General features: G+C 55.4%; 160 protein-coding genes, 2 tRNA genes and 2 pseudogenes (2 of these 164 only partly in view). 85 read left to right on the forward strand and 79 right to left on the reverse strand.

Translation table 11 applies throughout. The features are described 5' to 3' along the window. A protein-coding gene (locus AC5S26_RS11150; protein WP_494184968.1) for an NADH-quinone oxidoreductase subunit N crosses the window boundary here: on the forward strand, nucleotides 1-476 show its end. 1,024 nt of this gene lie to the left of the window's left edge; only the last 476 of its 1,500 coding nucleotides appear in the window; the start codon falls outside the window, past its left edge; the stop codon is at nucleotides 474-476. A 91-nt stretch (nucleotides 477-567) separates the two neighbouring features. On the opposite strand, the gene AC5S26_RS11155 is transcribed toward AC5S26_RS11150, so the two are convergent. After that, nucleotides 568-1,665 carry a DUF1214 domain-containing protein gene (locus tag AC5S26_RS11155; RefSeq protein WP_494184969.1) on the reverse strand — a complete coding sequence of 366 codons (1,098 nt, stop codon included), beginning with the start codon at nucleotides 1,663-1,665 and terminating at the stop codon, nucleotides 568-570. Between the two features lie 65 nt (nucleotides 1,666-1,730). Here AC5S26_RS11155 and AC5S26_RS11160 point away from each other — a divergent pair, with 65 nt between their 5' ends. The 4 genes from AC5S26_RS11160 (at nucleotide 1,731) to AC5S26_RS11175 (ending at nucleotide 5,058) form a co-directional block, all read left to right on the forward strand. Then, a complete protein-coding gene (locus tag AC5S26_RS11160; protein ID WP_494184970.1) occupies nucleotides 1,731-2,729 on the forward strand; it encodes a hypothetical protein in 999 nt (332 codons plus the stop codon). A 25-nt stretch (nucleotides 2,730-2,754) separates the two neighbouring features. Beyond that, nucleotides 2,755-3,105 (forward strand): YciI family protein, encoded by a 351-nt coding sequence (locus AC5S26_RS11165; protein WP_494184971.1) that lies wholly within the window; start codon nucleotides 2,755-2,757, stop codon nucleotides 3,103-3,105. Between the two features lie 30 nt (nucleotides 3,106-3,135). Further along, on the forward strand, nucleotides 3,136-3,702 hold the full coding sequence (locus AC5S26_RS11170) for a dihydrofolate reductase family protein (RefSeq protein WP_494184972.1): 567 nt from the start codon (nucleotides 3,136-3,138) through the stop codon (nucleotides 3,700-3,702). 111 nt (nucleotides 3,703-3,813) lie between these two features. Beyond that, on the forward strand, nucleotides 3,814-5,058 hold the full coding sequence (locus AC5S26_RS11175; protein WP_494184973.1) for an RNA polymerase sigma factor: 1,245 nt from the start codon (nucleotides 3,814-3,816) through the stop codon (nucleotides 5,056-5,058). 417 nt (nucleotides 5,059-5,475) lie between these two features. On the opposite strand, the gene AC5S26_RS11180 is transcribed toward AC5S26_RS11175, so the two are convergent. The 4 genes from AC5S26_RS11180 to AC5S26_RS11195 all read right to left on the reverse strand — a co-directional run bounded on the left by AC5S26_RS11180 (nucleotide 5,476) and on the right by AC5S26_RS11195 (nucleotide 7,337). Next, the gene (locus AC5S26_RS11180; RefSeq protein ID WP_035350182.1) at nucleotides 5,476-5,787 is read right to left on the reverse strand and encodes an ATP synthase F0 subunit C; all 312 of its coding nucleotides are present in this window, start codon (nucleotides 5,785-5,787) and stop codon (nucleotides 5,476-5,478) included. A 123-nt stretch (nucleotides 5,788-5,910) separates the two neighbouring features. Then, nucleotides 5,911-6,642 carry a F0F1 ATP synthase subunit A gene (gene atpB, locus AC5S26_RS11185; protein WP_494184974.1) on the reverse strand — a complete coding sequence of 244 codons (732 nt, stop codon included), beginning with the start codon at nucleotides 6,640-6,642 and terminating at the stop codon, nucleotides 5,911-5,913. Between the two features lie 54 nt (nucleotides 6,643-6,696). Next, on the reverse strand, nucleotides 6,697-7,062 hold the full coding sequence (locus AC5S26_RS11190) for an ATP synthase subunit I (RefSeq protein ID WP_494184975.1): 366 nt from the start codon (nucleotides 7,060-7,062) through the stop codon (nucleotides 6,697-6,699). 41 nt (nucleotides 7,063-7,103) lie between these two features. Continuing rightward, a complete protein-coding gene (locus AC5S26_RS11195; protein ID WP_494184976.1) occupies nucleotides 7,104-7,337 on the reverse strand; it encodes an AtpZ/AtpI family protein in 234 nt (77 codons plus the stop codon). A gap of 84 nt (nucleotides 7,338-7,421) precedes the next feature. Here AC5S26_RS11195 and AC5S26_RS11200 point away from each other — a divergent pair, with 84 nt between their 5' ends. From AC5S26_RS11200 to AC5S26_RS11210, 3 genes are all read left to right on the forward strand, one after another. After that, complete coding sequence (locus AC5S26_RS11200; protein WP_494184977.1) at nucleotides 7,422-9,293, forward strand: lysine--tRNA ligase; 1,872 nt, start codon at nucleotides 7,422-7,424, stop codon at nucleotides 9,291-9,293. 14 nt (nucleotides 9,294-9,307) lie between these two features. Further along, nucleotides 9,308-10,222, forward strand: a complete 915-nt coding sequence (locus tag AC5S26_RS11205; protein WP_494184978.1) for a DUF817 domain-containing protein — start codon at nucleotides 9,308-9,310, stop codon at nucleotides 10,220-10,222. Between the two features lie 139 nt (nucleotides 10,223-10,361). Then, complete coding sequence (locus AC5S26_RS11210) at nucleotides 10,362-11,597, forward strand: hypothetical protein (RefSeq protein ID WP_494184979.1); 1,236 nt, start codon at nucleotides 10,362-10,364, stop codon at nucleotides 11,595-11,597. Nucleotides 11,598-11,657: 60 nt separating this feature from the next. Here the strand turns inward: AC5S26_RS11210 and AC5S26_RS11215 are convergent, their stop codons facing one another. Next, nucleotides 11,658-12,035: an RrF2 family transcriptional regulator gene (locus AC5S26_RS11215; RefSeq protein ID WP_494184980.1), complete on the reverse strand. Its 378-nt coding sequence runs from the start codon at nucleotides 12,033-12,035 to the stop codon at nucleotides 11,658-11,660. A gap of 69 nt (nucleotides 12,036-12,104) precedes the next feature. On the opposite strand from AC5S26_RS11215, the gene AC5S26_RS11220 reads away from it, so the two are divergent. Then, the gene (locus tag AC5S26_RS11220; protein ID WP_494184981.1) at nucleotides 12,105-12,899 is read left to right on the forward strand and encodes a TIGR00282 family metallophosphoesterase; all 795 of its coding nucleotides are present in this window, start codon (nucleotides 12,105-12,107) and stop codon (nucleotides 12,897-12,899) included. A 29-nt stretch (nucleotides 12,900-12,928) separates the two neighbouring features. On the opposite strand, the gene AC5S26_RS11225 is transcribed toward AC5S26_RS11220, so the two are convergent. After that, nucleotides 12,929-13,444, reverse strand: a complete 516-nt coding sequence (locus AC5S26_RS11225) for a GNAT family N-acetyltransferase (protein WP_494184982.1) — start codon at nucleotides 13,442-13,444, stop codon at nucleotides 12,929-12,931. Between the two features lie 231 nt (nucleotides 13,445-13,675). Here AC5S26_RS11225 and AC5S26_RS11230 point away from each other — a divergent pair, with 231 nt between their 5' ends. Together AC5S26_RS11230 and AC5S26_RS11235 are read left to right on the forward strand one after the other, a co-directional pair. Then, complete coding sequence (locus AC5S26_RS11230; RefSeq protein ID WP_494184983.1) at nucleotides 13,676-17,119, forward strand: outer membrane beta-barrel protein; 3,444 nt, start codon at nucleotides 13,676-13,678, stop codon at nucleotides 17,117-17,119. Between the two features lie 211 nt (nucleotides 17,120-17,330). After that, nucleotides 17,331-21,236, forward strand: a complete 3,906-nt coding sequence (locus tag AC5S26_RS11235) for a LamG-like jellyroll fold domain-containing protein (RefSeq protein ID WP_494184984.1) — start codon at nucleotides 17,331-17,333, stop codon at nucleotides 21,234-21,236. A 197-nt stretch (nucleotides 21,237-21,433) separates the two neighbouring features. On the opposite strand, the gene AC5S26_RS11240 is transcribed toward AC5S26_RS11235, so the two are convergent. Beyond that, on the reverse strand, nucleotides 21,434-22,750 hold the full coding sequence (locus AC5S26_RS11240; RefSeq protein WP_494184985.1) for a hypothetical protein: 1,317 nt from the start codon (nucleotides 22,748-22,750) through the stop codon (nucleotides 21,434-21,436). 542 nt (nucleotides 22,751-23,292) lie between these two features. Here AC5S26_RS11240 and smc point away from each other — a divergent pair. From smc to AC5S26_RS11280, 8 genes are all read left to right on the forward strand, one after another. Beyond that, nucleotides 23,293-27,174 (forward strand): chromosome segregation protein SMC, encoded by a 3,882-nt coding sequence (smc, locus tag AC5S26_RS11245; protein WP_494184986.1) that lies wholly within the window; start codon nucleotides 23,293-23,295, stop codon nucleotides 27,172-27,174. 69 nt (nucleotides 27,175-27,243) lie between these two features. Continuing rightward, nucleotides 27,244-27,873: a hypothetical protein gene (locus tag AC5S26_RS11250; RefSeq protein WP_494184987.1), complete on the forward strand. Its 630-nt coding sequence runs from the start codon at nucleotides 27,244-27,246 to the stop codon at nucleotides 27,871-27,873. A 41-nt stretch (nucleotides 27,874-27,914) separates the two neighbouring features. Then, a complete protein-coding gene (locus AC5S26_RS11255) occupies nucleotides 27,915-28,811 on the forward strand; it encodes a phosphoribosylaminoimidazolesuccinocarboxamide synthase (RefSeq protein ID WP_494184988.1) in 897 nt (298 codons plus the stop codon). Continuing rightward, a complete protein-coding gene (locus tag AC5S26_RS11260) occupies nucleotides 28,808-29,344 on the forward strand; it encodes a CvpA family protein (protein WP_494184989.1) in 537 nt (178 codons plus the stop codon). Before AC5S26_RS11255 ends, AC5S26_RS11260 begins: the two co-directional genes overlap by 4 nt. Nucleotides 29,345-29,394: 50 nt before the next feature. After that, nucleotides 29,395-29,697, forward strand: a complete 303-nt coding sequence (locus AC5S26_RS11265; protein ID WP_494184990.1) for a helix-turn-helix domain-containing protein — start codon at nucleotides 29,395-29,397, stop codon at nucleotides 29,695-29,697. A 27-nt stretch (nucleotides 29,698-29,724) separates the two neighbouring features. Continuing rightward, the gene (locus tag AC5S26_RS11270) at nucleotides 29,725-31,674 is read left to right on the forward strand and encodes a type II secretion system protein GspD (protein ID WP_494184991.1); all 1,950 of its coding nucleotides are present in this window, start codon (nucleotides 29,725-29,727) and stop codon (nucleotides 31,672-31,674) included. 83 nt (nucleotides 31,675-31,757) lie between these two features. Beyond that, a tRNA-Gly gene (locus AC5S26_RS11275) sits at nucleotides 31,758-31,832 on the forward strand. 69 nt (nucleotides 31,833-31,901) lie between these two features. Next, a tRNA-Cys gene (locus tag AC5S26_RS11280) sits at nucleotides 31,902-31,976 on the forward strand. 222 nt (nucleotides 31,977-32,198) lie between these two features. Here AC5S26_RS11280 and AC5S26_RS11285 read toward each other — a convergent pair. The 5 genes and pseudogenes from AC5S26_RS11285 to AC5S26_RS11305 all read right to left on the reverse strand — a co-directional run bounded on the left by AC5S26_RS11285 (nucleotide 32,199) and on the right by AC5S26_RS11305 (nucleotide 35,423). Next, nucleotides 32,199-32,387: a hypothetical protein gene (locus tag AC5S26_RS11285; RefSeq protein ID WP_494184992.1), complete on the reverse strand. Its 189-nt coding sequence runs from the start codon at nucleotides 32,385-32,387 to the stop codon at nucleotides 32,199-32,201. Nucleotides 32,388-32,732: 345 nt separating this feature from the next. Next, on the reverse strand, nucleotides 32,733-34,220 hold the full coding sequence (locus AC5S26_RS11290) for a hypothetical protein (protein WP_494184993.1): 1,488 nt from the start codon (nucleotides 34,218-34,220) through the stop codon (nucleotides 32,733-32,735). Between the two features lie 185 nt (nucleotides 34,221-34,405). Next, nucleotides 34,406-34,696 carry a mercuric transporter MerT family protein gene (locus AC5S26_RS11295; RefSeq protein WP_494184994.1) on the reverse strand — a complete coding sequence of 97 codons (291 nt, stop codon included), beginning with the start codon at nucleotides 34,694-34,696 and terminating at the stop codon, nucleotides 34,406-34,408. Between the two features lie 69 nt (nucleotides 34,697-34,765). Continuing rightward, nucleotides 34,766-35,014 (reverse strand): DF family (seleno)protein, encoded by a 249-nt coding sequence (locus AC5S26_RS11300; RefSeq protein ID WP_494184995.1) that lies wholly within the window; start codon nucleotides 35,012-35,014, stop codon nucleotides 34,766-34,768. After that, nucleotides 35,011-35,423 (reverse strand): annotated as a pseudogene (locus AC5S26_RS11305) (MerR family DNA-binding protein). The gene AC5S26_RS11300 and the pseudogene AC5S26_RS11305 overlap by 4 nt, the downstream one beginning before the upstream one ends. Nucleotides 35,424-36,069: 646 nt before the next feature. Between AC5S26_RS11305 and peaA the strand changes: the two are divergent. The 6 genes from peaA (at nucleotide 36,070) to qhpE (ending at nucleotide 43,292) form a co-directional block, all read left to right on the forward strand. Then, nucleotides 36,070-37,821, forward strand: coding sequence for a quinohemoprotein amine dehydrogenase subunit alpha (gene peaA, locus AC5S26_RS11310; RefSeq protein WP_494184996.1), 1,752 nt, complete (start codon nucleotides 36,070-36,072; stop codon nucleotides 37,819-37,821). Next, a complete protein-coding gene (gene peaB / locus AC5S26_RS11315; RefSeq protein ID WP_494184997.1) occupies nucleotides 37,818-39,245 on the forward strand; it encodes a quinohemoprotein amine dehydrogenase maturation protein in 1,428 nt (475 codons plus the stop codon). Before peaA ends, peaB begins: the two co-directional genes overlap by 4 nt. Further along, nucleotides 39,242-39,583: a quinohemoprotein amine dehydrogenase subunit gamma gene (gene qhpC / locus AC5S26_RS11320; protein ID WP_494184998.1), complete on the forward strand. Its 342-nt coding sequence runs from the start codon at nucleotides 39,242-39,244 to the stop codon at nucleotides 39,581-39,583. The genes peaB and qhpC overlap by 4 nt, the downstream gene beginning before the upstream one ends. 30 nt (nucleotides 39,584-39,613) lie before the next feature. Next, nucleotides 39,614-40,732: a YncE family protein gene (locus tag AC5S26_RS11325; RefSeq protein ID WP_494184999.1), complete on the forward strand. Its 1,119-nt coding sequence runs from the start codon at nucleotides 39,614-39,616 to the stop codon at nucleotides 40,730-40,732. Between the two features lie 74 nt (nucleotides 40,733-40,806). Continuing rightward, entirely contained in the window at nucleotides 40,807-42,585 is a 1,779-nt protein-coding gene (locus AC5S26_RS11330; protein WP_494185000.1) for an ABC transporter ATP-binding protein, read from the forward strand. Then, nucleotides 42,582-43,292 (forward strand): subtilisin-like serine protease QhpE, encoded by a 711-nt coding sequence (gene qhpE, locus AC5S26_RS11335; protein WP_494185001.1) that lies wholly within the window; start codon nucleotides 42,582-42,584, stop codon nucleotides 43,290-43,292. Before AC5S26_RS11330 ends, qhpE begins: the two co-directional genes overlap by 4 nt. On the opposite strand, the gene AC5S26_RS11340 is transcribed toward qhpE, so the two are convergent. The 11 genes from AC5S26_RS11340 to AC5S26_RS11390 all read right to left on the reverse strand — a co-directional run bounded on the left by AC5S26_RS11340 (nucleotide 43,289) and on the right by AC5S26_RS11390 (nucleotide 54,882). Beyond that, nucleotides 43,289-44,311, reverse strand: coding sequence for a hypothetical protein (locus AC5S26_RS11340; RefSeq protein ID WP_494185002.1), 1,023 nt, complete (start codon nucleotides 44,309-44,311; stop codon nucleotides 43,289-43,291). The genes qhpE and AC5S26_RS11340 overlap by 4 nt on opposite strands. Before the next feature lie 118 nt (nucleotides 44,312-44,429). Then, nucleotides 44,430-47,837, reverse strand: a complete 3,408-nt coding sequence (locus AC5S26_RS11345) for a TonB-dependent receptor (protein ID WP_494185003.1) — start codon at nucleotides 47,835-47,837, stop codon at nucleotides 44,430-44,432. An 891-nt stretch (nucleotides 47,838-48,728) separates the two neighbouring features. Then, nucleotides 48,729-49,052, reverse strand: coding sequence for a hypothetical protein (locus AC5S26_RS11350; RefSeq protein ID WP_494185004.1), 324 nt, complete (start codon nucleotides 49,050-49,052; stop codon nucleotides 48,729-48,731). A 286-nt stretch (nucleotides 49,053-49,338) separates the two neighbouring features. Next, nucleotides 49,339-49,917, reverse strand: a complete 579-nt coding sequence (locus AC5S26_RS11355) for a sensor histidine kinase (RefSeq protein WP_494185005.1) — start codon at nucleotides 49,915-49,917, stop codon at nucleotides 49,339-49,341. A 234-nt stretch (nucleotides 49,918-50,151) separates the two neighbouring features. Then, nucleotides 50,152-50,553 (reverse strand): hypothetical protein, encoded by a 402-nt coding sequence (locus AC5S26_RS11360; RefSeq protein WP_494185006.1) that lies wholly within the window; start codon nucleotides 50,551-50,553, stop codon nucleotides 50,152-50,154. Between the two features lie 13 nt (nucleotides 50,554-50,566). Beyond that, nucleotides 50,567-51,343 carry a cellulase family glycosylhydrolase gene (locus AC5S26_RS11365; protein WP_494185007.1) on the reverse strand — a complete coding sequence of 259 codons (777 nt, stop codon included), beginning with the start codon at nucleotides 51,341-51,343 and terminating at the stop codon, nucleotides 50,567-50,569. Nucleotides 51,344-51,525: 182 nt separating this feature from the next. Then, nucleotides 51,526-52,011 (reverse strand): DinB family protein, encoded by a 486-nt coding sequence (locus tag AC5S26_RS11370; RefSeq protein ID WP_494185008.1) that lies wholly within the window; start codon nucleotides 52,009-52,011, stop codon nucleotides 51,526-51,528. A 207-nt stretch (nucleotides 52,012-52,218) separates the two neighbouring features. Next, on the reverse strand, nucleotides 52,219-52,506 hold the full coding sequence (locus AC5S26_RS11375; protein WP_494185009.1) for a hypothetical protein: 288 nt from the start codon (nucleotides 52,504-52,506) through the stop codon (nucleotides 52,219-52,221). Between the two features lie 55 nt (nucleotides 52,507-52,561). Then, nucleotides 52,562-53,299 (reverse strand): NAD-dependent epimerase/dehydratase family protein, encoded by a 738-nt coding sequence (locus tag AC5S26_RS11380; protein WP_494185010.1) that lies wholly within the window; start codon nucleotides 53,297-53,299, stop codon nucleotides 52,562-52,564. A gap of 73 nt (nucleotides 53,300-53,372) precedes the next feature. Continuing rightward, nucleotides 53,373-53,846 carry a MarR family winged helix-turn-helix transcriptional regulator gene (locus AC5S26_RS11385; RefSeq protein ID WP_494185011.1) on the reverse strand — a complete coding sequence of 158 codons (474 nt, stop codon included), beginning with the start codon at nucleotides 53,844-53,846 and terminating at the stop codon, nucleotides 53,373-53,375. 205 nt (nucleotides 53,847-54,051) lie between these two features. Beyond that, nucleotides 54,052-54,882: an oxidoreductase gene (locus AC5S26_RS11390; RefSeq protein ID WP_494185012.1), complete on the reverse strand. Its 831-nt coding sequence runs from the start codon at nucleotides 54,880-54,882 to the stop codon at nucleotides 54,052-54,054. A 96-nt stretch (nucleotides 54,883-54,978) separates the two neighbouring features. Here AC5S26_RS11390 and AC5S26_RS11395 point away from each other — a divergent pair, with 96 nt between their 5' ends. The 7 genes from AC5S26_RS11395 (at nucleotide 54,979) to AC5S26_RS11425 (ending at nucleotide 61,220) form a co-directional block, all read left to right on the forward strand. Beyond that, entirely contained in the window at nucleotides 54,979-55,584 is a 606-nt protein-coding gene (locus AC5S26_RS11395; RefSeq protein ID WP_494185013.1) for a TetR/AcrR family transcriptional regulator, read from the forward strand. Between the two features lie 1,328 nt (nucleotides 55,585-56,912). Further along, the gene (locus AC5S26_RS11400) at nucleotides 56,913-57,359 is read left to right on the forward strand and encodes a single-stranded DNA-binding protein (RefSeq protein WP_494185014.1); all 447 of its coding nucleotides are present in this window, start codon (nucleotides 56,913-56,915) and stop codon (nucleotides 57,357-57,359) included. Between the two features lie 644 nt (nucleotides 57,360-58,003). Further along, nucleotides 58,004-58,444, forward strand: coding sequence for a glutathione peroxidase (locus AC5S26_RS11405; RefSeq protein WP_494185015.1), 441 nt, complete (start codon nucleotides 58,004-58,006; stop codon nucleotides 58,442-58,444). A 62-nt stretch (nucleotides 58,445-58,506) separates the two neighbouring features. Next, nucleotides 58,507-58,728 (forward strand): VOC family protein, encoded by a 222-nt coding sequence (locus tag AC5S26_RS11410; RefSeq protein ID WP_494185016.1) that lies wholly within the window; start codon nucleotides 58,507-58,509, stop codon nucleotides 58,726-58,728. 336 nt (nucleotides 58,729-59,064) lie between these two features. After that, complete coding sequence (locus tag AC5S26_RS11415) at nucleotides 59,065-59,829, forward strand: FkbM family methyltransferase (protein ID WP_494185017.1); 765 nt, start codon at nucleotides 59,065-59,067, stop codon at nucleotides 59,827-59,829. A gap of 234 nt (nucleotides 59,830-60,063) precedes the next feature. Beyond that, complete coding sequence (locus AC5S26_RS11420; RefSeq protein ID WP_494185018.1) at nucleotides 60,064-60,465, forward strand: hypothetical protein; 402 nt, start codon at nucleotides 60,064-60,066, stop codon at nucleotides 60,463-60,465. A gap of 398 nt (nucleotides 60,466-60,863) precedes the next feature. After that, nucleotides 60,864-61,220 (forward strand): hypothetical protein, encoded by a 357-nt coding sequence (locus tag AC5S26_RS11425; RefSeq protein ID WP_494185019.1) that lies wholly within the window; start codon nucleotides 60,864-60,866, stop codon nucleotides 61,218-61,220. Between the two features lie 141 nt (nucleotides 61,221-61,361). Here the strand turns inward: AC5S26_RS11425 and AC5S26_RS11430 are convergent, their stop codons facing one another. Then, nucleotides 61,362-61,946 carry a TetR/AcrR family transcriptional regulator gene (locus tag AC5S26_RS11430; protein WP_494185020.1) on the reverse strand — a complete coding sequence of 195 codons (585 nt, stop codon included), beginning with the start codon at nucleotides 61,944-61,946 and terminating at the stop codon, nucleotides 61,362-61,364. Between the two features lie 109 nt (nucleotides 61,947-62,055). On the opposite strand from AC5S26_RS11430, the gene AC5S26_RS11435 reads away from it, so the two are divergent. From AC5S26_RS11435 to AC5S26_RS11455, 5 genes are all read left to right on the forward strand, one after another. Beyond that, nucleotides 62,056-62,976: a helix-turn-helix domain-containing protein gene (locus AC5S26_RS11435; protein ID WP_494185021.1), complete on the forward strand. Its 921-nt coding sequence runs from the start codon at nucleotides 62,056-62,058 to the stop codon at nucleotides 62,974-62,976. Between the two features lie 224 nt (nucleotides 62,977-63,200). Further along, on the forward strand, nucleotides 63,201-63,992 hold the full coding sequence (locus AC5S26_RS11440) for an alpha/beta hydrolase (RefSeq protein WP_494185022.1): 792 nt from the start codon (nucleotides 63,201-63,203) through the stop codon (nucleotides 63,990-63,992). Between the two features lie 84 nt (nucleotides 63,993-64,076). Continuing rightward, nucleotides 64,077-64,910: an alpha/beta hydrolase gene (locus AC5S26_RS11445; RefSeq protein ID WP_494185023.1), complete on the forward strand. Its 834-nt coding sequence runs from the start codon at nucleotides 64,077-64,079 to the stop codon at nucleotides 64,908-64,910. An 820-nt stretch (nucleotides 64,911-65,730) separates the two neighbouring features. Beyond that, nucleotides 65,731-66,207: an ABC transporter permease gene (locus AC5S26_RS11450; RefSeq protein ID WP_494185410.1), complete on the forward strand. Its 477-nt coding sequence runs from the start codon at nucleotides 65,731-65,733 to the stop codon at nucleotides 66,205-66,207. Nucleotides 66,208-66,536: 329 nt separating this feature from the next. Further along, complete coding sequence (locus AC5S26_RS11455; RefSeq protein WP_494185024.1) at nucleotides 66,537-67,247, forward strand: hypothetical protein; 711 nt, start codon at nucleotides 66,537-66,539, stop codon at nucleotides 67,245-67,247. Nucleotides 67,248-68,522: 1,275 nt separating this feature from the next. Here AC5S26_RS11455 and AC5S26_RS11460 read toward each other — a convergent pair. Continuing rightward, nucleotides 68,523-68,768: a hypothetical protein gene (locus AC5S26_RS11460; protein WP_494185025.1), complete on the reverse strand. Its 246-nt coding sequence runs from the start codon at nucleotides 68,766-68,768 to the stop codon at nucleotides 68,523-68,525. A 1,061-nt stretch (nucleotides 68,769-69,829) separates the two neighbouring features. Between AC5S26_RS11460 and AC5S26_RS11465 the strand changes: the two genes are divergently transcribed. From AC5S26_RS11465 to AC5S26_RS11475, 3 genes are all read left to right on the forward strand, one after another. Next, nucleotides 69,830-70,849, forward strand: a complete 1,020-nt coding sequence (locus AC5S26_RS11465; protein WP_494185026.1) for an alpha/beta fold hydrolase — start codon at nucleotides 69,830-69,832, stop codon at nucleotides 70,847-70,849. Nucleotides 70,850-70,936: 87 nt separating this feature from the next. Continuing rightward, entirely contained in the window at nucleotides 70,937-72,364 is a 1,428-nt protein-coding gene (locus AC5S26_RS11470) for a dihydrolipoyl dehydrogenase family protein (protein WP_494185027.1), read from the forward strand. Nucleotides 72,365-72,445: 81 nt separating this feature from the next. Then, entirely contained in the window at nucleotides 72,446-72,538 is a 93-nt protein-coding gene (locus AC5S26_RS11475) for a twin-arginine translocation signal domain-containing protein (RefSeq protein WP_494185411.1), read from the forward strand. A gap of 123 nt (nucleotides 72,539-72,661) precedes the next feature. On the opposite strand, the gene AC5S26_RS11480 is transcribed toward AC5S26_RS11475, so the two are convergent. Further along, the gene (locus AC5S26_RS11480) at nucleotides 72,662-73,621 is read right to left on the reverse strand and encodes an MBL fold metallo-hydrolase (RefSeq protein ID WP_494185028.1); all 960 of its coding nucleotides are present in this window, start codon (nucleotides 73,619-73,621) and stop codon (nucleotides 72,662-72,664) included. A gap of 295 nt (nucleotides 73,622-73,916) precedes the next feature. Between AC5S26_RS11480 and AC5S26_RS11485 the strand changes: the two genes are divergently transcribed. Beyond that, nucleotides 73,917-74,873 (forward strand): universal stress protein, encoded by a 957-nt coding sequence (locus AC5S26_RS11485; RefSeq protein WP_494185029.1) that lies wholly within the window; start codon nucleotides 73,917-73,919, stop codon nucleotides 74,871-74,873. Between the two features lie 251 nt (nucleotides 74,874-75,124). On the opposite strand, the pseudogene AC5S26_RS11490 reads toward AC5S26_RS11485, so the two are convergent. From AC5S26_RS11490 to AC5S26_RS11500, 3 genes and pseudogenes are all read right to left on the reverse strand, one after another. Next, nucleotides 75,125-75,274, reverse strand: a pseudogene (locus tag AC5S26_RS11490) (IS6 family transposase); the annotation flags it as partial. Nucleotides 75,275-75,337: 63 nt separating this feature from the next. Beyond that, entirely contained in the window at nucleotides 75,338-76,612 is a 1,275-nt protein-coding gene (locus AC5S26_RS11495) for a glycosyltransferase (protein WP_494185030.1), read from the reverse strand. Nucleotides 76,613-76,769: 157 nt separating this feature from the next. Continuing rightward, entirely contained in the window at nucleotides 76,770-77,903 is a 1,134-nt protein-coding gene (locus AC5S26_RS11500; RefSeq protein WP_494185031.1) for an ABC transporter permease, read from the reverse strand. A gap of 402 nt (nucleotides 77,904-78,305) precedes the next feature. Here AC5S26_RS11500 and AC5S26_RS11505 point away from each other — a divergent pair, with 402 nt between their 5' ends. Then, nucleotides 78,306-79,412: an SDR family oxidoreductase gene (locus tag AC5S26_RS11505; protein ID WP_494185032.1), complete on the forward strand. Its 1,107-nt coding sequence runs from the start codon at nucleotides 78,306-78,308 to the stop codon at nucleotides 79,410-79,412. Further along, nucleotides 79,409-81,010, forward strand: a complete 1,602-nt coding sequence (locus tag AC5S26_RS11510) for a class I adenylate-forming enzyme family protein (protein WP_494185033.1) — start codon at nucleotides 79,409-79,411, stop codon at nucleotides 81,008-81,010. The genes AC5S26_RS11505 and AC5S26_RS11510 overlap by 4 nt, the downstream gene beginning before the upstream one ends. Before the next feature lie 55 nt (nucleotides 81,011-81,065). On the opposite strand, the gene AC5S26_RS11515 is transcribed toward AC5S26_RS11510, so the two are convergent. The 4 genes from AC5S26_RS11515 to AC5S26_RS11530 form a co-directional block, all read right to left on the reverse strand. Then, on the reverse strand, nucleotides 81,066-82,094 hold the full coding sequence (locus AC5S26_RS11515; RefSeq protein ID WP_494185034.1) for an alpha/beta hydrolase: 1,029 nt from the start codon (nucleotides 82,092-82,094) through the stop codon (nucleotides 81,066-81,068). Beyond that, nucleotides 82,091-82,885: an outer membrane lipoprotein-sorting protein gene (locus tag AC5S26_RS11520; protein WP_494185035.1), complete on the reverse strand. Its 795-nt coding sequence runs from the start codon at nucleotides 82,883-82,885 to the stop codon at nucleotides 82,091-82,093. The genes AC5S26_RS11515 and AC5S26_RS11520 overlap by 4 nt, the downstream gene beginning before the upstream one ends. Then, on the reverse strand, nucleotides 82,882-83,547 hold the full coding sequence (locus AC5S26_RS11525) for an ABC transporter ATP-binding protein (protein WP_494185036.1): 666 nt from the start codon (nucleotides 83,545-83,547) through the stop codon (nucleotides 82,882-82,884). The genes AC5S26_RS11520 and AC5S26_RS11525 overlap by 4 nt, the downstream gene beginning before the upstream one ends. 612 nt (nucleotides 83,548-84,159) lie before the next feature. Next, nucleotides 84,160-84,537 (reverse strand): DDE-type integrase/transposase/recombinase, encoded by a 378-nt coding sequence (locus AC5S26_RS11530; RefSeq protein ID WP_494185037.1) that lies wholly within the window; start codon nucleotides 84,535-84,537, stop codon nucleotides 84,160-84,162. Nucleotides 84,538-84,817: 280 nt separating this feature from the next. On the opposite strand from AC5S26_RS11530, the gene AC5S26_RS11535 reads away from it, so the two are divergent. After that, nucleotides 84,818-87,094 (forward strand): MMPL family transporter, encoded by a 2,277-nt coding sequence (locus tag AC5S26_RS11535; protein ID WP_494185038.1) that lies wholly within the window; start codon nucleotides 84,818-84,820, stop codon nucleotides 87,092-87,094. 65 nt (nucleotides 87,095-87,159) lie between these two features. Here the strand turns inward: AC5S26_RS11535 and AC5S26_RS11540 are convergent, their stop codons facing one another. The 7 genes from AC5S26_RS11540 to AC5S26_RS11570 all read right to left on the reverse strand — a co-directional run bounded on the left by AC5S26_RS11540 (nucleotide 87,160) and on the right by AC5S26_RS11570 (nucleotide 99,424). Next, a complete protein-coding gene (locus AC5S26_RS11540; RefSeq protein ID WP_494185039.1) occupies nucleotides 87,160-88,035 on the reverse strand; it encodes an outer membrane lipoprotein-sorting protein in 876 nt (291 codons plus the stop codon). Between the two features lie 225 nt (nucleotides 88,036-88,260). Then, nucleotides 88,261-89,040, reverse strand: coding sequence for a class I SAM-dependent methyltransferase (locus tag AC5S26_RS11545; RefSeq protein WP_494185040.1), 780 nt, complete (start codon nucleotides 89,038-89,040; stop codon nucleotides 88,261-88,263). A 1,485-nt stretch (nucleotides 89,041-90,525) separates the two neighbouring features. Beyond that, complete coding sequence (locus tag AC5S26_RS11550) at nucleotides 90,526-93,876, reverse strand: TonB-dependent receptor (RefSeq protein WP_494185041.1); 3,351 nt, start codon at nucleotides 93,874-93,876, stop codon at nucleotides 90,526-90,528. Nucleotides 93,877-94,107: 231 nt separating this feature from the next. Next, nucleotides 94,108-95,427, reverse strand: a complete 1,320-nt coding sequence (locus AC5S26_RS11555) for a Gfo/Idh/MocA family protein (protein WP_494185412.1) — start codon at nucleotides 95,425-95,427, stop codon at nucleotides 94,108-94,110. Between the two features lie 902 nt (nucleotides 95,428-96,329). Continuing rightward, nucleotides 96,330-96,671: a hypothetical protein gene (locus tag AC5S26_RS11560; protein WP_494185042.1), complete on the reverse strand. Its 342-nt coding sequence runs from the start codon at nucleotides 96,669-96,671 to the stop codon at nucleotides 96,330-96,332. 380 nt (nucleotides 96,672-97,051) lie between these two features. Then, nucleotides 97,052-98,575, reverse strand: coding sequence for a GTPase HflX (gene hflX, locus AC5S26_RS11565; protein WP_494185043.1), 1,524 nt, complete (start codon nucleotides 98,573-98,575; stop codon nucleotides 97,052-97,054). A gap of 360 nt (nucleotides 98,576-98,935) precedes the next feature. Beyond that, nucleotides 98,936-99,424, reverse strand: a complete 489-nt coding sequence (locus tag AC5S26_RS11570) for a MarR family winged helix-turn-helix transcriptional regulator (protein WP_494185044.1) — start codon at nucleotides 99,422-99,424, stop codon at nucleotides 98,936-98,938. 113 nt (nucleotides 99,425-99,537) lie between these two features. Here AC5S26_RS11570 and AC5S26_RS11575 point away from each other — a divergent pair, with 113 nt between their 5' ends. The 3 genes from AC5S26_RS11575 to AC5S26_RS11585 all read left to right on the forward strand — a co-directional run bounded on the left by AC5S26_RS11575 (nucleotide 99,538) and on the right by AC5S26_RS11585 (nucleotide 101,786). After that, nucleotides 99,538-100,500: a ring-cleaving dioxygenase gene (locus AC5S26_RS11575; protein WP_494185045.1), complete on the forward strand. Its 963-nt coding sequence runs from the start codon at nucleotides 99,538-99,540 to the stop codon at nucleotides 100,498-100,500. Next, entirely contained in the window at nucleotides 100,497-101,138 is a 642-nt protein-coding gene (locus tag AC5S26_RS11580; protein WP_494185046.1) for an alpha/beta hydrolase, read from the forward strand. The genes AC5S26_RS11575 and AC5S26_RS11580 overlap by 4 nt, the downstream gene beginning before the upstream one ends. A gap of 90 nt (nucleotides 101,139-101,228) precedes the next feature. Continuing rightward, entirely contained in the window at nucleotides 101,229-101,786 is a 558-nt protein-coding gene (locus AC5S26_RS11585) for a YceI family protein (protein ID WP_494185047.1), read from the forward strand. Nucleotides 101,787-102,435: 649 nt separating this feature from the next. Here the strand turns inward: AC5S26_RS11585 and AC5S26_RS11590 are convergent. The 4 genes from AC5S26_RS11590 to AC5S26_RS11605 all read right to left on the reverse strand — a co-directional run bounded on the left by AC5S26_RS11590 (nucleotide 102,436) and on the right by AC5S26_RS11605 (nucleotide 107,599). After that, nucleotides 102,436-103,830, reverse strand: coding sequence for a cytochrome P450 (locus AC5S26_RS11590; RefSeq protein WP_494185048.1), 1,395 nt, complete (start codon nucleotides 103,828-103,830; stop codon nucleotides 102,436-102,438). A 361-nt stretch (nucleotides 103,831-104,191) separates the two neighbouring features. Further along, nucleotides 104,192-104,494 (reverse strand): GntR family transcriptional regulator, encoded by a 303-nt coding sequence (locus tag AC5S26_RS11595; RefSeq protein WP_494185049.1) that lies wholly within the window; start codon nucleotides 104,492-104,494, stop codon nucleotides 104,192-104,194. 37 nt (nucleotides 104,495-104,531) lie between these two features. Further along, nucleotides 104,532-107,249, reverse strand: a complete 2,718-nt coding sequence (locus AC5S26_RS11600) for an ABC transporter permease (RefSeq protein WP_494185050.1) — start codon at nucleotides 107,247-107,249, stop codon at nucleotides 104,532-104,534. A 2-nt stretch (nucleotides 107,250-107,251) separates the two neighbouring features. After that, nucleotides 107,252-107,599: a PadR family transcriptional regulator gene (locus AC5S26_RS11605; protein WP_494185051.1), complete on the reverse strand. Its 348-nt coding sequence runs from the start codon at nucleotides 107,597-107,599 to the stop codon at nucleotides 107,252-107,254. A 339-nt stretch (nucleotides 107,600-107,938) separates the two neighbouring features. On the opposite strand from AC5S26_RS11605, the gene AC5S26_RS11610 reads away from it, so the two are divergent. Then, a complete protein-coding gene (locus tag AC5S26_RS11610) occupies nucleotides 107,939-108,415 on the forward strand; it encodes a GlcG/HbpS family heme-binding protein (RefSeq protein ID WP_494185052.1) in 477 nt (158 codons plus the stop codon). A 509-nt stretch (nucleotides 108,416-108,924) separates the two neighbouring features. Here the strand turns inward: AC5S26_RS11610 and AC5S26_RS11615 are convergent. The 6 genes from AC5S26_RS11615 to AC5S26_RS11640 form a co-directional block, all read right to left on the reverse strand. Further along, the gene (locus AC5S26_RS11615; RefSeq protein ID WP_494185053.1) at nucleotides 108,925-112,176 is read right to left on the reverse strand and encodes a TonB-dependent receptor; all 3,252 of its coding nucleotides are present in this window, start codon (nucleotides 112,174-112,176) and stop codon (nucleotides 108,925-108,927) included. A 229-nt stretch (nucleotides 112,177-112,405) separates the two neighbouring features. Then, nucleotides 112,406-112,648, reverse strand: coding sequence for a glycogen/starch/alpha-glucan phosphorylase (locus AC5S26_RS11620; RefSeq protein WP_494185054.1), 243 nt, complete (start codon nucleotides 112,646-112,648; stop codon nucleotides 112,406-112,408). A gap of 203 nt (nucleotides 112,649-112,851) precedes the next feature. Then, nucleotides 112,852-113,685, reverse strand: coding sequence for a DUF4159 domain-containing protein (locus AC5S26_RS11625; protein ID WP_494185055.1), 834 nt, complete (start codon nucleotides 113,683-113,685; stop codon nucleotides 112,852-112,854). A gap of 357 nt (nucleotides 113,686-114,042) precedes the next feature. Next, complete coding sequence (locus AC5S26_RS11630; protein ID WP_494185056.1) at nucleotides 114,043-114,987, reverse strand: amidohydrolase family protein; 945 nt, start codon at nucleotides 114,985-114,987, stop codon at nucleotides 114,043-114,045. Nucleotides 114,988-115,551: 564 nt separating this feature from the next. Continuing rightward, nucleotides 115,552-117,786 (reverse strand): catalase/peroxidase HPI, encoded by a 2,235-nt coding sequence (gene katG, locus AC5S26_RS11635; RefSeq protein WP_494185057.1) that lies wholly within the window; start codon nucleotides 117,784-117,786, stop codon nucleotides 115,552-115,554. 177 nt (nucleotides 117,787-117,963) lie between these two features. Further along, nucleotides 117,964-118,410, reverse strand: coding sequence for a Fur family transcriptional regulator (locus AC5S26_RS11640; RefSeq protein WP_494185058.1), 447 nt, complete (start codon nucleotides 118,408-118,410; stop codon nucleotides 117,964-117,966). Between the two features lie 875 nt (nucleotides 118,411-119,285). Between AC5S26_RS11640 and AC5S26_RS11645 the strand changes: the two genes are divergently transcribed. Continuing rightward, complete coding sequence (locus tag AC5S26_RS11645) at nucleotides 119,286-122,483, forward strand: TonB-dependent receptor (RefSeq protein ID WP_494185059.1); 3,198 nt, start codon at nucleotides 119,286-119,288, stop codon at nucleotides 122,481-122,483. Nucleotides 122,484-122,776: 293 nt separating this feature from the next. On the opposite strand, the gene AC5S26_RS11650 is transcribed toward AC5S26_RS11645, so the two are convergent. Continuing rightward, nucleotides 122,777-124,606, reverse strand: coding sequence for a pyrroloquinoline quinone-dependent dehydrogenase (locus tag AC5S26_RS11650; protein WP_494185060.1), 1,830 nt, complete (start codon nucleotides 124,604-124,606; stop codon nucleotides 122,777-122,779). Nucleotides 124,607-125,230: 624 nt separating this feature from the next. Between AC5S26_RS11650 and AC5S26_RS11655 the strand changes: the two genes are divergently transcribed. After that, a complete protein-coding gene (locus AC5S26_RS11655; RefSeq protein WP_494185061.1) occupies nucleotides 125,231-125,635 on the forward strand; it encodes a dihydrofolate reductase family protein in 405 nt (134 codons plus the stop codon). 162 nt (nucleotides 125,636-125,797) lie between these two features. Here the strand turns inward: AC5S26_RS11655 and AC5S26_RS11660 are convergent, their stop codons facing one another. From AC5S26_RS11660 to AC5S26_RS11670, 3 genes are all read right to left on the reverse strand, one after another. Then, nucleotides 125,798-126,679, reverse strand: coding sequence for an aldo/keto reductase (locus AC5S26_RS11660; protein WP_494185062.1), 882 nt, complete (start codon nucleotides 126,677-126,679; stop codon nucleotides 125,798-125,800). A gap of 594 nt (nucleotides 126,680-127,273) precedes the next feature. After that, nucleotides 127,274-130,477, reverse strand: coding sequence for a TonB-dependent receptor (locus tag AC5S26_RS11665; protein WP_494185063.1), 3,204 nt, complete (start codon nucleotides 130,475-130,477; stop codon nucleotides 127,274-127,276). Between the two features lie 2 nt (nucleotides 130,478-130,479). Next, nucleotides 130,480-133,470, reverse strand: a complete 2,991-nt coding sequence (locus AC5S26_RS11670) for an RNA polymerase sigma factor (RefSeq protein ID WP_494185064.1) — start codon at nucleotides 133,468-133,470, stop codon at nucleotides 130,480-130,482. 248 nt (nucleotides 133,471-133,718) lie between these two features. Between AC5S26_RS11670 and AC5S26_RS11675 the strand changes: the two genes are divergently transcribed. The 4 genes from AC5S26_RS11675 (at nucleotide 133,719) to AC5S26_RS11690 (ending at nucleotide 139,639) form a co-directional block, all read left to right on the forward strand. Next, complete coding sequence (locus tag AC5S26_RS11675) at nucleotides 133,719-134,486, forward strand: outer membrane protein (protein WP_494185065.1); 768 nt, start codon at nucleotides 133,719-133,721, stop codon at nucleotides 134,484-134,486. Between the two features lie 1,520 nt (nucleotides 134,487-136,006). Next, nucleotides 136,007-137,473 (forward strand): PAS domain S-box protein, encoded by a 1,467-nt coding sequence (locus tag AC5S26_RS11680; RefSeq protein WP_494185066.1) that lies wholly within the window; start codon nucleotides 136,007-136,009, stop codon nucleotides 137,471-137,473. 62 nt (nucleotides 137,474-137,535) lie between these two features. Then, nucleotides 137,536-137,997 (forward strand): response regulator, encoded by a 462-nt coding sequence (locus AC5S26_RS11685; RefSeq protein ID WP_494185067.1) that lies wholly within the window; start codon nucleotides 137,536-137,538, stop codon nucleotides 137,995-137,997. Nucleotides 137,998-138,157: 160 nt separating this feature from the next. Further along, nucleotides 138,158-139,639, forward strand: coding sequence for a hypothetical protein (locus tag AC5S26_RS11690; RefSeq protein ID WP_494185068.1), 1,482 nt, complete (start codon nucleotides 138,158-138,160; stop codon nucleotides 139,637-139,639). A 167-nt stretch (nucleotides 139,640-139,806) separates the two neighbouring features. Here AC5S26_RS11690 and AC5S26_RS11695 read toward each other — a convergent pair whose 3' ends face one another. Continuing rightward, the gene (locus AC5S26_RS11695; RefSeq protein WP_494185069.1) at nucleotides 139,807-141,030 is read right to left on the reverse strand and encodes an FG-GAP repeat domain-containing protein; all 1,224 of its coding nucleotides are present in this window, start codon (nucleotides 141,028-141,030) and stop codon (nucleotides 139,807-139,809) included. A 254-nt stretch (nucleotides 141,031-141,284) separates the two neighbouring features. On the opposite strand from AC5S26_RS11695, the gene AC5S26_RS11700 reads away from it, so the two are divergent. The 12 genes from AC5S26_RS11700 to AC5S26_RS11755 all read left to right on the forward strand — a co-directional run bounded on the left by AC5S26_RS11700 (nucleotide 141,285) and on the right by AC5S26_RS11755 (nucleotide 165,533). Continuing rightward, nucleotides 141,285-142,703 carry a hypothetical protein gene (locus AC5S26_RS11700; RefSeq protein ID WP_494185070.1) on the forward strand — a complete coding sequence of 473 codons (1,419 nt, stop codon included), beginning with the start codon at nucleotides 141,285-141,287 and terminating at the stop codon, nucleotides 142,701-142,703. Between the two features lie 13 nt (nucleotides 142,704-142,716). Further along, nucleotides 142,717-143,796 carry a glycosyltransferase family 4 protein gene (locus AC5S26_RS11705; RefSeq protein WP_494185071.1) on the forward strand — a complete coding sequence of 360 codons (1,080 nt, stop codon included), beginning with the start codon at nucleotides 142,717-142,719 and terminating at the stop codon, nucleotides 143,794-143,796. A 4-nt stretch (nucleotides 143,797-143,800) separates the two neighbouring features. Then, a complete protein-coding gene (locus AC5S26_RS11710; protein WP_494185072.1) occupies nucleotides 143,801-146,017 on the forward strand; it encodes an amylo-alpha-1,6-glucosidase in 2,217 nt (738 codons plus the stop codon). A gap of 102 nt (nucleotides 146,018-146,119) precedes the next feature. Beyond that, nucleotides 146,120-148,744, forward strand: coding sequence for an AMP-binding protein (locus AC5S26_RS11715; RefSeq protein ID WP_494185073.1), 2,625 nt, complete (start codon nucleotides 146,120-146,122; stop codon nucleotides 148,742-148,744). A gap of 96 nt (nucleotides 148,745-148,840) precedes the next feature. Next, on the forward strand, nucleotides 148,841-149,869 hold the full coding sequence (locus tag AC5S26_RS11720) for an alpha/beta fold hydrolase (protein WP_494185074.1): 1,029 nt from the start codon (nucleotides 148,841-148,843) through the stop codon (nucleotides 149,867-149,869). A 233-nt stretch (nucleotides 149,870-150,102) separates the two neighbouring features. After that, nucleotides 150,103-150,450, forward strand: a complete 348-nt coding sequence (locus AC5S26_RS11725; protein ID WP_494185075.1) for a PadR family transcriptional regulator — start codon at nucleotides 150,103-150,105, stop codon at nucleotides 150,448-150,450. Beyond that, entirely contained in the window at nucleotides 150,447-153,125 is a 2,679-nt protein-coding gene (locus AC5S26_RS11730; protein WP_494185076.1) for an ABC transporter permease, read from the forward strand. The genes AC5S26_RS11725 and AC5S26_RS11730 overlap by 4 nt, the downstream gene beginning before the upstream one ends. A 353-nt stretch (nucleotides 153,126-153,478) precedes the next feature. After that, a complete protein-coding gene (locus AC5S26_RS11735) occupies nucleotides 153,479-156,937 on the forward strand; it encodes a TonB-dependent receptor (protein ID WP_494185077.1) in 3,459 nt (1,152 codons plus the stop codon). Nucleotides 156,938-157,240: 303 nt separating this feature from the next. Continuing rightward, entirely contained in the window at nucleotides 157,241-158,656 is a 1,416-nt protein-coding gene (locus tag AC5S26_RS11740) for a hypothetical protein (protein WP_494185078.1), read from the forward strand. Nucleotides 158,657-158,747: 91 nt separating this feature from the next. Next, nucleotides 158,748-159,776 carry a LacI family DNA-binding transcriptional regulator gene (locus AC5S26_RS11745; RefSeq protein WP_494185079.1) on the forward strand — a complete coding sequence of 343 codons (1,029 nt, stop codon included), beginning with the start codon at nucleotides 158,748-158,750 and terminating at the stop codon, nucleotides 159,774-159,776. A gap of 434 nt (nucleotides 159,777-160,210) precedes the next feature. Continuing rightward, nucleotides 160,211-163,720, forward strand: a complete 3,510-nt coding sequence (locus tag AC5S26_RS11750; RefSeq protein WP_494185080.1) for a TonB-dependent receptor — start codon at nucleotides 160,211-160,213, stop codon at nucleotides 163,718-163,720. An 85-nt stretch (nucleotides 163,721-163,805) separates the two neighbouring features. Further along, nucleotides 163,806-165,533: a glycoside hydrolase family 2 protein gene (locus tag AC5S26_RS11755; protein ID WP_494185081.1), complete on the forward strand. Its 1,728-nt coding sequence runs from the start codon at nucleotides 163,806-163,808 to the stop codon at nucleotides 165,531-165,533. Nucleotides 165,534-165,541: 8 nt separating this feature from the next. Here AC5S26_RS11755 and AC5S26_RS11760 read toward each other — a convergent pair whose 3' ends face one another. Next, nucleotides 165,542-166,786, reverse strand: a complete 1,245-nt coding sequence (locus AC5S26_RS11760; RefSeq protein WP_494185082.1) for an MFS transporter — start codon at nucleotides 166,784-166,786, stop codon at nucleotides 165,542-165,544. A 9-nt stretch (nucleotides 166,787-166,795) separates the two neighbouring features. Then, complete coding sequence (locus tag AC5S26_RS11765) at nucleotides 166,796-169,087, reverse strand: FAD-dependent oxidoreductase (RefSeq protein WP_494185083.1); 2,292 nt, start codon at nucleotides 169,085-169,087, stop codon at nucleotides 166,796-166,798. Between the two features lie 194 nt (nucleotides 169,088-169,281). On the opposite strand from AC5S26_RS11765, the gene AC5S26_RS11770 reads away from it, so the two are divergent. Together AC5S26_RS11770 and AC5S26_RS11775 are read left to right on the forward strand one after the other, a co-directional pair. Next, on the forward strand, nucleotides 169,282-171,495 hold the full coding sequence (locus tag AC5S26_RS11770; protein WP_494185084.1) for a TIM-barrel domain-containing protein: 2,214 nt from the start codon (nucleotides 169,282-169,284) through the stop codon (nucleotides 171,493-171,495). Nucleotides 171,496-171,558: 63 nt separating this feature from the next. Continuing rightward, nucleotides 171,559-172,548, forward strand: a complete 990-nt coding sequence (locus tag AC5S26_RS11775; RefSeq protein WP_494185085.1) for a hypothetical protein — start codon at nucleotides 171,559-171,561, stop codon at nucleotides 172,546-172,548. A 20-nt stretch (nucleotides 172,549-172,568) separates the two neighbouring features. On the opposite strand, the gene AC5S26_RS11780 is transcribed toward AC5S26_RS11775, so the two are convergent. Together AC5S26_RS11780 and AC5S26_RS11785 are read right to left on the reverse strand one after the other, a co-directional pair. Then, on the reverse strand, nucleotides 172,569-175,664 hold the full coding sequence (locus AC5S26_RS11780) for an efflux RND transporter permease subunit (protein WP_494185086.1): 3,096 nt from the start codon (nucleotides 175,662-175,664) through the stop codon (nucleotides 172,569-172,571). 55 nt (nucleotides 175,665-175,719) lie between these two features. Continuing rightward, nucleotides 175,720-176,949 carry an efflux RND transporter periplasmic adaptor subunit gene (locus AC5S26_RS11785; protein WP_494185087.1) on the reverse strand — a complete coding sequence of 410 codons (1,230 nt, stop codon included), beginning with the start codon at nucleotides 176,947-176,949 and terminating at the stop codon, nucleotides 175,720-175,722. 349 nt (nucleotides 176,950-177,298) lie between these two features. On the opposite strand from AC5S26_RS11785, the gene AC5S26_RS11790 reads away from it, so the two are divergent. Together AC5S26_RS11790 and AC5S26_RS11795 are read left to right on the forward strand one after the other, a co-directional pair. Next, the gene (locus AC5S26_RS11790) at nucleotides 177,299-178,441 is read left to right on the forward strand and encodes a sensor histidine kinase (protein WP_494185088.1); all 1,143 of its coding nucleotides are present in this window, start codon (nucleotides 177,299-177,301) and stop codon (nucleotides 178,439-178,441) included. Then, nucleotides 178,432-179,208 (forward strand): LytR/AlgR family response regulator transcription factor, encoded by a 777-nt coding sequence (locus AC5S26_RS11795; RefSeq protein ID WP_494185089.1) that lies wholly within the window; start codon nucleotides 178,432-178,434, stop codon nucleotides 179,206-179,208. The genes AC5S26_RS11790 and AC5S26_RS11795 overlap by 10 nt, the downstream gene beginning before the upstream one ends. Nucleotides 179,209-179,384: 176 nt before the next feature. Here the strand turns inward: AC5S26_RS11795 and AC5S26_RS11800 are convergent, their stop codons facing one another. From AC5S26_RS11800 to AC5S26_RS11810, 3 genes are all read right to left on the reverse strand, one after another. Continuing rightward, nucleotides 179,385-181,136, reverse strand: a complete 1,752-nt coding sequence (locus tag AC5S26_RS11800) for an MOSC domain-containing protein (protein WP_494185090.1) — start codon at nucleotides 181,134-181,136, stop codon at nucleotides 179,385-179,387. 24 nt (nucleotides 181,137-181,160) lie between these two features. After that, entirely contained in the window at nucleotides 181,161-182,030 is an 870-nt protein-coding gene (locus tag AC5S26_RS11805) for a DUF427 domain-containing protein (RefSeq protein WP_494185091.1), read from the reverse strand. 205 nt (nucleotides 182,031-182,235) lie between these two features. Then, nucleotides 182,236-183,327, reverse strand: a complete 1,092-nt coding sequence (locus AC5S26_RS11810) for a LacI family DNA-binding transcriptional regulator (RefSeq protein ID WP_494185092.1) — start codon at nucleotides 183,325-183,327, stop codon at nucleotides 182,236-182,238. A gap of 377 nt (nucleotides 183,328-183,704) precedes the next feature. On the opposite strand from AC5S26_RS11810, the gene AC5S26_RS11815 reads away from it, so the two are divergent. Further along, the gene (locus AC5S26_RS11815; protein WP_494185413.1) at nucleotides 183,705-187,001 is read left to right on the forward strand and encodes a TonB-dependent receptor; all 3,297 of its coding nucleotides are present in this window, start codon (nucleotides 183,705-183,707) and stop codon (nucleotides 186,999-187,001) included. 22 nt (nucleotides 187,002-187,023) lie between these two features. Continuing rightward, nucleotides 187,024-187,599, forward strand: coding sequence for an SGNH/GDSL hydrolase family protein (locus AC5S26_RS11820; protein WP_494185093.1), 576 nt, complete (start codon nucleotides 187,024-187,026; stop codon nucleotides 187,597-187,599). 172 nt (nucleotides 187,600-187,771) lie between these two features. On the opposite strand, the gene AC5S26_RS11825 is transcribed toward AC5S26_RS11820, so the two are convergent. Next, the gene (locus AC5S26_RS11825; RefSeq protein WP_494185094.1) at nucleotides 187,772-191,377 is read right to left on the reverse strand and encodes a carboxypeptidase-like regulatory domain-containing protein; all 3,606 of its coding nucleotides are present in this window, start codon (nucleotides 191,375-191,377) and stop codon (nucleotides 187,772-187,774) included. 132 nt (nucleotides 191,378-191,509) lie between these two features. Beyond that, nucleotides 191,510-193,912, reverse strand: a complete 2,403-nt coding sequence (locus AC5S26_RS11830) for a glycoside hydrolase family 31 protein (protein ID WP_494185095.1) — start codon at nucleotides 193,910-193,912, stop codon at nucleotides 191,510-191,512. A gap of 218 nt (nucleotides 193,913-194,130) precedes the next feature. On the opposite strand from AC5S26_RS11830, the gene AC5S26_RS11835 reads away from it, so the two are divergent. Continuing rightward, nucleotides 194,131-195,507 (forward strand): hypothetical protein, encoded by a 1,377-nt coding sequence (locus AC5S26_RS11835; protein ID WP_494185096.1) that lies wholly within the window; start codon nucleotides 194,131-194,133, stop codon nucleotides 195,505-195,507. 69 nt (nucleotides 195,508-195,576) lie between these two features. Here the strand turns inward: AC5S26_RS11835 and AC5S26_RS11840 are convergent, their stop codons facing one another. Further along, entirely contained in the window at nucleotides 195,577-196,575 is a 999-nt protein-coding gene (locus AC5S26_RS11840; RefSeq protein ID WP_494185097.1) for a ThuA domain-containing protein, read from the reverse strand. A 289-nt stretch (nucleotides 196,576-196,864) separates the two neighbouring features. Here AC5S26_RS11840 and AC5S26_RS11845 point away from each other — a divergent pair, with 289 nt between their 5' ends. Next, a complete protein-coding gene (locus AC5S26_RS11845) occupies nucleotides 196,865-197,953 on the forward strand; it encodes a tartrate dehydrogenase (protein ID WP_494185098.1) in 1,089 nt (362 codons plus the stop codon). Between the two features lie 69 nt (nucleotides 197,954-198,022). Here AC5S26_RS11845 and AC5S26_RS11850 read toward each other — a convergent pair whose 3' ends face one another. The 4 genes from AC5S26_RS11850 to AC5S26_RS11865 all read right to left on the reverse strand — a co-directional run bounded on the left by AC5S26_RS11850 (nucleotide 198,023) and on the right by AC5S26_RS11865 (nucleotide 204,518). Next, nucleotides 198,023-198,250 (reverse strand): hypothetical protein, encoded by a 228-nt coding sequence (locus tag AC5S26_RS11850; RefSeq protein WP_494185099.1) that lies wholly within the window; start codon nucleotides 198,248-198,250, stop codon nucleotides 198,023-198,025. Between the two features lie 351 nt (nucleotides 198,251-198,601). Beyond that, nucleotides 198,602-200,077, reverse strand: coding sequence for an efflux transporter outer membrane subunit (locus AC5S26_RS11855; RefSeq protein WP_494185100.1), 1,476 nt, complete (start codon nucleotides 200,075-200,077; stop codon nucleotides 198,602-198,604). Beyond that, nucleotides 200,074-201,330 (reverse strand): efflux RND transporter periplasmic adaptor subunit, encoded by a 1,257-nt coding sequence (locus tag AC5S26_RS11860; RefSeq protein ID WP_494185101.1) that lies wholly within the window; start codon nucleotides 201,328-201,330, stop codon nucleotides 200,074-200,076. Before AC5S26_RS11860 ends, AC5S26_RS11855 begins: the two co-directional genes overlap by 4 nt. Further along, on the reverse strand, nucleotides 201,327-204,518 hold the full coding sequence (locus AC5S26_RS11865) for an efflux RND transporter permease subunit (RefSeq protein WP_494185102.1): 3,192 nt from the start codon (nucleotides 204,516-204,518) through the stop codon (nucleotides 201,327-201,329). Before AC5S26_RS11865 ends, AC5S26_RS11860 begins: the two co-directional genes overlap by 4 nt. 121 nt (nucleotides 204,519-204,639) lie before the next feature. On the opposite strand from AC5S26_RS11865, the gene AC5S26_RS11870 reads away from it, so the two are divergent. Continuing rightward, nucleotides 204,640-205,551 (forward strand): LysR family transcriptional regulator, encoded by a 912-nt coding sequence (locus AC5S26_RS11870; RefSeq protein ID WP_494185103.1) that lies wholly within the window; start codon nucleotides 204,640-204,642, stop codon nucleotides 205,549-205,551. 16 nt (nucleotides 205,552-205,567) lie between these two features. Here the strand turns inward: AC5S26_RS11870 and AC5S26_RS11875 are convergent, their stop codons facing one another. From AC5S26_RS11875 to AC5S26_RS11890, 4 genes are all read right to left on the reverse strand, one after another. Further along, nucleotides 205,568-206,857 (reverse strand): TolC family protein, encoded by a 1,290-nt coding sequence (locus AC5S26_RS11875; RefSeq protein ID WP_494185104.1) that lies wholly within the window; start codon nucleotides 206,855-206,857, stop codon nucleotides 205,568-205,570. Between the two features lie 7 nt (nucleotides 206,858-206,864). Beyond that, nucleotides 206,865-210,038, reverse strand: coding sequence for an efflux RND transporter permease subunit (locus tag AC5S26_RS11880; protein ID WP_494185105.1), 3,174 nt, complete (start codon nucleotides 210,036-210,038; stop codon nucleotides 206,865-206,867). A gap of 2 nt (nucleotides 210,039-210,040) precedes the next feature. Continuing rightward, the gene (locus AC5S26_RS11885; RefSeq protein WP_494185106.1) at nucleotides 210,041-211,138 is read right to left on the reverse strand and encodes an efflux RND transporter periplasmic adaptor subunit; all 1,098 of its coding nucleotides are present in this window, start codon (nucleotides 211,136-211,138) and stop codon (nucleotides 210,041-210,043) included. A 243-nt stretch (nucleotides 211,139-211,381) separates the two neighbouring features. Then, nucleotides 211,382-211,723 (reverse strand): hypothetical protein, encoded by a 342-nt coding sequence (locus AC5S26_RS11890; protein WP_494185107.1) that lies wholly within the window; start codon nucleotides 211,721-211,723, stop codon nucleotides 211,382-211,384. A gap of 352 nt (nucleotides 211,724-212,075) precedes the next feature. On the opposite strand from AC5S26_RS11890, the gene AC5S26_RS11895 reads away from it, so the two are divergent. Both AC5S26_RS11895 and AC5S26_RS11900 read left to right on the forward strand, forming a co-directional pair. Then, nucleotides 212,076-213,212: an alginate lyase family protein gene (locus tag AC5S26_RS11895; protein WP_494185108.1), complete on the forward strand. Its 1,137-nt coding sequence runs from the start codon at nucleotides 212,076-212,078 to the stop codon at nucleotides 213,210-213,212. Nucleotides 213,213-213,413: 201 nt separating this feature from the next. Continuing rightward, nucleotides 213,414-216,707, forward strand: a complete 3,294-nt coding sequence (locus AC5S26_RS11900) for a TonB-dependent receptor (protein ID WP_494185109.1) — start codon at nucleotides 213,414-213,416, stop codon at nucleotides 216,705-216,707. Between the two features lie 74 nt (nucleotides 216,708-216,781). Here AC5S26_RS11900 and AC5S26_RS11905 read toward each other — a convergent pair whose 3' ends face one another. Beyond that, nucleotides 216,782-216,922 (reverse strand): hypothetical protein, encoded by a 141-nt coding sequence (locus AC5S26_RS11905; RefSeq protein ID WP_494185110.1) that lies wholly within the window; start codon nucleotides 216,920-216,922, stop codon nucleotides 216,782-216,784. A gap of 385 nt (nucleotides 216,923-217,307) precedes the next feature. Between AC5S26_RS11905 and AC5S26_RS11910 the strand changes: the two genes are divergently transcribed. Then, on the forward strand, nucleotides 217,308-220,625 hold the full coding sequence (locus AC5S26_RS11910; protein WP_494185111.1) for an outer membrane beta-barrel protein: 3,318 nt from the start codon (nucleotides 217,308-217,310) through the stop codon (nucleotides 220,623-220,625). Between the two features lie 93 nt (nucleotides 220,626-220,718). Here the strand turns inward: AC5S26_RS11910 and eda are convergent, their stop codons facing one another. The 3 genes from eda to kduI all read right to left on the reverse strand — a co-directional run bounded on the left by eda (nucleotide 220,719) and on the right by kduI (nucleotide 223,388). Then, complete coding sequence (gene eda, locus AC5S26_RS11915) at nucleotides 220,719-221,366, reverse strand: bifunctional 4-hydroxy-2-oxoglutarate aldolase/2-dehydro-3-deoxy-phosphogluconate aldolase (protein ID WP_494185112.1); 648 nt, start codon at nucleotides 221,364-221,366, stop codon at nucleotides 220,719-220,721. 75 nt (nucleotides 221,367-221,441) lie between these two features. Then, a complete protein-coding gene (locus AC5S26_RS11920) occupies nucleotides 221,442-222,476 on the reverse strand; it encodes a PfkB family carbohydrate kinase (protein ID WP_494185113.1) in 1,035 nt (344 codons plus the stop codon). Between the two features lie 81 nt (nucleotides 222,477-222,557). Continuing rightward, nucleotides 222,558-223,388 (reverse strand): 5-dehydro-4-deoxy-D-glucuronate isomerase, encoded by an 831-nt coding sequence (gene kduI / locus AC5S26_RS11925; protein ID WP_494185114.1) that lies wholly within the window; start codon nucleotides 223,386-223,388, stop codon nucleotides 222,558-222,560. A 331-nt stretch (nucleotides 223,389-223,719) separates the two neighbouring features. On the opposite strand from kduI, the gene AC5S26_RS11930 reads away from it, so the two are divergent. After that, the gene (locus tag AC5S26_RS11930; RefSeq protein ID WP_494185115.1) at nucleotides 223,720-224,481 is read left to right on the forward strand and encodes a glucose 1-dehydrogenase; all 762 of its coding nucleotides are present in this window, start codon (nucleotides 223,720-223,722) and stop codon (nucleotides 224,479-224,481) included. Between the two features lie 19 nt (nucleotides 224,482-224,500). Here AC5S26_RS11930 and AC5S26_RS11935 read toward each other — a convergent pair whose 3' ends face one another. Continuing rightward, nucleotides 224,501-225,577 carry a Gfo/Idh/MocA family protein gene (locus AC5S26_RS11935; RefSeq protein WP_494185116.1) on the reverse strand — a complete coding sequence of 359 codons (1,077 nt, stop codon included), beginning with the start codon at nucleotides 225,575-225,577 and terminating at the stop codon, nucleotides 224,501-224,503. Between the two features lie 123 nt (nucleotides 225,578-225,700). On the opposite strand from AC5S26_RS11935, the gene AC5S26_RS11940 reads away from it, so the two are divergent. The 6 genes in view from AC5S26_RS11940 to AC5S26_RS11965 are tightly spaced (at most 53 nt apart) and all read left to right on the forward strand, a layout consistent with a single transcriptional unit that may run on beyond the window. Further along, nucleotides 225,701-226,459: a HoxN/HupN/NixA family nickel/cobalt transporter gene (locus tag AC5S26_RS11940; protein WP_494185117.1), complete on the forward strand. Its 759-nt coding sequence runs from the start codon at nucleotides 225,701-225,703 to the stop codon at nucleotides 226,457-226,459. Nucleotides 226,460-226,493: 34 nt separating this feature from the next. Then, on the forward strand, nucleotides 226,494-227,501 hold the full coding sequence (gene yiaK / locus AC5S26_RS11945) for a 3-dehydro-L-gulonate 2-dehydrogenase (protein ID WP_494185118.1): 1,008 nt from the start codon (nucleotides 226,494-226,496) through the stop codon (nucleotides 227,499-227,501). Between the two features lie 45 nt (nucleotides 227,502-227,546). Then, nucleotides 227,547-228,386 carry an ATP-dependent sacrificial sulfur transferase LarE gene (gene larE / locus AC5S26_RS11950; protein ID WP_494185119.1) on the forward strand — a complete coding sequence of 280 codons (840 nt, stop codon included), beginning with the start codon at nucleotides 227,547-227,549 and terminating at the stop codon, nucleotides 228,384-228,386. Nucleotides 228,387-228,391: 5 nt separating this feature from the next. Continuing rightward, nucleotides 228,392-229,696, forward strand: a complete 1,305-nt coding sequence (larC, locus tag AC5S26_RS11955) for a nickel pincer cofactor biosynthesis protein LarC (protein WP_494185120.1) — start codon at nucleotides 228,392-228,394, stop codon at nucleotides 229,694-229,696. A 9-nt stretch (nucleotides 229,697-229,705) separates the two neighbouring features. Then, nucleotides 229,706-230,461, forward strand: a complete 756-nt coding sequence (gene larB / locus AC5S26_RS11960; protein ID WP_494185121.1) for a nickel pincer cofactor biosynthesis protein LarB — start codon at nucleotides 229,706-229,708, stop codon at nucleotides 230,459-230,461. 53 nt (nucleotides 230,462-230,514) lie between these two features. Continuing rightward, a protein-coding gene (locus AC5S26_RS11965) for an aldo/keto reductase (RefSeq protein WP_494185122.1) crosses the window boundary here: on the forward strand, nucleotides 230,515-230,686 show its start. The gene runs 842 nt beyond the window's last position; 172 of the gene's 1,014 nt are visible here — the first part of the coding sequence; the start codon lies at nucleotides 230,515-230,517; the stop codon falls past the right edge of the window.

Raw genomic sequence — 230,686 nt, forward strand, 5'->3', positions numbered from 1 at the left:
TCACCCAGATCGGCGGCTTCCAGGAAAAGGTTCGTTCCATCGACGACTACACCGGGCTCGCCCTCAAGCGTCCGGTACTGGCCGCCACCCTCGGCTTCTTCCTTCTCTCGCTCATCGGAATCCCCTTCACCGGCGGCTTCTTCGGCAAGTTCTACGTCTTCTCCGCCGCCCTGCACGCAGGCAACGTCTGGCTCGCAGTCCTCGGCCTGCTCAACAGCGGCATCGCCTGCTTCTATTACCTGCGCCTGCTCGCCGCGCTCTACACCCGCCCCCGCACCGAGAACGACCGCGTCGACGCGTACGCTTCAGTCTCCATTCCCGCCGCCATCGCTCTCACCTTTACCGCGGTCGCCACCCTGCTGCTCGGCATCGCCCCCAACCGCATCCTCGGCCTGGCCCAGCGAAGCGCCGACGTCACCATGCACCAGGCTAATCCGGCGGAGCCAGCACAGGCCGTCACAAACGCCGCCCGCTAAGCGTCAACGCAACCTGCTTCTTCGCACCTGCGTTGAGTTCCTTGGTCCTTAACCGGAGCTGTTGCTCGTGTTGCTCCTCTAGGCTTGGGTGTCACTTCACTTCCTCGAAGTCACTGGGCTTCCATGCGCCGTTGAAGGCTTCTTCTTTGGGGCCGTAGATCCGGAAATAGACGAACCAGCCTTTGCCGGGGATGGTTTTGATCCACTGGTTCTCGTGGCCGGTGGGAGCCGTCGGACCGAAGTAGAGGTCAGTGGGTCGGTCCATGGGCGTATCCTTCAACTCGAACAGTGAGCGAAGCGCGGCTTTGCCCTGATCCGTCTGAATCTGGCTGCGGGTGTCGGTGTCGTAGACCGTGACAGACCAGAAGAGCTTGTCCGGTACAGGTCGTGGGACGGTGAGCTTGTAGGTCTTGCCGCCGTCAAGCGTGTTTCCGTTCGAATCGCGCAGGCCGAGCCAGTAGAGCGACCCCGCGGTGGGATCGCGCTTGAACATGGCCGGTGAAGCTCCAATGGCCTGATAGAACCACTTGTCGCGAGCAACGAGGTCGTTGTAGTTGGGCGTGTTGAAGTCGCCGTCTTCAAAGCGCAGGGCGGCCCACTCCCATTTGCGGTCGGGCCAGACGATTCGGTCCGGACGACGGTCGCCGAAGGACTCGACGCGCATCTGGGCGTTGCCGATCTTCGCCGCCTTCTCGAGGATGGCGGTCATTCGGGCATCAGGCGAAAATGGCTTGCCTTTCTCGATGCCGAGCGCGGCAAGCTCGCCGTACCAGAAGTGGAACCGCTGGTTCGGGGCTTCAGAGTTGATGACGTTGTAGAGCTGACGCCAGAACTCCATGTTGTTCTCCCAGGCGAGAGGCGTGGTGTCCTGCGGCATTGGAGTAAGATCGAGCCACTTGAGCTCAGTGGTGCCATTGAGCGGATGCACCTTGACGGTCTTGATGCGCTCGATTGCTCCGGCTACGTCACCGTTAACCGGCAGGGAGCGAACCCCGACTAGCATCTTGTTGGAGGGCGAAAAAGCTGCGCGATATCCGGCGGGGGGCTTGTCCTTAAAACCAGGGGGGAGGAAGACGACCTTATCACCTTTCCCTGCGGCGGGACCGGGGATGCCAAGGTCGGCGACCCAGAGCTGGTTGATATCCATGGCGATGCAGATGAGGGGGCCGGGGGGAAGTTCGACCACCATGGGGCCGCTGGAGAGGTCGAGCAGCAGAGGAGCGTAGGGCGTGTCGAGTTTAAGGTGAAACCGACATGCTTCGGCTTGGTGTCGAGGGTTCCGAAGACCTTATTGGGAACGATACCGATCTTGTCGTTGCCGACGAACATAGCCTGCCCGGAGACAGTGGGGTAAAAGAATTTGTAGGCCTCAATGGCGCGGTTGAGATCGTTATCCTCGTAGGCTTTTTGCGCGGTTTCCGGCGCAGGGTAACCGCGTTCAAAGGTGTAGGCACCGCTGTCTCCCGACGGCGCTTGACTTGGACTAACCTTCGTTTGCTCGCAGCCGATCACGAAAACAAGACATGCGATCGAGACGATAGGAAACACCTTCTCAGAACGATTCATCACGGCAAACCCTCATCCAAGAGATTGGGACCCGGATTGTTCCGACATCAGCGTTGCAGCGCTTCCAAGTGTGCGCAATTGTACCGCAAGATAAAATATCCCAGGTTGTATGGGTTATGGAAGATAGTGCTCGTATTGCTTGCAATTTCGTTGATATTCGGCAGTGGCGGCCAGTTTGCGCGCGCCCAGCCCCCCCCGGCAGTCGAACGCCTGACCATCATAGAACTCTTTGCATTCGGTGGTATTGGTTTTGCGGGCAAAACCTCTGAAGGCGAAAAAGTTTTTAACGCCGTGATGGGACAGCCACCGGAGGAAGCAAGGCGCACGATGCAGGAGATATTTGCGAATGGAAGCGTCGAGGCGAAGAGCTACGCGTTAGTTGGAATTCGCAGGCTCGCGCCGGAGCGTTTTGAAACCCTGTATCAATCCGTTGCCCACTCGCAGCTAAAGGTTCATACCATGTCTGGCTGCATAGCACGCACAAAGACGCTGCAGCAGATCGCGAACGAGATTAATGACAGGAATTTGGCAGTAAAACGGATGCTCGGCGAATCCTTAAAATCAGCGCCAACTACTCCCTTTAAAAAACTCCAGGTCCTGCAGGGTGACGGGGGCAAAAAAAAAACTCATCCCTGTCCAATTCACCCTCTCTGGAGCGACATACCAGTAGCAGGAGATAATTCCTGACTACAGATGGAACAGGAGAACAACCATGCAATATCTGCTGGTGCTTTACTCACAGGAAGATGGATGGAAGGCGCTCACAAAGGAGCAGCAGGAGCAGGGCGTGGCCGCCTATATGGCCTATGGCGAGGCGCTGCGGAAGGCCGGTGTCTACGTCGGTTCCAATCGGTTGCAGCCGGTCGCTACGGCGACAACGGTTCGTCTGGTCGATGGTAAATCGCAGGTGCTTGATGGTCCCTACATCGATTCGAAGGAACAGCTTGGCGGCTACTACCTGATCGAGACCCCCGATCTGGACACGGCACTCACCTGGGCCGCGCGTTGCCCCGGTGCAAGCCATGGCACCATCGAGGTTCGTCCCATCTGGGCGATGCAGTAACAGACCATTACCTGTACGGAGAAGATTCGCATGCGTAAAGTACTTGCATTTCTTCATGTCTCCGTCGACGGTTACTTTACCGGCGCGAACGGCGACATGAGCTGGACCCGCCACGATCAGGACCCCGAGTACAAGCAGTTCGCCGACGAGAACGCACGCCGCGACAGCATACTTGCCTTCGGTCGGGTCACCTACCAGATGATGGCAGGCTTCTGGCCCTCTCCCATGGCATTCGAACGCGAGCCGGTAATGGCTGAGCGGATGAACGCTGCGCCGAAGATCGTCCTCTCGCGCTCACTTCCCTCAGCGGACTGGAGCAACACCAGTCTGCTGAAGGGAGACGCCGTTAACGAAGTGCAGAAGCTCAAACAACAAGACGGACGGGATATCGTCATCCTCGGCTCAGGGTCCCTCATCGGGCAACTCGCCGAGGCAGGACTCATCGATGAGTTTCAACTCCTGATCACCCCAATCGCACTTGGAGCAGGACGCACCATATTTGATGGCATTGCGAAAAAGATCGACCTTGAGCTGGCCTCTTCACGCACGTTCCAAAATGGCAAAGTCCTGCTCATCTACAAACAGAAGCAACCGTAACCCCAGATAAAGTCTCATTCTGAGCGAAACCGCGAAGTCGAAGAGCATGCCTGAGCGAAGCTAAAATGGGACTTCTGGTTCACAACCACAACGCCGGCAAAGGAGGTATCCATGTCACCGATGCTCGAAGAACAGGCACAGCTCACAGCCGACGCGGTGGCACGACGCAGCTACGGTAAGTTGATCGCCTTCCTCTCCGCACGCACCCGCGACGTCGCAGCCGCCGAAGACGCACTCTCCGAAGCCTTCGCCTCTGCGCTCGCCGACTGGCCACGCCACGGCTGCCCCGACAACCCCGAGGCCTGGCTGCTCACCGCCGCACGTCGAAGGCTCATCGACTCTTCAAGACGCCGCACTACCAGTGACGGAGCCGTGCCACAACTCCAGCTTCTCGCGGAGGAGTTGGAGTCCGCATCCGAGCACGCCGAGATTCCCGACCGCCGTCTCGCGTTGATGTTCGCCTGTGCGCATCCTGCCATCGACGCCGAGTTGCGAGCTCCACTGATGCTGCAGGTCATCGTCGGTCTGAATGCAGAGACTATCGCCTCGGCGTTCCTCGTCTCTCCCTCGGCGATGAGTAAGCGCCTGGTACGTGCCAAGACCAAGATCCACAATGCGGGAATCCCCTTCCGCATCCCTGACCATGAAGATCTGCCGCCCCGGATCGACGCTGTCCTCGACTCCATCTACGCCGCCTTCGCCGAAGGCTGGACCGACCCCGGCGGCACCGACCTCGCGCGACGCGATCTCACCGAAGAAGCTTTCTTCCTCGCCCGTCTGACCGTCGAGCTGCTGCCTGCAGAACCCGAGCCGCTCGGCCTGCTTGCCCTGATGCTCTACGCCGAAGCCCGCCGCAACGCCCGGCGCAGCACCGACGGTGCTTACATCCCGCTTGCCCGGCAGGACACAGGACGGTGGAACGCTCCCATGATTCACGAGGCCGAAGCGATTCTCCATCATGCCCGTACGCGCAGCATCATCGGGCGCTACCAGATCGAGGCGGCCATCCAGTCCGCGCACATCGCTCGTCGCTGCAGCGGCGATAACAACTGGCCGGCCATCGTCGAACTGTACGACGCGCTCGAAGCCATCTCCCGCTCGCCGGTCGTCGCCATCAACCGCGCCCTCGCCATCGCCGAGACCGAAGGTCCACGCGCCGGACTCGATGCCATGCCGCGGCTTGCGGACGACGCCCGCCTCAACCAATACCAGCCCTTCTGGGCTGCGCGCGCCGAGCTACTCTCACGCATCGGAGCATGCAAGAAAGCGCGCGAGGCATACGATATCGCCATCGGACTCGAACGTGACCCCGCCGTTCGCAGCTTCCTCCAGCAACGACTCGCAGCGTTACCTTAACCTTGAAGGTCTCGGGCTCGGAGTCCCACATCTCGGCTTTGAAGTTTAGATGCATTCGGGAAAGAGTGTCATCCTGAGCGAAGCGACCGCAAGGAGCGCAGTCGAAGGACCTGCGGTTCTCAAAAACAAGAGACTCACAGCCAACGATTCCCACCGATCCCTGTCAACCCCAAATCCTACTTATATCCCTCAAAACAAACCACCTAAAGATGCCGATTCCAATCATTCATTCCGCTAGAATTAAAGACAGGAGCAGGATTAGGTCCGGTCCTTTCGAAACTCCGAAAACATGAAGTCCAGACCTAAGTAGCTTTACCATCAAGACTTTGCACAAAAATGTACGGGGGGGTACCCCAAGGGACAAACAAAGAGCCCTCGCCGAAGCGAGGGCTCTTCCATAACCAGATCGAACTTCGCTTACGCCTGCACCTTGAGGAAGATGATCACGAAGGTGAACAGCGCCAGCGACTCGATGAAGGCCAGACCGAGAATCAGGAAGATGAAGATTCCGGGACGGGCGCCGGGGTTGCGTGCAAGAGCCTCGGTGGCAGAGGCGGTCGCCTTGCCCTGACCGAGTCCGCAAAGACCGGCTGCAAGGGCCATGCCCAGACCAGCTGCCAGCGGAACCCACTGCGAAGCGGGTGAGTAGTTGCCTGCGCCCTGCGCAAAAGCCGGCGTTGCGAGCAGCATCGCGGCCAACGACATAAACAGATACTGAAGCTTCTTCATTACGACTCCGTCTCCCGTCAGATACGCCGCCAGTGGGTGGTTGATGCTCACCGTGCTGGCACCCTCACGCTCGCGGCGTTGTTGCTACGGCAGAGAGGGAGTCCCTCCACCGCAAACTCAAACTTAGTGGTCGTGCGCCACAGCCAGCGACAGGTAAACCGCTGCCAGAAGGAAGAACACATACGCCTGCACGACGGCAACGCCAAGGTGCAGACCAAGGAAGATCAGCGGAATGCCGATCGGCACCAGCGAGAAGAACGCCAGAGTCACCAGGTCGCCGGCCAGCATGTTCGCGTAAAGACGAACCGTCAGTGACAGGACGCGCGCAAAGTGCGAGATGATCTCGATCGGAAACAGCAGCGGATACAGCCACCAAACTGGTCCCAGGAACTGCTTGATGTAAGCAGCGCCATTGGCCCGAACACCGTGGTAGTGGTAGTAGAGGAAGGTCACCAGTGCAAATCCCAGCGGCACCACCGGATTCGCGGTCGGTGAGGCAAGGCCGGGAATCAAGCCCAACAGGTTGCTCAGCAGGATGAACAGCAACAGCGCCGTCAGGTAGCTGACGAACTTCTCCGAGCCATGTCCGATGACCGACTCACCCTGCTCAGAGACGAACTCGTTGGTCATCTCGGCCAGATGCTGGAAGGCTCCCGGCTTCTCGATGCTCAGGGTCACCCGCACCACGAGGAAGTAAGCGATCAGGAACGCAAAGACCAGAAGCTCCATGGCAAAGGCGTCGGTGATCGGAGCCTGCGGATACTTCGGATGCACATGAACCGCCTCCAGCAGCGCCGTCACGGGCACGGCGAGGTGGGAGTTCAGAAATCGTGTAAGCAAAAGCTGAGTCGGCATAAAGAAAATAAGCGGAACGTCTTCTCTAAATTTAAGCTGAAGGTTCAGGACGTGTCAGACAGTCCACGCCTTCACCAGCCTCAGACCCTCCACTGTGAGTGCAAAAACTCCCAGTGCAAGCCCGGCCGCAAGCGCATAGACTGAACCGTTCAGTACCTTAAGGCTAACATAAAGAAGGGCAATCGTGGCGGCCAGACGGATAAAGAATCCCAGCAAAACCATCGCCATGGGCTTGGCTGTACCTCCCTCGTCCATCCGAGCCATCACCGCAGTCATCAAGCGCATCCACTCCCACAGCCCCGAAGCCGAAATCACCGCTCCCACGGCCAGCAAAGCGGCACTCTGCCAGCCCAGCTTCCACCACAGAAGCAGCGCCCCGGCCACCGAGACGATCCCCAGCAGACGCAGCGCCCGCAGCATCGTCCGCCGAAAATCCTCGTCCGAAAACGACTCCAACGCCCTCACTTGCCGCGCCTCAAGTACCGCGAAGCCGTGAAGAAGATCTGCATGAATCCTCCAACCGCCCCCATCACGATTCCGGCAATCCCAATCCAGTTCTGGTGAAAGTGACGGTCCAGCCACGCCCCAATCAGCCACCCGATAACGCACCCCGCAGGGAGCGCGATGGCCAGCTGGATCATCGACTCGGCCTTCACCAACTCGCCCAGAGCGCCCTTCTTTTGATCCTCAGCCATAGCCCAACTATTACACCACGCATCGGGCCTGCTCGACCATGGCCGCTATACTGAACAACGACTATCCCGATCAAAGGAAGCACATTGCACTTCGACTCCGAATTCGAGAGAAATCTCTACCAGCAGCGCCAGGAAAACCTCGATCAGATCGCCGCTCTCGGCGAGCAGGCTGGGCTGAACCGCGCCCAGGCCATCTATCCGAACTCTTTCGAATCCAGCGCAACCGGATGGACCGAGTTCGACGGCCCGATCGTTCCATGGATCAAAAAGCAGTACGACTCCCCCGATGCTCCCGTTACCGGCGAGCAGCTCGAGGCCGACCGTAAAGAAATCGCTGTCGCCGGTCGCCTGATGGCCATCCGTGTCCAGGGCAAAGCAGGATTCGCTCAGATCCAGCAGGGCGGCCAGCGCCTCCAGATCTACGTCCGTAAAGACGACGTCGGCGAGAACGCCTTCGCACTCTACAAGCTGCTCGACCTCGGCGATCACATCGGCGTCCGCGGCTACCTGATGCGCACTCGCACCGGTGAGCTTACCGTCCACGTCACCACCACGCCTGAGCAGCCCGGCATCACTTTCCTCGCCAAGGCCATGCTCGCCCTGCCCGACAAGTTCCACGGCATGTCCGACATCGAGCTGCGCTATCGCCGTCGCTACGTCGATCTCTTTACCGACACCGGCGACTCTGAACCTGCAGCTCCTCAGCCAGTCCAGGAAGACAATCCCGAGAAGGCGCTTCCTGAATCTGCAGCTGCTCCCCTGGCTCCGGCCCGCGCTCCAGCCCGCGAGGTCTTCGTCAAGCGCGCAGCCGTCCTCCGCGCCCTGCGCAAGTTTTTCGACGCCCGCGGCTACCTCGAAGTCGAGACCCCGATGATGCAGCAGATCGCCGGAGGAGCCGCCGCGCGCCCCTTCACCACCCACCACAACGAGCTCGACATCGACCTCTTCCTCCGCATCGCGCCCGAGCTCTACCTCAAGCGCCTCGTCGTCGGAGGCCTCGACCGCGTCTACGAGATCAATCGCAACTTCCGCAACGAAGGCGTAAGCACCCGGCACAACCCCGAGTTCACCATGCTCGAGTTCTACCAGGCCTACGCCAACTACCACGACCTGATGAACCTCACTGAAGAGCTCATCAAGTTCGTTGCGCTCGAGGTCAACGGCTCCTTCATCACTCACTTCAACGGTAACGAGATCAACCTCGGCAACTGGACCAAGCTCTCCATGCGCGAAGCCATTGTGAAGTGGTGGGATCCGATCTTCGGTGCGCCTCCAACACGGGAAGATTTTTCTGACAAATCGGCCTTCATCCAAGTTTTGATACGTGCTATGAAAGCTGCACATTCTAGAGCTCATTCCGGCTGGACAGAAGATAGAATCGGCGGACAAGTCTTGAAAATTACAGATGAAAAGCGCGCGGAGATTGTTCTGTCCAAAGACATCGAGCAAATCGAACAAGCACTAGTACGGGGTGGTGAACTCGGAAAGGCCATCTCAGATTTGTTTGAGATTATGGCGGAAATCCACCTCATCCAGCCCACCATCATCTACGACTTCCCCCTTGCCGTCTCCCCGCTCTCCAAGATCAAGCCCGACGAGCCCGACTGGGTCGAGCGCTTCGAGTTCTACATTGGCGGTTTCGAAGTCGGCAACGCCTTCTCCGAGCTCAACGACCCCGTTGATCAAGACAACCGCTTCCAGCAACAGATCGAGCAGAAGGAAAAAGGCGACGAAGAGGCCATGTCGGCCGTGGACGACGACTACGTCCGCGCCCTCGGCTACGGCCTGCCTCCCACTGCAGGCGAAGGCATCGGCATCGACCGCCTCACCATGTTGCTCACCAACTCGCGCTCCATACGCGACGTCATCCTCTTCCCTCTCATGCGACCGCAGAAGAAGAGCGACGAGCAAATCGCCCAGAAGGAAGAACAACCCCACGGAGAGTCAGCCGAGTAGCCCAACGTTTGCTCATGCTCAGCTATACCAGAACCCGTTTCCACGAGGTCCGTCTTCGGCTTGAGCACCACATCCCGACGAGCAGGTTTAATGCATTTCTCTGGGAGTTTTTTCTCTTCGGGTTCAAGCAAGCATGGGCCTGCCTTTTCGGCGGAATCATTCTCGGCCTCGTACTCATCACCAAAATCTATTGGCCCCCTCATGCGCGGCTGGCGCGATACGACTTCCTCTTTCTGGCAGCACTTACGATTCAGGTGCTCCTGCTCATCCTGCGTATGGAGACCGTTCGCGAAGCCAAGGTAATCCTCGTCTTTCACCTCGTCGGCACTTTGATGGAGCTCTTCAAAACCTCGGTAGGCTCCTGGGCCTACCCCGAGAACAGTCTCATCCGCATCGGTCACGTCCCGCTCTTCTCCGGCTTCATGTATTCATCCGTAGGAAGCTATCTGGCGCGAATTACTCGCATCCTTGATATGCGCTACACGCGCTACCCCAATACCAAAGTGACTGCAGCACTGGCTCTGCTTATCTACATCAACTTTTTTGCTCATCATTTTCTTCCGGATGTGCGGGTCCTGCTCTTCCTCTTTGTGGCGGCCGCCTTTGGTCGCACATGGGTCTACTATCGCCCGTATCAAAGATTTCACCGGATGCCCCTGCTGTTGGGGTTCTGTCTCGTCGCGCTCTTTATCTGGGGAGCTGAAAATATCGGGACCTTCGCTACTATCTGGGTCTATCCGCATCAACGAAACGGTTGGCAGCTCGTTTCCTTCGAAAAATATGGCGCGTGGCTGCTTCTGATGATCATCAGCTTTATTTTGGTCTCCTTTGTTCATCCGCCGCGCGCTCCGTCTGAGGATGAGTTGGAAGTAAGCCCTTTCCTAACGTCTCCATCAACACAACAACAGAACCAACCCATTCGCTCCTGACCAACCAACCAGAAACAGTCGAGCAGATTCCCAAGGGAAGACCAGCTCATGGTGAACTCCAAAAGAGGATCAGCATACGAAATTTATATTTCATTAGTAAAATTTGTTGGAGCCGTTTCAGGTTTCGCGAAAGGATCTCATGCGTATCGCCACCGCCCTCCTGCTCTTCACAATTGCCTCTCCGTTCGCAAGTACGCAGATGAAGGTCGCGAGCCTTGACGGCCCCGTCGCCAAGGCTGAGACCGGCTCGCTCCTCAGCTATGTGTCCGCGATGCAGCCCGCGGCCTCCGACGAGAAGAACGCATGGTCCTACGGCACCTCAGGACAGGCGGTGCGCGCGCTTGGCCTGATTTACCAGATCGATCCTAATCCGCGCTTCGTCGATCAGATGGTTCGCCTCTGCGACGCAGAGTTAGCCGAGCGCAATGATCTTGCACCTGCCCCCATTGGTCAACACATGATATGGACTGGCCGCATTGATCCAGTGTGGCCGAATGATCTCTCGAAGCCTCGCCTCTTGACGGGTGGCGAACAAGGCGACCTCATCGGAAACCTGGGTAACTGCGCCGTTACTATCCTCAAGACTCGCTCGCTGTGGAAGAAGCCGGTTCCGGCAGGCGACCTTCACCACTTTGGCGCCACTTACCTTGCCCGGGCCAAAACCTATGTCAAACAGGCCGACATCGCAATAGACCAGCACATCCTCAAAAATCTTCTCGATCTGTCGCACAACAACTATCAATATTTTTCCGCCGACTCTTCCTACAAAGGTGGAACTCCTGTTCCATGGAACCAAGTGATGATGTTCAACTACGGCTTCCAGATGCTGGGCACAGCGCATCAGCTTCTGCACGACGACCTGGTGCGCGCTACGCGGTATCACAAGATCGTCGCCGACAATATCGACTGGTTCTTTACCGAAGGCGTTCAAAACGTCACCACCAAGCAGGGACGTCCTGCCTACAACTGGGGCTATGCCCTGCCCGCCAAAGGCGGCGAAGACAGCGTTCATGCCCGCATGGACGTTGCGGGTCTGTATCTCGCGTATCTGGACGGCAGCTATACCATCGATCGAGCGAAGATGACCGCCCTCGCCAATACCTTCACGGAAATCATCACCCTGGCTCCCGGAAGGTATGCAGGACGCGTCGACGGAAGCTCAGGCGCAGGCCACGCCGGTGAAACGAACCGAGTGAAGAATGGCTTCCTTCTGCTTGCAGAGTTTCGCCCCGATGCGTATTCCGATATGGTCCGCAATGCGGTCACCGAAGGCGCGTGCGTTTCGGCTGTCGAAGGGGGGACTACCGGGGATATCGATCTCTTCGCACGGTTTTTATGGGCTAAACATCGACGCACACAGCATTCAATTCCGTAGTTTAAATTCCAAGACGGCGTGGGTATGGCCATCTTTCGATGGACCCGGTTGCGGTGTTTTCTACTTCCTCTTCTTCAACCGCTTGACTACCCCGGCCAGCGAATGCTCGTTCATGGCCTCTACAGCATCGTCGCGAACCTTCTTCATCAGCCCGGTCACGGCCTTGTCGTTCACCGTCAGCCAGTCGCCAGAGGTCGCGGCAAACACGTCTCCCAGGCCGATCTGCTTAGGCAGGAGCTTCAGCTTGGCTCCTCCATTCGGTCCCTTCTTCTGCTCGATCAGCCCGGCTTTGTGCAGCAGGAGAAACGCCCTTCGCACCATGACTGCGCTTTCTTTCAATATCTCCGCTATCTCAGCCGAAGTTCGCATTCCACCCGGCTCTTCCGCCAGCACCGCCAACACTCTTACGCTCAACTGAAACCGCTCACTCTGCGCCATTCCAAGCAAGCTACCATATTCGCGCTATGTGGTTGTCTTCGCCTTCTTTGATCCATGTAAAATCTTCAGGTGAACATCCTCTTTGTCGGCGACGTATTTGGCTCCGCCGGCCGCCATATCGTACGCGAGCACCTTCCCCACGTCCTTGAAACCAACGCCGTCGATCTGCTTGTCGTGAATGGCGAAAACGCCGCTGGAGGCTTCGGTATCACGCCCTCGCTCGCCGAAGAGATCTTCGACATGGGCGCCCACGTTATCACCACCGGGAACCACATCTGGGATAAGCGTGAGATCTTCGAATACATGACGGTTCCAGCCGATTCGCACGAGCGCGGCCGGCGAGTCCTTCGTCCGGCCAACTATGCCGTCGGGACACCCGGTTTTGGTGTTTATCAGGGCGAGCTGCCTTCGGGCCAGAGCTATGCCGTCCTCAATCTACAGGGCCGGGTCTTCATGTCTTCCTGTGATGATCCCTTCCGTAAGGCCGACGAGCTTATCAGCCAGCTGACCACGAAGGTCATTCTGCTCGACATCCACGCAGAGACCACCAGCGAGAAGGTTGCGTTGGGCTGGTATCTCGATGGGCGCGTCACAGCTGTTCTTGGAACCCATACCCACATTCCCACCGCGGATGCCCGCGTTCTTCCCGACGGGACCGCCTTCATTACAGACGTCGGCATGTCAGGTCCCTACGATTCTGTTATCGGCGTTGAAACGGAGCTCGTGCTTAATCGTTTCCTTACCGGTATGCCGGGCAAGTTTGAGGCGGCGAAAGGTAACCCGAAGATGTGTGCTGTCCTCATCGGCTGCGATGGCGGAACAGGCCGCGCCTATTCCATCCAGCACCTGATGCTTGGGGAATAAACGGCTATTGGCCTCGGTCTGAAGAAAGACTAGATCTCTTTCTCCAACATAACGAACTCCAGGTCGTCTCGCAGTGGCCTGCCTACACGATCGTCTCCGTAAGGAAATGGCTCCATCTCGCCCGTACGCACATATCCTCGGCGCTCGTACCAGGTAATCAGCTTTTGGCGCACATTCACCACGGAGATGCGGATTCGCCTTCCCTCGTGCTGACGAATCGCCTCTTCGGAGGCTTCAAGCATTCGCCTGCCTAGCTGCTGACCTTGACGATCCGGACGAACGGCCAACAACCCCATATACCAAACATGGTTATTTTTGGGCTCGAGCCAGACCGATCCAAGCAGAGTGCCTACCCTTTCATCTCGCCAAACCATCACGAGAGCATCAGGACGTTCGTCGATATTTTCCTGGAGCGTTTTCAGGCTGATCCGTTCACCTTCAATGTACTTACTCTCGAGCGTCCATCCGACCTCCCCGCGAAAAGCAAGATTGATTAGCTGCACGATCTCTGGGAGATCGGAGGAGGCGGCAAGTTGAAGTTTCATGAAAACCGTTCTATCGCAGATTCCAACAACCTCGCAAACTTGCCTGCACAGACTCGCTTCGTGGAGAAGTTCCGTTCTCCAGCCCTGAATCACTACTGATGCACAGCCTGCATTAAAAATGCTTGGTCAAAGGTGTGAGTGACAGGTAGTATGGCACGCCATAGAGATAACGCTTTCTTTTTAGGAGACGGGCAGTTATCTCAACACGATCTATGAAACCAAGAAAAAAATATGAAGACAGCATTCCCTTTGCGAAAGATCTCCATTCTGGCGCTCGCTGCAGCATGCGCCGCAATCTGGTGTGGCCCAACCTATGCGCAGCAGACGAACGCCACCATCGTCGGTAATGTAACGGATACATCGGGAGCCGTTGTCGTCGGGGCCGGGGTTACGGTCACCAATCCGTCGACGAATACGACTCGTACCGCTGTGACTGACAGCTCGGGGCAATATTCCGTCCCGGCCCTTCCGCCAGGAACCTATTCCCTGGCTGTCCAGATGAAAGGTTTTCAGACGCAGCGGGTTGCTTCCATCGTTCTGGATGCAAGCCAGAATGCTCGACAGGACTTCAAGCTCAGCGCCGGTTCTGTAACCGAGGCAATCTCTGTCGAGGCCAGCGCGGCCACCGCGCAGCTGCAAACGGAGAATGGCTCTGTTGGGCAGGTGATTGACGGGAAAAAAATCGTTGATCTTCCACTCAACGGGCGTAATTTCATCCAGCTCGGCCAACTGATTCCCGGCGTGAACTCCGGCACGGAAGGCTCGATTACAGTACGGCGAGCCCGTGGCGCGCTTGCGAGCTCGGATGCAACCGGCGGATCGACCGCGATTCAAGTCAACGGGCAGCGCGATACACAGAATCGCTACTCGATTGATGGAATCGAGAACATGGACTACGACGCTTTCACTTATAGCTTTTCGACTTCGGTGGATGCTATCGCCGAGTTCCGCGTCGATACCGCCAATTCAGGAACGGACTCCGGGGCTGCATCGGGAGCAAACGTCAATCAGATTATCAAGTCGGGAACTAATGGCCTCCACGGCACACTTTTCTACTTCAATCGCAATAACGCCTTCACGCAGAGCTATGACGCACTCGCCAACAAAGACGTAGCTCCTCCGCGGCTGAATCGGAATCAATATGGAGGGAATGTTGGGGGGCCGGTGCTCATTCCCAAGCTCTATGACGGACGCAACAAGACTTTTTTCTTCTTCAATCTCGAGACTGGCGACCTGCTCAATGGATTGCAACCACAGTCGGCCTACGTTCCCTCGGATGCTGTGCGTTCCGGCAATATTGACGAGCTGATTACCGCAGCGGCAGCCTATGCGCAATCGCAGGCTCAACTTGGCAAAACGGTCAGCCCTGTCCTTGTGAATCCTTATACTCAGCAACCTTACAAGCTGGGGCAGCATATTAATGTGGATCCGAAATCGGCCATCCTGTTGAACGCGACGCCACATGCCAACAGCTCAGTCTCAGCCACGACGAATTATCTAACGCCTCTACTGAAGACGCTGAACTACCAGCATGATTACATCGTTAGGATCGACCATAATCTTACAAGGATGGATACCCTGAGCGGGCATTACATTCACGATGTAACGTATAGCAATGGAGCCCCGTTCTTCGGCAACGACAACGATAACAACCGGGCACTGACCACTCATTACCAGGTTACGGAGACCCATGTCTTCTCCCCAACCCTGGTCAACGAATTCCGCTATGGACGGCAGATCTTCAAAGAATTTGAGACCTTCGGCACGACCGGGGATTCGGCCTTCGACATTGCCAATGGACAGATGGGAATTCCCTTTTCTTCCTCCCTACCAATGTTCTACGGACCTCCAACGACCAGCATCAGCGGCAACGGTCCCGGTACTCGCCTGTTCAACACACTTCGCGATATCGGACCGAGAAATCGGTCCAATGGAATCAACCAGTATGTCGACACCCTTTCATGGCAGCACGGAAGGCACTTCTTCAAGTTCAACGTCGATATCGGACGTCGCACAGATTATTTCAGCCAGGCGCGCGATCCCCGTGGTCACTTCACCTTCGACGGTCGCTACAGTGGAGGGTTTTCAGGAGCTGGTCAGCCACAGGGCGCTTATTTTGCGGGCCTGGTGGATTTTCTTCTTGGCTATGTCGCGAGCGATAGCATCAATCCGACGATCACCCGCACGAGTATTTCGAGCCTTATCCAGTCCTATGCCTTTCAAGACAACTGGAACATTGCCCGGAATCTTACGATCAACCTTGGCCTGCGATGGGACCATTTCCCACCATGGGTGCAGGATGATAATCGCTATGCCGATATCTTCGCCGGCGCGAACGGTGTTACTCCCGATCACATTGAGACAGCAGCGACTTCGCCCTATGGTCGCGGCCTGATCCGGCCGAACTATTACGATTGGGGACCGCGCATTGGCTTCGCATGGCAGCCCAATGGCCCTAATCAGACGGTCATCCGTGGGGGCTACGGAATTTACTTCACTCCAGATATTGCCAACGGCTATTTCCAACAGGCGGAGGGGTACCAGGCGCAGGCCGGGGCTTCTCTTGTGGGCAACAATGGGAATGGCGCTACCGGTGCTCAGGCACTCCCTAACTTAACCCTAGGTAACCCCTTCCCTGGCGTAACGACGGGTGGAGCACCAACCTATCCCTTTGCCGTGGAAATCTACCAACACCTTGCTGAGCAGATGACGCAACAGTTCAACCTGACCTTTCAGACCGTCCTGCCAGGTCGTTTCACTGCAGATATCGCTTATGTCGGCACGCTGGGCACACATAACTATGTCTATGTCTCCGACGTGAACCTGCCCCGCCCCGTCAATCCCGCGACACCGGGGCTTGCAAGCGTCAACGCTCGACGCCCGAATCAAATTTTCCCACGCTCGATTCAGGGCGAACTCTCGAATGGTTCCTCACACTATCATTCGCTGCAGACCAAACTTGAACGCAGGGTGGGCAACGGTCTTACGATGCTGGTTTCCTATACATGGTCCAAATCTATTTCCGGTCCGGCGGACATCGGTGGCCTGGTCGGAGGAGGAAACTTCGGTGCGACCGCACTCGATCCATTGAACCCGAAAGCGGACCACTCTCTCTCAGTCTTCGATATCCCTCACCGATTCGTAGGCACTGCGCTGTGGGATGTTCCCTACTTCCGGCATACAACCGGCTTCAAGAAACTTTTGCTCGATGGCATCCAGGTCTCGACGATCCTTTCCGCTGTATCCGGAGATCCGTCCCAGGTGACCTATAGTGGAGCTTCGGTCAATGCAAGCTCGGCAGCGGCACGGCCTGATGTAGTTCCTGGCGTGTATTCTTATATCCCTCGCGGTACCCGAACGCAGACACGTGTCTTCAACACAGCAGCGTTTAAGACACCCGCTATCGCAACCTACGGAAATGCCCCACGCACAGGAGCCGTCCGCCTTCCGGGTCTCTTCAATGACGACCTGTCCGTGACCAAGGGTCTGAAGTTTGGCGAAGCTCGAAATCTTCAGTTTCGCGCTGATTTCTTCAATGCCTTTAAGCACTTCAATCCCGATCCTTCCACGATCGGAACCAACATCACCTCGCTAAACTTCGGCAAGATCAATGACGGTGTGCAGGGTGGCTACGCAACCCGAGTGATCCAATTAGGAGCCAAACTTTATTTCTAAACTCAGCCTACTTGCTCAAACGCGAGACAACGGTATTCCCATGCCACAAGTCTCGCTGATCAAAGGAGATGACAAGAGGGTTGTCGACGAATTATCTTTCTCTGTCAATTGAATCGATCGCATACAAAAGCGGCATGACAAGAACGAAGACTGATGTTCGTTGATCCGAGACAACCGCATCGCGTTGAATCCTATTTTCTGATGAGGTCTCATGGCTTCTCTGCGGTTCGTTCCTGTTTTTCTGCTTGCCTGCACCGTGCTGTCCTGTCAAACATCTCTTGCCGATTCCGAATCGCGGAAAGAACCGGGACTTCTGTTTTATCTCTCCGGTGATCGTAGCTTCGAAGCGGACTACGCCGCGAACGGAAAAGCCATCCCGAATTTTCAATCGGACGTAAAGATCGTGCCGGGCGGAGTGCAAAACGCTTACGTCCAGTCGGGAGATAATCAGCTTCTCTCCTACTGGGCGCCAGGAAACATCTACGCTCAACGCGGGACCATCTCTTTCGATTGGCGTTCCCGTGAACCGGTGGGGCCAACTCAATTCCCCATCTTCCGCGTGGGATATGGCGATCATTCCAGCTGGGACATGGTGTGGCTCCGCATCGACTACAACGGTCACGGTTTCGATGCCTTCGTAACCGACGTAAACCTGGGGCGTACGCGCATTTCTTACACTATGCCGGACTTTCCCAAGGCAGATCAGTGGACTCATCTTGCGCTGAGTTGGGATGAAACAACGGGCATTCGCTTTTATGTCAACGGAAAGATGGCTGCGGAAAAGGCAGCTACCGGAATGTTTGATGCCGCACTCGATCAGTTCGGGCCAAACTCACGCATTATCGGGCCTACGGGTGTAGAGAGTTCCTATAACTACGATCGCGGCGGCGACATGGATGAACTTCGGATCTATGACAGGGCTCTTTCAGATGAAAACATCGCCCATCTCGCTCACGGTCAGATTCCACAATCCATTCCGCCGCTTCCAGGAACAGAAGCCAGCAGTTTGGAGAAAGAATGGTGGTTTCACTATGGCTGGAGCCGTCCAAACGACATTCCGAAGCCGCTTCCCTCTTCTGTTACCACCGTCCGCAAGGTTGAGATTCATGATGTCTACGATTTGAAGCGATGGTGGTGGAAGGCAACAGATGGAATCCCGGAGACGACCTGGCCCGGAGTTTATAACCGTTCCCAAATTGTGGGACGTAACGATTACTTCCAGCTTCCGGACTGGGATTGTTATTCGTTGTCGGGAAAAGCTGTAACGTTTTCCATGCCGGATGAACCATGGAATCACATTGAGATAACGGGAGGTGCCTTTGGAACGATGTCCCTGGCATCCGCCAATGGCACAGAGATTCCGGGAAAAGATCTCTTTGAGCGGCCCAAAGGACAGGAGAAGACCTTTAACACTTTTGACACTCCTTTTACAGGTCAGAAGATTCGCTTCTCAAACATTGAGCAGGAAACACCTATTGGCGAATTATCGGCATACTATGTGCATTCCGGCACGGTGCCTGCTGGTGTCAACCAATTAAGTTATCGACTGACAACAGAACAACCTGATCGCAATCCTTCGCTGCAGGAGCTGACATCATTTATCGATGGCCGCTATCCCGAGGGGCAGAGGCGAATGATGGTTGCAGATCCAGGCACGAATCCTCTGGGCATGAATATGCCCGCCCGTAATCACACGGACGGTATTGTTCTTGATCATGAGCGGGAATCGCTACAGATGCCGATCGTTCATATTCTGATTCCATCGGATTTTCGTGATGTACAAGGGCCGCATTCGCGGGGCACCCAGGACTGGGAAAATATGAATGCCGGACTTGATGGAATTGCCATCGATCTTCCGGCGATGCACCTGAAGCCCACGCACGGCGAATATCTCGCGATGAATATTCAGGTGAAAGATCCAGTATGGCCGATGCGAAACATGTTCGATTTCAGTTTCTCCGTAAAGCCAGATGCGCCGCAAACACTCTGGCTCGATCTGCGAGATCGTATTCTGCCTAACGATAAAAGTCTTTACATAACCCTAGCCTCCAGCAGTATGGATTTCGGACCTGCTGTACTAAACCACGCGATGGTTCGGCTGATCTTCAAACCGTATGAGGAAGCGAAGAAGGAACATATCCTGGACCGTTTTACCCAGGTACGGGACGAGTACGCGAACCTGGTGGAAGAGACCACCAGTACACGCAAGCTCAATATGTTCACACGTTTCGACACGGATATGACGGATCTGCTGCGCGTCGATCCTCAGAACGATCTGGGGCGCAAATACTGGTACGACATGAACAAGGAGCAGGTCAAGCCGGTCTACACTTCACCGAAGATACCTGCAGGGGTTCCGGCGTGGGCCTTTCTGCAGGTGCGCGACCTCGGCTATCTGAAGTACATCATCGACTGGTATATCGACAAACGGCAGATAGAAAACGGCGAATTCGGTGGCGGGCTTTCCGATGACGGCGACCTGACCAACATGTGGCCGGGAGCCGCGTTGATGGGCATCGAACCCGAGAAGATCAAGCATTCACTACTGAAAGAACTCGAAGCCATGTACGACCAGCATATGTTTACAAACGGGCTGATCACCATCCAGGCAGACGAGTTGCATAGCTACGAAGATGGCGTGAATGTATTGGGACAGGCCATGACCCTGGACTTCGGGAGCCCGCGCCAGATTGAGCGAGCCATGATCACCTCCAAGCGTCTGGAGTGGATCACAGGTGTGAATCCCGCAGGAGACCGGCTCTTCCGCTCCTCCTATTACAACGGCGAAAAAATGGCTACGGAAGGGGTCTGGGGATGGACGAAACCCTATTCGTACTTGGTTCTTCATCCTGCGGCGACTATGGTTCAATTCAACGGTTCGCCCGAGACGAGGAAGATGATTCTCGATCTTGCCGACGGACTGCTCGCCCACCGCAAACCGGGGCCGGATGGAAAGTACACGATCTACTCGACCATCAACTTTCAGACGAACGAAGATCAGCCCACCGGCATCGATCGCCTGGCCTATGTCTTTTGGGCCGCGTATCGATGGAGCGGCAATAAGAAGTATCTGCAGCCGTTTTACGATCTCGGCGGCCCATCCCTACGTCTCATCAACTCTAATGCGCTGGGCATGCTGGATACGCATAAAACATGGGGGAAAGAGGCTCTCCAGAGGGCTAAAGGAGATTTGGTCGCTTCAACGGAAACGAATCTTCACGAGGCCTGGCAAGCCTCTGGCGACACCCATTACCTAGATAAGCTGTATGGCTCGCAGATCGAGGCTGCTGAAGACAGACAATACATCAATACGCTAGGCAGCCTCTGGATCGACCGCGTGCAGTTCGATTCGGTTGCGCTACAGAGAGCCCGCCTGGGAGGCGTCGCCATCGTACGCAACTCTTTTTACCCAGGGCATATCGTCAGCTGGAAGTTCGAGGCTCCAGCTAACGATCAGAGCGTCGCGATCCTTATCCCCGATGCCACGCCCAGTCACTTTCATGTGATCGCTTATAACCTTGACTCGGTGCCTGTAAAGGCTCACCTGACAGGATGGGAGATTGATCCCGGTCAATGGAAGATCACCCAAGGAACTCAGGATGACTCCCTTAGCGGACCAGTTCGTAACGCCGTCACGCGCACGGAAGAATTTGAGCGAAGCAGAAGCCTGGACATTGAGCTCCCGCCCCACCAGACCAGTGTGATTGAGTTTCAGCTCATGGAAAAAGGGATACCTTACTGGTCTCGGCCAGATCTGGGGATTGATCCGCAGGATGTGAAGATCGCTGGAAGAAAGGTTACCGTTACGATCCACAGTATCGGTGCAGTGGATGCACCTGCCTCCCAGGTCGTCTTTCGTGACAACACAGGAAAGATCCTAGCTCAAAGCAAGGTCTCTCCCTTAAAGGCGCCCGTCGATCTGAAACCGAAGACAGCAACTGTGACGTTTTCTCTTCCCCCTGATGCCAGGACTCTAAAGGGATCGACGGTAGAGATCGTACCAAGCCAAGCGATACCTGAGATTACTTCCATGAATAATAAGGTGATCGTGGATGGACTTCCCAGCGATGTTGCTCAAGAGAAGCCATCTCGGCGTGGAACACGATCCTCCCAGTGATCTGGAAGATGGGCTCAGTCGAGGCGCCTGTGGAGGACCGTTGGAGAAGAGATCTTGCCCTGTGAGGCTGGTGTTGCTTCGCCGCTTGATCTAAGCGGCAGTGATCGCCAGAAACGAAAATATTCCAGCGACCTGTTACGTAAAAGAAGGGCGAGCTTGCGGCTCGCCCCTCTTTGTAGCTTTTTACCAATCGGTTACTACTTGCGTGGAGTTGCCCGGTGATGGGCCGGGGTGGGCTTCGCAGGTGCCTTCTTCGGCTCGACTACTGTGCCATTGCTCATCGTGATCATGATGGGCTTCGGAGTAAACGAGTCGTAGGTTCCGGTTACCGTCACCTTGTCTCCCGCGGCAGGAGGTGTCTTGAGCGGAGCGGTCAGGTTGAAGGTGAAGTCGGCAGTCTTCGACTGCACAGCATCGTCCGAGACAGAGAGCTGGAGCGCCGTGTCGCTTACCGAGACCACGGTGGCATCCGGGAACTGAACCGATTTGCCCTTGACCGTGTCCCACACCTTAGCGGCATCTTCAGGGCTGCCATTCTGGAGGATGAACTCCTTGTCAGAGACGGCAAGAGTTGCCGGATCAGGCGTGCTCGCGAGGACCTGCTTTACGATGTCGGCGGGCGAAGGAGCCGGCTTGATGGTGGTGGACAGATCTGCCGGCGGATCAAGGCTTGCCTGAGAAGCGGTCACGAGGGCGTCAAATCCATCGTCCGCGCCGTGGTACTTCTTGTAGCAATATTTGGCGAGCGGCATCATCTGCGTCTTGTAAGGCTCGGGGGCGAAGGTAGCCGCGCGGGTGGCATACCAAGCGCAGTTGAGAGCGTCAGGCGGAGTGGATTGGTAGTATGCGTTGGCCAGCAGATAGGTGTCGGTGAGCAACGGACCAGGGGTCTTGGTCTGCTCGACAGGAACGCTAGCAAGGCTCTGCTTCAACTGGGTAACGGCCGTGGCAGCATCCTTCTTATTCAAAGCCGACGTTGCGATCGCGCGGTGGAAAACAGGAACAGCCGCCGTTTTGACCGTGTTGAAATCAGCATCGCTCATGTCTTTCGGCTTCGGAGCATCCAGACCCTTCTGGCCGGCTTCTGCTGCCTTGTCCAGCTCGGGCTGTTTTGCAGCCGGGTCTGTGAGCTTATCCGCGTTCTGTAGGTGGAAGTAGGACTCCATCGTGAGAGCGCGAATATTGGAAGGGTCCACTTGAAGGAGCCGGTCTGCGGCATCCAGCGTTTTGGCCGGATCGAAGGCGCTGTAGGCCAGCATCAAGCGTTGGAGCACATCAGCCTTTACCTGAGACTGTGGATACGTCGTCAGAAAAGACTCAAGTGCAGGAGCCTGTGTCTGGGGTGTGCTCTGCCCAATGGCCGCTGTATAAGCATTGTATTCGGCTGGCGCAAGCTGTACGCCGCCACCTGCTTGCGTATTAGCCGCCGGGGCCGGTGTTTGTGCAACCGCAATACGCGCACCAGATGCAACGCTAGCGACCGCCAGGAGAGACGCAACGACTGCCTTCTTCATTCCCATACTCCTCAGTTAAATCTCTCTTCTTATTAAGCTTCCTGCCAGCTGTTGCCAGATGGTCAGACCGATATATCACACTTTAGATGCACGACAACAGTACGATGCGTGTTTCAACAGTCAACCGACCCGCCCTCAACCAATGGTCAAGAGGTTCGACTGCATTTCTCCATCACGGCATGATGATGCGGATTATAGAAACCTCGTTGCTCCATGGCAAGGGTAGGGTTCTGCGATCAATCCAACACTGTCTGATAAGTTTCACATCTCTCCTGCCCCATTTAGCGTAAAACCCTATTTAAAATCGGAAAAACAATCGTTGCACTGGTTTAGCCTGAACAAATTTGTTTTCGCATTTTTACAAGGGCTCGGAATGGATGATTTCCGCGAATGGGACCCATTCATAGTGTTTGGTACGTCTTATCCACAATTAGTAGTATTGAAACCGTTGATTCTGTGATCTCGTGAAGCTACAGTTAGCACAGTCTTACAACTACTGTGCTCTTCCCTAACGAAAAGCGAGCACAGCAGAGAGGTGACCTTTGCTTAAGCTCAAAAAAGTCCAGATCCTCGGATTTAAATCATTCTGTGACAGAACTGAGGTTCAGCTCTCCGGAGAAGGGATCGCCGCCATCGTCGGCCCCAACGGATGTGGCAAATCAAATATCTCTGATGCTATTACCTGGGTGCTGGGCGAGCAATCGGCCAAAAGTCTGCGCGGCGTCAAGATGGAAGATGTGATCTTCGCCGGGACGCGAGATCGTAAACCAACGGGCATGGCGGAGGTTTCGCTTACGTTGGTCGATCCCGAGGTCTATGACGGAACGGCGCTCTCTCCAGATGGTCCAGAGGTTATCGTCACCGATGAGCACCCCGCCGAGCGTATGGCGGAGATCTCCGACTGGGATGAGACCACGCTACGCCAGCAACATGCTCAAGAGACAGAAGACGCCGTGACAGAGGCTCAGCCGGGTACCGTGATCGAAGGAGAGGCAACCGAGCTTCCTGCTGAAGCCGCTGAGGGTACAACCAGCAACGTCGTCCTCAAAATTCGCCGTCGCAAGTTCAACCGTGCCCCGGTGCGCGCCGGCGAGCTGACAATTACGCGTCGCCTGTTCCGCTCCGGGGACTCGGAGTACCTGCTCAACGGCAAAATCTGCCGCCTACGCGATATCCAGGACATCTTCATGGGCACGGGACTTGGAGGGGAGTCCTACGCGATCATCGGCCAGGAGCGAATTGGCCAGCTTCTCAGCTCGAAACCCCTGGATCGTCGCGGCATCATCGAAGAAGCTGCCGGAATTACCCGTTTCAAGACGAAGAAGCGACTGGCTGAGCTGCGCCTGGAGTCGGCGAAGCAGAACCTCGCGCGTGTAAACGACATCTTCGAGGAAGTGACGCGGCAGATGGCCACGCTTAAGCGTCAGGCAGCAAAGGCAGAGCGATACGGGTCGTTAAGAGACGAGCTCCGCATGCGTTTGCGTGTGGTGCTTGCCAGCCGCATGGCCCAGATGGATGACGAGCATGCCGCAACGAACGAGCGAATTGCCACGCTGGGCACGCAGATCGATATCCAGGCGACGACGCTTGAGCAGATGGATGCGGAGCATACCGATGGTATTAACCGCGGCTATGCGCTCGATCAACAGATTCGCGAGGCCGGGTCGAGAGCGAACCAGTCCGCCGTGGAGCTTGAACGGATCGTCGCTCGAACAGCATCAAACGCTGATCGCATCGCAGAGCTGACACAGCGGCTCGCGACCAGTACCGAGGAACTTGCCCAAGGACGTGAGCAATTGACCTCGCTCGCCGGCGAACTGGAGCAGCATCGCAACTTCCTCGAAAATGCGACCACGGAAGCAACAAGCTCTCGTCAGTCAGCACAGCAACAGCAGGGTGAAGCCCAGGAAGCTATGCGCTCGCTCCAGGGAGCCGAGCAGCAGGCCGAACAGAATCGCCGCCAGACGCTGCAGCTTGTGCAACGAGCCTCGCAGACTCGCAACGAAGAAGCCCAGGCTGCGGCGGCTCTCACTGGACTCGAGCAAGAGGCACAGCGGCTTGAACGCGAATCCGAGGTGGCTCGACAGGAGTTGGAGACCCTCGGTCTGCAACGCGGACAGGTCAAGCTTTCGTTCGAATCTGTCACAGAGCGATTGAAGCGTCTTGAGGCCGAAGTAGCAGACATGCGGCTCCAGATCGATGCACGCCGTAAGGAAGAAAACGATAGCAAACGACGTGGCGATCAGCTTCGTGGCGAGCTTGCGACCCTCAACGGTCGTCGCAACTCCCTCGAGGGGCTGATTCGTGATCACAGCTATTCGACCGAGACGGTACGGAATATCTTCAAATCGAGCGCCGCCACTCAGTCAGGCAACGTAGCTCCGGTAGGAACGCTTGCGGACTTTCTCGAGGTCGACGGCAAGTACGAAAGTGTCGTCGATGAGTTCCTACGCGATGAGCTGAACTATGTTGTGGTAAAGAGCTGGGACGCCGCCGATGCAGGCATGCACCTTCTGCAAACGAACGTAGCGGGCCGTGCAACCTTCCTCGTTCACCCCAATGATGCGCAGGCGAACTTCTCTTTTGCCGAAGGCATGGCCAGCGAGGCGGCCAGCAGCACGACCCATATTGAAGGTGTTGTGCCGCTGCGCGAGTGCGTTCGGGTGCTCGACGGCTTCGGCAAATCGCTTGAGGTCATACTGCCTAAGCTGCGCGAGGGCTTCGTCGCGCCGGATTCTTACACGGCGCGTACGCTGGCGCTGTCGAACCCGCACGCCTTTTTTCTCTCCCCCACCGGGGAGACCTTCCATAACGTCACTGTCACTGGTGGACGCCCTCGAGCACAGGGCCCGCTGGCTCTAAAACGTGAGTTGGTGGAGGTCCAGCAAAAGATCGAGCAGGCAGAACAGGCTCTTTCGCAGGCTGATATGAGCACGGCGGATTTGCAGCGTCAGATCACCGATTTGACCGCGGCGATCGACAGCAAGACCCAGGAGAGGCGCGAAGCTGAGCGTGAAGTGGCAAACTCCGGAGCAGCGCTACGCCAGATGGAGTCCGAAACCGTGCGGATTGAGCGCAGGCTTCAGGAGTGGTCGCTTGCTACAGAGCGTAATCGGGATGCCAGAAATCAGAAGACAGAGCTAATCGGGCGAAAGCAGCAGGAGGCCGCAGCCTTTGAGGCGGAGCGGGCCGGACTTGAGAATTCGCTGGCTGAACTCCAGAGGCAGCTCGACGAACTGCGGGACCAACGAGAGAGGCTTCAGCAGTCGGCAGCCGAGGCGTCGGCTGCTCTGGCCGGATTAGAGGAACGCCGACGTAATGCACAGTCGAACTTTGACCAGACTTCGCGTTTGTACAACGGCCAGAATCAGCGGATCCAACAGATCGACCAGCAGATCTCCTCTTCTGCGACGGAAAAGTTGCGCCGCGAGGAGGAAACCGCAGCCCTTGCCACGCAACACACCGAGCTTTCGGAGACTCGTGCGAGCGCACTGGCGGAGGGAGAGCGCTACACAACAGAAGCCAATGAACTTCGCACAGCGGTAACCGAGCTTGACCAGCGCCTTCGGATATTGCGTCATGAGACTGAGGCGCTCCGCGAAGAGCGCGCAGCCCACACGGCGCGTGCGGCGAAGTTGGCATCGGACATCGAGCATATTGATGCTACTTGCCTGAACGATTTGGCAGTGGAAGCCTCTGTTTTGCGTGAGGACGGGACTATCGTCCGCATAGAAGGCGATTCGCTGCACGAGGAAGAAGAAGCATCTCGTTCCCTGAAACAGAAGCTTGAAGCGATGGGTCCGGTCAACATGATGGCGCTCGATGAGTACAACGAGACAACCCAGCGCCACACATTTCTCGAAACGCAGCGCAAGGACCTGCTTGATTCGATCGAGAACACACAGGCTTCCATTAAGGAGATCGATGAGATCTCACGGCAGAAGTTCGACGAGGCCTACCATGTGATCAATGAAAACTTCTCCGTCACCTTTTCGAAGCTATTTGGTGGCGGCCAGGCATTTATGAGGCTGACCGACACTGAGAACTCCGCGGAAAGCGGCATCGAGATCGTAGCCTCTCCTCCAGGCAAGAAGCTGCAGAATATCCTTCTGCTTTCAGGTGGAGAGAAAGCTCTGACGGCGCTCTCACTCCTGGTCGGTATCTTTCAATTCCAGCCCGCGCCATTCTGCATTCTGGACGAGGTTGACGCACCACTGGACGAGACGAACGTGGGCCGCTTTGCCAAACTTATCGCGGATATGAGTGCAAACACGCAGTTCGTCGTAATTACGCATAGCAAACGGACTATGGCGCAGGCAGACATCATTTATGGAGTTACCATGCAAGAGCCAGGTGTCTCCAAGGTTGTCAGCGTTAATCTAAATCGCCGAGACGATAACATCGCTCGGCGTGCAGTGGCCTGAGGGACAAGACAGTTCTTTCTCTCGCGCTGCAACCATAGCATTTTGTTGTATGCGAGTACGAACGCTAATATGCACCTGCCTCTAACCTTCGGCCTGCTGGGGCTGCTTACTGGAGCGGTGCTGCTGCTCCGTCTTCTATGGTGGAGGCTGCCTGGATGGCTACAAAGATTCATCCTGATCACCGCTTGCGCCATGGTTTTGTTCCGCGTTTTCTCTATCGCTTCTCAATGGAGCATGACTTCGACCCGGCTGAATGCGGTGATTTGCTGGGCGGCTGTGGCCGGTTATGAGGTTCTACTAGCTCGATTCAGCCTGATGAAGCCGCAGTGGCTTACCTCAACTAGCTCGGTTATCCTGCTCGCGCCATTGATTGGATCCACGCTGCTGATACCGCTAACGCGAATCTTCGACTGGTCCGCTGCCGATATTACGGTACTGGCGAACTCCTACATTCTTGAGAAGAGTCCCTGGGATACGGATTCTTCGGGAAATTCGGGAGTGGACATGATTGTTTTCTATCGACCACCTTTGATCCCAATTCTTCGTCATGTAGCCCAGCGAGCCACTTTCGGAGACGACGAATGCAATCCAGGAGCGGCGTCGGCACAGGTTGATCCGCAGCGTCGCATGGTGCATTTTCACTGCCCGGCACATGCCGACGGCAAGCCCGCAATCGACGTGATTCTCCCTCTTCGTTAGCTCCTCTCATGCGGCCCTGGAGGTGATACCGTCAAAGAGTCATGCACACCGCACTTCTGGAAACCCATCTCGGCTCTCTCTCCCCTGAAGCACGTGGCAAGGTTCGCGACATCTATTCCCTGAGCGAAAAAGAGCTACTCTTCGTAGCTACGGATCGCATTTCAGCCTTCGACCATGTGCTCGGCAGCGGCATCCCGGACAAGGGGCGCATTCTCACGCAGCTTTCCCTATTTTGGTTCGACTTTCTTAAGAGCACCGTCCGAAACCACGTGTTGACGGCAGACGCTCGGAAGTTCCCCTCATCCCTGGCCCCTTATCGAGATCAACTCGAGGGACGAAGCATGGTTGTACGCCGTGCCCAGATGTTCCCAGTAGAGTGCGTCGTGCGTGCCTATCTCTCTGGTTCGGGATGGAAAGACTACCAGGCGACCGGGGCCGTCTGCGGAATTGGACTGCCGACCGGCCTTCGTGAGTCGGATCGCCTTCCGGAGCCGATCTTCACGCCCGCCGCCAAGATCAACACCGGTGGCCACGACGAGAACATTTCTTTTGACGATGTGGTCGCGGCGGTAGGAGAGGATAACGCACGCGCCTTACGCCGGCTAACGTTGGAGATCTTCGAGAAGGCGTCCCGCCATGCCGAAAGCCGGGGACTCATCCTCGCCGATACCAAGTTTGAGTTCGGCCTGATCGACGGAGAGATCATTCTGGCTGACGAAGTCCTAACACCAGATTCATCGCGCTATTGGCCAGCCAATGTCTATTCCCCGGGTGGTCCGCAGCCTTCGTTCGATAAACAGTACGTTCGCGACTATCTCGAATCGATCCGCTGGAACAAACAGGCTCCCGCACCCTCGCTTCCCGATGAAGTCGTCGAGCAAACACAGGCAAAATATCTTGATGCTTTCCGGCTTATTACGGGACGCTCCGAGCTATGAATCCCCTGGACTGGCTGCTGGTCATCATTATCGCCATCTCGGCGATTCAGGCCTTCTTCCGTGGGCTTGTTTTGGAGCTGTTCTCGCTAGCAGGGCTTCTGTGCGGGATTGTTCTCGCCGCATGGAACTATTCTTGGCTTGCGGAAAAGCTATCTGGGTGGATCTCAAACACGGCCATCGCCAGCGTGGTTGCCTTTTTACTGATCGCTGTTGGCGTAATGGTACTGTCTGCCCTTCTGGGAAGGGTAATTCACGCCTCGGCGCACGCCCTCGGCCTCGGCTTTTTCGATCGTTTAGGGGGCGCAGCGTTCGGGTTGGCAAGGGGCGGTCTACTCGGAGTTGCGATTCTGATGGCCGTAACTGCTTTTCTTCCCAACGCAGGCTGGCTAAAAAATTCTCAGCTCGCACCCTATTTCATTGCTGGGTCACATGCGGTATCCTTCGTTGTACCTCACGACCTCGAGCAGCTAATCCTGGCCGGCGGATCCGAACTCAAGCACAACGCACACGATTGGATCAAATCGCATCCCTAGGGTCACAATGAGGAAGTGTCGCAATTAGACGACCAGCGAGGAGTAAGCCTTTGAAGCGCGAATTGGACGGTCTTGTCATTCAGATGCACAGCGCCGGTGTCTCCTACGCTGACGCCGTTCGGCAGTTTAAGCGACGCTATATTCTTGAAGTTCTTGCGCAGCACAAAGGCAATCAGTGCAAGGCCGCTGACGAGCTCGGCATGCACCGCAATACCTTGAGCCGAACCCTCGCCGAGCTGGAGATGGATACCACCCAGATCCGCAATGGCATGCGGCGTCCTCCTGCAAGCGAGCGCCCGCGAGTCCAGAGCATCACTCCCAGATTCAATCGAGGGGCGACGGGGGTCCGATAAGCGGATTTCTTCGTCCAACAAGCAACCATGCTTTTCATTTCACAACGCAACGCGTTTTCCTTCTGTGTCACCGCGTTTGCATTATCTCTCGGCCTACCCGCTGTAGTTGTTGCCCAACAGCCCTCACCGTCAGATGCCCAGTCCACCGACGTTTCCACTCGTAAGGCCGCTCCTCCTAAAATCACTCGACGTGAAGCGCGGCAAAGTGACGACGCCTATTTGGCAGGGGTGAAGCTACTCGACCGAGGGGATCTGGCAGGAGCAGAAAAGCAGTTCCTCAAAGCACATGAAATCGTTCCTTCCAGGACAGATTACGTACAGGCGGCTGCGCTTGCTCATGAGCATCGAGTTACCGAACTTGTCCAGCAGGCTGGAAGAGCTCGGCTGTCAGGCCACCCAGAAAGAGCCGACTCACTTCTTGCCGAGGCCCGCCAACTCGACCCCACTAATAACATCGTCAGTCAGCACACGAAAGACACCGTTCCGAGATCCATCTTCCACCCTGAGGTCAGGAATGAGGATGGGGTTGTCTTCAATCCCTTCGCTCGCCGCATAAGTACCATCGCAGGCCCGATTGCTTTATCGCCGTCTGTCGAGGAGCAGGAGTTTCATCTTCACGCTGACACCCAGCAGGTACTTCAGCAGGTCTTCTCGCGGTTCGGGATTCGAACCGTCTTCGACGATTCGGTCGAACACCAGAACTTACGCCTTGATCTTGAAAAAGTCTCCTACGCCCAAGCCTCAACCATCGCACTCTCCATGGCTCATGCCTTCGCCACGCCAGTCGATGCCCATACAGTCCTGATAGCGAAGGATACTACCGAGAGCCGCGAGAAATTCGAACATCAGCTTCAGGAGACGATATACGTTCCCGGATTCACATCATCCCAGATGAAGGAGTTGGGTACGGTAGTCCAGAGTGTCTTCGACGTCAAAAAGGCCAGCATCCAGAGTAATGGAGGCAGCATCTCCGTCCGAGCGCCAGAGGACACCATTTCAGCACTCAATTCCACTCTGGCCGATCTCATTGATGGCGGAGCAGAGGTAGTCCTGGATATCAACCTTTATACTGTGGATCGCACTCACCAACGCAACATTGGAGTTCAATTGCCGCAACAACTTGGCGTATATAACGCCGAGAGCGCGGCTCACGATATCGTCACTTCCAACCAGGATCTCGTAAACCAGGCCATCGCGCAGGGTCTAATTCCGGCTGGCGCCAACGACATCACAATCGCTCTCGCGCTCATCTCTTCTGGATTGGTTCAGAGTTCTCTTCTGGCCAACACCATCGGCTTTTTCGGAGGTGGACTGACGACGAGCGGCGTAACGCTTAATGCCTCAACGACCCTTCATCTCGCCCTCAGCTCCAGCGATACCCGCGCTCTCGATACCATCAAACTTCGCCTTGGAGACAGGGAGACCGGCACCTTTCGTTCAGGTACTCGATATCCAATCACCACGTCGACATACACAACCGGAATTGCCGGAAACACAGGCGCTCTCGCCGGAGTGACCGTAAACGGGGTAAGCGCACAGAATCTGGTCAATCAGGCCAGCAGCGTTACCATTCCACAAATTCAATACGAAGATCTTGGTCTCACGCTCAAGGCAACACCTACAGTGCAAAAATCGGGTCGCGTCAGTATGCAACTCGATCTGAAGATCGAAGCGCTCGCAGGCGGATCCCTCAACAACATCCCCGTGCTTGCGAACCGTCAATATGTATCTACGGTTACGGTTGGCGACGGTGAAAGTGCCCTTCTTGCCAGCTCACTTTCGCGCACGGAATCGGCTGCCGTCAGCGGACTCCCTGGTCTCAGCGAGCTTCCCGGCTTCCAGACTGCAACCGCTAACAAGGTATCGGAACTCGACACCAGCGAGCTGGTATTGTTGATTACGCCGCATGTTGTTCGCCATCGTTCCGACAATACGTCGGGACCGCGGATCGCGTTCGAGCAACGGCTTCCCGACTGACAATACGGTGAGATTCAGAGACTTGCGACATCTTCCTCCGTTTGACCGCAAAGGACTCGATCGCTATACTTGATCCTGTGAGAGCGGGAGTAGCTCAGTGGTAGAGTGCTTCCTTGCCAAGGAAGATGTCGCCGGTTCGACCCCGGTCTCCCGCTCCAAAATGTCCCTGCCTGCGTTACACTTCCCTTACAATCTGCGGGGCTGAGGCAGTGGTCAGGCCCCATTGAGGCGCGGTACCCAAGTGGTAAGGGAGAGGTCTGCAAAACCTTTATGCGTCGGTTCGATCCCGACCCGCGCCTCCAAATCTTCTCAATCACTTACAACGACTGATTGACCCGGTTGATGCGGATGGCAGCCAATTGCAAATCAAGCCCTGTCTAATCAGCCGCCTGAGCGACCACGCGGCACGTAAAACCTCCCCGTAGCTGTCCGCTCAGTGTCTCTGCCGCCATGTCCGCCGATGCGTCGAGGACATGCGCATAGAAACCGAGAACAATATCGGGACGCGAGTGACCAAGGCGTTCCTATGCCTTGATCGGTACCCGCGCCTCCACCATCTGTGTCGCTCCCCAATGCCGCAGGAGGCGCCACGTAATGTGCAGAAGGCCAAGCTCGTCGGCGACAGGTTGAATGACCCTGCCAAGAAGCTCTTCGTGTCGGAACGGACCGGGCTTCATCTTCTTTCCCGGTTTCTTGATGCGGTCCGGAAACATACAGTCTTCATCCGTTGCTCCCACTCGCGACTTTAGAGCAAGCGGTCGCTCGACGTCCGCCTCTGTCAGACGGATGGGGCGGTTGGTTCGGTGGTACTTCGGTGTGTGGAGCTTGCTATCTGAATGCGCGCTCCGTAAAGGCTAATCCCTACAAGCGACCTCATAAAAGCGCTCTTATCGTAAAATGCCTTCCGATTTTCGATGAGCGCCAAATCGCCAACTCACTCGTAGTCTCGTCCTTCAGGGCAATGCACTCACGGAGAAGGCTTGATTTCGTTGCCAATTTCCAAAGTTTTCTAGGAGATTAGGCGCTTCTTTCTCATTGATGAATTTACTGTCAAGAAGTCAGTTTTTGGGGACTTCCACGCTCACGGTTCCGCCGGCGCCGACGGTAACTCTTATCGATGAGATCATTCGGCCGCGAGGATCCGTTTCGGTCACGCTCTTCTCCTGTCGGTTGTTCACTAGCAGCGTTTCGTGGTGTCCATCGAACATTGCCCGCCAGATCAGCGCTGGACCGCGCTGGTTTGTGAAGGTGGTTCGGTGTATGCTGTCGTGCCGGATCGTGACTTCGCAAGCGCGAATCGGCAGATTGCGCACTTCGGCCCAGCCGATGCCCGTTCCTAGTCCTGACAACGTTTTGACCGTGACCTCCACCCAGTTACCGTCCACCGAGGAGAGCAGAGGAGAACTAAACTGTAGATTGACTCCCATAATGCTGCTGACAATGTCGCCTACTCGGGAAAATGAGACTTCAGGATATTCGAGGCGTGCATGGCTAAGATCCAGCAAGCCCGCTACTGCCGCCTCACGATCGTCGGGTCGAGTAAAGCCTCCGGCATCTGAAGTCCCCTCCGCATTCCAATCTAAGGAAACGTTAATGTTGGCACGTCGCCCGCAGCCTTCCAGGCGATAGTCCTTGTTGAGCCGGGCATAGAAACACTGGTCGGCCTTATTCCACCAGGTGTCCAGCAGAAGCTTTTCCACAGCAGCAGCTTTTTTCAGGAAGATTTCCGCAAGTTCGGCGTTTTCGCGGATCTGCTGGATATGTGCATAGGCAAGATAGGCCGCTCGCTGAGCTGCCAACACATCGAAGCCCATCACATAGGTATGGTCGCCTTCGTTGTAGCCGGGGATACCGCGGTTCTTTGGAAATTTTTTGGCCGAGTCGAAGATGCCGCGAGCATTCACCAGGCGCGGCCGGGTCATCACGTGATCCAGATCCAGGCCCCAGCGCTCAACATAGTCATTGACGGTGTGGTCATAAAGATTTATGAATACCGGATCCTCAACATAAATCAGGTCGCCGCTCCACACATACATCCTGTAGCAACAATCGACTAAATCGAAGTTCGAAGGAAGGTTGTACCAGAACTCCGCATCATTCTTGTAGTCCACTGGCGCGGGCCGGTTGAAACGGTCGATCTCCCAATAGCTGCACCAGTCCTTTGAGTCAGAGATATTCTCAGCGAACAGCCGCAACATGTTGCGATTGAAACGTGCCAGCCCCAGCGCCTGAGCGCCGAGTGCCTGATGACATGTGTCGCGAATGCAAAATCCTTCGCGTCCAGGCTCCACTGCTTCGTACCACGGGCCCACAGGGTCGCCATCGTCAAAGGTATAAGCCAGGGCCTGGGACTTCGCCCATTGGAAAACCTCCTCCAGCTTCGCACTCGAAGAATCGATCTCGAGCTTCGACTGAATCTGGGATGAGCCTGACTTGACTTTGCTGGCTCCGGTGATGAGCTGCGCCACAGCTGAATTCGAAACCATGCCGAAGAGCCCGAGGGCAGGGAGTGCTCCACAAAGTTCACGACGAGATAGATTTTTCACGCTGAGACCGCCCGGCTTGCGCAATTGAAATCACTTTGACGACCGCACTGTTTTGACATTGCTGAAACCTTTCCGGGCGGGAAACCACCGTTTCGAGAGCGACAACATGATAAATGTATCCGTATACAGCTGGTGTGCCAAAATGATTCTTGTCCGAGTAGAAAGCGACAGAGCAACCATGCATCTCAAGATACCCTCGCAGCGCCTCGAAGTAGCTGTGGTGTGGACCAGTTACCATCTAGGTCGCAATCCTTCGCTCGCCGAAAGATGCGGAAACCCGCAAGCAGTAGGGCAATCAATGTAAACCCTAAGAACAACGGGCGGTAGGGTTCCAAGGCCGATAGGCTTCCGATCCATGCACCACTGAAACCCATCATTACGAGAATAAGTGGCCCCAGGCAGCAGGAAGATGCGAGGACAGCGGCAACACCTCTCAATGCAAGAAACCCCGGACCATTTGTTGGTTTCGCGTTCACGCGCTTCTTCTCTCACGCGCTGCCTGTTGAATGAGGCCGACGGGAGGGGAGCCAGACCGCTTTCCCTCGTCATCGGAATACGTGCGGCAACCAAACCCAAATGTTTTTTATCTCCCTGGCGTCTGGCTCCACCTCAATCCCATCGATACGAATACTTGGCGAGCCCAGAAAGCCGAACTTCTGCGCCATTCCTGGATCGGTTATCTCCACTTCGTTCACAAGTATTGGGAGACCTTCGCTCCGGAGCGCCTTCCGGACCTGTTCAACTGCGGACTCGTGGTTGGGACATCCTTTGAAATACAGAACTTCGGCCTTCACTTTGGGCCTCTCTCGCGTCCCGATTCCAACTCTTGGAGAATAGGACATCGGGCACCGCAAAACCTTTTGAGGGCTGTGCTACATTGCTCTTGAGCTTTTGCCAGCCGCTTCTGAATTCGCCGGAGCCCGGTGATTTTCTCTTTCACCTGTTTGACTTTGTCTGCAATCAGATCCCGCACGTGAGAACATCCGTCCGGTTGGTTGTCCTCAATCAGTAACAACTCACGGATTTCCTGGAGAGAAAAGCCGAGGCTCTGCGCCCGACCGATGAGCTGCAACCTATCGACGGTGCTTTCGTCGTAGACCCTGTATCGGTGCGCCGAGCCAGAGGAATGAGGCTCTGCCTCTCGTAGAAGCGAATGGTGTCAACACTCAGTCCTGTGCTCTGGGCGACCCTTCCGATTTGCATCGATTACAGCCTCATCACCAGCATAAAGTCTGGAGTTCACTTCAGAGTCAAGCGCGCTGACATGAGCCACAACGGCTCAAGGTGAAACGTCGTCTTGCCAAGATCCGATGCCAACCGAAACTATATGCATATCGATGATCCTCCTTGTTAGAAGCTGCAACCACAATCGACCTGCCAACCAGGCAAATCAAGCGGTGGACCATCTCATTAATCGGCGGGGGCGCGGAATTATGTGAAGCGATTTTTGCCTCGAAATGTCCTTCCCACCTAAACCAAGCTATTGTCAGAACTTCTTGCAAATCGATCTAGACAATCGCTGAGTCTTCTGCTACATAATCTTTACAGCATTTTTTAACTTCACTAGCCTTGCCACTCTCCTCCTGGAGCGTGTTCGCAGTATCCTCGAGTTTCCCATCGGACTTGCACTGCTCGGTTGCCAAGCCGCAAACCAGTGAGTGCGAATAGAACGTTGCTTCCAGCTTATCCGCTGGAGTAGCGCTGTCAGTCAGCCAAGTAGCTGCTGGTATGCGCCAACTGAACTATTACCGTTGACTTTTCCAAAGTAATTACTGGCTTCCTCTTGTGAGTCCACTCACTAGGAAAAGAAATATTTTCAATGCTTGCATGTTGCGAAAGGGTGGATTGAATGCCTCGCTTTTCAGGTAAGTGTTTTCTTGTTGCGAAAAGAACGCTGACTTTCTCTTTCCTCTTCCTCGCTCTTCTCGAGATCACGAATGCGCAGGGGTCAGCTTCCAAGTCTGGCAAAGAGGTTCACGAGCAGCTGATTCCGGTCACCGACAAACTTGTTATCGAAAAGTGTGGAACCTGTCATGCTGCCGATTCAAACGGAAACCTCACTCGCATCTCTTCGGTTCGTACGACCCCCGAAGGCTGGGAAGAAGCCACCAAGCGCATGATCCGTCTGAACGGTCTGCAGCTCACTCCTGATGAAGCGCACCAAATCCTTCGTTATCTGAGCGACAGCCACGGTCTCGCCCCCTCGGAGGCCGCACCGATTCAGTACTTCGTTCAGCGAAGCATTGTTGATGAAAAGATGCCGGATGTCGCTGATGTCCAGCACTCCTGCGCCGCATGTCACGCACTGGCCAAACCCCTGAGTTGGCGCCGAACCCCGGAAGACTGGGATCTGCTTAAGAACATGCATGTCGCGTTCTTCCCAAGCATCGACGTTTCGTTCCGTCGTGCAGGCGCTCGAGGCGCTGGACGCGAATCCACCCCGAGCCCGTCTGGCGAGACTCCCAAGGAACCCGTAGATGTGGCTCTCGCTTGGGTCAAGAAGAGCACTCCCCTCATCACGCCGGAATGGTCCAACTGGTCATCCTCTGTCCAGACGCCAAAACTTGCGGGAACCTGGCTCGTATCTGGCACCCTTCCCGGCAAAGGCAAATTCTTTGGCCAAACCAAGGTTGAAGATAAGCCCTCAGACGGAGGTTACTCTACCAGTACACAAATAACCTTCACCTGTGGGGACACCTGGTCCAGCGCTGGCAGCAGTATCGTCTACACCGGCTACGCATGGCGCGGTCGCTCGAAGGGCGATGCAAAAATCGCAGGCGTCGAAGCACCGAGCGGAGTTCGCGAAGTCATGATGCTCTCAGGAGATCAATCTGAACTCACGGGCCGCTGGTTCTGGGGGACTTATCAGGAGTTCGGCATGGAAACCACCTTGCGCCGCGATACTGGTGCTTCCGTGGTTCTCGGCACGGACATCGGATCGCTCAAGGCTGGCACGTCCGATAATACAGTCCGCATCTATGGAGCTCACCTTCCTCCATCCGTCTCCGCCTCAGATGTCAACCTTGGACCTGGTGTCACCGTCACCAAGGTCGTCTCGAATTCGTCGCAGCTTGTTACGATCCTTGCTAGCGTCGATGCGAAAGCGACCCCTGGCCGTAGAATCGTCGCGGTCGGCGGTATTGCGATAGCCAACGCCTACGCCGTCTACGACAAGATGGACTATCTCAAGGTAACGCCCGCCACATCACTCGCCCATCTCGGAAGCGACACTCACTCCAAGGGCTACATGCAGTTTGAGGCAATCGGCTACAGCAATGGTCAGGATGGAAAGCCCAATACCGCCGATGACATTGAACTCGGTGCCGTTCCAGCGAAGTGGAAGATTGAGGAGTTTGTAGCCTCCTACGGTGACGACGACGTCCAGTACGTCGGGGCCATGGATGCCAAGACCGGCTTCTTCACTCCCGCCAGCGATGGACCCAACCCCAAGCGAAAATCCCAACGCAATAACTACGGAGATGTCTGGGCTGTAGCGGAGTTTACACCGCCAGGGGCCGAGAAACCCGTCACAGGCCGCAGCTACTTCATCGTCGCCGTTCCTCAGTACATGCAGTGGGATCAACCGGAGGTGGCCGAATGACGCTCTCACGCTCTGAAGTTCATACCTTCCGGGGTATCGACTATGACTTCGCTTACCTTGTGCCGAGCGGCGGGATCATCGCTCTCGACAGCATCTCGACGGAGCTTCTCGCACGGCTGGAGAACTCCCCCCGGACGCGCGAATCTCTCGTTGAAGAGATGGCAACCAGGGGATACTCCACCGCCGAGATCGAGGAATCGATCGATGAGCTATACGCTGTCTGCGCCATCCAGTCCGGAGCGCCTACGTATGAGCCGTCGCAGCCGCTGCCGGAGAACTTTCCCTTGCAAAGCATTGTTCTCAACGTCACTAACCAGTGCAACCTCTCCTGCTCCTACTGCTACGAGTTCGGCGAAGACAAGATCGCGACTCCCGACGGCAAGAAGAAGTTCATGGACTGGGAGACGGCTCAGGCTTCGGTCGACTACCTTTTCACCGAATCCGGCGATCGTCCCTCCGTTCACATTACATTCTTTGGCGGCGAGACTCTCATGAACTTCCCGCTCATGAAACAGGTCGTCGCCTATGCTCGTCAGCGAGCGGCTGAACTTGGCCGTAACGTCGAGTTCAGCCTCACCACCAACGCGACCTTGCTTTCCTCCGCCATCATCGAGTTTCTGACCGAAAATGGCATCGGCGTAACCGTCAGCATGGATGGCACACGAGAGATGCAGGACAAATTTCGCATCTTCTCGAATGGGAAGGGATCGTACGACATCATCCGGCCCAAGGTTGAGGAGCTCATCGCAAAACATCGCAGCCGTCCCGTCGGAGCCCGCGTCACCATGACCTCGGCCGCGATGGACGTGCGTAAAATCTACCAGCATCTCAAGCACGAGCTCGGCTTCCACGAGGTAGCCTTTGCCCCCGTGACCACCTCACCCGATCGCCTCTACTCCATCGGCGAGCCCGGAATGGATTCTGTCCTCGAACAGTTCAGCGCTCTCGCCGACGAGTATCTCGAGCACGCCCTTCGCGGCGAGCATCACGGCTTCTCGAACGTAAGCGATACCCTTGCCGAGCTGCACCAGGGAGTCAACAAATCCCTGCCCTGCGGCGCCGGGCTCGGCATGGTTGGCGTCGGCCCCTCGGGAGATATCGCCCCCTGTCATCGCTTCGTCGACTCTGACGAACATGTCCTCGGCAACATAGCGACGGGCATTGATCACGAAAAACGCAACGAGTTCCTTGGCCGAGGCAACATCGATACCAAGTACGACTGCCACACATGCTGGGCCCGCCCGCTCTGCGCCGGCGGATGCCATCATGAGGCCTTCGTCCGCTACGGCGATACCGGCCACGCTAATCTCCACTACTGCGACTGGATTCGGACCTGGACTAATAAGTGTCTCGAAATCTATGCCACCATCGCCGAAAAAAATCCCTCATTTCTGCAACACTTCGCTGAAAGGAAGGCTGCATGAAGCACCTACGCGCCATTAATCAAAAGGCTGTACGCATCGAAAACACTCTCCATGCCGAGAAGGAGGACATCGTCGCCCTCCAGTCCGGCGCACCCGCACCCAAGGCGCCTCATGTGCCCATGGGCTGCTCCATCGTCTTCTCCCCCGGATGGGAGGTCGACGCCGCTGGAGGTACAGCGGGTCTCTGCCAACCGGTCGAACGTGACCTCTTCGATTGCTATGTCTCCTGCTTCTGGCCCGCACAGGTTCCCGATCACATGAACAACTATCCCGACTGGACAAGCAAGTGTGCTCTCGCCACCAAGGATTGGCGCAACATCGATATCGTCTTCCCATAATTCTTTTGCAGTCACGTTGAGAGGAGCATCATGCGAGCCGTCGTAAAGTTTCTATCTGTCTGCGCCCTATCGGCCTTCAGCTTTGCCGCCGGCAACAAGACCACGATTAAACCCGCGGGGCAGCAACTGATGTATCTCGCCTCATGGCCCCACACCATCCATGTCATCGACATCAATCAGAACAAGATCATCGACAACATTGAGCTGCCGACCGATATCGCCCGCATCATGCTTCTGTCGCCGGACAAAACCAGGCTCTACGCGTCCACGATGCGCGACAACTCCATCGTCACCGTCGATCTCAAAACCCGTAAGGTTCTCGACTCCTTCTCGCTAAATTCCGGCCAGGAGACGAACCGCCTGAGCGGACTCGCGATCGATCCCACGGGTAAATACATCTACTCCCTCGTTACGGCCATCACCAAAAAGACCGATCGCTTCGAGATCGCCGACCCCAAGTTCGCCATCATCGACCTTGCTCAAAAAAAGATCGTCAAAAGCGCTCCATTCCCCAAAGATGAGGCTCCCGGCGGCCGCGCTCTTCTCCGCGTCTCTCCCGACGGAAAGTCGCTCTACGTCTTCCGTCAGCACATTCTCGTCGTGAATACTGACGATCTCAAGGTGACAAAGACCATCGAGCTCTCCAATCCCATTGCGCCGCCGGGAATGGACAACCTCTCTCTGAGTGTTCTCGAAGATCCCAACGAGCCACCAGGAAAGTTGATGAGCATCTTCAACGCCTCCGACCCATACGTGCATCGTGACATCTTTGGACTTGCCGAGATCGATCTCTCCAAGCAGACCTTCGACCTAACCCCGATCGGCCCCTCCGCAACCAGCATCCAGCCCCTCATGCTCTCTCCTGATCGGAAGCTCGGCTACACGGTAGCGATCAACGGCACCCATGGGGACCGCGTCACCGAATTCTGGGTCTTTGATATGGACAGCAAGAAGATCATCAACAAGCGTGAGTTCACCGGTCGTACCCGTCTCAACTTTGGGATGACCGCAGACGGCAAGAAGCTGCTGATCTACAACGCCGGCTACGAGGTCGAAGTCTACGACGCAAAGACGCTGGCGCTTGAGAGCACCATCAATCTTCAGGGCGACACAACCTCAAACCTGGTCGTCATGCCCCTTGGCAACTGATCAATACACTATGAGGCGTGCGTCTCTCCGACGACGGTACGCCTCTTTCTTTGCGGGATACTTCAAGGCAGCCAATGCAACATCAGTCGAACTCCCGGACTCCCATCCCGTTCCGTCAATACCGGCGCGCATTCATCTTCGTTGCACCTTACTGGCGCAACCTGCTTGCAGTGCTTTTGCTTGGACTCTTCTCCACCTTTGTCGGTCTTGCCCAGCCTTATATCTCGCGCCTTCTGATTGACGAAGCGCTCCTTCGCCGCAACCTCCATGCTCTGTGGCAGATCGCCACCGCGATGGTCGTCATAACCATCGTCGGCTTTGTTGTAAGCGCCGCCTCCAGTTATTGCTACACCCGGCTCTCAGCCGAAAGCCTCTTCCGGATGCGGCTCGCAGTCTTCGAGCATCTTCAGCGCCTCTCGCCTCGATACTTCGCTCACCACAAACTCGGCGATATCGTATCCCGTATCAATAACGACATCGGGGAGGTTCAGCGTGTCTGTGCCGATACGCTACTCTCTATCTTTTCCAACGTTCTCTTTCTGGTCGGCAGCCTAGTCATCATGGTATGGCTCAATCCGCGTCTGACCGTGGCCAGCCTCGCCCTGCTACCCTTCAGCGTCCTTGCACTGCGCCATTACCAGCGTCGCCTCACGCAACACACCTTCGAGTTGCGCCAACGCAGCGCCGACCTCGGCAGCTTTCTCATCGAAAGCATCATGGGAATGCGACTCATCGTCTCAACCGGTGCGCAGAAACGTGAAGCGGACCGATTCGCCACTCACAACGACTCCTTCGTCACTTCCCTCATCTCCATGCAGATGACTTCGTTTCTCGCCAGCGGACTACCAGGCACAGTCCTCACCCTGTCTACGGCAACTGTCTTCCTCTATGGAGGAAAGCTCGTCATTGAACATCAACTTACCCTCGGCGCCTTCGTAGCCTTCATGGCGTACCACGTCAAATTACTCTCCCCGGTGCAAAATCTCCTCGGTGTCTATACCAGCCTGCTTACCGGGGGAGTCTCTCTCGCACGCGTCTTCGAAGTGCTTGACGTCCCCGTTGAAGTTGCCGACTCTCAATCCCCTAGACCCTTTCCAGCCTTCAGCCACGAGATTTGCTTTCAAAATGTGGGCTTCCGCTACACACCCCAGGTCCCTGTCCTAACCAACGTCTCCTTCACTGTTCCCAAACACACCATCTGCGCCATAGTGGGCTCGAGTGGTGCCGGCAAATCCACTATAGGCGACTTGCTCGTTCGGTTCTTCGATGTTGAGAACGGCGCCATTACCATCGACGGCATCGACATTCGCGACCTCTCACTTGCCGATCTTCGCTCCTCCATCGCAATCGTTGAACAAACCCCCTACCTCTTCCACGCCACGGTCCGCGAAAATATCGCCTACTCCCATCCTTCCGCAGCAGTAACTGATATCCACGCAGCTGCCGCTCAGGCCGGCATCCATAACTTCATCGATTCCCTGCCCCACGGCTATGAAACGATCATCGGCGAGCGCGGTTCGACCCTCTCCGTCGGCGAACGCCAACGCATCGCCCTTGCCCGCGCCCTTCTTCGCAAACCTGCCATCCTCCTCCTCGACGAGCCAACCTCCGCTCTCGACCCGCGTACCGAATCGCTCGTAACCGAAAAGCTTGCCTCCGACCTCCGCTCAACCACCATCATCGTCATCACCCATCGCCGCTCTCTTGTTGAGACAGCGGATCACGTCATCGCCCTAGATGAGGGTCGCATCGTCCAGCAGGGCCACCCCAGCGACCTGCTTCACGCGCCCGGCTATCTCGCGCAGCATTTTTCAACAGCTGATTCACGCCTCCCTGAGGCCTCATTCGCATGAGCTCCCGCCTACGAATCGCCATGCTCGATAGCGGCGTCTTCGCCAACCACCCGCACATCCAGCGTCCCGTCTTGGGCGGTATTACTATCACGGCTGAAGGTCAGACCGAAGGCTTTCAAGACACACTGGGACACGGCACCGCAGTCTGTGCGCTTCTCCAGAAGATGGCTCCTGATGCTGATATCTTCGCGGTCAAGATCTTCGACTCTCGTCTCGCGACCTCCCTCTCCATCGTTCTCCGCGCAATCCACTGGTGCCTGCAAAAGCAGATCAACATCATCAATCTCAGTCTTGGAACCGCTAACCGCGATCACCTGCCACACTTCGCCGCTGCTATAGAAGAAGCCAGAAAAAACAATGCACTGATTGTCTCCGCCTACGAGGCGAACGGCATTCCTATGCTTCCCGGTTCAATCCCATCCGTGATCGGTGTCACCGAAGATCCCAGCTGCCCGAGGGAGTCCACCCGCCTCTTGGAGTCGCCCACGCCTCACGCGGCCGCCTGCCCATACCCACTCGACATTCACGGTGTGCCACGGGAACGTAATCTCCATGGAGTAAGTTTTGCAGTGGCTCACGTGACCGCTCACATTGCACGGTTGTGGCACGCTTCAGGTTTAGAGATTGACGGAAGCGACAACTGGCTAAATCGACTCGCGATCGATCAACCGTTGCCAGATCCTGTTCTGACAAGCAGCACTCACTAAGGCACGCTCTCCAGCGGAATCAGCTTACGATCTGCCAGCCTATATCGTGCTACGGGCAAGCTCGGTATGATCTGGTCAAACTCCGCAAGCCCTTTTCTCAGCGATTCACACTCAGCTCGCCAAAATTCGCTCACGCCACCGCAACTGTAAAACTGCAAGCAGAGCTGCAGGTGACGCTGAAAACCGTGCATCAGCCGCGACGCGTAGTGTTGCCCCAGAGAGACAACATCTTCTCCGGCAACGGCTGCCCGGATGACGGCCACCGCCAGAAACGCCTCACGCGCGGCATTCCCCGCGCCTTCGCCACATAAGGGATCGAAGTTCATTGCCGCGCCGCCGCATGCAATCCTCCTGCCGTCCAGCAGCCTCTGCCGCATCCGCGGATGCGATGCAACTTGGCCGCTCTCACTCACAACAAACTCAATCCGTGGCGCGATAAGCCTGCTTCTCCCCAATAGGTCAGACGCAGTGCCACCGACACAGATCAACGAGGCCATCCCATCGCCGAGAAACAACATGAACAACCAGCCCGTCTGAACAGACTCCACCCAGCACGCATCTTCCTCTGCATTCTCACGAAGCTTTACATGCGCAAAGCGCGCCGTGCGTGTTCCATAACTCCACTCCAATGCAGAACTCTCTTCTCCTTCATCACGATAGGATGCGACAACCCAACTACCATTCACCTGTGCAGGTCTACGAACGCTAGAAACGCGCTGCCACAGTCTCTTCAGCAACTCCTCCTCGGAAACCACCACTCCCTCGTGAGGCAAGACCACCGGGGTCTTCGCTTCGCCCCACAACACAATGCGTTTAGTAATTCGCGGAAAACCCGAGAAGAGATCCGCACCGTTCTGGTTTGTTTCGAATATCTCCTGCAACAGGCGCTGCGTCTGCTCTCCCAGCAGAATCGCTGCCAGCTTTGGGCGTTCCGCAGCAACCAACGCACAATCCATCTTCGCGTCGATCAGCAAACGCCCCGCGCAAACCGCGGCGATGCCGTCCCCTTTCAGGATCACACACTCTGTCGCACTTGCAATCGACTCTTCGATGAGTAGCTCCCGCACAGAAAAACAGCGCTGCGGAACGGCTTTAAACCAACACCATCCCGCATCACTTTGGACTGTCTATTTCATTCTAGAAGGACAATCGAGCCGTCAGAGCCACAGCACGGGGTCCTGCGTTGTCTTTGGTCTGAACACTTGTAATCTGTCCGAAGTTCGGAGTCGCGATATCCAGTGATGCCGGAATATCGTAGTTGTGATGGTTTAGTAGATTCTGCACCTGCGCCCCGACCTGAAGCTTAACCTGTTCGGTAAATACAACACTCTTCATCAAAGAGGTTGAAAAGGTATTGGTGCCGAAACCCACCACGCTCCCGACTCCCGCAGTTCCCTGCCGCCCGATATTCGCTGCCGGATTTGCGAAAGCTGCGCTATTCAGGTAATTACGCGATCCTAGTCCGCTTGTGTAAGGAGACACACCGACCACCTTGTCCGGGCGAGCCGAGGTCTGAAATCCCTTGGAGATCATTCCCGTTCCGGTTGGATCGACAGCGGAGGTTATCGGCGTCAGAAATGGACCACTCTGTTGCAGATAATAACCGGAGAGTTGCCAATCGTTCACGATACTGTTCACCAGGTAGCTCGAATTGCTTAGGAACATCTTGCTGCGGCCGAAGGGAAGGTCATAGAGGAACGAGGCCATGAGACGATGACGTCTCGTATAGATCACGTTGCCGTAGTCCAGTCCCGGGTGATAGATATCGCTAGGCGCTCCCCCGATCTCACTCGCATTCGCCGTGGGATTCATGCCTCCCTCCTCCGACAGATTCCGCGCGAAGGTGTAGCTACCCTGGAACTGCAGGCCACGCGTCATACGATGATTCGCTTCGAGCGTCATGGCGTTGTAATTACTAGAGGCTAGATTTCTCACCTGGTAGATCGAGTTGAGCGACGGGAACGGTCGTTGAGCATTGGTAGGAGTGCCTGTTCCATAGGGCAGCTGGTTAGCGTCTCCTTCGAGGCCAAGGTTCTGACCATGGCTCCCCGCATACGACAGCCGGAAGCCCGTGTTGAACCCAATATCCTGCTCTACGGTCAGGTTCCACTGCTGCACCGTGGGATCTTTATAGATCGGCGTAATGGCGTAGTTGAAATCCAGCGTTGATGCCGATGCGGTTGCAGACGTGCCGAAAGGAGACGGAAACGATAGCGTCGGCTTTCCATTCGCGTAAGCATTCACATAGGTATTCACTGCACTGGCCGAGACAGCCCAGCCGCCCACGACGTTTCCACCGAGCGCACCTGCGATGAAGCGGCCGAATCCTCCACGGATAACCGTCTTGTCGTTGTGTCGCGGCCTCCACGCAAAACCAAAGCGAGGCGCGAAGTCATCTTTCGACACCGATACCAGAGCAGTGGGAATTCCTGCCTGCTGCGCAGTCAAAATCGGCAGTGGTGAAACCCCGGTTCGGAAGCTAGACAGCACATTGTTGTCGATCGCGTACTGTGTAGGAACCACGATTGCGCCACGAACATTGCTACCATTTGCATTCGAATAGTAATCGGTCAAAAATTGTGCGCTGTTCTGGAATTTATCCCGCAACATCGGATGGTATTCGTAACGCAAGCCAAAGTTCACGGTAAGACTGTTCGTAACCTTCCAATCGTCCTGAACATAGAACGCGTAGGCATTGCCACGGCCGTTCATGTCGGGCGCGAGCACGTCTGCAAGATTGGTCGAATCTGGATAACCCAGCAGAAACGCCGCGAACGGAACTCCTATGGTCTTACCTACAGCGCTGCTGTTGTTGAACGTATAACGTCCAAGCCTCGAGCTACCGAAGACATTACCGGCAAAGGCATACATCCGCCTCCAATCGGCACCCATCTTGATGGTGTGCTGCTTCCGCGACCAGGTGAGGTTGTCGATGACTTGATACGTATTGCTGCTGCTCTTCGAAGATCCAGTACCACCCGGAGCGGTAAATCCGGTGATACGTACATTTGGAGATGCTGCGATCGTCGGGCTGATCAGATTCGGGATCCCCGTGATTCCCAAACTAGTGAAGTCTGCAGAACTATCGCTGAAGGTCGTCTCCGTAATAAATTTGCTCAGACCTCCGCGAAGCTCGTTCAAAAGTGTTGGCGTAATGACATAGTTATAAGCAACAGCGAGACTCGTATCCTTCTCCGGCTTATTGAACGTACCTGTCAGAGCCGATCCGCCTGCAGTTGCGCTATTCGTCGGAGGAGAGGCTAAGCTTCGCTGCTTATAGCTATACCGAGCATAGATATTCTGATGGGATGTAATCGTCCGATCCAATCTCGCATCACCCTGATCCGAAGTTATCGGCGTGGAGAAATTCTGCTGGTAGTTGTTTGTGGTCGCTGTCGAAGCCCCAGTATTCGGAAGCGGGTAATACTGCGCCAAAAGATTCTGAGAGACGCTGCTGATGTCGCTCATTGGGATCCTGTTTCCTGCATAAGGAACTCCCGCCGCATTCTTGATCTGCGTCGCATATGCAGATAAATCACCGTTGCGCATTGCAGCGGTCGGAACACTTTGGATTACATTTGTCTGCTGCGGGAGACGAAGCCCCTCATAGCTGAGAAAGTAAAATGTCTCATCGTGGCCGTCATACAAGTGCGGAACAACGACCGGCCCTCCATAGAAGACACCGAAGTCGTTCATCACCAGCTTGGGCTTCTTAGCCGCAAAAGGATCCTTGGAGTTGAAGCCCGCCGTTTCGTAGTTGTCGAACACGCCGCCATGACCGTGATTCGTTCCGCCGCGCGAGACCGTCGTGATGTCGCTGATGCCTCCGAACTCGGCAGCATTTGAGTTCTGGCTAATGCGGATCTCTTCGATCGTGTTGAAAGATGGAAAGAGCTCGGCGGCCGGAATACCGGAGCGCACATTCATTGTGCTGATACCATCTACCGTAACCGAGAGGAGACTAGGCTTCGCGCCGGCAACGGAGATGTTACCCGCCGAATCGGTTTGCACACCGGCTTGTGAAGTCAGCGTCGAGTACGGACTGGTCGATCCGCCCGCACGCGAACTCACCGCGAGCGGTAGCGTATTGAGCTCAATTCCTGTGCGTGTCTCTGACAGATTTGATGTGTCGGTGTTGATAACCGCCGCTGCAGCCTCAACAGAGACTGATTCCGACTGCTGTCCTAATCTGAGGACTCCGTCTACGCGCTGCGTCTCTCGTGCTTGAAGCGTCAAACCAGTGAACTCCAAAGTCTGGAATCCGCCGAATTCAACGACAAGCCGGTAACTACCAGCCTCTACATTCAAAAGAGAGTATTGGCCGTCGGCACCTGTAGTTGTCTCTCGAACCCCAGATATTCCCAGGTGATACAACTTTACCGACGCGCCCATAATGACCGCGCCCTGCGGGTCTTTGATCGCACCGACGAATGATCCGAATGTCGACTGGGCAACCGCTGGAAGGTTGCAAACGGTAGAAGTTAGGAAGAAGATGAAGCTCCAAATCGAAAGACCGCGGCGCGTCCGCGTGGACGGGAGTTGCATACAGAGACAGTGCATCGTCAACCCTTTCCCGAGAAAAGATGGAACCAATGAAAGGCTGTATTGCTCAAATTGAAGGCGCTTGATAAGGCGATTTGCTTGAGGAGGTGTGACAGACTACGACACGGTAGCCGCACGCTCAAAAAAAGCGTACACACCCACTAGCGATACGAACGACTTATGAGAAAGGACTCTCCCCAGAGGACGGGCTCTAGAGGAGCTTAACTGGTTGCTGCGATATCGCGACGATATCAACGGAGTTATCCAATGTCAACAGCTCTCACAAATTCGCCCGATATTTTCTGTATTTTTGCGTTTGGGGCGCCGATTCCCCTTGACCTAGCCGCTTCGTGCTCCGCAAACAGATCAACAATATCGGCGGCTACCGTGTCAGATGTGGAACTCAGGATAGATCTATCCGTTGATTAAAACGACTGTCACCAGATAAGCGTTCACGACTTCCCAATTGCTCGGCTGGGCGCTAAGGGCAACATATCCATCCGGACGGACGAGCCATATGCCATCGGGAGTGAATGGCGTCCGCACGGTTGATTCGACTATATCGAAGAGGCTAGGAGGGATTGCCTTCGCCGAAGAATTCGAGCCGTGGACTATCGCCGGACCCACGAGTGATTCGCCTTGTCGCATTTGGGTTGCCCACCTGGCCTTGGATCCTTCCCATAGCTGCCATGTACGTTCAGTGAGCTTACGGAATCCCGCCTCGGTATCGTCTCCGCGCTTCGCGAGACAAGCGTGCTCTGAGCAATCATCATAGGCGCGTGTTCCTTGGCGAGGCATTCACTTGGCGTAGGACCGCATCGGCTTTGTTGATCTGTTGCAGAGTGATTCTCTTGGTCGCGATGTCAAGGTAGCGAGATTGACGAATCAGTCATATCAACGAGAGTGATATTCAAGGATCATGGCCGCTACGAACGAAAGCAGGCTTGCCAGCCCGGCGAATACGCGAATATTGTGTATGGCGATCCAACGGTCTCTGCGGTGTTGCCAGTTCTCCGGGATCGACGACGATGTCCAAGAGACGATCTCGGCCACAGCGGGAACTTCGAAGAATGCCCCTGCGACCAACGACGAGACGTTGAGCGCGAGGGCGGCATTGTTGAGTCCAAACACTAGGGAATGCGAGACGTAAGAGCTAATCAAAACCGCAATCATCGAGAACATCGAGATTGGCATAAGTACAGTCATCGGGGGCGCCATGCTCTGACTCATGTGGCTGACAATCCCTAGAAAGAGTTTAGGTTGGAAGGATTTGAAGGAACGGCTCAACGCAATCCACGGGCCTGAGAACAGAATGGCCTAATGACGACGAGATGATGCAGAGCAGTTCCCAAGTTTTCATCGTAAAGAAGGATTGTAATCGCAGGTTTTGTTCGTCTCAGTCGCGTATGTATTGATCGACTGACTGGGGACTTCTAACAATTCTGAGACTGCCCGCTTCATTATCACCCCTTCAGAGTAAGGTCTGAATTAACTAAACATTTGACTATTGCTCGCGGCCGATGACGGGCAGTTCGATAAGGCATCGAGCGCCTCTAGTTGCCTGAACATCAAAGTGGATCGACCCGCCCAAACGTTCAATGATGAGCTTTGCAACGGATAGTCCAAGACCTGTTCCGCTGTAGACTGCGGTTTCGCGAGCGCTACTTGTAAAGAAGCGCTCGAAAACGCGCTCGTGTTCGCCCTTGGCTATGCCTGCGCCCTCGTCTTGCATAAGGAGTTGAAGGATTTGTGGGTCTGTCTCTGAGCGACTATAGGAGACACGGACGACGCCACCCTCCGGCGAGAATTTGATGGCATTGTGGAGGACGTTCATAATAGCTGTCCGCAATAAACCGCGGTCTGCCCGAATGCTGCCTTCTCCCAGGGCCCTATCTTCTTGAGGGACATTGAGTGATTTCTCTTCGCTTAGAACCTCAAGCAGCGCGAGCACTTCGTCCACCACAGATTTCAAAGGCCACGCCTTCGGCTCGCGTGCCGCCTGTGTCGCCTCTGCGCGCGCTAACAAGAGTAGAGCATCGATGGTCTCGCTCAGGCGCGAGGTTTCTTCGATGATGCTGCTCAACGCTTCTTTGCAAGAAGCAGGCACTTGCCTCGCAGGCGGAGTGTCTCGCGCTTTCAATGAAGGACAGTCTTCCCTCAGCGTCATTCACCCGCACTTAGCGATTGCGCCAGATAATTCTGAAACACTACACCATTTATCTTTCAAAGCTACAACTACGGTGCGGGTGAAATAAAGATTACTCAATTCGTGGAATTCGATCTCCGCGTCAGACCTATTGCTCTCCCTTCCACTTGCTTACAGTCCATCGGCAAGTGTTAGTTGTTTAGCGTAGTTCGCTGCGAAATCATTCAGAACGAGTCTTCCGGAGCTCTTCGTTTGAGTTGTCGGATCGTAACTGGTCAATGTCCATCCCGGAACATCCTGCACCATGAACTGAGGGACGTCGAAAGCGCCTGTACAAAGTGAGATCGAATGGGTCCGCAGATAATTCAAAAGGTCGACTGCCACTTGGTAGTTCGTCTGAGAACTGAGGCCAAGGGCTATGCCTTCTGGAGCTGACCATTCATCCGCCCACACCGGCACGCTACCACTCGGCACGCCGAAGTCTGCATCCCATTGCGACTCATCGGTAAGGCCATGTTGGTAAGGATGCACTGCGAATACGAGCCGATTGAGTCGATCGGCGACTTCCGGCAAGCCCTGAAGTGTTTCAGCAAGTTCTTGTTTCTTGTCGCCTGTCGCTGGATCTGTTGTAGTGATGCCCAGGCCATCCAGTACCTAACACATTCTTTGCACCGTTACCGCGAATATGGTTAACTAACTTTTGCATCCCGATAGCCTGCTCGGCTTGACCCGGGACGTTACCTCCGTTAAGCCATCGCTGCCAGTTCGCTGGGGATGCAATCAGATTCGGTTCGTTGTAGAGCTCAAAAACCACACCACGATCGGAGCCGAAGGCCGCCGCGAAAAGATCCCAATTATTTTCAGTTTCCTGAATGGGAAGTTTGTGCGGCGTCGTCTCCCCGCTTATTGGGATCTCGTCTTGCATCATGATCATCACTACGAAGCCAGCTTGCCTTGCTGACTTAACTGCGCCGATAACCTCATTGAGGTAAGCGGGATCGTAGGCAGTCGAAGTTGGGTCCAATGCAGGCTGACCAATCTGAAACCGTATGGTGTCGGCGTCATAAGCTTTGATGGCCGCAAGTTCAGTTGCGCCGTAATTCATTCGTGCCTGCAAATCCTCTTTGGCTTGTTGGCTAGTGTCAGAGTTTTCCTGAAGTGCAGCTAGTGGTCTCACAAAACCCTGCGGCACGATGCCGCGAGAGAGCCATGGCGCATCGTTCAACGTCATTTGATTTCCGGAAACCCCAACGATTTGATTGTTGGCCACCTGCGATGGGTCTGTAGACGTTACCGATGCGTCTCCACACCCAAGCAGAGTAATAAACGCGAACAGTATGACATGATAAAAATGGCGGAGCACTGAAATCTCCTGAGTTGAAGAGCGCGTTAAAGTCGACTGCAACGATTAGCGCCGAGTTTGATGTAGATTGGCTGATAAATTGTCCTCTTTGGCGGATAAATTGTTCCCGGTATTGCGGAAGAAACTATCCATGACAACCAGCTAAATCACTAGTTATAAATACATTTAACTTTTCTTAAAAGTTATTTCTTATGGCGGTCAATCTTTCCGAGGGCTGAATCGAGCGGGTATACAGCATTTCTTGGAAATGTAGATCGAATACCCAATTTTGCGGCCGCTATTCTAACAAGATGATAATCATCGTGCTCTGCCACGAAGGACGCCAAGTCGATGATACGCATTGGCTTTTTTAGCCTAGGATGCAAAGCGGAACGCTCAACCAGTTCTTCTGGTAATTCATCAAGTCGATCTACGAACAACTGACGGTTGCTGCGAAACGCTTCCAAGATATCGTGCAACTGACAGACATTGTGATTTGCATTCCAAGTGGCCTCATTCGTACCATCCCACGCCTGCAGCGCTGCCGCACCCTGGATCAATTGATCCAAGCGTCCCGACATAAGTGGCTCGATATCGAGCAAATGTCCCGCCTCTTCCTGTATTGACCAAGCGCTTTCTAGCCGTTCGGTGAGTTCTGTCCCTGACAGATTGCGAAGGGCCTCTTCCAATCGTGGAGGACCTCCACGCACCCTCTCAACAACATGTGGAAACATCCATCGAGGAGTGTCGAATGCGAAGTCGCGTTCGAGCCAAGGTTTGATTCGAAGCATTATTTCCTTTCTGGGCATATTGCTTCTCGAGAGAAGCTCTTCGAGGAGCAATGTGCGCCACCGGTGGGATAGATACTCGCGCAGAGCGCAGGGTCCATCGCGGAATCAGAGCATAGGTGTTCCTGGCTCGAGGCCGAGCAAGATACGGCCTGGAGGGATCATCAGGCGATTGGCGAAGTTGATGTGCTGGCAGGCGGCTTGAACATCTCGAAGCTGCGCGGCGAAGCGGGCTTCTTCGAGTATGGCGCTACTGCCGGCTGCCGCGCACATTCTGTTCACAACCTCCTTGCCGACCTCACCCGCGTTGCAGCATGCCATGCGGAGCAGCGCCTGCTCTTCGACCGCAGGCTGGCCCAAGGAAAGGGGGGCGAAAGCTGGGTGCTCGGTCGGCACTTGATGCCAAGCGGGACATTCGTTTTGCGAGATCTCCTGCGGGAACCAGATCTGACTAAAGAATTCCTTCCTGAATGGCCTGGCCGAGCGTTGCGACAGCTGGCCTGAAGCCGAGACGGCGACTCAACGCTCCATCTGCACGGCCCCACCACGGGTTGTTGAGCGGCTCCGCGGATAACTTAATGGTGACACCAACGGCTCTCGTCATGTCATAGAGAGTGCTCGGTGCATCATCCGCAATGTTGACAATACGTCCGTCCATGGCCCCGGTGAGAGCAAGCTCGAACGCTCTTGCGACATCCCGCTGGTGAGCAAGGCTGAACGTCTGGGCCGGATGACAATTCATCCTACTGACGATCCCGGGGACAGCGGACAGGTGCTCGTCACCGTCGCCGTAAACAAAGGGGAGGCGCAGGATGCTCCAGTTCAGACCGCTTTCGCGGAGTTCTTTTTCCGCCGCGACTTTGCTGGCCGGATAGGCATGTTTCGGATGTACTTCGTCTTCTTCGAGGCCAGGGCGAGACGCGTCTTCGCCGTATACCAGGCAAGTGCTCGCCATGATGAAGCGGGATTGCGAAGCATACTGTTGAACGACTGCAATCAGAGCACGTGTGCCTTCAAGATTTGCGCGCCAAATCGCGTTTTCGTCTGGTGTGCGGAAGACGGCGGCAAGGTGAATAACAGCCGATACTCCATCGATAGCCTTCTTCAAAGCGGAGGCATCGAAGAGGTCGCCTTCGACGGGCGTCACGCCCGCAGGAGCCTCTTTCCCAGCCGTACAAGGGCACGGCATTCAAGACCAGCATCCACCATGTGCCGTAACAGCCGCGATCCAACGAGCCCTGTCCCACCTGTCACTAGAGTGGTCATATTTGTTCTCCTTCCCAATCGTGTTCGTTCAGTTGTTTTGTTGCGGCCTGCAGCACTCTGCGGGCAATCTCAAGTTCTGCGTGATCTGCGCCGTCGAATGCCACCCTCAAAATCTGTTCGATCGGATTAGGCAACGCTTCCCAGAGTCTGCTGCCAGCGCGCGTAATGCGGAGCATGCGCTGGCGTTGATCTTCCGAATCGGGCGCTTGCGCGACCAGCCCCTTGCGCACCAGCGTCGTTACGACTCCACTGAGCGTGGCCCTTTCAATGTTGAGCATGTTCACGAGATCACGCTGCATCGTCGGTCCCACGTTTGCCAGTTGATGCAGCACGTACCACTGCGTGGAACCAAGTCCATACGGGCGTAGCACCGTGTCCATTACTCCGCGCGATGCGAAGTACAACCGCTTCGCCCAGGCTCCGACAGAGTCGTGCTTCGACGTTTCCTGCTGTAATGCCTTCTTAGTCATGTTGTAAGCTACCTTACGTAATATTGCAAGGTACCTTACGATATGTCAAATTAGCTTCTTGACAGTGGGATCGGTCCGGAGAAACGCGCTTATGGTCACTCGAAGAGCGCTTCCCACTGACCGACTTACAGGGATGAATTGGTCCAGACAGGCTGAGAATTAACCTGTCCGATGCCCAACATCCACAACCGTCTATGCTGTCTGTTCAAAAGTTGGTGGATCGCGTAAGAGACTCCCAATTCGAGAACTCACCGCGAAGCACCTCCAACTCCTTTTGCACATGGTCGAAGGCATCCGATCCAAGCAAGAGATGCAGAGGCGGCTCCGAGGAAGTCAGAAATGTAGCGATTGCCTTCCCAGCCTTGGCCGGATCGCCCGGCTGATTGCCGTTTCTGGATATGCGAGCCTCGCGAATAGGATCGAAGATCGCATCATAATCAGCGATCTTGCGTTCCGAACGCACCATGGATCGGCCGGCCCAATCTGTTCGGAACATGCCGGGTTCCACTGCGGTCACATAGATCCCCAGGGGCCGAACCTCTTTCGCAAGAGAGGACGAAATGCCTTCAAGGGCGAACTTGCTGCCGTGGTAGTAAGACAGCCCAGGCATCGTCATCAAGCCGCCCATAGACGTCACATTCAGGATGCGGCCCTCGCGCCGTGAACGCATGAAAGGGAGAACAGCCTTGATCATGGCGACAGCGCCGAAGACATTCACCTCGAAGTGCTGGCGCAACTCATCCATCGAGCTCTCTTCCAGCGTCCCTTCATGACCGTAGCCTGCATTATTGATGAGCGCGTAAACCGGACCGACAGTTCGCTCGACTTCTTCGACTAAAACAGCGAGTCGTTCCGGTGCGTCGGTCACGTCAAGAACACGCGCGAATGCCGACCCGGGACGCAGATTCTCGAACTCTCGCACCGCCTCTTGTTTTCTTACAGTGCCAACTACTTTGAAACCAACCTGAAGCAAGGCAGAGGAAAACGCCTTGCCAAGTCCGCTGCTAACGCCAGTAACGATGACTACCTTTTCCATTGAATCCACCTAACGATACCAACGGTACCGATTCTGTTTGAATATATGAAACCTCGGTATCGTAACGGTTGCATTCTTTTTTAGGGAGACACAGAATTGGGCGAGATCGGGCGACCACGAAGTCAGGCAGCGCATGACGCAGTGCTCAAAGCTGCCCTCCGTCTTGTAACGAAACGAGGCTTCAGGGCAGTAAGCGTGGATGAGATCGCTGCAGAAGCCGGTGTTGGAAAGATGACGCTCTATCGCCATTGGCCGAACAAAGCAGCGTTAGTCATGGACTCGCTACTCGTTCTAATCGACAGCGAGACCGATTTCCCGGAAGCAGGCAGCGCCATCAAAAGCCTTCGGCAGCAGCTTGACCTGCAGGCGGCCTTCTTCCAGAGTTCCCGAGGTACCCTCATCCGTTCCCTTGTAGCGGAGGCTCAATCCGATTCCGAGCTTGCGATCGCATTTCGGGAGCGCTGGCTCAATCCACGCCGTGAAGGTGTTCGCCAGATCATGCGGGCGGTTCTCTCCGAAGCGACATTGATATCGACACCGCAATCGACCTCCTGTACGGATCTCTCTACTACCGCCTACTGTTGGGCGCAGGTGCGCTCGACGAACGTTTTGTTGACAGCATCTACGATCAGTTCCTCGAAGGACATGGAGTATCGGCACAACCCCTGGATAAAGTCCGCGCTCAGCTCTAATTACTCATAAACGCGCATCTCGTCATCGGTAACTACTGCCGACTTCCCAGGACAATCCGCTGCCGCTGACAACACCGCTCATAGCTCGCCGACTCCGAGTTTGAACTTGCACGCTTGAGTGTGTCGCATTGAAGTTACCGTCCGAATGCCCATGCCACCATCAACGGAAATTTCTCGCCAAAATGCGCCGCCGTGCGACCCAGATCGCTCATGCATGACGACATCCGCACCTGCACCGCGCATTGCTATGCGCGCCTCGACCTGGTCGGCCTGCCCTCTCTAGAGGTTCAATGGGGTGGGCCCTAAGCATAGGATCATAGGCCAAGGGAAGCAATTTGTTGGGGAGCAATAAGCCTAGGATTACCCTTTTCAAAATCTATAGAAATTACAGACGTTTTTGGAACAGTTGGCTGCTCTATTTCAAATGACAAGGCTAGTGTTGTAGTTCCAATACACGTCAGAATTTTGCTATGAAATATTGATAGCTCTTTCTGGGCGGTGCTCACAATCTTCACCTCAAAAGCGTAGTGGCGGGTGGAGGTTGTAATGCATAGATTTGCATGTACCACTGTCCGGTGGCAGAGTCTCTACCCCACTCGATCGTGTCTATTGGATATTCAACGACCTCACCGGGTGGAACCACCGCCCTTACAATAATCTGCGTTCTTGGTGCCAGCATCACTTCCTCCTCGGCTTAACCTTTGGTTCTTGAATATTGCATATGTGAGTTGCAATACGTTGTACAAATGAAGTCCGTGCGAGGACGTAATTCGTAACGCCCGCAGCGGTCAGGGGCAGCGACAACTATTTGCGGCAATTGTATTCTCGACCTGACATCCTGCAAGTCATGTTCTCCCGTAGGGTGTAGCAGGACCGTCCCGCCTTATCCGCTTCCATTTCTGTGTTGCTGCTTTTGCTAGTGGCATGACCGAGGACCGAATTGAACGTTCTCTTGAAGACGACTACCTCCCCCCGATCCCCAGCTCCACAAAACGCTATCTACATCCGGAGGACGATGGAAAAGGCGAGGAGGTCGACCGGACGATGAGGATCGGTGCTGCATTTGCCCTCATCATATTTCCTCCCGATTGTGAATGACTTCTCTAGTTTCTGGGCTGGCTTTTGCGACTTGCGCCAGATGAGTGGCCGTTGAACAGGGCAGCTCCCTTCCGGTTTGCCTTTCCATCTGCGTTCAGCGCGCCGCGCTCAAGACACCCCCGCCCTTCGGATGCACGCTCTCCTTTCCAGAATCCGCTGCGCGCCTCTCAGGAGGTGCGGACTCCTGCTCCCAGGCAAGCTGCGGTCCCCTTTCGCAGATTCTATCCAGTCGCCGAGGGAGTGGTCGCGACGGCACACCCGTCGGGCAAGCATGTACCGCATCCAGCGGACAAACCAAAAGAAACGGAGCTAAACATCATGTTCAACAAAGTCATCCTTATCGGCCGCCTCGGACAGAACGCAGAAGCCAAAACCGCTCAAAACAACAAAGTGTACGTCGTCCTCAACATTGCCAGCCAGGAGAGCTGGAAGAACGACAAAGGCGACTACGAAACCCGCACCGAATGGCACCGCGTCTTTGCCTGGAGCAATCTCTCCAATTTCGCCAAGACCCTACAGAAAAGCAGCCGCCAGCGATCGGCCTTCTCCTTTGGTGTTAGTGTGTTTGCATTCTGTGCGGAAGCAACGGACACGGCGAGAGAGACACTCAGAGTGACAAGTGTAACGGCTCTTTTCATACTCAACAGCATAGCTGTTCTTCATTGCCGCATAGACCGTGGATTTTGACGCGGGTCTCAAAAACGAGGCTCGCCTCAGACTCTTCTACTTGCCAGGACCTGCCTGATATACGATCTCTCCGCCAACAACGGTGCGGAGGACTTTAGTGTGAAGCATACCTTCCGGGCTGGCCTTGGTGATGTCACGGTCGAGCACGCCCATATCTCCAAGGAAGCGCGAGTATACGGCTTTCGCCTACGACCGTCTGTCGAAGCCGATTCGACAGGTCAACCCACACGGATCGCCACAGTCTCTCTGATTGTGCCCGAGTCACGGGCATACCGGAAGATCCCATAGTTCCCGAAAAGTCCGGTTTCGGCAAGTTCGGCTCCGAAATGGAAGTTTCCGATAATCCCGTTTCAGGGAATGAAGCGTCGTAGCTTCTCGGCGGAAGCCAATGCCGTTGACGCGTGGCCGGTTCTGCTAGGCCGTGTCACTGCTTTTGCTGAACTTGCTCTACTGTGGAGAAGAAATGGTGCCCAGACGCAACCTATAATGGCTTCACCAGATGTTCCTGGCAAATAGAACGGGGATTTCGACGCGGAAACGATTCGTGGTGTTCTTGCTGTGCTCCACCCTTGTGGCATATGCCGGAGTCTCGAAACTTGTCTACAACTATCCACTGAAGACGATCGACGGTCAGCCAACCTCTCTTGCGGAATACAAGAGAAAAGGTTCTGTTGGTGGTCAACGTGGCGAGTGCCTGCGGCTATACCCCGCAATACTCCGCGCTCGAGTCTGTATACGAGAAGTATAAAGACAAGGGGCTGGTCGTCATTGGTATTCCGGCGAACAACTTTGCCGATCAGGAGTCGGGAACGGACGCCGAGATCAAGACGTTCTGTAATCGCAAATACCATGTAACTTTTCCGATGATGTCGAAGGTCTCGGTGGTGGGAGCGGATCAGACGCCGCTGTATCACTACCTGACCGACAAGACGGCGAATCCGTTGTTCAGTGGTGATATCAAGTGGAACTTCACCAAGTTTCTGATTTCGCGCAACGGAACCCCTGTGCGTCGCTACGAGCCCGCGACAAAGCCGGATTCTCCTGAGGTCATCGGCGCTATTGAGAGCGAGTTGAAGAAGAACTAGCCACAGTTCCCGGCCTAGGGATCCACTCACTCTGGACAATTCAGATCTGATACGAACCGCACATGAAGACTGCGGCATTCGCCCTAATCGAGGATAAGGAGCACACGAACAGAAAGCCAAAGAACACGATCTGCCTCTGGTTCGACAAGCATGCGCATGAGGCGGCGCGCTTTTACTCTGCAACCTTTCCGGATAGTGAAGTAACCGCTGTTCATGAAGCTCCCGGTGACTATCCGGGCGGCAAAAAGGGCGACGTGCTGACGGTGGAATTGGGAACGGCTTGATAGGAGCGCTTCGCGTCCGACGTTGCCAGATCGCGTAGCACAAGGTCTGAAGGTCGTACATAAGGCAGGCCTACCGGACCCGGCGCTCATGACGCCGGGTTTTCATTGCACACCAGCACCGCAAACTCTTTTATCTTGCGGTGAGGGACGAGGAACGGCTAGGATGGCCTCCTCCCCAAATTCTAAAGTGGAGCCACCACAAATGTTGGGACAGGTACGGGAGCTAGTAGAGCAACGGGGACCATTGGAGGCCTTGGTCCACACCTTATGAAAATCCCTGGTTTGCTTTCTAGACAAGTTTTTAAGGCCCTCCAGTCTGTTAGGGATACGAGGACATTGACACGCCTGAATTACATACCAGTCGAGCGCAAGAGCCTGATCTCCTCCCTGCGGTCGAAGGGCAATGAAACAGATATGCTCGGCTATCGTGTGAGCTATCTCGACAACGATGCGTTCCGATATGCACTCCGGGAAGTCTTCTTCGATTTCGATTACGGCTTCGAGGCTGAGACTGATTCCCCAACTATTTTGGATTGTGGTGCGAACATTGGCCTCGCCACATTGTTCTTCAAGCGCCTTTATCCGAACGCACGCATCACTTCTTTTGAGGCAGATCCTACCACCGCTACTGTTCTAAAGAAGAATGTTGAACAAAACCGTCTTCAAGACGTAGAGGTGCATCACCTGATGCTGTCAGCTTCCGATGGGGAGCATTTCTTTTATATTGACGCCAGTGCGCCAGGCAGCCTGAAGATGAGTGCAACGCCAGGTCGCGTTTCGAATCATCGCGAGATTCTGGTAAAGACCGGGAGGCTGTCTGATTATGTCAAAGGCTCGGTCGACCTCCTCAAGCTGGACGTTGAGGGCGCTGAACTCGACGTCCTGAACGATCTGAAAAGCAGTCGGAAGCTAGCACACATTCGTCGAATGGTGATTGAGTACCATCACAAGATTGATGGACAGACGTCTTGCCTCGCGAAGTTCCTGACGCTCCTCGAGGAGGAGGGTTTTGAATATCAGATCACAGGAAGGTGCTACCCAATTACAAGGCAGAATGTGTTTCAGGACCTCCTCATTGGGGCCTATCGCCGTCCGGACTGACAAAGGACACAAAGATTGCACCACGCCATGCGATGCTAGGTCACTTCCGAAACCTTACCTGTACGCGGTCCAGCTGATCCAACCCGGCGCTCACAACGCCGGGTTTTCGTTTTATGTCTCCCGGTCACTTCCGAAGCGTCTTTGTCATAGCGCATCGCGACAAACGTGGTATGCCGTAGCCGATCCGATGATGTCCATTCAGCAAGTATCAAGGAAAGCGAGTTTCATGAAAATATGTGTAGGCTCCTTCTCTTCCATGGCTTCTGCCTTTCGGCGCTCGCAGGTGCACAACCCGGTGCAACGTTGGTGGTAACAACTGACATGCGCTGCAACTGGAATCTCGATGGGCGGCCAATGGGACTGCTCATGACTGACGGTTCAAAAGTTGTTCCGGTTTCACCGGGCGAACATCTCATCGAGGCTGCTACCACCGATGGGTTGGGCACAAGTCGCACCAAAGTGGAGGTCGATCAGGGCCAGAAGACAGTCGGTATCCAACTGGCCGCGGTGTATCCCACCTGGACTGACCCCGCCACTAATCTGATGTGGACCAAGAAGGACAACGGCTCGGATGTGAACTGGAACCAGGCCAACGCCTACTGCTCGAATTTGCACCTTGCGGACTACAGCGGCTGACGTCTGCCCACCATTCAGGAGTTGCATGGCATATACGATCCAGGTGTAGGTTCTCAACCATTGTTTAATGATGGTGCCAAGTTCAACGTGCACGTAAAGGGGAATCTCAATCTCACCGGATGGGATTGGAGCAGTTCTCAAGTAGATGCTTCGGGGAAGCCTTCGCAGCAAGCGTGGCTATTAAATTTCGGAAAAGAGGGGCAAGCGCACTCATTTCCACTTAGTTTCACCTTCAGCAGTCGTACGCTGTGTGTGCGTCGCTCTGATGAATAATGTGAGTGATTGGTAAGCGTGTCTGGATAGCCTCTGGACATGGCTTTGTCGGGGTATGACGATGCCCGTATGGCTGAGAGTGTAGGACGCTGCGTTGGAAACGCGGGGAGTGGTGCGAGGACAGCATGACTCCGTTTGAGCGATATCTCTACGACAACGGTTTGTTCGACGACGTGATCCGGCCAGAAATTACTGCCGAAGGCGTTGTTCTTGAACCGGCCGACCTTTGCACGGATATCGGCTGCGAGCACTGTATCGGCCACTGGAAGCGCGATCGCCGGGTTTCCTATTGCACCCATGAATGCCACAAGAACTTCAAAGCGACAGACGTGGCCTATAACCATTGCAGCTTTCTTCTCAGGCATGTCTCAGTGCAAACTACCGAACGCTATATTGGCTGCAAACAGCGGTTGAAAGTCGCCGTTAACGATAGGCTTGGGATCGAACCAGGTGAGTTGTTCGGCCCACAACTGGGCGCATAGCCGACTACTCGGCAACTTGCCTGGATCTCATTTGTCGATGAGTGAGTTGGTGATTTCGCGTAGGTTCGGACGCATTTCCGGCAACATCCGGGCTTCGCCAGTGCAGTTTCAATTGCCCCCGATAACTGAACTTCAAAAGACTTACGGCCGTCCAACAATCTCTGTGATAAGGGCCTTAGCATTGCTGAGGATGGCGCTGGCGATGGCCGGCTCTGGCGCGATTTCAGCAAGCGTAACAGCGCCTACTAGCGTGCAGACAATGCCGTTTGCAGCCACCAGGGCTGCGCGCCTTGTTCGATTTTCGAGACGACTCGCAATGAGCTGAACGATGCGCTGGTAGCCGTTAATGGCGACTGCCCGCACTAGCGGGTCCGAGTGGCGGAGTTCGGCGCCAAGCATGGCGAGAGGGCAAAGGTAGGGTCTCCCGGCGACTTGCGATTGCCCCAGGTAAACAGAAACAATTCTCTCCACGGCCTGAGCCTGCGATTTGCCTGCGGTTTCGCCCACCAGCATGGCGAACGACCGGTCCAATGCCGCACTGCTAGCTTCAGCGATCAGCCGTTCCTTGGATCGGAAATGCCGGTAAAATCCACCCGGAGCGAGACTTGCACCGGCCATCACATCGCGCATACCTACCGCGCCCAGACCTCTGTCCAAAAACATTTTCGAGGCGGTCGAGAGGATCCTTGCTCTGGTTTCGGCTGTCTCGGCTCGTGACTTTCGCATTCATCCACCTAAAGCAAAATATTTTCTGGCTTTTAGCGTACACTAGTTCTCTAAACAGTCACTAAAATTTGGGCCCGCATTCAATTCCAGAGGATTAAGGTCACCATATATGGATACGGTCGCCGAAGTTCCCACCGTTTGGAGCCAACTCGCCGAAGTGCTGTATCTCAGGGATTTACCTACGGCGGAAGTCAGGCTGTCCGAACGCGCTTCGTTCTCATTTGGCAGGATTCAGAGCACCGAAGGCCTTCCAGAAATTACGCGGCCTGTTGTCGGTGAACGTGGACACATTGTCGTGTTGCAACTCAAACCAATAACTTTCATCGAGCAATTCTTGGGCAAGAAGAAGGTGTCGAGTGGTCCTTACCCCATTGGGGGAGTCAGTGCAATCGACTTAACAGAGGAACCAGCCGTTCTGCTTCCGAATCCCTTCGACGCGTTGGTACTAAATATCACTCAAGCTAATCTGGATGAAGTTGCCTATGCTCTTCGGGCGCCACGAGTGCGGCGATTGGTGTGGCCGCAGGGAGCGTTTGATTCTGTCGTCCACCACCTCGGGCAGATCCTCCTGTCTTCGCTGGAGCGACCCCTTCACGCTTCAAAGATTTTCCTGGATCATGTCTTGCAAGCCTTGAACACTCATTTTGTCTGCACTTATGGCGGCGTAAGAATGTCGGCTCTCCAGTCTCGGGGCGGGCTTTCGTCTCTGCAGATCCGAAGAGCAACAGAGTTATTGGAGGCTCATCTGGATGGCGATATCGCACTCCAGCAGGTCGCGGAAGCATGTGAATTATCCATAAGCCACTTTGCTCGGGCCTTCAAACAAACATTTCGCATGCCTCCTTATCGGTGGCTGATTGAGCGCCGCGTGGATAGGGCCAGGGATCTGATGACAAATTCGCGGCTACCCCTTGCCGACATCGCCGTTCAGTGTGGATTCGCGGATCAATCCGCACTCAACCGCTCCTTCAAACGAATTCACGGGGTAACTCCGGGGATATGGCGGCGGGGACAAGGCACCGCAGCATAACCATTGCGAGCCGATTCTCGTACGAAATTCAAGCAGGAATCGCCAGCTTATGGTGGTTATCGTCTAGAGATTCCCCTCATTTAGACCTAGCCTCAAAGACGGCAGGATAGCGAACGTGAGAATGCCCATAGGAAAATGTGGCTGGCACATTTGCTGGACCGAATAGGTTCTAACAGAGTTATTTCAAGTCCTGCACGGATCTTCCCCACATCAAGGAGAAAAATATGCAGGCATTTAAGTTTGTTCGGATCGTAGTGTCGACGTGTGTCGCGCTACTCGCAATCATCGTACCCGCAGCCAAGGCGACGGGAAAAAACCAACCCTCTCAAGGAGCAAAAACGGTGCTTCTGGTCCACGGGGCATGGGCGGATGGTTCGAGCTGGTCGAAGGTAATTCCATTGTTGGAGGCGAAGGGCCTTCATGTTGTCTCTGTTCAGATTCCGCTTACGTCCTTCGCCGACGACGTTGCAGCAACGCAACGAGCCATTGCTCTTGAGGACGGGCCGGTATTGCTGGTCGGGCACTCTTACGGCGGAGCTGTGATCACCGAAGCTGGCAATGATGCCAAGGTGGTCGGACTCGTCTATGTGTCGGCCGTGGCTCCGGATCAGGGGGAATCGACTTTTGGCCTCATTACTAGCGTTGCAACGCCGATCGGAGCAGAGTTGCGTCCTGACAAAAGTGGATTCCTCAAGCTGACCCCCAAAGGAATATCTGAGGATTTTGCGCAGGACCTCTCCGCCAAAGAGATTGAGGTTCTGACCGCGACGCAGGTGCCGGTTAGCGTTGCCGCAATGAAGGGAGAGGTTACGACTCCAGCCTGGAAATCGAAACCGTCCTGGTACGTCATCGCCGCAAATGACCGGGCAATATCACCTGATCTCGAAGCGTCTCAGGCGAAGAAGATCGGAGCGACGACCACGACTGTCACCTCCAGCCACGTAATCATGCTGGCGCAACCGTCGAAGGTCGCCGCTGTGATCTCCGACGCCGCGTCAAAGGCCGGCAGGAGTTAGAGAAGAGCGAATCCGAGCCCTAAAGCGCGCTGGCCGAACCAGACGACGTGCGCGGTGAAGAACGAAAACGTGAAGGGATAATTTATGAGAACAGGAAAACTAATCCGGGAAGTGTTGAGTGCCGGACTTCTGCTGATGGCAGGATTCCATAATGTTGGCTATGCCCAACAAACCCCAGAGTCAGCGCGAGACAGTTCCAGTCGCGGCGTCAAAAACATCGTGCTGGTCCACGGAACCTGGGCTGACGGCTCAAGCTGGTCCGACGTGATTCCTCTGCTGGAGAAGGATGGATACCATGTCATCGCAGTGCAGCTTCCCCTTACGTCTCTTGCAGACGATGACGCCGTAACGGAGCGTGCGATCGCGCGCATTACCACGGCATACCCCGGTCCTGTGCTGCTCGTCGGACACTCGTATGGAGGCGTTGTCATCGGAGACACACCGGGGAATAATCCAAATGTCGTGGGGTTGGTCTATGTTGCAGCGTTTGCTCCTGATACAGGTGAAACCGCCTTCTCACTGTTGGGAGCGCTAAAGACTCCATCTCCGCTCACACCGTTTCTAAACTTCGATCCAGCCTTTCAATTCGTCACCATTTCCGCGCGAGGCGTGGCCGAAGCCTTTGCTCAGGACTTACCGAAATCTGAGCAGGCACTGCTGACAGTAACACAGGGGCCGGCGTCTGTTGCTGTGCTTTCGGCAACGCCGACTGTCACACCTGCCTGGCGGACGAAACCTTCATGGTTCATCGTCGCCTCTCAAGACAAAACGATTACCGCAGGTCTGGAGGAGCAGATGGCGCAGAAGATCAACGCCACCACCATCACTCTGCCGACCTGCCATCTCGCAATGCTTCAAGATCCGCGGAGGGTCGCACAGTTTATCAAGCAGGCCGCGACATCGATTGAAGGGCGGTAATACCCAGATCGAGCCGGAAATGTAATTTGCAAATGGACACAAGTCTGTGTCCATTTGCACCCTTTTGGGTTTCCCGATCGAGGGAGTTTCTTGGAACGTGGCACGGGAGGCCGTTCCAGCCATGTGAGCTTCCTTCAGCGCAAACCTAGCGAACCAGCCGACAGCGGTGACGTTAGATTAGTGGCTCGTATTGACCGATCCGCCCTAGGCACGATCCCCAAGTGGCGAGAACAGGGCAAGTCACTCATTCACCCGGTCGGATCGGATATGCCCCTGGCAAGTTTCCGTATAACCGGCAAGTGTCCAAGTTGCCGACTTTCCGCCGCGAAACCCGCCGGCACTCATCGTGAGAGCTCGCATACCCAATTAACTTCCCATGTCTTTCCGCCGTCTGACGAAAAAGATTGTTCTATTCGCGATGACTTAGGTGCAATGTCGAGCCAGACATAGCGCACAAGGACAATCACCAATGAGAAAATCGAAATCGTGAGATCCGTCTCGCTGTGTAGCCGGTGATCCATGGGTGGCTGAGACCGGCGAATTCTGAAGTCCCGAAACTGCATGAACATTACCGATAAAGAGTGCACCACTGATGACGGCTTGCAGGATGGATCCAAGTCGAATCAATTTCATGCCCGCTATGCTCTCATGGGCTCGAGAGCTGAGGCAACGCCGAAGTATCATACCTGCCCGTCTGAATAACCGGAAGCGTCCAAAGCTGCCAGCAGAAGTGATCTGGTCCGAAATCGACGCTCTCGGGGATTGACACGCCTAGACATCTAGGGCTAACCTGCGTAATGCAAAGCATGCCTTCGACGGCATCGCCACCTGGAACTCGCGGCACCTAACAGTTACCGGCCATGACGTTCCCGAGAACGCTATCGCTTTCTTTGGAATTGGCGAGACATTTGTCACTCTCGGCGTCCCACCTTTGCTTGGCCGGAATCTCGGCCCTTCCGATTCGCCAGAAGAACAGGAGCCCCTGCCGGTGGTAATGCTGCATTACCGTTTCTGGCAACGTCACTTCCACGGCGACCCCGGAGTCATCGGCAAGACTCTTAAACTGAATCACCGGCTGTACACGATCGTTGGCGTAACCCGCCCACATTTTACCTGGGGCTGGGGCGCTGACGTTTACCTTCCCGAGGAGACGACCCAGGGCGGTGGCGTGGTTGTCAGGTTGCGCACGGTTCTAACGGAAACAGATTCGTTCAAGAAACGCCGGGACAACCGTCGTCTGGAAGTAACGCTGCCGCTCCTGCACCAGTGCCGCAGATTTCGTTCAATCACGCCATAATCACGCAAACAACATCTGTGCTCATCGGGCAGCAAATTTTCCTTACACCGGTAATATCTCTCCCTGCGGGAGTGTCTATTACAAGCCAGACTTGGTCTGCTCCTCCAGGAACCGCAATCGGGGGATATAAACATTCACCTACCGGTAGTGGCTCGGTAACAGCTTTGCCATCTTTGACTAGCACTTCGTCATCGCCTTACTCCATAAACTTTTACTGGCTTGATTCGGGCGATGCGAGGAACATAACTTATACGTACACCACGAGCACTGCACAAACTAATTCTGTCAAGGTTCAATTCAATGTTATGCCAGGCCCCACCGGAGTAAATATGACCGCCTCTCCGGGCATCGCGGAGCTTTTCACCGACGATGCAATCGGTCCTGCGTTATCCTTCGGTGATGATGAACAGGGCGGCAAACACGGAATGCGTTTTGATGCAACGATGACACCCCCGGTGGGACAATCCGCCAGCGCGTTGTTCGTCCAACTTATCAACAAGGACAATGAGCTCGCGTTGAGTCCTTCCGGCGTGCCTACATGTGTCGGCCCCCCAAATGCTCCGGCGCTCGACCATGAGTATCCATATCCGAACTTCATTTCGTCTCTCGCGACCTCGGATTCCCCAGAGGATCCCTTAGATGGTGAAGATGGAGAACTTCAAAGAAGATTCTCCGCAACGATGTATGTAATGTGGATGGGCGCGGGTACGCCATGTAATCCGGACGCGAGCTCAGACTGTAACATCCCTATCCCATATGGGTACATAACTTGGAACTTCAACGGGGACGCTATTAACACTTTACAGAGCCAAAATGTCCCGAACATGAATGTGCCAACAACCAATAACACAACATGGATTCTAAACTGCGGGGGTTGCACCAACGCTCCACTGACATATGTTCCGACAAAATTGACGGATCCATCATATGTATCCAGTATGGAATTCACCATCGACACCTTGTACCGTGTCGACGTCACAGATCCCTTCCTTGCGGCCAAGGCCACCGGCAGCTGCACTCGCTTCAGTTCAGAGACCTAAGCTATTAAACAACAAGATAGTGGAGAATCTCATATGGTGAAAAAGCGTTCAGCTTACTACCTCCTGTACTCTGCAGTCTCTACTCCTCTGGTAGGGCTAGTACAAACCACAAATGCCCTTCCTCCGCCCACAGTGGAGTACCAGAAGGCCCATCCGACAAGGGAGGATGTAGACCTTAAGCTTTCAATTTCAGCGAGTCAGGCGTCCTCCACAAAGAGTAAGGACCTGGTCATTGATGTGGATTTAACTAATGTCTCGACGGAACCTTTCCTGTTTCGTTCGTTTGTTGAACACAATGAAGGGCAGCTGAACGGATTCGTCCTCAGGGTAACTAATAGCGTAGGGCAAGAGCTTCCACTCTTGCCGCTGCAAGCACCTGGCCGCAGAAGCCGCGGAGCCTATACCTTGCAACCAGGTCAAGTACTTCATGATCACATGATTGCGAATAAGCTAGTGAATCTTAGCCCGGGGGAGAAATATCAGATACAGGTCACATGGAAGTACCATAAGTCTGAGCGCCGTATTGCGTCCAATGTCATAACAGTGGCTGCGCCGATTGAATAACCAGTTTTCTTCGGATGGCGATGTTCGCATCTAGGGGATGCGGATTCGGTGAAGAAATCTAGAACGATAATTATTGTCGAGTGATGTTGCTGACACTGACGCCAACTCATTCCTAATCGCCAGATCCTACGATGTACGCACCGCAGTATGACAGGGGGACCACCTTCATCCGAACGACGCGGGCTATCATGCGATCGCCGAGGCCTTTAACGTCAATGTTCTCGCCACAGCAACACCTGCGCTCCTCACCTATCTGCGGCCGTTGCGCGTCTTCCGCGACCCACGACAGCGATCCTATTTTGAGGGTGTGACTAAATTTTCAAGAGTCGACGCGCCCCGGCAAAGCCGTAACCTCCCGTAGAACAGGATGAGTGTAGGCCATCTCTCGTGGTCCACACTCTCACCGGATACCGATAAGTAGACCAGCAGACATACCGATTGATTGCTGATGGCCGCCAGCGAAACTGTAATTGTAGGCAGGCTCCAAATACCATCCAAAGTGGTGTCGTCCTGTCGGCCAGAACATGAAGTCTCGCGCCAATTCTCCAGAGAACGTGTCCGAAGCCTTTCCGTTCTGTTTCAAATGAGCCCACTGTGGGCCGACGCCCGCCATAAACTCTGCCTTCTTTGAGATCGTCCAAGGCTTCTTGAAAAGGAAATTGGAATCCCACTCCGTAGATGTTCGAGTGAAGAAGGGCGCGACACCGGCTTCTAGTTCAAGCCAGTGCTCGATGGGAGTGCATTCCGCCGCCAGGTTGGCGCAAAGGTTGCTGCTCCGCCGCTGAAGTTCCAGTTCGTCGATGCTCCGACTTCAAGGAGGGCTTTCTCGTCGTCAGCGTCCCTTGACATTTCGATTGTGGGCAAGACTTTCTTGCCGCTTGCTGTCTGCCCATTGGCAGAAACGCAGAGGGATAGAAGCATGTGCGCTCCAACGAGCGCGAACACGCGTGTACGCATGGGAGTCTCCTATTCGGTTCTGTGCTGATTCGATCCGCGAAAAGCGGAACTCAGTGAGCTAGGAGGGAGCTTGCGTGGCGGTCGGAAGATGGCCATAGGAGGCGCGGAAGCCGGCCGGGTAGGTTCTGTCGAAAGGCTTGCAATCGTGGCGTCCGATGGCGTCAGAGTCGGTTGGACATTCGGTAGTCCGTGGAATCCGCAGCAGGAGCAAATTACATTACAGGTATCAGGTGCGACCGGATGGGAATGCTGAGCTGTTAACCGTTGCGTGGCCGTAAGCACGAGCGAGATTCCGTCACAGATATCGCACTGCGGAGGCTTCGCGGCAAGCCAGAAGAGCAACACACAGAGATGACGCGATCGCGGGTACCGGCTGGATGAAGCAACATACTCCCCGGCGTTGATCTCTGTCGACCTGATCGTCCTGAGCAAAACCATTCCATGTCGATCTCTCCCTCCGTTTGAAGATGGAGACCCAATGTTTCGTGATCGTGGACGGGAACCTCGCAACGTTGGTGATGGTGCTTCTCTATTACCAGGCCGGTCCATAGTGAATGTACGCAATCCAAAACCGGACTCCTGGGGAATGGAGACACCATGCTTGAACCAACGCGGATATAAAAACGTTTAGCCCCAGGAAATATAGGATCGCGTTGCAAGTTTTCAGGGGTGTGGAGATCCTCCCTCACCCAATGTTTTCTCTGTTGATTCAATCTGTGTTGTTTCATAGTTCGTCCCAGCAACTTTTTTTGCTAATAAATCCGCAAGAATCCACCATACCCGGCAACAATCTCTTTCTCGATGGTCGCCTTCTTCACTATCTCTAAAGAAGGTAGTGACTATGAGATTCACAGAGCGTATCGTCGATGCATTCATTACGCCGCGCGGCCAACACTTACAAGACCTAGTGAAGGCCCAAGGCATGACACAGCAACCTTATTTCACGCAGACGAAGGTGTGAGCGAGAAGGCCCGTGATGGGATTCGTTCGGCAATAGCAGCCTCCCGCTAATTCACTGCGGATCATCGATAGCGTGGTTTCTTGCCCTGGCAAACAATAATATGGTCGGTTTCCTGTTTGAGCCGACCAACAGACCTCTCTTTGTTGGAGGGCATGGCCAACCCGTTAGCCATGACAGTTTCCTCAATTATCCAGATGCAATCAAAAGGAGAACGAACATGACAACCCAAACCCAAGTTCAAGTACGTGAATTTCCAGTGCACTATGGCACTGCCAAGATTGACAACCTGGATGTCTTTTATCGCGATGCTGGCCCGAAAGATGCACCGGTAATTCTTTTGCTTCACGGCTTCCCGACTTCATCGAATATGTTCCGCAATTTGATTCCGCGTCTGTCACAGTCTTTCCGCGTGATCGCGCCGGACTATCCCGGTTTTGGAATGAGCAGCATGCCCGATCACAAGGATTTTGCTTACACCTTTGAGAACCTGATGAATGTCGTTGATGGCTTAGTCAATCAACTCAATCTGAAGAAGTATTCGATGTACGTGATGGATTACGGTGCCCCGATTGGCTACCGACTCGCCTTACGACACGCTGAGCGGGTGCAGGCGCTGATTATTCAGAACGGAAATGCTTACGATGAAGGGCTTCTGGCTTTCTGGGACCCGATCAAAAAATACTGGAACGAACCGTCTCAGGAAAATCGTCAGGCCATTCACTTCCTCACAGAACCAAAGGCTACAAAGTGGCAATACGAGAATGGGGTGAGCGATACGAGCTTGCTTGACCCGAACACCTGGACCCTTGACCAGCTCGGAATGGACCGACCAGGCAATGACGAAATCCAACTGGATCTGTTCTACGACTACCGGACGAATCTTCCGCTCTATCCATCCTTCCAGGAATTCTTTCGCAAATACCAGCCTCCGACCCTGATCGTGTGGGGGAAGAATGACTACATCTTTCCGGCAGAGGGTGCTCCACCCTACAGTCGCGACCTCAAGAACATAGAGACGCATATGCTTGACACAGGACACTTCGCACTCGAGACACATTGTGCTGAGATTGCGGAGCGCATCGAGGAATTCCTCAAGAAGAACAACATTGCACGCAGGTAGAGGCACGCGAACGGGAGCGCGCCGGCACGATGTCGGCCGCTCTATCTTTCGGTATAGGTAGGAAAGAACCCAAATTGGAGACACACTATGGTGGCGACTGAACACTACGACATCGTCGTGCTTGGCAGCGGAGAAGCCGGCAAATATCTTTCCTGGCATATGGCCGCCATTGGAAAGAAAACCGTCATGATTGAACGCCGATATATCGGTGGGTCGTGTCCGAACATTGCCTGTTTGCCCAGCAAGAATGTAGTCCAAAGTGCAAAGGTCGCATCCTACGCTTACCGCGCCACCGAGTTCGGTGTGTCTGCCGGTACGCCTTCAATTGACATGACGGCTGTGCGTGCCCGAAAGCGAGGGATGGTTGAAGATCTTCGTAAAATCCACCTGGCAAGGTTCGAAAAAAATGGAACCGAGATAGCGATCGGCGAAGGACGCTTTGTTGGCGAGCGAACGATCGAGATCTCCTTTCCGGATGGGACGATCCGGCGTGTGCAGGGCGATGCGGTTATTGTCAGCACCGGATCGCGGGCAAAGCTTGATGAAATACCTGGACTCGCTGAGGCTCAACCACTCACTCATATCGAAGCACTTGAGCTTGATATCGTCCCCTCACACCTCGTTGTCCTGGGTGGCGGATACATCTCTCTTGAATTCGCTCAAGCCATGAGAAGGTTTGGCAGTCGTGTCACAGTGGTCGAACGGAACAGTCGCATCCTTCATCACGAAGATACTGATGTCTCCGACGCTATAGGAGAACTCTTCACTGATGAAGGGATTGAAGTCATAACGGGAGCGCATGTCGATTTAGTAACAGGAAGATCCGGTGACGCAGTGAAGATCGCATTTGAGAAAGATGGCAAAACGGTATCGCTCGAAGGATCTCATCTGCTCGTTGCTACTGGAAGAACACCGAACACTTCTGACATTGGCCTGAATCTGGCTGGAATCGAAACGACCCACGACGGTTTCGTCAAAGTGAATGAACGCCTCGAAACGACGGCTTCTCGTACCTGGGCCGTCGGTGATTGCGCAGGAAGTCCATTTTTCACACACATCGCCTTTGATGATTTTCGGATCGTACGTGATAACTACGAGGGGAAAACTCGCGTAACCACGGGCCGCCAAGTACCGTTTTGCCTCTTCATCGATCCGGAGTTGGCACGGATCGGTCTGACGGAAGCACAAGCAAAGGTGCAGGGCACGTCCTATCGGCTGGCTAAGATTCCGATGACATCTATTCAACGAACGCACACTCTTTCCGAGACACGCGGTTTCCTGAAGGCTCTCATCAGCACAACGGATGATTCGATCCTCGGATTCACGGGATTTGGGCCAGAAGTCGGAGAACTTCTCGCTCCTGTCCAACTCGCAATGGCCAACAATCTGCCGTTCAACTCATTGCGCGATCTGATCATTACACATCCGACAATGACGGAAGGTCTGGGGCCACTATTTAGTTCTGAAATTCAGACAGTCATCGTAAAGCCATCGCATTCCGACAATCATCCATAGAGTTGGGGGGTGGTGTTGTGCGTCTGAAATAAACAACGCATTGCAAGCCAACCCGCTGCGCGAGGAAGTATGCGGAAAAAGATGGTTACGGACAATCGGATTACACCTCTCATAAATCGCCGGAGCTTCGTGCAAGGATTGGCGATCGGCGGAGCGACGGCAGCCCTCAACTAGCGCGGGGCTCCTGTCTTCGGTGAGACACAGGCTGGGACACCGGAAACTCTCGTCATAGTCTGTAGCTGAGGCCAGGTACCGCATGCCAATAAGACTCCGTGATGTAGCTATCCAAGATAGGTCTCAAACGCCCTGGTACACGAGCGCAACAAAGTCAGCCGGGTTTTGGAATAGGCGGCCCCATACTGCGTCATATTGCGCGCCAGGTTTATCCGCGACCACTTCAGGCAAGGACTTACCCTGTTTCTTGAGCGCTGCAATTTTGTCACGCATCTCAACCAATACGTCTCGGAATAGAATCAGATCGGCTTTGTCCCCCACAGCTCCGTGTCCGGGAATGACGATTGTTTTGTCCGTCACTTTTGCGATGTTCGCTTCTGCCGCGCGTATCTGGCCATCGATGCTGCCTCCTGTCCCATAGTCGATAAAGGGGTAATCACGGTTCCAAAAGGTGTCTCCGGTGTGAAGAATGTCGGCTTCAGAAAAATACACGGAGATGTCGGAGTCCGTGTGAGCAGGCGAGTAATGCTTAAGCATCAGAGTCGTGTTGTTGGCATACAGAGTGTGTTCCTCTTTGAAGACTGTGGAAGGAATCGCACCCGCCGGCGCGACCGGGAAAGTGTACCGCCAGTTCCCGTCGACGCGCGTGGCTTGGGAAAGATGTTTGCTCGTGTTCTCATGCGCCAGGATGCTGCCTCCGGCCTCATGGACCCATTCGTTGCCACCAGTGTGGTCGAAGTGCCAGTGAGTGTTGATCAATTGTTTGATGGGATCGGTGTTGATGCTTGCGATTGCCTTTTCGACGTTCGGACGGGCGGTGACGATTTCGGCATCTATGAGCAGCTTTCCATCAGGGCCGGAAAGAACGGCGATATTTCCACCAGCGCCCAAGAGGACACTGATATTGCGGCGAAGGTTTTGAACCGTGACTTTCGCTGTGGCGGCTTCTTTGAACGCTCCTACAACAATGCCTTCTGTCTCGGCCATCAAGTAACTGGGAGCAAGCCAACCTGCGGCGAAGGCCAAACCTCCGGCAGCGAGAAACTTACGGCGTGAAATGTTGAGTAACGCGTCTGGAGTCATCCTAAGGTCCTCCTATTGCTCCATGAATTTCCATTGACCTCATTCTTTTCCAACCCTACTTCCTGGCCTTTGGCTTCGGTTCCAATTTCCCCGTCGGACTTGCTCTCGCAAAAATACAAACCGCATGTTTCCGTACGTTTGCTGAACAATATCCCTGATATTACTCTGGAAACCTTAGCTAATGCTCCCGGCCCCTTCCTTCGAGCTCTGCCGGTTGGCGTCGGATCCGGCGAATGGCGATGAAACAATTAGTAACCTTTTCTAGCAGGCCGATGGCATCTGAGCGAGATCGGTGATGGCAAAGAGTGAATTACAGAAACAGGGGGATAGGATGAGCGACTCGCAAACCTGGCTTAAGAAACGATTAAAAACGATCCTGTTGGCGACGGACCTTCATCAAAATTCGAAGCTTGCTTTGAGCTATGCTGCGAACCTTGCGCATTTTTTCGGCAGCAAACTCCGCAGCCTATACGTGTTTGAATATGGTCCCTACGGCCAATCAGTGGAAGCCATTGATCAGGTGCCCAGCAACGATCGCAAGGTCGCTCAAGAGTCCTTAGATAAATTCGTCGCAGAGGCAGGATACTCCGATCTTCTCTCAGAGGTTGTTGTCGAAGAAACCTTTGTCACCATTGCGATCATTAAGGTTTTGGTGGAGCGTGATGTTGACCTTCTGGTGATCGGAACAGAAGGGTTGCACACAGGCATAAATCATTTGTTGCTCGGATCGAATACGGAAGCGTTAATGCTTGGTTCTCAAAAGCTGATCCTCACTGTTGGGCCACAGGTTCCAGAAGTACTCGAACGAGATATTCACTTCAAGAGAGTGATCTATATCTCAGACTTCAGCATTGCCTCCACTGCTGCGGCTACCTATGCGCTCGCATTGGGCGAGGCGTTCGGTGTGAAAACTGAGATCTACCAGCTCGCCTCGAAGGCAGCTATTCAAGATCCCCCCATGCTCAAGCGGGCGGCGGCACTGTATAGCAATCTTCTTCGATTTGCCGACCCCCATCTACCAACGACATGGTATGACGTGGACTTCCAGCTTTCAAAGATCGTTTCAGAAGACGAGTTGAGAGCGATCACATCCGAACCCTCCAACCTCATCGTTCTCGGTGTTCAGCCAGCATCCTTCTTGCAACGTCATTTGCGTACGAGCCTCGCATATCGTCTTCTGGCTGGTGCCAGATCTCCAGTCTTGACCGTTCCTGCGAACTCGGCAGTCATCGACATCGAAGGTGTCCGATAGAGAGGCGCCGCTTACCGTTCGTACCGGAAACATCATGTCGCTATGTTCGAAGGTTCTTACCTCAGGTCAGGACAAGAGCCGCACCCACCAAATACACATAGGTCAGCGGTCTCGACTACGCCCCCTTCTCCAAGCTGAAAGTGAGTCCGCTCCTACGCTTCGCGGCGATTCTGCGAATTGCAAGTAACCGCGTCTTTGAACCAATGCTGGTATTCGCTCTTCAGGTCCGGCGCTAGGAAGTTCTATGGGAACCGAACCCAGCGCATGATCGCGGACGGATCCACGCCTACGCCGCGTTCCGGCATGATCTCCGCCAGATCCCGGTAGCTTATCCCATACTTGCACTACCAGCGAACGCACACCAAGATGATATCCACAGCGAAACGCGGCGCTTGAAACATAAACAAGGGTCATCACCAAACGAACTCCAGACTACGACATGCCCGCTAATCCGACAGAGCCGATCAGGATAGGGGCTGAGTCGAACGGAGCTTCAGTACCTGTTCGATGAGATCTACAGCGCGGTCTGGTCCGTCCAACTGCTGGATAGCTCTCTGCAAGACCTGGGCCGCTTCACGGTATCTGGCTTCTTGAAGCACGAGTATGACTGCTTTGCGAAGCCGGGCCGGGTTTAGCCTGTGCCGTGAAACCACCACGCATGCTCCGCTTGCCTTGAGCCTCGCCGCCACCCCGGGTTGGTCGTTGCCGAGGGGCACAGCCACCATCGGCACTCCCTCGGACAGCGACTCGAGGACCGTGTTCAGGCCGGCATGTGTGATCACCAGCGTGGCCCGCTTCAGAATCTCCAGTTGGGGAGCAAATCGCACCACCAGCGGATCGCCGGCCAGCTTTCCCAGTCTTGCCGGATCGAGTCCACCACCCAGCGAAATCAACAATTGTGCGCCGAGTCCGGCACAGGCATCTGTGATCGTCCTGAAGATGGCTTCCGAACCGTTCTGGAGAGTGCCCAGCGATGCGTAAATTAGTGGGCGTCCGTCGAGGAGGTCCCAGGGAAAGTCGACGGCAGGACGCTGTTGAGCGTGTAAGAACGGCCCGGTATAGTGAAGCCCCGCTGGTTTTTTGCCGCGGATTTCGAACTCCAGTGCCTCAGGCAACTGAGTAATTTGCGCCAGAGACGATAACCCTTCCTCGGGACGCGCGAGGGGCTTCAGCCCCCATGCGCTACGCTGCTGGTTCACTTCCCTGAAGATGGGGGTTGCGATCCGCAAAAGCAAGTGAATTGCAAGGCGGTTCCGCCAACGACTGAGACGATCCTGTCCCGCCGCCCAGCCGAACCAGAAGGGCGGAAACCGGTCGTCGGGGAGCAAGGGAGGAATCAAAGCGATGGAGATCCAGGGCAGGCCTAAATGGTCTGCCACATTTCCAGCAAACTCCGCCTCGTCGACCAGCAGCGCTTCTACGTTGGCTTTCCGTACCGCGTCCGGCCCGTCGCGCAGGCTCATCCGCATCGAATTTCTTACCCGCTCCAACGTGAACCGAAAGGTGGCGATCCCCCTTAACCGCGCCAATTGCTCGTCCAGCTTCTTGAGGGTACCGGGTGGATAGTCTTCGGCGCCGATCCGATGAAACTCGATACCCGCGGCACGCACACCTGCCTCGGTGTCCGCAATCCCGAAGATCACTACCTCATGGCCTCTCAGTTGTAAGGAATGCGCCAGCGCGGTCATCGGATTGAGATGACCGGTTCCCGGAAAACAAAATGCCCCAAATCTTGCCATCGCTCTCTTCAATGATTCATTGATTTCAGGTGCTACTAGAAACTGCTAAGGAAGCGCCGCGCCGCATCTCCGTTTTTGGCACGAGCAGTTTGCCACACGATCGCAACGGCAAGATACCACAGCGAGCACTGGGCGAATGGTTCCTCTGTGAGATCGGCTAATCGTGCCTCAGCGCATCCACGGGTGAGAGTTGCCCTGCGCGCCACGCCGGAAGCGCTCCGGCAATCAGCCCGGCGAACACCGCGATTCCCACTGCCTCAGCAAGAAGTGGCCAGTGGAGTGACGCCGAAACGAGACTTGCGGTCCGAGGCAAGGTCGCCAGCACCCGCAGAGCACACCACCCGAAAGCGATACCGAGAAATCCTCCTCCCAGGCCAAGCGTGACTGCTTCAATCTCAATGTGAGCCAGCACCTGCCATCGGTTCCAACCCAGAGCGCGCAGGATGCCGATCTCCCGCGTGCGCTCGAAAACCGACATCGCCATGGTGTTGGCGATTCCCAGTATGCCGATGAGGAGGGCAAGCGAAGACGTACCCCAGGCGGAAGCGTGGGCCAACTTCACAAACTGATTGTCGCTAGCGCGTTCCGCCGCGGGAACAGCGCGCATTCCCGGCAGAGCAGCTTCAATCTCAGCCTGCGCGCGCTTCAAGTACTGTTCCGAAGTTTCTCCGCGGGGCGCTGGGCGCAGCCGCACATCAATCGTCGAAGCCTTGCCTTGCAGGCTGCTTAGCTGTTGCAACTGATCCAGAGGCATGACAACCGCGGCCGCCTGAAGCGTTGAAGCGCCGTGATAAATGGCAGTTATCGTGAATGGCGTGCCCTGAATTTCAAGAATGTCGCCGGGGGACTTCTTCAGATCCTGAGCGAGCATATCGCCGAGCATGACTTCCGCACGGCCGTCGCGAAACCGTCGCCCTGCAAGAATCTGCAGAGAATTGAACTGAAATGCATCGCCCTTCCAGCCGTATACCAGCGCGTTCACGTCCGGTGTCAGGTCCATCAGGTTAAAGATCGTGGGCGACGCCTGCGCCACATCGGGCAAATCCCTGAGCTTTGCCGTCGTCGATTCGTCCAGCGAAGTGTTCAGAAAGGTCCCCTGAATCACGGCGATGTCAGTGCCGCTACTGGAGTAAATACGCATCCACTGTTGTTCGAACGCGCTCGAAAAGCCCACCAAGCCTACAAACGCCCCCACCGCCATTCCGATTCCAGCCAGCGTGAGCAGAGTCCTCAGCCTCCGGCGCCGCAGGTTCTTCAAAACGAATCCCGTGAACGACAATGATTTGGCCATGAAGTTGGAATGTGTCCTTTGTCTTCGCGCTGAAGAAAATTGAGCTGCCAGTTTGTCGCGATGATATTCGATGCGCCCATTCAGAATAAGAGGTTCAAGGCGTTATTTACAATTTTTGATCTGCGGCCGTCAGATGCCCTCCGCTATCGCCGCGTAGATTCGTACTCACGCAAGCTCTGTGCGGCAGGGGGGCGCGCGCCTAGCCTAATCGTCGTCGAATGGCGCGATGGGTTGCGTCCGGTTGTCGACCTTGAGTAAGTTATCGTCCTGCCCCCCGAAGAGACAATTAGCTCGACACCGCTCGCGGGCTATAATGAGCGGTAGCGCAGCCCGTCGCATAGGTACCCAGCGGTCATGATTCGCCGGCCTTCTTATTGTTCGCGGACTAAGGCCGGTTTTGAAATGGATAACGAAGAGCTCATTCTAGTTACGGGTGCAACGGGCTTCCTCGGAGTCCAGTTAGTGCGCGAACTTCTGGAGCGGAAGCCGAACGCCAGACTGGCGCTGCTCATCCGCGACAGAGCCGGGCAATCGGCTCAGCAGCGCGTTGATTCGTTCATTCCTTTAGCAGAGCGGTCGCGCGTTCAGGTATTTTCTGGCGACGTCAGCCAGCCTAATTGTGGGCTGGATCCTACCGCCTACGGACGCCTTTCGGCTGAAACAACCCGAGTAATTCACTCCGCTGCCACAGTACGCTTCGATCATTCGCTCGGCGAGGCCCGTCGCATCAACGTCGAGGGCACCCGGCATATTCTTGATTTTGCGGGCGGCGCGCGTCAGCTTCAAAGCTTTGCTTACGTCGGCACAGCCTATGTGGCCGGCGAGCGCTCGGACGTGGTGCGCGAAGACGAGCTTGCCGTGGGCCAGAGCTATCGCAACACCTACGAACAAACCAAGGCCGAGGCTGAGGCCCTTGTACAATCGCGTCTCGGTGCACTTCCCGGCGTGATACTACGTCCCAGCATCATCGTGGGTGACTCCAGAACCGGCGTCACCTCCAGCTTCAAGATGATGTACTGGCCGCTGAAGATCTACGCACGACGCCTTTGGCGCACCGTCCCTGGCTATCCTGACGCAATACTCGACATTGTGCCAGTCGATTTTGTCGCCAGTTCCGTCGCGCAACTCCTCTTCGATGAAGCAGCCTTGGGCTGTACAGTTCATCTCTGTGCTGGACCGCGCGCCAGTGCGTCGATCCAGCAAGTTGCCCATCGGGCGATGGAGTATTTCAACGGTCCCGAGCCGCGTTTCGTTGATCCTAGATTCTTCTTCGCCGTGGTGCGGCCGCTTCTGTTTCTCTCATTGTGGGGACGCAAACGTCGTGTGCTCCGCGACGGCCGCGCCTACAGGGACTACTTCACCATGCGCATGCAGTTTGACACAAGCAATGCGGAACGTCTTCTGCAGCCTGCCGGGGTGAGTCCGCCCCCGGTACTCGATTATCTCGACCGCCTTTTCCATTATTGTGTGGCCAGCGAGTGGGGCCGCAAGCCGGACTCTGCGCAATGAGTATTATCCAGCGCTATCAGCTCGCGCGGAACCGTGGAGTCACAGTCGCTAATCTTGTGGATGAGTTGGTTCGTCGAAAAGGGAATTGCGAAGTCGCGGTATACGAAAGCGGCGTCTTTCATCTTTCCGATCTGCACGCAAAAATTTGCTCCATCGATGCTTTTCTGCGTCAGGCCATCGCGCTTCACCCGGGCCAGCCTGTTGGCATCTATCGCAGTAACAATCGGGAATGCTTCCATTGGTTTCTTGCCATTATCCGCGCGGGAGGCATCGCTGTTCCGCTGAATCCGCAACTCTCCCTCGCCGAAGTGCGCCGGATTCTCGCCGATAGCGGCACAGAGATTCTCGTTACCGACAGACTAGTATTTGAACGGACCATCGGCGATCGCCAGGCCCTTGATGTTCGCACTTGGATACAGGCAGATGACGAGAAGGAGACGCTCGACGGATTCTTGCGCGTCTCCGAGACTTATGTGGCGTCACCGCCAGTCACCATCGATCCGGCGGCAACGGTTGCCATCTTTCATACATCCGGTACCAGTGGATTTCCCAAGGGCGCAGCCTTGTCGAGCAACGCATTGCTTGGGGCGCGCGTGTCCACGGTACTCTCTGGGATATTTTTGGGCCCGCGGGACCTTGCGCTCGTAGCGTTGCCCTGGTCACACATCATGGCTGTGAGCATTGCTCTGTACGGCCTGATGGCGGGTATCCGGGGATGTTTTCTCGATCGCTTCGATGTCGATGCAGCGCTGGACCTTGTTGAGCGCTTCCGCATCACCGCCTTTGTTGGCGTACCCACTATGTTTGCCCGCCTGGTCAACAGCAACCCCGCACCTGCACGCTTGGCGAGTGTGCGTGTTTGGCTCTCGGCCAGCGACCACCTTCCCTCTGACGTTCGACTGCGTCTGCGTCAGTTTGGAGCCTTATTTCGGCTGCTGGGTGGTTGGCGTATCCCACCCGTTCTACTGAACGGCTACGGCATGGTGGAGTTGGGTGGCCTCGCGATGATGGGCATCGAGTTGCCGTTGCTGCACGGGAGCGGAGACCTGTGTCTCCCCGTGCCGCCGTTTCGCATCCGCCTCGTCGATGAGAATGGCCAGACCGTGCCAGCGGGTGTAGTGGGCGAATGCCAGATTCGTCGTCGTGGTCTCGCTCCGCACTATTGGAAGGACAAGGACGATGCTCAAGGCCTTCTTAGCGGGGACGGCTGGTTGCGTACCGGTGACCTGGCCACGCGCAATCGCCTTGGACTTATCCGCCTTGTGGGGCGCACAAAGGATGTGATCAAGTCGGGCGGCTACTCAGTGTACGTTCGCGAACTAGAAGAAGCAATGCTGGCGCACCCTGCTGTGGCCCGCGCAGTTGCATTCGGCCTGCGTCACCAGGAGAAGGGTGAGATCCCGGTGGCCGCAGTTGAATTGCAGCCAGGCTTCTCTTCCGAAGAAATTGATCTGCTGAATTGGTGCCGCAGCAATCTCGCGGCGTATAAGGCGCCGCGGCGCATCTGGATTCTCACCCCTGGCGGCCTGCCGCAGAATCACAGCGGCAAGTATCTTCGACGGGTGCTGCAGGAGCGATTTTCAGAGCTGATGGACTGAAGCCGCCGTTGCTGGCCTCACCCATTGCTCGATTCTTTCGCATAGTGCAACGGTGTCAGATTGTTACTGGAATCTCTTCGGGGGTTGCGGCCATCACCATCTCGCGAATCGAATCAACGACGAGTCCGGGCTCATCGAGATGGATCCAGTGCGCGCTGGCCGACGCAATCACCTGACGCACATTGTCTCCGATCCGGTCGAGACATAGGTCGGAGAGAGGGGTCGACTTTCCGGGCGTCAGCAGCAGTACCGGGATCTCGCGAATGGGATCGGCGTCCTCCATCTCACGAACTGTTTCTGGGACTGCTTCCACATGGCGTTGCATTCCGGCGTAGTAGCTCGGCCGCGACCAATGTGCGGCGACAATGGGCCACACCTCCCTGGGCATCTTGCCCACTTCTTCCGTGACCCGTTGCAGAACATGCTGCCCCCCGACCCCTGCGGCACCTGCCAAACGCCCCGAGATCCGGCCCGAACGGCATAGAAGAGAGGTTACGGCGAGTCGAGCCAGTCCAAAGTGCGCAATCGGAATCGCGTAACCAGAGAGTTTCTTGCCTCGATCGATCATGGCTTGCTTGTCTGGATTGAGTGGCGGCCATTCCTCGCAGCGCATTGGATCAATCAGGACAACGCCTGCGACATCTTCCGGATAGGTGGCCGCGTATCGGCGCATCACCAACCCACCGAAGGAATGTCCCACAAGGATGTAAGGCGGCTTGATACCGGCGGAGTGCAGCATGGTGTGCAGTTCAGCTGCGATGTTTCCCGGCGTGCGCACAGTGGAGGATGGGCTGCTCCAGCCAAGGCCGCTGCGATCATACGACGCCGTGGAAGTGAAGCAAGAAACAGTTTCCTGTATGTGATGCCAGTTCAAGTTGGTGGCCGCGATGCCGGCCTCGAAGAGCACGGCGGGTCCGCCCGATCCCTTCTCGACCACATAAAGCCTTCGCCCTCGCTCGATTTCCACCCAACGACCCGCACCGGTATACCGCCTTCGGTCAAGACTGCCGCCGATGCATTGATAGAGAAATCCCGCGACGGGCAACGCCGCAACGGCAGTCGAAAATACGAATAGAAGGGTCAATGGTGATCCTCGAATTGGCTGATCTGCTCGGGACTAAAGTCCCTGATGTTGAGATTTGCTTTTGCGCTTCCGCGTTCGACGATCAAGAGGGTCGATCCGGGGCGGCTATGTATCTTCACTTCCACCTGCCTGGCTGACCATACTCCGTCCGATCGGCTCAAACCGAGGTATGTGAATTCCTTCACGATTCCGCCATCTTTCAGCGTCTTTTCCACATAGATTGGGTAGCCGATGGTGTGGTCGAGCCACGTTTGGACCGCGGCATAGTGCGAATGGTCCAATGCTCCTGGTGTACTCTTCAATACATCGCAATCGCGAGCGCCAAATCTGGCAATCTTAAGAATCGTCTGACCCTGCCAGTAATACTCCGGCTGGAGAAAGTCCTCATAGTTGAAGTCGCTGCTGACTACACTCTCGCTCCACTTGCTAGGAGGCAACGAGACTGGCGCTGACTCGTGTGGACGGAAAGTTCGGATCGTGTTCTGGCCGTTGGGCCGCATTTCAAGCAAGACACTGACGCGCGCATCCTGGCGCATTTCCCGCGCCGGCGTCCGAGGCGGGACAATCTCGACGAGCACGCGCAGAACGCCTGGAAACCAGTGCGCCTTGAGGGTAATGGAATTGCTGACACGATTCCCACTTGCATCTACCCGTACCAAGTGTCCGGTGGCGCGAAAATCCGTAGTCTCAATGCGCTGTCGCGCGGCGGCATTCACCGCTCGTGCATCCGCTGCGTGCGCAGTGGTGGCAATGAGCAGCATTGCCGCAGCCCCCACAGAGGCGAGTCTCATGGCACGATCCTTCCATCATGGATGCGGATGTGACGCGGCGCAGAGTTCGCAATCTCGTCCTCGTGCGTGATGACAATCAGAGTCATGCCACGGGTTTTCTGAATGCCAGTGAGGATCTCCATAATTCGCGAGGAGTTCGTGCTGTCGAGATTCCCAGTAGGCTCATCTGCCAACAGGATCAACGGGTTATTGGCTAGCGCCCGAGCAATCGCTACGCGTTGCCGTTCTCCCGCGGAAAGCTCATTCGGATGCTGGCGCATTCGGTGCTCCAGCCCCACTTCACGCAACAGTGTCTCGGCACGCTCCTCGCGATTGCCGGCGCCATTTCGCGTAGCGAGCATGGGGGCCTGCACGTTTTCGACAGCACACAAGGTGGGCAGTAGGTAGAAAGCCTGGAAAATGAATCCAACATGATGGCAGCGATACGTGTCGAGGCTTATAGAAGAGCCCAGAGGCGCACCGCGGAACAGGACATCGCCTCTGGTGGGGGTATCGAGCCCGCCGAGCAGGTGGAGCAGGGTAGATTTACCACTACCGCTGTGTCCGCTAATGGCAACGAATTCGCCAGCGTTGATGGAGAGATCGACGCCACGGAGAGCCTCGATTCGTCCTTCGTCGTAGTCCTTGCACAGGCTGCGCACTTCCAGAATGGGACCAGTCATGGCGTAGCGCCTAAACCCGGGAAAGGCGGGCGCCGCGCCAGGCTGGAAACGCTCCGACAGTCAGCCCGGCCAAAATGGCAATGCCGAGCAATTCGTCTTCCAATGCGCGATAAAGGCCCATAAGACCAACAAATGCACCGATTGACGTACTGGCCCCGCAGAATTTCACGAGTGCCCGGAGAAGTAGGCTCCCAAAGTCCTTCGAGGCAAGTCGTACTAACGACAATTTAGAGGCCATGCGGTCGAGGTGCGTCCTATCGTGGTTCGAGTTCGCAGAGAACCAAGTGTCAGTTTATCCTGCAACTGCTGCTGTGTTTATTGCTAAATTTGACTTCCAGACTTCACTACGCCTTGATTGCGCGGTTGGTTCCTGGGTCAAGCTAAATACCCGACCAATTCTGCATCAAGGGCGATTTCAATCTGATCCAGTTTACCTCTACCAACTGGATGCGTGGCATTTTTGTCCGGTAACCGTCGCGCTCCCAGAAAAGGTCGGCAGAACCTCGAAGGGGAAGCGTGTCACTCCAACGGGTCGATGCTCTGATTTTGGTTCAGGTGCAAACTTCGCTAGAGTGTGTGAATCGGGAGCGATTGGAGAATTTCTTGATGGGGTCAAGTAGCGAGAACAGCTGCCCAAACGTCAGGATCAGCTACGAGTCTGCCAAGCAAGTTTCGAGTCTTGAACTGTTGCTTCCGAGTCTTCTCTGCAAGCTCAATGCCGCTGATCGTTATCGCCGCCGTTTCAAATCGCTTGAACCCGAGCATCGGCCGAATCCGCTGTTTGATGAGGCGATGCTCCTGATCCATAGCGTTGTTTAGGTACTTGCTAGACCGTATCCCAACACGGCGTGCTATCGTTCCCCCTGATGTCAACTCCGTCCTGGCTCGATGCGAGGCCGCATAAGCATCGAGTGTAATAATCCGCGGCGCTCCGTGCTTCTTCATCGCCTTGCTGAAAAGCGCTCGCTGCCGCAATATCGCATCGTTCACTCAACAGGAAGTAAACACAATCGCGTTTCCCATTACTAATCCTCTCTGAGCTTCTTAATTCGTTCCTTGGTGAGTGATTGGCTGGTAAATCATACAGCGAAGTCTTCGTTAGCCGCATCCCTCGATTGCCAAGGGCTTAATGGACAGTTCCCCGCATCTATCGTTACTTAGCTCAAGGCCGAACCCAATAAATATCCCGTTTGACGGGATATCATGAATGTGCCCGATCAACGAAGTCATTTCATTGTTCTCAGACGAACAAAACCGGCGTGGATCTTCCATGGGAATCCCAAGCTCGAACACGGGCCGTGATGCCGCTCGCGGCCGATTCTGGCTGGCGATGTCGGGTTTTGTGATGGCGCTTGCGCTGGTGCCCTTTTCCCACAATGTCGAACAGCGCCTGGAGACAACGGTTCACATCAAGGGCGGAGAGTCCGAGAAAGTCGACCTTGAACTGGCACAGCGTTTCCAGTCGACCTACGCCCACCGCCTGATTCTGGTGATAAGCGGTATTCCTGATCCGGATTCAGCAAGAGGCGCAGATGTATTGGGCTTCTTAACCAGTTCATTGCGAAGTGTGCCTGGAGTGTACGGTGCCGTATCGAGTATCGATTGGCCAGATCCTCTCTTCACTGGCAACAATGGCGGAGCCTTGATCATCGTCGGGTTGGACCCGCACGATGAATCGGTCGAGGCGTTGGTCCCCAGACTGAGGGCAAGAGCAGACCGGATGGAAGCTCAGCTTCGGTCGCAATATCCCAAAATCAAACTGGAGATCACGGGTGAAACGCCACTGAACTTCGATCTTCGCAAGGTCAGTGCAGATGACGTCAACCATGCCGAGAAACGAGCGCTGCCGGTAACTCTTCTGCTGCTGTTGCTGGCCTTCGGAAGTCTTGTGGCTGCACTATTGCCACTGGGAGTCGGCGTGCTCGCAATTTCGATGGCGTTGGGTGCGGCTGCGCTACTCGCAAACTATCTGCACCTGTCGATTCTGGTGCAGAATCTGGCAACCATGCTCGGCCTTGGTTTGGGTATCGATTATGCGTTGCTGATGGTGAGCCGGTTTCGCGAAGCATTGGCCGAGGGACTTGATCCCGGCCAGGCTGCCGATGTTGCTGCCAGGAAAGCAGGGCGGACGCTGATCATCTCGGCCACGACGGTTGCAATCGGATTTTCAGCGCTTCTGACAGTGCCCATCAGTGAACTACGCTCCATCGGGATAGCTGGCCTGCTCGTAACCGTTTTCAGTGTCATGCTGTGCACCTTCATCTTGCCTTGGATCCTTGGTCTGCTGGGGCATCGCATCAATGCCGTCAGAGTGCCTCTGCCAGCCAGACGGCGCAAAACGCCGCACAACCTACGTCTGGCGAGTGAGCGGTGGGTGCGATGGGGCAGCCTCGTAACCCGCCGCCCCCTCACGGCTCTGCTTGTCGCCGGGATTCCACTACTGATCCTTGCATTCCAGGCTCGCAGAATCTCGCCGGGGCTTCCTGACCATGACTCGCTTCCGGCAGCAGCCGAGTCGGTCCAGGCACTGCATACGCTTCAAGGCATGGGGCGATCGGGTATTGTGGAATCCCTCCGAGTGATCCTGGAGTTGCCGCCCCAGTCTCCGCCGCTCTCGCCGGCAGGCTGGGTTGCCGTCAGCCGCTTGACCGTACACTTTCAGAGTGATCCCAGAGCGCAGGAGGTCTTATCTCTTCCGACCCTCACGGGAATGGCTGACACTGCGGATGCTATCAGGGATGTGCCCGAGCCAATCCGCAAGAGTCTTTTGCGCGGCGATGGGCAAGCTACCTTGATTGAAATTCTGCCAACCGCCAATCTTTCACCCAGCGAACAGATTCGATGGGTCAGAGAGGTGCGATCCTCCGATGTCGCGGCGATAACCGGAGTTCCCGGCGCCATGCTGCGCGTAGGAGGCATTCCCGCACTCAATGCAGACTATGACTCTGTAGTGAAAGAACGCTTGCCCAAGGTGGTCGGTGCAGTCGTATTGGGGAGCTTGCTGGCACTCCTGATCGGGTTACGTTCTTTATTTGCGGCTTTAAAAGCAATTCTGCTCAATCTGCTCTCAGTCGGAGCCTCATTTGGCGCGTTAGTTCTCGTCTTTCAGGAAGGCCACGGCAGCAAACTCTTTGGGCTCGATGGACCGACCGGCACAATATTCCCGATTGTGCCGATTCTATCGTTTGCCATCGTCTTCGGATTGAGCATGGACTATGAGGTCTTCTTGGTCGCCCGAGTCCTCGAAGAACGGAGACGCGGTCTATCCGAGAGAGCGGCGGTGATCGAGGGCCTGGCCCGGACCGCCGGCCTCATCACGAGCGCCGCGGCAATTATGATTGCCGTCTTCACCGCATTCACCCTGGGAGGTTTTCTGGTCATCCAAATGCTGGGCTTTACGCTCGCGGTCGCCGTGTTCATTGATGCCACGGTGGTGCGGATGGTCGTCGGGCCGGCACTATTGCAACTTGCCGGCGACTGGAATTGGTGGCCCTTTGGCTTATATGGAGCAGCCCCAGCAACGCCTGAAGACGAACATGTCCCATGAGAGCGAGCACCGTGGATACTGCGATCGCAGCAGAGCACCTAGCAAAAGCTACTAAGCGATTCGATTTATTTCACTTTCTTTCCCTGAGCGCTGGACCAGCTGATATCAAAGTCCTTTAGTCCAAGCTTTGCCCTTCCCGAGCCCCTTTCGATTACAAGCATCGAGGAGCCGGGCCTGCCCTGCAGATTTGCCTCCACTCGCGACGCAGACCAAATGCCGTCGATCTGTCGCAGCCCGTAGTAAAGGAACTCCTTCTGCCCTCCCGTCCCACGAAGCGTCTTCACCACATGCACAGGGAAAAAGATGCCGCGATCAATCCACGATGTCACCGAATCATAGTAAGTCCGGTCCTGAGCGCCGGACATACTCTTAAGGACAAAGCAATCCCGCGCGCCGTATCTCTCCGGTGCCAGGAGTTCCTGATTCTTCCAGAAGAACCAACTCTCTACCATGTCTTCATAGGAGAAGTCTGTTCCCACGAGTCGGTCGTTCCAACGTTCGAATGGCAAGACGCTGGCGGCTGTCTCGCCAGGAAGTACTGCCTCGATGGTTACGTGCCCGTTCACGCTCATATGCAGAAGAAGGCTCGTCTTCGCGGAGGCAGGCCCCGAGATCTCGCATAGCAGACGCAGGCCATCGGGAAACCAGTGAGCCTTGGCGGCAACCTTGTAGCTCGTGCGCGTGCCATTGCCTTCCACCCGTGTGAGTCGCCCGGTCACGCGGTAATCCAACCTCTCAATACGCTTGCGCGAGCCAGTCAACGTAGCAACCAGGTCAGGATTTGCGCCGAAGGCCCGCGATGGATCCACCAGCGAGAACAGCATGAGCAAAACGATGGACGCTTGAATCGTCCCAAAGGCGTACCTCCCGCATCTGGCCTCGAGATACCGGCCAAACTTGCTGCTGCGAGAAGGCGTTACGACGCGGTGCGGGAAGGTCATAGCTATATATACAGCCAAAGTCCGCAAAGTGCTCGTCCAGGGCATGGGTAGTGATTGGTTTAGAAGCCCGACCGATAAGGGTGCGTCTGGGTTTGAATACAGATGTGTAATGAGGTTTGTCGATCCTTGACAAGGATCTCGATTGGGAGTTTGCTCTGTGATCGCGCTCGGGCTGTAGCTTCGAGAATTATTTGTCGTAAGCGTTTCAGAATTATTTGTAGTACGTTACTCAGTTCTCTTTGGATAGCCAATCAGGTAAGTTATTGGTACAAAGCCATTCCTCTTCGTTCCCGCTTGCCAGTGATAGTCCTTCACTCGTAGCCGCTTTGACATCTGGAATAGCTCATCCTTCGAGTAAGCACGTAGGCATGACATGAGGCCGTCAAACCAGAGCATAAACGGAACAAGTGGTATGAAATAGGTCCAGATAATTCGTGTCCAGCGGAAGGGCCGAATCGCTGGCGTAATAAACAGAGTGACCATGGGAAGAAAGCAGATCGCGAGCATGACTCTGATATCTCTTTTTGCGCCCTCAAAGATAGCAATTCCCTGGCGATGCGTTGCTGCATCCCAGAGTATTCTTCGCGCATCGTTGGGTGAAAAATGATGAAATGAGGAAAATATGGTGCGAAATCCGCTGAAATCCCTAGGGACCTCTAGCGCCGAGACAGGCTGTGCGTAAAAGTTCAAATATTTACATTCAGAACTGGCCCGCTCAAACCCTTCGGTATTGGGGTGAAGATCGGTTAACAAGACAGTTATCTTGTAAGCCTGTTCCTCCTCGAAATTGCGCGCCAATTGCAACCAAGGTCCGCCTGCACCGGAGCAAAGGTCGATCACGTGATTTGTTCCAGATTTTTCTAATGCCTGACGAAGCAGCGGAACGATTGGCCGATAGGAGTCGAACATCATCCAGATGGCCTGGAGCGCATCAGTGAATAGATTCCGCAAAATAGCGGGGCACCAACGATGATCGTGGATCTCGAAAAGCTCAAAGCGGCGCATATCAAAGAGTACGGTGTTGGAATTCCCTAATTATCTACTCTACTGCGCTATTCTGCCCGACCTTCGAATAGAACTGCCGCCCTCAGCCTTCCCCAGCAGGTGAGTAGCGGCACGTTCAGCCGAAGTTGCGCCGCAGCGATGCCATGTCTCGCGACTCTCCCTTAGCAGGCGAATGATAAGGAGGCACTACATCGGACAGGCGTGGATCTTCCGAGGTGGGACCGTTGTCGACGATGGCCTCGGCCGCCACAGATGGAGCCCGACGACCTCACTCGTCGTTCTGTTCAGTCCAAAACGCCTGAGTAGTCTCTGCGGTAGGTCGACTGCATACTTTGCGCGCGTCCCGGCAACATAGAGGAGTCGGAGCGAAAGAGGCGATGATTCAAGAAGCCTTCCAGCTTCCCACCGAAACAGCCCTTCACTTCCCAGCTAACCTGAGTAATGAGAGTTTAGCAGGCGTTAGGCAGGGAAGCTTCTCGTGGTTGGACCCAACTCGGCAGCGCAAGTTCACGTGTCACCGGAGTTGGCGGCACGTTGTCGAGAAGTTGAGGGCAGGTGAGACCGTGGAGTTTCCGAATCAGTACGAATACAACCGTATGTTGCCTGAGCCAACGCATAGAAACATGTCAGTCTTTGAATTCAGTGTTTATTCGCGCACGATTGAAGAGACTTTGATGAAAAGCGGTATCAGACGGCTAAAAGTCGACGGAACTCCTGATCAAAGATGGCGGGAGCCTCTAGAAGCGGTGGTCTACAACGCAGGCAAGTACTTGTCCTGATCACAGGCAACCACAGCAATTTATGGCAGCCAATAAGAGATAAAACCGTACTAAGACAACACCGTTTGGGCGCTACATTCGACGAAAAAGCCCGGTTTTATCAACCCGTTTAGGTGAAATTACCAGAACTGCAAAACCTTTATGCGTGCGATTCCGACCCGCGCCTCCAACATCTTCTCAACAACTTAGAGCGATTAGTTCAAGCGGCTTTTTCGCCGTGGCAGCCAATAAGGCAGCCAATTGGAAATAAGCCCAAACTAATCAGCAGCATGAGCGGCCACCGGAGAGGAAAATCCGCCTCCCAACTGCCCGCTCATCGTCGCGGCCGCCATGTCCACCGAAGCATCGAGGACATGCATGCGTAGAAGCCGAGAAGAATGTCAGGACGCAAGTGCCCAAGGCGTTAGTGCGCTGCCTTGATCGGAACCCGCGCCTCCACCATTTGTGTCGCTCCCTCAGTACCGCAGGAGACGCCACGTGATGTGCGGAAGGCCCAGGGCTGTCTGCGACTGGCTGACTCACCCTGCCAAGAAAGTCTTCCTATCGGATCGGGCCAGATTCATCCCCTTACCCGGTTTTCTTGACAAGGAGACAGGGTCCCTGCTATTCCAGCAAAAAACTCAAGACGTGTATTAGACATTCTAATTTCCCTTTATTAACGGAATCAGCCGTGCCCACCCGAGCACGGCTGATATGCCCCCTTTGCTTAGAAGGTTATCTTTCCCGCAAGCTCTGTTACGCGGTTTCCGGTTGCATTTCCATTTGTAAAGTTAATGTGACCAAAGTCCGCGTTTGAAATATTGCTGCTCGGATTCCCGAATTGAGGGGTATTGGTGAGACTGAATGCCTCTGCACGCAGCTCAAGTCCAACTCTTTCTGTAATTGCAAATTTACGAAAGAGCGCACCATCCAGGTTGAAGTAGCCCGGTCCGATATAGGCATTCTGGCCGCTATTTCCAAGCCCAGAGATGCCCGTTGTTGCGGCGGAGGGCTGAGTGAAGGACGACGGATCGAACCACAGATTATTTCCTACCCCTTTCAGCCTATGAAAGGTTCCATTGGTGTTTGCCAACTGCGTCGAGTTGCCCGGAGCATTCAAGCTGGCGGTGCTGGCCGTTACGGAGAATGGCGTTCCCGCTTCGAGAGACAGAACACCGGTGAGTTGCCATCCGCCAGCTACCCAGCTTGCCACTCCACCGTTGAGCCACTTCTTGCCTTTCCCGAAGGGAAGCTCATAGATCACGCTTTGAACTAAAGTATGTTTTCGATTGTTCGACAATGTTGAATAGTTGCGAGAAAAGTCCGTGTAGAAGTTTGTGCCGCCAACACCACTATCTTTCGAGGTCGTATAACCCATCGCTTTTTGATAGGTGTAGGAGGTAGTAGCGGACAAACCATTGGTGAAACGACGATCAAGTTTCACCTGGAGCGAATTGTAGTTCGATCCAGCCTGCTTGAAGATATTCGTTGCGGCAGTTCTTTTGAATTGCGCATATTGCGGTTGCCCCGCAGCACCGGCTCCTGCTATAAGCCCCGCGTTCAGGTTATAACCCTGAGGTTGCCGTATACCGACGTTTCCGACATAAGCGACATCGAGCACAAATCCACCTGGAAGAGAGCGCTGTACCGCCGCATTGAATGAATGAGTATAGGGAGCCTTCCAATCGGTCGGCACGGTGTAATAAGTCGATGCAAGCAACTGAGGCGTGTTTGCCGGAATAATTCCGTTGGCCGGAATGGTGGCAATAAAAGGAGCAGGAAACCCGGCGGCCATGGATGCGCCAGAGCCATCCGGCTCCAGTGCCTGAGTGTAAGAGCTTAGAGACTGAAATGCATTGTTCTGCTTCAGAGGATAGTTGGTGGCATAGAGATTCAGGTTATCCGGCCAGGACTGATAGCTGATTCCATACCCTGCGCGGACCACCGTTTTGTTGTCCAGACGATAGGCCAGGCCATAGCGAGGAGCGAAGTAGTAGTATCGCGTCTTCATTCCAAGGTTGGCAGGATTACCGCCAATTCCTGCGATGACCAATGAATTTGTCGTCGGATCGTAATTGGAGTAATCCCCATTCCGCCGTGCGGTTGGCGGAACGTAAAGCTCCCATCGCAACCCAAGAGTCAAAGTGAGTTTCGATGTCGCCTGCCATGTGTCCTGACCATAGGCGAAGACCTGCGACTCTCTCCACGAGGCGTCCTGTACATTGACATCGCGTCCGACCTGGTTCGGGGTATCCAGAAGGAAACTTGCGAAATCATTTGCCTGCCCTGTTCGCGGCGCAGTCCCGGAGTTCACTTTGAGTCCCGTCTGGCCATCGCGGAACTGAAAGACGCCTCTCTGTCCGAATACCTGTCCCTGCTGAAGATCATCGCGAACGCGACGGTAATTTACACCGAACTTCATACTGTGATTTCCCTTGATCAGGGTCCAGTTGTTGGAGAGGTCGATGTTGGTTTCGCCGCGGTTCCAGGGATAGGAGGCTGATGAACCAAGGATCGGGGACGAATAGCCCGCGATATCAATCCCAGTCATTCCACTGGTCAGATCGTCGACATTGACTCCGGGAATGCCCACCGCGGTTGAAGCCGTTGTGCCATAGCCAACAGGAAGAGCGACATTTTTGTAATGGTTGAGTCCCAGGCGAATTTCTGTCAGCAAGGTTGGGGCAAAGACATGGGTGTAGTTGAAGGCGGTGTTGTATGCGGTCTGCGTTCCAAGAGCATTATTCGCACTTTGCGCAGGTCCACCGTTCTGGCCAAAGATCGCGCTCTGATTCTGCGTGACTTTTTGCCAGCTGTAACGATAGGAGACGTGATCCTGCCCATGAGGATTTGCATCGGCCTTGACGTCGAAGGAGTTCGTGTCGCGGGTGAACTTCGTGTTCTGTGAGTAGTTGTTCGTCAGACCTGCCCCCGGAACATTGGGTAGAGGGATAAGAGCCAGAACGTTCTTCGCGATCGGGCTGATTCTGGCCGGATCTATCACATTGGCGTGACCCTGATAGTTGAACTGCGACCTCCCAGTTCCATCCGGATTCCCGGTTTGAGGGTCGTAGATATTGAATCCGCCCGCGCTTAGATCACCGTTACGAAATGCGGCGGTAGGCACAGTGATGGTATTGAACTGCCCCTGATGATCGGCCACATGTAGGTAGTCGCCAAAGAGAAACAGCTTATTGCGGATGACCGGTCCACCGATGTTGGCTCCGTAGTAGTTATAGGTACTTACGGGATTGGGGCCAGTCTGGAAATAGGTTTTGGCGGCCAACGCACTGACGCGATTGAACTCGTATGCTGCGCCATGAAATTCATTTGTTCCTGATTTCAGAATGATATCGGTTACGGCTCCGCCCACTCTTCCGAACTCAGTCTGATAATTGCTGGTCGCTACACTCACACTCTGAATCGCTTCGCTGGGAGGAATAAGAACCTGTAGCAGACCGGAACGTTCGTTATCGTCAATTCCTTCGATCACGGTGTTGTTGGCAAGCCGAGACTGCCCGTTGACTTCTGTCGAAAGAGACGCTTGTGCATTGAAGAAGTTGGAGTGCTGAAGATGAGGCTTCGTGGCACCTGGCACAAGCGCGAGCAACCCTTGGACATTTCGATTAGTCGTCAGGGGGAGATCTTCCGCCTGCTGAGACGAGATGTCGATTCCGACGTCCGCACGGTCCGTTTTCAGAGCTTCGGGGGCCGAAGAGATCGTAATGCTTTCTGTCGCGGCACCTATTTCGAGTGTTACGTCAACGCGCATAGTTGTATTTACCAGAAGCACTCTATTTTCAATCTTGGCCTGTTTGAAGCCGCTTTGTCCCGCAACGATGTCATACGTACCAGGTTGCAGGGCTTCAAAGTCGAAATTGCCGCTCTCGTTCGTTTGAGTGCTTTTGGTAGCCCCACTCTTTGTCTCTGTAATGGTTACAGTCGCGCCAGGAATGGCTGCCTTGGATGGATCTGTAACGGTGCCCACAAGATTTGCATTGACCGCTTGCCCAAAGCCGAGGCATGAGGAGCCCAGTAGCAGCAGAACAACACTCAATAACACAGGTTTACGTTGCATAATGAGAGACCTCCAGAAATTCAGGAATAGTTGCAATAGTTTGAAATATGTATTATTTAAATCTTTCAGCACTTCCCTGCCTATGAGCGCCCGTTCTACTGAACGGAATGGTGCTGCCCCATTGCCGATACTGTGCGGCAATGGACTGCGCTGCTTATTGGTTCTTGAATAAGACGTATTGTTTGGTACTCATTCGGCGAGAGGGAAGAAACAAGAAGTACTGTCTGGGTGTTATAGATGCGGTTCCCAACCCTTTTCGTAGTCGCGTCCCCAATACTTCATAGCGTCTGAATCATTCACAATGTGGCCCGTTGCTGGATCAATCTTGAGTGCCCGCTGTACTTCCCAGGCTATATTTGACAGCTGGAGCATCGTGACGGATATATTGCCTGAAGAAACAGGTTGCGTAAGCTTTTCTTTACCTCTGATTGCAGCGATAAAGTTCGCAAAGTGACTATCCGTCATAGTGTCAGCCCCCGTTGTATCCGAAGACGCCGCGGCTGTTCCTATCATATGTTCACTGGTTTTTTTGCCCTGCAAGTCGTAGACCTCGTAACCTCCCGTATCAACGACGACGCTACCAGTAGTACCAACAATGACAGCTCCCCGATCACGGTTATGGAGCTTCATCCCATTGCAGCTATTGCTTTCCCATACTATCGATTTGCCATCGTATTCAAAGGCAGTATTCAACGTATCGTAGAACTGCCAGTCATCCTGAAACTGATACCTGCCACCGGATGCAGTGACATGATTGGGAAGATCCACATCGAGGGCCCAGCGGCATACGTCCACTTCATGGGTTCCATTATTCAATGCCTCCCCGGTTCCCCAAATCCTGAACCAATGCCAGTTATAAGGCTGAACGTTATCCTTGTAAGGCTGCCGGGGAGCAGGCCCCTGCCAGAGATCCCAATCAAGAGTTGCAGGAATCGGAGCTGGCTTGCCTACTCCGATTGATTTGCGGGTATTGCTGTACCATGCCTTCGCGTAATAGGTCCGGCCAACCAGGCCTTCGTGAATCTGTTTTACGAGATCGATATAGAGTTGCGAAGAACGTCGTTGCGTTCCCATCTGAACCTGTTTGCCATATTTCTTCTGAGCTGCGACAAGGAGCGCTCCTTCAGCAGGGTTATGGCTGCAAGGCTTCTCGACATAGACGTGTTTTCCCGCCTGGAGTCCTCTGATTGCCATTGGCGCATGCCAATGATCCGGTGTCGCTATCGTGATGGCGTCTACATCCTTGGACGCCAGAATCTTCCGGAAGTCCTTATCATTTGCGGGAGCATACCCAAGATTTTTTTCTACGCTGCTGGAGTATTTCTGAAGGATATTGCTCTCGACATCACAAACGTGAGTAATACGTGCATTTTTCTGATTTGCCTTGAGTGACGATAGATGAGCATAAGCACGGCCATGGAGACCGATCACCGCGAAGTTTATCCGCTCGTTCGATCCAATAATCTGACCATAGCTCTTTGCCGTTGTACTGACAGCTAATCCTGCCGCTCCAGTTGCAAGGGTATCGAGAAATTCACGTCGCGAGATCATTTTCCTCCCTAAAGCTTTTTCTGCGGGTGGCAGTGGAAATTGAAAAACTTTGCCGAACAACAGTACATGACCGAGGGTAATTAATACAAACTGGAAACAATACTTTCTACTGACGTCCTTCAATATTTGGAAAATGACAATCGACTGTGTGTTTTAGACTTGGTCTTCAAGGAGGCCACACACACCTCGACGTTCTCGACTGCCTCTCGCTCGGCACATCACGTCGGCTTGCACTGCAACTGAATTGCTCTCTGAGTGCTGAGTCTAATGGCGATACGGCGAGCCCTCCCGATACGCAAAGTTCGAGGAGCGTCATCGATCGCCTGGGAAGCGCTCGAACGTACTCCGTTTCCAGGTCAACCTTTCACTCTAATGTGCGACTTCGGATCGCAGCTTCCAAATTTGCGCTTAGCTTACTGGCAGCCGTTCGAACAAACAAGAATCTTGGCTGAAGTCGCAACTGCCTACGATGGCATGATGGCCCTAGCATTCGGACCAGACTTCAAGGCTGAAAGTACAACCGCGGTATGTCAGACGTGCTGAACTTCGGCTGCGCATTGGATGATTTTGTAATATCCACGCATCATGAAGCCTTTGTACATATCATCGGTGAGGCTTTCAAAGTGAGCTCGTTCCCCGTCATAAACCCTCGGTTGTGATGCTCGAATACGACTCAAGGAGCGATTCTGCGATCTCGCATGAATCCAGAATTTCGACCGGCACCTGTGCATTTCTGACAAAACAATTACAAGCGCCCAGCCTCAGAGTGAGTTCGTTGAACCGAAGAATAGCTAGAGGTTCACTTTCTTCCTACACAGCTGATCCGGAGCATAAGACCCGCCCTCGTCATGTGTCAGCGAGAGCAACCTCGAATATGCTGAACGGATCTTCCGCTCGATTCCTCACGTCGGCTGCGCGAATCCGATCTCGTACAATGCCGGGTAAACCCCGATCACCCTGTCATCCTGGTAGATTTGAACGCACGTATTCTCGCGAACGGCCAATCTATAACTCCCGCCCTTCAGAGGTTCAGTATCCTTCAGCTTCTGCCACTGCCCTGCATACCAGTAGAAAGCTCCCTCTGTCGAAATCCGCAGCCAGTAGCGATTACACATCGTGCAGCCGCTACGTGCAAACACACGCAGCACGCACTCCTCAACTGCACCCATGCCAGCAGCAATGTTCGCTTCCACTGTAAAGCCACGCGAGAGATCGATCGCCTCCATCGCCACCCACGCGTTCACTCGACCACAGCGTCGGCGTCCTGCGATACAAGGGTTGGTTGCAAATTATGCCAAGCCTCTCCATATGGAGGAGTTCGCCGCGGATAGGAGTTTCGCTCCATCACCAGTTCAGAGCGGTAACCGGGATGAGCCGTTGCAATTCCAGAAACAACTCCAGCTACGCGCAGCGCGGGAGCTAGTGCTATGGGGACGGTCTCAATGCGATCAGCGCTCTGCTACAGGGTGTCCTGAACGCGTCCGCTAACCAGCGCCATACCATGGTTCAAGAATCAATATGCCAGACGGACGTATGGGCGATCCGGTCATGAAGCGGGGCTATATTAAGATTGAATCGATGAGAAGATCGGTGCGTCTCGGCAATCTGGCGGCCAGCGATAAGCTCACATCTGCTTCGCTTTTGATCGATCGTGGGAACGATCCTGCTTCTCGCGGAAACGTTGGTAGCGGTCAAGAAGGGATGCAGGTCCGCGGGCCCGCAGAAAAACGAGGTTACCTTCAAAGCGTTTCTCGTCGATAAGAGCTCCGCCTTCAAGCGAGGCGAGGATAGAGCCTTCGGATTGCGGAAATCTGAAACTAAATTCGACGAGCGGGTCGACCTTCAGCGCGGCATCAATAGCAATCAGCAGCTGTTCAAGGCCGGTGCGCTGGAGCGAGGAGACTGGAACCCTCCCTTGACCGTTGGAGAGATGGACGCGTTCCAGCGACGGAACGAGATCGATCTTGTTTAAGACATAGATGACCCGCTTGTTCGAGACCCCTAACTCGGCTAGTACTCTTTCGACTTGAGTTTTTTGTTCTTCTCCAATGGGACTGGCAGCGTCCTGAACATGGAGAAGGATTTCGGCTCGCTCGACTTCTTCGAGAGTGGCCCGAAAGCTTGTAACGAGGGTGTGGGGAAGATTGCGGATGAAGCCGACAGTATCAGAGAGTAGGATCTTGCGGCGAGAAGGAAGCTGCAACTGCCGCAGCTTGGAGTCCAGAGTAGCGAACATGCGAGCCGATTCGAGCACGCCAGCTTCAGTAAGAGCATTGAAGAGAGTGCTCTTGCCAGCATTGGTATAGCCGACAAGAGCAACCACAGGCACCGGTACGGCCTCGCGTCGCTGGCGCTGCTGTTGGCGGATGCGCCGCACGGCCTCAAGCTGGCCCTTAATATGGTCAATCCGCAGATTGATTTTTCGGCGATCAGTCTCGAGCTGGGTCTCACCAGGGCCGCGGGTGCCTATACCGCCGCCAAGCTGTGACATAGCGCGACCACGTCCAGCTAGACGGGGCAACTGATATTCGAGCTGAGCAAGTTCTACCTGAAGCTGGCCTTCGCTGGTCTTGGCGTGGCGGGCGAAGATGTCAAGGATGAGCTGAGATCTGTCGATGACGTGGCAAGGCAGCCTCGCTTCGATGTTGCGGAGCTGAGAAGGGGTTAGGTCATGGTCGAAGAGAACCAGCGAGGCATTGGTTGAGGCAACGATCGTAACAATCTCGTCGAGTTTGCCTTGGCCGACAAGGCTAGATGGATCTGGCTTCTGGCGCCGTTGCACCATAGTAGCGGCGATAGAGGCGCCAGCTGATCGAGCGAGTTCCTCGAACTCCGCACGACTAGCGTCAAAGTCAAGGACCGGGGCAGCGGAGAAGTCTTCTTCACCCGCCACAACAGTGGCCGCGGCGCGGGCAAGTCGAGCGGCAGCCGTGAGCTGCTTGCGCTTACGAATTTCATCGGTGAATTCGACCAAGACAAGCACAGCAAGTTCTTGCTGTGTCTGCGAGGTACGGAGTTCTCGGGCGAGGAGCGCCTCTTTCTGGGCCTCGATCGCTTTAACAAGACTATGTGAGACGGTTTTTCCGCGATTTCGTCGTGGTGGCGCTTTCTCCGCAGGGTCGTCAAACAAGTTCTTTTTACGGGTCAAAATCGTCTCAATTCAGGACAAGATTTCTAATTCATTTTCAATGATACTGGCCGATCAGCAACAGTTCCCTACTTCTATCCTTGTCGAACTGCGGAAAACCGAATTGGCTCACCCTCTCTTCGCGAGCGGCGGCGAGATCCACGGAAATTCACGCAGTAGTGTAAGCCAGTCGGCTTCGTGCCATCGCCTAAGACGTGTCTAAGGTGGGCATCGTTCAGACTGGCCGATACAGCCGTACGCGCATTCCGATTAGAGCCTCTGAGCGTCTGTCGCAGAGCTTATCCAAACCATTGCATTTGTCCTTGGGGCATCCCCTGACCCCTATAAGATGATCGATGTTTTTATTTCTTGGTCGCGCGATTAGAAGGAAGCAGGCTTGTTTATATGCATCGCTGCGGTGGCGGCTTTCGCCGAAAGGCCAATTTTCTTGAGTAGGGCCCGCAACTGATCCTGCTCTTGCTGGGTTAACACGGAGGTCACTGCTTCGATGTCCTGCGCGTGTTGTGAGTACAACTGGGATATGAAGGCCCGGCCCTCGCCAGTTAGCTTCACGATTTTGCTACGTCGGTCACTATCTGAGCTCTGGCGAATCACCCAACGCCTTTCTTCAAGGCGATCTACGGCGGCTGTCATGGAAGCGTTCGCGAGCAACACCTTTTCGCCTATAGCAGAAATTGGCAGTGGCCCTTTGTGCAATAAAACTTCCAGCACCATAAAATCGCTCAGGCCTAATCCTTCGGCCTCGATGCAGCCTTGGACGTAGGATGCCAGGGCGCCATGGGCTCTCGCCAAGATTACCCACAGCTTGGGACCTGTCGTAGGGGCGTCGGATTGGGCGGACTTCCGCATAGGTGATGCGTTGAAGATGCTTCGACGTCGAAATAAGATTCAGAACGATGTTAGCCTACTTTTGAATCTTTTACTTCGATATCGAATCTTACTATACCGAAGGAGTTGCCAAAATGCCGACCAAGCCAATCGTAGGACTTCATCACGTGACCGCCATAGCCGGCGACCCGCAGCGAAATCTAGACTTCTATACCGATGTACTCGGTCTGCGTTTCGTCAAGAAGACGATAAACTTCGACGATCCTGGAACTTACCACTTTTATTTCGGCGATGATGCCGGAACCCCTGGAACCATTCTCACATTCTTCCCGTGGCCTCAAGCCACCGGCGGGAAGGCCGGAGCAGGCGAAGTCACACACACGGCGTTCAGCGTTCCTCCTACTTCAATCTCCTATTGGGAACGGCGGCTTGCTTCGAAGAATGTCTTAGTTGAGAGCAAAGAAGAGCGTATGGGCGAGACCGTCCTAACGTTTAGCGATCCGGACGGCATGAAGATCGAACTTGTCGGTCATGCAGAGTCGGGTGTTCTGAAAGCGCCGCGCTTTGCTGATGTTCTACGGGAGCATGCGATCCAAGGCTTCTTCGGCGTTACCATGCTCGAGCGCGACGCACGCCAGACTGAAGCCGCTCTCGCGCTGCTGGGCTTCCATAAGGTGGCAGAGGAGGTAAACCGGTTGCGCTTTTCGGCTGCCGGGGACGCGCTGGGCAACCATCTCGATGTAGTGGTCGATCCCAACGTCGGTCGCGGCCGTCTCGGAGCGGGCAGTGTGCACCACATAGCCTTTCGGTCAGAGTCTTACGAAGACCAGAAGCAGTGGAGTGAGCTGATTGGTCAGTATCTTGGCGTATCCCCAGTGATGGAGCGTGACTACTTCCGGTCGATCTACTTTCGCGAGCCGGGTGGAGTACTTTTCGAACTCGCAACGGATATTCCGGGGTTTGCCGTCGACGAACCGCTTGAGTCTCTGGGTGAGGAGTTGCGAGTGCCGGAATGGCTTAGCGCGAACCTCGTCCCCCTAACGCAGCATCTGCCTGCGGTGACGCTGCACAAAGCCCACAAAGAGGTGGGGGTATGACGAACAACACACATGACGGGGGTGCCGTACTTCAGGCCGGAATTCCACTCGATAAGGCGAGGCTGGCAGTGGTGCTCCTGCATGGTCGTGGCAGTACAGCCGAGGACATACTCGGACTGGGCTCCGCATTCGAACTCTCCAATGTGGCTTATCTCGCTCCACAGGCTGCAGGACACACCTGGTATCCGCTATCGTTCCTCGCGCCGCGAGAGGCAAATGAGCCGTATCTCAGCTCTGCGCTGGCGAAGGTGGAATCGATCGTCCGGTCACTTGAACAAGTGGGCTTTGGCAGGGACCGCATTGTCATCGCGGGATTTTCCCAAGGAGCTTGCCTGTCGACAGAATTTGTAGCCAGCCATCCAGCGCGATATGGAGGATTGATCGCCTTTACAGGAGGTCTGATAGGACCGCCAGATTCACTGCACACTCCTGCTGGAAAACTTGATGGCACACCTGCGTTGCTGTGCGGCGGAGACCCCGATTCCCATGTGCCATGGCGGCGCGTGGAGGAGTCGGCGGCAATCCTGAGCACAATGGGCGCGAAAGTCACGACGAAGCGCTACCCCGGCCGGCCTCATACGATCACGCAGGAGGAGATTGAACTGGGCCGCAGTCTGCTTCTCACGATCGGTGGATAAGAACTCGTACAGGAAATTAGTCCTGGGCTGGTAGAAAGAGAAACCGGTTCCTCAGATCCGAACGAACAAACAACGAAAGGAATATCCGTCATGTCCACAAGCACAGCCGCACCAGCTTCCACCATCACCTGGAAGATCGATCCCGCGCACTCGCACGCAGAGTTCAAGGTGAAGCACATGATGATTTCAAATGTCAAAGGCAGCTTCAGCCGCCTGAGTGGAATTTTAATCGAGGATACAACCGATCCCACGCTTAGCCAGGTCGAAGCCACCATCGATATCAGCTCTATCAGTACGGGCGATGATCAACGTGATGCGCACCTGAAGAGCGCGGACTTCTTTCATCATGAGGAGCACCCGGTGATGACCTTCAAATCTACGAAGGTCGAGAAGAAAGGCAACGAAGAATATGCCGTAACTGGCGATCTGACCGTTCACGGAGTTACCAAGCCTGTGACGTTCATCGTGGAAGGGCCGAGCGCACCTGGAAAAGACCCATGGGGCAACACGCGAATTGGGCTTTCCGCCGCTACGAAAATTAATCGTAAGGACTTTGACTTGACCTGGAACGCTGCTCTGGAAACGGGCGGGATTCTGGTTGGCGAAGACGTGCAGATCTCGCTCGAGGCCCAATTCATTAAGACCTAAACTGCGGCGCTCGGGAGTTGTCTGACAGCGAATGGGCGTGGTGATCACCACCGCGCCCCCGTCTCTATTTTTCCTCGATTGTGACGTTCGCCGGCCGCATTGAATCTCTATGTCGAGGCGACTGATTGCCCTAATCGTAGCCTTACTGTCCACTTACCTGTTCCGCGCGGCAGTCATTGACGTCACCAAAAACTCCAAAGCTTATCGGCCTCTTTTGTTCTTCTTGCCTCGGCTCAGGAACCAGAACGACTAATGGCGAGGCGTACTTCTACTTCACTGAGGGTGACGCCTCAAATTATTAGGTAAGGATAGCTCTCGATTCCCGCAAAACCCTATCCCCAAATAGCTCTTTATTATCCAAAAATGCGGCCCGTTGTTTACCAAGTCCCTTGGGGCTGAGGAGATGACATTCGTCTTTCGAACAAACTAATCGCTCTCAACTATCCGTTTAGGCCAATCTCTTGCAAACGATGGTGTACTGCATCGTCAAACAGTGCCGTGTATCGCTGACCAGTTTTGCAACGATGTAAAGTGTTGCTCTCTCCCAATTCAAAACGAAACTACGCCATTAGCGGTTTTGGGAAACGCCGCATGATTGCCTTTTAACATTCTGCGCTGCACCCTAGGCTGTTCAAGCGGTGTTGCACAATCAGGGGCGGCGTTCTATGAGGAGGGGGATGCCGTGTTTTGGGCGCAAGCTGATGGCGGGGTTGAGAGCCATGTCGAGGGGTGCTCCGAGTGGTGGCCTCAGCCGCCAGTCGCGTGCGATGGTGGCGAGGGAGAGGACACCCTCCATCCAGGCAAGACCTTCGCCGATGCATTGACGACTGCCCCCTGCGAATGGAAAGAAGGCGAATCGAGGACGCGACTTTGCAGCCTCTTTGGCGTCGGGAGAGAAACGGTCGGGATCGAAGCGGAGAGGTTCAGGGTAGAAGCGCGGATCGCGGTGAACGACAAACTGAGGAGCCGCAATGACGTTTCCCGGCTGGATTTTGTAGCCGGCGATCTCGTAAGGCTCGGCGCAGGTGCGAACGGTGACCCAGACGGGCGGGTAGAGACGAAGGACCTCTGAGAAAACCTGTGTGGCGTATGGGAGCCGGCTGTAGTCGTCGGCGGTGGCGGAGCGGCTGCCAAGGACGGCGACGGCTTCCTTGTGGAGGCGAGTCTGAATGTCCTGGTGCTGGCCTAGGTTCCAGAGGGCGAAGCTGAGTGCGTTCGCGGTGGTCTCGTGGCCAGCTAGGATGATGGTCAAGCATTCGTCACGGACCTGCTGGTTGGACATGGTGTCGGTGGGGTCTTCTGGGTCGACGGCTTGGAGGAGCATGGAGAGAAGATCGCCGCGATCGCCGGGGTGTCTGCGGCGCTCATCGATCATGGGATAAATGATCGCGTCGAGGTCGGATTTGCCCTTCCAGATGCGCTTCATCGCTGGGATGGGGAGGCGCTGGACGATGTCGGAGAACGGCATGAGGGCGAGAGGAAGAAGCCCCATGAACGCGTCGACTGCAGAGGAGATGCGCTGAATCTTTTCGCGGGACTGAACGTCAAGATCGAAAAGGCATCTGCCGACGATGCGGAGGGCGAGCTCCAGCATGTCGTGGTGTAGATCGCGGACGACGCCGGACTGCCAGCGCTCGGAGATCGCGGTGGCATTTTGGCCGATAACTTCGCCATAAGCTGCAATGCGCTGTCGCAGGAAAGCTGGCTGCGCGAGGCGGCGCTGGCGCATGTGGAAAGGTTCTTCGCTGGTGAGGAGGCCGTCGCCGAGGACGATTTTGGCGCGTTTCATGACGATGCCGCGATGATGTTTGTTGACATCCCGGATGAGGAAGTCATCGATGAGGTCTGGGTGGTTGAGCTGAAAGATGTGGCGATTGAAGACTTGAATGTGGACGAGGTCACCGTAGCGTCGAGCGTAGTCGGTCATGGAATCGGTGGCGTTTTGACGGAACATACGGCCGGTGAGGAGGCGCGGAAGAAACGGCGGCCCTGCCGGGTAGATTGTGGAGGTACCGGGGCGGATGTCGAGTGCGGCTGCAGTCATGCGGGCCTCTGCTTCGCAGTTTAGACGCAGAGTGGCGGGTTCGTGTGGTTTGCCGACATTAGCCGACGATATTTACTGAAGTTTGAGACGAGACTTGCGGGCAACCTTATTTTCGTTGCTTCTCTTCACGAAATCACCTTTTTGCAACGGACTCTCTTCGCTTACCGAGGCGGGAGCCGCGTTGTCTGTGGGAGCATATCCACTAGCCGGGCGCGCAAAAAGCAAACTCATTCCTGAATCTATTTGTTGTGACGTGTATCATGAGGCATCTTGAAGGGACTCATGGCAATAAAAGGTGTTGGCTCGTGATGAATCGCCAATCCATTTCTTGAGCCGATCGAGAATCAAAAATCGAGGGCTGTCAAATTACATTCAGTTGTTTGACGGCGGATCCTCCGACAAATGTGCCGCGGCCCTTCTCGCGAATGACATAACCTTCTACCCGAAGTTCGTAAAGAGCCTGCCTAACCGTTAAGCGGCTGACCTCAAATGCGGCTCCAAGCTGCGCTTCCGATGGAATTACATCTCCGGCGGCAAACTCGCCATGTTCAATTCGCTCTACGAGCAGATCTTTAATCTGCTGGTAGAGCGGAACAAAGCTCTGACGATTGAGCCTGCAATCTGTAATTGCCATCCTCGGCGGCTGGTTCGCATGGTGCGCCAAGTTATCCTCCTCCTGCGTACGTTTTCGAGAGATGCTCTTACTCATCACGCAGGGCGACTATGAGATCTATCTTCGTTGCACGCGACGCAGGGAGGGCAGATGCTACCAACGCAAACGACAGCATGGCGACAGCAGAAAGTATCAGGACAAGTGGATCGAAGGGGCTGACTGCAAACAGAAAAGAACGCAAGAGGTTGGATACACCTGCCGCGGCAAGAAGTCCCAAGAGACATCCGATTGCACCGAGCTTCGCTGCGGAGGTAAGAACAAGGCGGAGTACGCCCTGGCGTTGACAGCCGAGCGCCATACGAATCGCAATCTCCTGCCCCCGCAAGGCAACCGAAAATGCGATCACGCTGTAAATTCCCAGCACCGCCAGCAGCAATGCAATCGTTGCAAAGGCTGAAATCAGCACAGTGTTGAATAAGCGTGGAGCTTCACTATCCGAGATCACGTCCTCCATCGTCCGCGCCCCGATAAGGGGAAGCTGAGGATCGATATTTTGTACTGCAGCGCGAAGCGAGTTCACCATTTGATCGGGAGGAGTGTCGGTGTGCAATACGATATGTGCGGAAGTCGGCGCCAACTCGCCGGCCGAAGCAAAAGCTCCCTCTGAAATGACTTGCTGGGATACAGGTTGATAGAACTGTTCTGCTGTTCCGCCATCGGGTGATCCGAGTTTTACGTCATCGACGACGCCGACTACAGTCAGCCAGGGGGTGGGAGTTTCGGCCATCCCGCGGCGGAGCCGCCTTCCTATAGGGTCCTGACCGCGCCAGAAGTGTTCGGCCAACTTTCGGTTAACGATCGTTACGGGCTGAGAATCTGCCTCGTCTGATTCCGTAAAAAATCGCCCCCGCAGCAAGCGGACCCCGAGCGCCTGCAATGGATCGCCCTGCATCAACGATACCGTCGCCATACTCAGTTCCGCACCCGTCTGAGGGATATACCCCTCTACCGTGATTGCGATCACCCCGTCATTCCCCGTCCCAGGCAACAAAGAAGTGATGCCTGCGGCCTTAACTCCCGGTAGCTGCCGTAGGTTCCGCAGCAAGGAGTCAGTAAAGGTGTCGATTGCAGCCTGAGTCGCATACCGCTTCTGTGGAAGGTCATAAAACGCGGAGAGCGTGTGGTCCACCTGAAAGCCAAGCTCGACGTTGCGCATCTTCTCAAAACTGCGCAAGAGCAGACCGGAAGCCGTTAACAGAACCAGTGCGACGGCGATCTCAGCGACAACGAGCGTCGACCGCAGCCTCCCGTGTCCACTACCAAGAGTACCGGTTCTTCCACCCTCCTTCAGTGTCTCGTTTACGCTGGTCTGTATGGCTGCGAATGCAGGGGCTAATCCGCAGACCAGACCTGTCAGGATAGCCAGACCGAGAGCAAAGGCGATGACGGGCCAATCCAATGAGATCTCGTGGATTCGCGGCAAGGTCTCCGGCAGCAGGCTGATGCCAATTCTAATGCAGGCCGCGGCAAAGGCTAATCCAACCACTCCTCCGGCGATACTTAACACCAAGCTTTCAACCACTGCCTGGCGTAACAGCATTGCGGCGCGCGCGCCTAGAGCGAGGCGAACGGCGATCTCTCTTCTCCTACGAATCGAGCGCACCAGAAGAATGCCAGCCAGATTCGTACAAGCGATCAGCAAAACAGTTGCAACTGCGAAAAGCAGGGCATGGACCAACGGTCGTGCCTGCGCCACGGTGTCTTCATGCAGGAGCTTTACATCTGACCGAATACGAAGACTCCGCATAAATCCCGGGTAGTTACGCATCGTCTCTTTAGCTACCAGCTGGGCATCGCTCTGTGCCTGTGCCGGCGTAATGCCGGGTTTGAGACGCCCCACCATGCGGGAATTCCATGATGCCGCGTAGCCTGCCGTGAATTCCTCCGGCTGCGGACTTAGCGGAACCCAAAGTTCACTGTTGTTTACGTGCCCGGGCACTAGGGGAAATTCAAAATCACGAGGCATGACCCCGATCACGAGATAGGGTTTACGATCGAGAAGGATCTTCGTGCCAAGAATCTTCTCATCACCATGAAGGCGTTCGCGCCACATGCCATAACTCAGTACAGCTACTAACTGATGCTGATCGTCTTCCTGCTGGGTAAACCAGCGCCCTACAAGCGGTGCAATATCCAGTGCCGGAAATACCTCTCCGCTCATTCTCGTCGCCCTCACACGCATGGGGTCACCGGTACCGGACAGTTCAAGACCTATTCGTTGATAGCCGCCTAAGTGGAGAAAGCTATGCGTGTCTCGCATATAGTTGCGAATGTCTGGAGCAGTGACTTGAGATTTGTTGCAGAAAGTGCAATGCGATCCGACAAGGTCATCGCCAAGGACAACCAAGTGATCAGGATCGGCAAACGGAAGGGGGCGCAGCAAAACTCCTTCTACGATCGAGAAGACCGCAGTAGTGGCGCCGATTCCGAATGCCAGCATGAGAATCGCTATGAGGGCGAATCCCGGGGATTTACGCAATTGGCGCAAGGTATATTGAACGTCCATCATGAGACTGGCCAGCCCCTGGTAGGCTCGTTCGTTGCGGTGCAGCTGCTTTACCTGTTCCAGTCCTCCATAGGTGCGCCTGGCCGCTCGCCGTGCCTCTTTCGGACTCATGCCCCGATTCAGAAAGTCGTCTTCCAAAAACTGAAGATGCGCAGCTATCTCTCTGTCCAATTCGGCTTCTGCTCTGGAATTGGCGAAGAGGCTAAAGAATCTAAGAAAAATGCGCCTCATATATCTCATCTCTATGACTCCTCAACGAGAAGCTTCTCGACAAGACTAGCCATCCTTCTCCATCGCTGGGTTTCTTCGCCAAGCGCCTTCTGGCCAGCTCGGGTAATTGCGTAGTATTTTGCTTCCCTGTTGTTCTCTGTTTTTCCCCAAGTCCCCTTGATCCATCCGTATTGCTCGAGACGTACCAGCGCCGGATAGAGGGTGCCTTGATTAAGATTAAGAAGACTGCCAGAGACCTGCTCAAGACGGTTTGCTATTTGGTAGGCGTGCTGCGAACCCATGCTGGCAAGCGTGCGCAAGACAATGAGATCCAGCGTTCCTTGAAGAAGTTGGATCGATACGATCTCTTTACTTGGCATCCCAGTGCTTCCTCCTACTGAGAGGGTCCCGCGTCGTCTACTTGTTTGTCAAGTGAAACCTATCCAAATGTGTGTAGCGATCAGCGATGGATATGCGCTGATCGCCGGCTGACCGGTAACCGCTCCCCCGATCTTGACTCAGCGAGCATCGCCGGGCGACAAGGTATTGAAGCATCCGAATCAATGGGTCAGCTGGCAACGCTGTCGCAACCACTCTCAACTCTTGTTCAGTGCGCTTGAGAGATAGCCAGACACCAGCCACCCACCTCGATAATCTTTACCACTGAGATGAATGGACGCTCTGGTAAATTGGAAAGCGCAATCTTACAGGAGGAATTTGTGAATCGACTCTTGGCTGTAATCCTTCTTCCAGCGATGGTAGCTTTTGCCGGCGATCTTCCAAGCAAGAAGTATCTAGATCTTGCCAACATCAAGATCATGGTTTCTGCAGCGGAGGCAAAAGCGAAGGAGTTAAATGTTTCCGTAACCATTTGCGTCGTAGATGAGAGCGGCAACCTACTTTTTTTGGAAAGGGGTGAAACAGCCTCGCTGAATACGATTCAATTTGCTCAAAGAAAGGCACGCCATGCAGCTTTCTACGGCAAACCGTCCAAAGAAGGAGCGGACACGATAAAGAATGGCAATACGGAAGCGCTTGCATTCCCAGAATTTTTCCCAAATCAAGGAGGGTTGCCGATTAAGGTCAATGGCCAGCTTTTGGGCGGGATATCCGCGAGCGGCGCCAAATCGGAGGTTGACGAAGCCATTGCGCAATCCGGTCTCGACGCGCTTCTCAAGCAATCAAGATCTGATTGAGATGGGCTCTGAACTTCCGCCGATTTTGGCGAGCACAAACCGAATTAGCGGCGCTCAAATATGGCTACTGACTAGCCAGCATCAACGATGCCGAGCCAGTGAGTTCATGCGGACATGAGCCGCCGTAGGCGACAGGCGATTGCGAAAGTCAAACGCGGCCCGTGCATTTCTTCGTACGAAGTAGCCTGGATCGATCGGCGGGCATTTGATGTGACGATCCCCTATGCCCGCGGCCAGATTGTTTCGTTGAACATGACCATCGTACCGAAACCGTCACGTTAATGAGAATCAGCTTCTCAACGCCGGGCGCCTGGACTTTCAATAAACCAAATGAACATTTTTGGACCAAAATAATGACGTGTCTTGCTGCTTTTGTCCTAGGCTGGGGACTATGTGGGACGGCCATTGCACAGAGTGCTTCGCTCCTAGTGCTTTCGAAGCGCGATCACACGCTAGCAATTGTGGATGATGTGTCATTATTGCCTCCCAGCTAACAGGTATCAATCTCACTAACGACTGAGGCGTATAGCAAACTGCGCTACTCTAGGGTCAGTCGTCGTAGCCGAAATCGTGCCAAACGCTGCTGTACCAAATGATCCGTTCGGCTGTGCGAAGCCAGGGGTGTTGGTTACGTTGAACAGCTCTGCCCTAAACTCTACATTCGTTTTTTCGCCAAAAGCCGTATGCTTTACCAGCGCCATATCTAGATTGCGGTAAGCAGGTCCGCGCACTGGGTTCCTTGATGCGTTGCCGAATGTAAACTGCGGGGCCGCCTGAAATGCGGCTGTATTGAAGAAGCGCTGCGGCGTCCGCTCATCCGCAGGAAGAGCAGACTCCCCAACAATCCGCGGCCGCTGCAGCACAACGCCAGCAAAGCTGTTATTGTTGGTCGCCTGAGTAACTGTTACCGGCATACCGCTCTGCAATGTCATAATGCCGTTCACCGCCCATCCACCCAGGGCAGACGTCAACATCCCATGCCCACGATACTTCGGCAGGTCATAGACCACCGACAGGCTCGTAACGTTCGGCATATCGCCCTGCGACGAATCACGTTCCAGGTAGGGACGATAGGTGTCTGCCGCAACCAGCGACGACGTATTCGGTGACGACAACACTGTCGACGAAAACACGCTCGACGCATCGTCAATTAGCTTTGAGTGCGTGTAAGCAAATAGGAAGTAAAGCCCGTTTAAAACCCTCTGTTCCGCCTTCACCTGAAGCGCGTTGTAGTTAGATGTCCCCGTATTGTTGCGATACGTCGCCACATTCTGGAAGCGGGGATATGGTTTTAGCAGCTGCGCCCGTGCGATCGTGGGCGTATTCAGAGTAGAGCCCGCGGGCAACTTCCCATAGTACGGATTCGTAACCCGCTGCGTCAGCGTGGACCCCTGCGACAACTGGTCCGCCGTCAACTGGTTCAGATTCGCATCTGGGATCCCCACATGCACGATATGCGATCCGACATATGCAATTTCCACCGACAAGCTGTTTGTGATAGCACGTTGTACTGCAAGATTCCATTGCTCGCTATAGCCTGAGCCTGCGCTCTTATTTACGGTGTACACGCTCTGCCCCAAACCCGCATCCGGAGTCGTTCCTACCGGATTCACCGTTGGTCCACTGCTTAGCCGGAACGCACCCGTATATCCGTCTTGCGTCCGTTGCTGCACGTTCTGGATGAACGGATACTGTGGTGTCGTAAACGGAGTCGTAATACCCGATTGGTCAATAAACACTATGCCGAACCCGCTGCGGATCACCGTTTTCTCATCTGGGGAATACGCGAACCCGAGGCGCGGGGCCACATTGCCCCAATGCAGCTCTCTTGCACTGCGCGAGTTCCCATTCACGCCCAGGTAGTCCAACTGCTGCGTCACCAGATTGAACACCGCTCCTTGATTCGTCTTTTCGGTTGACGGCATATGCAGTGTCCACCGAGCGCCAATATTCAAAATCAGCTTCGGCGTCACTCGGTAATCATCCTGCGCGAAGAACTCATGGATATAGTCGCGGGGACGAATCGTCCTCTGTTGCAGATCGATCGAAAAGGTATCCACCTGACCTAACAGGAAGCTCGCAAACGAATTACCACCTGCCGCAATTCCAGTCGAGCCGTTGTTTGTTCCCGTCGTTGTAAATGCGAACGACCCCGTCGGATTAGGTGGAGAAATGGCATTCAACTCGTACCGGCGCAAATCCATACCGGCCTTCAGAGAATAGTCCCCGTGCGTCCATACCACCATATCTACAAGCTCGCCGACTGCCGTTTGATACCGTGATGAGGCGCTTGCCACCGAACCCAGCTGCTGCAGCCCTGTAAACGTAAAAAGCGGCAACGCATCGTTGAACGCCGCATTCGTCGGAATACTTGGAATCCCAAGCGAAGATCCTGCGGTTCCGTTCACGGCCGCACCTAACTGCGAATTGCCTCTCCGCGTATATCCAAGCCGGACCTCGTTGAGCACGCGGGGCGAAAATGTATGCGTCTCATTCAGCACGACTTGCTGGCCCAGAATATTTGTCAGCGACGTCACATTGCCCGTACCCAAAATCGATCCTGAGATCGCACCAGACCCATCCGGCAACGGAGTAACCGGATTCTCCACCTCATGGTAGTACGTGTAGCGCGCGAACCCCCGATCATGTTGCCCGAAGGCGCCGTCAACGCGCGTGTCGAACTGATTCTGGTGATCGTCATCATTCGCCGTCCGCGTGTAGTTGTTTGCACCATTCTGATTCGGCAACGGTATTCGAGAAAGCAGCGCCAGAGCGGCCGGGTCCATCGGCGATGTAATCCTATCGTTAGCAAAGCGTGCTCTCGTCACATTTCCGTTCACCACCGTCGTCGTTGTCGGGTCGTAAATCGCTGCGACCCCACTGAAGTTTCCCTGTCGCATCGCCAGAGTAGGAACGACGGAATTCCGTGTCACACCCACCAGTTGTTTGATGCCTTGGTAATCGCCAAAGAAGAACAAGCGGTCATGCAGAATTGGCCCACCAATGGTTCCGCCATATAAATTCCTGCGATATTTCGGTTTTTGTACACTCGCGCTCGCAAAGTAGTTACGAGAATTCAACACCTCATTGCGGAAATACTCAAACACGCTTCCATGAAACGCATTCGACCCGGACCTAGTCGCTACATTCACCACACCGCCGTTGAAGCGCCCGAGCTCAGCCGGTACGTTATTGGCCGCGACTGTGAACTCTGCAATCGAATCAATGATCGGGAAAAACGCCACCTGTCCTGGCTCCGGCTGCAAGGCAGAGATGCCATCGAACAAATACTCATTAGTCCGGGGCCTTCCACCATTGATGCGCGGCAGCAGCGTGCCCGGAGGCAACTCGACACCGGGTGCCATCTGCGTCAACTGCACGAAGTTTCGTGAATTCAAGGGCAAAGTCCGCACCGTCCCACCCGGGATCGTCGTCGAGATGTTGCTCGTCGCGGCCTGTAGCAACGGCACATCCGCATCTACCTCTACACTATCGTTGCCAGTTGCCAGAGGCAGCGTGACGTCCACGCGCACCGTCCCTCCCGTCGTCACCGTAACGCCTTTGCGCGTGAAGTTTGCGAACCCCGCATGAGAAACCTCAACCGAATAAATCCCTGATGTCAGCTGCGAATACGAGTACTCGCCCGTCGAGGTTGTTGCCGTCTCCAATAGGACACCTGTCGCGTTTGCTGTCAGGACTACCTTCGCTCCGCTTATCGTCGCGCCTGAGCGATCGGTCACCTGGCCACGCAGCTCGCCCATAACCTGGGCTTCACTATGGACGCAAAGAATAAGCAGCACTGCTAAGACGACAGGAAACAAAGATTTCAGGCGCATGGTACGAATATATACGTTTAAAGTCGTATAAATCTAAGCAGCCACCGATGTCGTCTACTTGGCAGATCTCTGGTGATGCGGAGCGTTGCGAGCGTGATACTCGTCAGAAATCAACTTCATCCACTCGCTCAATCATCACATCGGTCGCCTCCATCTATAACGCCGCACGCATCAGTTCGGCGACGCCGACCGATGGATGTGTATCGTTAAGCTGGATCGTGCAGCGACGATGGAAGGTATCGATGGAATGGCCGGAGTCGATATGGCTTCGGATCATCGTGTCCTGTGACGAGCACGAAAAGTAATGCTGCTCAAGGCGAAACTGCCCACCGTGGATGTCTTCGTCGTCAGGATACAGGGGCTTGTAAAGGTTTTCGGCGAAGATTTTGGCTCCCACGGTACCTGGTAATCCCCGCTGTTGAACCGACCGAGGCAGAAGGACTCGGTGGCCTTGGACTTCCACCGACGAAGCGTATTTGCGATGCCGGAGCGATATCCTAAATCGCCGTGTCGGAGGGGATCCCTCTGACCACTACGTCGGCTATCCACTGGACTTTGTCGATCCAGACTTGCACCACAGAAAACAGTGCAAATTTGTATCTAGTGGGTCATTGCATAGAGCACATAGTTCACTCCGGTCTGCGTACCCATCACGGAGAACTTCGCCGGATACCGAGGATCGTCAAGAAACTCCCAGGAGTCTCCAACATTGGAGTTTAGCGTGAAGGCTACCATGATCCGGCCCTTATCATCGTAGATGCCCTTCCAGTGCGCAACGTAACCGTCCTTCTTATGCCCTTCGGCAAGGTGCTCAGCCCCCACAATTTGGAAACGATTGTCGAGATTGAAGAAGGTGTGAAAGATGGGATCTCCATCAGAAATGTCGACCAGCTCACGCTCTGGAAAGACCATCTTCATCGTCTTCTCAAAGTAAGCCTGTTCCTCGCTGCCGTGACAGTCATCGGCCATAAAGAAGCCACCGCGAAGGAGATACTCTCGCAGCTTCTTAGCCTGCGTTTCGGTGAGCCCCCATTCGCCGACTTGAACGGCATAGATGAAGGGCCAGTTGTAGATCTCGTCGCCATCATCTGGATTCACCGCTTGCTCCACTGATCGCACATCGACGCGGGTAAGTCGGCGCATAGCCCTGGCAAAAGAGCGATCGGCTCGCGGATAATCCTGCGTCCAGAGGGAAAGCCCCTCTTGCCAAGGTCCGGTAAACCGGCCGGTAAGTTGATATCCATCAAGCGGGCCACCAGGAAACATAAGGCGCGCAAAAACAAACTCAGCCGGTTTGTTCCAGTCCGGAGGCAGAGGTATATAGTCGCCATACTCAACCGACGGATACTCCCGGAAGGGTTCCTGAGCACCGATAGCGGCAATGACGGCGCCGGAAGCAGCGAGAGCACAGGTGAACAGCATCAGCTTCTTCATCGCCCTCCTTACAGGGTGTAGCAGAAAGACGTATGACGAACGGGCCTTCTGGTTTGATGGTCTGAGCAGCCCTGAGGTTTGAAAAATTCATTTTGGGCCGAGCCGAAAAACATATTTGTTCTTAATGCGACCCTGCTTTCCGGTTCCGTTTGATGAGAAGTATACGAGGCGGCGGCCAGGGCGATTCACATAGTCTGAGTTAGGAACATCGGGCTTGTATTTAGCAACGCTTCCTTTTGGACGATAGACGAGCTTCCCTCTCAGCCCTACAAACCTACGTTCCAGATGGAAGCAGATCGGCCCGAGGGGGCTGCAGGGAGATCCCAATTGAAGGGGTCACAGCGTTGCCCCATCTCACTAGCTCAACTTATAGAAACGAGCCGCGTTCGAATAAAAGATATCCCGCTTCTCGTTCGGACTCAGGAATGGTGCGGAATTCACCGCATCCACGGCCATCGCGATTCCCTCAGGCCAGTACATCTGGTCGGTGCCGAACATCAACCGCTTGCCAAAACCGGCTCGCATGAGAGAGTGCATGTAGGCGTGAAATTCTGCACGTGGGAGCAGCCAGTCGATCGCGCCTAGGTCCGCGTTGACTTGCGGATAGTGGAAAAGAATAGAGATAGTGTCATCGAGATATGGCCAGCCAGCGTGCATGAGATTCAGTCGGAGCTTCGGATAACGATTGAGGGCCTCTTCGACCAGTCCGGGATTCCCAAGGCGTGCACGAGCTGTACGGCAGCATGGATCGAACGACATTCCTGGCGGCATGGTTCCTGTGTGCAAAGCGACCGGGATATCCAATTCTTCCGCAAGCGCCAGATATGGAGCATACTTCGGGTCGTCAAGGGTAAGGCCTGCATATTGTGTAGTCACTTCACCCAAAACACGCATACGACCTTCTGTGAAGGCGCTTCTAAGAACACTTAGTTCGGGCAGCGGAGTATCCTCAGAGCCACGTACACCAGCCCCCGGGATAATCCTGCCCGGGTCCGCTTCGTACCAGGAGATGGCTGCAGCGAGGCGGTCGCCGTCTCCTCCGCTAACGACTGCTTTGACAATATTCAGTCGCTTCATCTCCGCAAAACAGGCTGCCCTGTGAGCGGCTCCATCCTTGAGCTTTACTGTCTTCCCTGTAACGGGATTCGTTGCGGCGGGAATCGGTGCGTCGGAAGGATACGCGTGCACGTGCACGTCAATTATCGGCAGCCGATGCAGCGTCTCGGCGAATGTTGAAGGAATCAGACTGATTGCTGCCGAACTTGAGCCAAGCTGCAGGAACCGGCGTCGGTCAATGGTCATCTTTGTTACTCCCTGCAGAAGGGTACCGCATTGGGGAGGAATCCACAGTTACCCTGCGGGTAACGCGCACATGCATTTCCATGAGAACAGACGCGGATGACGGAACTGGTCAGTAATGAGGAACGCCTATGTTGAGTAGAAGTACCCGAGGTGAGTTCACAGCCGACGCCATCATCACAGCAGGTATCGACATTGGCTCCCTCCATGATGGCTTCTCTTCCTCTGCTTCCCACTTCGCATCGTCACGGTTGGTGTCCCTATTGGGATGATGAACGTCGCAAGTAGGATTAGCGCATACCGACCTTGGCACTTAAGGGCGTTCACTTTGTTGAATCCACACCCCAGCGAATCTTCCAACCATCCAGCGAACTGGCGTCACTGGTCCACTTTTGCGCCTCGCGCGTCAAAGAGTTTGACGCCAGATATTGCTGTATCGTGACATCTTGCGCTGGGTCAATCAGGGTGTCGTCCGTTGCCTCCTTGGTCCCCTAGAGGTCGGATATGCGGAAGGGGTTACCCTGCGGTAACCCCTTCGTTTGCGGAGTTGAGGTACCCAGCGACGAACTACGCCTTGCACAGATCGTAGCGATCGAGGTTCATGATCTTGCTCCAGGCAGCTACGAAGTCCTTCACGAAGATCTCCTTCGAGTCAGCCGATGCGTAGACTTCCGCAATAGCCCGGAGCTGAGAGTTGGAGCCGAAGATCAGGTCCACGCGAGTGGCGGTCCACTTCGTCTCACCCGTCTCCCGATTCAATCCCTCAAACAAACCTTCCGAAGTGGAAGATGCCTTCCAATCGGTCGCCATATCGAGCAGGTTGACGAAGAAGTCATTCGTCAGGGTTCCAGGCTTGTCGGTGAAGACGCCTTCCTTTGCGCCACGGTAGTTAGCGCCGAGAACGCGCAGTCCGCCGACGAGGACGGCCATCTCCGGCGCCGTCAGGGTCAGCAGCTGAGCTCGATCGACAAGGAGATCTTCGGCACGCTTGGTGTGGCCGAGACGGAAGTAGTTGCGGAAGCCGTCCGCCGTCTGCTCCAGGGGAGCGAAGGACTCAACGTCGGTCTGCTCCTGCGACGCGTCGGTGCGGCCGGGGGCGAAGGGGATGGTGACGTCGACTCCGGCCTTCTTCGCGGCGGCTTCTATGGCAGCGTCACCGCCGAGGACGATGAGGTCGGCGAGCGAAACCTTCTTGCCCGTTGCGTTGAAGTCCTTCTGGATTCCCTCGAACGTGCTGAGAACCTTCGCAAGCACGAGCGGCTGGTTGACCTCCCAGTTCTTCTGCGGCTCGAGACGAATGCGTCCACCATTCGCTCCACCGCGCTTATCAGAGCCGCGGAAGGACGAAGCTGCCGCCCAGGCGGTGGAGACCAGCTGCGAGGTGGAGAGACCGGAGGCGAGGATCTTCTCCTTCAGTGCGGCGATGTCCGCTTCACCGATGAGTTCGTGATCGACGGCGGGAACGGGATCCTGCCATATCAACCGCTCCTTGGGAACCAGGGGACCAAGGTAGCGGTCGATGGGGCCCATGTCGCGATGTGTGAGCTTGAACCATGCCCGGGCAAAGGCATCGGCGTACGCGGCGGGGTCCTTCTGAAAGCGCTTGCCGATCGTTTCGTAGGCAGGATCGAACTTGAGAGCGAGGTCCGAGGTGAACATCATGGGCAGGTGCATCTTGCCCTTGATGTGCGCGTCGGGGAAGTTGGCTTCCTCGGCCACGGCGTACCACTGCCACCCCCCGCCAGGTCCCTTCTTGAGCGCCCAGTCGAAGTTGTAGAGGTTGTCAAGGTACTCGCTGTCCCACTTGATGGGCTGGCTGGTCCATGCGCCTTCGAGGCCGGAGGAGATGGTGTCCTCGGCATTGCCCTTGCCCTTGGTGTTTTTCCAGCCAAGTCCCTGCTGCTCGATGGGTGCGCCTTCGGGTTCGGGTCCGACGTTGGGGCCAGGATCGTACGCACCGTGGCCTTTACCGAAGGTGTGTCCGCCGGCGATGAGCGCGAAGGTTTCCTCGTCGTTCATGGCCATGCGGCCAAAGGTCTCGCGGATGTCTCGTGCGGAAGCGACCGGATCGGGCTTACCATCGGGGCCTTCCGGGTTTACGTAGATAAGGCCCATCTGCACGGCCGCGAGAGGATGATCGAGATCACGCTCACCCTGGTAACGATCGCTACCGAGCCAGGTGTGCTCCGAGCCCCAGAAAATGTCTTCCTGCGGAACCCAGACGTCGGCGCGACCTCCGCCAAAACCGAAGGTTTTAAAGCCCATCGAGTCGAGCGCGACGTTGCCGGTAAGGATCATGAGATCGGCCCAGGAGATTTTCTTGCCGTACTTCTGCTTGATGGGCCATAGCAAGCGGCGAGCCTTGTCGAGGCTGACATTGTCCGGCCAGCTGTTGAGCGGCGCAAAACGCTGCGTCCCCATGCCTGCGCCACCGCGGCCATCATGGGTGCGGTACGTGCCGGCGCTGTGCCATGCCATGCGGATGAAGAAGGGACCGTAGTGGCCGTAGTCTGCGGGCCACCAGCTCTGCGAGTCGGTCATCAGAGTGTGGAGATCCTTGATGACGGCATCGAGGTCGAGGGTCTTGAACTCTGCCGCATAGTCGAAGTCCTGGCCCATGGGATCGGCCAGCTTGGTGTTCTGGTGCAGGACGGCGAGGTCGAGGCGGTCAGGCCACCAATGCTCGTTGCGCGTTATCTTGCGCGAGTTGTGCGTGACAGCGCCATGCATGGGTGAGGCCGTCTCGGTGCTGGTGGATGGGTTGCCGCCGTGAGGCACTGGACATTTCATTTCAGCCGACATTTTCGCTCCTTCGTTCTCATTGCCGCGGAACCCTATCTATCTATCAGCCCGCCGGGGTCCATGGTTAGCGAGTTCTGGTTGTCACCCGCGGGAGGGCCACCGCCGGTCGTCAAAGATTTGCTTTTGTAGTCTTCGCCCATATTGCAACTTGTCAGTTCGGTTAGCGAGTGGATGGTATTAGCTGCGTTTTGCTTTTTGGCACGCGGCACAGATTCCTATGACATCGATAGCGTAGCGTTCCACCTGAAAGCCTCCGGGCAACCGTTGCAGTGCCGGAATGACACCGAGATCCTTTTCTTCGATGTCGGTGATGGCTTTGCAATGCGAGCACACCATGTGATGGTGAAGATGACTGTTAAGCTCGACTCGGAGAGAGCCGTGATGCATGCTGACTTCTTTTAGCACGCCTCTTTCGACGAAGAGATGAATGTTTTTGTAAACCGTCGCGAGGGAGATTGCGGGTATGCGCTTCTTGACCCGCGCGTAGACCTCTTCGGGGCTGGGGTGGCCAGGCATCGTCTGCATGACCTCGTAGAGAATTTGGCGCTGGTGGGTCGCAGTAAGCCCGTGATCCGCACAAAGTTCACGGAAAGGACGGGTCTCGACACTAGGAGAGGTCCGCATCAAGAGCTAGTAAACGATAATTATTCTTGTTCGTCAAGGCAGTCGAGATTTGGAATAGAGGAGGGTTGGTCAGCCGGTATCGCCCAGTTGCGAAGTTGCTGCTTATGCCTAAGAGCATCGGCTCCGATTAGGAAACCCCACATGTGTCAACAGAGACGTTATATGAATCTCGTCGTAGTTCCGAGAAGTGACGCGCACCTTCCTCGGAATGATCGGACCGGGGGTTGGCTTGATCGATGGTTACGTCGAGCGGCAGGCACTTTCCCGGAAACGTCTCAGACCGGTGCCTTTGAGTTGCTGTGCAGACAGGAGTAGATCGAGAGATCACCGGAGCGGCCGCCGCGCGACCTTCTCTGGCTCAACTTCGTTGCCTCTAAACAAAGGATTTGGACAGATCCATTTTCAAGAAAACTTTCTATCTTTCGCAAAATTAGGTGATGAAGAAGGCCTGGAGAACTTTACGCAAATGAGCCGCAGTAATCCCGTCAACATTAATAATAAGCAGCATAGGTGGCGCTCATATCCATCTTCTCAAAATGCCTCACTGTCAACATTGCAAGGCAATCCCACTTAGACTGGCTCAGGCGATCTCGTCTCCATCATCCAGTCTTGGAATCGTTTATCTAATCAATACTCCAGCGAGTCGTGTATCGCGAAAAGCAAAGAATACTCGGCAATAATGTACTGCCAAGTTACATTCCGGTAAAGAAATCATTCCCGGTTTGACAAGTATTCTCTCGTACCCGCAATATCGTTTTGGATGCGGCAGAGATATAGAGCGCCGCCCAAACTATCCGCCCACTTCTTCACGCGCGGATGCTTGGGCGGCGCTTATGTTTTTTGTCGCGCATGTCACGTCCACCGGAGCCCTTCTGATGTTCGTTCACCGTTTCTGCACGCCTCCCACGCAGCTGGCTACACTAGCGAAGTTTTTCATAGCACTTGCTACTATTCTGCTCACATTTCCAGCACTAGCCCAGTACACTACCGGCACGATTAACGGCGTGGTGCACGATCCGTCGGGTGCTAACGTCGGCAGCGCCGTCATCACCGCTACCTCGCGCGAAACGGGCTTGACGCGTAACGCGACCACCACACTTGATGGTGCATTCAGCTTTGCCAATCTTCCGGTTGGTAGCTACACCGTGACGGCCAACATGTCGGGCTTCGCAATACAGAAGACCGATATCACGCTGACAGCCGGCCACATCTCCCGGTGGGAACCGATGCTCAAGGTGGGCGCATCGGACCAGACGGTGAACGTCGCCGCCACATCGCTTTCATTGGAGACGGAGGGCCACCAGTTAGCGGATACAGTGATGTCGCAGGAGATCGAAAACCTGCCGGCAAACGGACGCACAGTCTTCTCCACCTTGACGCAATCGGCCAACGTGCAGGGCTACACCGGATCGGGCAACAGCCGCTCGGACATCAACTTCTTCGGTGTCACAGCCAACGCACTCACCATCGGTGGTAACGCCTATGGCATGGAGTCATTCCTGGAAGATGGCGTCACGAACTACAACCTGCTGACCAAGACGGCGAACGTTCAGCCCTCTATTGAGGGAACGCAGGAAGTCACCATCGTACGCAATGGAGCCAACGCGCGCTTCGACGAGCCGAACGTCGTAAACGTGGTGACCAAGAGCGGCACAAATCAATTCCACGGCCGGGTATATGACTATCTCCGCAACGACGATTTGAACGCCTATGTAAAGAACAACACCACCAAGGCCCAACTTCGTTATAACCAGTTCGGTGCCAACCTCGGCGGACCACTCCTGCACAACAAGCTGTTTTTCTTGTTTGACTACTCCGGCCTGAGGCAGTCGAGCCTCTCCATCCTGAATGCCAACGTGCCCACGGTGGCCGAAAAGCAGGGTGACTTTTCAGCCGACAATTTCACCATCTACGATCCCAGCACCTACAATCCCGCAACGAAGACGATCCAGCCGTTCCCTGGCAACAAAATTCCCCACATCTCCGACTTCGCAAAGAAATTTCTCGCGTATTTTCCGGACCCCACCGGCAATCCGAACGCCGGCTATAACTACTACGCCCGCGGAGCAGCACGCACAAACTACGACCTATACTTCGGCCGCGTGGACTACATCATTGGTAGCAAAGACACGCTTCACGGTTCGTACACAACGACCAATCCCGCCGACACCTCGCCAAGCTGGGCCCTGGGAAACATCTTCAACGGGGCCTCCACGCGCGATGCGAAGAACGCCTATGCGGAGTGGACGCATATCTTCTCGCCCAATGTGGTAAACACGGGTCGCTTCGGCTACAACTACTCCGATATCGAGGAGCGAATCAGCGGCAACGGCCGTGAGAACTACTCACAGGAGTTCGGCCTGACAGCTCTATCGCCTGCACCTGAACAGTGGGCGCCGCCGATCGTTTATCTCACAGCCCCACACACCAGCCTTGGTAACGCAACCGCTCCGGACGGCGCCAGGCAGCACCTGTTTCAGTACGCGGACGAAGTGAACTGGGTGCGCGGACGGCATACTTTCGTCTTTGGTTTCCAGCTTGATCGCGTCCACTTCAACGCTGACTGGACCGTATATAACAACGGTCTCTTCCGCTTCAGTGGCATCTACACCAACAACCACGCGGCCAAGCCCGCGGGTGGCAGCGACATCGCCGACCTTCTGCTGGGCCTGCCCTACAACGCCGAAGCGGGCATCGGCGCCTCTACGGCCGCTCTGCGGCAGTACAACTTCATGCCGTATGTCCAGGACGACTGGCGCATCACCGACAAACTGACACTGAACCTGGGCATGCGATACGACTTCTACGAGGCCCCGGCGGATGCCAACGGTCACTCGCACGTCTACAACGTGAGCGACAACACAACCCATGCAGGAACCTTTCGTCAGAACTACAACAACTTCGCTCCGCGCTTCGGATTCGCATACGCGACTGGTTCCAATATGACGGTGCGCGGAGGTTACGGCATCTACTACGCTCTTCCGCTCTACAACAACTACCAGTTCCTCATGCTCAACCCACCAAACTACTACCTGCAGAACAACACTTATACCAACGCGCAGGTGGTGCCCACCTATGATGCCTTCGATCCGCATCCCACATCATCTTCGCAAGCACCATACACGGTAGCCTTGAACAATCCCACGCCGTATGTGCAGCAGTGGAATGTGGCGGTGCAGCGTTCTATCGGTGCGCTGACTGTGATTCAGATCTCGTATCTTGGCAACAAGAGCACACATACGCAGATTCGTCATAATCCCAACCAGGCCTCGCGTCCGACCGATTTTAACAATCCTGGAACCCTTCAGAGCCGACGTCCTTACGCGTGGGTAGGCGATGTGCTGGAAGCCTCCAATCTTGGGGCCGGCAACTATAACGGCCTCGAATTGGAGTGGCGTGGGCACTTCCGCAATGGAATCTCCTTCAACGCCAACTACGTATACTCCAAAGCAATGGACATTCTGACCACCGAGGAGCTTTACCCCGCATCGGGCACTGATCTTAGTCGCGACTGGGGCCCAGCCGACTACAACCAGAAGCACGTGGTGAAAGTGAGCGGCGTTGCGCCGCTGCCCTTTGGCCGTGGCCGCCGCTGGGCCAACCAGAATCCTATTCTTGACGAGACCGTTGGAGGCTGGAATCTGAGCGGCGTCCTCTCAATGAACGGAGGATTTCCGTTCTACATATCCGCAACGGATAACTCCAACTCCGGCGGCTCGCATGCGTCCCGCGCCAACCAGACCTGCAATCCAAAGCTGGACCATCCTACTATCAACCGCTGGTTCAACACCGCGTGTTTCGTGCAGCCCGGCCCTTACGAGCTTGGCAACGAACGCCGCAACAATCTGATCGCTCCGCGCAATACAGACACGAACCTGTCGCTCTCGAAAAACTTCCCAACATTTCGAGAACAGTTCCTGCAGTTCCGCGCGGACATCTTCCATGCGCTCAACCATCCACTGCCAAACGCTCCGGCCGCGACGGTGGCAGCAAACGTGCCGACCAACTTCGGCGTGATCTCATCGTTCGGAGGCAGCAGGGCTGTTCAGCTTTCGCTCAAATACGCCTTCTGAGATACTCACTGTCCGAAAAGAGGCACCTAGCGGATGGCCTCTCTTCGCTGATGCGGATTAAATAAGCGACGGGGAGAGTAACACAGGGAGGCGTGACTTGGCCAAGCTGAATAGGGCCGAAACCGGAGCACACGACACGGATTCAGCCGTAACGGTTGTAGCTCAATCCGCTCCCGGAAAAACTACTTACAGTCACGAAATGGGGCTCGGATCGTATGCGCCACGATCCGAAGCCCCAAGTACTCAACTGCGCGATATCAAGAGTCCTCTTGGAGCGAGACCAACCAATGTTCTCAGGGCAGCTCCCACACCCACAAGACCGACGATTTCGCACCCCGCACGACACCATTCTCCGGAGCGGCGTACAATGCGGTGTTGCCCTGGAGCCCTGGATTCCCGACCGGCATCGCGATGTACTGCTTGCCGTCCACCATGTAGGTGATCGGAAAAGCATTCGGGATGTCGTTCAGGCGCCCACTCTCCCATAGCACCTTGCCGTCTTTGTCGTCGAACGCACGGAAGTAGCGATCCGGGGTTGCCGAAAACACCAGACCTCCCGCGGTCGTGAGCTGGCCGGACGATTGCGGGACGCGTGTCCGAATATCCCACACTAATTTCTGGGTATTCAGATCCAGCGCCAGGAAGCGTGCCGGTGTGTCGCCCATCTTTCCCATGCACGTATCGTTGATCGGCAGGTAATATCGGTTAGTCGACGGACTATATGCTCCAGCCGGGAAGTTTCTGGCACCGGCATTGGTCGGGCAGCGGGTGACGCCCGGCGGCGGCGGTTCAGGAAGTAGCGTCTTGACACCGGTTACCGGATCGATCGCAGTGGCTACATTCTGCGCGCCGGGATCGACCGCGAACAGGAACTTACCGGTCGCGGCATCCACAGCCTCGAAGATCGCCGGCTTGCCGGCAGTGATCAACGCCTTGTGTCGCTCTCCCCGAACGGTGACCGGCGCAAGGATATGCTCAAAGGCATAGTCCATGTCGTACGGATCGGACGGGATATGCTGGTAGTACCAGACGAGCTTGCCGGTGTCAGGGTTAAGCGCCAGCGTGGCGTTCATATAAAGGCCCAACGCACCGAAGCTTCCACGAGTCACCGTTGACCACGGCGACGGCGAACCGGTGCCCCAATAGGTCAGATTCAGCTCCGGGTCGTACTGCCCAACCTCCCAGATAGCGCTACCGCCGCGCTTGTCGTCAGGCAGATTGTTCCAGGTGTCACCGCCCGGTTCGTTGGTGTGTGCAACAGTATTGAACCGCCACAGTTCCTTTCCGGTCTCAAGATCGTGGCCGGTGACGAAGCATCCACCTGGGGGAAAATAGCCTGCGACTTTACCTCCTTCACGGTTGGCGCTCCCTGGCGAACAGTTGCCGGCGCCAATGAGCACTTTATCCTTCACGACCAGCGGGCCGCTGTTGTACGTGCGCTCGCTCTTGTAGTCATCGGTTACGACATCCCACACCTTCTTGCCGGTCTTGATGTCCAACGCGATGAGGTGCATATCGATCGTACCTACGATGAGCTTGTTGCCACCGATCGCGAGGCTTCGCTTGGTCCGATAGAAGCCCGGCAGCGACGGGTAGTCACTCGGTAACACGTAGTCGAATTGCCAGAGCAGGGTGCCGGTCTTAGCGTCGAGCGCCTGAATCGTTTCGCCGAAGTTCCACAGGAACATGATGCCGTCGTGCACGATAGGCGTGGTCTCGTTAACAGCGTCATCGGGCGAAGCCATGCTGAAGGTCCATGCGACCTTCAGGTCCTTCACGTTTTTGCGATTGATCTGCGTCAGCGGACTGTAGGCCCAGCCGTCATACGTGCGTCGCCAGTTGAGCCAGTCACCCGGAGGAGGATTGCGCAGCATCTCATCGGTCACCGGCGTCAGACGATTGAGCGGCGCTTGCATGTTCGCATACGCTGCCTTGGCGTATGGCGAATCCATTGGACGCCGTGGTCGAAAGGGCGCCCTCGCCTGTACGGGCGTTCCGGTGGCCGGGTTCACCTTGGGAACTTCGGGTGCCTGGGCAACGGTGGTCGGGACGATGCAGGCCGCAGCCAACCACGTGCCGGCGGAACGCGCCAGTTTCATCGCGAAGGATCTCGACAAATGCATAAAGAGTGTCTCCTGAGAGCCTGCCCCAAAGATCCGGAGTCTGCTCTGTGTTTAGGAAGCAGAATGAGATGCAGGTACAGCGAACTACGGGCGCCGTTCCTTTAGGTTTGTATGTCTATATAAAGCCGTTGCCGCTGTTTTGGTTAAGGTTTTTTTGAACTGATTCCCCAGTGGAACTTAACGCTCTGAATTTGTCCCAGCGAGTGGCACATAGTTCTCATCGAAGACATAGACCTAGCGGCTTCCTCGGGGATTCGGCTGCATTTTTCAGAAAACGCTCTGGGTAGCCCTGATAGGCGGGGATAGGTCTACCTTATCGTCTGGCAGCCTGGAGCAAATCCGCCACGCATTCCGGTCGTTGAATTCGGTCTTCGAATCAGAGAACGATGAGAAGATTTGATGAGGTTGGCGTGCCTCAACTACAGTACCTTAAGATCGATGGCGGGGTGATCCGAACGATGGGTAGATTTGTCTTCGGAATGATGCAGTCTCTCGACGGGTATGTCGCCGGAGTTTACGGGGGTCCGGAGTTGCCGCCTCCCGGTCCCAAGTTACATCGCCAATTTCAACGATCACGTTCGTGGGCTCGCCGGAATTTTGTACGGACGGCGGATGTATGAAGTGATGCACTATTGGGACGGGGACAAACCGGAGTGGGACGAGCTCGCGCATGATTTTGCTTCGGCTTGGCGTTCGAAGCCAAAGTGGGTCGCGTCTCGTTCCTTGAAGTCGGTTGGCGCAAACGCCACGCTTACGGGTAATGACTTGGAAGGTTTCGCCAAGCGACTCAAAGCGGAGATCGAAGGTGACATCGACGTTGCCGGACCGGAGATCGCAGGGACCCTCACGACCTTCGGTCTTATCGACGAATACCGCCTCTATCTACGCCCGTTCGTGCTCGGCAGCGGAAAGCCCTACTTCGCCACAGCGCGCCCTCCACTCCAATTAATGAAAACCGATCTTGTAGGAGAGGACGCGACGAGATTAATTTTCGTCCCACCTGATGATTGCTCTAACAAGGAGGGTTGACAAGACTATGAAACGGATCTTCCTCTGCAGATCATCCGCCCCGTGGAAAGCGGGAGATCCCTTCCGGCCAGAAAGTAAATTTCTCGCATTGGAGGAAACAATCCAAGAATATCTTGCACTCGTCGGCATCGACGGCCAGAACGTTTTCGTGATCCTAATTCACTATGCGAGTGCAAGATTGAGATTTTCTATGGCCTCGTCGACCTCAGCTGTGCTTTTGTAGCCGACCGTCACGCAATCGACGCCGGCATTCCTGAAAGCAAATTTCATTGCTGCTTGACGATCCTCGCGATTGAACGTGCCCTCGCCGATTAGTTTCATGCTGATTACGCCCATACCTTCTTTATGAGCCTGCTTCACATGGGCTACAACTTCGTTCACATTTCCCAGGCCGTTCGTGTTGAAGTCTTCAGCGTCCATCCTGGTGCCTTTGTGATTCACGCGAATCATTGCCACGTCAAGCCACTTATTTCCCGGGACCTGACGTAATGCTGGCAGCCCGTGGACCGAGGCGCCGTGACTTGCAACGGCGCTCTTCAATTGGGCGTCCATGATTCCGTCTTGCCATCGACTGGAATCTGTCGGCCATGTCGAAGTATGCTGCCAGTGCAACAACATCACGTCGAAATATTCGGTATTCGCAAGTCTCCGCAACTCATCAATTTTCTTCTGAGGGTCCACTCCTTCACGCGTGGTTACCTTCGACATAATCCGATAGCTGTCTCGCGGAACACCTTTCAATGCCACCCCAAGCATTCTGTGCATGTCCCCGTATGATTCGGCGGTCTCGAAAAAGCGAATACCACGTTCGTGGGCGTAACGCACAAGTTTAGTGAATTGTGCCTGTCCTAAATCTCGCTGTACTTGCCCACTAAAGCTTCCGGTCCCAAATGCGAGTCGAGTGACTTTTACGTTGGACTTTCCCAGTGTGATCCAGTCCGTCGCCGTGCGGCGTTCCGCCATCAAGGGCAGTTCGCCAGTGGTGGCGAAGGCTCCAGCAATCAGTCCAGTTTTCAGAAAATGACGCCTTGAATAATGAACCATTCGAGTCTCTCCTGACAGCCTGATGAGTTCCAGTGCTAAATACGATGCTATTGATTAGGTCCTCGTTGATCCTCACATCGTCCTGTATACGATATGGACGTATTGCTATCGTAAAGAGTTACATCAGATGCTCGATCCCGATAGCTCCATTTCTTTGAGTGTTTTAGCGACCGGAAATACCATTTGTCACGCCTAAATATAATTTGGGCGGCGTTCTGAACGCGATTGGCGGTTACCCGGAGCTCCCCCTTGTGCCTGAAAAGTCGGCTTTCCGACGAGTTCCTTTGTTGATAACAGAGTAACTCACTCATTTCCATGGTCTACTTTTTGCAAAGTAGAGACTCGACGAAAGGACGCCGGCTTCAGAGGGTATCGCTTGTCCCATGACAAGCATCTCCGAACACTGCTGCATTTCTGCATCCAAGATCACTGGAGAGATGGCGACCTGATCGGCAATGTAACTTTCGATTCTCGTTGAGCGCGTTTGCGATATGCGCTAACCGAGAGGCGCCACCGGGGCTCGTCAAGATAACAACGTTATGGCGGCTGACACGAGACACAGAGTCTTATACGCGTGAATTCACGCTAATGCCATTAGAAGACTAATCGGAAGCCTAGCTGGACGGAACGCGGTCCGCCCTGTTGATAGAGCGCGCCACTTCCACCAAAACTCTGATTCAGCATCCGTGTCGACTGTCCAAAGAGCAGATCGGTAACGTTTGGATCGATATAGCCATAGTTGGGATGATTGAGAAGATTGAATGTCTCCCCTTCGAATTGAATCGTATATCCCTCGTGAAGCCGGACCTCTTTGCGAACGCCGATGTTGGTCTGCACGGTGTCGAAGCCTCGAACGGCGTTTCGCGGTGCATCCCCAGCCCCTCCGCCCTGCGGGAGCACAAAGGCAGGGTTTGCAGCATTCTGGCCACCGTTAAAAATGCGGCCACCGGGATATTGAGAGTCGTCGATGTAAAGTGGCCGATGCGCCACCCGATCGACTCCGCTGTAGTAACGCTCGCCCGTAACGGGGTCGAGAAGGCGATTGCCGAAAAGAGTAACCGGGAAGGCTGTGCGCGCGATCAGACGGCCTTCGATTCCCCAGTTTCCGAACATATACCTTGAGGTCAACCCCCTGGGTTGAGGAAGATCCCATGAGACAGCGCCCTCGGCGTTATGGCGGACATCGTAGTCTGAGTTTCCATAGACGAGTGAAAATGCCGGGTCGGTCGATCCGTATTCCAGCGAGTGCGCCCAGGTGTAAGAGGCGAGGGCCTGGACGCCTCGGGCGATCGAACGTTGAAACTTGACCTGAAGCGATTGGTAGTTCGAGGTGATTCCGTTCGGGAAGTAGGCGATATCTCCTAGCTGTGGATTGATGGGGGCGATATACCTCCGCTGCTCTTCGAGCAGCCGCGTTCCGTGCGATCCGATATAGGAGACCGTCAGCGTCTGATTGCGCCCGAGTGCCTTCTCGAGCGCTACATCCCATTGCAGGCTGTACGGCAGCTGAAGATGCTGGGGAAAGACGAACGTCGTAGAACGAGCCAGAGAGGTCGTCGCGACTGCGCTGGCCAGCAGATCGGACGTTAGAGGAAGCGATGTGTTCTGCAAGACGGTCGTCGAATGAAATCCTGCCACGGTAAATGCGCGGAAGGCAGGACGGTCTCCAGTGTCGAAGAACACGCCGGAACCGACTCGCAAGACCAACTCGCGCTCGGGGTGCGAATCCACGAGCCAGGCGAGGCCGAGACGCGGGGCAAAGTTGAACCATGACCCCTTCCATAATGGCGTGCCTCGTGGCGCTACTGTGAGCGCCGAGGGATGGGCTACATCGCCGATCGTGGTGTATGCATCTTTGCCGTCGGAGCCGTGCGGAGCCAGGTTCGCTTCAGAGCGGACCCCAAGAGAGAGGGTGAGAGAATGGGACGGCTTCCACTCGTCCTGGACGAAGACAGAGAACTGATTGAGTACAGGATGCGCTGGCTCGTTTTTCGAGATCGCTATCTCGGAGGCGATTCCATCGACCATGGACTGGCGGTCAAACAAGTATGCACGAACGGTAAGTGCAGATGGCGTGATGCGCGCAGCCAGGTGCCTCTGATCGAAACCGAATTTAAGCAGGTGCTCGCCTGCCTGGATGCTTAGGGTATCCCGGGTGTTCCATTGCGCAATTGAACTGCTGTTGCAATCGGAAGAGACGCGGCTACTGCCGACACCAATGACATCGACATCCACGTTTCCACTCATTTGGGGACACTCCGATGGCAGGCCAAGAGTTTGATTAAAGGTCTGCAAAAAGAATCCGCGAGAGAATGCATGTTGAGCAGCAGATTCAGAGTTTAATCTGTTTCGCGCAATCCCAAAGCGAAGCTCATGATTGATCTTTGAAGATGTTTGATAGTTCAACCCGAAGGTCAATGTCTGTGTTCGGATCCGATCGGTTATTGTTTGAAGTAGCTCGGTATATTGCTTGCTGTTGCTGGGAATATCCCCAAGGCGCGCAAAAAGCGACAGCCTCGGCGTGAAGACATGGTCGATGCGTACACTGGACGCATTGAGATGCGCGGGCAAGGGGTCGAGGAACCCGGTGCTCGCGGCGCCAAGACCGCTAGGCCAACCGTCTGGAGTAGACAGCTCGTGGGTTGGCGACGACAAGAAATAATCGAGATAGTAAGCGGAAGGTACAGCTTGTGCATGGACTTCAGAGGAAGGAACAAAAAAAAGAGTTGTCGGCGGCAGTTGTGTCAAATTGAGCCGTTCGAAGGAGAGAAAGAAGAAAGTCTTGTCGAGTCCATATGATGTCTTGGGAAGACGAGCAGCCCCCGAAAGGGTGCCGCCGACGTTGTTCTGAGAGAAGTTGTGATTGATGTAGTTGTGATTAATAGATTGGCTTGGAAGATCGTGTTCGAACCGCTCTGACGCATCAATTTGGTATCCCCTCCATGTCCCCAAAAAAGTTCCGTGCAGCTGTTCCGTGCCGGAACGTGTGAGGAAGGTGAACTGACCTCCGGGAGTTCTTCCGTACTCGGCGGAGTAGTTTGCGGTCAGCACGCGCAGCTCCTGTAATGCATCGACTGATACCAGACTCTGGGTCGTTCCCAGCGCCGTCGAACCGGCGGAAGAACCGGTGCTCGAGATCGCTGAGCCTTTTTGTCCATACCCTAGACTCAGGTTGGCTGAGACTCCATCGATGTAAAAGGAGTTGGCGCCTGGACTCTGTCCGTTGACACTGAAATCTCCCGGCTCGCCAGAGCCCTGTCCGGCGGCTTGGGGGGTTTGGGTGACGATACCCGGCGTCATCGAGATCAGGTCTTGAAAACTCTGGCCGTTCAACGGAATGGTGCTGACGAACCGGCGATCGACCACGGTGGCCACAGAGGCGTCATTGGTATTCGGAGCTATGCCACTTGCATCCACCGTGACGGATTCCGTCACTGGTCCGATTTTGAGGCGGACCAGAAAGTTTCGTGTATCTCCGATGTTTAGTGTGATTCCGCTGAGTTGTGTCGTCGCGAAGCCGGCGCGCTGAATCCAAAGCCGGTAGGTGCCGGGCAGAACTCCGGTCAGCAGAAATCGACCATCGTCTCCTGTCTTTGAATCGTTCTCAGTGCCTGTCTGGTCGTTCATGAGCTTGAGCTGCGCATTGGGAATCGCAGCATTCGAAGAATCTTGAACCGTGCCCACGACGGTCGCCGTGCTTACCTGAGCGGCGGCACGCAGAGTGAGGAGCAGAAGCAAGAACTTAATATTCTTCACTCCGCGAAATACGAGATCAATGGTTCTGGCCCTTTTCTTCATTTTCAGTGCTCAGGCGCCTGTCTGATGCTCTCATCTGCGGTGGAAGTTCTTGATTGAGCTTTATCAGACGCCTTCAGCTTCGAGACAAATCGACCGATCTCGACTCCTTGACGCAAAGGCATTGCACTCAATCCTGTTTCGAGCAAAGAATGCGGTGTTCCTTGGATCGTCGGTGTTGCATTCGCAGTAAACAAGATACCAAGAACTTGATTCACTTCCTGCATTCGGTCGAGGAGTTCATCCGTCACTTGAAAGAACTGATCTCCATTCTCGATCGGTGATGCCTGCAGGGAAGATGAGTTGTGAAACTCAGGATCAAGAGGTACAAGTTGTTCTGAAAGACTGTCGAGCTCACTGTTGAGGTCCGTCGAGTGTCTATCTACCATCACCGTCCAACGTCTCCGCGACGCGAGATCGAGGGAGCCCACATCTGAGGCGGAAAAGACGCTTCCAAGACGATGCAAGGCGTATGCATCCTGGAGTGCACGCTGCGATAACAAAAGCACGTGCCGTGAATATTGTTCTATCGTCGAATTCAGCTTCTCTTGAGAGGCGTCCTTCGAGGAGAAATAGGCGCGTAGAGACGGCTCAATGAGAGGCTTGGCTTCTCCAATCTCGTAGATGAGCGTATTGCTTGACTGCACTTGGTTTGTCTGACGAGTCCCTGCATTGGCCGGCTCATTGAGTTGGAGATCAAGCAGCTCAGAGCTCTCGAGTTTCTTCAAGCGTGTCACGATCTGCTGTTTCAAAGTGGGATCTGCCACTGATCCAGATATACGGAGGCGGCCCTCGCGGGTTTTTGCTACTTCGATGGGTTGCCCCACATCGGCGCCTAGCGCATATAGCTGGTAGAGCGTTGCGATCTGGAGCTCTGCGACCTGAACTCCGGTCTGGTCGAGTTCCACCGAGGAATGCGCCTCGGTGGAAGAACGGAGGCTGGCTGAAGAGCCAGACGTGGGATCGGTTAGATCGAACTTGGAATCAGGTACGGATGTAGAGGCGGTTCGCTCAAGACTTACTTGGATCAAGCGGAGTCGAAGTGTTCGTTTGCCATCACGCACCTCGAATGTCTGCTGGAAAGGCCGAAAGCTCTTATCGAGCACGAGAGTTGCCGATACGAGATGGGAGTTTTCCTTCGCCGGGAGTGCCGTCGTCAGTTCATATCCATTCGCCGTGGCAACGAACGATTCCTGACCGCCCAGCCTCCGGAACTCCACTGCCGAGAGCTCGTGCTGCCAGACATCGGATGCCAGGAGCTCATTTTGATCGTTCGATCTATTCTGCCTTTCCTCAACATGAGAATGTGTACCGTTCTTGTTATGCCATTTAACTGCGACGAGGCGATGCTTCGTGTCAAAAAGACGACGGATATACCTGCTCCCATCACCATCCTTCCAGAGTTCGATTGTGCCTCGCTGCTTAGTTCCTCCGTTGGCACTTATTTCCTCTACACGCAGGAACTGGTGCTCTGTCGATCCTTGGGATGCCACTGCCTCAACCTTGATTGACTGGTCGAGAACTGTAGTGACATCCAATAGTCGATTCTGATGGCGCAGCAGAAGATAACCCGCCCCACCAACGAACAGGAGGAGCGTGAGTGCCCAGGCCAGTACGGGCGCTGGAGTGAGTGCTCGCAGAACGCGGGTGATCTGACCATACACTGTGATTAGGCTCGCCTGGGGCGGAGCTTCAGCCATTACTTGGGGGCTTTGAGATTCTGTGTCGGTTTCGTAGGAGGTCGCGAACATGTTATCCAAAGCAAGAGCTTCGTCATGGTATGTGACCTGACTATGCAGTCCTAAGCCGTCAAACGTTACAAGAAGTTCCAGCCAGCGCGACTCGCTCAGTTGAACGCATTGTTCTAACCTGGCTGGTCCGTCGGGCGGCAGATCTTCTATCGATAAGACCGCCAGCCGGACATCTTGCTCGCTGAAAACCTCGATGAATGGATCCCTCCCCGGATCAACGATTCGTGCCGAAAGGGTGCTCTGAGACGAGACGACATCATGAGAAGCAATGATCTTTCCATTGTGAGCAATCGATAACGTATTGGGTCGATGCTCATAGACCTGTTTCCAGCGCCTCTTAAGTAATTTGAAGGCATGAATCTCCGGATCCTCTTTCGGCTTGGGTACCGGCGCATTCTCAGCGAAGCCGGTGCTGTCGAGAGGCTCGCGGTCAGCCAGCCCAGGCCGTTGAAAGTGGCGATCGATGAGATCAAGGCATCGCTCGCAGCTCACGATGTGGGAGAGCAGAGGGCAAGGAATTGGTTCCGGTTGCCGAGCAGCATAATAGGCAAGCAGCTGTTGCTCGTGGAGGCATTTACGCTGGCGTGCACCGAGGATCGCGTCGCGTAGTTCCTTGAAGAGGTCTGGCGCAGAGAGTAGCGTCCACGAACGCGGCGGAGGCGGAGGTACCTCGCGGTTGGCGATCCGAAGCTTGCCAGAGTCCTCAAGATGGGATTTTATCTCCAGCCGAGCTATCTTCAGTTTGTTGTAAATAGCCGAAATAGGGAGGCGCGCCAGTTCAGCTGTCTCCTGCCGGGAGTAGCCATGGAAGAAGTGAAGAATGAAATAACTGGCGCTCTTCGATTTCTCCTTTCGCCAGATGGAGAAATTACAGATCCGTCGGAGATCGTTCTGACGCTCAAGTGGATCCCCGGACCGCTTGGAAGTCATCGCGAAATCAAAAGAATCGAAGTCGACGATGCTGATGAAATGACTTGCTTCTCGTGAGGCACGAGCAAGACTTGAAAGGTAGATGTGTCGAAGGCAGATGTAGAGGTAACCCTCCACATTTTCAACTTCGCTGAGATCTGGTCGCTTCAACGTGAAATAAAGGCAGAGCTCCTGAACGATATCCTGGGCCTTACCGACATCACCGCGAGTCAAACTCTGCCCCCAGGCCATCAGTTGGCTGTATCGGGCTTTGAGCAAGCACTCGATGTCTACGGGCTGCGCCTGTTTACTTCGCTGAGGTTCAAGTCTCTGCATCTACCTCTATGGAGCGGGTAAAAAAGGCAAATCTACCCTATCCCTTCAAATTAATTTCGGATCGCATTTCTTCCAGAACATGGTGCGAAGGCGACCCAAGGTTATTAGCGTAACCATATTATATTCAATTACTTATATGAATTGCTCCGCAGGTAACGTCCGATTGTAAGAATTTTTGTGCCGCAAAGGGTAGATTGAGACGCCTGACTCCTCTTTATGAGTGAACGTCTCAAAGGAGTCTATTCACTTTGCAATTCCGCTTTGCCTCACTTCTGCATGTCGCACTTCCTCTGTTTATTCTGATTCAAGCCGACGCGAACAAAGCGACGGCACAAGCCCCTCAAACGCAGAGGAAGAATGTTGTCTCTGGCGTGGATGTCTCCGTCGGTATCTTCGGACAACTGACCCAGGCACGCATTCCCACCACCTCGCAGCAATTCAGCAACGGTCTCTACACGACGCAGGCATCTCAAAGCGCCTCCCCTTCCGCAGGAGTGCTGGGAACATTCCACCAACAGTTCACACGATGGATTGGCTACAACGTAAACGTCGGCTATACGCGTTTCACGGAAAACTATTCCGATGGAACCACCTTTATCCCATCGGCGACTTCGATTGCTCCAACCTCGACCTTTACGCGCGGATCGATCGGGACCAACGTTATTGAGACGACGGTTGCTATGGTGGCGCAAGGCCCACGGACTCAGCGCTTCAGCACGTTCGCTCAATTCGGCGGCGGCGGCTTGTTCTTCGTACCTTTCACTCACGTAGATGCGTACAACAAACAGATCCGCCCAACGATGGTCTTCGGTGTAGGGATGAACTACCGCCTTACAGAGCATCTCAGTCTGAGGGCTGAATATCGTGGACTGTTCTATAAGAGTCCTGATTTCGCGGCGACTGTAAATTATGCTCCAGTCACACGAATGTTTACGGTGACCAACCAGCCTGCGGTGAGTTTGACCTACACCTTCGGCGGCAGAAAATCAGTGCGGATGGCGCGTCTCTCCAAGTAGAGAGGATCTCCCGTTGTGCCCTCATTACAATCCATCAACTGAAATAGGATCACTCATGGAATTCGCATTTGGCTTTCGCTTTTCTCAACGCAGACTTCGGATGTCGTTTCTAACCTTTACTCCCATCTCCATTCTTTCTCCGCCAGGACACAGCGATGTACGACCGAGAGACTGGACAAACCAACGAGAGACTTCAAATCGCCGACGTTACGTGCTCAGAAGAGATCGGTACCGGTGTCGCGGCTGTGATCGAGATGAGAGGGAGGTAACTATCGCAGTTCATCCTATTCATCCTGATACTGAAGATGAACGAGACATGCTCACTTTGTGCAGAGCATGTTTTGCCATCGTGAGTCAAAACAAGATAGTCGCTTCCCGCGTCCCGGAGTTTCTTCGCAAACTCTGGAGGGTCCTGCATTCGCAGGATCCTAATCCCAGGTTAAGTGGCCAGGAGCCAGAGCCTAATCACGGTCATGGATGAAGCTCGGGATTGAAGACTCACGGGCGGGGTATCCCCCGTACTATTTTGCGCAAAGTATTCAAACAAAGCGACTTAAGCCAGGACTTCCCAAGCAAAGTCTTTTGTTTGAACACTTTGCACATAAATTATTCAACATAAATGATTTATGAAGAGAGGTAGGCATCTTTGCGCTCTTTCCTCCTCTCTCTCTATTTTACCGGGATCGAAGCGACGATTCGGCATCTTAAAGACCATTGGCTCGGTGTAGATAACTCCTTTGCTTTCTTGATTTAGCTCTCGAACGACAGACAGGCTGCCCTGAAGGGGGCTTGACATAGGTTTTACCCAGTTGATTCAACCCATTTGAAGGTACATGGGCGATCGAGTGGTAATGATCACGAATACCAGAGGACGATCCGCTGAATGAGCTTCAGTGGAGCTGGTTAGGGGATGTTGGTACTTTCTTTGTGAACCTGGGTCCGTGTTCTCGATCCCGGGCAGCATTTGCCAGCTGTCGACCGACTTTGTTCCACATGCGCTGGAAGAGAGAACCACGACGTCGCAGATTACCAGCGACAGCACGACCGATAAGCTGATCAATATTCCTGTGAGCCCAACATCGATGCCAGTTCCTTGGGACTTTTAGTTTGCAAAAAAACCTGGTAACCATGACTCACCACGCCGGTTCTCCCCTTCCCTGCCTCGTTGATGACGTTCTCGCGGTAGAAGCCGGTTCCTCCCCTGGGATGAAGTTGCAGCCTAATTGAGAAATCTGAAAGGTCGTAGTCTTAGCTACCTCGAACCCTTCTTTCTATAAGAGACGCTAACGATGTAGTAACAGGCCCGCGGCGATTCTCTGTAGAAAATCAAGCTGGCTCTTCTCTTCAGGTTGGTTCGGAGGGATATTTCTCTTTTCCGCAAAGCCTATTCGCTCATGCACAATCAGCGCCTTCGTTGAGGATTCGGTGATCACGTACACTTGGAAGTCGATATTGGCATCTGAACTTTTGAGGTTATACCTACTGTTCGTTGCCAGCATACATCTTGGAGCCAGCGCATTTTGGATAAGACGAAGACGTACCCAGAAGGATTCAGTGGATTTGACGCGTTATCTGAGGACGCTCGGACATTTCTTGCCGCGATTATCGATTCGTCGGATGACGCAATCATCAGCAAGGATGTGAACGGGATGATCTCCAGTTGGAACGAAGGCGCTCATCACATTTTTGGATATACGGCTTCCGAGATCGTAGGGCAATCGATTCTGCGACTCATTGCACCGGAACTGCACAGCGAGGAGGAAAAGCTCCTTGCCAGAGAGCACGTTGAGCACTACGAAACAACTGGAATCAGCAGGAATGGAGAGAGATTTCCAGTCTCCATAACCATCTTTCCGATGGGGGATGGTGCCGGGATCATCGTTGGCACTTCGCAGATCGCCAGAGATACCTCTGAATGGCTGCAGGCTGATGAAAGCCGCTTTCGGCTAGCTGCGATCGTTGACTCTGCCGACGATGCCATCATCGGCAAGACCCTGAATGGTGTTATCACCAGTTGGAACAAGGGCGCCTTCCTTCTTTTTGGCTACACAGAAGACGAAATTATAGGACAATCCATCTTGCGGCTGATTCCAACCGAGTTGCACTACGAAGAGGACGAGATTCTCCGCAAACTCAGGTCGGGCGAAAAAATCGAACACTATGAGACGACGCGGCTCGGCAAAAACGGAGAATCCCTTGATGTCTCGGTGACGATCTCCCCGATCCGCAACAGTGTAGGCGAGATCATCGGCGCGTCTAAAATTGCACGCAATATTTCCGACCGGAAAAAGATGGAGAAGATTCTCATCCAGTCGGAGAAACTTGCGGCGACCGGCCGCATGGCAGCAGCCATCGCCCATGAGATCAACAACCCCCTCGCATCCGTGATGAACCTGATCTTTCTCGCCCGTCAGAATTCCATGACAAGGGAAGAAGTTCAGAATTTCCTTACTACAGCCGAAAGCGAGCTCGAACGCGTCTCCCACATTGCCCGGCAGACGCTCGGCTACTACCGGGACAACGGATCACCGATGGAGGTTTACCTCCACGACTTGATGGAAAACGTGCTCTCTGTCTATCGGAGCAAGTTGCTCGTTCATAATGTCAGCGTGGAAAGTAAGTTCAATGATCTACGCAAAATCAAGGTTCGCTCTGGAGAGATCATTCAGGTGTTCTCAAATCTGGTGTCAAATGCGATCGACTCAATGCCGCAGGGTGGCACCTTGTCGATCTCTCTTTCTCGGACGATGAAGATGGAGAGCGATGGTATTCAGACGATCATTAGCGACACCGGGTGCGGCATCAGCCGCGAAAATCTCAGCAAGGTTTTTGAACCCTTCTTTACAACCAAGGGAAACCTTGGAACGGGAATTGGGCTGTGGGTAGGAAGACAGCTTGTCGAACGTCACGGGGGTCAGATCTCTATCTCCAGCACCGTTGATTCTCGACGGAGCGGTACCATTGTTACGATCTACCTGCCTTTTTGAGGTTTAGAGGGAAAATCGAAGAGTCCCAACGGACCTGAGGCCGATAGCTGAGGAGGAACAAATTGGCGACTGAGGCATGGGAATATTTTCTTCCGGATGAGCCTGTACGGCGCGCTCCAGGACCATCGGCAGCTGAATCCGATCGTGTAGAAGATGATCCGGTCACACCTAGAGTTCTTATCGTCGATGATGAAAGACTTCTCGCCGATACAACAGAGGCTATCCTCCGTTCTGCCGGCTTCAGGACAAGGACGGCGTATGACGGTTGGGAAGCACTGGAAACAGCTCGTTCGTTTCATCCCGATTATCTTCTCACAGACGTGATGATGCCAGTTATGAATGGCGTCGAGTTAGCGATCGCAATCACCAAGATGCTTCCGAGCACAAAGATACTACTGTTTTCCGGCCAAGTGGGAACCTCAGACATTCTCCAACAAGGACATTCCCAGGGTTACGAATTTCCATTATTGGCGAAGCCAGTTCATCCATTGCGGCTCATTGAAGCTCTGAAGGGTATTGCCTGACAGTGGTCCGTTTCAATCATCGGTATTCCCGCGAACTGTATTCCTTCACGCCAACCGTCTGAACCTGAGAAGGAAATTGAGCGACGCGACCGATAGGCCAATTGGTAACATGTCGCCATCTGACAATTGCTAACTTTGAACCTATCAAACGGAGGTAAGGATGGATCGCAGGTTATTTCTGCAGAATGCAGTAGGAACGGTCGTAGCAGCGTCGCTCCCCGATGCCGGTTTTGCGCTTGATCCGGCAAAGCAGGAGAAGATGATCGGCATTCAAGTAGGAGCCGTCTCCTTCGCTGACGAGGGCGTTTCGAAGGTTCTCGACGAGTGTCAGCAGAGCGCTTCTGTCAACACGCTATTCGTCGCCACCTTTACGTACGGTCGGGGCATCGCCGGACGTCAGGTACCCGGGCAACCGCTGCCCGATCACGGTAGCCAGAAGTACGACACCGACACTTTCTTCGGAGGTTCGTATACCAAGGTCAATCCGAAGTATTACACCAATACAGCCTTCAAAGACTTTCGGGCACCTGATCTTGGAAGCTTTGACGTACTCGAACAGGTGATTCCCGAAGCGAAGAAGCGCGGCATGAAGACGATCTGCTGGTATGAGGATGTGTTCCGTCGCGGCCTGCCTAATATCGAGAAACTGCAAGAAGTCGAGCTTTCGGGCAAAAAGGCTGTCACTCTCTGCTTCAATAATCCCGACTATCTATCCTGGCTTCAGGATATCGCCGAAGACTGGTCTCGGTCGTACGACATCGACGGCATCATGTGGGGCTCTGAGCGTCAGGGAGCTTTGTCTAATGTTCTTGGTGCAAGTCACGGTCATCCGCAGCCATCGACCGCCACATGTTTCTGCGAGTTCTGCTACGCGAAGGCACGTCGCCAAGGCGTCAATCCGGAGCGGGCCAAACAAGGCTTCCTTGAACTCGAAAAGTTTGTGTTGGCAAGCCGCAAGGGTGTTCGTCCCGTCGACGGCAGCTATGTCGAATTCTGGCGTCTGATGTTGCGTTACCCTGAGATGCTGGCATGGGAGAGTTTGTGGACTTCCAGCCTGCGTGAGGCGCAAAAGGCAATCTACGATCGAGTGAAGGGGATCAACCCTAAGCTCGGCGTCGGCTGGCATGTCTGGCATAACAACTCGTTCAATCCCATCTACCGTGCGGAGCAGGACCTCGCGGAGATGGCTCCTTACTCTGACTTCCTGAAGATTGTCATGTATCAGAATTGCGCTGGCGAACGCATGGCAGACTATATCAACAGCGTCGGAAGCTCATATCTCTCGGATGTTCCGAAGCAGGAGCTCCTGGAGTTTCACTATCGAGTGTTGGACTATGGCAAAGAAGCTGAACTGAAGGAGCTTCCCGCAATTGGCTTTTCTGCAGACTATGTCTATCGCGAGACGAAGCGCGCTAAAGAGGCGCTGAAAGACTCAAAAACAAAGCTGTGGCCAGGTATTGATATTGATATCCCGACGGCGAACGGAAACGCCAAGTGCACATCGGCTGGAACCAAAGCTGTCGTGCTTGCAGCATTCCGGGGAGGAGCGGAGGGCGTGATCCTGTCGCGTAAATACTCCGAGATGAAGCTCGAAAATCTGCGGGCGGCTGGTGTGGCACTCAAAGAGATCGGGCTTAGCTGATGCAAATCTTCGATTAAGCAAATCGCGGCGAATTCTCACTGCCGGTAAGCTGACTTCCGAGGACTCATCCATGATGCTGTTGGCGCCGGGGCTAGAGCCAACTCGCCCTGACAGAATCAAAACGAGTAGCACGCGACGGTTGCGGTCCTTTTTGTGGTCATAGAGAGTTAGCGCTCGGTGCCCGGTTTCGTATTGAACCAGATGCCATTGGGAGCATCGGAGCGCGCCGCTACGATGTCCGGCCAACCGTCTCCATTGAAGTCGGTGAAGGCCACGCCGTATACGGTACCCTTGCCGTCGTTCCAGGGGACCTCGTGGAACGTGCGGCCATGCCCGGCGTTGAAGTAGACCGATCCGGGCTTCTCCACGTAGCCCACGATGATGTCCGGCCGCTTGTCGCGATTCAGGTCGGCGATCGCCAGGCAGTACGGCGGCCGCTCCGGGCCGGGAAGCCGGATCGATTCTCCGAAGTTGCGGCCGCCGCGATTGAAGAGGATGAAGGTCGCTCTGAGGCGTTCATCTATGATCGCTAGATCCGGCCGCCCGTCGCCGTCGAGATCGCCGGCCGCGCCCATGCGAATCCAAGCTTTGGCTGCCCCCACCTTGGTCGAGGTTGGGAAGTGCCCCTTGCCGTCGTTCCAAAGCACGATGCTTTGCCCGCCGTCGCGATGAGGCACGAACAGATCGAGCGCTCCATCGTCATCGAGGTCCGCCGCTACGATGGATGTTGCCGATTCTGTCGGGAGCGCGTCGCATGCTGGAAAACGGCCCTTGCCGTCGTTGAGGCAGAGGAAACTCGGAGTGGGGATGTGGGGGCCTTTACCGGGTTTTCCGTCTACCAAGTCCGGATAGTCGCCGCGGTTGGCGGCCACTATGTCTGGATGGCCGTCGCCGTTGAGGTCCGCCAGGGTCACGTACCGTGTGCTCCACTTGGGATCGCCGAACGTGCCGAATTCAGTGAAGTGGCCCTTGCCGTCATTCAGGTAGACAAGTTTGCGATCAGGCGCATCGTTGCTGACCACAATGTCCAGCTGGCCGTCGCCATCGACATCGGCAAGCGCTGCTGAATAGGTGCGATCGGGCCTCGCCCCCAGGTTACTGGTGATGAAGCCGCCATGGCCATTGTTCAAGAGCACTCGATTGAAGAGCGGCCAGTGCCGCCCTTTGCCAAGGACGATATCCGGTAGGCCGTCTCCGTTGAGGTCACCCACGCTCACGCCGGCTGAGGTTTCCCCTTTCTCTTCAAGCAGCAGAATGCGTTCGAAAGAACGCAGTACCGGGGTCGATGCCGGTTGCGCCTGAGCTAACAGAACAGCTGCAAGCAACACCGATGCCAGCGAGCCTACCTTCTTATCTTTGAAGCGCAGGTCAAGAACAGGCTCGGACACCATCGCCTCCATATAGACCGACTTGTAACGATGCCAGTAAATACGATGATTTGGTCTTTCGCAAAACTTGACCAGTTTTGTCAGTAAATCGTAGAAAAGCACTAAGCAGGCATAGCTTATTCTTACAGTTCTTTTATGCTTTTTTAGCTAAAGAAAAACCCCGGCTCTTACGCAATCTTTATTTTTTACTTGCTAGGATCAGATCTTGATGTAGCTGCCACGGATTACCACATTTCGAGACAGCACATTAGGAGCTTATGACAGAGTCTGAGCAATATTTTGTAATACCGACCCACCGATTACGAGATGTAGGAGAAACGATCCATGAATACGATGAACATTTTTGGAGGAATGGGCACTCCCCACAAATCATCATATTCGACGATTCCACACCCGCAAACGAAGAAAAATATCTACCTCTGCTAGAACAAATTCATACCCGATCAGAACTATTCTATGTCGGTCCCCGCGAAAAAGAAGCATTTCTCAGCTACCTCAATTCCCGCCTCAGAAACAAGCGCTTAGAACCCCTGGTTAAAAACATCTTCCGGCCTAGTTACGGGGGCAATCGGAATTATTCCCTCATGTACTCACTCGGTGGATTAATGGTCAGTTCCGATGACGATATGCGTCCCTACTCGTTGATGGAAGATAGTCCGGAATCTCTCGATGATGATGAGATTAGTCGAGGTCGCCTGCACAAGGTCGGAAAAAACGGCTATGTACGCAAGTCGTTCGACATCATGTCTGCCTTCTTCGACGTGTTGGGGAAACAGGCCTCCGAAGTGCCCGACAATTATGAGCGCGGCGAGCTTCTGATCGATACGGCGATGGACCTGGAAACAAACGCCACAAAAGGACTGGCCACTGATAACACCTTGACTCTACAGCGAGGACAGGTCCAGGATGACGCCGTTGTCAAAATTGCACAGACTTTTCGTTCCGGAACGAACGATATCGACGCGATCGACTTTGTCGACATGTTCCTTGACGATGAGCAGCAGACAAGCCTCGACAGCTTGAATGACCTCTATGTCCTCGTCAACTTTCGTCCGGTACTTACAAACAAGAACTGGCGCATGGACTGTGGTGTGGCAGGCTACGACAATACCTTTGGTCTTCCACCCTTTTTCCCGACGAGGTTGCGTTTTGAAGACTACATCTACAGGATGTGGATTCAGCAGGATGGTATGGTTGCAGCCCATGTAGATGCCGCTCAACACCATACAAAAAGCAACTACATGCGGAACCCACCAGCATCGGAAGTCCTTAATGAGGAGATTGCAAATTTCCTCAAAAGGAAGATCAAATCGTCCATCACAAGCATTGATGAGCTTGGCGTTGCATTTGACTACGCTGGTGAAGTTACTGCACAGGATGCGGAAGAAATTCTGGAAAAGATCACCGCGTTACACCATCGCGCCTTAAAGACACAGGAGCGAGCAAAGAGTCAGGAACGTAAAGACTCCTTAAGGCTGTTCGCTGCAAATCTTGAGAAGGCCTTCTATGGTTTTGAGTCAGATTTTTTTCAACACAATCTTCTCCGGATCGTGGACGATTCGATTGCTGCCATCAAGTCATCTCTTGAATTGTGGCCCACTCTCGTTGAGATTTGCTATTTCCAAAAACGCCGCAGCGGCCTTCCGATGAGAAAGATCGGACAAAGTACTCGATAATTGGAGCGATGAGATGCGCATAGCACAGGTGGCGCCTTTGTTCGAAAGCGTTCCACCGGCTCTATATGGTGGATCTGAACGAGTCGTTTCTTGGTTGACGGAAGAACTCGTTCGGATGGGACACGAAGTAACGTTATTCGCGAGCGGAGACTCCCAGACGAATGCCAGGCTTGTCCCAGTTTGCGATAAAGCTCTTTGGAGAGATCCTCAATGTCGCGAGACTCTACCACATCACATTCGCATGATGAAGCTTGTATTTGACGATGTTTCCAGATTCGATGTAATTCATTTTCACTGTGATTACATCCACTTCCCGCTTGTCCATCATTATCGATGTCCCAGCGTTACAACTCTTCACGGGATGATTCATCCCCATGATTTAGAAAACTTACTTCGAGAGTATCCTGATGTTCCGCTTGTTTCCATCTCAAACAGCCAACGAGGCGCTCTAGAAAGTGCAGCATGGTGCGGAACCGTGTATCACGGACTACCGGAAGATCTGCATGCATTTAACCCTGAACAGAATGGGTACCTAGCCTTTCTGGGACGCATTTCGCCCGACAAGGGTGTAGATCGCGCGATCGAGATAGCGCGGCGTACAGGATTGCAATTGAAGATCGCAGCCAAGATCTATGACGAGGACAGGCGCTACTACGAATCGATCATCCGTCCGATGCTCGACAGTAACGTTGGCCTTGTTGAGTTTGTGGGCGAGGTGGGGGGGACAGCCAAAGATGAATTTCTTGGCGGAGCCCGAGGACTTCTCTTTCCCATCAATTGGCCTGAACCTTTTGGACTTGTGATGATCGAGGCCTTGGCTTGCGGAACTCCGGTGATCGCATGGAACAACGGTTCGGTGCCCGAAATAATCGAGAATGGGGTCAATGGCTTTATTGTCGACAGTCTGGAAGAGGCTGCCTCCTGCGTGCCGATGCTGGGCAAGATCCGGCGTGAAGATTGCCGCCGTACATTTGTAGCAAATTTCTGCTCCCATAGAATGGCGACCGACTATCTCCGCATCTATGAGAAGGTCGCGCGAGGTTTGCACTCTTCTTTGAGTGAAGAACAATTTTCCCTTGCTGCAATGAGGTGAGGCGATGAGTAATATGACTACTTTGAACATTTGCGCGATGCTGAACTCGCAGTCTGACGCTAATGTTGCGACAAATGACCCACAACATATCTTGGCAAATGCCGAGAGGGCCAGTAACCGTGTGCGCTCGCTCAAGCATGGGGACACCTTTGCCGTCTTTGATCACCATGGTGATATACGTCCTGCCGCAACCGGCGAAGACGGCCTTTACTACGACGGAACGCGATTTTTATCTGGCTTTGTGATGGACCTGAATCGTGCAACTCCTATGCTCTTAGGTTCTACGGTGCGCGATGACAACGATCAACTTGTTGTGAACCTAACGAATTCTGATCTATTTCAGAACGGAGAGCTTTATCTAGCGGCGAGTTCGATCCATATATCGCGGAAGATATTTTTATTTGAAGCGACTTGTTATTCCGAAATCAAGTTAGAGAACTATGCTTTCGAAGCCGCGGAGATAGTTCTTTCTCTTCGTTATTGCGCGGACTTTATGGATATATATGAGGTTCGCGGTATGTCCAGAAAGAGGCGTGGCATTCATGGTGTTCCAGAAGTGGAGAAAAGCGCAGTTACGTTGCACTACGAGGGACTCGACGGAGAAGCTCGTTCAACGCATATCGCCTTTGATAAGGCTCCCACGGAGATAAGCAAATCGCAGGCGTCATACCAGATCAGGCTGGAGCAGGGTGCGAGCTTCGTGATTACGACAACGATTGCCTGTCAACGTGCTTTACGCGGAAGGGCAAAACCGCTTGAAATTGATAAAGCCCGAGTGATGGTCCTTTCAGAGATTCACGCGCAGAAGTCAAACTCCTGTTGCCTGACATCTTCAAATGGTCAGTTCAATGCGCTGATGGATCGTGCATTATCTGATTTGCACATGATGATTACTCCGCTGGCAACCGGACCCTATCCGTATGCAGGGGTGCCATGGTTTAACACCCCTTTCGGAAGAGATGGGCTCATTACGGCTTGGGAATGTTTGTGGATGCGCCCGGACCTCGCAAGAGGAGTACTCGCATATCTCGCTGCTACGCAGGCGACAGATGTCATTGCAGAGCAGGACGCGGAGCCAGGCAAGATCTTGCACGAGACTCGTAGTGGCGAGATGGCTGCGCTGAAAGAGATGCCGTACGGCCGTTATTACGGAAGCGTCGATGCCACGCCACTCTTTGTTGCGCTGGCCGGCGCCTACTATGAACGAACAGGCGATATCGGCTTTATCGAAGAGATATGGCCGAATATAAATGCTGCTTTGGAATGGATGACACTCTACGGAGATAAGGATGGGGATGGGTTTCTGGAGTACCAGCGGAGCTCTGCCGACGGCTTGATTCATCAAGGCTGGAAAGATGCGGACGATGCTGTCTTCCATTGGGACGGTTCTACTGCAGAGGGTGCGATTGCACTTTGCGAAGTACAGGGATATGCCTATGCAGCCTTTCGAGCTGCTGCAAAACTAGCCCATGCTCTCCGTCATAAGGTCGACGCTATAGAGTTCGTGCGCAAGGCGGAACGCCTACGAAACCGGTTCAATGACGAGTTTTGGTGCGAAGAGATGTCTATGTATGTGATGGCTCTGGACGGTGATAAGAGACAGTGTTGCGTTGTCAGCTCGAACGCAGGTCAGTGCCTCTTCACTGGCATTGCAACTCCCAGGAGGGCTACTCTCGTTGCGGAAAAGATGCTATCCAAGGATTGCTTTTCAGGCTGGGGCGTCAGAACGATAAGCAGCTCTGAAGCCAGGTTTAATCCGATGTCGTACCACAATGGGAGTGTATGGCCACATGACAATGCCTTGATCGCACATGGGATGGCCCAGTATGGATTGGGTCAGAAATCGGCGCGGGTGTTTGAAGGGCTCTTTGGAGCAGCTATGTACTTCGATCTGCATCGTATGCCTGAGCTGTTTTGCGGATTTTCACAGGAGGCTGGAGGCGGTCCCGTACTTTATCCAGTGGCATGTGCACCGCAGGCCTGGTCTGCAGCTTCGCTCTTGATGCTTTTCCAAGCATGCCTTGGAATCCACGTTGACGGAATCAAAAAGCAAGTGATCCTGGATCGACCTACCCTTCCCAGCTTCCTGAAAGATGTGCGAATTACCAATCTTCAGGTGGAGGATGCGACCTTGGATTTCGACGTAGCTGGGATTGGTGATGATGTCAGCGTGACGGTGAGGTCGAATGTGAGCAATATTCCTGTGGTTATTATGAAATAACACGTGGTTGAGCGTACGCACAAATGGACAAGGGCTGGAAAGCGCCGAACTGGTGGTCCATTGCTGTTCAATCTGTAATGAGATGACAGCTATGATGGCGGAGTGCGATTTCATCTGGCCAGCCTTGTTGAGGACTTTCGCCGGCACGCTGGGAAGGCTGCGGTCGTGGCCCATCGCGGCAATCGGCGCTATCCGACAACGTACGGTGAGCTTGCGGAGCTTGCTGGGCGGTCTGCTGCCGAACTCGACCGGCGCGGAATAGCCCCGGGTGAACGGGTTGTGCTCTGGGGCGAAAACTCAGCGGAATGGCTTGGTATTTTCTTCGGCTGTCTACTGCGCGGAGTGGTCGCGGTTCCACTGGATGCGGCGGGTTCAAACGAGTTCGCTCACCGCGTCGTGAAGGATGTTTCGCCAAAGCTAATCGTGGGCGATCACGGGCTGTTGACCTCCATAGAAAGCGATGTTCCTCGGCTGTCGTTCTCAGAAGTAAACGCACGGTTGCCCACCACACCAATATTCGCAGTGAGCGATGCGGTCAACGGGCAGACGCCGTTTCAGATCATCTTTACATCAGGGACAACTGCAGAGCCGAAGGGAGTCGTCCTTACGCATCGCAATGTTCTTGCGAGCCTGCAACCCATTGAGGCCGAGATTGACAAATACCTGAAGTACGAGCGGTGGGTGCATCCACTGAGATTTCTGCACAGCCTGCCGCTGAGCCATGTCTTTGGACAGTTCATGGGCATGTGGGTACCTCCATTACTCGCAGCGGAAGTCCACTTTAGTGAACGGCTTGAACCGTCGCGGATAACGGAGCTTATCCATCGTGAGCGTATTTCGGTCCTGATTGCCGTGCCGCGCGTTTTGCATCTGCTACGGACGCATCTGCTGGCGCATTACGGTTCGCTCGCACGAGAGCTGGAACGAGCAAAGGACCTCTCTATCTGGAAGCGGTGGTGGCGCTTCCGGCAGGTGCATCTCGATCTCGGGTTGAAATTCTGGGCCGTCATCTCGGGCGGAGCGACATTGCCCGCCGATCTGGAAGATTTCTGGGGCAGGCTGGGTTTCGCACTGATTCAGGGGTATGGGATGACCGAAACAACCGCGCTTGTGACGCTCAATCATCCATTTCGTATTGGACACGGAACGATCGGTAAGCCTTTGCCGGGCCGTGAAGTTCGCATCAGTGACGACGGCGAAATCCTGGTGCGCGGAGACATGCTTGCAGAAGCGACGTGGCAGGGAGGCACAATGCGTCAGCGCGAGGGCGAGTGGCTGACAACCGGGGATCTGGCGACGAAGAATGAGTCTGGAGAACTGAGATTTCTCGGTAGAAAGAATGAAGTGATCGTCACCGCTGCAGGGATGAACGTGTATCCCGCGGATCTCGAAGAGGCGATGATGAAACTCCCCGGAGTACGCGGATGCGTCGTCGTGCCGTGCGAGACCCTAAGCGGCCCAGAGCCGATCGCAATCGTGCTGTTTTCGGGACGCGATGACGAGCTTCACGCAATGGTCGGCGAGGCGAACCGCGAACTGGCAGAGTATCAGCAGATCCGGCGAGTGCTGAGATGGCCAGATCCACAGTTCCCATATAACTCGATGGGAAAGCTGTTGCGCAGAAAGGTGGCAGAATGGGCCTGCGCGGTACTCTTGAGCCGCCAACAGGGAGAGCCTTCGGGAGCCGTCCCGGGAGGGGATGTGCTGCTCACTATGATTGCGGAGATTACGGGCGTGTCTCTTTCAGGTGCTAATGACGGGTTGCGGTTGTCGGAGGATTTGCATCTAGACAGCCTGGGCCGTATGCAATTGCGATCGGCACTGGAGCAGCGATTCGGCCTGGAACCTGAGGACGATACTATCGTCGAAGTTGAGACTCTGGGTGGTCTGCGGGCATTGCTCGATTGCAAAGAGGGAACGGGCCTTTCGTCGCAGACGGCTGGTACTGCGCCGGAGACCGGTCCTGCTCCGGTAAATCCCGCCGACGTGACGGCGACTGTGTCCCAGCCAAACGAGCGAGATGCGTCTGAGTATGTGTTTCCGCGATGGCCGTGGAGTTCGCTGATTCGTGCAGTTCGGATTGTCTTTCTCGAACTGATAATGCGCCCGCTGATTTGGTTGCTCGCCGCACCACGGATAGTGCACGAGACGCCTGATCTGCCACTCGGGCCGATACTCGTTATTACGAATCACGTGACCGCCTACGATGGCGCGCTGGTCTTGTACGCTCTGCCGACAAGACTGCGGCGACGGGTTGCCATTGCAATGTCGGGTGAGTTGCTTATGGACCTTCGCAAGGGGCGAAACCAGCAGAGCACGCTTCGTAATATGCTTGCACCAACTGGGTACTGGCTTGTGACAGGATTGTTCAATGTATTTCCTCTGCCGCGGCTGCGTGGGTTTCGAAAGAGTTTTGCGCATGCAGGCGAGGCAATGGATCGAGGCTACTCTGTACTAATTTTTCCGGAGGGAGCCCGCAGTCCCGATGGGCTGCTGCACCCGTTCAGGCCGGGAATCGGTCTCCTGGCGCAGCAGTCGCGGGTGCCCGTTGTGCCGGTAGCGTTGATCGGGCTCGGTGAGATGCGCGAACGCAAGATTCGATGGTTCCGTTCAGGGCAGTTGCAGGTGCGTGTAGGCGAGGCTATGGCCATCGAGGAAGGTGCAGAGCCCGCGCAACTGACGGCAAGGCTCGAGGAGAGCGTAAAGCGACTTCTATCCAAAGAATGAATATTTGCCACGTTGTACCCCCAAGTAATGTCAATGAAGCTCTTGCTTTGACAGCGTTTCGTATGATTTTCTGCATGCGGTAGAACAGGAGTGACAATGAGCGTCCTACTTGGGCTGACCGCGCTACTCCTGGTCGTGTTGCTTATTGGGGTCCTGTTTCAAACCATAGGTTCGGCGATTGATCGGCGACGCTATCCTCCACCGGGTAGGCTTGTTCCCGTGAAGGGAAGCCTTTTACATGCATATTCGGAAGGCGAAGGTAAGCCCACGATTATCTTGGAATCAGGCATCGCAGCTTCTTCGCTGAGTTGGAGAGCGTTGCAATCGGATCTAGCGCGGTTTACTCGTGTAATCAGTTATGATCGCGCGGGCTTCGGGTGGAGTGAGGCTGCGCGCACTCCGCGCACGATCGAGAATTTAGTCTCCGAATTAGAAAAGATGATTGATGCTCTTCAGATCGCCGGGCCGCTCATTCTGGTTGCACATTCCTTTGGCAGTTTGATTGCCCGTAGATACTGTTATCGGAATCTCGATCGTGTCGTCGGGCTCTTGCTACTGGATCCTATTGATTGTGAGCATTGGCGCACGCTACCCCCCAGAGGCAAGAAACAATTGGCACTTGGTGCCAAGCTTTCGAGGCGCGGTGCCTGGCTGGCACGAGTAGGTGTGGTTCGTCTTTCCTTGATGTTGCTGTCAGCAGGAGCGAGGACGCTACCGAAGTGGATCGCACGCATGGCAAGTGGCAGCGTAGAGAGCGTCATCTCGCGCATCACTGCCGAGATCAGCAAGTTGCCGAGCGAGCTTTTGCCTGCGGTACGCACGCATTGGTCGCGGCCGCAAAGTTTTGAAACCCTGGCCTACTATCTTTCTGAACTTACTCGTTCCATGAATGAAGTCCCTTACGCCTCGCTCGGTCATCTTTTGCTGATCGTGATTTCAGCCGAGAGTGCGACTGAGTCAGAGTTGAGGGAGCACCGCAAGCTGGCTGCACTCTCCAGCATAGGCGAACACGTGATTGCGAAAAAGAGCGGTCACTGGATACAGTTGGACCGCCCCGATCTGATCGTTAGCTTGCTGCAACGCTCTTATGGAGTGTTTCGAAAGCCGTCTGTCTCTTCCCTTTAGAGGTAAAACCTAATCCCCTGTTTGATCGTTGCGCTCATCTGAGCCTCAGTTTCCGGTTTGCCCATGCTCCAGGAGCAGGTACGCAGGTCACTTCCGCTATGCCGCCTTCCGAGAACTTATTAGCGGTTCAATGCCCCGGTAATGCTTCCTCCTTCCATTTATTTTCCAGTTCCTATTGCATTCCCATAGGAAACGGTATAAATATTCCCTATGGGAATCGCATAGGAGAGGCCATGGGCGAGAATAAAGCGGATATATGGAAGGGCACCCTCGCACTTATGGTGCTCAAAACGCTTGAAGCGATGGGGCCGTTGCACGGTTATGGCATTGCACGGCGCATCGAACAGATCAGTGGCGGCCTGCTTTCTTTGAACTACGGCACCCTTTATCCGGCGCTTCTAAAACTCGAACAGGAGGGAGCGATCACATCCGAATGGGGAGCATCGGAAAAGAATCGCAAGGCCAGGTTCTACAGCCTCACTCGATCGGGTCACAAACTGCTCCAGCAAGAGGCGCGAGAGTGGGAGCAGGCCACCATCATCCTGGCCCGCTTTCTTGCACCGGCTCAGGAGGCGCAATGAAAACTTGGCGAGCCTTATGGAGACGTTTGGTTGGCACCTTCCGCATGCAAGAGGCAGAGCGGGAGTTCGCCGCCGAGCTTGAGAGTCATCTTGAGATGCATATCGAGGACAATCTCTGTTCTGGAATGGCCCCGGGCGAAGCTCGACGCCAGGCTCTCATTCGGCTGGGAGGGATGGAACAGACGCGGCAGTCCTACCGCGAGCAACGATCTCTTCCCTGGGTCGAGAATCTCTGGCACGATATCCGTTTTGGCCTGCGCATGCTAAGAAAGAGTCCGGTCTTCACTACGGTGGCGGTCCTTACCCTCGCGTTAGGTATTGGAGCCAATACAGCCATCTTTTCGATCGTGAACGGAGTTCTGCTCCATCCTCTTCCCTTTCCGCATGCCGAACAGCTCATCATTCTTCATGAGAGCAAGCCGAACTTCGAGTTCGGTGGCATCTCTTTTCCTAACTTCAAGGACTGGAGAAGAGAGAACCACTCCTTTTCCTCCATGTCGGTCTCGCATGGATACTACTTCAGCCTTACGGGGAAGGGTGAAGCCGAACTGGTCGATGGTCAATATATGACATCAGGTTTCTTTGAGACTCTGGGGATTAAGCCTCTTCTCGGTCGCACCTTTACGGAACAGGAAGAGATCCCCGGAGCTGCGCCCATTGCCCTGATCAGCGAAGGACTATGGAAGAGAAAGTTCGACGCGTCACCCAATGTGTTGAGCAAGGCCATCTCTCTCAATGGGAGATCGTATTCAATTATCGGAGTTATTCCTTCGAGCTTTCATCTCACGATCTGGGGCATGGCTAATCGTGACGTTTACGTTCCCATGGGGCAATGGAATGCCCCTGGGCTCCTGGCTCGGGATGCCGGCATGGGTCTTCGTGCGATTGCGAGACTCAAACCGGGTGTAAGCATCGAACAGGCCAAGGCTGACATGGCCCGAGTTTCCCAGAACCTCGCCAAAGCCTTTCCAGACGTCGACACCGGCATTGGTGCCAGTCTGGTTCCTATGAAGGAACAGATCGTAGGTGACGTTCGACCGTTTCTTTTGGTGATCATGGCAGCGGTAGGTCTTGTGCTAATGATTGCATGCGTTAACATCGCCAGCCTGCTCCTTGCACGTTCCACTACTCGTACGCAGGAGTTTGGGATTCGCGCGGCACTGGGAGCCAGTCGCACGCGCATGATCCGTCAACTGCTCACGGAGAGCCTCCTGCTATCTATCGCGTCTGGAGCACTTGGACTTGTCATTGCTATATGGGGAACTCACACTTGCCTCAGACTTCTTCCCCAAACGCTACCGAGAGCTGAAGAGATCGGACTCGACCTTCGGGTTCTCTTTTTCACCCTGGGCATCACGCTTCTTACCGGAACGCTCTTCGGCCTGTTGCCGGCGTTCAGAACATCTCGAACCGATCCTCACTCTGCACTCAAAGCAGGCGGCCGCGGATCGAGCGCAGCACGTCATCGAACGCAGAACATCTTTGTCATCTCCGAGATGGCAATTGCGTTGGTTCTCCTGATTGGTGCCGGTCTCATGATTCGTAGTCTTCAAGAGCTATGGAAGGTGGACCCTGGCTTCAACCCGCGAAATGTCCTGATATTTGGCTACACTCTTCCACCTTCCATGATCGGGGGAAACCCAACCGCAATACGGTCTGCCTTCCGTAACTTCGATGAACAGATTGCGGCTATTCCCGGAGTGACCGCCGTCTCACAGTCATGGTCCGCTCTCCCCATTGACAACGAAAATGATATCCAGTTCTGGCCGGACGGTCAGCCAAAGCCTGCTTCCACTAACGACATGAAAGGAACGCTCTCTTACAGCGTCGGACCGGACTATCTGAAGGTCATGGGAATCCCCCTGAAGCGCGGTAGATTCTTTACCTCACGCGACGACGAAAAGTCCCCTCTCGTTGGTGTTATCGATGAAGTCTTCGCGCAAAAATACTTCGCGGGACAGGACCCGATCGGAAAGCACATCATGCTCGCCGATGGCGATAAAAGGGTCGAGATTGTCGGCGTCGTTGGCCACGTCAAACAATGGGGACTCGACGCCGACGATACCAATCCATTGCGAGTGCAACTCTACACATCCTGGATGCAAACTCCGGATGATTTTGTGCGCCTCGCACCCTCCGGCATTCAAGCCGTGCTGCGGTATCAGGGCGATCTTACACAGGTCTTCAATGCCATCCGCCGCACCGTTGCACAGAACAGTCACGAGCAGATCTTCTATGATGTCCACACTATGCAGAGCAGCCTGTCGAGCTCTCTAGCTCAACGGCGTTTTGTCATGATCCTCCTCGGATCCTTCGCAGTCCTGTCTCTCCTGCTGGCCAGCATTGGCGTCTATGGGGTCATCGCCTATCTGATAGAACAACGCTTTCAGGAGATCGGAATCCGTCTCGCGCTCGGGGCCCAACGCACACACATCCTGGGTCTGATCTTGTGGCAGGGCATGCGACTAGCTTTGATCGGGATCGCAGTCGGGATCGCTGCTGGCCTTGTGCTGACCCGCACGATGGCCCAGATGCTTTATGGCATCAGCGCCACCGACCCTGGCACCTTTATCGGAGTTGCCGCTCTTCTCATGCTTGTCGTCGCAGCGGCTTGCTATATTCCCGCACGACGAGCTTCGCATGTCGATCCCATGCAAATCATCCACTCGCAATAATGACTCCGAGGATTCCATACTCTAGAGAAACCCAATGAGAGATTCTGCCATTGGCGGTGGGTAACACGTGTAAGCCCCCATCAGCAGGCTGACGCCAAGATATTTTTCGACAGTAAAATCAATTTCGCTAAGAAAGCACTCCGTCAAATTGCGTCACGGACCTCGCACGGGCAGCCCCTTATTGCAAACCGCAAAGTTTAACTTGGTGATGCTTCACCTTGCCTTCGCAAGAAAGTCCTGAAAACTCCCTCGACAGAAGTTTTTTTTCGATAATTTCCTTGCGACCACCGATCGCAAAGGCTTATGATGCCGCGCGTTACGATAACTCTTGCTCGGCGGTCATGAGGGCCAACATGGATCGTTTTTTTCTGATTCCCACTTGTGGGGAACCTGCGGCAGTTTTGCGCGCTAGAGCGCTTAGCCGATTATTTCTGTTTCTTATCTTGCTTACAGCCCTGCTGCTTCTCTTCACCAGCAATGTGGCGATCGCGCAGGACAGCACCGCAACGATTCTTGGAAACGTTACGGACCCTACGGGAGCAGAAGTGCCCAAGGCAGCAGTCGCTGTCACAAATCTGGAAACCAACGTCACAGTGAATACGATGACGACCGACTCTGGAGCTTATACAGTCCCGAATCTGAATCCCGGCAACTATTCAGTGGTAGTGAAGATGTCGGGCTTTCAGACAGCCAGCATCACGAACCTGACGGTCTCCGCCGGTGACCGCCGCCGTGCAGACGCGACATTAGTCGTCGGTGCCGCGAATGAAACTGTAGAAATCACCACGTCCGCGCCGGTGCTGCAGACGGATACGTCTTCGATCGGTAGCAATGTAAGCAACCGCGCAGTGCAGGATCTTCCGCTAAATGGGCGTAACTTCATCAACCTTGCGCAAATCATTCCGGGGGCCACAGAGGGCGCGCCGAACAGTATCAGCAGTGGCACACGTCCGGACGATCGCCGTCCGACGTCATCCGTGTCAATTAATGGGCAGTCCGAGGTGTTGAACGATCAGTTAGTAGACGGCCTGGACAACAATGAGCGTGTCATTGGGACCATCGGTGTGCGCCCGGCGATCGATTCCATCCAGGAAGTCCGCATCCTTACGAACTCTTTCTCGGCGGACGGCGGCCGCGCAGGCGGTGCGCTTATCAACGTCATCACCAAGAGCGGCACCAACAATTTCCATGGCTCCTTGTACGAGTTTTTCCGCAACGATAATCTGAATGCGTACGCCTACCAGTTCGGTGCGCACGCTGCGAAGCCTCGTCTACGTCAGAACCAGTTCGGTGGCAGTCTTGGCGGCCCTATCTTCAAGGGCAAGGCTTTTTTCTATGGTGACGCGGAGTTCTTTCGTCAAATCCGCGGAGGTTTGCCTACCTCACTAACAGTGCCGACTCTGTATCAACAGCAGCACCCAGGTGACTTTTCAGATGCAATTCCGGCCAGTGGTTGCGCTACCGTCGGCGCAAGTGTCTCCGATCCAACTCAGAGCCAGACGACCGGCTGCGTCTACGATCCTGATCCGACACATGTGACCGGTCTCAACGGCTACTCCGGTACTTCGCAGTATTTACGCACGCCTGTATCCGGCAATAAGATTCCGAACGGTTTTATCGATCCGGTCGGTCTTGCATACTTCAAGCTGTACCCTGCACCCAACACCGGTTCTAACCAATACGTTGGCGTCCGCAACAATGAGCAGTACTCCACGGTGTATGACGTGCGTGTGGACTATCACTTTAATGACAAGAATCTTCTGTTCGCGAAGTACATCATCAACGATGTGTACACAGTCTCGCCAGGTTCACTCCCCATCTCGAACGCAAACGGCTTCCCTATCGATCCACAGACCGGCAATGGCTTTGGCACCTCGCCACAGCTGGCGCGCAATGCCACGCTGAACTATACGCATACGTTCTCACCCAACCTGCTCATGAACCTGGGTGCAGCCTGGACGTATATCAACAATGCGTCCTATCCACTTAACTACCAACAGAACCCAAACACCAGGTTAGGGCAGCCAAACCTGAATGTCAGTACGCTGACGTCGGGCCTGGCTCTGGCGTTGCCTACGGGATTGACAGGCCTTGGCAATGGTTCGAATTTCGTGCCTTTGCAGGACAAAGACAATACCTATCAGGTGATGGGGCAGGTGATTTACAACCGCGGCAATCACTCCATGCGCGCGGGTGCAGCACTTATCCGCCGTATCGCGTTGAACATTCAGGACAATCAGGGCGAGGGTAGTTGGACTTTCCGGACCGGAGGCCCCGGCTTGCTCGAAGGAATCTTCTCGGCAGCGACACGCAACGTGAACCTCTTCCCACCGTACTACCAGACCTGGGAACCGAGCGTGTATCTACAAGATGACTGGCATGTCGCCTCAACCCTGACTCTGAATCTCGGTATCCGGTACGACGTCTATACACCCTTTACCGAGAAGAATAATCACATCTCCAATTTCGACCCGAGTTGCATCTGCATCCTGCAGGCTGGCCTTAACGGTGTGGGACGTACGGCCGGTGTGAAGACGGATTACACCAATGCCGCACCGCGCATCGGTTTTGCCTACACTCCAAAGCCAGGCCTGGTGCTGCGCGGTGGCTTTGGTCTGGCCTTCTTCGCCAGCAACTACCAGTCGCCCACAAATTTGAAGAACACACCGAACATCTCAATCTACGGTAACTGCTCGACCGTGCAAGCGGCAGCGGGTACCAGCGGCTGCAAACCGGCGTTTGCCCTGTTCCGACAAGGAATGCCTACCCCCAACCAGAATCCAAGCACTGTGGGTTCAGGCATCGTCGGTTCTATTCCAGCAACCATCGACAAGAACTTCGGATCGGGCTACCTCGAGCAGTTCAACTTGACGGTGCAGAAAGACTTCAAAGGCAACGTCCTCACGGTGTCATACGTGGGTGGGTTGGGCCGAAGGCTTTCAACCGGCTTTGACATCAACCGCGCTCCTCTGAACACCAGTGGTAGCCAGACACTACGACGGTTCTATACGCAATTGCCGAACGTGACGACAATCACGCAGACCTTAAGCGCTGGTGCTTCTTCGTACCATTCGTTGCAGGCGAGTTTTGAGCGCCGCTTCTCGAACGGCTTGGGCTTCAATGTGAACACCACGTGGGGTCACCTACTCGACAACGCTCCGAACATCAATGGTCAGAGCGGCAACGGCGTGGGCCAAATCTTGGCCAACCAAAACTACGCCGATTACGGCAATGGAGATCTGGATATCCGGAACCGCGTAGTGGTAACAGGCAACTACAACCTGCCCTTTGGCAAAGGAACGAATGGAATTCGTAATGCGCTAACTGCGGGCTGGCACCTGAACGTATTGAATCTGTGGTCGACGGGCCTTCCGTTCACCGTGTTGAATGCTTCGAACATCAGCAATACCAGTCCAGGCGGATCGGCAGATCGCCTGAATGTGCTCAGCGATCCCTTCAAGAATGTGCGGCGAGTATCGAATAATCCGCAGTTCTTCAACGGCAACACCGATCCGTCAAAGGGACCTGTCGCCTTTGCACCGCAGGCGTCCGGCACACTGGGCAATGAGAGTCGCAATCCTTATCACGGACCGCACTTCCGTCATTGGGACATGTCGGTGTTCAAGGAGTTTAATGTGTACCGTGAGACTAGGCTGCAGTTTCGAGCCGAAGCATTCAACGTAGCCAACCAGGCTAGCTTCTCGAACCCCGCAACTGGCGTGACCACACCGTCCACATTTGGTTCAATCACCTCCACTCTTCCGTCATACCAGCCACGTCTCGTCCAGCTCGCACTCAAGTACGAGTTCTAGATAAGGAACTATTGACGAGAATTCACTAGATTCCTGAAATACAGCCTACGCGTACGAATACGGTGGGGAAACACTGCGTGCTTGCGTCTATTCACAACAAAAGGACACTCTTTACTACAAGGAACTTCTTACTGGGCTAACCCATCGGTGGAAAACAGCCTCTCACCACAGCAGCTTGCGTTCAGTGCTTGCTGGAATGGTCGTGGTTTGGATAAACATAGGTCTCGAAGAAAATGGGGAGCGCTCCCGCACGCGCCTTCCATTATTCTTATCGCTCATTCAGGAAGCTCAAGGAGATTGACTATGAGGCTTACAACGCCGTCAGTAACGCGACGTTCTGTTCTTGCATCGCTCGCAGGGTGCGGCGGTTACGCGCTTGGCCAAAGTTACCTTCCAGGCATTCCCAATATCGGAGTAAAAGGCGAGAACAATCCGCAACGCACCGAATGCGGAGTCGGCGCACTTATGCCCTGGGCTGATGGCCTCTACGCCGTTACCTATAATTCCAGCGGCAAGACCACAGGCAACGGACTCGGGCTGTATCGTATTGACGACTCCCTCAAAATTGAGGGGCTTGACATGCCAAATGGTGTTTACGCCAACCGCTATATCCATCATGCGTCCAACCAGTGCATCATCGGACCGTACATCATTGATGCGGGAGGCAAATGGCGACGAATCGAAGGACTCGTGGAACATCGCCTGACCTCAACAATGCCACACCTGACTGACCCCCAGAACCGCGTTTACTTTCAGACCATGGAAGGCTTTTTCTTCGAGATGGACATCGGAGATTTGAAACCGCGCCTACTCTTTAATCTTTCAGAGATCATGAAGATTACGGAGCAGCCCCATTTCAAAGGGGGATTCACAGCCCAGAATCGCGTCGTAGTTACGAACAATGGCTTCTTCAAGTATGGCCAAAATCAAGCAGGATTGTTTGAGTGGGAGGGGGGAAAGACGTGGCGGCGCATCTCAGATAAACCCCATATGGATGTCGCAGCACGGCAGAATATGGGAAGTGTCATGTTTTGCAGCGGGTGGGATGAGAAGTCTGTCCTCTTCCGCGCACTCGTCGAAGGGCAATGGCAGTTATATCGTCTGCCGAAACCGTCGCATGCATTCGAGCAGGGATGGCAGACCGAGTGGATGCGCATTCGTGAAATCGAGACGGAGCATTACATGATGGACATTCAAGGGATGTTCTACGAGTTACAGCCCATCGCCTTTGAGGGTCATATCTGGGGCGTGAAGCCTGTCTGCCAACACCTTCGCACGATTCCCGATTATTGCAGCTTCCGCGGTATGCTGGCCCTCGGTGGAAATGAAACCTCTCCCAATGGCGACAACAACGCCGTGGCCGGCCAGCCACAGAGCGGCATTTGGTTTGGCAAATCAGACGATCTGTGGTCCTGGGGCCGCCCGCAGGGGTGGGGAGGTCCGTGGCGTGAAGAGATAGTCACCGCCGGCGCGCCTTCCGACCCGTTTCTCTTTCTGAACTTCGAGCACAAAATGTTGCACCTTCTTTCGGAGAAGAGCACAACCGTAGACATTGAGATCGACTTCCTCGGGAATGGCACCTGGGTGAAATACGAGACAGTGAAGCTTATTGGCGGGCAATACCATCCAGTCATCTTTCAGGATGGATTCAGCGCACAGTGGATTCGTTTGATTCCGGGCGCCTCTTGCAAAATGACAGCCGAGTTCATGTTTACTTGATTAGCCGGATCTCGAGTCAACTAGCATTAAGGCAATAAGATCGAGAGAGAATATCCTTTACAAGGCTCTCGTCCAAAAGGGAAACCTGATCATGTCTGCCCCCAAACTATCTGATATTGCCAAGCGTGCCGGCGTCTCCGTTGCGGCAGTATCGATCGCTCTGAATAATAAAGAAACCACCCGCGTCAGCCCGGCCAAGCGCGAGCTGATTCGCAAGATCGCCCACGATCTAGGCTACTCTCCCAACGAGTTGGCCAAAGCATTAGCCGAGCGTCGGACCCGGCTCCTCGGCCTGATGGTTCCCATGAAGGATCCGATCTTCTTCAATCAATTCATTGCGCAGGCTCTCTCCGGAATTCAGGCCACCGTTATGCGCCGCGGATATAACTTGCTCATCTATTCCCCCTCAGGTCGACCGGGCAGAGCCACGCGCGATCAGATCCTCGAGAGCCGCTTCGCCGACGGTCTAATCTTCATCAACACGCGCTCCTGCACGGCGCGCGACATCAACGACACCATTCACGAGCTTGATACTGCCAAAATCCCCTTTACGATGATTAACTCCTATTACGGCAGGGCTGCAATCAATTATGTCGGCGTCGATGATACGGCGCTCGCCGAGGCCGCTGTACGATATCTCGTCGAACGCGGTCATAGAAAGATAGCCTTTCTCAGCGGAGCGGCAACTCTACCCACTCACATTCATCTATTGCACGGCTTGCGGCGAGGAATGGCGGCAGCGGGGCTTCAGTTGAAGCCGGAATATATCGGATGCAGCAACTACGATCCAACCGAAGCGTTCACCATTCTCGATAGCTGGTTCGCGCGACGCAAAGAGCGTCCCACGGCAGTCTTTACCGCTGATGACTCGTTGCTTGTGCATATGTACGACTACGTTGAAGCCCGTCAGCTGAGTGTTCCCGACGATGTAGCAATCCTGACCCGCGCGAACTCGGCAAATGCAGGGGGTCTTAGACCACGTCCTACCGCCTTCTTTGTTCCCACCTTTGAGATGGGACGACTTGCGGCCGACATGCTGATTCACTCGATAGAAAGGCCGGAACAGGAGCGGCAGCGGGTTCTGTTGCCCTTCACCTTTGCCGAAGGCCGAACCACATAGAGATCAGAGAGTTTCCTGCAGTCTGCAAACACCTGTCCCAATGCTGCAGAATCTATCTGCTACCAATTTTTCAACAACTCTTCAGACAACTGACTTCGATAGATCGTGCCGTTTTCGCTGACATCCGGGAACTCCTCTTCGCCTTTGAAGGCGCCGCCTTATAGAAATTACTTGACAATGCTAAAGGCCCGAATCTACTCTCCCGGCTGACGTTAAACGATTAACTTTGCTGGAGCCAAATTATGAACCCCCTACTCCTCTCCCGTTCACGCCGACCGTCTTGTTTGCCTTCTGGAGATATCGATCGCTTTGTGGTCCACACACAACGCCCTCTTGCTTGCAAGCTACCCATCGATCGCAAACATTAGCCTGCTTTCTGCACAGCAAGCACCTGCTATTTATCGAAAACGTAACTGCCACAGTCAGGAGACGGCATGTTCAACACTTTGAGGCATGGCCAAAGACATTGGAAGACTGCACTCATGGATGTACTTTGCCTGTTTGCTCTTTCCCTTTCAGGCATGCTTCCGCTGAACGCCCAGCAGGGCACAGGCAATATCATTGGCACGGTAAAGGATGCCACCGGCGCCACCGTTCAAGGCGCAACCGTCAACATCGAAAACCTCGACACGCATAACGTGTTCACCCTCACTACCAACGATGTCGGCTTCTACAACTCGCCGCCGCTGCTGCTCGGCAGCAATTATCGCGTAACGGTTATCCAGCAGGGCTTCCAGACCTCGATCACCAATGGCGTCACGGTCACCGTCGGCACGCGCGTCGAGGTCGACGTCCAGCTCTCTGTTGGCGGAACCACGGAGACCGTCCAGGTAGACGCCTCGCAGGCCGTACTCGACACCACTTCGGCAACGCTTGGCGCCGTCGTCGGCGAAAAATCCATTCAGGAGCTTCCCCTCAACGGACGCAACACCATCGCCCTCACCACGCTCACCCCTGGCGTTCGCGTCAACGCCACTGTCGGCCAGTCCGGCTTCGCCAACCGAGGTACCAACCTTTCAGCGATCTCCATCAACGGTTCACCCACCGGATCAAACTCCTACATCCTCGACGGCCAAAGCAATCTCTCCACCACCACCGGCGAAATCGCCGTCAATCCCAACACCGACTCCATCCAGGAGTTCAAAGTACAGAGCGGCGTCTTCTCTGCGCAGTACGGTTTCACCCTCGGCGGTGTCGTCAATCTGGTCAGCCGCTCCGGAACGAACGAGTTCCACGGCTCCGTCTACGAGTTTCTCCGCAACGATATCTTCAACGCGCGCAACTATTTTGCTCGTCCCCCGCTCACCAAACCTGTACTGCGCTACAACCAGTTCGGCGGAGCCGTCGGCGGCCCCATCATCCACAACCGCGCCTACTTCTTTGCCAATTACGAGTCGTACCGCTTTATCCAATCCAACCCTCAATACTTATCCGTGCCCACTGCAGCACAGCGCACGGGCGATTTCTCCGGCCTCGCGGACGCCAGCGGCAACAAGATCCAGCTCTACAACCCGTATACGACCACCGTCGTCGGCAACACCGCCACCCGCCAACCCTACGCCAATAACAAGGTCACGAATCTCGATCCCGTCGCGCTTGCCTACCAGGACAATTTTTACCCACTTCCCAACACCACGCCAAGCAATCCCTACACCAACACGAACAACTTCCTCTTCCTGAACCGCGGCATCAGCAACATGTACAACGCCCTCGGCCGCGTCGATTACCGTCTTACCGACAAAGACACCATCTTCGCCCGCTACGCGTACTACAACAACTTCACCAACGGCGGTACTGGCGGCGGGACCTATTACCCGGATCCCACTGTCGCTAACCGTTATGACACGTACATTGCCAAAGAGCTCCTCGTCGGCGATACCCACACCTTCTCGTCCACGCTCATTAACGATCTCCGCATCTCCGTTGAGCGCCAGGAGTTTCCCTTCCAGGCCGTCAGTGCGGGTGGCGACTGGCCGCAGAAGCTCGGCCTTCCCAGTAACGTGCCCAATTTTGCGCTGCCGACTGTCGGCAACGGTCTACCTGCCTCAGTCCAGACCATCGGCCTTCGCACCTACACGCTTCCGCAGATCACAGACACTCTCACCAAGGTCATCAAGCGGCACACGCTGACCATGGGAACCGACCTGCGCTACAACATCGGCTCAAACCTGCAGCGCAATACGCCTTCGGGAAACTTCAGCTTCGCTGCCGGACTAACCTCTGATCCTTCGGGCGCAGCGGCTCCCGCCGGCTTCGTCAACTCCGGCTACTCCTACGCCACCTTCCTCGCAGGAGCCGTCAGCACGGCAAGCATCGCCACCAACACCGGCGAGACTGATCGCGGAATCAGCACCTCCTTCTTTCTTCAGGACGACTGGCAGGTCTCCGAGCGCCTCACTCTCAACCTCGGCCTGCGTTACGACTTCCAGCAGCAGCCCTTCGAGCAGAACAACGGTTACAGCAACTTCAATCCCAACCTGTCTTCCGGTGGCTTCACTGGCATCATGCAGTACGCCGATACCGGCGGTGTCGGGCGCAACTTTGTCCCTGACAGCTTCACCGATTTCGGTCCCCGCATCGGCTTTGCCTACAAAGCAACCGCCGACGGCAAGACCGTCCTTCGCGGCGGCTTCGGAATCTACTACCCGCTCTTTTTCAACTCCATCTATACCGGCCAGACCAACGGCTTCTCCTCCACCAACACCGCCTACAACCCCGCCGGCAACGATAACCGGCTCGTCGCCTTCCAGTTCAGGAACGGCTTCCCCACCGATCCGCTGCAGCCCATCGGTGCCGCCTACGGTCCGCTCGGCTTCCTCGGTCAATCGCCGGGTTACCAGGACCCCAACCGCTGGAAGTCCCCCATGTCGCAGCAGTACACCCTCAGCATTCAGCGGGAAATCCCCTACTCCATCGTGGTGCAGGCAGCCTACGTCGGCAATCATGGCGTGCATCTTCCTGCCGGTGGCTACAACGCGAACATGCTCGATCCGAAATACTTCGGTCTAGGCCGCATCGCGTTGCAGCAGTCGGTTCCAAATCCCTATGCGGGCAAGTTCTCCGGCTCTCTCGGCGGAGCCACCATCACCCGCCAGCAGTCCCTTCTTCCCTACCCTTACTACAGCTCCGTCAACATCTATAATCCGCATGACGGCAATCTTCAGTCGCATGCCCTGCAGCTTTCTGCGCAGCGACAGGCACGCAACGGAGTCATCCTCCTCTTCGGCTACACCATGAGCAAGCTGCTCGACGACAGCGTCGCTTCGCCGCTCGCTTACCTCAACGGACTCGCCGCCAACAATGGCTATCAGAACGTCTACAACCGTCGCGCCGAATATTCGCTCGATCCCGCCGATGTCTCGCAGCGCGCCACGGTCAGTACCCTCTACAATCTGCCCTTCGGTCGCAACCAAAAGTTCTCCTCCGGCAATGCCTGGGTCAACCGCGCCATCGGCGGCTTCCAATTCAATCTCATCGGTGTCTTCCAGACCGGCACGCCGCTCACCATTACTGGAGCTAATTCTCAGTCTGGCGCCGCAACCCGTCCCAACTTCGTACCCGGCCAATCGGCCAAACTCTCCAAACAGACACCCCTGAAGTGGTTCAATACAGCCGCGTTCCAGAATCCCTCGGATTACACCTTCGGCAATGTGCCCCGCACACTCGCCAATGTCAGAGGCCCGGGAACTCAGAACTTTGACTTCTCGATCTTCAAGACAACCGAGATCACAGAACGCTGGAAGATCCAGTTGCGGGCCGAAGCGTTCAATGTTCTCAATCACGCCAACTTCGGCCTTCCTAATACCTCCTTCACTGCCGCTTCAAACCCTGTAGTCAACGGCAACGGAGTTGGAGGTGGCAGTAACACCAACGGCTCCTTCGGAACCATCACTACCGCAGCCGACGGACGCTCGTTGCAGCTTGCCGCTAAGCTTATGTTCTAACCATTCGTTCCATTGATGGAGGGCAGAGCCTCTACTCTGCCCTTCTTCCGTCTCTTGATTCACTTCTCTACACTGAGGACTCATTATGAAGAAGTTGCGCGGCGCCGCATTGCTGGCTCTCATCCTCCCTGCCATCATCGCTCTCCCAGCCGGGGCCGCCGAACACATCAGCCTCGACGGCCCCGGCTGGGCCTTCAAGACCACGCTCGACGACAAGGCGCAACCCATCACCGTTCCGCACTCCTGGCCTGCAACCGAGCAATACCGGCGTTACATCGGCCACGCCCTCTACGAGCGCAACTTTGACTCCCCCACGCTGCGCCCTGGCCAGGTCGCGCGACTCCACTTCGACGCTGTCTACGACGTTGCCCATGTCTGGCTTAACGGCAAACTGATCGGCTCCCACGAGGGCGGCTACACGCCCTTCGAGTTCGACATCACCGGACTCCTTAAGTCCGGCGCCAACCACCTTCTGCTTGAAGTTGACAACACGCCCACCCTCACCTCCATCCCCGCGCTAGCTGCCGGTGTCCCGTCAACCGATCATCCCGGCCCCTACGGCACCGCAAACCGCATCACCATCGTCGGTTGGATGCCCTACGGCGGCATCGTTCGACCTACCAGTATCGTCATCACCGACGCCGTCTATCTGCACAACATGAAGATCGACGCCAAACCCGATCTCAAAACCGGCGCCGCCACTATCCATCTCAAAGCTTGGCTGCATAATGGCGGTTCCGCTGCGGCATCCGCGACAGTGCAGGGCGAAATCGCCACTCTTCCTTTGCGCCTCAAACCCACCCGCATCGACGCCAATGGCGACGCCGAGGTCGCCTGGACGGGTACCCTGCGCAACGCCCACCTCTGGAGCACCAGCGACCCCTTCCTCTACACCGCGAAGATCTCTGTGCCTGGTGATGAGCTCACAGCCAACGTCGGCGTTCGCGATATCCGCGTTGTTGGCACTCAGCTACAACTCAACGGTAAGGTTGTCCATCTCTACGGCGCCAATCGAGTTGGCGAAGATCCCAAAGAGGGTTTGCGCGAATCCGACGCCATCCTCGAGCGCGATCTGAGCGATATGCTCGCAGACAACATGCGCATGATGCGCATCGCTCACTATCCCCAGCCGCCCTACTTGCTCGACTTCGCCGACAGGCACGGCATGCTCATCATTCCTGAAGCCGGCAACTGGAACATGAGCGCCTGGCAGATGTCCGACCCCGGAATCCGTGCCACCTTCCAAAAACAGATGAAAGAGATGATGGAGCAGGACTGGAACCACCCCTCCGTCATCGCATGGAGCGTCGGCAACGAGTACGAGTCCTACACGAAGGAAGGCGGCGACTGGACCCGCGACATGCGCGGCTATACCCTGTCGCTCGACTCCACACGCCTTATCACCTTCGCCTCACGGTACACCGGCGACCCCGCTGTCAAGACCGGCGCCGACGAGGCCAGCCAGTACTCCGACTTCGTCTCGATCAACGTCTACGGGGGCTACGCCAAACGCTTTGACCACGCTCACCAGCTCTATCCCAACAAGCCGATCTTCGTAACCGAGTTCGGCAAGATGGGCGAGCCCAGCCTCCACGATCCCGAACGCATCAAGGACATCACCGATGCCGTCACAGCGATGAAGGAACGCCCCTATATGATCGGCGGCTCTCTCTGGACCTGGAACGACTACCGTTCTCTCATTCGCGGAACCCCGGCGAACGGTATCCGCTCCTGGGGAGTTGTTAATATCGACCGCGAACGGCGCGACAGCTGGAAGGTCGTACAGAAACTTTTCGAGACGGATCTGCCATAAGCCTGCAATTAGGCTGCAGAGACAGGTGTCGCATGCTTCATTGCCGACCGTCCCTGCGAAAACACCGGCCACAATAGCGAGATCGCAATCGGATGCAGCACAGCCATTAGGAAGAACACCGGCGTGTATCCGCCATGCGTCACCAGATATCCCACAACCTCGCTCGATAGCATCCCGCCGAAGCCGCTGCCCATCGCAATCAGCCCTGCTGCCTTGCCCACCTGATCCGCGGGATAAAGTTCAATGATTGTCGCTGTCAATGTCACCAGCCACGCCATGTGAGCCATCGCAACAATCGAAGCCAGCAACACCGACAGAGCATAATGAGGAACCAGAGCCGCTAGAGGGCTCAACGGCACCAAGGCAGCGGCGCATAGCATCGTCCAGCGATACGCGACGCCAACCCGCATTCCTCCACGAATCAATCGCCGCGACAGCAGACCTCCGGCAACCGTGCCCACTCCCGCTCCCAGATAAACCACCCAGCCAATCTTCGCCAGCTGCGACATCGGCAGATGCCGCGCGCTGCCAAGATACTTAGGGAACCAGAACAGAAAGAAGTACCACACCGGATCGGTGAGGCTGCGCGCGATCAACAGCCTCCACGTAGAAGACCGGCTCAGCACCTCGCGCGTGTTCGCGGCGGCCGCTTCAGTCCTTGTCGTCGCCCTGCCTCGGTCTTTGCGATAGCACCAGAACCACAGCGGGATCCACAACAGCCCGGCCATGCCATCCAGCAGAAAGATCGATCGCCATGGAAGATGCGTTGTGACGGCCACGATCACCGGTAGCGCAATAATCGCTCCCGCCGTGGCACCCATCGTGTATATGCCGATCGCCAGGCCGCGCTGCTTGTCATCAAATCTCTCCCCCACTGCCTTCGGAGCGGCAACCCACAACCCCGGCTCGCCCAACCCCAGGCAAAACCGCGCAACCGCCAGCATCCATACTGAAGACGCAAACGCCGTCGCCGCCTCCGCCAGCGACCACCACCCCACAAACAGCGCCATCGAACGTCTGGTTCCTAACCAGTCTGAGATAAATCCCGAGATGCCGTAAGCGATCGCCGAAGCAAACAGAAATAGGCTGACTATGTGCGCGTAACCTTCATCGCCCAGCTGCAACTCCGCTTGTACCTTTGGAGCAACAACCGAAAGACTTTGTCTGTCGAAGTAATTGATCAGCGCAACAGCGAACAGTAGAGCAATTACCACCCACTGATGCCTGGAGAGCTTTCCCTCGCAATCGTTCATTGTGCTCCCCTAGTAACAGCGCATTTCAAAGATCGCCGGCAACGCAGGCCCACGCCCCAGAATCGTCACGGAAAGCTCCTTTGTCTCCAGCGGCGCATCCAGCCGGAGCTTCCAGCGCGTCTGATGATTCTCCACCACCTGCGCCACCCTGCCTTTTGCCCCCGCACACACCTCAAACTCCGTCACGCAGGCAGGCATCACCCGTTCGGGATGCCCCATCAATACCGACTCCATCGGATGATCGAAGTCCGTATCGAAGCTAATCTCGATCTCCGTGATCGTCTGCGGCACGGCCCACTCCAACCGAAGCTTCGGCCGTTTGTCCTCTCGCGAAGGAATCCACGCATTGACTCCACACCACGGACGAGTCACACCGTTTATTACATTCGATGGCGCAAACATCTTCAGCGACGGCGCAATCGTCGCCGCAAGATTTCTCGCCATCGGCCTCCGATCCGGTAGCCAGTAGGCAAACGTATCGATTCCCGAGCCCTCCGGCGGTGTCTGCACCAGGCTCTTTGCCACGGCCTTGTTCATCTTCTGCGCAACAGTTAGCACCCCCGTCACCTGCTCATCGCTGAGCGCAACCTGAACCCCCTCCACCTGTTGCAGCATGAAAAATAGATGCGCTTCTTCTTCCATCAAAATGTCGAAGTCAAGCAAAACCTGCTGAGACCCCTCGACGAGCCTTGTAATCTTCTCCGCCAACTTTACATCAGGAGTCGTATTACCTTTACGGCTCGAACCCCAAAGCTCCGCTCGCACCGTCGCAGCAGTATCGCTCACGAGTGTCACCGTTACCGCAGGCACGCGGCCGGCGGCAATCGGCAGCAACAACGCAACCGGCTTATCCAACGCAGTGAATTCGCCTGATGGTTTCAATTCATCAAGCTCTAGTGTGCTGGTTGCGTCGATCTTCGCCGACCGGGCTTTATCCGCACCATCCTCTCCGTACAGGCCAGGAATGAACTGCCCTGCACGCAACAAGCGCTGTTGCAGCTCTCGCATTGTGTTCGGCGTTACCAGATCGCGCGGCATCAGTCTCGTTTCGCGACACATCGCTGCAGCCATACCCACAACCTGACCGTTGTGCGCGCACGTCGCCATCACACGCGTCGAACCAAACGCGATATGCGACGCCGAGATCAACCGGCCCGTCAGAAATAGATTTGGGACATTGCGGCTATACATTACCCTGTACAGTATTTGGTACACGCCTTTGCTGTGCCACTGCGTGCAGCCCGGCTGCGTACTATACACGCCGTCCGAAGGATGCAGATCGATCGCCCATCCCCCGAAACTCACAGCATCCTCATGCTGTCTCTGTTCCACGATATCCTGCTGCGTCAGCATTACGTCGCCTTCAAAGCGCCTGCTCTCCCGCTTACCGGGAATCGTTCCCATCCACTCCAATGTGAGCGTCTCGGCTTCAGGAAACTCACCGGAATTCTTGATGTAGTTCCACACACCGTAGGCGACCTTCCATAGCTCCCACTTGATCTCCTCGGTCTCATATACCGTGTCTTTCGCGCCGCCATACTCCAACCACCACAACCTACAGCCTGAGTCCGTCACGCGTAGTTCGCGAAACCGGGGAATCTCCGTAATGTCCTTCAAGGCAAATGAGGGCGGCACATACTTCACCGGCCTGCCGGTATCGCGTGAATAAAAGTAGAGCGAGTGCCCCAACAGAGAATGCTGCTCCGTCTCCGGCGCTAGCATCTCTCCAAACTCTTCGCGCGCTTCTGCACCAATACGAAACGCAGCACCTGAGAGAAAACCGAGAAGCCCGTCCCCCGTCGCATCGCAGAACAGTGGTGCAATGATTTTGTAGCGCGTCTGGTTCTGGCTGCAATAGGCTGACGCGCTCGTAATGGCGCCGCCCTCGCCTGTCTCCAACTCATATACCGCCGTGTTCAGCAGAAGCTTGATCCGCTCTTCGCGTAGCACGAACTCCAGCACGATCGAATCGAGAATGACCGCATTGCCTTCAGGGTTGCGCCACACGTTCTCGACCAGCAGCTCGTCGATCACACCTCCCTCGCGCGCCCAGCGATTATTGTTGCCCATATGCGAGGTCGCGCCCAGCACCCACAACCGCACTTCGCTCGAAGCATTTCCACCCAACACCGGCCGGTCCTGGACAAGCACGACATGGATGCCTGCGCGAGCCGCTGTAATCGCGCAGCAGACTCCAGAAAGTCCGCCTCCTGCCACAACCAGATCCGCGTCAAGACTTTCCTGCCGGAGGTCGCGAGGAACAGGGGGGGCCTTAACCGCTGAGTTCCCGTTATCTCTCATCGCGGTGTGATTCCTCGATCCCTACTCGGTTGTCCTCAAGATCAACGCAAAGAAGCATCAGCTCACCTTCCGGAATTAATGCTTGCCAATAGAACAAGCGAAAGAGTACATGTTAACCGCTAAACTTGTCCAGAAATTGACGATCCCGAATCCAGCATCCCCCTTCGCTGTACGAACCGAAAGGATATAGCGTTTTGTCGAAAAGAGCGATCCTTGCCACTGCCTTACTTCTATCTAGCAGCAGTCTTTTTCCCTTCGCCTATGCTCAGGACATTCATCTTGGAAGCTCCAGCCTCACCTTCGTCTCACAAGGCAAGGAGTTGCGCTACGGTTTCAACGTTGACGGCAAGTCAGTCGTCTCACCAGACGCGAAGGCTGGCATTTTCATCGGCGGCAAACCCATCACACTCATCGGCACATCACACTGCACGGTATCCCCATGCATTCTTAGCGCAACCGCCGCAGACGGAATGCCCCTTCGCATCGCCATCACGCTGGCTGCCCACCACGCCACGTTGACGCTCTCTTCCACCAAGATCCTCGGCGATATTCGCTTCGTCACCGGTGGTGCCGCACCCGCCTACGGTCTTGCCGACCACGCCGTCGAGCAAGCCCACTTCTCCACCCTCGCCAATAAGCAGTACAACACCGACGTTACCGGCTTCGTCAACGACGCCTTCCTCTCCGGCCAGGGAATCGCCCGACTCGTCAGCAACTTCATCATCTATCCCAAACAGCGCTTCGCCGTCCTGCTCATCGACCCACATCGGAAAGTCGTTCACACCTCCGGCGAACAGATTACCCAGGGTGTCCAGAATCTCAATGGCAGGGTTACCATCCACTACTTCTTCGGCGACCCGCACCAGATCTACAAGCAATATCTCGATACCCGCAACACCTCCGGCTACAAGGTCATCATGCCCAAGTACGAAGCCTTCGGCGTCGGCTGGGAGGCCTTCGGTGCTCTTGGCTGGGAGACTAATCAAAAGACCGACACTGACTCGATCGATCACTACCTCAAGCTCGGCTACCCGCTCAAATGGGTCGTCATCGGCTCTGGCTTCTGGCCAACCAAGCCTGATTCCATGCACGAGACCACCAGCTTCGGCCTCTGGGACCACGATAAGTACCCTGACCCCAAGGGCATGATCTCTCACTTCCGCGGTGAAGACCTCACCGTCATGCTCGGGCTGCGCATCACCTTCATCACCACAGGCCCCTACTCCGACGAAGGCGTTGCCAAGAGTTATTTTCTCAAAGATGCATCCGGCAACGCGCAGTCCTTCACCGGCGGCTGGCCCAAGATGCCCTACTACCTACTCGACGCGCACAACCCCGCCGCCCTCAACTGGTACATGGCCCTAGTCAAGAAATGGCAGGGCTACGGCATCTCCGGCTGGAAGGAAGACTTCTACGGGTACGGCAAGTGGGATCTGCGCGACGACAAGGTCGATCCAACCAACGATCGCCTAATGGCGCATAAGCAGCTCATCATCGAGCGCAACGGCTACCTTTCCTCCAATGGCGACCTGCATCGCATCAACGACTTCAACTACAACCAGGATCAGGATCGCGGCCCCGTCAACGCGCTCGCCTTCGCTTACTCCGGCTTTCCGCTCGTCTACCCCGACATCGTCGGAGGCACCTTCGGGGAGAATCACTTCTCCACCAACCGCACGTCGCGTATGGAGACCTACATGCAGCGCAACGCCATGTGGGCCGCGCTCCACAGCAGCATGGGCATGGGCGAGCCTCCATGGTCCTTCAGCGCACCCACGGCTGCCATCATGCTCAAGTCCGCAAAGCTCCACGAGCGCATCGCGCCATATCTTTTTTCCAATGCGCGTCGCTTTTATAGCGACGGTTACCCCTGGACCATGACGCCGCTACCCATCGCCTTCCCTGACGACGCCAACGTCTACGGCCGCGAAAACGCCACTGCGCGTGGCTACGAGTGGCTCATCGGCGATAGCATGTTGGCCACACCGCTCTACGGCAACGATTACGAGTCCGCACATGTGCGCAACATCTATTTGCCAGATGGCAACTGGATGGACTTTGACACAGGAAAGATCTATGCTGGCCACCGGACGCTCCAAAACTTCGCTCTGCCCACCGACAAAACGCCTCTTTTTATCGGTGGCTCCGGCGTTACACTCGAGCAGCAGCAGGGCAAGCTCTACCTGTGCGTCTATCCAGTGGCAAAATCCTCTACCGCAGAGCTCACATTGCCTGCGAGCACAATGCCTATCACCGTTAATGTCGACAACATCGAAATAGGCAGCGATCCGTCATCCCTCATCGTCAAAAACAAGGCCGGTAAAACCGTCGCCGTCACAACACTTGGACACGCCATCGCCTTCGAACCTAAGGCAGGTCAGATCTACAAAGTGACGAGCAGGCGCTAGTCAGAGGGACTTGAAGATATATCATTCTCAAGTCCGCGTCTCTCAGATGCGGTCAGGAGGATCATGATCCATAAACCGGGTATCGTCTACGCCACCACAACCGATGGCATCGAGCTTCCCATCATCGACATTACGCATCCCGAGTTCGCCCTCCCCGATGACCCTGCCTCTATCGCGGCAATCACTGCAGATTACAAGACCACCGAGGAGAAGCAGGCAAAAACGCCCGTCTTCGTCCGCCGCCTCTTCATGAAGCTCGGCAGCCGTCGCTCGGAACTGCTTCGCGCACTCCTCGAGCCTGCCGGTTCCTTCCTCGGCGGCCTCACCACCTATATCATGAAGCTCGGCCCTACCAATCTGCCAGACGGTTTCAACTCCCCCATTGACCAGCGCATCGTCGGCTCACCACACGCACGCTTCGTGCGTCTCCGCCTGCAGCACGTCGCTAGAATGCTCGCTGACGGCATCGAGCCGCTGCTTGCCGAAACCATCGACGCTCCGCTTCACTTTATCGACATCGGCGGCGGCCCCGCCATGGACAGCATCAACGCTCTGTTGCTGCTCAAAAAACACGCTCCAAACCTTCTCGCTCGTCCCATCCATATCCATGTCAGCGATCTCGACGCCAAAGGGCCGGCCTTCGGAGCGAATGCCCTTCGGGCGCTGCTCGCCAGTGGAGCCCCTCTCGCAGGACTCAACATTACCTTCGACACCAGGTCCTACAACTGGAACGACGCCACGGAGCTCGACTCTCTCCTCGACACCATTCAAGCCAATGCGATCATCGCCGCTTCCTCCGAGGGCGCGCTCTTTGAGTACGGCACCGACGAGGCCATCGTCGCCAACCTCAGCGTCCTACACTCCCGTGCCAGACTTGTAGTCGGCTCCGTCACCAGCGATCAGCCAATCCGACGTGAACAGATCAAGGCAACGCGGTTCCATCTCATCCCACGCGGCCTCGCAGGCTTCAGACCTCTCGCCGAACAGACAGGCTACACGATTGCACGCTTCGAAACGACGCCGCTGAGCGACCAGGTCCTGTTGCTTCCGTAGCCAGGCAGACGACCGAGATCTCAATCTGACACGAGAGCTTCAGTCGATCGAACGGCTTGGCTGTCGTTCGCTTTTGGGCTTCGGACCCGTCGGAGGCGGTGCAGATAGAGATAGATCACCGGAGTTACATAAAGAGTAACCGTCTGTGAAAGCAAAAGGCCACCGCCAACCGCGATACCGAGCGGGCGGCGCGCTTCACCGCCGATGCCCTGGCCTAACGCGATGGGGGCCGCGCCCAGCAACGCTGCCATCGTCGTCATCATGATGGGCCGGAAGCGCTGGAGGCAACCTTGGTAAATAGCCTGCTCGGGCGTCATCGCTTGGTTGCGCTCGGCGTCAATGGCGAAATCGACGATCATGATGGCATTTTTTTTGACAATGCCGATGAGCAGGATGATACCCAGGAACGAGTAGAGGTTGAGATCCTGTTTGAACAGCAGCAATGTGAGGAGCGCACCGATGGCGGCAGCGGGAAGACCGGAGAGGATCGTGATGGGGTGGATTAAGCTCTCATAAAGAATTCCGAGAACGAGATAGATAACCGTCACGGCGATTACAAGCAGCAGACCGAGACCTTTGAAGGAACTCTGGAACTGAGCGGCGGTTCCCTGAAAAGTGAAGTTCATACTGGCAGGAATGCCGAGTTCGGAGGCGGCTCGACGCACGGCGAGTGTGGCCTTATCAAGCGAGATGCCAGACTTGAGATCGAAGTGAAACGTAACGGCTGGAAACTGGCCGAGATGATTGACGGCCAGGGGAGCGACTGTCTGGCTGAGGGTAGTGACAGCGGAGAGCGGAACGAGTCTACCCGTGTTGGATGCGAGATAGATGCTGCCAATTGCCTCAGGGTCGCGCTGATACTGTGGAGCGATCTCGAGGATGACATCATACTGCTGCGATGCGACGGTGATGGTGTTAGCGCGGCGGTTCCCAAAGGCGTCGTAGAGGGTGTTGGCGATCTTCTCGGGATCGACGTTGAGGGACATAGCAAGGTCTCGGCGGATGTCGACGTTGACGCGCGGCGCGCTCATCTGAAGATCAGTCGAAACATTGGCGAGTTCGGGAAGAGAGTCGAGCTTGCTCTTGAGACGAGGAGCCCAGCGGTAAAGCTGGTCGGCGTCAGGACTTTGAAGTGCAGCAGAGTACTGAGAGCGAGACTCGGTTTGCCCGAGGTCGATGAAGTCTGGCTGGCGAAGATAAACCTTGAGTCCGGGGATGCGGTCGAGTTGCTTCTGGAGGTTGGCGATAATGATTTTGACGTTCGGCCGGTGGCGGTCCTGGCGGAGATTGATCCAGAGCCAGCCTTGATTCTGAGAGAAGACTCCCGATAGATTGCTTTGCATCCAAGGAATCGCGGCCATTGCTTTATTGACCCGTTCGCCGGCGGAGATCATCTGGGCAAAGGAGTTATCTTGTGATGCCTCCATGGCGCCGGAGATGCCGCCGGTATCGACGGTTGGCATGAAGCTCTTAGGTACGATCGCGAAGAGCGCGGCGGTTGCCATTGTCATTGCGATGGTGGCTACGATCATCGCGCGAGGATGGCGCAGGACGAGATCGAGTGAACATCTATAGCCGCTTTCGAGCACGGCGTGAATGCGCTCAGTACGACGATGGAACCAGTTGTCAGCGTGGACGCGCTCACTGAGAAATCGGCTGCAGAGCATTGGGGTGAGAGTTAGTGCGGAGAAGCCGGATAGCAGGATGGAGACGGAGATGGTGACGGCGAACTCGCGAAGGACTCGGCCGAGGACGCCGTTGAGGAAGAGGATTGGAAGAAAGACGGCGACGAGGGAGAGCGTCATGGAGATGATCGTGAAGCTGACCTCGGCGGCTCCGGCGAGCGCTGCGTCAAGACGGGATTTGCCCATCTCACGATGCCGAACGATGTTCTCGAGCATCACGATGGCGTCATCGACGACGAAGCCTACCGAGAGCGTGATGGCCATCATGGAAAACATGTCTACGGTGTAGTTGAGGAGGCGCATGACGATGAAGGAGCCCAGGATCGAGATGGGAATAGTCGCGCTGGCGATGAGTGTTGAGGAGACCGTTCCAAGAAATGCAAAGATGACAAGCACAACGAGCACGATGGTGATGACAAGGGTAAGGTTGACGTCGGCGATAGAGCTGCGAACGATGTCGGAGTTGTCGGAGACGTTTCCGAACGCTACGCCGGGTGGGAGGACATCGCGCAGGCCCTTGACCGCGGTCTTGACCCGCTCGGCGACCTCAATAGTGTTTGCACCGGGTTGCTTGCGTACGGCGAGGATGACGCTGCGCTGTCCGTTGATCCAAAAAGTGCGTTTGTCGTTGCTGGAACTGTTCAGAACCTTGGCAATTTGACTGAGGCGCAACGGAATCTGATTGCGATAGGCGACAACGAGGTCGGAGAACTGATCGGCGGTGGTGAGTTGGCTGTTCGCCTGCAGGGAGTAGTCCCTTGCATTACCGTAGAGTGTTCCGGTGGGAAGGCTTGTGCTGTTCGTGGTGAGAGCGCTGCGGATCTGCTCGAGATCGAGGCTATAGGCGGCGAGGCGTGCGGGATCGACCTGTACGCGGATCGCCGGGCGTTCGGGTCCATAGACCTCAACCTGCGAGACCCCGCTGACCATGGAGATCTGTTTCGATACGATCTGCGTCGCGTAGCGTGAAAAATCCTCGAACGACATCGTCTGCGAGTGCATCTCGAGCCAGATGATCGGGTCGTCTGCGGGATTCACTTTGGAGTAGGAGGGAGGGTCCGGCATACCTGGCGGGAGGCTGCCAGCGGCGCGGGATATGGCCGCCTGAACGTCTTGGGCGGCAGCATCGACGCTGCGATTGAGGGCGAATCGAAGAGTGATCTGGCTATCCCCGACGGAACTATTGGATGTCATGTTTTCGATGCCAGGGATGCGTGAGAACTCGCTCTCGAGCGGCGTGGCCACAGTGGCGGCCATGGCATCGGGGTTGGCGCCGGGCAGTGCAGCCGATACGTGGATCGTGGGGTACTCAACTTCGGGAAGGTTGCTGACCGGAAGCGAGAGATAGCTGAGCAGCCCAAATCCCGCGATGGCCGAGATCAGAAGCGTGGTAGTGATCGCGCGACGGATGAAGAATTCGGTAAAGCGCAAGAGAAGCACCTCACTTGAGACTGTGGCGAAGAATCTACCTTTAGCGTCCCGCTTTCTACCGCGGCTGCGGGCCGGACGGTGTATCGAGCAGCGAGACCCGTGCGCCAGGAGTGAGGCGCAACTGACCTTGGGTTACGATCATGTCTCCGGGGCTGAGGCCGCTGCCAAGAACGGCAATCTCGCTGGGAGCCTGCGAAGAGGAGTTTGGGGGCCGATAGGTACGAAGCACTGTGATAGGCACCATCGTGGCAACATTCGATCGGACCCGCCAAGCGTACCTTCCGTCGAGGCCCTGCTGAACGGCAGACTGTGGAATGACTATCTGATGAGAATCTACCCTTAGGCGGAGACGAACGTTGACGAACTCGCCGGGCCACAGTACCCGATCGACGTTGGAAAACGTGGCCTTAAGCCGAATGGTGCCGGTTGTTGGGTCAACGAAGTTATCGATGAAATCGAGACGGCCTTTGGCGAGCAAACCGTCGCCGCTCCCGGCCTCCACTTCCAGTGGACCGGTAGCGCTGAGCCGTTGCACCTCTACGAGCGCTTGTTCCGGGATACCAAACGTGACACGGATCGGTGCGAGCTGAAGCAGTGTGACGAGCGTTGTATCGTTCTGTAGAACCACGTTGCCAGCTTTGACGGCGATCGCTCCGGCGCGCCCTGAAATGGGAGCAATGACATCGGCGAAGTTGAGCTGAAGCTGCGTCTGAGCCAGGCGAGCACGATCGGCCTTGACGGCGCCAGCTGCGGCGGCGATGGCGGCCTGATCGGCGCGAAGGCTGGAGCGGATGGTGTCGCTGGCCGTAACGGCTTGGTTGACCGTCTGGCCTGAGAGGACACCGAGCTGCCCCAGCTTGACCGCAACGTCGGCTTCAGACTGGCTCTGCTTTTGCGAAGCCGCATCTCGCGCCGCAACCGCGACGGCTTGTTGCTCCATTGCGATGTCGCGGTCGAGTTCGGCTTCCTGTTGCGCCTGCTGGCGACTCATGGTGTCGCGATCGATGGTGAAAAGAAGTTGGCCTTTAGTGACGTTCTGTCCTTCGACGAAGGCAACGGCTTTAATCTGCCCGGCGATACGCGGCTTGACGTCAACTCGCTCGACGGCCTCAACGTTCCCTACGGCCGCGATCTCAAGGGGCACATCCTGCGACATCACGCGGGTAGAGTGAACGGGAACACCCTCCGGCAGATCTGTATTGGCGCGGGCCACGACGCGCGAACACGACGCAAGCGGGATGCAGATCAAGATGCATAGAAGCGTGAGGGTCCTATTTGCCTTCATCCTGCCTACCTCTGAGCTCAGAGTGGCCCCTTATTTTGCACGTGAAAACTGATATGCAGCCGGAGGCGCAAAGACTGCAGGGAGGGATGCCGAATGCGCGGCGGAAGATGGCGCTTCATTCCGGCTTTGCTATCGCCAGATCAATTAAGGATACCTTCTGCCTTTGCTCGAGATGCCAAAGAGGAGGAGGAACACATTGCCTGCAAAAAAACGGGGGTTGGCTGCAAAAGTCTTGGTGGGCATCGAGTGGACGGTGGATCCTGACTCTTGAATGTTCTGGTGGACGAATCGCGAAACGAGTAAATTCTACACAGGTAAAAATGCCGTTGCGGAAGAAGGAAAGGACACCATGAACGCTTTCACGGCTTCTTCGGGATATCAAAACACCGCAGCGATCTCTCGAGAAAAAACTGATGATGAAGCTGCTACGCCCGTGAGCAGGCATCTCAACGGCTACCTGATGATCCTGTCTCTGGCTGCGATACTGGCACTTGCTACCGCAGGCGAGTGCGGGTCCGTGATGCATCCAGCCTCGCTGATCTACGGTACAGTCCTATGGGGATGGTGGGGCACAATTGCATGTGTTCTATGGAAGCTGGCCCCGCGGTTACCGATTGTGTCGAGCCTTTCAGTGAAAGCAATTCTGCTGCACGCAATCGCTGGATCGGTAGTTGCTTTGGTCCATCTGCTGATGCTCTGGGGCATTGGCTTTCCGCTCGGGTGGGGTCCGGGGGGGAAACAAATGATGTGGGCGATCCTGTTCAACGTCAACCGGTTTGGTATCGAGCTCCTGATCTACGGATTCATCATTGGGATCACCGGAATCGTTCAGTACAAACTGCGCGCGCAGCACGATGCAATGCGATCGTTGGAGCTTCAGAAGCAGCTCTCTTCCGCCCATTTACGTGCGCTGCAGATGCAACTGGAACCTCATTTTCTTTTCAACACGCTCAACGCCATTACCACGCTGGTGGAGCTGGGACGACAGAGCGAAGCGGTCGAGATGCTGTCTCATCTAAACCTGATACTGAAGAGCACATTGAAGCGGACAACTCCGGAGAAGGTCCCGCTCTCGCAAGAGTTGGAGATGATCGATAACTACCTCGCGATCGAGCAGATCCGATTTGCCGACCGGTTGCAGGTACAAATCAAGATCGACCCCGGAGCGCTGGATGGGCTGGTGCCGTGTTTCCTCTTACAGCCGATCGTCGAGAATGCAATACGACATGGTATCGCGCATTGTGTCAGCGAAGGAAAAGTGGAGGCCTCTGCGAGGCGTGATGGAGCGAACCTGCACCTGAAAGTGCGGGATACTGGCGCGGAAACCGGTACGCAGAAGCAGAACGGACACGGGATAGGGCTAAAGAATACCCGAGAGCGGCTTATGCATTTCTACCGCGATGAGTTCGCGATGAGGGCTCAGCCGCTCGACGAGGGGGGCTTTGAAGTTGCAATCACCATACCGTACGAGCCTCAGAAAAGATGCGACTAAGAGCGCTTATTGCCGATGACGAACCGCTGGCGCGCGAGCGGCTGCGCTTTCTTCTCGCCGGTGACGACGAGGTAGAACTCGTTGGAGAGTGCAGGAATGGCGGCGAAGTATTGACGTCACTGAAGACTCTACAGGTCGATATTCTGTTTCTCGACATTCAGATGCCAGGCAAGGGAGGCTTCGAAGTGATCGAGCATATGGGTGCAACCCAGATGCCGGTGACAGTCTTTGTGACAGCCCACAACCAACATGCGCTCCATGCGTTTGAGGTGCATGCACTCGACTACCTGACCAAGCCTGTAGAGCCGGAACGGCTGAAGGCCACGCTGGTCCGCGCCAAGGAGCGGATTGCTTCAAATGTCGCCTTACTGAACCAAGAACGGCTGAAGCAGGTGCTCACTGAAGTTGGAATGCGCGGGGTCGGCGGGAAGGACTATCCAAAGCGCCTGCTGGTACCAAACGGTACAAAGGACATGGTAATCAATGTTCAAGAGATCGAGTGGATTGAGGCCGCCGACTACTACTCCTGCCTGCACGTTGGGGCTAAGAGCTTCATGTTGCGGGAGACAGTCAAACAATTGGCTAACACTCTTGATCCAGATCGGTTTGTGAGAATTCATCGCTCAACGATTGTGAACATGGACTACGTCTGCGAGGTGGCGCGGGAGGGTCGCAGCGAGGCATCGGTGATCCTAATACACGGACGACGGCTGAAGATGAGCAAGACCGGCTGGCAGAACTTAGTCGCAGCCAGCAGGTCGTTTTGAAACTGGCTCTGGAACCTGCACGCTGCTGCTCGATCCCAGGCAAAATCTCTGCAGAACAGATATCTATCGATGATTTGAGCTTTTGGGTTGTTGGAATCGAAGATACCAAGGATATTGCTCCGAAGTTAATAGAGCTATCCAAGTAAGCTTTAGCCTGAGCGCAATCGTTTCAGGCTTCATAGATCGATGACGACGTCGCGAATTGGTTGTGAGCAGCAAACGAGAAGGTTACCGGCGGCGGGCTTTTCGAGTGGCTCCGGGTCGTAGACGACCTCTCCTGAAACCAAGCCGCTCTCACAGTTGTGACAAACACCAGTCCGGCACGACCAACGGACGGGTACGTCGCATGCCTCGGCCAACTCTAAAATGCTCTGGTAGATCGACGCATTCCAGTGTGCCGCGATGCCGCTGCGTGCGAACGATACCAGGGGACCGACATTAGCGTCATTCTTAGGCAGATGCGGGGCTCGCGTCCCTGTGCCGACAACACCAGGGTTCATCGACTCACTGCCGTTAAAAATTTCGGCGTGAATTCGCTCTGGAGCAACACCTAACGTTGCGAGCGCCTCTTTCATATCTGCCATGAAGCGATTTGGGCCGCAGAGGTAGACATCCGCCTCTAGCGAAACGCCCGCCTCGTCGAAGATCGATCGGGACAGGTGACCGATAGCATCGAAATCGTCGCCTACGTCGTCTCGCGAGCCGGGCCTGCTGTAACAAACGTAGCTGCGACCGTGGGTCAGCAGGAGCATGAGGCGGCGAACTTCAATGACGAAGGGATGATGCTCTCTGTCGCGAGTTGCATACAGCCACAAAACCCCTCGTGTCGTACCCGCCGCGGCCAGTGCGTGCAGCATCGCCAGAACCGGCGTTGCCCCAATCCCCGCGCTGAGTAGGACCACCGGCCGATCTCCCGCCTGCAGAATGAAGCTGCCGCGCGGAGAGCTGCAGTCGAGAGCATCGCCCACACGGACATGCTCTCGCAAGTAAGTTCCTGCCGCTCCATTCGGTTCGATCTTCACGCTGATTCGATAGCGCTCCGTCGAGAGGGGGCCGGAAAGCGAGTAGCTGCGAAAAAGCGGCGGGCCATCTACGGCCGGTTTAAGACGCACGACCACGTATTGCCCGGGCATCGCCGCGGGAAGCGGTTGACCGTCCAGGCTCTGCATCGTCAGTGAGAGGACGTCGGCGGACTCCTGATCAATCGCCGTCACGACAAGGGGCCGAAATCCCGGTGCAGCCGGATGCGCAGCCGCCTCCGGCACAAGCCCCGCATTACCGCTCGTTTGGCTCTGCAGCAACGCCTCAAATGACGAGCGCCATCCGGGTGAAAGCGCTTCAATCCGTAGAGCGCACTCCAGTCGACCGCGTGGATGATCGGGCGAATAGAGAAGCGCGTTGATCTCTGTGACGGTCATTCGCTCCTTCCCTTCCCCTACCTTCACGATTTCGTCACCGGCGCCGACCTCGCCCTCCCGCAGCACGCGCAAGTAGAACCCCGGCCGTCCGCTCGATGTCAGCAATGCCGGCATCCTGGGCTCGTTCATCCGAATGCCGACACGGTAGCACGTCACGCGAGGTTGTGTGACCTCAAACAATGCGCTGCCAATCTGATAACGGTCACCGATGCATACGGCATCGTCGGGCAATCCTTCGATAGTGAAGTTCTCACCGAATTGTCCGTGAACGAAGTCCTCCCTCCTCATCTGCTGCTGCCAATAAACATACGATTCGATCTGGTAGACGAAGACGGCGCGTTGCTCTCCCCCATGCCCCGCCAGGTCACCTTGACCGTCTCCGTCCAGATTCAATCGGCCAACCCGGCAGCGGCCACCGACTGGATTCTTCCAGACCGCCGTGCGCACAGTACGTCCTTTCCACTCGATGTCGCGTGGAAGTCCAACATTCACCGATAGCAGTCGAGCCATATTGCCCCCTTCGATGGAGCCCCCCTAACCGTTGGCGAGCGGGCGCGCCTCTGCAACGGTTAGATCGCGATCTGGGCCATGTGAAATCACTGTCTGACCCGGCTCAAGACGGAGCTGGACACCATCGAGCTGTACCGAGACGATGTCTGGCTCAAACGATATCAGCCCGGAGATCCGGCTGACCTGTGGATAGGCGTTGCTATACGACCATGCCGCAAGGCGTGCGTCACCTATGTCGTAATAGCAGCATAGTCCTTTATACGGACAGAAGGTCTGATGTTCCACGAGGGTTAGCGCAGACTCATCGACGTCGGCGCGTTCAACATACCAGCGTGGCGCGAAGCCGGACTCGTAGAGAACTACCGGTCGCTTGGTGTCGACGATGATTCGGTCATGATCCCGGATTACTAGTCTACGGGAGGTCTGGCGGATGTCGATGCGATGGTAACTATCCGCGGCATGGCCCATGATCCGTTCATCTTCCTCGTAAAATGCATCCATGGAAGGCCAAGCGAACGCCACTCGCTCCTGCAACTCGCTCGCGTAGACGGGCAGGTCAACGTGTTGCCACGCCCCGCGTGGAGCGCTCTTCTCACTTGCCCTAACGGTGTACCAGGATGTGGGCCCGAGGTCGGGGTGCCGGGTAGCATGCTCGCTGCGTTGTAAGATGCCTGGCGAGACGTCAGCCTTCGGAAAATAGGCCATCGGATAGCGGCCAGGTTCGAAGAGCAGGAGCACGTCTTCGCTATCGGCGATCCAGGTTCCGCCGAAACGTACGCGCATACGCCGACGTAACGGTTCAACATAGAGCAGTCTCTTGGGCAGCGGCTCTGGCACTAGGAATCGGCCGATTGCTCCCGGTGAAAGCGGACCTTGTTGCCAGGACAGTCCCACTATTCTCCCTCCTACAGCTTTGACGAGTTGCGATCACGCCCGATGAACTTATCGCATCCCCGACGATGACCACCAGTTGAATGCTAAGGTGCAGGAAAAACGACTGTCAATGCGACCTTTCCGGTGGCAATTCTGGTTCTGAATATCCTTAGGGATCTGTTGGCAGTAGGATTGGGGCGCCTTCGCGTACGCGTATTACACCATCCTACTTCTTTTTGTCTTTCAAACGTGCATGGAGAGGTAGGGGTGGCTGGCATGTACCTCGCTTTACCAAATGCGTAGGTACAACGACTTCGGGGTAGTGCCTTTCCGGGTGCCGCACTTTGTCGATCGCCATCTTTGCTAAACGATCACCTATGGCTTCTGCTTCCACTCTCACGGTCGTCAGGCCCAGCCCCTTGTAAGGACCGCGCTGATCATCGAACCCAATAATACTCACTTGCTCAGGAACATTGATCCCTTGTTGCTGAAGGCACTCCCAGCAACCATAGGCAATCTCATCTGTGCTGGCAAATATTGCCGTTAGCGGATGCTTCTCTTTGAGAATGGAAGCTGTACAACGAAATCCATTCACAAACCGATCATCCGAAATCGCAGCTGTCTGTGCGCGCGGAGTCAACCCTTTCTCTTGCATTTCACGTAGGTATCCCTGATGCCGTCGGTTGAACCACGGCAATGACGTATCGCCGATGTACCAGATATGACGGTGTCCCATCTCAATGAGGTACCGCGTTGCCTCCTGTGCTGCAGCGACATCATCGAACCGCACCTGATCAAGTGACGGATTACGATCATCAGCGATCAGATTATTGGCCAACACAACGTAAGGAATTCCTCTTTGTTCTAATGCTTCTATCAAGTTGGAGTAGTTTGTCCCTGCCAATACAACGCACTCAGCCATGCCGTGAGCGCGTACTGCTGGAGGAAGCGGTATATTTTCAGGGGGAAGGTCCGGCCCGTAATAGAGCTTTGAAAACAGAACGTAGAAGTCCGTAGCGTCGCAATGTCGACTAACGCCTTCGAGTATTCGGGAGTGAAACGGATCATGAAGATCGCGGTTGCTCAAGATAAAGGAGAGCACTGGCGTGGAGTTTTTCGCTAAATTCTGCGCTCTGCGGTTCGGACGATAGCCAAGTTGCTCGATCGCCGCCTCGATCTTTTCCCTCACCAATGGCTTTACGCTCGTCCGGCCATTCAGGACATTCGACACGCTGCCAACCGAAACCTTGGACAGTTTTGCTACATCTTTGATCGTTGCCGGAACACCAGATGCGTGAACTTTTTTGTATCGATTCATTTATCACTCGAAAACTTCACTTCCAAGATTGCTTCCCGATCACCAACCAGGTCCTAACATGCAAAACACTATACGCACTTCAAACTCGTCTCACTAGAAATTTTTGCACATGCAATTGCACTAAACAAACCGATATACGTCCTTAGCGCCCTGACTTGGTGGTGTTTCTTCTAAATCTTCTTGACACCCAGAATAACAATCGTTGATTATTCTCGTGCATTTTATGAACCGGTTCATCTTTTATTCATAAGTGACCGCCAAACCTCACCAAAAGAGGAACGCGGCTCCTATGCTGGGAGGTCCATCGCATTTATCGCGCATACGCTATTGAAGTAGACCGGGCCGGACAATCTATCTTTCAGATCATCTTTCTTACCCTGTTTGCAGCTGCGGTTTTTTTTGTTGCAAAACCGGCATCAGCCCAGGTCCTCTATGGCCAACTAGTCGGAAGTCTTGTCGATTCCGCCGGCCGTAGCGTTTCGGGTGCTAGTGTCGAAGCCATGAATATCGCAACTGGAATATCCACGAAAGTCACAAGCGATAGCTCCGGTCACTTCCTCTTCCCCACCCTCGCGGCAGGCTCTTATACCGTCACAGTCTCCGCCGCTACCTTTCGCGGGGTAACCTCTCAGGGAGTCCTGATTCAACCAAATACAGAACGCCGAGTCGATTTCACCCTTGAGCCCTCCACGGTCAGCCAATCGGTTACGGTCCTCGCCGCGCCCGCTCTACTTCAGACCGATCAAGCGAGCGTTTCCTCACAACTCGAGTCTGACCAGCTCATCTCGCTCCCAGGAGGTCCGGGGCCTGGTATGCGCAATATTCAAAGCCTCTACACACTTGTGCCTGGTTTCTCGCCGCCCGTGCTAGGACACTCTGAATCAGGCGTTCCTTCGGATACCCTTGTCTCCAACGTTAACGGCGTCTCTAACACCAACAACAACACACGCATCGATGGCGCCAGTTCTATTTACGCCTGGGTTCCGGATGTTGCAGCCTATATTCCTTCAACTGAAGCCATTCAGTCCGTTGATATCGTGACCAATAGCTTCGATGCCGAGCAAGGTCTTGCCGCTGGTGCCGTCGTCAACATCTCCACCAAGTCGGGTACGAATCAGTTTCACGGCAATGCATGGGAGTACAACACCATCAGCGCCCTCGCTGCACGTAACTACTTCTTGCCAGTAACACAACGTAGCGTGCCTAAGTACATCCTGAACCAATTCGGCGCGAACATCGGCGGCCCTATCGCCAAAAACCGTGCATTCTTCTTCGTCAACTGGGAGCGTTCACGACGTTCACAAAACCAGAGTGGCTTCCAAACAGTTCCCACAGTTGCAATGCGAACCGGAAATTTTCAGGGGACAGGAGCTACGATCTACGATCCTACAAAGGGAAATCCTGACGGAACGGGACGTATGCCATTTCCCAACGGCATCATTCCTACATCACGAATCTCTTACGCCGCTTCGCAGATGATGTCCATCCTCCCTTCACCAAACGTCACAACGTCTGCTCTTTCCGCCAACTACTTCACCAGTGCCAGTGGCCAATACACGCGCGATATCATCGATAGCCGCGTCGACTACAAGATTTCCAATAAAGCAACTCTCTTCGGACGTTACGGCATCCAGAAGTCATCACTCTTCGATCCGCAGCCGCTCGGAAAAGCAGGTGGTGTGCCCGTCGATGGCGGACAACCCGGCAATGCACCCAGCATCATTCAAGCCGTGGGTATCGGTGGCACGTATGCCTTCTCGCAGACAGTCTTCGCTGATGTAAACGTTGGATTCTCCCGCATTGGTCTCTCAACCGCGAATACTGACCTCGATCAGAACTATGGCCTTACCTTCCTTCAGATTCCTGGCACAAATGGCCCGAGCCCGCTGCAGGCAGGTTTTCCAAACTTTCAGATCAGCGGCCTTTCCTCGCTTGGCAATCCTTCTTCGCCGAATCCGCAGCTCTATCACGACAACACATACACCACCGCCGCTAACGTGAGTTGGATACATCGCACGCATTCCATTCGCTTTGGCATGGAGTTTCAGCGCTACCAACTCAACCACTTCCAACCACAGAACACTTATGGACCACGAGGAGGCTTCACCTTCACCGGAGGACTCACCTCGCTTAAAGGTGGTCCTTCTACAAACTCATATAACGCCTTCGCCGATTTCCTCCTCGGTCTGCCTCAAGCCATGGGAAAGGACACGCAGTTTCTGAACCCTGGCACTCTGCGTGAATCAGTATGGGCCTTTTACGCGCGTGATCAGTGGCAGATCAGCAACGCTGTCACCTTAAACTACGGCCTTCGCTACGAGATCTATCCGTTCGCTACACGAGATCATTTTGGAGGAAATGCGTACAATCCGCTTGACGGTAACGTGTATCTTGGTGGCCTTGGCGCTACACCTAAGACCGCAGGCATTGATGCCGGCAAGGGAAACCTTGCACCACGTTTTGGCATTACCTACCGCATCGGCGATAAAACCGTCGTGCGGGCAGGCTACGGCATCACGATCAACCCAGATAGCTTTCGCAACATGCTCGTCGCATATCCAGCCATCATCTCACAGTCATACAACGGCAGCAGTTCATACGCTGCCGCAGGAAATCTGGTTACTGGCATCCCTACCGCTACGTTTCCTGATATCAGCTCGGGAGTTATTAAGCTGCCCCTCACACTCACCACCACCACCTATCCCCGCAACTATCGCCGCGGCTATATCGAGTCATACAATCTCGCCTTTCAGCGTGAGATATTCCACGGCATGACCCTTCAAGCGACCTACGTGGGAACACTTGCCATTCGAGAAGTAGTTCAGCTCAATCTCAACGCCGCCGCACCGGGAACCGGCGTTGCTGGCGGTGGACTCTACCAGTCACTCGGCACTACAGCCAGCATTTATCAGGAAACCCCAATGGGGACTGGCAGCTATAACGGCCTGCAGGTTATAGCTAAAAAGCGGTTCGCAAATGGAGGCATGGTCGGATTCAACTACACATATTCACGAGCTATCAACAACTATGCAGACAATTCCGATGCAACGCCACTGGTCAGTTATCTTCCGGCCTACAGCAAAAATCACGGCGTAGCTGGATTTGACCTGACGCATAACTTCGTCGTCCATGGAAACACCCCACTGCCGTTCGGTAAGGGGCAACGCCTCCTTACTCATGGTGTTGGCAATATCATGCTTGGTGGATGGCAACTCGACAACTTGCTCATCAGGACAAGCGGAACGCCTATTACCATTACGGCCTCCGGTTCTTCACTCAATGCACCGGGCAACAGCCAGTTCGCGAATCAACTCGTCTCTCGAGTTCGCATCTTGGGCGGGCACGACTCCACACATCCCTACTTTGATCCGACAGCCTTCAGCACCGTAACCACTGCGGCTTTTGGAACTGCCTCAAAAGGATCTGTTCGAGGTCCCGGTTTCTTCAATTGGAATCTCGGTCTCTCGCGCGGATTTCGGTTCGCAGACCGCTACGAGTTTCGTATACGAGGCGAGGCATTCAATCTCACCAACACTCCTCGCTTCGGAAATCCAGGCTCAAATGTTTCCAACGTCACTACTTCCAACGGTATTCAGAACCTGAACGGTTTCTCAGTAATTACTTCTGCCTCAAATCAACGAACCATGCGCTTGTCCGCAAGATTTAGCTTTTAAAGCCACCGACTGGAGTAATTTCATGAAGCAACGACTGGCCATTCTTCTGTTGAGTTTGACCCCATGCCTTTCTTCCTCTTGCCAGCAGCTTCCCAAGCTATTTCTTGTAGGCGACAGCATCTCCATCTATTACACGCCGTTTCTCCAGACCGATCTCTCCAGTACTTACAGCTTTAGCCGTAAAATTTCACCAAGGCCAGAGAGTGTCGCCGATCAATTGAGCGACCCAAACGTACAAGGTGGAAACTCCCACATGGTCCTCGAGTATCTCCGGAAGCGATACTCTGAACCAGATTTCAAACCCGATATCGTCATGTTTAACTGCGGCCTGCACGACATCAAGCGTAATCCTCAATCGAATGCAATCGCGATCGACGCAAATGAATACCGGTCGAATCTCGAGAAGATCGTCGCCCTTATCCGTCAACACCACGCCATAATCATCTGGATCAGCACAACTCCCGTCGATGACAAACGGCACAATTCGATCTCTAAGGAGTTCTATCGCTACGACCGTGACGTTGTGCAATACAATGAATTCGCCAAATCAGTTTGCGCTCATCAAAATTCCGATAGTCGATCTATACACGTTCACTAAGGAGCTGGGCCCAGGGCACTATATTGATCACGTGCACTTTGATGAGCCAACCCGCGCTCAACAGGCTGCATACATTGTTGGATTCGTTAACGGACTGTCTTCCATTTCTCACTAGATCAAAAGCGGAGGGCATCTATTTGTGAAGCTGCCCCCCGGTTAGATGCTCCCGGCGTTAGAAGGTGTATTTGATGGCCAGTAGCATAGTGCGTTGTGTGTACTTCGCATCGGTGACGCCCCGACCCGTATTCGAAACCGCCGATGTGAAGGTCTTGTTATCTGCTGTGACTAGGCTGGGCTGCACAAGACTATTACTGCTATAACCTGGTAGCGGATGGTTCAGGAAGTTGAAGGCCTGCCCGCGAACTTCCACCGCTTGGTGCTCTGCGATATGAAAACTCTTGTAGATCCCCACGTCTGAGTTCCAATAAGCGGGCAGGCTAAGATAAGGAGCCTGCCGAGGACCGACTTGTCCAATCTGTGGCGCCGTGACGCAGGACAGGTTAATGTGCTGATTGGAAGCAAGATCTGAGTTAGGGTTGCAAGTGTAGATCGGCTGCACAGTCTGCACCGGCGTTCCGTAATAAGTAGACGAACCGATGGTGTGATTCAGTGTTGTGTTCTTGATCGTGAGGCCGAGATTCTGGCTGAGGTTCGCCTGCATGTTACCGCCAGCCTGCCAGGTTGTCGTTCCCGCAAGTGTCCACCCATTGACGATGCCGTCGAGAAGAAAGTTACCGTGCAGCGGCTGCCCAAGGTCGAAGGCATAGGACGTATTCACAACTTGCGGACGGTCGATGTTAAGCACGCCATAGTTGTTTCGTACGACAAACGCGTCCAACGTATTAGCCACGATGCCCAAACTCTTCGAGTAGGTGTAGTTGGCATTGAGCGTAATGCGGCCGGTCTGTTTCACGAGGCTGACCTGCACGCCGTTGTAGTTCGCATACCCTACGTGCGACGACACGCTGATCGCATTGCTGCCGTAGCCCTTGTAATAAGGGTAATAGTCGATAACATTCGGAACGTTTTCCGGGTCGGCGGGAGCAGGCGCACCTGTTACGGGATCGGGGCGGAATAGGCCGCCCAGAGGGATTTTGTTCTGGTTGACGAAATTGCTACCACCAACGCCCGAGCCATTGCTCTGGCCGCCCATCAGGATATTCTGCGAATTATTTCCAACATAGGCCAACTCGAACAGCATCGCTCGCGGTAGCCGTTGCGAGATGGTCAGGTTATAAGCATAGGTCACACCTACCTGGTCATCCGTTTGGTCGACCGCGTAGACGCTGGACGGCAAAGAACCAAGTGAGGCTGAGTTGCTGCCTAATGCGCTGACCTCTTTGAAGGTGATCGCCTGGCCAGAGTTCGAGTTATAAGTCTTAACTCCGAGCGCCGTCTGCAGCGGCCCAGCGTAGTCGTTGTACTGGTCATTCCAGCGGTAAGCGGCCCAACCACCACGGAACACCGTTGCGCCATTCTTATGCACGTCATAGGCAAGGCCAAGGCGCGGCTCCAGGAACAACGCCTGTACAGGTCCCCCGCTAAGAGGCAACGAGCTGTCGATTGCATGCCAGTAAACCCCGGGGTAAATCTTGCCTGAAGCCACGTCGCTTGCATAACGGCCCGGTTCCCATACTCCGAGCCCTGTGCCCGACGCATCCTTCCAGCGGCCCACATGCTCCACGCGAAGACCAAGGTTAAGCGTGAGCTGCGGAGTCACCTTCCAGTTGTCGAGGAAGTAGCCCGCAGCCGTGTTGTAATGCATGCCATCAACTGGATTCACGCTCGTCTGCTGATAAGCGCTGGCAACACCCATTAGAAAATTGGCAAGGGGATTGTTCGTGCCAATGAAGTTATTTGTATTTCCCGAGTCCACCTGCTTGCCACTGGCGAAGGAGAAAACCCCGTTCGCGTAGCCGTAGGTACCCTGTTTATTGCCCGCCTGGCTCCAATATCCACCCATTTTGAAGGTGTGCGTCTTGTAGACCACAGTGAAGTCATCTGAGACCGATGGCGAAGCCTTGATCGAGTTATACGTTCCGTTCTGTTGGAACAGGTCCGGCTGCGAAACATCAGGAAATGTCCGGTCGCCCGCCGTATAGAAGGAAGGAACCAGGTCTGAAGCACTGCTGTACACCGTGCCGTACGGATAACCAACCGCACTCTTCGTAACGGCTGCCAGGTTCGAAGCCGTGTAAGGATTGTCCAACCAGCCGCGCGAAATGCGAAGCTCGTTAGTCATAAAGGCATTAAAAATATGGATAAAACTTCCACTCAGGACATGCGAGTGTACCGGGCTGATGAGGTTGCCTCCGGGATAGGCGATAGAGTTCGCGGGGTTGTAATAGATATGCGCCGGCGAGATCGACGTGTCGGTCCCATACTGATAGCTCACAAAAATCTTATTGCGATCGCTCAGGTTGTAATCGACACGGCCACGATAGATATAGCCATTGTGCTGGCTCGTCGTTTGCAGGTAGTAATTGTAGCCGCTGCCGTTGGTGGAAGGATCTGTGTTCGCCTCCGGGAGCAGCTTGAGCAATGCAAGCGCACCAGGGTCGAGATATCGCGAAGGTATCTGAGATCCACTCAGCGGCGTGCCGTCTGAAGCAAACCCTCCATTCAGCGACTGGCAGAAGTCACCGCTTCCGGTGCTCCTAGCGCATAGCGCAGCGTTAGCTGGGTCAGTCAGGCTAAAGTTGCCATTGCGCATGGCCGGTGTCGGCACGTACGAAGTCAACGGCGAAGCTGCGGGCAGCGTCTGGCGGAAGGCTTCAAAGCCAGCCCAGAACAACAGTTTGCGATTGTGATTGAAATTGGTGTGCGGAATCAGGATCGGTCCGCCGATACTTCCGCCCGGGTAATAGTATTCTGCGTCCGGCCGTTTCGTTGGATTGTTACTGTGTTTGTTCTGCCACGAATTCGCATTGAAGATCGCGTTGCGTGTGTACAAGTATGCCTGGCCGTGAAATTGCGCAGAACCAGAACGGCTGATTACGTTGATGACAACAGGTCCCTGAGGGGAATCGGCTCCAAAGTTCGACGACTGCACTTTCACTTCCTGCGTCATGTCGGGGTTTACCGTCGCAATGGACCAGCAGGCACAACCGGGATCGATGATGCTTGCACCGTCCAAAAGGTAAGCTGTACCTCCCCGATATGGAGCGCCGTTCGTGTTCAACCCAACGCCTACTGTTGACCCCGAAGATCCGGTATCTGTGAAGTCGAACCCGACTGGTGTACCGGTTCCAGTTGCCGTTGTCGTTACGCCGGGTAAAATCTTCAGCAACTCGGAAGCGTTGCGGCTCGCCAGCGGAAGGCGTTCAATGTCTTTGCTGGTCAGCAATGCCGAGCGTTCTCCTGAGTCCTCAGGAGCGATATAGTTAGCGCTACTCGCCACGGTAATCGACTCATTGGCAGTACCGGCAGCCAGCATCAAGTTGCTCAGAGAGCGCGTGTCACCAGGATTGATCATGATGTCGGACTGTTCAAAGCCCCTGAACCCTTTGGCAGTAATGTTCACCTTGTAGGTTCCAGGTACGATGCCGGCGAAGCTGAAATAGCCCGAAGCGTTGCTATCTAGGATGCGAACTTCATTAGTAGCCGCATTGGTCAACGTAACGTGGGCACCCGCAATCACCGCTCCGGTGGAATCCTGTACCGAGCCGGACAGGCTCGCCGTAGTTTGCGACAGCAGTTGTGGTGATGCGACGGCAAGAACGGCCAAAGCCATTACTGCTGCAAGAGTGTGGAGGTATCGCAAGGTTTGGTGTCTCATCGTTATTACCTGCCTTTGCTGTTTAAGGTCTTTCGTCATGCGCCCGGCCCCTAAAAATTCGTGTACGCACCTTCTGCCGCTGCCCCTGTTCTTCTCAGGGAGAAGTCTTGGATGGCGTCCGCGAGATTCTCATCATGGGTGAATCACCTTCACGACTGCACTGTCAGGTCCGTTCCACGGCACGGGACCGTGATGCGTCAGTTCCCTGCTCGCATCGTTCCACTGCAGCTCCGTCGTGGTGAAATGGCCCGTTTCGTAGCCATAATTCTGTCCGTCGTCATTGAACAGCGTGAAGCTGCCGTCAGCGCCGGGATAAACGCGCACCTGCTCGATCGCTTGTTTGTCGACGGTGCTGTCCACCATTGCCCCCAACGGAAGGATGGACCCCGCGCGCACGAACAGAGGAATCGTCTCGATCGGCGCAGGCACCGTGATGCGCTGTCCGCCATGTAGCCGCTCATTTGTCCAAAAGTTGTACCAATCCGTTCCGGCTGGTAGATACACGCTTCGTGAAATCGAGCCCTGTTCAGTTACCGGCGCGACCAAAAGCGCCGGTCCGAACATATATTCGTCTCCGATATCGGCAACTTGCGGATCGCTGCCGAAGTCCAGGAACAGCCCCCGCATAAACGGAGCGCCTGTCTGGTTCGTGCTATAGCCCAACGAGTAGATATAGGGCATCAACTGATAGCGCAGCCGCAGATATTTCTCGAGAATCGGCTCCGCAGCCTTGCCATAGCTCCACACCTCATTGTGTTTGCGTGAACCGTGCGAACGAAAGTTGGGCTGGAAGGCACCATACTCAAACCACCGCGTATAAAGCTCGGGATAGTCGTCATAATCGCCGACGTTGTCGCGTGCGTCGCCAGGATCCAGCAGCGGCGGACGTTCCGGCTTGTGCACTCTGGGAAGACTCTGCCAGCCGCCGATATCCGTCGACCAGTAGGGCATTCCGCTCGCCACAAAGTTGATTCCCGTCGGCACCTGGCGTCGCAGCACGTCCCAGGTAGGTGCAATGTCGCTCGACCAGAAGATTGCGCCATTGTGCTGTGCTCCGAGATAGCTGTCGCGCGCCAAAATAACCGCGCGTTGTTTCGTGTCCCGACGCATACCGGCGTAAAAGGCCTCTGTATGAAATAACGGATACACGTTGAAGAACTGCGTTCCCGGCCCCACGTGGAAGTAGCTCCCGTTTGGTGGGAGGTCGGGTTCGGTCTCGTCGGCCCAAAAAGCGTCGAAGCCTCTTTTCACGTAATTCTCATGCACGACACTCCAATACCAGCGTGCTGCATCCGGATTCGTCGTATCGATGTCGGCGCCGGCCCGGTCATACGGCAGACCATTGGTCGGTGTGCCATCAGCCAGGTGCATGAACCAGCCATTTTTCAGAATGGTGCTGTAATAACGATCTTCTGGGACGAATCGCGGCCACACGCTGATCATCGTGTGGAACTTCATTGCGTGCAGCTCATCATTCATCGCCACAGGATCCGGCCACTTCGCCTGGTCCATGTCCATCTCCCCCATCTTGGTGTAGGTGAACCAATCGATAACGAGGTCGTCGATGGGCAGATGCCGTTCCCGGTATCCGTGCGCGACGCTAAGCACCTCTGCCTGCGTGATGTACCGCTGTTTGCTTTGGATGTAACCGAAGGCAGATTTCGGCGGAATCGGAGTGTCGCCAGTCAGCAAGCGGAAGCCACGATAAATCGCGTCATAGTCTCCCGCGATAATGAAGAAGCTAACGCGCTGGCCCACTTCGCTTGAGAACGCATTCTGCCCATTGAAACCGAACGCCACTGTTGTCCTGGAGGGGTTATCCCACACCAGTCCATACCCCTTGTTCGTGACAAGGAACGGAACGCAAACACTCTGGCCTCCTGGCGCGTTGTAATCGTGCGCACACCGTAAAACTCTTCCGCGATGGTCAAGATACCCCTCCTGGTTCTGACCCATGCCATAGTCGTGCTCATCCATGGCAGCCGAAAATTTCGCTCCCACGGTGAAGAACGGTGGGTCGGAGGGTCGGAGATCATTCTCCAGCCATGCAGTTCCATCCTTAAAATTGGGAACTGCCATGCTCCATTCCTGCATCTGGACCAATGGCTTGCCGTCGCCAGTCGAGAAGCTCACGTTCACCCATGGCGTCGATCCATTGAAAAATTTGCCGATCTCGTCAGAATCACCACCCCGGTTTCGCGACGCTGGCGTTATGTGGACAGTCAGCACTGCAGACCGCACCTCATCGCCCGTTTCGTGGTTGCTCGCACTCCATCCGGCCCCCGACGGCTTTGCAAGAATTCCAAATCCTGGGCCGGCAATCGCGTCTTCGCGTCGAAGGCTCAAACTCACTCGAACGATATTTGGCGCATAGGGCTCTATAAGCACCGTGGCCGGATCGCGGTCAAACACTTGTTGACCACACATCGGCAAGCATGAGAGCGAGATCAATCCAACGCCCACTCCCTTGCTCAGCAGCCTGCTGAGTGCATGAAGAAAAAATCTTCTCGGGACTTTGAACCCGTTTTTATTCATTACGTCCTTCGCTTCCGTTTTGCGCACTGACAGTCCACACGTCTCCATGGATCCACAGCCCAGCTATTGGGCTCGTCATGTTTTGGGTATTTACGTAACGACAGAACTAGACGCGCCGTGTAGAACGGCTGACAAGGTTGTGTACAGTATTTTTCCTCTAAGTGATTGATTTAATTAGATTGACTACCCTCACAACCGGTCAGTACGATACTGTACTTGTGATCAGGACTGAACCCAGTTCGCGCGATGCGCACGCCGAGGATGCCCTTCTCTCGTTTTCTGAAGCCGAAAAGATTCGTCAGGCGTTGAGAGATCTGCTCGCCAGTCCGTCTCTTCGGTCTACCCAGCAGTGCCAGCACCTTCTCCAGTACATCGTCGACCACACTCTAGCCGGAGAGTCTGCCCTGCTTCGGGAACGAGTGATCGGCAAGGAGGTCTTTGGCCGGCGCGCTGACTACGAACCTGGTGAAGACCCTGTGGTGCGTCTCCGCGCCGTAGACCTTCGCAAGCGCCTGGCAATTTATTACCAATCGCTTCCTCACAGCCCAAATGTCCGGATTGATGTGCCTCCCGGCTCCTACAAAGCAGTCTTTACCTGGAACGCTCCGGCGGATCAGCATATCGCCCAGTCAGTAGCAGAGCCCGCGGAAATCCCACCGTCACAGGTAGATTTACCTCCGACGGTCGAGGATGATCCGCACGATCACGTTTTGCCCGCAGCCGGTTCCAACTTGGCCACCCTGGAAACACCTCAAGCTCCTCCCCGCTGGACGATTCAGCATTGGCTGTTTCTGGCACTGGCGTTGAGCCTGGTGGCTGGAGTCGTCTTTGGCACAGCTTGGTACCGGCAAAGAGGAGCACGAACATTCCATACTTTCTGGGCTCCGTTCCTGGGAACCTCCAGGACGGTACTTATTTCGATCGGCAGTAATGCTGTGTACAGGGTCGCCGATTCACAGGTCAACGAATACATTCGGCAGCACGGAATCACAAGTGGAGGAATGGAATTCTTTCCCGCCTTTGCGCCGGATCAGACTCTTTCATCCACGGGACTCCATCCTGCCGCCGACAGCTTCGTCGCGCTGGGAGACGTCGCCGCAGCGTCTGAAACCGTCCGGACGCTGACACACTTCGGCCAGGCTTTCGAAGAACGCTTCCCGAACGATATCTCATTCGCGGAAGTCCGCGACCACCCCACGATTCTGATCGGCGGCTTCAACAACCCCACGACACTCGAACTGACTCGAACTCTTCCATTCGTTCTATCAGGAAGAAACCGAATCGTCGATCGTGCTACACCCGATCGATCGTGGGAGCTCCATGCTTCCACCGATTCACATGACACCGAAGACTATGCCATCGTCTCGCGTTTACTCGCATCGAAAGATATCGCTCCGATGGTCTCGGTGGCGGGCCTGGGCCAATATGGCACTCTGGCCGCTACGGAATTAATTTCGAAGCCAGAAAATCTTGAACCCCTTGTTGTCGCACTCGGACCCAAGTGGGCTTCCCAAAATTTTCAGGCGGTATTGCGTATCAAGGTGGTGGACTTCAAACCAGTATCTACGGTCGTTGTGGCCACTCATAGCTGGTGACAGCCCACCATCCCGATCGCATTTTTCTGCAAAGAATTCGTTCTCCAGATTGCGCCAAGATTTTTGCTGCTATTTCATACTGGGACGGTCATCCGCGGGCAAGTCCCCCAACGCATACTGAATGCCTGCCAACACATGCTCCATGATGGGTGTCATGGCATAGATGTGCTCGCTATGGCCAAGCGCCTCATAGAAAACCCGCCCTTTGCCCTCGTGCCGAATCCAGCTCAGACCGTAGTCACCATCGGTTCGCTTCGTTGCCGCGGGCTCCTTCGCCTTGTCTCCGTCGCTCATCTTTGCGTAGTCGACGCTGGTGAGTACGTGTACCCGCTTGCGCGAAAACGAGTCCTGCACGAAGGTGTAAACCTCGTCGTGCACCGTAAACTCCCCATGAAACATCTTCGTCAGCGGGCTCTTCGGATCGTCGATCTTCACGGTAATCGGCTGCGGATAAACCCAGTGAAACTTGAAATAGCCGCCAATCATCACATTGAAGTCCGACCAGGTGCCGCTCGGCGCCGATCCCGTCGTGTGGTAGCTGTCGCCGGCGGCGTGGATGCCTGCCAATCCCTTGCCGCCACGTACGAAATCCAGCAGTGCCTTCTTCCTTGCCTCGCTTGCAGCAGGATCTTTCGGGTCGTCCAGGAAGGCAAGCGTCGTATTGTCCAGGAAGATCGCGTCGTATCCCGCAAGGTTTTCCGTCGTGATCTGTGCCGGATCGAAGGTGATGGTGGTCGACCACGCGCCCGTCTTCTCGCCCATCGCCTTCACCGTCTCCGCCGCCAACGGAATAGAAGAATGAACGAAGCCTGACGCGTGCGCCAGGACTAGAACCTTGCGTGGCTTTTTGGGTTGCGCATAAGCCTTCGCTGGAAGATTGTCCAGCATGGCAACGTAGTCTTCAAGCTGTGGCTTCTGGATCTGAACGCCATCTTGAACGCTTTGTTTTCGTGGAGGGCTGGGGAGCGTCTGGTCTTTAAGGTCCGTTGTAGAAGTTGTGTCTGCGCGTTGTGCAGTTGCTGTAAGACAGCAGAATGCGAGTAACCCAGCCGAGATCGATCGAAGCATGACGAGTTCTATCCTCCCAAAAACACAACCAAGGATACATCGAGAAGAAGGCTTTCGGAATCAGGAGGAGAACTCTTGCGAATCTCGTCTTCGATTCGCTACGCTCACTTGGTATAAGTCATAAGCAATCTCAACATTCGATCCAGTCATCCAGACCGCTGGCTGGAAACACTGGATCTGCAATAAAGTCATTTCAGGAACCTTATAAAGATCCACGGATCGCCGTCTTGATCAATAAGGTGTAACCAAAACCATCTATATCAGCACGACGAATAAAGGAGCACATCGCATGGCGACAGCAGAAGTCACTCGGCGTATCTACAGGATTGCCGTGATTCCCGGCGATGGGATTGGCAAAGAAGTCGTGCCTGAAGGTCTGCGAGTACTGGAGGCCGCAGCAAAAAAATTCGGCTTTGGACTGCAGCTTGACGAGTTCGACTTCGCCTCCTGCGACTACTATCTCAAGCACAAGGAGATGATGCCGGAGGATTGGAAAGATCGTATCGGTAGCCATGATGCCATCTTCTTCGGGGCCGTAGGCTGGCCGGCGAAGGTGCCCGATCACATCTCCCTCTGGGGTTCGCTCATTCTCTTCCGGCGTGAGTTCGATCAATATGCGAACCTTCGTCCCGTTCGGCTCATGCCAGGGCTTCCCTGTCCCCTCGTCGGCCGGGTTCCAGGCGATATTGATTTTTTCGTTGTAAGGGAGAATACCGAGGGCGAATATTCCTCAGTTGGAGGCAAGATCTTTCCTGGCACCGATCGTGAAGTTGTTGTTCAGGAAACCATCATGACCAGAACCGGTGTCGACCGTATTCTGAAATTTGCATTCAATCTCGCGCAAAAGCGGCCAAAAAAACATCTTACGTCGGCAACGAAGTCGAATGGCATCTCCATCACAATGCCATACTGGGATACTCGCGTCGAAGAAATCTCAAAGTCATTTCCTGATGTGACCTGGGATAAATATCACATCGATATCCTCGCCGCTCATTTTGTGCTTAATCCGGACCGATTCGACGTGGTCGTTGCATCGAATCTATTTGGCGATATTCTCTCCGACCTGGGGCCTGCGTGCACTGGCACAATCGGCATCGCTCCTTCGGGAAACATCAATCCCGATCGCCATTTCCCTTCTCTCTTTGAGCCGGTCCATGGCTCCGCACCAGACATCGCCGGGAGCGGCGTGGCGAATCCCATTGCTCAAATCTGGTCGGCGGCCATGATGCTCGACCATCTTGGAGAACTTGAGGCCGGCGCCGCAATCCTTAAAGCGATCGAGCAGGTGCTTCCGAATAAGTCCCTGAGAACACGCGACGTTTCAGGGACCGCTGACACGATCACGGCAGGAAAAGCAATTGCGGACGCGCTCGCATAAAACTCACGATGCAGCCCTTCCATGAAACGCCGTAACAACGGACGTCAATAGCAGGGCCGCATCTGCATTTCAATTCGGCATCGGTTGAGGCGATCGCTCCTGATCCAGTTCTCCGGACGCGACAATCACCGCAAGCGATTCCATCGCCTGCCGAATGAGAATCGCGGTCTGTGCGAAGACTTCCGGATCCATGTTCAGTGTGACCGGGCCGACGCTTAAATGAACGGATTTGCATCCGCAAAGTCGAACCGCACCAAACCCGCCACGCTCTGCCAGAACTACGTTAATATCGTTCATCGATTTCTCCTTGGACGTTTATGCCGACAAAGAGACAAACCCTTCCCAAACGTCAATGCCGGTTGCTGCTCATAAACAGCCAGTCAGCCGATGACTCTTGGCTTGAGCGACCACAGCAACGGCCTTCTCAAGTTCTCGTCCAGGAAGATAGCTCGATCTATTTCGTCTCAGCATTCTTCGTAAAAACAGCATGGGCGTGTCCATGCCGTCCATCTCGATCTCAGGAAGACCGCAGCGCTTCGCCAAAAGACTCTGCAGCATTCCCTCTTGAATGGAGACTAATTTAGTCCTATATAGACGTCAAGCGAAATTTCGACCTTTTTGTTGACCATCTACCTCTGAAAGATGCGATCAGGGCTGTTGTGGCAGCTGTGAGGAATCCCATCCACCGCCTAGCGATTTGACCAGCAGAACACTCGCTTCCAAACGCCGTCGGGTAATGTCGATATCGTTGCGTTCATTTTGCAGAAGCGCCGTCTGCGAGATGATCACCTGCAAATAGGTATCGACTCCGCCCTCATAGCGAGTATTGAAGAGATCAAGGGACTCCCGCGCCGATGCGGTAGCCGCCTGCTGTTGGGTCGCCTCTGTCTCCAGACCGTGCAGCGCATTCAGATTGTCTTCAACCTGCTGGAATGCGGTGAGTGTGGTCTGCCTGTAAGAGGCAATCGTCGAATCGTAATCAGCACGAGTAATATCCGTGGTGGCCCGTCGACGGCCGTGATCGAAGATCGTCTGAGAAAGCGTTGGGCCCACCGCAAAAAAACGGCTTGGCCAGGTAAACCAGTTCACCGCCGACGTTCCAGTAAAGCCGGCTACCGCCGAGAGCGACAGTGTCGGATAAAACGCGGCCTGCGCGATACCGATCTGCTCATTGGCCGCAGCCATACGACGCTCCTCCGAGGCGATATCGGGGCGGCGCTCGAGCAGCTGCGATGGAAGCATTCCAGGAATCTCTGGGAGCGCAGGACCGGCAACCGTGACCGGATTGCGCGGAAGCGTCAGCTGCGCCGGAGGCTTACCAATCAACATAGCAATCGCATGCTCATAGTCTGCTCTGAAGATGTCGACATCGGTAGCCTGCACTTGGGCGGTCTGAAGCTGTGTCCTGGCCTGGGTGACGTCGGAGAGCGGTGCAGCTCCGCCGTTATATCGGTCTTCCGTAAGCTGAAGCGCATCGCGGAAGGCGTTCACCGTATCGTCAAGCAGCTTTCTCTGGGCATCCGCGGAACGCAGATTGAAATAGTCGATAGCCAGCTCAGCATGAAGGGAAAGCCGTGTAGTCTCTAGATCTGCGGCCGACGCCTGCGCCTGTTCGCGTGACTGAGTGATACTGCGCCGAATGCGCCCCCAGAGATCAATCTCGTAATTCAAATCGATGGGCAGCGTGAAGTTCCCGGTGCCATTGTTGGCAACCGCTTTGTTGAAATAGGGTTGATTGGTTGAACTTCGCACTGCGCCAATGCTTGGGTTAGCTCCAATCGTCGGAGCTAGATCGGCGCGAAAGAAACGAACCGCTGCGCGGGCGGCACGAAAGTTCGCTTCCGCTTCCTTCAACGTCTGGTTGGCCGGATCGATCTGAGCTTCAAGCGTGTTGAGTTCCGGATCGTTGAATAAGGTCCACCACTCGCCCTTCAGCTGCGTATCGCCGGGCTGAGCCATCTTCCATCCATCCGAAGCCTTGAAGTTGCTGGGAAGTGCTTCCTTGAACTCTGGAGCAAGCGGGGCTGCTGGCCGTACATATTGCGGACCGACACGGCAGCCTGCCAGAGCCAAAGCGAATAACGCCGCCAGCGCTATAAACGCCGATTGCAGAGTACGCTTCATGACCGCCCCTTCGCTCCGCGATTCACGCGGACCGGCATGCCGCTGGTAATCGAATCCGAAGGATCGACAATCACCTCGTCCGAAGAAGTAAGGCCTGAGGTGACCTCAACAGTACCTCCATAATCGTGTCCGATCGTCACCGGTACAAGCTGAACGCGGTCGTCACGGACTACTCCGACGCGAAGGCCTTCAGCCCGGAACAAAAGCGTATTCGATGGAACCGTAACCGTGTTGGCTCCCCCAGGCACACGGAAATGAACAAAGATGTAAGCGCCGGGCAACAGTCTATTATCTCGGTTGTCGACATCAACCTCGACGTTCAAGGTTCGCGTCGCATTATCGATAGCCTTTGCATTTCGAACGATCGTGCCCGGAATCTTCACCCCGGGATTCGAGTCTTGCGTCAGATCGGCCTTATCGCCGTTGTGAATTGAATCCGCATACACCTCAGGTACCGCTGCGTATACGCGAAGCTTGCCCGTCGCTGCCAGATGAAACAGCTCTCGGGGATTTGTCGACCCAGACCCGGCATTGATCAGATCCCCGATATCCGTATTGCGCGCCGTAATCACGCCGTCAAACGGCGCAATGATCTTCTCGTAGCTCTGTAACTGCTCCAGACGGCGAACGTTCGCCTTGCTCGCGTCGACAGCGGCTTGCGCAGCAATATAGTTGCTGCGGGTCTGGTCCGCCTCCTGCTGCGAGACTGCATGTTTGGCCAGCAGGCTTTCCCAGCGATTGCTCGTCACCCCCGCCAGCTCCATGTTGGCCTGAATGCGCTCTAGCTCCGCGCGCGATTGCTGAAGCTGCTGATCGATCTCGGGGGTTTCAATCTCCGCAAGCAATTGCCCTTTGCGAACATGCGATCCGATATCGAAGTACCACTTCTTCAAGTAACCGTTCGTGCGGGAATAGATCGGCGTCTCCGTAAATGCCTGCACATTACCGGGGAGAACCAGACTCTGCGCCTCCGATCCCATCTGCGGCCTAATGATATTCACGGTTGGAATTGCAGCTTCGTCCGTCGCACGGGTAAGCTCCTTCTCGTGGGAACTTCGTACATGAACCCCGTAGAAGATCGCGGCGATAAGCGCAACCGCAAAAAGAATCCCTATCGTCCGCCCGCTTCCCGGTCCTTCGACCGGAGAATTCGAGTGTTCTTCCTTATGCGCAGGAACCACATCGGCCTGCGCAGGCTCCGCTACTTCCTGTGTGCTGGGCATCACGTTCTCCAGATTGCCATTCGTATTCATGCGTGCTCCTCGACGAGGCGCTTACGTTCGCGACTGAGCTTGCGCTTCTCGCTTCCATGGATCAGAGCAAAAACGCAGGGAACAAAGACGAGCGTCGCAACCGTCGCGCATAGCAGCCCGCCAATCACGGCGCGGCCAAGCGGAGCATTCTGCTCGCCGCCATCTCCCATCCCCAGAGCCATCGGGATCATGCCGATAATCATCGCCAGAGCCGTCATGATGACCGGGCGGAAGCGCGTTGTTCCAGCTTCGATTGCAGCCTTGATCGCATCGCTATGCTCTTCCAGACGAATCTTTGCAAAGGAGATGACAAGAATGCTGTTCGCCGTCGCGACTCCCATGCACATGATGGCTCCCATCAAAGCAGGGACGCTCAGTGTCGTCCCTGTCAGGAACAGGAAGAGCACGATACCCGCAAGAGCGGCCGGCAACGCCGTGATGATGATGAAGGGATCGGTCCAGCTCTGAAAATTGACGACAATCAACATATAGACCAAAACAATGGAGAAAAACAGCCCCCCGATCAGGCCGATGTAGGAGCTCCGCATCGTGTCCACCTGGCCTTTCAACGTCATAAAGGTGCCACGGGGAAGGTTCTTCCTGTTCCTCTCCAGGACCTTCTGAACGTCACGGCTCACCGCTCCAAGATCTCTTCCTTCCACGTTGCCGTAGATATCCACCACACGCCGGATGTTGTAGTGATTGACCACCGCCATCTCATGCCCGCGCTGTACGTTGGCAAGGTCACTCAAAATCTCAGGAGTCGCCGAAGCCCCCGTCGGCGCTCCTGCCGTCGTTCGATTGATAGGAATGTTATTCAGGTCCTGAATCGAAGACATCTTGTATTGCGGCGTCTGCGCAACAATGTTGTAGTTCACATGGTTCTTCCAGTTGAGGAAGAACATCGGCGTTACCTGAAAACTTCCACTTAAGGTATTGAGTACGCTGGTCGCGACATCGCGCTCGCTAAAGCCACCCTGTGCAGCCTTGGTGCGATCGACTGCGAGCTGCAGCGTCGGATAATCGAAGGGCTGTTGTATGCGAATATCAATAAGACCAGGAACAGTGCGCAGCTCAGCGAGAATCTTGTCCGCCTGCTCCTTGCTGGCATCCACATCGTTGCCTTCCAACTGAATGTCGATCGGCGCCGGAAGACCGAAGTTCAGAATCTGCGTCGTAATATCGGCCGGCAGCATGTAGAAGGTAGCGCTGGGAAACTTGCGCGGAAGCTCACGGCGCAGTTTCTGCACATAGGCTGCGGTGGAATGATGGTCCTCTTTGAGGGTCACCAGGATGTCGCCATCGTTGGCACCCATGGTTCCGCTCGTAAGGTGCTGGATGTTCATCGGGCTATAAGGAAGCCCGATGTTGTCGAGGATATTGTCGATCTCCGACGACGGAATCTGGTTGCGGATCTCCCCTTCCACTAGATCGAACAGTCGTGCCGTCTCTTCAATGCGAAGCCCGGTCGCGCCGCGAACGTGAAGAATAAACTGGCCGCTGTCGGTATCCGGAAAGAAGTCCTCGCCCAGGAACGGCACCAGGATAAAGGCCGCGAGACAGATCAGAAGGAACGACGGAACGAAGACACGTCGTGCTGTAACTACTCTTTCAAGAATCCCGTGATATCCGCCACGGATACGCTCGAAACCGCGTTCAAACGCACGCTGGAATCGCGAAAAAAATCCCTTACCCGGTAAGGCATGCCCGTGCTCCCTTAGCAGATACATCGCCAGCGTAGGGACGAGCGTTCTACTCAGGACATAGCTGGCAAGCATTGCGAAGACCACTGCTTCCGCCAAAGGGACAAACAGATAGCGCGCCACGCCCCCGAGGAAGAACATCGGCAGGAACACGATGCAGATGCAAAGCGTTGAGACCAGCGCCGGAACGGAGATCTGGGCGGCACCTTCAAGGATGGCCTCTCGCAAGGGGAAGCCTTCTTCCAGAAAACGCTCGATATTTTCAATCGTCACCGTGGCATCGTCCACGAGAATGCCGACCGCAAGCGCCAGTCCGCCCAGTGTCATCGTATTAATCGTCTCGCCCATCAAGCTGAGAACGATCACCGAGGTAAGGATCGAGAGCGGAATAGATACCGCGATAATCAGCGTGGAACGCCAACTGCCCAGGAACACCAGGATCATGATGGCGGTAAGTGCGGCAGCAATCACCGCCTCACGGATCACGCCTTCGACAGCGCCGCGTACGAAGACGCTCTGGTCTGAGAGGGGCGTCATCCTCAGTTCAGGCGGCACGGTACTCGCGACCTTCGGAAGAAGGCCCCGAATTCCTTTCACCACGTCAAGGGTGGAAGCGTTACCGTTCTTCATAATCGAGACCAGCACGCTGCGATGGCCATCCTGACGCACCACGTTGGTCTGCACCTGAAATCCGTCGCTGACGGTTGCAACATCCCGCAGGTAGATCGTCGTTCCGTTCACCTGCTTCAATGGGATGTTCGACAGCTCCTCAACCGTACGAGGAGTGCCATTGGTTCGAACGTCGTACTCCGACTGGCCGATCTTAATCGTCCCAGAGGGCATTACTACGTTCTGCTGCGCCACGGCATTCAACAGGTCGCCGGGAGCAACTCCCTTGGATTGCATTGCCGACTGATCCATAGCGATGCTGATCTGTCGCTGCTTGCCTCCATAAGGCAGAGGAATCACCGAACCCGGCACCGTCACCAGCTGGGTGCGGATGAAGTTCGTCGCGTAGTCGTTCAGATCCGACTCCGAAAGCCCCTTGCCCGAGATGCCTAGCTGCAGAATCGGCACGCTCGAAGCCGAGAAGTTAATGATCTCCGGCGGAAGAATGCCGGGAGGCAGTTGGCGCAGCAGATACTGCGATGCCGCCGTCACCTGGGCATTTGCCGTATCCAGCGAAGCACCGGGCTGAAGAAAGATCTTCACCACGGCTACGCCGTTGTACGTCGTCGATTCGATGTGCTGAATGTTATCGACCAGCGTCGTGAGAGCCTTCTCGTAAGGAGTGGTGAGCCGGCCCTCTACCTCTTCCGGGTTGAGGCCCGTATACTGCCAGCCCACCGAAACAACTGGAATATTGATGTCGGGAAAGATATCCGTCGGCGTGCGCAGGATGACGACCGGCGCGGCGATCAGGATCAGGATCGCAAGAACGATGAAGGTGTACGGCCGGTTCAGCGCTATTTTGACGATCCACATCGGTCTCCGACGCCTCGTTTCCGCAAAAGCGGCAAAATATTTCCAACATCTATATTGATTCCCCAGGCTGGCAATTGTCGCGCAGTTCTTTCCGGCGGCATCTATCGGAAAAACCGATATCATGGTTTCTATGGAGTTACGACACCTGCGTTATCTCGTTGCGGCCGCAGAACAAGGCAGCTTCAGCGGAGCCGCGCGGCGCCTCCACGTCGCGCAGTCGGCCATCAGCGAACAGCTCGCCGATCTCGAACAGGAGATCGGCGCTCAGCTCTTTACCCGCTCCTCCCGGCGAACAGGGCTAACTCCAGCGGGAGAGCTTTTTCTCAAAGAAGCGCGCCGCATCCTGGCGGACTCCGAGAATGCCATCGAGATTGCCCGGCGAGCTCAACGCGGAGAGATTGGAAATCTCAATATCGGCTTCTTCGCCGGCAGTGTAGGGGTTAACTTTCCCCGCCTCATCCGCTCCTTCCGCAAGCAACATCCTGGCATCCGTCTCTCCCTCATCGAATTGACCTCCACCCGGCAATGGCAGGCGCTGGTCGCTGGAGAGATCGACATCGGCTTCACTCGCCGGGTCGAACCCGAGTTCCGCACTGAGCTCCTATCGGAGCTCATCCATCAGGACCCCATTGTCGCAATCGTTCCCAAGGATCACCCCGTGGTTCCGGGCCCGGTTGATCTCCACGATCTCGCGAGCGAGCCCTTCGTGCTCCCTTCACGCGATACCTCGCCTGCGGTCTTCGACAAGGCCATTGAACTCTGTTCGGAGGCCGGCTTCTCACCCCGCATCTCCAGCATCTCAACCGTCTGGTCCAGCGTAGTCATGATGGTTCAGGCCGGCGAGGGCATCTCTTTGCTACCCCTCAATGAGCAGCAGTCCAGGACGCGCGATCTCGCCTTTTGCCCGCTCCTTGCAAAGAACGCCTTCGTCGAGTTCGTCATGGCCTGGTCACCGCAACACGACAGCGACCTGAACCGCAGCTTTCGCAAACTCGTAAAGACGCACTCCACCGGAAGTGGAATGCGTACCTAGCCCCGCACCTGACATGTCATTGGCCCGTTTGATAGCGGATGGCCGCCAGACTCTGCTGATAGTCATACCGCGCATTCGTATTGCCGATCTCGGCAGAGGTTTGCGCCAGCTCCGCCTGACTCAGTTCCACGATACTGCTCAGCCCCAACTTGTACCGAGTCTGCGCCAGCTCCAGCGCCTGGTTTGCCTGTGCGAGCAACCGGGCCGTTACACTCACCCTTTGATATGCCGACTGTGAGCTCAGCCAGGACACCCTGACATCGCGCGCTATCTTGTTTCGCAGATCCCGAACCTGCTCCTGCACTGCGCTCGCCCGATAGTCCGCCTCTTTGGCTCGAGCGCTGTAAAGACCTCCGTTGAAGACAGGTACGCTGACATTGACTCCTGCCGCCCCATACCAGGATGACGAAATGGAATCGGACCGCACCGGGGCTCCACCTGTAGCCCCCAAAGCGGAAATCGTAGGTCGCCATAGCTCATGCTCGGCCTTGCGATATCGCTCCGCAGCTTCAAACTGATCGTTCAACGCCGCTAGATCAGGCCGTGATCGCATCGCCATCGTAGTAAGCGCATCCACATTCTCCGCCGGAACCGAAAGTTCACCGGCGTTGTCCACCAAGACAAAGGCCTGTTGTCGCTCATACCCCATCACTGTACTCAGATCGGCAAACGCACCGTCCTGTGCGTTCTGTGCGTCCAGCAGCAACAACTGAGCCTGGTTCAGATTGACCTCGGCGAAGCTGCGATCCAGCGTCGACTTCAACTTGGCATCTGCCAGAGATCCCACCAGATTCGACGCATCCTGTCGGAACGCCACCGTTTTCTTGGCGACACTCACGACAGCCTGCGCTGCCAGTGCGCGATAAAACGCCTCGTCTACTGCAAGTTTGATATCAGCCTCAGTGGCCACCTCGGCAGATTGCTGCGCCTTCTCTTTCAATCCCGCACTCGCCACTAGGTTCTGTGTTCGCCCGAAATCCGTAATCAACTGAGTAACCGAAACGCCACCTGCAGCTCGCGTGTAGAGTGCAGGACTATTCAGCAGTCCCGCCGTCATGCGGCCACCATCGTGTGCTTGCACTGCAGTCAGATTTCCCGTTACCGTTGGAAGCTCGACAGACTTTACCTCCCGCCTCACCTGTCCCTCGGCCAGCGCCAGCAGCCGCGCCATCGAGATCTGCGGGTGATTCTTGAGAGCCATCGCCTCAGCATCTGTTACCGTCAGGTTGCTCGGAGGAGCCGCCGTAGCAGCTCCCTGAGCCCTTACTGACGCCGCCATCGTTCCCATAACAACCGATACCGCCAATATCCTCCTAAACCTGTGCATGGGAACCCTCCTGGCCAGCCGCGACTGCATTGCCGCTTTCCTTCTTCTCCTCCTCTTTGCGATGCACCAGCAGATACGCCGCTGGAACCACAAAGATCGTCATAGCAACCGAGACCGTCAATCCGCCAATGATCGCCCTCGCCAGCGGAGCGTACTGCTCACTTCCCGTCTCGAGTGCCAGCGCCATAGGAATCATGCCCAGAATCGTCGCCAGAGAAGTCATCATCACAGGACGCAGACGAATGCGGCACGCCGTGGCGATCGCTTCATCGATCGGCATCCCCTTGCCTCGCAGAGAACGCGCAAACTCGACAATCAAAATCGAGTTCGACACCACGATGCCCGTCATCATAATCACGCCCATCAGCGACATCACATTGAGCGTCGTGTGCGTCACCAGAAGAAACAGAATCACTCCCGTCAATCCCGGCGGAACCGCAAGCAGGATAATGAGCGGATCGACAAACGACGCGAACTGCGCCATCAGAATCAAGTAGACCAGCACGATCGAAAGCACCAGCCCCAGGCCGAAGCTCTTGAACGACTGCTGCATTCCATCCACCGATCCCCGAAGCGTCACCCGCAGATCCTCGGGAATATGTGTCTGCGCAAGGATCTTCTCCACCCGGCTCGCCATCCCCCCCAGGTCTTCTCCAGCAGGCGACACATACACATCGATCACGCGTCGCAGCTGATAGTGATCCACCTCCGTCGGCGTCTTGATGCTCTTCACCGTCGCCGCCTCCGAAAGCGTCGTCACATCCTTGCCGTCCTTCGAACGCAGAGGAATCTGGTTGAAGTCCGTCATCGTCTTCACCTGCGTATCCTTGTACTGCACCGTCAGCAGATAGTTATTTCCCGACTTTGGATCCACCCAATAACTCGGCGCGATCATCCCATTCGAGCTCAACGCCGTGATCACGTTATCGACCACGTCCGTCGCGTTCAGACCCATCTTGCTAGCCATCTCGCGATTCACATTCAGCTCGATCCCCGGATAATCCAGGTCCTGCGGAATCAGCACATCACCCACGCCCTTGGCGGCGCGAATCTTCAGCGCCAGCTCGTTGGCCGTGTTCAACGCCTCCTTCATATTGTTTCCACCCACCTGAATATCAATCGGCGCCGGTAGGCCAAGATTCACTACTGCATCCACCAGGCCGCCGGTCTGAAAGTACGTCGAAAGCTCAGGCAGATCGTCGCGCAGCTTCTCGCGCACACGCCTCATATATTCGAAGCTGCTAAGCGAATGCTCTTCCTTCAGACTCACCTGAACGAACGCCGTGCTCTGTGCCGAGTTGCTCGTATAGATCGCTGAAAAGTCCGGTGTCAGCCCGATGTTCGAGACGATCATCCCCAGATCCTTCTCCGGAACCACATCGCGAACGTCCTTCTCAACGCGTGCAATATATTGGTCCGTCCGCTCCAGCCGCGTTCCCGTCGGAGCCTTCACGTTGATCACGAACTGTCCCGGATCGGTCCTCGGAAAGAACGACAGCCCCAGAAACGAAGCCATCACCAGGCTGAACGCGAAGATGCCTGCGCCTCCCGCAAGTACCAGCCACGGTCTTTTCAAAGCCCTCTTCACCCAGATGTCGTAGCGCAGCAGAGCGAGGTCGTAACGGCGATTGAACCATCGCACGAACCGCTGAAAGAAGCTCCCTCCTTCATGATGCGCAGCCTCGTTATGCGCATTTTTGATGAACGTCGCGCAATACAGGGGCACCACTGTTCTTGCGAAGATGTAGGACGCAAACATCGACAGCACGACCGTCAGCGCCAGCGCCACAAACAGGAATCGGCTGACGCCGTAAAGAAACACTACGGGGAAGAACACGATCGCCGTCGTACACGTCGCCGCAAGAATAGGCAACGCAACTTCTTCACCGCCATCCTCGGCAGCCTTCGCAGCCTCCTTGCCCATCTCCATGTGGCGGAAGATATTTTCCAGCACCACCACCGAGTCGTCGATTAACCGCGAGAACGCTAGCGCCAGTCCTCCCAGCACCATCGTATTGATCGTGCCGCCCATCATGTTCAGCACCAGAAACGCAGCTAGCGCCGACAACGGAATCGACAGCATCACCGCCATCGTCGCTCGCCCGTTACCCAGAAAGATCAGGATCATCAAGCCCGTCAGCACCAGCCCGATCATTCCCTCGCTTCCAAGATTCTTCAGCGCCGTCTTCACAAACACCGACTGATCGAAGACCACCTGCGCCTTCAGGCTCTTTGGAACATCCAACAGCCGTCCAATTGCAACGCGAATTCCATTCACGATCGCAATCGTGTTTCCACCTCCTCCTTGCTTTAAAATCGGCAGATAGACCGAGTGCTGCCCATCCACGCGCACAATATTCGTCTGGATCGCCGCCGCATCTTTCGCCTCACCCACATCCGAGATCAGCAACTGTCCGTTGCCTACACTCTTTAGCGGCGTGCGATTGATCTCCTCCATCGTCGGCATCTCTGCGTTGGTGTAAATGTTGTAGTCCTTCGGCCCAATCCTCACGTCGCCGGAAGGCAGAATCGCGTTCGCCTGATTCACCGACCGCACCACATCCATCAGGCTCAGCTGGTGCGCCTCCAGCTTCAGCGGATCCACGTACACCTGAATCTGCCGATACTTCCCGCCAAACGGCTGCGGCACCGACGCTCCCGGCACATTCGCAATCTGGTTTCTCACTGAGAACTGTCCCAGATCGTGCAGCTGCGTCTCGTTCAGCCCCTCGCCCTTCAACGTAATCAGGCACACCGGCAGACTCGACGCATCGAACTTCAACACCACCGGCGGCAGCGTTCCCTGCGGCAGACGCCGCAGCTGCGCCATCGCCAGGTTCGAGATCGTACTCACCGCCGCATCCGCATTCGTTCCCGGCTGAAAGTACACCTTGATCAGGCTCACACCCGTCAGCGAGCGCGACTCAATATGATCGATCCCGCTGCCCAGAGTGAAAAATCTCTCAAACGGATTCGTAATGCCTGCCTCAATCTGTTCAGGAGGCATACCGTTATAAAACGTCGCCACCACCACGACCGGAATGTTGATCTCGGGAAACAGATCCACTGGCATGCGCATTACCGTCACCGACCCCACAACGGCGACAATCAGACAAAGCATAATGATGAAGAACGGATAGCGAATCGCAAATCCTGACATCGCTACTCCTCCTTCCCGGCTACGACAGCCATCACGCTCGGCTGCGCATCCACATGCTGGCCCGGCGTAAACGAGCTAAGGTTTCCCACCACCACATGCTCGCCCTCACGCACTCCATCCAGAATCTGCACCGTCTCTGGAGTCTCCAGTCCTACTCGTACTGCGCGTCGCTCCACCTCGCCGCTTCCATTCACCACCAGCACCGAAGCCCCGCTCGTCTCGCGATCCACCGCATCCACTGGAACAGTCAACGCATGCGAGCTACCCGCAATCCCCAGCGTCACATCCGCATACATCCCCGGCGTCAGGCTGCTCTTCGCATTCGGAACATCCACCTCAACCTGCAGACTGCGCGTCTCGCGATCCAGCGCTCCCGTCGTCCGCACGACCTTGCCCGTGAAGTGATCTCCCGTCGCCTGCACACGAACATCCGCCGCATCGCCGTCGCGCACATATCCCGCCAGCGACTCCGGCACCGGAATCCGCAGGCGCAGAATCTTCACCTCCGCCACCTTCACCACCGGCATCGATCCTGCATTCGACGTTCCCGCCTGGATCAGCGCGCCGGTATCCGCGTACCGCCACGTCACGATCCCATCGAACGGCGCGGTAATCCGCGAGTAATCCGCCAGCGACGAATAGTGCAGCTGCTCGGACTTCGCGATATCCATCTCCTGCTCCTGCGCTGCAACAGTGGACTTCGCAACCTGCACCTGCGCTTCGGAGGCACTATCCTTGGCTTCGGCATCGTCCAACTCCTGTTGCGCAATCATCCCTGGCCTCGCAGCGGCTGCTTGCTTCAACCGCTCCGCTGCCATGTGCAGCGAGTTGTGATCTGCCTCGGCTCGTGCCACCTGGCTCTTCGCCAGCAGGATCTCCTCCTGGCTGCGCCGTACCCCGGCCTCCGCTCCTGTCACCTGCGCCGTCAGCTCAGGCACTTCAAGCGTCGCCAGCACCTGACCCGTCCGAACCTTGTCGCCGATGTCCACGTTGATCCGTCGAATAAATCCGGCTACCTTGGCATGCAGCTCAACCTCCTGGAAGGGGATAAACTCTCCCGCAACCGTAAGATTCTTTGCTACCGGCCCTCTCTTCACCATCGCAACCGCCGCACGCGATACCACAGCCGCCGCAGCTTCAGACTTTCTTTCTTCTTTTCTGCATCCAGAGACAACGCCCGCCAGGCAGGCAACACATAAACAAGGCAGCACGCAGCGCCGAGTCCACCAAGACCAGTCCATAGTCAGCTCGCTCACAAATCTTTTTTGCTTGAAGCTTCGATGACGACGCTCGCCGAAGACACTTGCCCTCAAGGCGAACAACAAACAGCTTGTCAGGAAGATTTAGCGGACGGGAGGAGCCCTGAGCTGAGAGATACGAGCGAATTGGGTCTGCCGGAGCGCCACAGCAACGTCGCGTTCCAACCAACCGTCCGCCGCGGGAGACTCCATGCCCCAGCGCACTGCCGCAGTCAGCAACAGGACTGCCGAGACTACCGCCGCAACCTGCGTTGCGGCAAGCCCTGAATCCTCTGGAGCAGCCATCATTGCGGCCGCAGCCTTCGCCTCATGCTGCCACATCTTGCTTGAAGACAGCGTCTTCACCGGCATCCCGAGGCTCTTCGGCTGGTACCACGACAGCTTCGCCGCGAACGAAAACACAAGCACCAGAAGGCACAGCGCCATTCCGGCTCCTCGCGCCCACCGTTCGTGTCTCATTCTGCCGAAGTTCAGGATCATCTCCTCACACCATACCATCCGGGCACGGCGGAATCCACGCACCTTTGCGCGTAATCGGTTAGACGCTCCCAGCACCCTTCTTGTTAGAGTGTGCAGATACATTCACCTTCGTGCCAGACGAATTGCCTCACAGTCTCATCTTAGAAAAGTCATTCCGACCGTAGCGAAGTGCAGGAATCTCCTGTCAGTCCTGCTTTCTCCCTAGAATCGCGGCAGAAACAGATCCAGGTCGACATCTCCGCTCTAACTGCCATCACCGCCATCTCTTCGTGATACTCTTCCGCCCGAGGTCTCCGACATGTCCACAACGCGCAGACTCTTCTGTTCTCAAACTGCAGCCCTTTTCCTCACCCGCGGCCTTGCCTCTCAGACTCCCGTCACCGGAACTCCCACCCGCCCCAACGTCGCCGTCATCGATCACGACCGCACTCTTTCCGCTGCCGACCGCTTCCTCACTCAGCCCCCTACGCCGCTCACTACTCTGCCCGCCCCAAACTCTCCCGGAACTCCCCACGACTATTACTCCGAACCCGACACCTTCACGACCCACCGCGACGCTCTCCTCTCTCTTAGCCACATCGTCCCCGCCCTCACCTCCGCCTATGTCCTCACGAAAGAGGAGCGATACGCCCAGCACGCCATCGCCCACCTTCGTGCCTGGTTCGTCTCCCCCGAGACCTCCATGGCTCCCACCCTCGAGTACGCCCAGGTCGTCTCTGCCGCCAAAGCCGGCCGCCCCGAAGGTCTTATCGAAGCCGTTCACCTCGCTGAGGTCGCACAATCCATCCCTTTTCTCTCAAACTCCGAAGCCCTCACCCCTGAAGACCTGGTAACCATCAATACCTGGTTTACCGGTTATCTCGATTGGCTCAACACCTCCCGCACCGCCGGACTCGCCCGCGACATGCGCGACCACAATGGCTCCTCCTGGCTGCTTCAGGCGGCAGCCTGCGCGCGCTTGAATCTAAAGGACGACCGTGCCCTGACCACCCTGCGCCATCAGTTCCGAACTTCGACTATCCGCGCGCAGATCACCTACGATGGGACCTTCCCACGTGAGCTCACGACTCCCAATCCCTATCGCAACAGCCTCTTCAATCTCGATATGCTCGCCGCCTGCTGCGATCTGCTCTCCACGCGCTTTGAGAGTGTCTGGACCTACGAACTGCAGGACGGCCCGGGGATGCGGGTTGCATTCGCCCGCCTCTACCCTTTCATCGCCAACCGAAGAAGCTGGCCCTACAAGGCCGACGCTGCTTTCTTCACCGAGCTCCCTCTCCGTCGCCCTGCGCTTCTTTTTGCCGCCCGCGCCTACAGCCGCCCCGAATACGCAGATACATGGCGCACTCTCCCCGCGGACACATCCAATCCTGAACTCGATCGCACCTTCCCCATTCGGCAGCCTCTGCTGTGGGTGACTCGCCCTCGCCCGTAGCGAGTTACGCCGCAAGGTACGATAGTTAGGAAACCCACAAAAAATCCCCATCCCCTTTGACCATGGCCGATTCATCTCACGTTAATACAAATCGTGATGGCGGCTAATTTTAGACACAGACCCTGCCGAATAGTTCCGCTATTCATCGAAAAGTAACACGATTTTCATTTGGACCTCGAATACTCGACTTAAAGAGGCCCTATGAGACCAATTCGATTGTTACTAGTACTGTTTGTCTTTCTATCCGAGAGTTTTGCACAGACCACTACAGGAAGCATCACCGGCTTCCTCACAGACAAATCCGAATCCGTTCTTGCCGATGCCAACGTTACGCTCACCGATCAGAACACTGGCAGACAGCGCACCACTACAACCAATAACTCAGGACAGTTCACCCTCGTTCAGCTTCCCCCATCCACTTACACACTCGAAATCTCCCACTCCGGCTTCTCGACCCTACAAACGAAAGGTCTGGTACTTCAGGTCGGCCAGGAGATTAGCCGCAATTTCACCCTTAACGTCGAAAACGCCCAGAGCACAGTCACGGTAGAGGCCGCGGAAGTCTCCCTCGACACCGACTCCGCAAAGATTGGTGGCAACGTCTCCAGTCGCGAGATCAAAGAGCTCCCCATCAACGGGCGCCAGATCTCCCAGCTTTACCTCCTCGTTCCCGGCGCCACCAACTCCGGCTCCGGTACCTTCGGCGACATCCGCTTCTCTGGTCGCGCAGTGGAGCAGAACATCATCCGCCTCGACGGAATCGAATCGACCTCCATCATCGATACATCCCCGGGTAACCTCAACGGCGAGCTCGGCTCCCTCTTCCGCCTTCAGCAGTCCCTCGAGGCCGTTCAGGAGTTCCGCATCGACTCCTCCAGCTATCCCGCTGAGATGGGAACTGGAACCGGTGGCCAGATCAGCTTCATCAGCAAGTCAGGAACCAACAACTTTCACGGCTCTGCCTTTGAATACGTTCGCAACGACTTCTTCGACGCCAGAAACACCTTCAACCGCAGAGCAACTCCGGCGAACCCCATAGCCGGCAATCCCAAATTTCGCCTGAACCAGTTCGGTGGCTCCGTCGGCGGTCCCATTCGCAAAGACAAACTCTTCTTCTTCGCTAACTACGAAGGTCTGCGGCAGAGCTGGGCCGCCCCCTATAGACAGGCAACGCTCAGCAACTTTACAAAGTCACAAATCCCGACGACGAGCAGCATCTATCCGTTGCTTGCTGCATTCCCGGCCGATCCCTTCCCGTCCGATCCTGCATTCGCTTCACGAACCGTAACCACGGTCGGCGCCAACAAAATCCAGGAAGACTTCGGGGATATCCGCTTCGATTACCACATCAACGATCGCTTCGGAGTCTACGCCCGCTACAACATTGACCAAGGAAGCTCCACCCAGATTCAGGATGCCTCGCTCAGCCAGTTTGGGCAGGTCTCCGTTCCTCAGAACGGCGTACTCGCTCTAACACAGGTATGGACACCCCACATCTTCAACGAGACCAAGTTCGGCTACAACGGCATCAAGATGCGGGTTCAGGGCATCGCCGGTCCTAGCCCCAACGCCGATATCAGCCGTGCGCGTATCGCTGTCGCTGGTCTGACCAACGTCGGTTCCCTCATCAGCCTCTCCAGCTCCTTCAACGGCATCGGCGCACCCTACACTGGGCAGAGCTTCTCCTACATCGACAACTTCTCTCTGCTGAAGGGCAACCACAGCATGAAGTTTGGTGTCGAGATCCGGCCCATCTCGCTCTATAACAACCAGCTCGGCGGAACCACCTATACCTTCAATAGCATCAGTGATTTCGCAGGCAATAAGCCTTCTCAAATCGCCTTCTACGGCGACCTCAGCGATCTCAGCCCCTTCACCGGCCTCAGCGGAGATGCGCAGGTCAAACAGAACTACTACATCGGGTACGCGCAGGACGAGTGGAAGATCAGGCACAACCTCACCCTCAGCTACGGGCTGCGCTACGAGTACTACTCACCCCTCCACGAAGTCCGCAATAAAGTCGTCGTCTTCAACATGGCCGTCGGCAACATCTTTCCCAAATACCCGGGAGACTGGTATGCCAGCTCAACGAACAACTGGGGTCCACGTCTCGCACTCACATGGTCGCCCGACGCGACCAACGGCAACACCATCTTCCGCATAGGTGGCGGCGTCTTCTACGGCCCCGGCCAGACCGAAGATCAAATCCAGCCCGAAGCCAACGACCGCGTTCAGCGTACATTCAGCCAGAGTAACGCTACCGGTTTCTCAAAGATCTATCCGATCATTCCTCAAACCGACGTGTACGCTAACTACGATATCAACAGCCCCACGCTGGGCTATCAACCGCGCGCCTACGCTCCGAACTACAAGGTTCCCGAGCGCGTCACTACGTACACTGCCTCCATCGAGCAGCGTCTCCCCGGCCAGGTTCAATTCATGGTCGGCTACGTCGGCTCGACGGGTCGCAATCTCTTCCTCCGTTCCATCACCAACCTGATCACCGGAGTCTCCACCAATCCCGCAACTGGAGTCGGCACTGCGACCCGCCAGTTCGGTGGCCGCTTCGCCGAGGTCGACTACAAGACCTCCGGCGGAACCGACATGTACAACGCCCTCCAGACCTCGTTGCAGCGTCGGTTCTCCCACGGACTCTCTCTTGGCGCTCAGTACACCTGGGCAAAGGAGCTTGGAACGTCCAGTGGATCCAACGAAGCAACAACGGCTCAGAATCCGTACGACTTCCGCACGGAGTACGGTCGCGGTACCTTCGATATCCGTCACAGCCTGAACGCAACCCTTCTCTACGATCTCCCCTTTGGTCACGCCAAGACCTATTCACTGTCGGGTCCCATGGATGTGATTGCAGGTGGCTGGCAGGTCGGCGGAATCGTGAACTTCCGTAGCGGTGTACCAATCGACGTACTCATCACCCGCCCCGACCTCGCCTACGTCGGCAATCCTGGAACCTCCATCGCAGGTCAAACCTTCGGGAGCCCGGTTGTAACCAATGGCGTCGTGCAGACGACCGCCGTCGTCAATGTGCCCGGAGGCGGCAACAGCCGCAACATCCGCCGTCCCAATGTCGTTCCCGGCGTCAATCCCTTCATCAAGAGTGGCTTCCAGTTCCTTAATCCGGCGGCATTCTCCACTCCGGCTCCTGGAACTTTCGGCAACTACCGGCGCAATGATTTGAGCGGACCGAATCTCGCCCAGCTCGACATGACGCTCGGCAAGCAGTTTCACGCCACGGAGAGAACCTACTTCGAATTCCGTGCCGACATCTACAACATCCTCAACCACCCCAACTACGCCAATCCCGGTACTATCCGGTTGAACCAGACCCTCACCTCTGGAGCCGCAAACCAACCGGGTGCAGCTTTCACCCAGGGAACCGCCGGTTCGGCCTTCGGGGTACTCTCTTCAACCGTAGGAAACCAGGTAGGCATCGGAGCCAACCGCCAGATTCAGCTCTCACTCCGGGCCAACTTCTAGTCGTTCTCGTCACAGACACCGCTGTACTGCACAGACTACTGCCGCAAGGAAGAACTCCTTGCGGCAGTGGTCTTTTAAACATTCCAACGCGGCGTCAGGAAGTAAACCTGCAGGGCAAACTCCATCGTCCTCGGATCCGTCGTCTTCATAACCTGTCCGAAGTTCAGATACACATTTTGTTCAACAGGTGAAAACGGACAGAGATGTTTCGGCAAATTGAACATCTCCGCGTGAAAGTCAGATACCACCCGCTCCCGTATTGCATGGATCATGAGCGACGACCCATGGTGCAGCGCTGTTCAACCAGACAGATGCTTGAGGTCAACGGAGATTATATTCCTATCCGAATTTAATCCAGGCGACTAGGGTGTTTTATTGGCGCGCCGGTTGATATTTGACTAAATCGTTTCGGATTTTCATATATCTCCACTTAGCCGAGTCTCAATTATTTGTTTGACAGAGCATCTACCCGGACATGTATATTTTCGCACGCGTAATAAATACAAATGCATCGTTGGAATGTTGCCGCCAAACAAGGGGGCATGTCTTCTTCTGGCGTTGTTGATAGATCCAACCCATTTGAACTTCGAGGGGGTCGTAATGAAGCGTCTGTTAGTGGTCATCACGTTTTTCTTACTCATATCATCAGCAGGGCTGACTCTCGCCCAATCGATGGATAGACAGCTGATTACCGGTACTGTCACCGATCCTACCGGTGCTGCTGTGCCACAGGCGAATATTGTTGTTACCAACGAAGCCACCGGGGTCAGCCGAACTGTACAGTCCAACGCCGATGGTAACTTTACCGTGCTCAACATTCCCGTGGGCGTCTACTCCGTTACGACAACCGTGAGCGGCTTCAAGAAGTCTGTTCTGGCTGGGGTCAACGTTGACATCGGCGGCAAGCCCGACGTTCCCGTGCAACTTGCCGTCGGCCAGGCGACCGAATCCGTTGAGGTGCAAGCCGGGATAGTCCCGATTCAAACCACAAGCGCCGAAATAGGTGGCGTTATCACGAGCACGGAGGCCACACAAATTCAGTTGAACGGACGTAACTATGTTCAGCTCCTGACGCTCCAGCCTGGCGTCTCGCAGACCGTGGCTAGCGGCTTCGCCATCTTCGGCACCTATGGCGTCAACGGCAACTCGCAGTCGGTCAATGGTATTCGAACCGATTCAGCGAACTACTTCATCGATGGTGTCGACAACAAGGACAACGGCGGTGGCGGCAACAACTTCGTCAACATCTCACCGGACTCGCTGCAGCAGTTCCGTAACGTCGCATCCAGTTATGACGCCAGCTACGGCGGCACCTCCGGCGCTACCGTCTCCGTTGCGATCAAGAGCGGTGGACGCGACTTCCATGGCAACGCCTACGAGTACATCCGCAACGATGCGATCCAGGCCTATCCCTTCCGTGCTCTCAGCACCTATCAATCGACCCAGCCGTTTGTGAAACCGCCGCTACGCTATAACGACTTCGGCTACACGATCGGTGGCCCCATCTGGATCCCCGGCGTATTCAATAAAAACAGAGAGAAGCTCTTCTTCTTTGTCGCGCAGGAGTACAAGCGCCTGCGCACCTCGACCGTAACGAACGTGACAGTTCCGACCCCAGCAGCCATCGCAAGCGCAATCACCACCGGACCTTCGACCGCAACCGGCCGAGCTCTCGCCTCATCGGTATTGCAGGATCCAAGTGGCAACTTTAGCTATCTAAGCCTGGGAAACAACAACCAGTCGGAGTATCTGGTCAAGGTCGATTACAACCTGAATGAAAAGAACACAATCAGTGGGCACTTCGTTCACGACAACGTGCTGAACGTCGGCAATCCGACCAACTTCGTCATCTATGACCGAACCATCCCTGGCCTTACGAGCTCTGTGTCCTGGACCCACACCTTCGATTCGAAGACCGTCAATACCGCGGTAGGTTCCTACTCCGGAAACATCATCAACGAAGGTGGAAACATCCGAGCAAATCCACAGTTTGGCAACAGGTCCATCAACCGTTCCGACTATGGTTTGACATACGCAACCCTGTACAACGCGTCGCCCATGATCCCGCAGATCACGATCACGGGCTTTGGCAATCCCGGAGTAGCTCCCCGGCAGTTTGATAACTATCAGCGCATTTACGCCATGAAGGATGATTTCTCCCGTGTACTGGGTAATCACACCCTCAAAGTGGGAGGATATTTCTGGCGCGCTCGCAAGAACCAGACCGCACCACCGCAACTGAACGGTGCTTTCACGTTCGCAAACCTCGCGGGTCTCGTGGCAGGCAACTTTGTCAGCTACACCGAAGGCAGCAACATTCCGCAGATTCAAGCTCGCTTCACGCAGTTTGAGACTTACGTGCAGGATGATTGGACCGTGAATCGCCGACTGACCCTGAACCTCGGTCTACGCTGGCAGTACATGCCACCGATCTACAGCTGGCCCAACAACACCGCCTTCTTCGATCCGACCACGTTCGATCAATCGAAAGCCGCAACCATCAGCCTGGCAAACGGATCCATTACCTCCAATCCGTCACCGTATAACGGCCTTGTGCTGCCCGGCACCGGTTTCTCCGATAAGGCGAAGCAGGTCGTTGCGCCGTCCGTTTACAACAATCCTCAGGTACAGGCGCTGTTCCACAACCTGCCTTCCGGCCTCATCAACACCGTCTATAACACCTTTGCTCCGCGCGTTGGATTTGCCTATGACCTGAGCGGGAGGCAGGAGACAGTGCTGCATGGCGGCTACGGCATCTCCTACGAACGCGTCGAAGGCAACTACATCTACGGCGCGGCTTCGCAGCTTCCCTTCACCGCAGTAGCCAACCTCGCCAGCGCCGGCAACGCGGACACTCTGGGTAGCATCGGCATCAGCGCCGCCCCGACCAACATTGGCAATTCCGCCGGACGCAATCTTGCACCCCCACGGATTCACAGCTACAGCCTAGGCATACAACAGAAGCTGCTCAACAACACCTCTCTTGAAATTAACTATGTAGGCTCGAACTCCTCGAACCTCACTTATCGTAAGAACCTCAATCAGGCACCTGCTGGTACTGAACAGGCCAACCCAACAATCACGCAGCGCAACGCACTGCGTCCTTACAGGGGCTACGGCGAAATCTACCAGTACACCAACGGCGCAGAAGCGAGCTACAACTCGATGCAGGTACGTATGCAGTCACGCTTTGGTAAGAGCGGCATTGCCACTGTCTCCTGGACCTGGTCCAGCGCTCTGACCAACGGTTCTACCTTCGATTACCAGCCGCAGGACAGCACTAACATCCACGCCGACTACGGTCCGGCAAATTACAACCAGCCGAAGATCTTCGTCGCGAGCTATGTTTATCCCATCCCGTTCTGGCAGAATGAGCACGAGTGGTACAAACAGGCCATCGGTGGCTGGCAGCTCTCGGGCATTACTCGTATCGCGAGTGGCCTGCCGATGAACATCGTTCAGCCCTCCGGCCTATCGGTCGCAGGCAACTTGGTCACAACGGCTAACGTTGCACAACGCCCGAACCTCGTTGGCGACCCTTACTCTCACACCGGCGAAGGCAAGCAGTACCTGAATCCCGCTGCCTTCCGCGCGCCGGCGCCGGGGACCTATGGCAACCTTGGCTTCGATGCCATCAAAGGGCCGCTGTTCAACAACTGGGATGTAGCTTTGCAGAAGAATATTGCAATTCACGAACAGATTGGATTGGAGTTCCGTGCCGAGATGTTCAACGCTCCGAACCACCTGTCGCCCTTCCAAATTAGCGCCTCAACCAGTCCCGCCCTAGGCGCTCAGCAGGCAGACGGATCGTATCAGCCGAACTTCAGCTCGACCGGTAAGTTCCAGAATGCCTTCGGTCAGGTAACCAGCACAACCGATCCTCGCACCATGGAGTTCGTGCTGCGAGTGCACTTCTAACCTAAGTAAAGACAGCAAGAAGGCCTGGGAGACATTCCCAGGCCCTTCTTGTTTGTACGCTAATCTTCTACCTGATTTGATTAGACCTCAGGGTTACTTCGACTGAAATTCCTTGACGATCGCGAGATACTTCTTCGCGCTCTCGGTGACGATCTCAGGCTTACCCTCGGCCATGGCCTTGGTATTCACCAGGTCTGCGCCCACGCCGAGCGCAAACGCTCCGGCTTCGAGGAAGCTCTTCGCTGTATCCAGAGAAACGCCTCCTGTGGGGATCATCTCCACCTGGGGCAGTGGAGCCTTCAGCGAGCTCAGATATTTCGCCCCGCCCATTGCACTCGCCGGGAAGATCTTCACTACGTCTGCACCAGCCTGCCATGCATTCACTACCTCAGTGGGAGTGAGCGCGCCCGGCAGGGCGGCTATCGAGTAGCGATGGCACATCTCGATCGTCTTGAGGCTCAACGCCGGGCTAACGACAAACTTCGCGCCCTCGAGGATACACGCCCGAGCCGTCTCGGCATCGAGCACCGTTCCCGCGCCGATGAGGATGTCGGGACGCTGCTCGGCAAGCTTGCGCATTACCTGGATCGCGCCAGGAACCGTCATCGTGATCTCGAGCACTGTAACTCCGCCCGCGGCAATGGCCTCGGCCAGCGCCAGCGCCTTCTCGACCGACTCGGCGCGAAGCACCGGAACCAGTCCAATCTGTTTCAAGGAAGCCAGAACAGCGGCTTTACTCATCTGAATTACTCGCTTTCTTCAAGTCTTGAGGCCCGGCCGAACTTCATGACCGGGCCTATTTCTAAAGTCTGCCTGCTACCGCTGGACACGGGCGCCTCCGCCCTTCATCACGCGCTGCACCTCGTCGAAGGTCGCCATCGTCGTGTCTCCGGGAGTCGTCATCGCCAGCGCACCATGAGCGCAACCACAGTTCACCGCCCAATCCGCGCCCTTTTCGTTCAGGAAGCCATAGATCAGGCCCGAAGCGAAGGAGTCGCCGCCGCCGACGCGGTCGAAGATCTCGAGGTCGGGCATCGGCCGGGCCTCGTGGAACTTGCCCTCGTAATAGCAGACCGCGCCCCAGTCGTTGACACTCGCCGTCTTGGCATGCCGCAGCGTCGTCGCCACGGCCTTAAAGTTCGGATAGGCAGCGACAGCCTTCTCGATCATCTTGCGGAAGTTTGCCGAGTCCAGTTCGCCGAGGTCATCGCCAACGCCCTCGATCTCAAAGCCGAGTGCAGCGGTAAAGTCCTCTTCGTTGCCGATCATCACGTCGACGTACTGCGCCAGGTCGCGGTTGACCTCGGTGGCCTTGGCCTTGCCGCCGATCGACTTCCAGAGGGAATCACGGTAGTTGAGATCGTAGCTGGTCATCACGCCATGCTTGCGGGCGGCCACCAGAGCCTCCTTGCAAACCTCCGGGGTCGACTCACTCAATGCGCAGAAGATTCCGCCAGTGTGGAACCAGCGTGCGCCTTCCTTGCCGAAGATCTCGTCCCAATCGATCTGTCCAGGCTTGAGCTGTGAAACCGCCGTGTTGCCGCGGTCACTGCAGCCCAGCGCCGCGCGTACGCCGAAGCCGCGTTCAGTGAAGTTCAGTCCGTTGCGCACCGTGCGGCCCACGCCGTCGTACTTAACCCACTGCACATGGCTCTGGTCCACGCCGCCCTGGTTCATCAGATCCTCGACCAGGCGGCCCACCGGATTATCTGCAAGCGCTGTCACGATGGCCGTTTTTAGGCCGAAGCAACGACGAAGACCGCGAGCGACGTTGTACTCGCCACCGCCTTCCCACACCTGAAACTGTCGCGTAGTCGCGACACGAACGTCGCCTGGGTCAAGGCGAAGCATTACCTCACCCAGGCTGACCAGATCCCACTTACACTCTTCTTTTTTACGAATCTTTAAACTTTTCGAGTCACTCATTGTTTTTTATCGAAGCTCCGCGATGGCAACGCCATCCATATCGTCATACGCCTGGTTTTCTCCGCCCATACCCCAGCAGAACGTATAGTGCTTTGTTCCAACACCGGCATGGACCGACCATCCCGGCGAAACTACAACTTCCTTATCCTTCATCACCAGATGACTGGTCGCGTCCGGCGGCCCCATCAGGTGAAGAACGCGATGTGCCGGGTCTACGTCGAAGTAGAAATACACTTCGCTGCGCCGCATATGCGTATGCGGAGGCATCGTGTTCCAGTTGCTTCCTGGCTCCAGCATCGTGAAACCCATCACCAGCTGGCAGCTCTTAAGGCCATCCTTGAAAATGGCCTTGTAGATCTTGCGCTTGTTGCAGGTCTCAACGGTGCCCAGCTCTACCGGCTTCAAGTCGGCGAACTTCACCATTGCGGTCGGATACTCCGCGTGCGCGGGATAGCTCAGCAGATAGAACTCCGCGGGCTTGGCTGCATCCTTGCTGGCGAAGGTCACATCCTTCGATCCGCGTCCGATATAGAGACAATCGAGCTTGTCCATCTCGAAGGTCTTGCCGTCGACCGTGACCGTTCCGGCTCCTCCAATGTTCAGCGCGCCAAGCTCGCGGCGCTCGAGGAAGAAATCCGCTCGCAGCTCCGGCTCAGTCTCAAGCTTCAGGGGGGTTGCGGTCGGAACGGCTGAGCCGATGACCGTGCGATCAAGGTCTACGTAGGCGAATTCAATCTCGCCCGGCTGAAAAAAATCTTCGAGCAAAAAAGTCTCGCGCAGCTCCTCAGTATTCATCAGCCCGTAGCGGACTGAATCTGCCATCTGGTACAGCCTCATCGCAGTTCTCCTCTGTTTGCGGAACCCTCTCCGCAGGTGCTCTTCCAAACGGGTGTGGAACAAGGATATCGTTCCTGTTCCCGCCGTCCCTAAGCCATATGACCTAAATGCCTGTCGAGCAATCCGGTACGTCTCTAGGTTCGTTCGAATACGCCAAAGACTGGCGGTTCGAGATGGAGACGGCCCTACCAACGATACGAAACCAAATTCACGACCGTCAATAAAGCGCCAATAACCGCACGATTGCGAAGCAGCCCCTGTTCTCTGCTCCGTACCTAAAAGACGATCGATTTGCCTGCTCGCGCGGACCGCCGTTAGAGTGACAGGAAGCATGCCAAATATCCTTGATCTCTTCCGTCTCGACCAGAAGGTCGCGCTTGTGACCGGTGCCGCCACCGGCCTGGGAGCCTCCATTGCAGAAGCCCTCGCGCAGGCCGGCGCCACTGTAGCCGTACACGGCAATCGCCGTGCAGCCACGGAAACGGCAGATGCGATCGGCTCCAAAGCCGCCGCTTTTCAAGCCGACCTGTCCACTACAGCGGGAGCGGAGGATCTGTTTGCCGAGGTAAAGGCCAAGTTTGGGAGAATCGATATCCTCATTAACAATGCGGGGACGATCATTCGGCACCCCGCTGCGGAATATCCTCTCGATGACTGGCAGACGGTCCTACAGGTCAATCTGACCAGCGTCTTTCAGCTTTCGCAGCTGGCAGGGCGCGACATGATGGAAAGAAACGCCCCCGGAAAGATCGTCAATATCGCGTCTCTGCTCAGCTTCCAGGGGGGCATTCGCGTTCCCGCCTATGCGGCCAGCAAGGGCGGAGTGGCTCAGCTTACCAAAGCCCTGGCCAATGAATGGGCGCCAAAGAACATCCAGGTGAACGCCATCGCTCCCGGTTATATTGCGACGACGAACACGGAGGCGCTTCAAGCCGACGAAACCCGCAATCGTCAGATCCTCGAGCGCATCCCAGCGGGCCGCTGGGGACAACCGATGGACATCGCTGGTGCTGCGCTCTATCTCAGCTCGCCCGCAAGCGATTACGTCACGGGAACGGTAATTACGGTCGATGGTGGATGGATGGGGCGCTGAGCAACGCGGTGCAAGCGTCCTACTCGAGCGGCGGGAGCTCTTCCCCGCCACGTTCACTCGAAAGGTAAGCCGCCTCGACCGTTCTCATAGTGTCGATCGCGTCTTCGACACCGGTGGGGAGAGTATCGGCTTCGCCCTGTACGAATGCCTGCAACGATCCCATGGAGCCCATAAAGGCGTCCGGAAACCAATTGCCGCTCAACGCAGCCTGCTTCCATCCCGCACCATCCCGCAAAACGTACTCCAGGCTGTCGGGTAGACCAGTGGGGTAGTTCAGGTTGACTCCCATCTGCGCTCGCATGGCTCCGCTCATTCCCTCCCACTGGACGAAACTTCTTTGCCTGTGAGGGTCAAAATCATGGCTGTGGTTCGTCGTTACGAAGGCGCGCTTGTCATCACCGTAGTCAAGGATAATGACGCTTTTAGTCGCCGCTAATGTGGGAGTGCGAGGGCTTTTTACGGTCTTTGCGTAGACCTTGCGCGGATTGCCCAGCCAGCTTCGCACCAGATCGACGTAGTGGATGGAGTGATACAGGATCTCGAGTCGCGGCGCGGTGCTTAGAAAACTCCAGAGCTCCCATGGCGTGTGGACGCTGACTTTGACCTCAATGTCATGCAGTTCCCCAAGCGCACCGGAGCTGCTAATGGCACGCGCGGCCAGCATATTGGGCGCCCAGCGAAGCTGAAAGTTAACCGCCGCCGTCAGCCCCTTTCTGCGGCAGGTGCGCAGGATCTCCGTTGCCTCGGCCAAGGTATCGCCCATCGGCTTCTGCATCAGCACCGCCGCACCGTCAGGCAGCTGTTCAAGGATAGACGGAAGAACCTTCGCGGGAGTCGCGATATCGAAGAGAGAGTCCTTCGGCGCAAACTGAATCGCTTCGGAGACCGAGGAGAAGCCGCGAGAGACATGAAACTCCTTCGCCAGGGCTTCGGCCTTCTCGAGACTCACGTCCACTAGTGCCGCCACGGGGAACCCGGCCTTGGCATAAGCCGGCAGATGCGCATCCCGAACGATCCCACCGGAACCGATCATGATGATGGGCCGAGCAACTCGAGGACGCGGCGCCACGGCGGCATCCTGAACTATATTCTTCAAATCCATTCGTGAAAATCCTCTTTTACTGACTTCCATCCGAATTCTATCGTCAAAACCCGTTTGTCTGACCGCCGGAAAAGGCGAGTTGCAGCCTCAGGACGCTCCCCGTAACCTACCAGAAGAATGATGTCTTCTGCGCTTGAACTCGCTCTCGTCTCCTGCGCGCTGCTGGGTCTTCGTCATGGCTTCGACTATGACCACCTGGCGGCGATTACGGACATCACGAGCGTGCAGCGTACATGGCGAGAGGGCATGCGGTTCGGATTGCTGTACGCATTGGGCCATGCGCTCACCGTCGCGATCCTTGGAGCGGCGGTGATCTTCCTTCACCTCGGCCTTCCTGCACATCTCGACGCCATCGGAGAAAGACTTGTAGGGGCAACCCTGATCGTTCTTGCCGTGTATGTGTTCATCACGTTTCTACGCCGCCGGCCCGGCGCGCATCAGCATGCAATCCCTTCCAGCCGTATCGCCCTTCTGATCTCCGGAGCGCGTTATGTGGGATGGAGGCTGCGTCGTCTGAGACATTCCGACCTGCCTCGGCCTGACCCGTTCCATTTTCGTTATGACCGCAGCTCGGTCTTTGCGGTGGGGATCATTCATGGGCTGGGAGCGGAGACACCATCGCAACTCCTCCTCTTTCTGCTGGCAGCCAACCTGGGAGGAACCAGCCGCGGCTTTCTTGGATTGCTCTGCTTCATTGGGGGGCTGCTGGTGATGAATACGATCATGACAGCCTCGGCCTCCGGTATCTTCGCCTCAAGCAAACACCGGCCACGCCTGCAAATCTTCGTAACCTCTCTGACTGCCATCTACAGCTTTGTGATCGGCAGTATCTTCCTGTTTGGAGTCAGCGACAAGCTGCCGGCGCTGGTGCGATAACACTCGTTCCGCTGCTCTCCTCTACACTGCATACATGCTGCGCGTTCCTTTTGACGACCTCTCCTCCGCCCTTGAACGAGCGATGTTGTGCCTTGGCCTTTTGCCGGAAGCGGCCCGGATCTCTGCCCGTCTCTTTGCCGAAACCACGCGCGATGGCGTCTATTCGCACGGCCTGAACCGCTTTCCCCGTTTTGAGGCGATGGTTCGGAATGGAAGCATCGATGTGCGCGCAAAGGCGACGCCCACTGCGGCATTTGGAAGTATCGAGCGCTGGAATGGTAATCGGGGTGTAGGCAACGTAAACGCACACGTGGCGATGCAGCGAACTGTAGAACTCTCGCGGGCCAATGGCATTGGTGTTGTTGCATTGGCCAACACGAATCACTGGATGCGCGGTGGAGCCTTCGGTTGGCAGGCTGCCGAGGAAGGCATGTTTGCCATGTGCTGGTCCAACACGCTGGCCAACCTGCCAGCCTGGGGCTCTTCGGTGCCGACGCTGGGCAATAATCCCCTGGTCATCGCCGTTCCTCGAGCGAACGGCGAACATGTAGTACTCGATATGGCGATGAGCCAGTTCTCCTATGGAGCGCTCGCGTCCTATGCAAAACGGGGCGAACCGCTGCCGGTTCCGGGCGGATTCGACCGTGAAGGTAAGCTTACGCAGGACGCCGGGGTTATAGAAGCGTCACAGCGCGCACTGCCGATCGGCTACTGGAAGGGTTCGGGGCTGTCACTGGTTCTGGACATGATTGCGGCCATGTTATCCGGTGGGCTGGCGACCTTCCAGCTACCTCGGGAGTCGACTCTGGAGGCGGGGCAATCCCAGATCTTTCTGGCAATCGATCCCGCAAACATCGCCGCAGCAAATGAGTTGCAGCATATTGCCGATGGCGTTCTGGAGCATCTTCACCACGCTACGCCCTCCGATCCTGCCCGCCCAATCCGCTATCCGGGAGAACAGACACTTCAGTTGCGTGAGGAGAATCTTCGACTTGGAGTCCCCGTTGATCCAGTGATCTGGGACCACATCAACTCCCTCTAGACCTCCTCGCCAATCGCGGAGAACTCCGCTAGCATCTACACAAGTATGGATCTCGTTTCCAAACACGGCCTGCTCAATACGACCCTGAAGGACCTTGGCAGTGTGATGGTTGCCTACTCGGGCGGAACGGATTCCGCTTTCCTGGCCTGGGCCGCACACCAGGTGCTCGGCGACAGGATGCTTGCAGTGATCGCGGACTCCGCCTCCTTGCCTCGCGCGGAGCTGGCAGCGGCATTGGCGTTTACTTCGCTCCACGCAATCCCAACGCAGATCCTGCCTACTTCCGAGCTCGACAATCCTGACTATCAGCGTAACGATTCGCAGCGCTGCTTCCACTGCAAAGATGAGCTCTTTACCCGCATGGAAGCAGAACGCGCAAGTCGCGGATTTGCCCATCTCGCCTATGGAATGAACCTCGACGATCGAGGTGAATTTCGCCCGGGACAACAGGCAGCATCGCAACATCATGCGCTTGCTCCGCTGGTCACCGCGCAGCTTACAAAAGCTGAGATCCGGCAGCTGGCCCACGAGGCCGGCCTTGAGCTCTGGGACAAGCCTGCCTCAGCTTGTCTCTCCTCACGCATCGAGTACGGCCGTCCCGTGACGCGAGAAAATCTCGCACAGGTGGAGCAGGCAGAAGAGGCGCTGCATGCCCTTGGGTTCCGCCAGGTGCGAGTGCGGCACCATGGCGAGCTGGCCCGGATCGAGATCGCACGTCCGGATATGCCTCGGGTACTCACCATGGAGATGCTCGATCGCATCACGGCTGCCCTGCGGCCCTTCGGTTTCCTTTACATCACGTTGGACACCCAGGGTTACCGTTCCGGCTCGATGAACGACATTCTTCCCGCTGCCGCTATCGCCCCTGTCACCGTGAAACAATAGCTCTCATGCGTATCGCTTATCTCGACTGTTTCGCCGGTATCAGCGGCGATATGTTTCTCGGAGCCCTGATCGACTCCGGTGTTTCAACTGAAGTTCTTTATGACGCAGTGAAAGCTCTTGACCTGGATGCGTCACTCGCATTGAGCAAGGTCGACCGTAGCGGAATCTCCTCAACCCATGTACGGGTTCTCGAAAAAGGCGAGCCCGCGGAGGCGGCGGTTTCCGAAGCCGGTCATACGCATAGCCACAGTCATGAGCATCATCACCATCAAGAGGAGAAGCAGGCGCATTCTCACAGCCATTCTCACTCGCATGCCGAACATCATTCCCATCCGCACACGCATGGGCGCTCGCTTTCAGTGATTCGCAAGCTGATCGAATCCGCAAAGCTTGCTGACCCCGTCAAGCGCACAGCGATTCAGGCATTTGAGCTTCTGGGTGCGAGTGAAGCAAAGATCCACAATGTCGACATCGAAAAGATTCACTTCCATGAGGTAGGTGCTGTCGACGCCATCGTGGACATCGTCGCGGCCAGCGCAGGCATCCATGCCCTGGGCGTGGACGCCTGGTACGCCTCGCCTCTGAATGTTGGAGGCGGCATGGTGGACTGCGCGCATGGCCGCTTCCCTGTTCCCGCCCCTGCCACGGCAGACCTGCTCGTGGGGGTTCCGACATATTCGGCGCATGTGCAACAGGAGCTGGTGACTCCAACCGGAGCCGCTCTTGTGCGCACTCTATCACCAACCTTCGGAGCACAGCCGGCGATGCGCGTCCTGAAGATCGGATACGGAGCCGGAACCCGTAATCCAAAGAGTTTCCCGAATGTTCTGCGACTCTCGATTGGCGAATCAGGCGATGCAAACCAATCGTCGGTCGCCGTACTGGAGACAGCCCTCGATGACATCTCTCCCCAGATTCTCGCGCATGTCACGGAGCGCGCCTTTACCCTTGGGGCGCTGGATGTGATGTCGACCGCCGTCCAGATGAAGAAAGGCCGCCTCGGCACGCTGATCACCATTCTCGCCGACGATGGAAAGACCGGCGCACTGGAAGACCTGTTGTTGCGCGAGACGAGCACACTGGGGGTTCGCATCCATCATGAGCGCCGCTCTTGCCTGGATCGCTCCCACCTCGCCGTCAGCACTCCTTATGGAGAGATTCGCATCAAGGTGGGCTCCCGCTCCGGAGAGGTCTTCAATGCTGCTCCCGAGTTTGAGGACTGTCGCACCGCCTCTGCTGCCCACAATGTTCCAGTCAAGGAAGTTCAGCAATCTGCCATAGCTGCCTATCGGGCCAGCAGGGCGATCTAAGGGAGTGGAATGAATCGGAATCGCCTTCTCGAGCTTCTGGCCTCCGTGGAACGCGGCACTCTTAGCGCCGACGATGCCTGTGAAAGCCTTGCCAACCTTCCCTTCGAAGACATCGGCCACGCACGCATTGACCACCATCGCGTTCTGCGCTCCGGACTGCCTGAGGTTATCTATGCCGCAGGAAAATCTCCGGCCCAGACGGCCGAGATCTTTACTCGCATGGCAGCCGCAGGCTCCGATGTACTCGCGACACGAGTGGATGAGCCCACCGTAGTGGCCGTCCTCGCTGCGGTTCCCCAGGCGACCCATCACCCCCAGGCACGAGCTATCAGCTTTCGTCAGACGAAGGCGACAGCGCAGGGACATATCGCCGTGATATGTGCGGGCACCAGCGACCTTTCTGTCGCGGAAGAGGCCGCGGTAACGGCGGAGCTCTTCGGCACCAAGGTTACCCGTCTGTACGATGTCGGGGTTGCCGGGATTCATCGCCTGCTTGCGGTTCGTGAGCAGCTCAACGACGCGCATGCTGTCATCGTCTGCGCCGGTATGGAAGGGGCTCTGCCTTCGGTTGTAGGGGGGCTGGTAGGTGTTCCGGTCATCGCTGTTCCTACTTCTGTGGGGTACGGAGCGAGTTTTCAGGGGGCTGCGGCGCTACTCGGAATGCTGAACTCCTGCTCGCCGAATGTCACGGTGGTAAACATCGACAATGGCTTCGGTGCAGCCTATACGGCAACGCTGATCGCGCGTGCCTCTGATCCACAATAGCTCTCGAATCAGCTCCAGAACCACTCTTCCTCGGCGGCGGGCATCCAAAAGGTATGCTCCGTCGCGACTTTCTAAAATCCGCCAGCGCCGCAGGAATTGCCTCCACTGTCTCGAACGCCTCCGGACAAACACCGCCCTCTCGACCTGCAACCCGCCCAGAGGCTCCTGGCATGATCTACCGGACGCTTGGCACGACCGGTGAACGAGTATCGGCCATCGGCATGG

This window comes from Edaphobacter sp. FHG110511_03 (assembly GCF_059115365.1).

Bases quoted from the DNA above. Each gene is read 5' to 3' on its own strand.
- AC5S26_RS11230 (WP_494184983.1), top strand. From the start codon at position 13,676: ATGAAGACAGCATTCCCTTTGCGAAAGATCTCCATTCTGGCGCTCGCT.
- larC (WP_494185120.1), top strand. From the start codon at position 228,392: ATGCGTATCGCTTATCTCGACTGTTTCGCCGGTATCAGCGGCGATATG.
- AC5S26_RS11385 (WP_494185011.1), bottom strand. From the start codon at position 53,846: ATGACTAAGAAGGCATTACAGCAGGAAACGTCGAAGCACGACTCTGTC.
- AC5S26_RS11465 (WP_494185026.1), top strand. From the start codon at position 69,830: ATGGTCGGTTTCCTGTTTGAGCCGACCAACAGACCTCTCTTTGTTGGA.
- AC5S26_RS11600 (WP_494185050.1), bottom strand. From the start codon at position 107,249: ATGAGATATATGAGGCGCATTTTTCTTAGATTCTTTAGCCTCTTCGCC.
- qhpE (WP_494185001.1), top strand. From the start codon at position 42,582: ATGAGCTCCCGCCTACGAATCGCCATGCTCGATAGCGGCGTCTTCGCC.
- AC5S26_RS11920 (WP_494185113.1), bottom strand. From the start codon at position 222,476: ATGCTTCGCCTTGACCCAGGCGACGTTCGTGTCGCGACTACGCGACAG.
- atpB (WP_494184974.1), bottom strand. From the start codon at position 6,642: ATGCCGACTCAGCTTTTGCTTACACGATTTCTGAACTCCCACCTCGCC.
- AC5S26_RS11740 (WP_494185078.1), top strand. From the start codon at position 157,241: ATGAGGCTTACAACGCCGTCAGTAACGCGACGTTCTGTTCTTGCATCG.
- AC5S26_RS11695 (WP_494185069.1), bottom strand. From the start codon at position 141,030: ATGGTGTCCGAGCCTGTTCTTGACCTGCGCTTCAAAGATAAGAAGGTA.
- AC5S26_RS11625 (WP_494185055.1), bottom strand. From the start codon at position 113,685: ATGAAGAAGCTGATGCTGTTCACCTGTGCTCTCGCTGCTTCCGGCGCC.
- AC5S26_RS11550 (WP_494185041.1), bottom strand. From the start codon at position 93,876: ATGCAACGTAAACCTGTGTTATTGAGTGTTGTTCTGCTGCTACTGGGC.
- AC5S26_RS11760 (WP_494185082.1), bottom strand. From the start codon at position 166,786: ATGAACGATTGCGAGGGAAAGCTCTCCAGGCATCAGTGGGTGGTAATT.
- AC5S26_RS11890 (WP_494185107.1), bottom strand. From the start codon at position 211,723: ATGGCGCTGTGCCTTCTGGTGCTTGTGTTTTCGTTCGCGGCGAAGCTG.
- AC5S26_RS11705 (WP_494185071.1), top strand. From the start codon at position 142,717: ATGCGCATAGCACAGGTGGCGCCTTTGTTCGAAAGCGTTCCACCGGCT.
- AC5S26_RS11830 (WP_494185095.1), bottom strand. From the start codon at position 193,912: ATGAATAAAAACGGGTTCAAAGTCCCGAGAAGATTTTTTCTTCATGCA.
- AC5S26_RS11255 (WP_494184988.1), top strand. From the start codon at position 27,915: ATGCACACCGCACTTCTGGAAACCCATCTCGGCTCTCTCTCCCCTGAA.
- AC5S26_RS11895 (WP_494185108.1), top strand. From the start codon at position 212,076: ATGTCCACAACGCGCAGACTCTTCTGTTCTCAAACTGCAGCCCTTTTC.
- AC5S26_RS11820 (WP_494185093.1), top strand. From the start codon at position 187,024: ATGAAGCAACGACTGGCCATTCTTCTGTTGAGTTTGACCCCATGCCTT.
- AC5S26_RS11910 (WP_494185111.1), top strand. From the start codon at position 217,308: ATGAAGCGTCTGTTAGTGGTCATCACGTTTTTCTTACTCATATCATCA.
- AC5S26_RS11540 (WP_494185039.1), bottom strand. From the start codon at position 88,035: ATGACCTTCCCGCACCGCGTCGTAACGCCTTCTCGCAGCAGCAAGTTT.
- AC5S26_RS11155 (WP_494184969.1), bottom strand. From the start codon at position 1,665: ATGGTGGTCGAACTTCCCCCCGGCCCCCTCATCTGCATCGCCATGGAT.
- AC5S26_RS11880 (WP_494185105.1), bottom strand. From the start codon at position 210,038: ATGTCAGGATTTGCGATTCGCTATCCGTTCTTCATCATTATGCTTTGT.
- AC5S26_RS11500 (WP_494185031.1), bottom strand. From the start codon at position 77,903: ATGGCCAAATCATTGTCGTTCACGGGATTCGTTTTGAAGAACCTGCGG.
- AC5S26_RS11160 (WP_494184970.1), top strand. From the start codon at position 1,731: ATGCTTCGGCTTGGTGTCGAGGGTTCCGAAGACCTTATTGGGAACGAT.
- larE (WP_494185119.1), top strand. From the start codon at position 227,547: ATGGATCTCGTTTCCAAACACGGCCTGCTCAATACGACCCTGAAGGAC.
- AC5S26_RS11510 (WP_494185033.1), top strand. From the start codon at position 79,409: ATGAGTATTATCCAGCGCTATCAGCTCGCGCGGAACCGTGGAGTCACA.
- larB (WP_494185121.1), top strand. From the start codon at position 229,706: ATGAATCGGAATCGCCTTCTCGAGCTTCTGGCCTCCGTGGAACGCGGC.
- AC5S26_RS11420 (WP_494185018.1), top strand. From the start codon at position 60,064: ATGTGTAGGCTCCTTCTCTTCCATGGCTTCTGCCTTTCGGCGCTCGCA.
- AC5S26_RS11810 (WP_494185092.1), bottom strand. From the start codon at position 183,327: ATGAATCGATACAAAAAAGTTCACGCATCTGGTGTTCCGGCAACGATC.
- AC5S26_RS11505 (WP_494185032.1), top strand. From the start codon at position 78,306: ATGGATAACGAAGAGCTCATTCTAGTTACGGGTGCAACGGGCTTCCTC.
- AC5S26_RS11750 (WP_494185080.1), top strand. From the start codon at position 160,211: ATGTTCAACACTTTGAGGCATGGCCAAAGACATTGGAAGACTGCACTC.
- AC5S26_RS11860 (WP_494185101.1), bottom strand. From the start codon at position 201,330: ATGAATACGAATGGCAATCTGGAGAACGTGATGCCCAGCACACAGGAA.
- AC5S26_RS11755 (WP_494185081.1), top strand. From the start codon at position 163,806: ATGAAGAAGTTGCGCGGCGCCGCATTGCTGGCTCTCATCCTCCCTGCC.
- AC5S26_RS11585 (WP_494185047.1), top strand. From the start codon at position 101,229: ATGTCCACAAGCACAGCCGCACCAGCTTCCACCATCACCTGGAAGATC.
- AC5S26_RS11180 (WP_035350182.1), bottom strand. From the start codon at position 5,787: ATGAAGAAGCTTCAGTATCTGTTTATGTCGTTGGCCGCGATGCTGCTC.
- AC5S26_RS11700 (WP_494185070.1), top strand. From the start codon at position 141,285: ATGACAGAGTCTGAGCAATATTTTGTAATACCGACCCACCGATTACGA.
- AC5S26_RS11555 (WP_494185412.1), bottom strand. From the start codon at position 95,427: ATGATCTCGCGACGTGAATTTCTCGATACCCTTGCAACTGGAGCGGCA.
- qhpC (WP_494184998.1), top strand. From the start codon at position 39,242: ATGAAGCACCTACGCGCCATTAATCAAAAGGCTGTACGCATCGAAAAC.
- AC5S26_RS11165 (WP_494184971.1), top strand. From the start codon at position 2,755: ATGCAATATCTGCTGGTGCTTTACTCACAGGAAGATGGATGGAAGGCG.
- AC5S26_RS11570 (WP_494185044.1), bottom strand. From the start codon at position 99,424: ATGCGGAAGTCCGCCCAATCCGACGCCCCTACGACAGGTCCCAAGCTG.
- AC5S26_RS11730 (WP_494185076.1), top strand. From the start codon at position 150,447: ATGAAAACTTGGCGAGCCTTATGGAGACGTTTGGTTGGCACCTTCCGC.
- AC5S26_RS11660 (WP_494185062.1), bottom strand. From the start codon at position 126,679: ATGGTTCATTATTCAAGGCGTCATTTTCTGAAAACTGGACTGATTGCT.
- AC5S26_RS11380 (WP_494185010.1), bottom strand. From the start codon at position 53,299: ATGCCGTGCCCTTGTACGGCTGGGAAAGAGGCTCCTGCGGGCGTGACG.
- AC5S26_RS11170 (WP_494184972.1), top strand. From the start codon at position 3,136: ATGCGTAAAGTACTTGCATTTCTTCATGTCTCCGTCGACGGTTACTTT.
- yiaK (WP_494185118.1), top strand. From the start codon at position 226,494: ATGCTGCGCGTTCCTTTTGACGACCTCTCCTCCGCCCTTGAACGAGCG.
- AC5S26_RS11650 (WP_494185060.1), bottom strand. From the start codon at position 124,606: ATGCATTTGTCGAGATCCTTCGCGATGAAACTGGCGCGTTCCGCCGGC.
- AC5S26_RS11485 (WP_494185029.1), top strand. From the start codon at position 73,917: ATGGCAAAGAGTGAATTACAGAAACAGGGGGATAGGATGAGCGACTCG.
- AC5S26_RS11790 (WP_494185088.1), top strand. From the start codon at position 177,299: ATGAACGCTTTCACGGCTTCTTCGGGATATCAAAACACCGCAGCGATC.
- AC5S26_RS11470 (WP_494185027.1), top strand. From the start codon at position 70,937: ATGGTGGCGACTGAACACTACGACATCGTCGTGCTTGGCAGCGGAGAA.
- AC5S26_RS11765 (WP_494185083.1), bottom strand. From the start codon at position 169,087: ATGAGAGATAACGGGAACTCAGCGGTTAAGGCCCCCCCTGTTCCTCGC.
- AC5S26_RS11735 (WP_494185077.1), top strand. From the start codon at position 153,479: ATGGATCGTTTTTTTCTGATTCCCACTTGTGGGGAACCTGCGGCAGTT.
- AC5S26_RS11690 (WP_494185068.1), top strand. From the start codon at position 138,158: ATGGATCGCAGGTTATTTCTGCAGAATGCAGTAGGAACGGTCGTAGCA.
- AC5S26_RS11195 (WP_494184976.1), bottom strand. From the start codon at position 7,337: ATGGCTGAGGATCAAAAGAAGGGCGCTCTGGGCGAGTTGGTGAAGGCC.
- AC5S26_RS11175 (WP_494184973.1), top strand. From the start codon at position 3,814: ATGTCACCGATGCTCGAAGAACAGGCACAGCTCACAGCCGACGCGGTG.
- AC5S26_RS11615 (WP_494185053.1), bottom strand. From the start codon at position 112,176: ATGGGCGAGCTGCGTGGCCAGGTGACCGATCGCTCAGGCGCGACGATA.
- AC5S26_RS11605 (WP_494185051.1), bottom strand. From the start codon at position 107,599: ATGCCAAGTAAAGAGATCGTATCGATCCAACTTCTTCAAGGAACGCTG.
- AC5S26_RS11840 (WP_494185097.1), bottom strand. From the start codon at position 196,575: ATGCTTCGATCGATCTCGGCTGGGTTACTCGCATTCTGCTGTCTTACA.
- AC5S26_RS11410 (WP_494185016.1), top strand. From the start codon at position 58,507: ATGAAGACTGCGGCATTCGCCCTAATCGAGGATAAGGAGCACACGAAC.
- AC5S26_RS11845 (WP_494185098.1), top strand. From the start codon at position 196,865: ATGGCGACAGCAGAAGTCACTCGGCGTATCTACAGGATTGCCGTGATT.
- AC5S26_RS11350 (WP_494185004.1), bottom strand. From the start codon at position 49,052: ATGGCGCCCCCGATGACTGTACTTATGCCAATCTCGATGTTCTCGATG.
- AC5S26_RS11330 (WP_494185000.1), top strand. From the start codon at position 40,807: ATGCAACATCAGTCGAACTCCCGGACTCCCATCCCGTTCCGTCAATAC.
- AC5S26_RS11260 (WP_494184989.1), top strand. From the start codon at position 28,808: ATGAATCCCCTGGACTGGCTGCTGGTCATCATTATCGCCATCTCGGCG.
- AC5S26_RS11630 (WP_494185056.1), bottom strand. From the start codon at position 114,987: ATGACCATTGACCGACGCCGGTTCCTGCAGCTTGGCTCAAGTTCGGCA.
- AC5S26_RS11430 (WP_494185020.1), bottom strand. From the start codon at position 61,946: ATGCGAAAGTCACGAGCCGAGACAGCCGAAACCAGAGCAAGGATCCTC.
- AC5S26_RS11590 (WP_494185048.1), bottom strand. From the start codon at position 103,830: ATGACTGCAGCCGCACTCGACATCCGCCCCGGTACCTCCACAATCTAC.
- AC5S26_RS11205 (WP_494184978.1), top strand. From the start codon at position 9,308: ATGCTCAGCTATACCAGAACCCGTTTCCACGAGGTCCGTCTTCGGCTT.
- AC5S26_RS11575 (WP_494185045.1), top strand. From the start codon at position 99,538: ATGCCGACCAAGCCAATCGTAGGACTTCATCACGTGACCGCCATAGCC.
- AC5S26_RS11225 (WP_494184982.1), bottom strand. From the start codon at position 13,444: ATGAAACTTCAACTTGCCGCCTCCTCCGATCTCCCAGAGATCGTGCAG.
- AC5S26_RS11670 (WP_494185064.1), bottom strand. From the start codon at position 133,470: ATGCAGAGACTTGAACCTCAGCGAAGTAAACAGGCGCAGCCCGTAGAC.
- AC5S26_RS11785 (WP_494185087.1), bottom strand. From the start codon at position 176,949: ATGAAGGCAAATAGGACCCTCACGCTTCTATGCATCTTGATCTGCATC.
- AC5S26_RS11190 (WP_494184975.1), bottom strand. From the start codon at position 7,062: ATGCTGCGGGCGCTGCGTCTGCTGGGGATCGTCTCGGTGGCCGGGGCG.
- AC5S26_RS11495 (WP_494185030.1), bottom strand. From the start codon at position 76,612: ATGGCAAGATTTGGGGCATTTTGTTTTCCGGGAACCGGTCATCTCAAT.
- AC5S26_RS11725 (WP_494185075.1), top strand. From the start codon at position 150,103: ATGGGCGAGAATAAAGCGGATATATGGAAGGGCACCCTCGCACTTATG.
- AC5S26_RS11250 (WP_494184987.1), top strand. From the start codon at position 27,244: ATGCACCTGCCTCTAACCTTCGGCCTGCTGGGGCTGCTTACTGGAGCG.
- AC5S26_RS11775 (WP_494185085.1), top strand. From the start codon at position 171,559: ATGATCCATAAACCGGGTATCGTCTACGCCACCACAACCGATGGCATC.
- AC5S26_RS11285 (WP_494184992.1), bottom strand. From the start codon at position 32,387: ATGTTTCCGGACCGCATCAAGAAACCGGGAAAGAAGATGAAGCCCGGT.
- AC5S26_RS11435 (WP_494185021.1), top strand. From the start codon at position 62,056: ATGGATACGGTCGCCGAAGTTCCCACCGTTTGGAGCCAACTCGCCGAA.
- AC5S26_RS11850 (WP_494185099.1), bottom strand. From the start codon at position 198,250: ATGAACGATATTAACGTAGTTCTGGCAGAGCGTGGCGGGTTTGGTGCG.
- AC5S26_RS11480 (WP_494185028.1), bottom strand. From the start codon at position 73,621: ATGACTCCAGACGCGTTACTCAACATTTCACGCCGTAAGTTTCTCGCT.
- AC5S26_RS11535 (WP_494185038.1), top strand. From the start codon at position 84,818: ATGGGAATCCCAAGCTCGAACACGGGCCGTGATGCCGCTCGCGGCCGA.
- AC5S26_RS11800 (WP_494185090.1), bottom strand. From the start codon at position 181,136: ATGGCTCGACTGCTATCGGTGAATGTTGGACTTCCACGCGACATCGAG.
- AC5S26_RS11640 (WP_494185058.1), bottom strand. From the start codon at position 118,410: ATGCGGACCTCTCCTAGTGTCGAGACCCGTCCTTTCCGTGAACTTTGT.
- AC5S26_RS11270 (WP_494184991.1), top strand. From the start codon at position 29,725: ATGCTTTTCATTTCACAACGCAACGCGTTTTCCTTCTGTGTCACCGCG.
- AC5S26_RS11545 (WP_494185040.1), bottom strand. From the start codon at position 89,040: ATGCGCCGCTTTGAGCTTTTCGAGATCCACGATCATCGTTGGTGCCCC.
- AC5S26_RS11460 (WP_494185025.1), bottom strand. From the start codon at position 68,768: ATGCGTACACGCGTGTTCGCGCTCGTTGGAGCGCACATGCTTCTATCC.
- AC5S26_RS11215 (WP_494184980.1), bottom strand. From the start codon at position 12,035: ATGGCGCAGAGTGAGCGGTTTCAGTTGAGCGTAAGAGTGTTGGCGGTG.
- peaB (WP_494184997.1), top strand. From the start codon at position 37,818: ATGACGCTCTCACGCTCTGAAGTTCATACCTTCCGGGGTATCGACTAT.
- AC5S26_RS11475 (WP_494185411.1), top strand. From the start codon at position 72,446: ATGGTTACGGACAATCGGATTACACCTCTCATAAATCGCCGGAGCTTC.
- AC5S26_RS11795 (WP_494185089.1), top strand. From the start codon at position 178,432: ATGCGACTAAGAGCGCTTATTGCCGATGACGAACCGCTGGCGCGCGAG.
- AC5S26_RS11710 (WP_494185072.1), top strand. From the start codon at position 143,801: ATGAGTAATATGACTACTTTGAACATTTGCGCGATGCTGAACTCGCAG.
- AC5S26_RS11885 (WP_494185106.1), bottom strand. From the start codon at position 211,138: ATGGTGAAGAGAGGGCCGGTAGCAAAGAATCTTACGGTTGCGGGAGAG.
- AC5S26_RS11900 (WP_494185109.1), top strand. From the start codon at position 213,414: ATGAGACCAATTCGATTGTTACTAGTACTGTTTGTCTTTCTATCCGAG.
- katG (WP_494185057.1), bottom strand. From the start codon at position 117,786: ATGTCGGCTGAAATGAAATGTCCAGTGCCTCACGGCGGCAACCCATCC.
- AC5S26_RS11855 (WP_494185100.1), bottom strand. From the start codon at position 200,077: ATGAAGCGTACTCTGCAATCGGCGTTTATAGCGCTGGCGGCGTTATTC.
- AC5S26_RS11665 (WP_494185063.1), bottom strand. From the start codon at position 130,477: ATGAAGAAAAGGGCCAGAACCATTGATCTCGTATTTCGCGGAGTGAAG.
- peaA (WP_494184996.1), top strand. From the start codon at position 36,070: ATGCCTCGCTTTTCAGGTAAGTGTTTTCTTGTTGCGAAAAGAACGCTG.
- AC5S26_RS11210 (WP_494184979.1), top strand. From the start codon at position 10,362: ATGCGTATCGCCACCGCCCTCCTGCTCTTCACAATTGCCTCTCCGTTC.
- AC5S26_RS11870 (WP_494185103.1), top strand. From the start codon at position 204,640: ATGGTTTCTATGGAGTTACGACACCTGCGTTATCTCGTTGCGGCCGCA.
- AC5S26_RS11425 (WP_494185019.1), top strand. From the start codon at position 60,864: ATGACTCCGTTTGAGCGATATCTCTACGACAACGGTTTGTTCGACGAC.
- AC5S26_RS11455 (WP_494185024.1), top strand. From the start codon at position 66,537: ATGACCGCCTCTCCGGGCATCGCGGAGCTTTTCACCGACGATGCAATC.
- AC5S26_RS11520 (WP_494185035.1), bottom strand. From the start codon at position 82,885: ATGAGACTCGCCTCTGTGGGGGCTGCGGCAATGCTGCTCATTGCCACC.
- AC5S26_RS11865 (WP_494185102.1), bottom strand. From the start codon at position 204,518: ATGTGGATCGTCAAAATAGCGCTGAACCGGCCGTACACCTTCATCGTT.
- AC5S26_RS11525 (WP_494185036.1), bottom strand. From the start codon at position 83,547: ATGACTGGTCCCATTCTGGAAGTGCGCAGCCTGTGCAAGGACTACGAC.
- AC5S26_RS11235 (WP_494184984.1), top strand. From the start codon at position 17,331: ATGGCTTCTCTGCGGTTCGTTCCTGTTTTTCTGCTTGCCTGCACCGTG.
- eda (WP_494185112.1), bottom strand. From the start codon at position 221,366: ATGAGTAAAGCCGCTGTTCTGGCTTCCTTGAAACAGATTGGACTGGTT.
- AC5S26_RS11445 (WP_494185023.1), top strand. From the start codon at position 64,077: ATGAGAACAGGAAAACTAATCCGGGAAGTGTTGAGTGCCGGACTTCTG.
- AC5S26_RS11745 (WP_494185079.1), top strand. From the start codon at position 158,748: ATGTCTGCCCCCAAACTATCTGATATTGCCAAGCGTGCCGGCGTCTCC.
- AC5S26_RS11930 (WP_494185115.1), top strand. From the start codon at position 223,720: ATGCCAAATATCCTTGATCTCTTCCGTCTCGACCAGAAGGTCGCGCTT.
- AC5S26_RS11655 (WP_494185061.1), top strand. From the start codon at position 125,231: ATGCACTATTGGGACGGGGACAAACCGGAGTGGGACGAGCTCGCGCAT.
- kduI (WP_494185114.1), bottom strand. From the start codon at position 223,388: ATGAGGCTGTACCAGATGGCAGATTCAGTCCGCTACGGGCTGATGAAT.
- AC5S26_RS11940 (WP_494185117.1), top strand. From the start codon at position 225,701: ATGATGTCTTCTGCGCTTGAACTCGCTCTCGTCTCCTGCGCGCTGCTG.
- AC5S26_RS11240 (WP_494184985.1), bottom strand. From the start codon at position 22,750: ATGAAGAAGGCAGTCGTTGCGTCTCTCCTGGCGGTCGCTAGCGTTGCA.
- AC5S26_RS11720 (WP_494185074.1), top strand. From the start codon at position 148,841: ATGAGCGTCCTACTTGGGCTGACCGCGCTACTCCTGGTCGTGTTGCTT.
- AC5S26_RS11580 (WP_494185046.1), top strand. From the start codon at position 100,497: ATGACGAACAACACACATGACGGGGGTGCCGTACTTCAGGCCGGAATT.
- AC5S26_RS11345 (WP_494185003.1), bottom strand. From the start codon at position 47,837: ATGCAACTCCCGTCCACGCGGACGCGCCGCGGTCTTTCGATTTGGAGC.
- AC5S26_RS11825 (WP_494185094.1), bottom strand. From the start codon at position 191,377: ATGAGACACCAAACCTTGCGATACCTCCACACTCTTGCAGCAGTAATG.
- AC5S26_RS11390 (WP_494185012.1), bottom strand. From the start codon at position 54,882: ATGGAAAAGGTAGTCATCGTTACTGGCGTTAGCAGCGGACTTGGCAAG.
- AC5S26_RS11645 (WP_494185059.1), top strand. From the start codon at position 119,286: ATGTTCGTTCACCGTTTCTGCACGCCTCCCACGCAGCTGGCTACACTA.
- AC5S26_RS11440 (WP_494185022.1), top strand. From the start codon at position 63,201: ATGCAGGCATTTAAGTTTGTTCGGATCGTAGTGTCGACGTGTGTCGCG.
- AC5S26_RS11325 (WP_494184999.1), top strand. From the start codon at position 39,614: ATGCGAGCCGTCGTAAAGTTTCTATCTGTCTGCGCCCTATCGGCCTTC.